Source organism: Enterococcus sp. AZ170, from assembly GCF_050545135.1.
Classification (GTDB): Bacteria; Bacillota; Bacilli; order Lactobacillales; family Enterococcaceae; genus Enterococcus_L; species Enterococcus_L ureilyticus.
Window position 1 is genome coordinate 3,167,999 of sequence record NZ_CP172947.1, and the last position, 230,686, is coordinate 3,398,684.

At 36.8% G+C, this 230,686-nt stretch carries 215 protein-coding genes and 5 pseudogenes (2 of these 220 cut by a window edge); 64 read left to right on the forward strand and 156 right to left on the reverse strand.

What is annotated here, in order from left to right; all coding sequences use genetic code 11:
* The 6 genes from IGJ55_RS15160 to pepA all read right to left on the reverse strand — a co-directional run.
* Nucleotides 1-235: the start of a dihydrolipoyl dehydrogenase family protein gene (locus IGJ55_RS15160; RefSeq protein WP_430606772.1), read on the reverse strand. It extends 1,106 nt beyond the left edge of the window; the window shows 235 of its 1,341 coding nt (coding positions 1-235); the start codon lies at nt 233-235; its stop codon lies off the left edge, out of view.
* 66 nt (nt 236-301) lie between these two features.
* The gene (locus IGJ55_RS15165; protein ID WP_430606773.1) at nt 302-1,402 is read right to left on the reverse strand and encodes a YncE family protein; all 1,101 of its coding nucleotides are present in this window, start codon (nt 1,400-1,402) and stop codon (nt 302-304) included.
* A 334-nt stretch (nt 1,403-1,736) separates the two neighbouring features.
* Nucleotides 1,737-2,363: a YtpR family tRNA-binding protein gene (gene ytpR, locus IGJ55_RS15170; RefSeq protein WP_069640265.1), complete on the reverse strand. Its 627-nt coding sequence runs from the start codon at nt 2,361-2,363 to the stop codon at nt 1,737-1,739.
* Between the two features lie 131 nt (nt 2,364-2,494).
* Nucleotides 2,495-2,956: a universal stress protein gene (locus IGJ55_RS15175; RefSeq protein ID WP_069640266.1), complete on the reverse strand. Its 462-nt coding sequence runs from the start codon at nt 2,954-2,956 to the stop codon at nt 2,495-2,497.
* A 64-nt stretch (nt 2,957-3,020) separates the two neighbouring features.
* Nucleotides 3,021-3,335, reverse strand: a complete 315-nt coding sequence (locus IGJ55_RS15180; protein ID WP_069640267.1) for a thioredoxin family protein — start codon at nt 3,333-3,335, stop codon at nt 3,021-3,023.
* A gap of 9 nt (nt 3,336-3,344) precedes the next feature.
* Nucleotides 3,345-4,421: a glutamyl aminopeptidase gene (pepA, locus tag IGJ55_RS15185; RefSeq protein ID WP_069640440.1), complete on the reverse strand. Its 1,077-nt coding sequence runs from the start codon at nt 4,419-4,421 to the stop codon at nt 3,345-3,347.
* A 238-nt stretch (nt 4,422-4,659) separates the two neighbouring features.
* Between pepA and IGJ55_RS15190 the strand changes: the two genes are divergently transcribed.
* Nucleotides 4,660-5,001 (forward strand): PepSY domain-containing protein, encoded by a 342-nt coding sequence (locus IGJ55_RS15190; RefSeq protein ID WP_069640268.1) that lies wholly within the window; start codon nt 4,660-4,662, stop codon nt 4,999-5,001.
* 154 nt (nt 5,002-5,155) lie between these two features.
* Here IGJ55_RS15190 and trmB read toward each other — a convergent pair whose 3' ends face one another.
* From trmB to IGJ55_RS15215, 5 genes are all read right to left on the reverse strand, one after another.
* A complete protein-coding gene (gene trmB / locus IGJ55_RS15195) occupies nt 5,156-5,800 on the reverse strand; it encodes a tRNA (guanosine(46)-N7)-methyltransferase TrmB (protein WP_069640269.1) in 645 nt (214 codons plus the stop codon).
* Nucleotides 5,801-5,916: 116 nt separating this feature from the next.
* Nucleotides 5,917-6,696: a phosphotransferase family protein gene (locus IGJ55_RS15200; RefSeq protein WP_069640270.1), complete on the reverse strand. Its 780-nt coding sequence runs from the start codon at nt 6,694-6,696 to the stop codon at nt 5,917-5,919.
* Between the two features lie 104 nt (nt 6,697-6,800).
* Nucleotides 6,801-7,670, reverse strand: coding sequence for a D-amino-acid transaminase (gene dat, locus IGJ55_RS15205; RefSeq protein ID WP_207121502.1), 870 nt, complete (start codon nt 7,668-7,670; stop codon nt 6,801-6,803).
* A 2-nt stretch (nt 7,671-7,672) separates the two neighbouring features.
* Entirely contained in the window at nt 7,673-8,890 is a 1,218-nt protein-coding gene (locus tag IGJ55_RS15210; protein WP_430606776.1) for an ABC transporter permease, read from the reverse strand.
* 1 nt (nt 8,891) lies between these two features.
* Nucleotides 8,892-9,629 carry an ABC transporter ATP-binding protein gene (locus tag IGJ55_RS15215; RefSeq protein WP_069640272.1) on the reverse strand — a complete coding sequence of 246 codons (738 nt, stop codon included), beginning with the start codon at nt 9,627-9,629 and terminating at the stop codon, nt 8,892-8,894.
* A gap of 136 nt (nt 9,630-9,765) precedes the next feature.
* On the opposite strand from IGJ55_RS15215, the gene IGJ55_RS15220 reads away from it, so the two are divergent.
* The 3 genes from IGJ55_RS15220 (at nt 9,766) to IGJ55_RS15230 (ending at nt 11,887) form a co-directional block, all read left to right on the forward strand.
* Entirely contained in the window at nt 9,766-10,194 is a 429-nt protein-coding gene (locus IGJ55_RS15220; protein WP_430606777.1) for an HIT family protein, read from the forward strand.
* Complete coding sequence (locus IGJ55_RS15225) at nt 10,194-10,535, forward strand: YtxH domain-containing protein (RefSeq protein WP_083244371.1); 342 nt, start codon at nt 10,194-10,196, stop codon at nt 10,533-10,535. The genes IGJ55_RS15220 and IGJ55_RS15225 overlap by 1 nt, the downstream gene beginning before the upstream one ends.
* A gap of 299 nt (nt 10,536-10,834) precedes the next feature.
* Nucleotides 10,835-11,887: a peptidylprolyl isomerase gene (locus tag IGJ55_RS15230; protein WP_430606778.1), complete on the forward strand. Its 1,053-nt coding sequence runs from the start codon at nt 10,835-10,837 to the stop codon at nt 11,885-11,887.
* 49 nt (nt 11,888-11,936) lie between these two features.
* On the opposite strand, the gene IGJ55_RS15235 is transcribed toward IGJ55_RS15230, so the two are convergent.
* From IGJ55_RS15235 to IGJ55_RS15275, 9 genes are all read right to left on the reverse strand, one after another.
* Nucleotides 11,937-12,395 (reverse strand): ASCH domain-containing protein, encoded by a 459-nt coding sequence (locus IGJ55_RS15235; protein ID WP_429948466.1) that lies wholly within the window; start codon nt 12,393-12,395, stop codon nt 11,937-11,939.
* 15 nt (nt 12,396-12,410) lie between these two features.
* Nucleotides 12,411-13,355, reverse strand: coding sequence for a 3'-5' exoribonuclease YhaM family protein (locus tag IGJ55_RS15240; RefSeq protein WP_069640277.1), 945 nt, complete (start codon nt 13,353-13,355; stop codon nt 12,411-12,413).
* A complete protein-coding gene (locus IGJ55_RS15245; protein ID WP_430606779.1) occupies nt 13,352-16,054 on the reverse strand; it encodes an AAA family ATPase in 2,703 nt (900 codons plus the stop codon). Before IGJ55_RS15245 ends, IGJ55_RS15240 begins: the two co-directional genes overlap by 4 nt.
* The gene (locus IGJ55_RS15250; protein ID WP_430606780.1) at nt 16,051-17,283 is read right to left on the reverse strand and encodes a metallophosphoesterase family protein; all 1,233 of its coding nucleotides are present in this window, start codon (nt 17,281-17,283) and stop codon (nt 16,051-16,053) included. The genes IGJ55_RS15245 and IGJ55_RS15250 overlap by 4 nt, the downstream gene beginning before the upstream one ends.
* Before the next feature lie 169 nt (nt 17,284-17,452).
* Nucleotides 17,453-18,583, reverse strand: coding sequence for a metallophosphoesterase (locus IGJ55_RS15255; RefSeq protein WP_430606781.1), 1,131 nt, complete (start codon nt 18,581-18,583; stop codon nt 17,453-17,455).
* Nucleotides 18,576-19,445 carry a phosphatidylserine decarboxylase gene (locus tag IGJ55_RS15260; protein WP_069640281.1) on the reverse strand — a complete coding sequence of 290 codons (870 nt, stop codon included), beginning with the start codon at nt 19,443-19,445 and terminating at the stop codon, nt 18,576-18,578. Before IGJ55_RS15260 ends, IGJ55_RS15255 begins: the two co-directional genes overlap by 8 nt.
* A gap of 21 nt (nt 19,446-19,466) precedes the next feature.
* Nucleotides 19,467-20,072 (reverse strand): CDP-alcohol phosphatidyltransferase family protein, encoded by a 606-nt coding sequence (locus tag IGJ55_RS15265; RefSeq protein WP_069640282.1) that lies wholly within the window; start codon nt 20,070-20,072, stop codon nt 19,467-19,469.
* A 229-nt stretch (nt 20,073-20,301) separates the two neighbouring features.
* Nucleotides 20,302-20,643 (reverse strand): YlbF family regulator, encoded by a 342-nt coding sequence (locus tag IGJ55_RS15270; RefSeq protein WP_069640283.1) that lies wholly within the window; start codon nt 20,641-20,643, stop codon nt 20,302-20,304.
* A gap of 68 nt (nt 20,644-20,711) precedes the next feature.
* A complete protein-coding gene (locus IGJ55_RS15275; RefSeq protein ID WP_207121497.1) occupies nt 20,712-22,871 on the reverse strand; it encodes a PBP1A family penicillin-binding protein in 2,160 nt (719 codons plus the stop codon).
* Between the two features lie 548 nt (nt 22,872-23,419).
* On the opposite strand from IGJ55_RS15275, the gene IGJ55_RS15280 reads away from it, so the two are divergent.
* Together IGJ55_RS15280 and IGJ55_RS15285 are read left to right on the forward strand one after the other, a co-directional pair.
* Nucleotides 23,420-24,376, forward strand: a complete 957-nt coding sequence (locus IGJ55_RS15280) for an endo-beta-N-acetylglucosaminidase family protein (RefSeq protein ID WP_430606785.1) — start codon at nt 23,420-23,422, stop codon at nt 24,374-24,376.
* 585 nt (nt 24,377-24,961) lie between these two features.
* A complete protein-coding gene (locus tag IGJ55_RS15285; protein ID WP_207121495.1) occupies nt 24,962-25,822 on the forward strand; it encodes an RluA family pseudouridine synthase in 861 nt (286 codons plus the stop codon).
* A gap of 44 nt (nt 25,823-25,866) precedes the next feature.
* Here the strand turns inward: IGJ55_RS15285 and IGJ55_RS15290 are convergent, their stop codons facing one another.
* Entirely contained in the window at nt 25,867-27,387 is a 1,521-nt protein-coding gene (locus IGJ55_RS15290) for a phosphomannomutase/phosphoglucomutase (protein ID WP_430606786.1), read from the reverse strand.
* A 38-nt stretch (nt 27,388-27,425) separates the two neighbouring features.
* Nucleotides 27,426-27,881 carry an arginine repressor gene (argR, locus tag IGJ55_RS15295; RefSeq protein ID WP_207121494.1) on the reverse strand — a complete coding sequence of 152 codons (456 nt, stop codon included), beginning with the start codon at nt 27,879-27,881 and terminating at the stop codon, nt 27,426-27,428.
* Nucleotides 27,882-28,190: 309 nt separating this feature from the next.
* Here argR and IGJ55_RS15300 point away from each other — a divergent pair, with 309 nt between their 5' ends.
* From IGJ55_RS15300 to IGJ55_RS15310, 3 genes are all read left to right on the forward strand, one after another.
* Complete coding sequence (locus tag IGJ55_RS15300) at nt 28,191-29,132, forward strand: polymorphic toxin type 44 domain-containing protein (protein ID WP_430606787.1); 942 nt, start codon at nt 28,191-28,193, stop codon at nt 29,130-29,132.
* Nucleotides 29,101-29,493 carry a hypothetical protein gene (locus tag IGJ55_RS15305; RefSeq protein ID WP_430606789.1) on the forward strand — a complete coding sequence of 131 codons (393 nt, stop codon included), beginning with the start codon at nt 29,101-29,103 and terminating at the stop codon, nt 29,491-29,493. The genes IGJ55_RS15300 and IGJ55_RS15305 overlap by 32 nt, the downstream gene beginning before the upstream one ends.
* Nucleotides 29,494-29,554: 61 nt before the next feature.
* A complete protein-coding gene (locus IGJ55_RS15310) occupies nt 29,555-29,803 on the forward strand; it encodes a hypothetical protein (RefSeq protein WP_430606790.1) in 249 nt (82 codons plus the stop codon).
* A gap of 1,079 nt (nt 29,804-30,882) precedes the next feature.
* Here the strand turns inward: IGJ55_RS15310 and IGJ55_RS15315 are convergent.
* The 3 genes from IGJ55_RS15315 to pepV all read right to left on the reverse strand — a co-directional run bounded on the left by IGJ55_RS15315 (nt 30,883) and on the right by pepV (nt 34,962).
* Nucleotides 30,883-32,400, reverse strand: coding sequence for an ABC transporter permease/substrate-binding protein (locus IGJ55_RS15315; protein WP_429948442.1), 1,518 nt, complete (start codon nt 32,398-32,400; stop codon nt 30,883-30,885).
* Between the two features lies 1 nt (nt 32,401).
* Nucleotides 32,402-33,355, reverse strand: a complete 954-nt coding sequence (locus IGJ55_RS15320) for an ABC transporter ATP-binding protein (RefSeq protein WP_430606791.1) — start codon at nt 33,353-33,355, stop codon at nt 32,402-32,404.
* Between the two features lie 191 nt (nt 33,356-33,546).
* Nucleotides 33,547-34,962 carry a dipeptidase PepV gene (gene pepV, locus IGJ55_RS15325; RefSeq protein ID WP_429948438.1) on the reverse strand — a complete coding sequence of 472 codons (1,416 nt, stop codon included), beginning with the start codon at nt 34,960-34,962 and terminating at the stop codon, nt 33,547-33,549.
* Between the two features lie 151 nt (nt 34,963-35,113).
* Between pepV and IGJ55_RS15330 the strand changes: the two genes are divergently transcribed.
* Nucleotides 35,114-35,965 (forward strand): NAD(P)H-hydrate dehydratase, encoded by an 852-nt coding sequence (locus tag IGJ55_RS15330; RefSeq protein WP_430606792.1) that lies wholly within the window; start codon nt 35,114-35,116, stop codon nt 35,963-35,965.
* 81 nt (nt 35,966-36,046) lie between these two features.
* Here the strand turns inward: IGJ55_RS15330 and IGJ55_RS15335 are convergent, their stop codons facing one another.
* From IGJ55_RS15335 to IGJ55_RS15355, 5 genes are all read right to left on the reverse strand, one after another.
* Complete coding sequence (locus tag IGJ55_RS15335) at nt 36,047-36,232, reverse strand: hypothetical protein (protein WP_430606793.1); 186 nt, start codon at nt 36,230-36,232, stop codon at nt 36,047-36,049.
* Nucleotides 36,233-36,275: 43 nt separating this feature from the next.
* On the reverse strand, nt 36,276-37,097 hold the full coding sequence (locus IGJ55_RS15340) for an ABC transporter permease subunit (protein WP_430606794.1): 822 nt from the start codon (nt 37,095-37,097) through the stop codon (nt 36,276-36,278).
* Complete coding sequence (locus tag IGJ55_RS15345; RefSeq protein WP_429948433.1) at nt 37,094-37,981, reverse strand: ABC transporter ATP-binding protein; 888 nt, start codon at nt 37,979-37,981, stop codon at nt 37,094-37,096. The genes IGJ55_RS15340 and IGJ55_RS15345 overlap by 4 nt, the downstream gene beginning before the upstream one ends.
* Nucleotides 37,982-38,099: 118 nt before the next feature.
* Nucleotides 38,100-38,822, reverse strand: a complete 723-nt coding sequence (locus IGJ55_RS15350; RefSeq protein WP_069640298.1) for a pseudouridine synthase — start codon at nt 38,820-38,822, stop codon at nt 38,100-38,102.
* Nucleotides 38,823-38,909: 87 nt separating this feature from the next.
* Nucleotides 38,910-40,559, reverse strand: coding sequence for a putative polysaccharide biosynthesis protein (locus IGJ55_RS15355; protein ID WP_069640299.1), 1,650 nt, complete (start codon nt 40,557-40,559; stop codon nt 38,910-38,912).
* A gap of 464 nt (nt 40,560-41,023) precedes the next feature.
* On the opposite strand from IGJ55_RS15355, the gene IGJ55_RS15360 reads away from it, so the two are divergent.
* The gene (locus IGJ55_RS15360) at nt 41,024-42,541 is read left to right on the forward strand and encodes a UDP-N-acetylmuramoyl-L-alanyl-D-glutamate--L-lysine ligase (RefSeq protein WP_429948431.1); all 1,518 of its coding nucleotides are present in this window, start codon (nt 41,024-41,026) and stop codon (nt 42,539-42,541) included.
* 84 nt (nt 42,542-42,625) lie between these two features.
* Here IGJ55_RS15360 and IGJ55_RS15365 read toward each other — a convergent pair whose 3' ends face one another.
* Nucleotides 42,626-43,534 (reverse strand): AEC family transporter, encoded by a 909-nt coding sequence (locus tag IGJ55_RS15365; RefSeq protein ID WP_083244373.1) that lies wholly within the window; start codon nt 43,532-43,534, stop codon nt 42,626-42,628.
* A gap of 399 nt (nt 43,535-43,933) precedes the next feature.
* Between IGJ55_RS15365 and IGJ55_RS15370 the strand changes: the two genes are divergently transcribed.
* A complete protein-coding gene (locus IGJ55_RS15370; RefSeq protein ID WP_069640301.1) occupies nt 43,934-44,251 on the forward strand; it encodes a winged helix-turn-helix transcriptional regulator in 318 nt (105 codons plus the stop codon).
* A gap of 273 nt (nt 44,252-44,524) precedes the next feature.
* Here IGJ55_RS15370 and IGJ55_RS15375 read toward each other — a convergent pair whose 3' ends face one another.
* The 4 genes from IGJ55_RS15375 to IGJ55_RS15390 form a co-directional block, all read right to left on the reverse strand.
* On the reverse strand, nt 44,525-46,990 hold the full coding sequence (locus tag IGJ55_RS15375) for a heavy metal translocating P-type ATPase (protein ID WP_429948426.1): 2,466 nt from the start codon (nt 46,988-46,990) through the stop codon (nt 44,525-44,527).
* A gap of 280 nt (nt 46,991-47,270) precedes the next feature.
* Complete coding sequence (locus tag IGJ55_RS15380) at nt 47,271-48,290, reverse strand: LacI family DNA-binding transcriptional regulator (RefSeq protein WP_069640303.1); 1,020 nt, start codon at nt 48,288-48,290, stop codon at nt 47,271-47,273.
* Between the two features lie 113 nt (nt 48,291-48,403).
* Nucleotides 48,404-49,078 (reverse strand): beta-phosphoglucomutase, encoded by a 675-nt coding sequence (pgmB, locus tag IGJ55_RS15385; protein ID WP_429948425.1) that lies wholly within the window; start codon nt 49,076-49,078, stop codon nt 48,404-48,406.
* On the reverse strand, nt 49,071-51,410 hold the full coding sequence (locus IGJ55_RS15390; RefSeq protein ID WP_430608170.1) for a glycoside hydrolase family 65 protein: 2,340 nt from the start codon (nt 51,408-51,410) through the stop codon (nt 49,071-49,073). The genes pgmB and IGJ55_RS15390 overlap by 8 nt, the downstream gene beginning before the upstream one ends.
* 182 nt (nt 51,411-51,592) lie before the next feature.
* On the opposite strand from IGJ55_RS15390, the gene IGJ55_RS15395 reads away from it, so the two are divergent.
* The 3 genes from IGJ55_RS15395 (at nt 51,593) to IGJ55_RS15405 (ending at nt 55,426) form a co-directional block, all read left to right on the forward strand.
* Nucleotides 51,593-53,770, forward strand: a complete 2,178-nt coding sequence (locus IGJ55_RS15395) for a PTS transporter subunit IIBC (RefSeq protein ID WP_430606798.1) — start codon at nt 51,593-51,595, stop codon at nt 53,768-53,770.
* Between the two features lie 79 nt (nt 53,771-53,849).
* Nucleotides 53,850-54,671, forward strand: a complete 822-nt coding sequence (locus tag IGJ55_RS15400; RefSeq protein ID WP_069640307.1) for an endonuclease/exonuclease/phosphatase family protein — start codon at nt 53,850-53,852, stop codon at nt 54,669-54,671.
* A gap of 119 nt (nt 54,672-54,790) precedes the next feature.
* The gene (locus tag IGJ55_RS15405) at nt 54,791-55,426 is read left to right on the forward strand and encodes an SDR family oxidoreductase (RefSeq protein WP_207121477.1); all 636 of its coding nucleotides are present in this window, start codon (nt 54,791-54,793) and stop codon (nt 55,424-55,426) included.
* A gap of 192 nt (nt 55,427-55,618) precedes the next feature.
* Here the strand turns inward: IGJ55_RS15405 and IGJ55_RS15410 are convergent, their stop codons facing one another.
* Both IGJ55_RS15410 and IGJ55_RS15415 read right to left on the reverse strand, forming a co-directional pair.
* Nucleotides 55,619-56,239 carry a GyrI-like domain-containing protein gene (locus IGJ55_RS15410; RefSeq protein ID WP_207121476.1) on the reverse strand — a complete coding sequence of 207 codons (621 nt, stop codon included), beginning with the start codon at nt 56,237-56,239 and terminating at the stop codon, nt 55,619-55,621.
* A gap of 74 nt (nt 56,240-56,313) precedes the next feature.
* Complete coding sequence (locus IGJ55_RS15415; protein WP_430606800.1) at nt 56,314-57,117, reverse strand: MerR family transcriptional regulator; 804 nt, start codon at nt 57,115-57,117, stop codon at nt 56,314-56,316.
* Between the two features lie 150 nt (nt 57,118-57,267).
* On the opposite strand from IGJ55_RS15415, the gene IGJ55_RS15420 reads away from it, so the two are divergent.
* From IGJ55_RS15420 to IGJ55_RS15435, 4 genes and pseudogenes are all read left to right on the forward strand, one after another.
* Complete coding sequence (locus IGJ55_RS15420; RefSeq protein WP_430606802.1) at nt 57,268-58,152, forward strand: AraC family transcriptional regulator; 885 nt, start codon at nt 57,268-57,270, stop codon at nt 58,150-58,152.
* Nucleotides 58,149-58,298, forward strand: a pseudogene (locus IGJ55_RS15425) (DUF3788 family protein); the annotation flags it as partial. The gene IGJ55_RS15420 and the pseudogene IGJ55_RS15425, both read left to right, overlap by 4 nt.
* 97 nt (nt 58,299-58,395) lie before the next feature.
* Entirely contained in the window at nt 58,396-58,818 is a 423-nt protein-coding gene (locus IGJ55_RS15430; RefSeq protein WP_069640311.1) for a MerR family transcriptional regulator, read from the forward strand.
* A 2-nt stretch (nt 58,819-58,820) separates the two neighbouring features.
* A complete protein-coding gene (locus IGJ55_RS15435; protein ID WP_069640312.1) occupies nt 58,821-59,171 on the forward strand; it encodes a DUF4260 family protein in 351 nt (116 codons plus the stop codon).
* A gap of 187 nt (nt 59,172-59,358) precedes the next feature.
* On the opposite strand, the gene IGJ55_RS15440 is transcribed toward IGJ55_RS15435, so the two are convergent.
* On the reverse strand, nt 59,359-60,837 hold the full coding sequence (locus tag IGJ55_RS15440) for a lytic polysaccharide monooxygenase (protein WP_429948414.1): 1,479 nt from the start codon (nt 60,835-60,837) through the stop codon (nt 59,359-59,361).
* 384 nt (nt 60,838-61,221) lie between these two features.
* On the opposite strand from IGJ55_RS15440, the gene IGJ55_RS15445 reads away from it, so the two are divergent.
* On the forward strand, nt 61,222-62,685 hold the full coding sequence (locus tag IGJ55_RS15445) for a helix-turn-helix domain-containing protein (protein WP_430606803.1): 1,464 nt from the start codon (nt 61,222-61,224) through the stop codon (nt 62,683-62,685).
* A 119-nt stretch (nt 62,686-62,804) separates the two neighbouring features.
* Here IGJ55_RS15445 and IGJ55_RS15450 read toward each other — a convergent pair whose 3' ends face one another.
* Both IGJ55_RS15450 and IGJ55_RS15455 read right to left on the reverse strand, forming a co-directional pair.
* The gene (locus IGJ55_RS15450; RefSeq protein ID WP_429948410.1) at nt 62,805-63,563 is read right to left on the reverse strand and encodes a MurR/RpiR family transcriptional regulator; all 759 of its coding nucleotides are present in this window, start codon (nt 63,561-63,563) and stop codon (nt 62,805-62,807) included.
* Between the two features lie 16 nt (nt 63,564-63,579).
* On the reverse strand, nt 63,580-64,368 hold the full coding sequence (locus IGJ55_RS15455) for a LysR family transcriptional regulator (RefSeq protein ID WP_244884611.1): 789 nt from the start codon (nt 64,366-64,368) through the stop codon (nt 63,580-63,582).
* Between the two features lie 103 nt (nt 64,369-64,471).
* Here IGJ55_RS15455 and IGJ55_RS15460 point away from each other — a divergent pair, with 103 nt between their 5' ends.
* Complete coding sequence (locus IGJ55_RS15460) at nt 64,472-65,008, forward strand: DUF4865 family protein (RefSeq protein ID WP_429948406.1); 537 nt, start codon at nt 64,472-64,474, stop codon at nt 65,006-65,008.
* Between the two features lie 306 nt (nt 65,009-65,314).
* On the opposite strand, the gene IGJ55_RS15465 is transcribed toward IGJ55_RS15460, so the two are convergent.
* The 3 genes from IGJ55_RS15465 to IGJ55_RS15475 all read right to left on the reverse strand — a co-directional run bounded on the left by IGJ55_RS15465 (nt 65,315) and on the right by IGJ55_RS15475 (nt 67,591).
* Nucleotides 65,315-65,872, reverse strand: coding sequence for a DNA-3-methyladenine glycosylase I (locus IGJ55_RS15465; RefSeq protein WP_069640318.1), 558 nt, complete (start codon nt 65,870-65,872; stop codon nt 65,315-65,317).
* A gap of 102 nt (nt 65,873-65,974) precedes the next feature.
* Nucleotides 65,975-66,673 (reverse strand): glucosamine-6-phosphate deaminase, encoded by a 699-nt coding sequence (locus IGJ55_RS15470; RefSeq protein ID WP_207121271.1) that lies wholly within the window; start codon nt 66,671-66,673, stop codon nt 65,975-65,977.
* A gap of 153 nt (nt 66,674-66,826) precedes the next feature.
* Nucleotides 66,827-67,591, reverse strand: a complete 765-nt coding sequence (locus IGJ55_RS15475; RefSeq protein WP_430606805.1) for a C39 family peptidase — start codon at nt 67,589-67,591, stop codon at nt 66,827-66,829.
* A 241-nt stretch (nt 67,592-67,832) separates the two neighbouring features.
* Between IGJ55_RS15475 and IGJ55_RS15480 the strand changes: the two genes are divergently transcribed.
* The 6 genes from IGJ55_RS15480 to IGJ55_RS15505 all read left to right on the forward strand — a co-directional run bounded on the left by IGJ55_RS15480 (nt 67,833) and on the right by IGJ55_RS15505 (nt 71,080).
* Nucleotides 67,833-68,198, forward strand: coding sequence for a hypothetical protein (locus IGJ55_RS15480; protein ID WP_069640321.1), 366 nt, complete (start codon nt 67,833-67,835; stop codon nt 68,196-68,198).
* Between the two features lie 173 nt (nt 68,199-68,371).
* Nucleotides 68,372-68,848, forward strand: coding sequence for a GNAT family N-acetyltransferase (locus IGJ55_RS15485; protein WP_429948402.1), 477 nt, complete (start codon nt 68,372-68,374; stop codon nt 68,846-68,848).
* A 102-nt stretch (nt 68,849-68,950) separates the two neighbouring features.
* Nucleotides 68,951-69,418 carry a GNAT family N-acetyltransferase gene (locus tag IGJ55_RS15490; protein ID WP_069640323.1) on the forward strand — a complete coding sequence of 156 codons (468 nt, stop codon included), beginning with the start codon at nt 68,951-68,953 and terminating at the stop codon, nt 69,416-69,418.
* A 17-nt stretch (nt 69,419-69,435) separates the two neighbouring features.
* Entirely contained in the window at nt 69,436-69,819 is a 384-nt protein-coding gene (locus IGJ55_RS15495) for an ACT domain-containing protein (RefSeq protein ID WP_429948400.1), read from the forward strand.
* Between the two features lie 138 nt (nt 69,820-69,957).
* A complete protein-coding gene (locus tag IGJ55_RS15500) occupies nt 69,958-70,656 on the forward strand; it encodes a class I SAM-dependent methyltransferase (protein WP_430606808.1) in 699 nt (232 codons plus the stop codon).
* A gap of 19 nt (nt 70,657-70,675) precedes the next feature.
* Nucleotides 70,676-71,080, forward strand: coding sequence for a DUF1622 domain-containing protein (locus IGJ55_RS15505; RefSeq protein WP_069640326.1), 405 nt, complete (start codon nt 70,676-70,678; stop codon nt 71,078-71,080).
* 84 nt (nt 71,081-71,164) lie between these two features.
* On the opposite strand, the gene IGJ55_RS15510 is transcribed toward IGJ55_RS15505, so the two are convergent.
* Nucleotides 71,165-71,947 (reverse strand): hypothetical protein, encoded by a 783-nt coding sequence (locus IGJ55_RS15510; RefSeq protein WP_207121267.1) that lies wholly within the window; start codon nt 71,945-71,947, stop codon nt 71,165-71,167.
* A 269-nt stretch (nt 71,948-72,216) separates the two neighbouring features.
* Here IGJ55_RS15510 and IGJ55_RS15515 point away from each other — a divergent pair, with 269 nt between their 5' ends.
* Complete coding sequence (locus IGJ55_RS15515; RefSeq protein ID WP_069640328.1) at nt 72,217-72,954, forward strand: class A sortase; 738 nt, start codon at nt 72,217-72,219, stop codon at nt 72,952-72,954.
* Nucleotides 72,955-73,014: 60 nt separating this feature from the next.
* Here IGJ55_RS15515 and IGJ55_RS15520 read toward each other — a convergent pair whose 3' ends face one another.
* From IGJ55_RS15520 to IGJ55_RS15680, 33 genes and pseudogenes are all read right to left on the reverse strand, one after another.
* Nucleotides 73,015-73,236 (reverse strand): hypothetical protein, encoded by a 222-nt coding sequence (locus IGJ55_RS15520; protein ID WP_069640329.1) that lies wholly within the window; start codon nt 73,234-73,236, stop codon nt 73,015-73,017.
* Between the two features lie 284 nt (nt 73,237-73,520).
* Entirely contained in the window at nt 73,521-75,215 is a 1,695-nt protein-coding gene (locus tag IGJ55_RS15525) for an oleate hydratase (protein ID WP_069640330.1), read from the reverse strand.
* A gap of 108 nt (nt 75,216-75,323) precedes the next feature.
* Nucleotides 75,324-75,899: a TetR/AcrR family transcriptional regulator gene (locus tag IGJ55_RS15530; protein ID WP_069640331.1), complete on the reverse strand. Its 576-nt coding sequence runs from the start codon at nt 75,897-75,899 to the stop codon at nt 75,324-75,326.
* 443 nt (nt 75,900-76,342) lie between these two features.
* On the reverse strand, nt 76,343-76,993 hold the full coding sequence (lepB, locus tag IGJ55_RS15535) for a signal peptidase I (RefSeq protein ID WP_430606810.1): 651 nt from the start codon (nt 76,991-76,993) through the stop codon (nt 76,343-76,345).
* 15 nt (nt 76,994-77,008) lie between these two features.
* A complete protein-coding gene (locus IGJ55_RS15540) occupies nt 77,009-77,677 on the reverse strand; it encodes a hypothetical protein (protein ID WP_069640333.1) in 669 nt (222 codons plus the stop codon).
* A gap of 22 nt (nt 77,678-77,699) precedes the next feature.
* Nucleotides 77,700-78,848: a DUF916 and DUF3324 domain-containing protein gene (locus IGJ55_RS15545; protein ID WP_069640334.1), complete on the reverse strand. Its 1,149-nt coding sequence runs from the start codon at nt 78,846-78,848 to the stop codon at nt 77,700-77,702.
* A gap of 88 nt (nt 78,849-78,936) precedes the next feature.
* On the reverse strand, nt 78,937-79,758 hold the full coding sequence (locus IGJ55_RS15550) for a WxL domain-containing protein (protein ID WP_429948394.1): 822 nt from the start codon (nt 79,756-79,758) through the stop codon (nt 78,937-78,939).
* Nucleotides 79,759-79,790: 32 nt separating this feature from the next.
* Entirely contained in the window at nt 79,791-80,600 is an 810-nt protein-coding gene (locus IGJ55_RS15555) for a WxL domain-containing protein (RefSeq protein ID WP_069640336.1), read from the reverse strand.
* The gene (locus IGJ55_RS15560) at nt 80,597-80,920 is read right to left on the reverse strand and encodes an LPXTG cell wall anchor domain-containing protein (RefSeq protein ID WP_069654930.1); all 324 of its coding nucleotides are present in this window, start codon (nt 80,918-80,920) and stop codon (nt 80,597-80,599) included. The genes IGJ55_RS15555 and IGJ55_RS15560 overlap by 4 nt, the downstream gene beginning before the upstream one ends.
* Nucleotides 80,921-80,934: 14 nt before the next feature.
* Nucleotides 80,935-84,603, reverse strand: a complete 3,669-nt coding sequence (locus IGJ55_RS15565; protein WP_429948392.1) for a pectate lyase-like adhesive domain-containing protein — start codon at nt 84,601-84,603, stop codon at nt 80,935-80,937.
* A 139-nt stretch (nt 84,604-84,742) separates the two neighbouring features.
* Complete coding sequence (locus IGJ55_RS15570; RefSeq protein WP_069640339.1) at nt 84,743-85,414, reverse strand: winged helix-turn-helix domain-containing protein; 672 nt, start codon at nt 85,412-85,414, stop codon at nt 84,743-84,745.
* A 351-nt stretch (nt 85,415-85,765) separates the two neighbouring features.
* Nucleotides 85,766-86,875 (reverse strand): tyrosine-type recombinase/integrase, encoded by a 1,110-nt coding sequence (locus IGJ55_RS15575; RefSeq protein ID WP_429948390.1) that lies wholly within the window; start codon nt 86,873-86,875, stop codon nt 85,766-85,768.
* A gap of 365 nt (nt 86,876-87,240) precedes the next feature.
* Nucleotides 87,241-87,498, reverse strand: a pseudogene (locus IGJ55_RS15580) (IS5/IS1182 family transposase); the annotation flags it as partial.
* 186 nt (nt 87,499-87,684) lie between these two features.
* On the reverse strand, nt 87,685-88,743 hold the full coding sequence (locus IGJ55_RS15585; protein WP_207121262.1) for a hypothetical protein: 1,059 nt from the start codon (nt 88,741-88,743) through the stop codon (nt 87,685-87,687).
* A 202-nt stretch (nt 88,744-88,945) separates the two neighbouring features.
* Nucleotides 88,946-89,623 (reverse strand): CPBP family intramembrane glutamic endopeptidase, encoded by a 678-nt coding sequence (locus tag IGJ55_RS15590; RefSeq protein WP_069640342.1) that lies wholly within the window; start codon nt 89,621-89,623, stop codon nt 88,946-88,948.
* A gap of 156 nt (nt 89,624-89,779) precedes the next feature.
* Nucleotides 89,780-90,790: a Holliday junction branch migration DNA helicase RuvB gene (gene ruvB / locus IGJ55_RS15595; RefSeq protein ID WP_069640343.1), complete on the reverse strand. Its 1,011-nt coding sequence runs from the start codon at nt 90,788-90,790 to the stop codon at nt 89,780-89,782.
* Between the two features lie 12 nt (nt 90,791-90,802).
* The gene (gene ruvA, locus IGJ55_RS15600) at nt 90,803-91,414 is read right to left on the reverse strand and encodes a Holliday junction branch migration protein RuvA (protein WP_429948384.1); all 612 of its coding nucleotides are present in this window, start codon (nt 91,412-91,414) and stop codon (nt 90,803-90,805) included.
* A gap of 191 nt (nt 91,415-91,605) precedes the next feature.
* Complete coding sequence (locus IGJ55_RS15605) at nt 91,606-93,279, reverse strand: peptide ABC transporter substrate-binding protein (protein ID WP_429948382.1); 1,674 nt, start codon at nt 93,277-93,279, stop codon at nt 91,606-91,608.
* Between the two features lie 186 nt (nt 93,280-93,465).
* Nucleotides 93,466-93,903: a peptide-methionine (R)-S-oxide reductase MsrB gene (gene msrB / locus IGJ55_RS15610; RefSeq protein WP_429948380.1), complete on the reverse strand. Its 438-nt coding sequence runs from the start codon at nt 93,901-93,903 to the stop codon at nt 93,466-93,468.
* Nucleotides 93,904-94,000: 97 nt separating this feature from the next.
* A complete protein-coding gene (locus tag IGJ55_RS15615) occupies nt 94,001-94,495 on the reverse strand; it encodes an acyl-CoA thioesterase (protein ID WP_069640347.1) in 495 nt (164 codons plus the stop codon).
* A 31-nt stretch (nt 94,496-94,526) separates the two neighbouring features.
* Nucleotides 94,527-95,081 (reverse strand): Maf family protein, encoded by a 555-nt coding sequence (locus IGJ55_RS15620; RefSeq protein ID WP_430606815.1) that lies wholly within the window; start codon nt 95,079-95,081, stop codon nt 94,527-94,529.
* 27 nt (nt 95,082-95,108) lie between these two features.
* Complete coding sequence (mutL, locus tag IGJ55_RS15625; protein WP_430606818.1) at nt 95,109-97,184, reverse strand: DNA mismatch repair endonuclease MutL; 2,076 nt, start codon at nt 97,182-97,184, stop codon at nt 95,109-95,111.
* 31 nt (nt 97,185-97,215) lie between these two features.
* Complete coding sequence (gene mutS / locus IGJ55_RS15630) at nt 97,216-99,783, reverse strand: DNA mismatch repair protein MutS (RefSeq protein WP_429948375.1); 2,568 nt, start codon at nt 99,781-99,783, stop codon at nt 97,216-97,218.
* 2 nt (nt 99,784-99,785) lie between these two features.
* A complete protein-coding gene (locus IGJ55_RS15635; RefSeq protein ID WP_069640351.1) occupies nt 99,786-100,154 on the reverse strand; it encodes a RicAFT regulatory complex protein RicA family protein in 369 nt (122 codons plus the stop codon).
* A 111-nt stretch (nt 100,155-100,265) separates the two neighbouring features.
* On the reverse strand, nt 100,266-100,598 hold the full coding sequence (locus IGJ55_RS15640; RefSeq protein ID WP_429948371.1) for a hypothetical protein: 333 nt from the start codon (nt 100,596-100,598) through the stop codon (nt 100,266-100,268).
* Between the two features lie 105 nt (nt 100,599-100,703).
* A complete protein-coding gene (locus IGJ55_RS15645; RefSeq protein WP_430606820.1) occupies nt 100,704-100,904 on the reverse strand; it encodes a hypothetical protein in 201 nt (66 codons plus the stop codon).
* Nucleotides 100,905-101,195: 291 nt separating this feature from the next.
* The gene (locus IGJ55_RS15650) at nt 101,196-101,723 is read right to left on the reverse strand and encodes a DUF2247 family protein (RefSeq protein ID WP_069640355.1); all 528 of its coding nucleotides are present in this window, start codon (nt 101,721-101,723) and stop codon (nt 101,196-101,198) included.
* A complete protein-coding gene (locus tag IGJ55_RS15655) occupies nt 101,723-102,493 on the reverse strand; it encodes a pre-toxin TG domain-containing protein (protein WP_430606821.1) in 771 nt (256 codons plus the stop codon). Before IGJ55_RS15655 ends, IGJ55_RS15650 begins: the two co-directional genes overlap by 1 nt.
* 289 nt (nt 102,494-102,782) lie before the next feature.
* Complete coding sequence (locus tag IGJ55_RS15660; protein WP_207120443.1) at nt 102,783-103,169, reverse strand: hypothetical protein; 387 nt, start codon at nt 103,167-103,169, stop codon at nt 102,783-102,785.
* 18 nt (nt 103,170-103,187) lie between these two features.
* Nucleotides 103,188-104,543 (reverse strand): pre-toxin TG domain-containing protein, encoded by a 1,356-nt coding sequence (locus tag IGJ55_RS15665; protein WP_430606822.1) that lies wholly within the window; start codon nt 104,541-104,543, stop codon nt 103,188-103,190.
* The gene (locus IGJ55_RS15670; protein WP_207120445.1) at nt 104,530-104,898 is read right to left on the reverse strand and encodes a hypothetical protein; all 369 of its coding nucleotides are present in this window, start codon (nt 104,896-104,898) and stop codon (nt 104,530-104,532) included. Before IGJ55_RS15670 ends, IGJ55_RS15665 begins: the two co-directional genes overlap by 14 nt.
* Complete coding sequence (locus IGJ55_RS15675; protein WP_207120446.1) at nt 104,891-105,163, reverse strand: DUF3130 family protein; 273 nt, start codon at nt 105,161-105,163, stop codon at nt 104,891-104,893. The genes IGJ55_RS15670 and IGJ55_RS15675 overlap by 8 nt, the downstream gene beginning before the upstream one ends.
* A 1,708-nt stretch (nt 105,164-106,871) precedes the next feature.
* Entirely contained in the window at nt 106,872-107,669 is a 798-nt protein-coding gene (locus IGJ55_RS15680; protein WP_069640365.1) for a TIGR00282 family metallophosphoesterase, read from the reverse strand.
* Between the two features lie 610 nt (nt 107,670-108,279).
* Here IGJ55_RS15680 and IGJ55_RS15685 point away from each other — a divergent pair.
* Nucleotides 108,280-108,489, forward strand: coding sequence for a helix-turn-helix transcriptional regulator (locus tag IGJ55_RS15685; RefSeq protein ID WP_069640366.1), 210 nt, complete (start codon nt 108,280-108,282; stop codon nt 108,487-108,489).
* A gap of 113 nt (nt 108,490-108,602) precedes the next feature.
* Here the strand turns inward: IGJ55_RS15685 and IGJ55_RS15690 are convergent.
* The 5 genes and pseudogenes from IGJ55_RS15690 to IGJ55_RS15710 form a co-directional block, all read right to left on the reverse strand.
* A pseudogene (locus tag IGJ55_RS15690) lies at nt 108,603-109,004 on the reverse strand (family 1 glycosylhydrolase).
* Between the two features lie 258 nt (nt 109,005-109,262).
* Nucleotides 109,263-109,862, reverse strand: coding sequence for a response regulator transcription factor (locus IGJ55_RS15695; protein WP_430606825.1), 600 nt, complete (start codon nt 109,860-109,862; stop codon nt 109,263-109,265).
* Complete coding sequence (locus tag IGJ55_RS15700; RefSeq protein WP_430606827.1) at nt 109,855-110,973, reverse strand: sensor histidine kinase; 1,119 nt, start codon at nt 110,971-110,973, stop codon at nt 109,855-109,857. The genes IGJ55_RS15695 and IGJ55_RS15700 overlap by 8 nt, the downstream gene beginning before the upstream one ends.
* Before the next feature lie 9 nt (nt 110,974-110,982).
* Nucleotides 110,983-111,735, reverse strand: a complete 753-nt coding sequence (locus IGJ55_RS15705; RefSeq protein WP_430606828.1) for an ABC transporter permease — start codon at nt 111,733-111,735, stop codon at nt 110,983-110,985.
* On the reverse strand, nt 111,732-112,616 hold the full coding sequence (locus IGJ55_RS15710; protein WP_430606830.1) for an ABC transporter ATP-binding protein: 885 nt from the start codon (nt 112,614-112,616) through the stop codon (nt 111,732-111,734). Before IGJ55_RS15710 ends, IGJ55_RS15705 begins: the two co-directional genes overlap by 4 nt.
* Nucleotides 112,617-112,865: 249 nt before the next feature.
* On the opposite strand from IGJ55_RS15710, the gene IGJ55_RS15715 reads away from it, so the two are divergent.
* Nucleotides 112,866-113,441: a transposase gene (locus IGJ55_RS15715; protein ID WP_430606831.1), complete on the forward strand. Its 576-nt coding sequence runs from the start codon at nt 112,866-112,868 to the stop codon at nt 113,439-113,441.
* Nucleotides 113,411-114,286, forward strand: coding sequence for an IS3 family transposase (locus IGJ55_RS15720; protein WP_430608171.1), 876 nt, complete (start codon nt 113,411-113,413; stop codon nt 114,284-114,286). The genes IGJ55_RS15715 and IGJ55_RS15720 overlap by 31 nt, the downstream gene beginning before the upstream one ends.
* 113 nt (nt 114,287-114,399) lie before the next feature.
* Here the strand turns inward: IGJ55_RS15720 and IGJ55_RS15725 are convergent, their stop codons facing one another.
* From IGJ55_RS15725 to IGJ55_RS15740, 4 genes are all read right to left on the reverse strand, one after another.
* Nucleotides 114,400-116,052, reverse strand: a complete 1,653-nt coding sequence (locus IGJ55_RS15725) for an ABC transporter substrate-binding protein (protein ID WP_429948345.1) — start codon at nt 116,050-116,052, stop codon at nt 114,400-114,402.
* Nucleotides 116,053-116,228: 176 nt separating this feature from the next.
* On the reverse strand, nt 116,229-117,785 hold the full coding sequence (gene rny / locus IGJ55_RS15730) for a ribonuclease Y (protein WP_069640376.1): 1,557 nt from the start codon (nt 117,783-117,785) through the stop codon (nt 116,229-116,231).
* A 258-nt stretch (nt 117,786-118,043) separates the two neighbouring features.
* Complete coding sequence (gene recA, locus IGJ55_RS15735) at nt 118,044-119,093, reverse strand: recombinase RecA (RefSeq protein WP_069640377.1); 1,050 nt, start codon at nt 119,091-119,093, stop codon at nt 118,044-118,046.
* Between the two features lie 107 nt (nt 119,094-119,200).
* On the reverse strand, nt 119,201-120,448 hold the full coding sequence (locus IGJ55_RS15740) for a competence/damage-inducible protein A (protein ID WP_069640378.1): 1,248 nt from the start codon (nt 120,446-120,448) through the stop codon (nt 119,201-119,203).
* A gap of 230 nt (nt 120,449-120,678) precedes the next feature.
* On the opposite strand from IGJ55_RS15740, the gene IGJ55_RS15745 reads away from it, so the two are divergent.
* Entirely contained in the window at nt 120,679-121,827 is a 1,149-nt protein-coding gene (locus tag IGJ55_RS15745; RefSeq protein ID WP_430606833.1) for a hypothetical protein, read from the forward strand.
* A 129-nt stretch (nt 121,828-121,956) separates the two neighbouring features.
* Here the strand turns inward: IGJ55_RS15745 and IGJ55_RS15750 are convergent, their stop codons facing one another.
* From IGJ55_RS15750 to IGJ55_RS15765, 4 genes are all read right to left on the reverse strand, one after another.
* Nucleotides 121,957-122,745, reverse strand: coding sequence for a TraX family protein (locus IGJ55_RS15750; protein ID WP_430606834.1), 789 nt, complete (start codon nt 122,743-122,745; stop codon nt 121,957-121,959).
* 159 nt (nt 122,746-122,904) lie between these two features.
* The gene (locus tag IGJ55_RS15755) at nt 122,905-123,528 is read right to left on the reverse strand and encodes an NAD(P)-dependent oxidoreductase (RefSeq protein ID WP_430606836.1); all 624 of its coding nucleotides are present in this window, start codon (nt 123,526-123,528) and stop codon (nt 122,905-122,907) included.
* Between the two features lie 69 nt (nt 123,529-123,597).
* Nucleotides 123,598-124,020 carry an Rrf2 family transcriptional regulator gene (locus IGJ55_RS15760; RefSeq protein ID WP_207120458.1) on the reverse strand — a complete coding sequence of 141 codons (423 nt, stop codon included), beginning with the start codon at nt 124,018-124,020 and terminating at the stop codon, nt 123,598-123,600.
* A gap of 90 nt (nt 124,021-124,110) precedes the next feature.
* Nucleotides 124,111-124,947: a helix-turn-helix domain-containing protein gene (locus IGJ55_RS15765; RefSeq protein WP_430606838.1), complete on the reverse strand. Its 837-nt coding sequence runs from the start codon at nt 124,945-124,947 to the stop codon at nt 124,111-124,113.
* Nucleotides 124,948-125,044: 97 nt separating this feature from the next.
* On the opposite strand from IGJ55_RS15765, the gene IGJ55_RS15770 reads away from it, so the two are divergent.
* Complete coding sequence (locus IGJ55_RS15770) at nt 125,045-126,235, forward strand: MFS transporter (RefSeq protein ID WP_430606840.1); 1,191 nt, start codon at nt 125,045-125,047, stop codon at nt 126,233-126,235.
* A 48-nt stretch (nt 126,236-126,283) separates the two neighbouring features.
* On the opposite strand, the gene IGJ55_RS15775 is transcribed toward IGJ55_RS15770, so the two are convergent.
* The 8 genes from IGJ55_RS15775 to IGJ55_RS15810 form a co-directional block, all read right to left on the reverse strand.
* Complete coding sequence (locus IGJ55_RS15775; protein WP_430606842.1) at nt 126,284-129,307, reverse strand: polysaccharide lyase 8 family protein; 3,024 nt, start codon at nt 129,305-129,307, stop codon at nt 126,284-126,286.
* 152 nt (nt 129,308-129,459) lie between these two features.
* Nucleotides 129,460-130,263: a gluconate 5-dehydrogenase gene (locus IGJ55_RS15780; protein WP_430606843.1), complete on the reverse strand. Its 804-nt coding sequence runs from the start codon at nt 130,261-130,263 to the stop codon at nt 129,460-129,462.
* Between the two features lie 15 nt (nt 130,264-130,278).
* On the reverse strand, nt 130,279-131,121 hold the full coding sequence (gene kduI / locus IGJ55_RS15785; protein WP_069640387.1) for a 5-dehydro-4-deoxy-D-glucuronate isomerase: 843 nt from the start codon (nt 131,119-131,121) through the stop codon (nt 130,279-130,281).
* Nucleotides 131,122-131,133: 12 nt separating this feature from the next.
* Nucleotides 131,134-132,141: a sugar kinase gene (locus IGJ55_RS15790; RefSeq protein ID WP_069640388.1), complete on the reverse strand. Its 1,008-nt coding sequence runs from the start codon at nt 132,139-132,141 to the stop codon at nt 131,134-131,136.
* A gap of 4 nt (nt 132,142-132,145) precedes the next feature.
* Nucleotides 132,146-132,790: a bifunctional 4-hydroxy-2-oxoglutarate aldolase/2-dehydro-3-deoxy-phosphogluconate aldolase gene (locus IGJ55_RS15795; RefSeq protein ID WP_069640389.1), complete on the reverse strand. Its 645-nt coding sequence runs from the start codon at nt 132,788-132,790 to the stop codon at nt 132,146-132,148.
* Nucleotides 132,791-132,814: 24 nt separating this feature from the next.
* Nucleotides 132,815-133,615: a PTS system mannose/fructose/sorbose family transporter subunit IID gene (locus IGJ55_RS15800; RefSeq protein WP_204638607.1), complete on the reverse strand. Its 801-nt coding sequence runs from the start codon at nt 133,613-133,615 to the stop codon at nt 132,815-132,817.
* A complete protein-coding gene (locus tag IGJ55_RS15805) occupies nt 133,608-134,399 on the reverse strand; it encodes a PTS mannose/fructose/sorbose/N-acetylgalactosamine transporter subunit IIC (protein ID WP_069640391.1) in 792 nt (263 codons plus the stop codon). Before IGJ55_RS15805 ends, IGJ55_RS15800 begins: the two co-directional genes overlap by 8 nt.
* A gap of 90 nt (nt 134,400-134,489) precedes the next feature.
* The gene (locus IGJ55_RS15810; RefSeq protein WP_429948332.1) at nt 134,490-135,455 is read right to left on the reverse strand and encodes a PTS mannose/fructose/sorbose transporter subunit IIAB; all 966 of its coding nucleotides are present in this window, start codon (nt 135,453-135,455) and stop codon (nt 134,490-134,492) included.
* A 195-nt stretch (nt 135,456-135,650) separates the two neighbouring features.
* Here IGJ55_RS15810 and IGJ55_RS15815 point away from each other — a divergent pair, with 195 nt between their 5' ends.
* Nucleotides 135,651-136,358 (forward strand): GntR family transcriptional regulator, encoded by a 708-nt coding sequence (locus IGJ55_RS15815; RefSeq protein WP_207120502.1) that lies wholly within the window; start codon nt 135,651-135,653, stop codon nt 136,356-136,358.
* 33 nt (nt 136,359-136,391) lie between these two features.
* Here IGJ55_RS15815 and IGJ55_RS15820 read toward each other — a convergent pair whose 3' ends face one another.
* The 4 genes from IGJ55_RS15820 to IGJ55_RS15835 form a co-directional block, all read right to left on the reverse strand.
* Complete coding sequence (locus IGJ55_RS15820) at nt 136,392-138,170, reverse strand: glycoside hydrolase family 35 protein (RefSeq protein ID WP_429948331.1); 1,779 nt, start codon at nt 138,168-138,170, stop codon at nt 136,392-136,394.
* Between the two features lie 12 nt (nt 138,171-138,182).
* The gene (locus IGJ55_RS15825; RefSeq protein ID WP_430606844.1) at nt 138,183-139,346 is read right to left on the reverse strand and encodes a glycoside hydrolase family 88 protein; all 1,164 of its coding nucleotides are present in this window, start codon (nt 139,344-139,346) and stop codon (nt 138,183-138,185) included.
* 138 nt (nt 139,347-139,484) lie between these two features.
* Nucleotides 139,485-140,312 carry a hypothetical protein gene (locus tag IGJ55_RS15830; protein WP_430606846.1) on the reverse strand — a complete coding sequence of 276 codons (828 nt, stop codon included), beginning with the start codon at nt 140,310-140,312 and terminating at the stop codon, nt 139,485-139,487.
* Between the two features lies 1 nt (nt 140,313).
* On the reverse strand, nt 140,314-142,053 hold the full coding sequence (locus tag IGJ55_RS15835) for a DUF2264 domain-containing protein (RefSeq protein ID WP_430606847.1): 1,740 nt from the start codon (nt 142,051-142,053) through the stop codon (nt 140,314-140,316).
* Nucleotides 142,054-142,444: 391 nt separating this feature from the next.
* On the opposite strand from IGJ55_RS15835, the gene IGJ55_RS15840 reads away from it, so the two are divergent.
* The 4 genes from IGJ55_RS15840 (at nt 142,445) to IGJ55_RS15855 (ending at nt 146,361) form a co-directional block, all read left to right on the forward strand.
* A complete protein-coding gene (locus IGJ55_RS15840) occupies nt 142,445-143,245 on the forward strand; it encodes a hypothetical protein (protein WP_429948324.1) in 801 nt (266 codons plus the stop codon).
* Between the two features lie 311 nt (nt 143,246-143,556).
* On the forward strand, nt 143,557-145,017 hold the full coding sequence (locus IGJ55_RS15845; protein ID WP_429948322.1) for a DUF4822 domain-containing protein: 1,461 nt from the start codon (nt 143,557-143,559) through the stop codon (nt 145,015-145,017).
* 86 nt (nt 145,018-145,103) lie between these two features.
* Complete coding sequence (locus tag IGJ55_RS15850; protein WP_069640399.1) at nt 145,104-146,102, forward strand: WxL protein host-binding domain-containing protein; 999 nt, start codon at nt 145,104-145,106, stop codon at nt 146,100-146,102.
* Complete coding sequence (locus IGJ55_RS15855; protein ID WP_069640400.1) at nt 146,077-146,361, forward strand: LPXTG cell wall anchor domain-containing protein; 285 nt, start codon at nt 146,077-146,079, stop codon at nt 146,359-146,361. Before IGJ55_RS15850 ends, IGJ55_RS15855 begins: the two co-directional genes overlap by 26 nt.
* Before the next feature lie 212 nt (nt 146,362-146,573).
* On the opposite strand, the gene IGJ55_RS15860 is transcribed toward IGJ55_RS15855, so the two are convergent.
* Genes IGJ55_RS15860 through IGJ55_RS15870 form a run of 3 tightly spaced genes read right to left on the reverse strand, consistent with a single transcriptional unit; the run spans nt 146,574 to nt 148,691 of the window.
* Nucleotides 146,574-147,140, reverse strand: coding sequence for an NADPH-dependent FMN reductase (locus IGJ55_RS15860; protein WP_207120467.1), 567 nt, complete (start codon nt 147,138-147,140; stop codon nt 146,574-146,576).
* Between the two features lie 11 nt (nt 147,141-147,151).
* Nucleotides 147,152-148,231 carry an LLM class flavin-dependent oxidoreductase gene (locus IGJ55_RS15865; RefSeq protein WP_429948316.1) on the reverse strand — a complete coding sequence of 360 codons (1,080 nt, stop codon included), beginning with the start codon at nt 148,229-148,231 and terminating at the stop codon, nt 147,152-147,154.
* 25 nt (nt 148,232-148,256) lie between these two features.
* Entirely contained in the window at nt 148,257-148,691 is a 435-nt protein-coding gene (locus IGJ55_RS15870) for a MarR family winged helix-turn-helix transcriptional regulator (protein ID WP_429948314.1), read from the reverse strand.
* A gap of 222 nt (nt 148,692-148,913) precedes the next feature.
* Between IGJ55_RS15870 and IGJ55_RS15875 the strand changes: the two genes are divergently transcribed.
* From IGJ55_RS15875 to IGJ55_RS15905, 7 genes and pseudogenes are all read left to right on the forward strand, one after another.
* The gene (locus IGJ55_RS15875; protein WP_430606849.1) at nt 148,914-149,897 is read left to right on the forward strand and encodes a tRNA dihydrouridine synthase; all 984 of its coding nucleotides are present in this window, start codon (nt 148,914-148,916) and stop codon (nt 149,895-149,897) included.
* 285 nt (nt 149,898-150,182) lie between these two features.
* Nucleotides 150,183-150,485 (forward strand): annotated as a pseudogene (locus IGJ55_RS15880) (WXG100 family type VII secretion target).
* Between the two features lie 74 nt (nt 150,486-150,559).
* Nucleotides 150,560-151,090 (forward strand): hypothetical protein, encoded by a 531-nt coding sequence (locus IGJ55_RS15885; protein WP_430606850.1) that lies wholly within the window; start codon nt 150,560-150,562, stop codon nt 151,088-151,090.
* A gap of 105 nt (nt 151,091-151,195) precedes the next feature.
* Nucleotides 151,196-151,726, forward strand: coding sequence for a hypothetical protein (locus IGJ55_RS15890; protein ID WP_207120471.1), 531 nt, complete (start codon nt 151,196-151,198; stop codon nt 151,724-151,726).
* 15 nt (nt 151,727-151,741) lie between these two features.
* Nucleotides 151,742-153,049 carry a hypothetical protein gene (locus IGJ55_RS15895; protein ID WP_429948309.1) on the forward strand — a complete coding sequence of 436 codons (1,308 nt, stop codon included), beginning with the start codon at nt 151,742-151,744 and terminating at the stop codon, nt 153,047-153,049.
* Nucleotides 153,050-153,065: 16 nt separating this feature from the next.
* Complete coding sequence (locus IGJ55_RS15900; RefSeq protein ID WP_207120472.1) at nt 153,066-153,404, forward strand: hypothetical protein; 339 nt, start codon at nt 153,066-153,068, stop codon at nt 153,402-153,404.
* Nucleotides 153,404-153,661 (forward strand): hypothetical protein, encoded by a 258-nt coding sequence (locus IGJ55_RS15905; protein ID WP_069640409.1) that lies wholly within the window; start codon nt 153,404-153,406, stop codon nt 153,659-153,661. Before IGJ55_RS15900 ends, IGJ55_RS15905 begins: the two co-directional genes overlap by 1 nt.
* Before the next feature lie 1,073 nt (nt 153,662-154,734).
* Here the strand turns inward: IGJ55_RS15905 and IGJ55_RS15910 are convergent.
* The 4 genes from IGJ55_RS15910 to IGJ55_RS15925 all read right to left on the reverse strand — a co-directional run bounded on the left by IGJ55_RS15910 (nt 154,735) and on the right by IGJ55_RS15925 (nt 158,983).
* A complete protein-coding gene (locus IGJ55_RS15910; protein WP_430608174.1) occupies nt 154,735-155,430 on the reverse strand; it encodes a DUF6287 domain-containing protein in 696 nt (231 codons plus the stop codon).
* 147 nt (nt 155,431-155,577) lie between these two features.
* Entirely contained in the window at nt 155,578-156,168 is a 591-nt protein-coding gene (yqeK, locus tag IGJ55_RS15915) for a bis(5'-nucleosyl)-tetraphosphatase (symmetrical) YqeK (RefSeq protein ID WP_429948302.1), read from the reverse strand.
* Nucleotides 156,169-156,929: 761 nt separating this feature from the next.
* Complete coding sequence (locus IGJ55_RS15920; protein ID WP_430606851.1) at nt 156,930-158,039, reverse strand: alpha/beta hydrolase; 1,110 nt, start codon at nt 158,037-158,039, stop codon at nt 156,930-156,932.
* Nucleotides 158,040-158,065: 26 nt separating this feature from the next.
* Nucleotides 158,066-158,983, reverse strand: a complete 918-nt coding sequence (locus tag IGJ55_RS15925) for an ROK family protein (RefSeq protein WP_430606852.1) — start codon at nt 158,981-158,983, stop codon at nt 158,066-158,068.
* Nucleotides 158,984-159,113: 130 nt separating this feature from the next.
* Here IGJ55_RS15925 and IGJ55_RS15930 point away from each other — a divergent pair, with 130 nt between their 5' ends.
* The 4 genes from IGJ55_RS15930 (at nt 159,114) to IGJ55_RS15945 (ending at nt 163,242) form a co-directional block, all read left to right on the forward strand.
* On the forward strand, nt 159,114-160,214 hold the full coding sequence (locus tag IGJ55_RS15930) for a helix-turn-helix domain-containing protein (RefSeq protein ID WP_430606853.1): 1,101 nt from the start codon (nt 159,114-159,116) through the stop codon (nt 160,212-160,214).
* An 11-nt stretch (nt 160,215-160,225) separates the two neighbouring features.
* Nucleotides 160,226-161,095, forward strand: a complete 870-nt coding sequence (locus IGJ55_RS15935) for an AraC family transcriptional regulator (protein ID WP_069640414.1) — start codon at nt 160,226-160,228, stop codon at nt 161,093-161,095.
* A 93-nt stretch (nt 161,096-161,188) separates the two neighbouring features.
* Nucleotides 161,189-162,409 (forward strand): MFS transporter, encoded by a 1,221-nt coding sequence (locus IGJ55_RS15940; protein ID WP_429948296.1) that lies wholly within the window; start codon nt 161,189-161,191, stop codon nt 162,407-162,409.
* Complete coding sequence (locus IGJ55_RS15945; protein WP_429948294.1) at nt 162,409-163,242, forward strand: alpha/beta hydrolase; 834 nt, start codon at nt 162,409-162,411, stop codon at nt 163,240-163,242. The genes IGJ55_RS15940 and IGJ55_RS15945 overlap by 1 nt, the downstream gene beginning before the upstream one ends.
* 290 nt (nt 163,243-163,532) lie before the next feature.
* Here IGJ55_RS15945 and IGJ55_RS15950 read toward each other — a convergent pair whose 3' ends face one another.
* The 9 genes from IGJ55_RS15950 to rplM all read right to left on the reverse strand — a co-directional run bounded on the left by IGJ55_RS15950 (nt 163,533) and on the right by rplM (nt 168,690).
* A complete protein-coding gene (locus IGJ55_RS15950; protein ID WP_429948292.1) occupies nt 163,533-164,237 on the reverse strand; it encodes a hypothetical protein in 705 nt (234 codons plus the stop codon).
* Nucleotides 164,230-164,661, reverse strand: a complete 432-nt coding sequence (locus IGJ55_RS15955; protein ID WP_429948290.1) for a hypothetical protein — start codon at nt 164,659-164,661, stop codon at nt 164,230-164,232. The genes IGJ55_RS15950 and IGJ55_RS15955 overlap by 8 nt, the downstream gene beginning before the upstream one ends.
* Before the next feature lie 318 nt (nt 164,662-164,979).
* Nucleotides 164,980-165,420, reverse strand: coding sequence for a DUF4279 domain-containing protein (locus IGJ55_RS15960; protein WP_429948289.1), 441 nt, complete (start codon nt 165,418-165,420; stop codon nt 164,980-164,982).
* A gap of 12 nt (nt 165,421-165,432) precedes the next feature.
* Nucleotides 165,433-166,032: a hypothetical protein gene (locus tag IGJ55_RS15965; protein ID WP_429948287.1), complete on the reverse strand. Its 600-nt coding sequence runs from the start codon at nt 166,030-166,032 to the stop codon at nt 165,433-165,435.
* Nucleotides 166,033-166,290: 258 nt separating this feature from the next.
* Nucleotides 166,291-166,692, reverse strand: coding sequence for a hypothetical protein (locus IGJ55_RS15970; protein ID WP_429948285.1), 402 nt, complete (start codon nt 166,690-166,692; stop codon nt 166,291-166,293).
* Nucleotides 166,676-167,035, reverse strand: a complete 360-nt coding sequence (locus tag IGJ55_RS15975) for a hypothetical protein (RefSeq protein ID WP_430606854.1) — start codon at nt 167,033-167,035, stop codon at nt 166,676-166,678. Before IGJ55_RS15975 ends, IGJ55_RS15970 begins: the two co-directional genes overlap by 17 nt.
* Before the next feature lie 10 nt (nt 167,036-167,045).
* A complete protein-coding gene (locus IGJ55_RS15980; RefSeq protein WP_429948283.1) occupies nt 167,046-167,330 on the reverse strand; it encodes a TIGR04197 family type VII secretion effector in 285 nt (94 codons plus the stop codon).
* A gap of 507 nt (nt 167,331-167,837) precedes the next feature.
* Nucleotides 167,838-168,230, reverse strand: a complete 393-nt coding sequence (gene rpsI, locus IGJ55_RS15985) for a 30S ribosomal protein S9 (RefSeq protein ID WP_010762225.1) — start codon at nt 168,228-168,230, stop codon at nt 167,838-167,840.
* Between the two features lie 13 nt (nt 168,231-168,243).
* Nucleotides 168,244-168,690 carry a 50S ribosomal protein L13 gene (gene rplM, locus IGJ55_RS15990; RefSeq protein WP_303393681.1) on the reverse strand — a complete coding sequence of 149 codons (447 nt, stop codon included), beginning with the start codon at nt 168,688-168,690 and terminating at the stop codon, nt 168,244-168,246.
* A gap of 364 nt (nt 168,691-169,054) precedes the next feature.
* Between rplM and IGJ55_RS15995 the strand changes: the two genes are divergently transcribed.
* Both IGJ55_RS15995 and argH read left to right on the forward strand, forming a co-directional pair.
* Nucleotides 169,055-170,257, forward strand: a complete 1,203-nt coding sequence (locus IGJ55_RS15995) for an argininosuccinate synthase (RefSeq protein WP_069640421.1) — start codon at nt 169,055-169,057, stop codon at nt 170,255-170,257.
* Nucleotides 170,258-170,547: 290 nt separating this feature from the next.
* On the forward strand, nt 170,548-171,933 hold the full coding sequence (gene argH / locus IGJ55_RS16000; RefSeq protein ID WP_429948280.1) for an argininosuccinate lyase: 1,386 nt from the start codon (nt 170,548-170,550) through the stop codon (nt 171,931-171,933).
* A 53-nt stretch (nt 171,934-171,986) separates the two neighbouring features.
* On the opposite strand, the gene IGJ55_RS16005 is transcribed toward argH, so the two are convergent.
* The 3 genes from IGJ55_RS16005 to IGJ55_RS16015 all read right to left on the reverse strand — a co-directional run bounded on the left by IGJ55_RS16005 (nt 171,987) and on the right by IGJ55_RS16015 (nt 174,927).
* The gene (locus IGJ55_RS16005; protein WP_069640423.1) at nt 171,987-172,475 is read right to left on the reverse strand and encodes a Dps family protein; all 489 of its coding nucleotides are present in this window, start codon (nt 172,473-172,475) and stop codon (nt 171,987-171,989) included.
* A gap of 123 nt (nt 172,476-172,598) precedes the next feature.
* Entirely contained in the window at nt 172,599-173,336 is a 738-nt protein-coding gene (locus tag IGJ55_RS16010) for a DUF5105 domain-containing protein (RefSeq protein WP_430606856.1), read from the reverse strand.
* A 61-nt stretch (nt 173,337-173,397) separates the two neighbouring features.
* Complete coding sequence (locus IGJ55_RS16015; RefSeq protein WP_069640425.1) at nt 173,398-174,927, reverse strand: gluconokinase; 1,530 nt, start codon at nt 174,925-174,927, stop codon at nt 173,398-173,400.
* A 101-nt stretch (nt 174,928-175,028) separates the two neighbouring features.
* Here IGJ55_RS16015 and IGJ55_RS16020 point away from each other — a divergent pair, with 101 nt between their 5' ends.
* Nucleotides 175,029-175,703, forward strand: coding sequence for a prepilin peptidase (locus IGJ55_RS16020; protein WP_429948275.1), 675 nt, complete (start codon nt 175,029-175,031; stop codon nt 175,701-175,703).
* A gap of 45 nt (nt 175,704-175,748) precedes the next feature.
* Here the strand turns inward: IGJ55_RS16020 and msrA are convergent, their stop codons facing one another.
* Complete coding sequence (gene msrA / locus IGJ55_RS16025; RefSeq protein ID WP_430606857.1) at nt 175,749-176,282, reverse strand: peptide-methionine (S)-S-oxide reductase MsrA; 534 nt, start codon at nt 176,280-176,282, stop codon at nt 175,749-175,751.
* Between the two features lie 147 nt (nt 176,283-176,429).
* Between msrA and IGJ55_RS16030 the strand changes: the two genes are divergently transcribed.
* Nucleotides 176,430-177,149 (forward strand): glucosamine-6-phosphate deaminase, encoded by a 720-nt coding sequence (locus tag IGJ55_RS16030; protein ID WP_430606858.1) that lies wholly within the window; start codon nt 176,430-176,432, stop codon nt 177,147-177,149.
* Nucleotides 177,150-177,205: 56 nt separating this feature from the next.
* Here IGJ55_RS16030 and rpoC read toward each other — a convergent pair whose 3' ends face one another.
* The 3 genes from rpoC to IGJ55_RS16045 form a co-directional block, all read right to left on the reverse strand.
* The gene (gene rpoC, locus IGJ55_RS16035) at nt 177,206-180,859 is read right to left on the reverse strand and encodes a DNA-directed RNA polymerase subunit beta' (RefSeq protein ID WP_069640428.1); all 3,654 of its coding nucleotides are present in this window, start codon (nt 180,857-180,859) and stop codon (nt 177,206-177,208) included.
* A 138-nt stretch (nt 180,860-180,997) separates the two neighbouring features.
* Nucleotides 180,998-184,615 (reverse strand): DNA-directed RNA polymerase subunit beta, encoded by a 3,618-nt coding sequence (gene rpoB / locus IGJ55_RS16040; RefSeq protein WP_069640429.1) that lies wholly within the window; start codon nt 184,613-184,615, stop codon nt 180,998-181,000.
* A 490-nt stretch (nt 184,616-185,105) separates the two neighbouring features.
* Nucleotides 185,106-185,678: a hypothetical protein gene (locus IGJ55_RS16045; protein WP_069640430.1), complete on the reverse strand. Its 573-nt coding sequence runs from the start codon at nt 185,676-185,678 to the stop codon at nt 185,106-185,108.
* Nucleotides 185,679-186,173: 495 nt separating this feature from the next.
* Between IGJ55_RS16045 and IGJ55_RS16050 the strand changes: the two genes are divergently transcribed.
* The 4 genes from IGJ55_RS16050 (at nt 186,174) to IGJ55_RS16065 (ending at nt 190,774) form a co-directional block, all read left to right on the forward strand.
* Nucleotides 186,174-187,151 (forward strand): ABC transporter substrate-binding protein, encoded by a 978-nt coding sequence (locus IGJ55_RS16050; RefSeq protein ID WP_069640431.1) that lies wholly within the window; start codon nt 186,174-186,176, stop codon nt 187,149-187,151.
* Between the two features lie 364 nt (nt 187,152-187,515).
* Nucleotides 187,516-188,466, forward strand: coding sequence for an ABC transporter permease (locus IGJ55_RS16055; protein ID WP_207120484.1), 951 nt, complete (start codon nt 187,516-187,518; stop codon nt 188,464-188,466).
* Nucleotides 188,466-189,269: an ABC transporter ATP-binding protein gene (locus tag IGJ55_RS16060; RefSeq protein ID WP_207120485.1), complete on the forward strand. Its 804-nt coding sequence runs from the start codon at nt 188,466-188,468 to the stop codon at nt 189,267-189,269. Before IGJ55_RS16055 ends, IGJ55_RS16060 begins: the two co-directional genes overlap by 1 nt.
* 84 nt (nt 189,270-189,353) lie before the next feature.
* Nucleotides 189,354-190,774, forward strand: a protein-coding gene (locus IGJ55_RS16065) for an IS3 family transposase (protein WP_430606860.1) whose coding sequence is annotated in 2 segments (ribosomal slippage) — nt 189,354-189,831 and nt 189,831-190,774 — 1,422 coding nt in all. Because the reading frame shifts where the segments join, the coding sequence is not laid out codon by codon here.
* Between the two features lie 102 nt (nt 190,775-190,876).
* Here IGJ55_RS16065 and IGJ55_RS16070 read toward each other — a convergent pair.
* Complete coding sequence (locus IGJ55_RS16070; RefSeq protein WP_069640433.1) at nt 190,877-191,089, reverse strand: zinc ribbon domain-containing protein; 213 nt, start codon at nt 191,087-191,089, stop codon at nt 190,877-190,879.
* Between the two features lie 185 nt (nt 191,090-191,274).
* Between IGJ55_RS16070 and IGJ55_RS16075 the strand changes: the two genes are divergently transcribed.
* Both IGJ55_RS16075 and IGJ55_RS16080 read left to right on the forward strand, forming a co-directional pair.
* Nucleotides 191,275-192,261: a biotin--[acetyl-CoA-carboxylase] ligase gene (locus IGJ55_RS16075; protein ID WP_430606861.1), complete on the forward strand. Its 987-nt coding sequence runs from the start codon at nt 191,275-191,277 to the stop codon at nt 192,259-192,261.
* Nucleotides 192,262-192,393: 132 nt separating this feature from the next.
* On the forward strand, nt 192,394-193,356 hold the full coding sequence (locus IGJ55_RS16080) for an LPXTG cell wall anchor domain-containing protein (protein ID WP_430606862.1): 963 nt from the start codon (nt 192,394-192,396) through the stop codon (nt 193,354-193,356).
* Nucleotides 193,357-193,441: 85 nt separating this feature from the next.
* On the opposite strand, the gene menA is transcribed toward IGJ55_RS16080, so the two are convergent.
* From menA to pplA, 3 genes are all read right to left on the reverse strand, one after another.
* On the reverse strand, nt 193,442-194,395 hold the full coding sequence (gene menA, locus IGJ55_RS16085; RefSeq protein ID WP_430606864.1) for a 1,4-dihydroxy-2-naphthoate polyprenyltransferase: 954 nt from the start codon (nt 194,393-194,395) through the stop codon (nt 193,442-193,444).
* Between the two features lie 15 nt (nt 194,396-194,410).
* Nucleotides 194,411-195,490, reverse strand: coding sequence for an FAD:protein FMN transferase (locus tag IGJ55_RS16090; RefSeq protein WP_430606866.1), 1,080 nt, complete (start codon nt 195,488-195,490; stop codon nt 194,411-194,413).
* A gap of 627 nt (nt 195,491-196,117) precedes the next feature.
* Nucleotides 196,118-197,047: an extracellular electron transfer flavoprotein PplA gene (pplA, locus tag IGJ55_RS16095; protein WP_430606868.1), complete on the reverse strand. Its 930-nt coding sequence runs from the start codon at nt 197,045-197,047 to the stop codon at nt 196,118-196,120.
* Nucleotides 197,048-197,313: 266 nt separating this feature from the next.
* Here pplA and IGJ55_RS16100 point away from each other — a divergent pair, with 266 nt between their 5' ends.
* From IGJ55_RS16100 to IGJ55_RS16115, 4 genes are all read left to right on the forward strand, one after another.
* A complete protein-coding gene (locus tag IGJ55_RS16100; protein ID WP_430606869.1) occupies nt 197,314-199,215 on the forward strand; it encodes an FAD-dependent oxidoreductase in 1,902 nt (633 codons plus the stop codon).
* Nucleotides 199,216-199,324: 109 nt separating this feature from the next.
* Nucleotides 199,325-199,747 (forward strand): NusG domain II-containing protein, encoded by a 423-nt coding sequence (locus IGJ55_RS16105; RefSeq protein ID WP_069639746.1) that lies wholly within the window; start codon nt 199,325-199,327, stop codon nt 199,745-199,747.
* Nucleotides 199,748-199,763: 16 nt separating this feature from the next.
* A complete protein-coding gene (locus tag IGJ55_RS16110; protein ID WP_034683622.1) occupies nt 199,764-200,324 on the forward strand; it encodes a Gx transporter family protein in 561 nt (186 codons plus the stop codon).
* A gap of 39 nt (nt 200,325-200,363) precedes the next feature.
* Nucleotides 200,364-201,350: a polyprenyl synthetase family protein gene (locus tag IGJ55_RS16115; RefSeq protein ID WP_429948262.1), complete on the forward strand. Its 987-nt coding sequence runs from the start codon at nt 200,364-200,366 to the stop codon at nt 201,348-201,350.
* Between the two features lie 87 nt (nt 201,351-201,437).
* On the opposite strand, the gene IGJ55_RS16120 is transcribed toward IGJ55_RS16115, so the two are convergent.
* The 12 genes from IGJ55_RS16120 to IGJ55_RS16175 all read right to left on the reverse strand — a co-directional run bounded on the left by IGJ55_RS16120 (nt 201,438) and on the right by IGJ55_RS16175 (nt 214,971).
* Nucleotides 201,438-201,629, reverse strand: coding sequence for a hypothetical protein (locus IGJ55_RS16120; protein WP_430606871.1), 192 nt, complete (start codon nt 201,627-201,629; stop codon nt 201,438-201,440).
* Between the two features lies 1 nt (nt 201,630).
* A complete protein-coding gene (locus IGJ55_RS16125) occupies nt 201,631-202,968 on the reverse strand; it encodes a ThiF family adenylyltransferase (protein WP_430606873.1) in 1,338 nt (445 codons plus the stop codon).
* A gap of 15 nt (nt 202,969-202,983) precedes the next feature.
* Complete coding sequence (locus IGJ55_RS16130) at nt 202,984-204,000, reverse strand: site-2 protease family protein (RefSeq protein ID WP_429948258.1); 1,017 nt, start codon at nt 203,998-204,000, stop codon at nt 202,984-202,986.
* 827 nt (nt 204,001-204,827) lie between these two features.
* Nucleotides 204,828-205,589 carry an ABC transporter permease gene (locus IGJ55_RS16135; RefSeq protein WP_429948257.1) on the reverse strand — a complete coding sequence of 254 codons (762 nt, stop codon included), beginning with the start codon at nt 205,587-205,589 and terminating at the stop codon, nt 204,828-204,830.
* The gene (locus IGJ55_RS16140) at nt 205,579-206,409 is read right to left on the reverse strand and encodes an ABC transporter ATP-binding protein (protein ID WP_430606875.1); all 831 of its coding nucleotides are present in this window, start codon (nt 206,407-206,409) and stop codon (nt 205,579-205,581) included. Before IGJ55_RS16140 ends, IGJ55_RS16135 begins: the two co-directional genes overlap by 11 nt.
* A 13-nt stretch (nt 206,410-206,422) precedes the next feature.
* The gene (locus IGJ55_RS16145) at nt 206,423-206,629 is read right to left on the reverse strand and encodes a hypothetical protein (protein ID WP_429948254.1); all 207 of its coding nucleotides are present in this window, start codon (nt 206,627-206,629) and stop codon (nt 206,423-206,425) included.
* A gap of 523 nt (nt 206,630-207,152) precedes the next feature.
* Nucleotides 207,153-208,061: a helix-turn-helix domain-containing protein gene (locus IGJ55_RS16150; protein ID WP_430606877.1), complete on the reverse strand. Its 909-nt coding sequence runs from the start codon at nt 208,059-208,061 to the stop codon at nt 207,153-207,155.
* Between the two features lie 108 nt (nt 208,062-208,169).
* Entirely contained in the window at nt 208,170-209,522 is a 1,353-nt protein-coding gene (gor, locus tag IGJ55_RS16155) for a glutathione-disulfide reductase (RefSeq protein ID WP_429948251.1), read from the reverse strand.
* A 64-nt stretch (nt 209,523-209,586) separates the two neighbouring features.
* Nucleotides 209,587-210,828, reverse strand: a complete 1,242-nt coding sequence (locus IGJ55_RS16160) for a peptidase U32 family protein (protein WP_069639742.1) — start codon at nt 210,826-210,828, stop codon at nt 209,587-209,589.
* A gap of 13 nt (nt 210,829-210,841) precedes the next feature.
* The gene (locus tag IGJ55_RS16165) at nt 210,842-211,762 is read right to left on the reverse strand and encodes a peptidase U32 family protein (protein WP_069639741.1); all 921 of its coding nucleotides are present in this window, start codon (nt 211,760-211,762) and stop codon (nt 210,842-210,844) included.
* A 247-nt stretch (nt 211,763-212,009) separates the two neighbouring features.
* Nucleotides 212,010-214,499 carry an ATP-dependent Clp protease ATP-binding subunit gene (locus IGJ55_RS16170; RefSeq protein ID WP_069639740.1) on the reverse strand — a complete coding sequence of 830 codons (2,490 nt, stop codon included), beginning with the start codon at nt 214,497-214,499 and terminating at the stop codon, nt 212,010-212,012.
* A gap of 4 nt (nt 214,500-214,503) precedes the next feature.
* Nucleotides 214,504-214,971, reverse strand: a complete 468-nt coding sequence (locus tag IGJ55_RS16175; protein ID WP_069639739.1) for a CtsR family transcriptional regulator — start codon at nt 214,969-214,971, stop codon at nt 214,504-214,506.
* 210 nt (nt 214,972-215,181) lie between these two features.
* On the opposite strand from IGJ55_RS16175, the gene IGJ55_RS16180 reads away from it, so the two are divergent.
* Entirely contained in the window at nt 215,182-215,427 is a 246-nt protein-coding gene (locus IGJ55_RS16180; RefSeq protein WP_379896171.1) for a helix-turn-helix domain-containing protein, read from the forward strand.
* Nucleotides 215,428-215,485: 58 nt separating this feature from the next.
* Here the strand turns inward: IGJ55_RS16180 and IGJ55_RS16185 are convergent.
* The 15 genes and pseudogenes from IGJ55_RS16185 to IGJ55_RS16255 form a co-directional block, all read right to left on the reverse strand.
* Nucleotides 215,486-216,112, reverse strand: a pseudogene (locus IGJ55_RS16185) (DUF2130 domain-containing protein); the annotation flags it as partial.
* Nucleotides 216,113-216,273: 161 nt separating this feature from the next.
* A complete protein-coding gene (locus IGJ55_RS16190; RefSeq protein WP_069639738.1) occupies nt 216,274-217,200 on the reverse strand; it encodes a hypothetical protein in 927 nt (308 codons plus the stop codon).
* A 26-nt stretch (nt 217,201-217,226) separates the two neighbouring features.
* Nucleotides 217,227-217,754, reverse strand: coding sequence for a hypothetical protein (locus IGJ55_RS16195; RefSeq protein WP_429948247.1), 528 nt, complete (start codon nt 217,752-217,754; stop codon nt 217,227-217,229).
* A gap of 399 nt (nt 217,755-218,153) precedes the next feature.
* Nucleotides 218,154-218,831, reverse strand: a complete 678-nt coding sequence (locus IGJ55_RS16200; protein ID WP_141707034.1) for an HD domain-containing protein — start codon at nt 218,829-218,831, stop codon at nt 218,154-218,156.
* Between the two features lies 1 nt (nt 218,832).
* On the reverse strand, nt 218,833-220,554 hold the full coding sequence (locus IGJ55_RS16205; RefSeq protein ID WP_069639735.1) for an ABC transporter ATP-binding protein: 1,722 nt from the start codon (nt 220,552-220,554) through the stop codon (nt 218,833-218,835).
* Entirely contained in the window at nt 220,547-222,289 is a 1,743-nt protein-coding gene (locus IGJ55_RS16210) for an ABC transporter ATP-binding protein (protein ID WP_207120493.1), read from the reverse strand. The genes IGJ55_RS16205 and IGJ55_RS16210 overlap by 8 nt, the downstream gene beginning before the upstream one ends.
* Nucleotides 222,282-222,671 (reverse strand): hypothetical protein, encoded by a 390-nt coding sequence (locus IGJ55_RS16215; protein ID WP_429948243.1) that lies wholly within the window; start codon nt 222,669-222,671, stop codon nt 222,282-222,284. The genes IGJ55_RS16210 and IGJ55_RS16215 overlap by 8 nt, the downstream gene beginning before the upstream one ends.
* 58 nt (nt 222,672-222,729) lie before the next feature.
* Complete coding sequence (locus IGJ55_RS16220) at nt 222,730-223,692, reverse strand: aminoglycoside phosphotransferase family protein (RefSeq protein ID WP_429948241.1); 963 nt, start codon at nt 223,690-223,692, stop codon at nt 222,730-222,732.
* Nucleotides 223,685-224,932 carry an aminotransferase class III-fold pyridoxal phosphate-dependent enzyme gene (locus IGJ55_RS16225; RefSeq protein ID WP_069639731.1) on the reverse strand — a complete coding sequence of 416 codons (1,248 nt, stop codon included), beginning with the start codon at nt 224,930-224,932 and terminating at the stop codon, nt 223,685-223,687. Before IGJ55_RS16225 ends, IGJ55_RS16220 begins: the two co-directional genes overlap by 8 nt.
* A gap of 31 nt (nt 224,933-224,963) precedes the next feature.
* Complete coding sequence (locus IGJ55_RS16230; RefSeq protein WP_069639730.1) at nt 224,964-226,448, reverse strand: hypothetical protein; 1,485 nt, start codon at nt 226,446-226,448, stop codon at nt 224,964-224,966.
* The gene (locus tag IGJ55_RS16235) at nt 226,439-227,449 is read right to left on the reverse strand and encodes a nucleotidyltransferase family protein (protein ID WP_207120495.1); all 1,011 of its coding nucleotides are present in this window, start codon (nt 227,447-227,449) and stop codon (nt 226,439-226,441) included. The genes IGJ55_RS16230 and IGJ55_RS16235 overlap by 10 nt, the downstream gene beginning before the upstream one ends.
* A 14-nt stretch (nt 227,450-227,463) precedes the next feature.
* Nucleotides 227,464-228,621: a hypothetical protein gene (locus tag IGJ55_RS16240; RefSeq protein WP_430606886.1), complete on the reverse strand. Its 1,158-nt coding sequence runs from the start codon at nt 228,619-228,621 to the stop codon at nt 227,464-227,466.
* A gap of 46 nt (nt 228,622-228,667) precedes the next feature.
* Nucleotides 228,668-229,258: an ATP-binding protein gene (locus tag IGJ55_RS16245; RefSeq protein WP_069639727.1), complete on the reverse strand. Its 591-nt coding sequence runs from the start codon at nt 229,256-229,258 to the stop codon at nt 228,668-228,670.
* A 4-nt stretch (nt 229,259-229,262) separates the two neighbouring features.
* The gene (locus IGJ55_RS16250; RefSeq protein ID WP_207120496.1) at nt 229,263-229,877 is read right to left on the reverse strand and encodes a hypothetical protein; all 615 of its coding nucleotides are present in this window, start codon (nt 229,875-229,877) and stop codon (nt 229,263-229,265) included.
* On the reverse strand, nt 229,874-230,686 hold the 3' portion of the coding sequence (locus IGJ55_RS16255) for a radical SAM/SPASM domain-containing protein (RefSeq protein ID WP_069639725.1). Its footprint extends 156 nt past the window's final position; 813 of the gene's 969 nt are visible here — the last part of the coding sequence; its start codon lies off the right edge, out of view — the gene reads right to left on this strand; the stop codon is at nt 229,874-229,876. Before IGJ55_RS16255 ends, IGJ55_RS16250 begins: the two co-directional genes overlap by 4 nt.

Consider the following 230,686-nt stretch of genomic DNA (forward strand, 5'->3'; position numbering starts at 1 on the left):
AGTTGGGCGTTAGTTCATTTACCGCACCTGTTTTGGCTAGTTGCTGTGCAGTAAGTTTTAGCTCTGCAAAAGCAACCAACTCTTTTTTTCGAGTACTACCGTAGTTTGCAACCGCACCACCAAACTTGTTAGCTTCGACAATAGCAACACTCAACCCTTTTTTATTTAGTCCGTAAGCAATCGTCAAACCACTTAACCCACTTCCAATAACAATCACATCATACGATTTTGTCATATGCTCACTTTCCCATCTAGTTAATTTTAGCTCTTTACTGATAAACATTCTCTTTTAGTGATTTTATTATTCTTGAAGCAATTTTTTGGTATCGATCCTTAAAACTCGATCAACCCACACTTTTTCGTTTTCTCGATAAGGTTTAGCAGCAGACTCAAAAATCGCATATATTTGTCCTTCACATGCTGATACTTGTTCTGCATGAGCTGGTAGATCAACCACCTTCTCTATATCATTATCTAAAAAACTTTTTTTGTTTGTATCATAATTAAATAGTAGTAATTTAGAATTTTTGAACGCACCATAAGATTGAGTAACAACTAGTTTATCTTCAACAAACGTAATCCCTTGTAACTCTTTAACGATTGTTTTATTTGTTTTGCTTTTATCTGTATCCATAGTTGTGTGGATTACTTGCTCCGAAGCCAATTGCCCTGTCATTTTCCCTCTTTCATCTACAGGGTACTGTTCTAACTTGCCATCTGATTGACTATCAAAATAGCCGACATATATATTTTTATTTGAATACGTAATGACTGACGCCCTTTTTACTTGTGGTAATTCTACTCGTTGTGTGTACTTGATTGGTTGAAGCGTATTTTTTAATACATAGTTTTCTATACTGTCCATCGGAATTGCAACAATTTCTGCTCGATCTTTATGGCGAGCACAAACCCAGACATTTTTTGCAATCGGATCATATGTGATCCCTCCGACATGGGGGTAACCTTCAAGAACCACTGTTTTTATATACTGATGAGTATTCTTATCCAACACATAAAAAACTGAATTATGTTTATGTTCATGACAATAAGAAGAAATAAGTATGTAATCGCCTGCCATGGTGACTCCTTGTGGTGTCATAAAATCGCATTCAACGATTGTTTTTGTCTGATCATTTTCAAGTGTTGTTGTACTAAGTAACCCTGGTATCACATACATACCATCCTCTTTTTTTCCCTTTTGGGATTCGACAGCTAAATTATACAATTCTGAATATTCGATGATCGCTTCAGCCTGTTGTTCGTAAGTTTTATAAATAGCAGGTGTTACATTGGTCATCACTTTTCCTTGTTTATCTATTTTTGTTGATCCTGTCGAGTCATGTTCTTTATTGATTTTAGAACAACCAGAAAAAATAGTTATGCATAAAAGAAACAATATCATTTCCTTAAATCGAGTCTGAATAAAATCTCCTCCATTTCCAAATGCTCTACAATTCTTTCATTTCTTTCATTCTATGTAAAAAAATGATAAGTTGCAAATCAAATGTCATCACTTTTTAGAAAGACTCATCTGTACCATAAAACATTTCTTTATTTATTGTTCAAGTATTTTTTTACTTAAATATATTGAGTAGGGACAATACATACACATTATTAGAAATTGAAACGATAGATCCAGCATAATTAAATCAAAACGTACAATCAGCATAAATAAACAGGGACTGGAAGAAAACAAAATGTGTTTTCTTCCAGTCCCTAAAAAATAATAACTATAATTAGGCACGTTTATTTCCTACTGGAAATGCTTCGCCAACTACTGCATCAAAAGGTAATTCTAAAATCCCTTTTTTCGTAGGTGCATCCGGTAAACGTAATTCTCCAGCTGAGCAGATCATGCCAAAACTTTCCACACCGCGTAATACGCCAGGCCAGATCATCAAGCCATCTGGCATCATTGCACCAGGTTTGGCTACTACGACTTTTTGCCCTGCTTTGATATTCGGCGCTCCACAAACGATTTGTAAGACTGTACCATTATCTACTTCTGTTTGAGTGATTGATAAATGATCAGAATCAGGATGCTTTTTGCATGATTTTACAAAACCGATCACGATTTTAGGCTCATTTTCAGTAGCTACTGTTTCAGAAAAACCTGTTTTAGCAAGTTCCTCGTTTAATTTAGTCACTTGTTCTTCGGTCAATTCTATTTGACCGCTGCCTTCAATTTCACCTAATATGGTGGATACTTCAAATATGTTCCAAGCAACGACTTGCCCGTCTTCAAGCAAGCTAACCCTTGCCACATTTCCTTTTCGTTCCACACGATTTTCTTGTCCTTTATCATCTGCTACGATGACCATCAAGACATCGCCGACATGTTCCTTGTTATAAGCAAAAATCATTTTTCAAATTCACTCCATTTTTATCATTTTTCAAGATACTCTCTTATAATATACTATATCTTCTGTTCTGTCTTAACAAAAAAATGAAACAAAACGGTTACGCTTTGCTTCACCAATTTTATCTTCGATAGTTATTTTTTATTTGCTTCAGGATGAACAATCAACACATCACATGGTGCATGGCGGATGATATAACTACTGACACTTCCCATCATTAAACGCTCTACGGCATTTAACCCTGACTGACCAACCATGATCAAATCAACAGCATATTTTTCAGGTAAGTCTTGGCACATCACTTCTTTTGCTGAACCATACGTTACAACAGGTTCAATCTGAGAAAAATCAATGCTTTTAGCATATGCTTTACAGTCATCCAGTAGTTCTTTAGCATTTTCTGTTTCTTGATCTAACAAACTATCATTCAAAGAAGAATAACCCATCATTGTATAGACTTTATTTTCTATAACATGAGCGACAATCACACGACCACTGTTTCGTTTAGCGACTTCAATTGCTTGTTGATAGGCTAACTTCCCTTGCTCACTGCCATCTACACCAACTAAAATAGTTTTATATGTTTGTGTTAACATCGTATCCATCTCCCGATTGTTTTATTTTATCTCTTGAATCGGCTCGTTATTGTTGAGTCTAAACTTAACTGACACTTTTTAAAAAGGTTACGATTTCTTCTTTCGTTTTACGGTCTTTATTGACTAAACGGCCTAACTCTTTCCCTTGGTCTGTCACAACAAAACTTGGGATCCCAAAAATAGTCCACTCAGAAGCAAGCTCCATAAACTTATCACGGTCTACCTCAATAAAACGAAACGCGGAAAATTCAGCTTCGATTTCTGGCATTACCGGCTTGATATAGCGGCAATCCCCGCACCAATCTGCCGTAAAGAAAAAGACGCTTTTTCCTTCTGATACATAGCCCGCAAGCTCTTCATAAGATGTTGGAATAATCATAAACCATCCCTACTTTCCGTAAATGATCGTATTAACGGTTGTTTTATCTAGACCTTTTAGCACTTGGATCAGCATTTCACGTGCTGCCTCAAAGTCTTTGATATTGAACATCGTTTGATGAGTATGGATATAACGTCCACAAACCCCAATCACGGTACTTGGTACACCATTGTTTGTTGTATGAGCCGCACCTGCATCCGTTCCACCTTTAGACACAAAATATTGGTAAGGGATGTTATGTGTTGCTGCTGTGTCTAATAAATATTCACGTACACGAGGTAATGTGATCATTCCTGGATCGTAAATACGTAATAATGTTCCTTCACCTAAATGACCGTATGTGCCTTTTTTCGTTTGGATATCATCTGCCGCAGAACAATCTACCGCGAAGAATAAATCTGGATTAAATTTATGAACAGAAGGTTTCGAACCACGTAAACCAACTTCTTCTTGAACGTTAGCACCAGCAATCAACGTATGGCCTAATTGTTCATTTTGCAACGCTTCTAATGCTTCTAATACTAAGGTACAACCATAGCGGTTATCCCAAGATTTACTGATAATATTTTTACCGTTAGCTGTTTTGATTGTTTCGGTTTGCGGCACGATTGAATCACCAGGGCGCACACCAAAGCTTTCCGCTTCTTCTTTTGATTCAAAACCAGCATCAAATAACACATCAGCTACCTCTAGCTGTTTTTGACCGCTTGTGCCACGTAATAAATGCGGCGGTACTGAAGAAGAAATACATGGATAATTGCCTTTACTTGTTTTTAAAGTAAAGCGCTGTGCGGATACCACATAAGGGTTCCAACCGCCTAAGGGAACAACCTGAAATAAGCCATTGTCTTTGATTTGTGTCAACATAAAGCCAACTTCGTCCATGTGAGCGGCAACCATGACGCGTGGTGCATCTTGTTCTTTCGCTCTTTTTAGACCAAAAATCCCACCTAAACCATCATATTGAAGCTCGTCTACTAATGGGGCCATATTTTTTTTCATATAGGCACGAATATCATCTTCAAATCCGCTTGTTCCTTGTAGTTCTGTTAACTCTTTGATGCGTTGAAAAGTTTTTTCTTCCATCGTTGTATTATCTGCCCATTCTCCTGCTTCGGAGCAACCATTCTTTTTTGCTGAAAATAACATGAGATTCAAACAAAAACGGCAGATACTCCTTTCATATGATTTCACATTCATTATAACGCAAAAATTTTCAATTGCCCACGTTTTTTGTTTTTCGATATTTTCATACAATGTGTTAGAATAGAGATAAAGCTAATGAAATTTGGCAACCATTTGAAATACTCGGAGGTTATTCCCCATGAATGAAGAAAATGAATTAAGCTATTTTAAAGGCGGCTTAGCGCTTGGTGTCAGTCTTGGCATCATAAGCGGAATCGCTTCAACTTTATGGTATCAGAAAAAGAAAACATTAGATGCGGATTTAGTTTTAGAAAACGTCAAGGAGGCTTTTTTGCAAGAAGGTCCAATTGAAGGTTCATGGATCGAATTCGAGAAAAAACCATTACGTAAATTTGCCGTTCATTCAAAAACCTATAATGGTGGCATTTCACGTTTAGAAGATGGCGTTATGGTTCAATATGAGTTTATTGCGGATGCCTTTACAGGAACTGTGATCGACGTCAAGCGAATCAAGGATTAAACGCAAAAGAATGATTGAAACCAGCACATTGCTCGACATGTGGTTTCAATCGTTCTTTTTTAGTCTTTATAGTTAATTGCTTATATTTGGGAAAAATAAAAAAAAGACCACATAGCACGACATATCTGTCAGACTATATACCCTTTTTTTAAAATTATTTAGATTGAAACCTTGCCTCAACTCGATAAATCGGCTGACCTTTAGCAGAAAATTTTTCTTCATACTCTGTCATAATATTGCCTTCATAGTCGCTTGCATGTAAATCCAGCCAAACTTGTTCCAAAATCATGCCATATTTTGAAAAACTACTCAATGAATATTCAAACAATCCGCGATTATCCGTTTTAAAATGAATTTCACCATTTGGTTTTAAAATTTCTTCATCTGTCGCCAAAAAAGTTTTAAATGTTAAACGACGCTTTTCATGGCGAGTTTTCGGCCATGGATCTGAGAAGTTCAAGTAAATTTGATCCACTTCATTTTCAGCAAAATATTGCGTCAATTCTTCTCCATTGACATGAAGTAATTGTAAGTTAGGCAATTCCTCTTCTAAGGCCTTTTCCAAAGCAATTGAAAGCACACTCAGTTGCATGTCAATCCCAATATAATTGATTTCTGGGTGTGCTTTTGCCATACCTACTACAAATTGTCCCTTGCCAGAACCAATTTCGATATGGATTGGGTGAGTATTCCCAAAACGTTCTGCCCAACGTCCCTGCCACTTTTCAGGCTCATCAACAACTAATTCAGGATGACTAGCCAACAGTTCTGCGGCTCCAGGCCTTTTTCTCATTCGCATATTTTATGTTTCCTTTCTTCATAACAAATTTTAAGAGGGTAGAACAAAACCAAGATCGTTCTGCGCTGCCCTCTATTATTCAAGTAACGAATAGACCGACACTCTATGCGCTCTCTTTAATACCCAAAAGCTCGTTTCAACTTCAAAATTTCTGCATTCATTTCCCGTCTTTCTCCTAATTGATGATGCCGGAGAATTTCTTGTAGAAAATTAAATAACGCATACCATTTGATTCGTGTCAAAGCTTCCTCGCTTGGGCGCATACCGTAAGACAACAGCCATTTGTTCCAGCTCCCCTGCGGAACGTAATGTCCTAGCAACATCCCCAAATCTAAAGCTGGATCAGCAATCATTACTGAATCCCAATCAACTAAATACAAATAATTATTAGAGACGATCCAATTGCGATGGTTTACATCACCATGAACGACCATATAATTATGAATAGAATAATTTGGTATATTTTCTTGTAGGTAGTGATACACCCTAGCAAGATATGAATTATTTTGAAGTTCTTTAGGCAATTTCTCATCATACCCTTGAAGCATCATCGCAGGTGTTTGAATCTGACCGCCGATTTTTTCCAGCATGCTTTTCAGCATATGCGAATGGTGTAAATGATAAAGGACATCCACAACGTCATTTCTTTGACCGATTTCTTGGGCTTTCAGTACTTGACCATCCAGCCATTCTTGTGCTGTTAAAATATCGCCTGTCACTGTTCGTTTTGTCCAAACTAGCTTAGGGGCAATTCCTTCTTTAGACAATGCAGCCAAAAGAGGAGAAGTATTTCGTTTAATAAATACTCTTTCAGTCGCACGTATACCCATGAAAGTTTGGCCAGTTGCGCCTTTTATTGGCTGCAAGCGCCATTCCTTATCCAACTGAAATGCCATGGAAATTATCTCCTATCCTAACAACTTCTAATAAATTATTACAGTAAGTATCATTTTAGCTTCCATAGCGTTTAACGTCAAGCATCTCTCTTGTTCTTTTAACATTATTCGTTACTTTTTGAAGTACCACACACTGCCTCAACACCTGCAATATAAGCATTTAATAGTTGTTTCGTGATTTTGCCAGGTTTTCCTGTTCCTACGATATGATCGTTCACTTTTACGACAGGCACGATTTCTGTTAATGAACCAGACACGAAACATTCATCCGCGTTAAATAACTCTTCTTCATAAACAGCTTCTTCTTTAACTGGAATTTCTAATTCTCTAGCCAGTTCTAGAATTTTCTTTTTCGTGATACCAGGCAAAATCAAATTTCCGTCTGGATGTGTATAGATAGTCCCGTCTTTCACTACCCAAAAATTCGCTGCTGAAGCTTCTGTTACTTTACCATCACGAACCAGTACTGCATCATCAAATCCTTTTTGGCGAGCCTCATCCAAGGACAATATATTGCCCATTAAACTTAATGACTTGATATCGCAATGTAGCCACCGTGTATCAGGAACAACCGCAACTGTGATGCCTGTTTCCATTTTTTCCAGCGGACGTTCATATGGTCTGATATTCGCTGTTAAGACCCCTCTGACTTTTTTGGGATCAGGTAGAGCATGATTTCTTGGTGAGTCGACGCCGCGTGTTACTTGGAAATAAAGTTTCCCTTCACGGATTCCTTCAATGTCGACCAGTTTCTTTAAATTAGTTGCTAATTTCTCTTTTGAAAAGGGCAATTGCATTCTGATTTTTTCTGCACCACTCCATAATCGATCTAAATGTTCTTCCATCATGTACAGGTGACCATTATAAACACGAACTACTTCATATAGCCCATCACCATATTGATAACCACGGTCTTCTATATCGATTTTTACTTCTCCACGCTCAACAATTTGATCATTCCATAAAATATGCATCATTAAACCTCCATTTTCTTCAAACGATAAGGAACATAGAATTTAGCAAATAAGAGAACTTCAATAATCAAAGCTCCGACCACTAATAAGCCTTCTTTCAAATCCGGTAGGGCAATCAAAACAAAAATACTAAACAACGCAGCAGCTACAAATAACAAGACTGTCATAAGTTTACTCACCGCTTGTTTCTTTTGTTCATTTGGGACAGGATATAAATGAGTCATCACCATATAATCAAACTGTGTATAGATTGGAATCAACTGAAAGCCAATCAAATAAACAAACAGGACTGATACTCCCAATGAGATCCAAAACTCTTTCAAGAAAAATAAAATCACCCCAGCAACCAACACTAAGCGAATAAATAGTCCGCTGTACTCTGATCCTCTTAAAAAACTACGGGCATACAGATATAAATACGTATTTTGGCTATTTTTCTTAATTTTATGCACGAGTGGATCAAGAAACTTCCGACGCTTCACACTGCTAGAAATTTCCGGTACATCTGTAAATAAATGGATAAACTGATAAATCCGATGCATTCGATTTTTTTCAGTTTGCACCATCGACTCCCAATCTAAAGAGAGTGATTGTTCTTTTTTCTTCAATACTAAATAAAAGAACGCGGCCTGCACCAAGGCGGCAACTGGTCCTGCTAGAGGCAATGTATACAAGCTAAGTGCAATTGTAATGAAGCTTGTGACCAACCATAGTACTGACCATTGTTGATATACTCTTGCGGAAACTTGATACAACCCATACTTTTGCAAACGCAAATGACTTGCTTTCAAAATCCCTAACATCACAATAAAGTAGAAAAATGTAGCGAATGCCCAACCAGTTGAGACAACCACGAGCGGCATCGACATCCCGCCCATCAAGATTAACGTCACTAATGGTAGCCAGAAAGAATAACGCATGGCACGATTCAAGTAGCTGTTCATCTCGGGCTCTTTCGGTAAAATAAATACTTTATCAGCCTCTTGAGCTAAGGTAGCGATTCGCCCAATTTGTAACAATGCCAACCATAGAACCACAATAATTGGTCTGCCCCAGACAAAATTTTCTGGTAAGGTTTTTAACACTTGAGAATAATAAAAACCCAAGCCACCTAGTAAAAAGACACACACCAAAATAAAATGGTCATTAAAAACATAACGCATATACTTCATCATTTTCTTCAAATGGCGTGCTAAACGAATGCCAAAAAATCCAGACATATCAACCCACCTTTTCTTCTTTTGTTAATGCAATATAGATATCATCCAAAGAAGAACCAGGTAAACTAAACTCTTCACGCAACTCTTCCATGGAACCAACCGCTCGCACCTGACCATCATGTAAAACAACGAAACGATCGCAATAGCGTTCAGCAGTAGCTAAAATATGCGTAGACATCAAAATAGCAGCACCTTGATTTCGCATTTCATCCATTAATTCCAACAATGCGTGAATCGCTAACGGATCTAATCCTAAAAATGGTTCATCAATAATATACAAGCTAGGTTCAATCAAAAAAGCACATAAGACCATTACTTTTTGCTTCATTCCTTTTGAAAAATTAGCAGGAAACCAATCTAATTTATTCTCCAAACGGAATGTTTTTAATAAGGTATCTGCCCGTTTGAATGCTTCTTCGATTGGAATATCATAAGCCATTGCAGTAATTTCGATATGCTCTCTCAAGGTTAATTCTTCATATAATGAAGGTGTTTCAGGAATATAACCGATTTTTTTGCGATAACTTTCTGGCTGTTGTCGTAATGTTTCGCCATCAATAGAAATTTTCCCTTTTTGCGGTGTCAATAATCCGATCACATTCTTGATCGTGGTACTCTTTCCAGCACCATTCAAGCCGATCAAGCCGACCATCTCACCAGATTTAACTTCAAAATTAATATCTTTTAAAACAGGGATATGGCCATAGCCGCCTGTTAAGTGTTCAATTACTAAACTCATCTCATTGCCTCCAACTCATTTTTATCGTGAATCTATTATACCACGAACTTTTTGAAGGTTTCATGAACTTTTTCTCCCAAATAAAATTCAAGGTATGGTAAAGTAAAAGAAACAGTTAAAAGAAAGAAGGGAAACCATGAAAGAGTGTATTTTTTGTCAGATCATCGATCAGGCCATTCCTAGTTATAAAGTTTACGAAGATGAGGAGGTTTATGCGTTTTTAGACATCACTCAAGTAACGAAAGGTCATACTTTACTTGTTCCTAAAAAACATGTTACAGATATCTTTGATTATGAGCCAGCACTTGCTGGTGAAGTCTTTGCACGAGTTCCTAAAGTTGCCCGAGCTCTTGAAAAAGCTTTTCCAGAGATGCAAGGACTAAATATTATTAACAATAATAAGGAATTAGCGTATCAATCTGTTTTCCACTCTCATATTCATCTGATCCCACGTTTCGGGAAATCTGATGATTTCTCTATCCATTTTGGAAACAATCAAGATAGCTACTCTCGTGAAGAAATGCAAGCAATAGCTGAAAAAATTATGAAGCAGGTGGAACAATAATGGGAAAATTTTCTAAAGGAATTTTATTTGGCGCACTTGTTGGCGGTGTTGGCGGTTTACTTTTTGCTCCTAGAAGTGGTAAAGATACTCGTCAAAAATTTGTCGACGAACTAGAGGAGTGGTCTGATTTAAAAGAAGATTTTACCGAAAAATTAGACCATTTCAAAGAATCAGCACAGGCTTTACAGGCCACAGCAGACATGTACATTGAACCTTTTATTGACGGCATCAACCGTGATGTTGAAAACTTTATGTTTCAAGCCGAGCCTAGACTAGATCAAATCCAAGAGCAAGTAGAAAAAATCCAATCGGAATTACCAGAAATGCCATTAGAAGATTAAAAAAGCTGAGGATAAAATGATTATCCCTAAAATTTTATCCTCGTTTTTTTGTTTTAATTCAAAAAACCATCTTTTTTAAATAAAATCGAGTGGCTTATTTCATCAACTAAAGAGGTATTTTAGACTAACTTTCTTAAAACCCACCGTTTTTATAGATGAAATTGTGTCCTAAATTCGAAAATTGTTTGAAACTATCGTTTACGTATTTCTTTTATGAAACATAGTGTGGTATAGTAATAACCGTGAGAATTAATTTCTACATAATAAAAAATAAAACAAACTTAGGAGTGCTAAAAAGAATGAAGAAAAAACTAATCTTAGCTGCAGCAGGTGTACTTAGTATTTTTACATTAGCTGCTTGTACAGGCGGTTCACAAGATATCGCAACAATGAAAGGCGGAACAATCACTGTTGATGATTTCTTTAACCAAACTAAATCAAGTCAACAAAGTCAACAAATCGTTCAACAAATGATCATCTATAAAGTATTTGATCAAAAATATGGTAAAGATGTTTCAGAAAAAGATATCCAAGCTCAATTTGATGAGACTAAGAAAAACATCGAAGCGCAAGGCGGAGTGTTTGCAGATCAACTAAAACAAGCTGGTCTTACAGAGAAAAGCTACAAAGAACAAATCAAACAAAGTCTTGCATACCAAGCTGGAATCAAAGCACATATCAAAATCACTGATGAAGATTTAAAAGCTGCTTGGGAAACATTCCACCCAGAAGTAGAAGCACAAATCATCCAAGTCGCAACTGAAGACGAAGCAAAAGAAATCAAAAAACAATTAGATAACGGCGACGACTTCGCAAAAATCGCTAAGGATAAATCAACAGATACAACAACAGCAAAAGATGGCGGTAAAGTGAAATTTGATTCTCAAACAGAAACTATTCCTGAAGCTGTTAAAACAGCTGCTTTTAAATTAAAAGACGGCGAAATTTCTGAACCGATCCAAGCAACTGATTCAACTGGTTACCAATCAACATTCACTATCGTAAAAATGGTGAAAAATAAAGATAAAGGCAATGACATGGCTCCATTCAAAAAAGAGCTAACAAAAATTGCTGAAACTGCTAAACAAAACGATCAAGAATTTGTTCAAAAAGTGACTTCTGAAGTGTTAACTGCAGCAAATGTTAAAATCAAAGATGACGCATTTAAAGATGTCTTAGCTGGTTTAGTTGAAACAAAAGATTCTGCTAAATCAAGTGATTCTTCTAAGAAAGAAGAAAAAGAATCATCTTCTAAAGAAAAAGAATCTAAATCAAGTGACTCTGAAAAATCTAAAGATTCTTCAAGCAAAACTGAAGAATCATCAAGTAAAACTGAAGAGTCTTCTAAATAGTAGAACAAAAAAAAGAGATGGATTTCATCTCTTTTTTTGTTCTACTATTTTAAAAAACTAACTCAAAAAGTTCATAAACAATTAATAGATCCTCTGAAAAAGTTAGATCATATTTCTCTAATGCTTGCTCAAAAAAAGGTTGGTGAACACTGCGCCAATAGCGCAATGTTCGATCCCCTTCTCCTTCAAGATAACCATGTACTTCTGATAGTTGAGAATATGGCAAGATATCCACTACTTTCGTACGAATAATCGCTTGTGCTTGGTTATTTCCATCTAACAGCACACTATAATCACCAACTTCGGGTAATTTTTCGTCTTCAAAGTCTCGTCCATATAAAAGGTGCAGGGAAGAGGTCCCTGTCTTTTCGCCTTTAAGAACATGGGCTAACAATTCATCTGCCATTTCAGGTGAGTTGCCAAAGGCCCAAGCTTCATAATGATCCGCTGTGATTTCAGATTGATTTTTAAATTGTGTCCATAAATCTACCACTGATTGATTCATCATTGTCTCCTAATCCATTTAAATATTCTTGGGTACATAAAAGCTACGATTGTCTAGCCCAAAGATTCGATCTGTATATTGTCCTGGCTCAGTTTGACGAACTGAGCCTAACATCATTTGAATCGAAGCATCGATATTATCGATTTGATGTAATACTTCGGCTTCCATGATTCGTGGTCTAACTGGTGATCCGTATTCTAATAAGCCATGATGAGCTAAAACCATATGACGTAGCACAATCACATCTTCATCATTTTCATCGATTTTTAAAGCAATGCACGCCTTTGTTATTTCTTCATCTACAAGTACCAAGTGACCAATCAAATTTCCTGATAACGTATATTCAGTCGTCATCGCACCAGAAAGTTCTTTTACTTTGCCTAAATCATGTAAAATGATGCCAGAATAAAGTAATGCAGCATTTAATTCATTGTACTCCTTGCAGATTGCTTTGCCTAAACGTAGCATCGATACAGTGTGATAGGCTAAACCATTAGCAAAAGCATGATGGTTCCTTTTCGCAGCTGGATAATCAAAAAATTCCTTTTGATATTGTGTGAGTAAATAGCGAACGATTCGCTGCCAATGAGCATTAGTGATTTCAAACACTGTTTGATTGATTTCTTCCACCATATCTTCACGTTTTAGTGGCGCCCGTTCCATGTACAAAGTTGGTTGACTAGGTTCATCCGGTCGTGCCACGCGCATATGGATGATCTTCACTTGAGGATTGCCCTGATAGACTTCTCTTTTCCCATTTAAAAGAATAACATTTCCCGCTGCGAAACGACTGATTTCTTCTTCAGAAGCATCCCAGTATTTCCCGTCGATCGTGCCTGACGTATCTTGGAAAGTAAAAGCGATAAATTTTTTGCCATTTTTTGCGATACGCACATCCGCATTTTTGATCAAAAGAAATAATTCAAATGTTTCATCGACAGTTAATTCACGAATTTTTTTCATACTTCTGCTCCTTCTAATTCCATAATTGGTTGTTTCAACTCTTTATAATAGCTTACCATTTCTTTGTCAGAAGAAAAACAGATGACTTGCTGATGTTCAGAAAATACTGCAAATAATTGAGCTAATTGTTCTTTTCTTTGACTATCATAATGTAGCCAGCCATCATCAATCATGATCGGACATAAGTTACGTTGCTCTTGAAGATAAAGAAAGGCAAAACGAACGGCCATCACAACTTGGTCTCTTGTACCTGTAGACAATTCATGCAACATAAAACGTTCATGATCCTTACGAATGACAATCAGCTGTTCTTCTTGTAGTTGAATTTCACGATACGAATTTCGGGTCAATATTTTAAAATAATCGGTTGCCTTTTTTAATAGATTAGGTAATTGTTTTTCTGATAACTCCGTTAGTAAATCCATCAGTAACTGACCTGCTAATTGATTCCCTGACCATTCCAACGCTAGTTCTTCGATTTCAGTTTTTAACATTGCTTGTTCTTGATACAATTCATCCAGCGTTCCATCTGACAGCATTTGTTGTTTTTGATAAAGAAGTTCTTGTTCTTTTTCTTGTAGATGCTGGATGGTCGTTTCTATTGCTTTTATTTCTTGTGAAAGTTCGAGCTGTCTTACGGTTAATTGTTGCGGCTCAATAGCTTCAGGATACACCCCTAGCAACATGGTTTCTAGTTCCTGTTTTCGTTTGTGGTTCGCTGAAGCTGTTTGGTAACGTTGAACTTTTTTGGGAATCTCATTGATTGAAGCAATCTGGAAACGTTGTAACAACGGTTTACTTTGATCCAGTACTTGCTGTTGTTTTTCCTTTACTTCTCGAATCGTCTGACGTGTATAAGCATCTGCTTGATACTCTTGTGCAAAACGGATTTTTTCCATTCTATCAGCAAAATTACCGATCACACGGATTCTTTCTGCTAAAGAAGTGCCCGCAATAGGTAAATGTGCTGTATAACGTTCTGTTTGCTCCGCTAATTTGGTTACCTGTCTCTGATCTTCTTTCAACTGAAGCTCAAGTTCTTGATTGGTATTGAGCAAAATCAAATAGCGAGTAATGTCTGAACGATGAGTCAACCAAAACTCAACTTGATCCATTCGGCCTAAATGGTTTTCTTTTACTTTTTCTGCAACAAATTGAGCCATTTCTTTCTCTTCTTTACGTATCTGTTTGATATCTGCTCTTATTTTTAGTAACTGATCATTTAAATAATCCAACTGAGATAATTTTTCTTGCCACTGTTTTTTTTCATTTTCGTAAGTATCCTTAGGCTGATAAAACAATGGCCAGACGCCTGCAATCATACAGCCCGCACTTAAGATAAACGTTCCGTAACGAAATGGAGTAGGTAAAAAGAAGCTCAACAATAAAATAAGTGCGCCAGCTCCACAAAAAAGTGGATTAATATTTTTATTGGTTTGTCGGTAATTTTTGCGAAACATTTCTTTATTGATCGTTTCAAATGTACTTAAATTTTCTTCACGTGTCACAATTTCTTCTTCTAATAATCGCAAGTCTGTTTGTGCGGTCTGTAGCTTAACTGTTCGTGTAATAATGTCTTCTCTCATCTCATTTATAACCTGTTCTTCAAAAGACAACTGCGGCGGATTCTCTCGACTCCACCCCCATTGTTTTTCTAAAGGAAGCATTTCTTGCTGATTTTGCTGTAAGGATTGGCTCATCCAACTGATTTCAGAAAGTAATTTATCGATATCATAACGTTGATTCAGTAGTTGTTGAATATGTTCTTCTTCGTTTAAATAAAACTGATAATCCTCTGTCTGATCTTGCGTCTCGCTTTGTGTAGCAATACTTTGATTTAAGCGCGTCAATTCTTCACTTAAAAAACGATATTGTTGAAAAAAAGAAAGCAATTGTTCTTCTTCTTCACGAGTTAGCACTGCCGTTGTTTTTGACTGTTCAATTGCTTGTAATTCTTCATACAACGGTAAATTCATGACTTGTTTTTCTAGTCGTGCCAACTGATCCTTCATTTCTTGTGACGCTTGGCGTTGCTCCGCTATTTTTTGCCCTGTAGTGTCTAATTCTACAAGCAGTTGTTGAAACGGACGCTCTTGTTGTTCTTTTTCATTGATCCGTTGCTGTAAACGTTGATACTCACTTAATTTTTGATTTAACGGCGGTTGACTTCCTTTACCTTTATAAATCATCTGAGCCTGTTTAAAATAGGCTTCTCTACTTAGCAACAATTGCTGACTTCCTGATAGTCCTAAAGAAAGCAACGAAGTTTGCAATTCTTCTTCGTTTAATTTTTCTAAATGGCTAAGTTGTTCTTGCTGAAAGGTAAAAACCGATTGAAACAGCTCCTTGGTCAAAGGATAGAGCATCTTTTCCAATAAGGTTTCATCACCGATTTGATCATTAAAATAGACTTTTGCTTGTCCTTTATTTTGCCCTTTGAAGCGTTCAATTTGGACTTTCCCATAAACTGGATGCTCAAACCATAAACGACCGCCATAAGCGCCGCCATTTTTTGGTTGATAGTCTTTTCTTTTTTTTCCTTTTGCAGGAAAACCAAAAAACATGGCTTGAACAAACTGATAAATCGTTGATTTCCCTGCTTCATTTGTTCCAAATAGTAATTGATTTTTCGGTTGAAATTCAATCTTATGTTGCTGCCATTTACCAAATCCAACAAGTTCTATTGCAATGAGTTTCATAGGCGATCCTCCTCAATAACGAAATCTGCTTTAATTTTCTGATCTGCTTGTACTACACTACGTTCACGCCACTCTTCATTTGGCTGTACTACAGATGAAAATAACGGATTTTGGACTAATTCCTGCAATGTATTTGAGAAGATTTCTGGTTGTAGATAATTTTTTTCTAGTTGCTTCAACAGCTCTGGATCCGCTGTGATCCTTACTTTTTCATCCAGCTCTTCAGTCAATAATCCAATTTGGAATAAAAATAAGAAATGATTGGATCGCTGAAGCAACGTAGTTTGTAAATAATGAAGTAACTCTCCATTCCCATAAGATATCCGGAATTCTTCACCGAGCTGCTCAGTATCTGTCAATTGGATTTCTTTTAAAACAACAGATTTTTGATCAAGACTTTCTGTCACAAGAAGCTCCTCCAATAAACTCAAGGCTTCTTGTAAGTTGCTAGTCTGGCTCAGTGAATACTTAGTCTTTTGCCAATTAACCTTGGCTACAGCTTCAAAATGAACAGTTGCATGGCCTGATTCGATAGACACAATCGCCACACCTTGAACAGTTCGTTCTTTTTTAGTATGACCTTGCGGTGTTCCTGGGTAGACAATCAGTGGGTCTGCACTCATCACCTGAGGTTGATGGATATGGCCTAACGCCCAATAGTCATAGCCCTTCCTCTTCATTTCACTGAATGAAAATGGCGCATAATTTTGCACTCCATTATTCACGGTATCACCATGATAAATCCCAATATGTAGATCTGCTGTGGCATCTTTACTTGGAAATTCAGAAAGTTTATTCTCATTGATCCACGGATGTTCATAGCTAAAGCTTGAAACGGCTATCTTTTCTTGATTTTTCGTCATAAAATAATGTGTTTCTACCTGCTCCTTTTGAAAAAGAAACATATTCTTGGGAAAATCAAACCAATAACGCTCTGCAACATAGTAATCATGATTTCCAAATGCCATGATCACAGGAATCTTCTCTTGTTCCAAACGCTTCATTTCAGCGATAAAATAGGCTTGTGTTCGGATCGATGTCCGACTTTGGTGAAAAGTATCCCCCGCAAAAATCACTACATCAACCTGTTTTTTAATCGCTATATCAACAATCGCTGTGACTACTTGATGGTTTGCCTGCTGTAATTTTTCAGCGATTTGTTTGGGTATATTTTTTAGGCCTTCAAAAGACCGATCCAGATGTAAATCTGCCGTATGCAATACTTTCATTAGATCCTCCTATTCGCCTTGATTCTTTTCTCTAATCATATCATTTTATTAAGTATCGGTCAGTAAAAACATACGAAAATTTGTTCGTTTTTCATTTTTTAAAGACTATAAAAAGAAAGAAACTGAAATCAAACTCTACGAGCTACGATTCCAGTCCTACTATTTCCAGCTATTCTATTATAATATCGATTTGAACGATTTCACTTTGTGTCCCAATCCGCATTGGCGGTCCCCATGTCCCAACACCAGAAGAGACTATCACCTGTGGGCTATTTTCATTTTTACGATAGTAACCATAGTCCACAATAAAATACGCTTTTGTTACTAAGCTGAATGGAAATATTTGCCCTTGATGGGTATGGCCTGAAAGAATCAACTCATTTGATTGCTCATATTCTTCTAGGTTAGAGGGTTGATGATCTAAGATAATTTTTGGTAGTTGGTTTCCGACTTTTTCAAATTGATCTTGCAGACTTTCTCTAGTGCCATCTTGTGAACCGATCGGTCGGCTATCTTTGCGACCGACAACCAATAGTTCTTCACCAACAACTGTCATTTCATCTTCTAACAAAGTAATTTTTGCTGATTGAACTAACTCTTTCATCTTTTCAAAGCTTGCTCCAGCATCATGATTGCCCCAACACATGTAGGTACCATAAACAGAAGACAGTCGACTAAGCTGTTTTTCCATGCCCTTTGCATCTTGTAATGCTTGATAATTACCATCAAACAAATCACCGGAAATAAAAATAATATCTGGCTGCAGTTGATTGATTTTTGTGACAATTTTTTCTAATTTCTTCACGTCATTAACATAGCCTAGGTGCACATCGCTAATCAAAACGGCCTTTATTTTTTGGGACTTACCGTCTGTTGGTTTATCGATTGTTACTTGATAATTCACTGTCTTGATTTGTTGCGCTTGCCATGAACCATACCAAAATAAAACAACTGTTACAGCTAGTGCAATTATCCAAATAAGCAACTCATTTTTTGATTGAATCATTGTGTTTTTTTTAGTTATTTTAAGGATCAAATCAGTTATCCCAAAACTAACTAACGATAAAAACCAGTACGACAACCAGTAACTGCCGATTTTCCCAACCACACCACCAACATTTCCATTAAACACTAATAATGTCACTAAGGCTGCAATAGCCAATAAACCAATGATTCCCCATAAGATCCCTGGATATTTAAACCATACAAAATGCTTTAAAATAGCCAGAAATTTTCTACCAATATAGTAGTTCCCTAAAAGGAATAATCCAGTAATGCCTAGAAAGGCTAATTTATTCATTATTCCCCTCTCTCTTTTCACCTATCACCTGACCAAAATCGACGATCGTTTCACGATTATTTTCGGTGTTAAGCCAAATTTCAGGATCGATTCGCACTTGATGTTCTTGAAATAATAGAATCACTGTTGATCCGCCAAATTCAAACCACCCTTTTTTCTCAAAACGATGACACTTTCCTGATTTTTTTAAGTTTTTGATCTTGCCGACCATTAAAGCACCTACTTCGATCTGTATGATTTTCCCAAAGTTTTTGGTTTCAATCACCGTAACTTCTCTGGCGTTTCTAGAAAAAACGGGCTCATTATGGATTGCTACTGGTTGAACTGTGTGGAATACACCCGAAATTTTCTGTTGTTCGAGAATCGTTCCTTCATCAATAAAATAATAATGATGATAGTCATCAGGTGTTAAACGAAAAATGACAGCACTACCGCCTTGCCATTCATCAGCAAGGCTTGTGTTATCAAGTAACTCTGAAAGAGCATATTCAGAATGTTTCACATTAAACGTTCGTTTTTTACTGATTGGATAAACGGTGACTTTAGCATCACACGGCGCACATAAAAATGCTTCCTCTTCAGTCAGTAGACGTGCTTCAGGTCTGATCTCCCGCATAAAGAAATGGTTGAACGAAGTGTACTCTTCAGCTATGTAGTCTTCTACTTGGAGTTTGTTTTTCTTGATGAAGCGGGGAATCATTCCTTTTGAGAGCGGGCTATTTAAATAAGCCCCAGCCACTTTGGTCAGCGGAGGCTGGATGCATCCCTTTAAAAGAAGGCGTCCTACTGGATTTTTATATAGAAAAGTCAATAAATGACTTCCGCTTTCTGAAATAGACACTGTTTTAAAGCGTTTTTCCATGTCTTTACTCCTTTGAAAAGTTTAGCGAATAATAAAGGCGACAATTGCACCTACGAATGCCCCAAAAGCTAGCTTTCTAGGATCGACTTTTTTGATTTTCACTTTTGAAATAAATAAAAAACCAATGACGAGTAAGGCTGCTGGATAAACTAAGGCGATCGCAATATGCAATCTACCCGCAATAAAGAATAACAAAGGTATCAGTGCAGCACTGCTTGTCACGGGTAAGCCTTCATAATATTCACGACGATCACACGTCTGTTCTTTTCGTTCCATTTCAGTCACATTATAATGTGCCAAACGAATCAACGCAGCTAAAATATAAAATACAAATAATGGCAAATAAATCCCTTGCGTCAAACCAGATGCATACCCTAAAACAGTCGGAAAAACCCCGAAACTGATCAAATCAGCTAATGAATCGATTTGAATACCGTAGCACATTTCACTTTTTGTCCGCTCTTTCATATTCGCAACAAAGCCATCAAACATATCACAAATACCTGACAAGACTAAACAAAAAATTGCTTCAACGATATGCTGGGTTAATGCTAAATACATACCAACTATAGAAAAAACTGCATTTCCATAGGTTAGAATAACTGTGTAATCATAAATACCAATCATACTTTTTGTTCCCCAATCCTTTTTTCATTTAGTATTACTATATCATTAAAAGAGCAGAAATTGGGAAATTTTTTCAGATTTCATGTGATTTTTAGTGTCTCATATGTTTTATTCTCTACTCCTTTTCGCAAATCAAATGTGCCATAAAAAAACAAAAAGCCTCTTTAATATAGCAGTGAAAATACATTCTATCTGCTATGTTTAAAGAGCCTTTTTACAATTTAATCAATTAATCGTTATACAAATCACGAATCGGTGTCATGATAATACGGTTCAAATCATTCACAATCAAGCTAAATGCTTGTTCTTTTTGCATCAATTGGTTGATGACCTCTGCTTTTTGAACCTCTGTTGCTAACGCTTGCGCTTTTTCAGCATCTTCTTCTGAAAATTCTTCGCCACGCATTTGTTTTTCTTGTAAACCTTGTTGGAACGTTTGGAATTCTTTGAATAAAGTGTATGCTTCTTCGTCTGCTTTCACTTCAGCGTAAGCTTGTTCTAAGGCTTTAAACTCTTCCATCTCACGGATTTCGCGTTCTACTTGATTAGCTGTATCATAAATATTGCTCATTCAATCTCCCTCGTTTCTATAAATTCTTCTCTTTGATTGTACCATTCTTTGATTCGTTTTCAAACCGATTATTCTCCTGTTAAACCACCAAAGAAGTCTTTCAAGCCATTTTTCGCATTGTCCCAACCTTCTTTGATTTTGCCGCCGATATCTTTGGCACCTTCTTTAACTTGACCACCGATATCTTTCACACTATCTTGCCAATCATTAGTATTTCCTGCTGGAACTGCTCCAGCTTCTTGTACGATCCCACCTGTCGCATAAGCATCTGCTACAGTGAATGGTGTTTGCGCTGTATACGGCATGATCCCTTGTGCTTGACTACTAAAGACAGTTGAAGCATGCGTGGCACTACTTCCTTGTAAATAGTGACTTTCACTTGTTTGTTCAAAACCAAGCCATGTTGCAATCACTACATCCGGTGTATAGCCGACAACCCACTGGTCATTCGTTTTATCTGTATCAAAATTGGTCTCTGTCGTTCCAGTCTTACCAGCCATGACATAACCAGCCGGATCAGCATTGATCCCTGTTCCCGAACTAAAGACACCTAGAAGCATACTCGTCATTTGATCCGCTGTATCTTTTGTGATGATTTGTTTTGTTTTAGCATTTGTATTATCTTCGATCACAGCACCTGTTGAGTCAACGATTTTAGTAATCAAGTGAGCCTCTGACTGAGCGCCACCAGTTGCAAATGGACTGTAAGCATTCGCCATCGTCAACGGTGAAACACCCGTTTTCAATCCACCTAAAGCTAATCCATAATATTTATCTTCGCTCGCTAATGGGATCCCAAATTTTTGTGTCTTTTCAAAGCCTTTATCCAACCCTATTTTATGCAACGTCCAAACAGCAGGTAGATTCAAACTTTCTCCTAATGCTTGATACATTGGGACTTCACCACTATTTGTGCGGCTATAGTTTTCTGCTGGGTAATAATCTTGCGGTTGATCTTCTAAAATACTATCTGGTTTCATTCCAGTTTCCAATGCCGGTGTGTACACCGAAATTGGTTTCAAGGATGAACCAGGAGAACGTTTTGTTTGAGTGGCAAAGTTAAACCCACGATACACATGCTCGCCTCGTCCGCCAACTACTCCTTGTACGCCACCCGTTTTAGGATCAAGGGCAACTGATCCACTTTGAACCACTGCACCATCTTCTGCATTCGGTGGGAATAGGGCATCATTGTCATATGTCTGCTGCATCGCTGTTTGATAATTTTGATCTAATGCTGTATAGATTTTATAGCCTTTATTTAATAAGTCTTCCTCTTTCATCCCATACTTATTCACTGCTTCATCAATCACTGCATCAAAGTAATAAGGATAGCGATAATCGGAGTTTTTATCTGAATAATTATCAGCTAGCATACTATTCATATCCACCCCTGCTTGAGCATCGGCTTCACCTTGAGATAATTTGCCATTATCAACCATTAATTGTAACACTGTATTACGACGATTTACCGCATTCTCCAAGTAATCAAGTGGATTGTAAATACCTGGTCCTTTCAACATACCAACTAAAGTTGCTGCTTGACCTACTGTTAATTCACTGGCGCTGACAGCAAAATAGCGATGTGAAGCATCTTCAATTCCCCAAACCCCATTACCAAAGTAGGAATTATTCAGATACATTTCTAAAATCTGCTGTTTATCATATTTTTTCTCGATTTCGATCGCTAAAAATAGTTCTCTTGCTTTACGTGTCATTGTTTGTTCTTGTGTGAGGTAGGCATTTTTGGCTAGCTGCTGAGTGATCGTACTTCCTCCGCCGCCTCCACCAATTTTACCAAAACTAAGTTTTCCGACTACCGCCCGAAAAAGTCCTTTGATATCATACCCATGGTGGGTCTCAAAATTTCGATCCTCAGTTGAAATTAACGCGTCTTTCACATAGGGAGAAATTTGATCGATCGTGACGAAGGTTCCTTTTTGCCCAAATAATTTCCCTGCTTCATCGCCATTTTTATCATAAATAACGGTAGATTCCTCTAACCCTTTTTTCAAAGCACCGACATTTGCAGATTTAGCCAACGTAAACAAATAAATGCTGGCAATGAGAACAACAAGCATCCCTAATAGCAAAATAATTTTATTAATTTGATATTTTTTCCAAATCCGCTTACGCCAGTAATGAAAACGAACAAGATACGGTTTGATCCACGTCCAAAAACGTTGGAAACCAGATTTTATTTTTTCCATAATTGTTTTAAAGTCCATAGTGCTCCCTCTTTATATAAAAGTTTCTAAGCTATTTTAACATAATTTAGCATTTAGATTCATCCGGCTTTAGCATGAATTATGCACAGAGATCATGTTTTGCCTATTTTAGCATGCTTTTCTTTTAATTTTATGTAGAAAAGCTTAAGAATCTGTCAAGAAAATAAAAATTCTTAAGAATATACTACGGATCGAGCTTATTAGTTAGAATATAAAAAAAAGTTTCTCCTCTTAATGATTTCTTTAGAAAAAAGTTACAATTTCAAATAAATTAGGGCAAAGAAAATTCATATTTAGTTTGTATTATATATATATACCAACAAACAACCCTAACAAAACACTTTTTCATTTTTTAACTCCTTTCCCACTCTTCCCCAAAGAGTGGGTCTTTTTTTATTTCGAGAAAATTTTCAAATAAGTGAGTAAAAAAGTGAAACTGATACCTAGATAGCTATCTCTAGCCACTCTCATTGTGACTTTTGATTTTTTTATGCTACACTTTTCCCGAAATGTAAACGTTTCAAAAGAAATCGAAGAGGAGTGTTTTTATGTCTAAGAAGTTAACATTTTTGCTGATCCCAATTTTTATTTTACTAAGTTTTAGTCTGTTGCCTAACCAATCAAATGCTATAGAGGCTAATCCAGAAGATCCGATTATGATGGCCTATTATCGTACCTGGCGCGATATTACCATGCCTCATGATGCAAACTCCACTTTACCTGATCAAAATGTAACTGCGATGACAGATATTCCAGAAGGAGTAGATATTGTCTCTGTCTTCCATTATGTCAACCCAGGGACGAATCAACAGAAATTCTGGGACACCCTGAAAACTACTTATGTTCCACTATTGCACGCCAGAGGAACACGTGTCATTCGGACAATTGATATTAGAGAAGTTTGGAATGTTCCACATACAGGTGTTACCCCGACAACAGCTGAGTATGAACGCCATGCACAACAATTAATTGATACTTATCTAACACCCTGGAACTTAGATGGACTGGACGTCGATATGGAATCTAGCTTGACCGCCCAGCAAGAAGAAATGGCTGTGGGTACGTTCAAAGCATTATCGAAACAATTAGGTCCAAAGGCCAATACAGGGAAACTATTGATTTATGATACAAATAAAGACAATCATTCTTTATTTAAAAAAACTGCTTCTTATTTTGATTATTTATTTGTCCAAGCTTATGGCCGCTCTGCTGCATCTTTGGATAATACTTGGAATACGTATAAAACTTCGATCATCCCACAACAATTTCTCCCTGGAATCTCTTTCCCCGAAGAACAAGACCATAATCGGTGGAATGATACTGTAGACCCTTATCAAACAAGTCGCGCTTATTCTTATGCAAAGTGGCATCCAAAAGATGGACAAAAAGGGGGCATGTTTGTTTACGCCATTGATCGAGATGGCAAACAATTTGGTGATGATACAATCACAAAAACTGATTTTAGCTGGACGAAACGTTTGATTAATACGATGAATGGTCAATAGTTAACCGTTTTGTGAAAAACTTAAACACTTCTTTAGAAAAAATTTACAGTTTTGAATCAATTAATACACAAAAAATTCATATTTGATTTGTATTATATATGTATACCAACAAACAACCCTAACAAAACACTTTTTCATTTTTTAACTCCTTTTCCCACTCTTCCCCAAAGAGTGGGTATTTTGTTGCGAATCACTGCGATTGGCAATGACAGAGCAGATGATGAGCAATACTTGGCGAACGCAGTGAGCGAAGTTTCATCACTTGTGAATCACCATAATTAACTATATTAAAGCAGATCAGACGCAATACCTGGCACGTTTCATTACTTGTGAATCACCAATCTTCTTAAACTAAATAACGATAGACAACTTTAAAAAGAACAGCAAACTTTAAAAATTGGTCAATTGCTGCGAATCGCAAAGAACAACCTGAGCAATGGCCCATAGAAAAGTTACTCCTTTCCAGTAATCCGTTTCAAAAATTAACTTCTGCTTCCTCTACCGATTTAATTCCATCTAACCACTTGAACTTATCCCTTCATTTGTTAAACTATGAGAGAACGCTATTGAAAAGGTGGAAAACAAATGGAATTATCCATCCAGTTACCTAAGAATTTTAAAGAACAAACAGTCCGAGAACTGCTTGAACAAGAATGGTTAGTCCCTCGTAAAGTCCGACATTTTTTGCGCACTCGAAAAAATGTCTCGATTAACGGATCGTCTGCACTGTTTCATTTCCCTGTAAAAAGTGGGGATATTGTTACTTTAAAGTTTGAATCAGAAGACTATCCAACACCTACGATTCTTCTAGGAAATACCGCGAATATTGATGTTTTATTTGAAGATGAACAGTTGATTATTTTGAATAAACCGATAGGAATGAAAACTCATCCTAACCAACCTGATGAAAATGATACACTACTCAATCATTTAGCTGCTTATTTGGCACCGAAAAAACAAATTCCATATGTGGTGCATCGTTTAGACAAAGAAACAAGTGGTGCGATTTTATTTGCTAAAAATCCTTTTGTATTGCCCATTTTAGGACGTCTATTAGAAAGTAAACAAATCTATCGACGTTACCAAGCGGTGATTTCGGGAAATTTAGCCAACTCTTTGACTATTCGTAAAAAAATTGGCCGTGATCGACATGATCGGCGCAAACGTGTGATTGATGAGCAACGTGGCGATCTGGCAATTACGCATGTTGAAGTTGATTCTTATGTAAAAAAGGTGAATCAGACAACACTCTATTGCATTTTAGAAACTGGCCGAACCCATCAAATCCGTGTACATTTGGCAAGTATAGGGCACCCAATCATTGGTGATCCTTTGTACCATCCAAAACCTACTGGGCGTTTGATGCTTCATGCTTATGAATTACACCTAACCCATCCATTTACTGGAGAAGTGATTGCAGCAATTGCTGAACCTAGTTTATGGTAAATGAAAAGCTAGGAAGAACACAAATGTTCTTTCCTAGCTTTTTATTACTTCTTCAATGATTCCTTTAATTTAGCTAAATCCAATTGTTTATACTCTTCAAAGAAACTTGCTAATTCTTCTAAAACCTTTTGATTCATTCCATCTTGATCATTTTCGACTTGTAAAACTAGTAAGGGTTCATGCAAACTCATACGCAATAACAACCACCCGCTGCCATATTCATTAGAAACATTGATTCGTATCCCTTCATAGTTTTCAGGATCAATTTTTAGCCCTCGTTGACTCTCTACAAAATCATTTAAATCTCGAATCACTTGTTCACCGTACTCGCGAACATTTTCTGCTAGAATCTCAAAGCGTAATTCCTGAGTTTCTGCTGGTTGTTTTAATGAGCTGATCAAATCGCCAAGTGTTGAGCCCTCTTTTTTTAATTTAGGTAACAGCATCAGGATTTTAGCGATAACATAGGCACCATCATCTAAATAGTAATTTTCTTTAAAAGCTGCATGTCCACTGGTTTCGATTGCTAATTGAGTATCGATTCCTTCATCGTTCAGTTCAATCATTTTATTGATCACATTGCGATAACCAGAAACATAACGCACTTGTTTACCACCTTTTGACTCGATGAATACTTTCAAATGACTTGAAGTTGGTGAATTTGTTACAATGCTACTGCCTGGATATTCAGCTAAAACGATTGTCGCTAGAACAGCAATCAAATTATTTCGGTTGATTACTTCACCTGACGCATCCACTACCGCCGAGCGATCTACATCCGTATCAAAAATCACACCTAAATCTGCTTTGTTTCTCAAAACTGCTTGCTGAATACTTGCCATTGCTTCTTTATTGTCAGGATTAGGAATATGATTTGGGAACATACCGTCAGGTTCTAAAAATTGCGAACCTGTAATGTCTGCGCCAAGTTTGGCTAAGACTTGTTCTGCAAAGAAACCACCTGCTCCATTACCAGCATCTACTATGATATGAAAACCTTCTAATGGTTTTTCTTCTGTCGTTTTCATGCCTTTGCGAATTTTATCGGTTAAATCAGCAGAATAATCCTCTAAAATCGAGGTTTTGGTAACTGTTCCTTTCGCTACAAGTGCTGGTTTGTCAGTGTGTTCTAAGAGATACGCAATATCCTTTTTCTCTGCGCCTCCAGATTTAGTGAACAACTTCAAGCCATTAAAATAATAAGGCAAATGGCTCGCAGTGATCATAATTGCCGCATCACAATCATATTGTGGAAATTGCGTGGTCATAAACATAGCTGGCGTTGTCGCTAAACCAAAATCTAACACTTCGATATTTTGCTCTACAAAGCTGTCAATCAAAGCTTGTTTTAAGCTATCTGCCGAAATACGGCTATCATGACCGATACCGATTTTTAATTTTCCTGATTGATGTTTTTCAGCTAAGTGTTTCTCAACACGAAGCCAATGAACCATTCCGACTGCAATTTTCCCGACTTGCGCTGGTGTTAAGTTCGCTGTTTTTTCCTCATGCTCTATTGCTATTCCTCTTATATCTGACCCGTTTTGTAACGCTTTCAAATCCATGTAACCAAATCTCCCTTCATTTTTTGATTGGTTTTATTTTAATCTATCATTGCTTCAAAACGTTCAACAACAGCTACCGCGTCATCTTCTGAGCGAGCAATAATAATGATTGTATCAACTCCTGCGACCGTTCCTGCAATTTCTTCATAACTGACTTCATCTAAAAAATTAGTGACGACATCTGCTGCGCCCATATCTGTATGGACGATGACCATAAATTGGACACGTTCCATGCGAGTCACTGAATCTTTCACAGATTCTTTTAGTTTTTCCTCACTGCTAGATACTTGTTGTTGAGAAAATAAGGCATACTTTACTCTGCCATCTGAACCGTGCGTTTTAACGATGCTCATTTCACGTACATCTCTTGAAACAGTAGCTTGGGTTGCTTTGACACCAGATTGTTCAAGAAGTGCAATCAGGTCGTCTTGGGTTTCTATTTCATTTTCTGTGATCAGTTGCTTGATCAACCGTTGTCGGTCTGCTTTTTTCATGTTTAGCTACACTTCCTGTTTTGGTTATTTTCTTTATTATAGCGAAAGTTTGAGAAATTTGCATTTCTTTTTGGTAAAAATTACTTTATTATGAGAAAAATGGCGTATGAGATGAAAAAAGTTTCGCGTCCGTTTGGTATCACGGACGCGAAGCTTTGGTTTTTATTAGATTCATTTTCTTATATTTCAATTCCTAATCCATAATAAAAAGTTAATATTGTTGCAAAATGTAAATAATGATAAACTTAATATAGAATAAATAAACAGTTGAAACTAAAACAAGAGAGTCGCTAAAAGGAGTTTCTATTATTGGGATTAAAAATTAGAGTAAGTGAAATAACTAGTAGTCCGTCATTTGGAACTAGAAATGTTAATGCCGATGATGGTTCTGATTTATATACTACTGCTGATTCATTGCTAGATAATGTCAGCCAAGGTCTATCCGCACTTTCTAGCACGAACTGCTTTGATGGTTCAAATGATACGTATAGCACCGCTAAGCTAAAGCTTGACTGGGCAAAGAGCATTAATAAGGAATGGAAAGATAACTTTGTTTTGCCATTAGACTATGCAAAACTCGTTCAGGAGATTAAAGATGATAAAAGTTTGTCTCCTACCGAAAAAGCCGAGAAAATCGCTCGTGTATATGAAAATTACCTTTATTCTTTGGCAAAACTTGCTTTTGATGAGTATGATAAAATACGAGCAAAATTTGGCGCTAACTCCCCCGAAGCGATCGAAGCCGAGAAAAAACTTGCAGGAATATTACAAGGGCTTGATATTGATATTAAAGCAGTAACCAGAAATTTTGGCGATAACGCTATTGATGTCTCTGATAAAAACACGTTAAACTACAAACAATTTATTGATATGGTCAACACAGCAAAACCACTTGATTTGAAGAGTAGAACTTTTGGAGATTCAGACTATTCAATTTGGGCAAGAGGATGGTCAAAAGGTATCGAAGATCGTAGGGACTATTTAGGCAATTATTTATTTGGCTATTACGGACAAGGTGCTTTGTTCTTCAACGGTGAAACTCTAAAAATGGGAGCTGGCGTTGCTCAAATTCTAAGTGATGTAGCTAAGGGAGACCCGAGCAAGTTAAGTCTATTTGCTTATTATTTTTCCAAAGACTTTACTAGTGGTGTAAGTACTTGGAAAGCGAATGGTTACGGCGATAACGAAGGTGACGGCTCTGCTGTTCAGGAGGGTATCGATGACTTTAAAAAGTATATTAAAAGCAAGTAGTATAATTATTGTTATTTTACTTTTCTCGCTTGTCTTCTTCTTAGTCCCAAAATATAACGGACAGAAGTACTCGCCTAACCAAGAACGAGAATTTAAAATAAAAATATCTAAAGATAATAATGAAGCACAAGTATTTATTTACGTTGATAAAAAACACAAAAATGATTTCTCCGTAAATTTATATGACGATCAAACCCAAAAAGTTTTAAAACCATATAATATTGGTGAGGATAGATTCACTCCAAAAAATAAGTTTTATTATGTTTATACTGTAGAAAAAGGCAATACCTACACAGCTAAAATAAAAAATAAAACTGACTCGATAATAACATCCAGCATTATAATTGAAGATAACGATTAAATAAAAATAGAGCTAAGTTAATAATTTGGGTTTTCTAATAAATACGAATGGAGGAAGTTTATTGGATTTCTATATTAAATATCAGTGGTATATCTTAGGTGGATTTTTTCTGTTTCTAATAGGCTTACTATTTTTATTCATAAAAATCCGCTCACGAGCTATGAGTTATTTAGAAAATAAGGATACTGAAAAAGAATATTTCCCAGAAAAAATTTGGCAGGAAATGAAACAAAGAGAGGATGATAACGGAAATTTTTATTATTATAGCCACGATAGTAACGAGGAAACAGCCGACACCTCAAGATGTTAAGTGGTCACTTGACATTTTGAAGCCAAAAATAATCAGCACGAACTGATAAATCAAGTTGCCTGAGTCAATAATACGTACATTAAAATAGAATGCTATCTACCAGAATCCGTAGCATTCGATCAGATGAACATTCTCCACGGCTGACTGTTTGCTCGTTATTATTTTGTAAAATATTTAATACACTATCGATACAATTTTTGATATACTATAACTAGTTGAATAACGGCTGAAGCTCTGAAAAAGGAGTTGATGCCATAAAGATATGTCTTTATCGCTTTTGTCCTGCTTTAGTGCTTAGGAAAAGCGGTCCTTGAAAGATTTGTTAAAAGATATCGCTTCGAAAATAGTTGTCACACTTGTGGCTTACTATATTGTCGAAGGGATTAAACTTTTTATCACTTTGATTTTTGAGTAAAAAAAGACCACTATCTGCTCGACTAAAGTAAGATAGTGGCAACATTAAACAATCGGGCTTTAGTCAGAACTCAACTAAAGAGTCAGTGTATCAGCACTGGCTTTTTTGTAATCGTAATGATTATCGATTACCTTCTCAACAATTATACCTTATAAAGTCTCTGGAAAGCAACTTATCATACCGATTTTTGTAAAGTATTTAATACACTATCAATACAATTTTTGATATACTATAACTAGTTGAATAACGGCTGAAGCTCTGAAAAAGGAGTTGATGCCATAAAGATATGTCTTTATCGCTTTTGTCCTGCTTTAATACATTGGAAAAGCGGTCCTTGAAAGATTTGTTAAAAGATATCGCTTCGAAAATAGTCGTCACACTTGTGGCTTACTATATTGTCGAAGGGATTAAACTTTTTATCACTTCGATTTTTGAGTAAAAAAAGACCACTATCTGAACCGCTAAAGTAAGATAGTGGCAATGTAGTACACTTTCGAGCTTTAGTCAAAACTCAACTAAAGAGTCAGTGTTTCCGCACTGGCTTTTTTTTACAATCACACTTAAGTGCGATTGCTTTCTCATTTATTATACCTTATAAAGTATAATAAACACAACATAAGAGATAGATAGCTCTCTTATGTTGTGCCTTTTCGTCTATCAACCATTATTTTTCCAACATCCCATGCTCCACCAAATAATCATGTGCAACGGTCGCCGGATCTTTTTGCTCCACATTGACTTGATAATTCATCTCACTCATTTCTTCTTCCGTGATTTTACCAACTAAAGGCTGCAATAATTCTTTTAATTCCGGATATTTCTCAAGCGTTTCAGCTTTCAGCAATGGCGCACCTTGATACGGTGGAAATAGTTGTTTATTATCTTTTAAAATCACCAAATCATATTGCTTTAGTTCACTATCGGTCGAATAGGCATCTACCACATTCACATCCCCATTATTGATTGCTTGGTAACGTAACGATGGCTCCATCGACTTCACATCTAAATTCAAGTTATATAATTTTTGCAAGCCTTTATACCCATCTTCACGATCAATAAACTCTAGTGTAAAACCAGCTTTTAACTGACTTTCGACTTTTTTAAGATCTTCGATGGTTTTCAGATCATTTTCTTCTGCAAATGATCGTTTGACTGCAACTGCATAGGTATTTTGATACTGCATTGGTTCCAGATAATCCATGTTTTCTTGTTCTTTAATTTGATCTCGCGCATACTCGTACACTTCTCTTGGATCATTGGATGTATTCTTATTGTCTTTCAAAAACGTTTCAAGAACTGTTCCGGTAAATTCAGGATAGACATCGACTTCACCTGATTTTAGTGCGTTAAATAAGAAACTGGTTTTACCAAAGTTTGATTTTAAATTTACGTGGATATCACTATTTGCTTCGATCAATTCTTTATACATGTTGATCAAGATATCTGGTTCTGCACCTAACTTTCCAGCCACCGTAATTTCTTTTTGTTCTGCTTCTTGATGGGTGTAGACAAATGAACCTACTAATAGTGCAAGTAATACCATGAATGCAGCTATGATCCGTTTCACCGTGGCTTTTTCCAACAAATGGATCCCAAAGTTAAACAAGACCGCTAAAATAGCAGAGGAAATTGCGCCAATCAAGATTAAGTACACATTGTTTCGGTCGATCCCAAGTAAAATAAATGTACCCAAACCACCTGCGCCGATCAAGGCCGCAAGTGTCGCCGTTCCGATGATCATAACGGTTGCTGTACGAATCCCTGAAATGATATAGGGTAACGCCAACTGCAACTCAAACTTGATTAGTTTTTCCCGTTTGTTCATCCCAAAGGCTTCGGCTGCTTCTTCTAAAGAAGGATCGATTTCAGTCAAACCTGTATAGGTATTTTGCAAAATCGGAAATAGGGCATAAATCACTAACGCTACAATGGCTGGCGGACTGCCAATCCCAATAACTGGAATCAATAAACCTAATAAAGCGAGTGACGGAATCGTTTGGAAAATCCCCGTAATTTGCAGAACAAATTCAGCGACTTTTTTGTAATTCGTCAATAGAATCGCTAACGGGATCGCTATGAGAATCGCAATCAATAATGACAGTAACGATAGTTGGATATGTTCAACAACCGCTTGGATAAAGTCTTCTTTGCGGGCCACGAATGTTTCTATCAGTTTTCCCATATTATTGATCACCTTTTTCTATCTTTGTCTCTAAGAAGCGTAAAATCGTTCGATCTGTGATTTCACCGATAGATCCTTTCTCATTAACTAGTACAACTGTTTTCCCATCAACAAGTAAGCCAATCACAGTTGGTAAATCGGTGCCTAAATTCACTATCGTTTCGCCGGTTATTTGCCCAGCTTCAATAAATCCTGCTTCTAATAAATCTTCTGCACAATAATTTTCTAAATTAGCCTGTTCATGTTGGAAGAACTGCGCAACAAATTCATTGGCTGGATGATTTTTGATAGCTTCCGGTGTATCGGTTTGAACGATTTGCCCATCCTTCATCACACAAATCCGATCACCTAAAAGCAACGCTTCATTCATATCGTGGGTCACAAAAACAACAGTAGTCGCTAATTCTTTGTGTAGTTCTTTGATCAATAATTGTAATTGCCCTCTTGAAATTGGATCTAACGCACTGAACGGCTCATCCATCAAAATAATATCTGGTTTGGCTGCAATCGCACGTAAAATCCCAATACGTTGCTGTTCACCACCAGATAATTCAGCAGGTTTCCGATGGAGGTATTCCTCTGGTGGTAAGCTGACCTTTCTGAGTAATTCTTCCGTTCGTTCTCGTCTTTTTGCTTTACTCCAGTGCTTCATTTCGGGAATCAATTCGATGTTTTCAGCAACTGTCAAATTTGGGAAAAGAGCGATTTGTTGGAGAACGTAGCCGATCGTTAAGCGTAATTCTTTTAAATTGTAATCAATCAATCGTCTGTTATTAAAATAGATATCGCCATCTGTTGGCTCGATTAAACGATTAAGCATTTTTAAAGTGGTTGTTTTTCCACTTCCACTTGGACCAACTAAGACAAAAAATTCACCGTCTTCAATTGAAACATCGAAGTTTTCTAATACAAATTGATCGTTGTATTTTTTTGATACGTTTTGAAATTTAATCATTTATTCACCTCATTTTTTTCTTGTATGCATATGCTCTTTATTTTTAGGTAATCTTTCATTATTTTTAAATATGTTTATAAGTATACTTGAAAATGTCCGATGTTTCTAACGACTTGTTTCTATTGTACAGAAAAAAACCTGACAACTGTCTGTCAGGTTTTCTGATTTTTTTATTTTTATAGTAGCGCTATTTATTTCGCTAAACGATAAATCGCATCCGCATAAATAGCTGTCGCACGGAATAAATCATCCAACGCCATAAATTCATTGGCTTGATGCATGGTGTCTGTATAGCCTGGGAACATTGCGCCATACGCCACGCCACGTTTTAGTAAACGTCCGTAAGTTCCGCCACCGATGATTTGTTCATGGCCTTTTTGACCAGTATGATCTTCGTAAACTTGTAATAAGGTTTCAACCAATGGATCATCCGCTGGCACGTAATGTGGTTCTTGGTTACGTCCACCTTGAACGATTTCAGCACCGATTGCACCTGCTGTAGCTTTCACACCCGCTTCTAATTCAGCAGCTGTTGTGCCTTTAGGGTAACGGAAATTCAAGCTCATAAAGTTGCCTTCTTCAGCATCTTTCTTGAAGACGAATAAACCAGCGTTCATTGTTAATTTACCCATCTTAGTATCTTCAAAGGCTACGCCTAATTTTTCACCATAGAAATCTTCATGAACAAGCGTTGCAGCAACCTGGATAAATTCTTTTGCTGCGCCAGCAAATGCATAGCTGTTTAAAAATACTGCTAAGTATGTTGCCGCATTGATCCCAGATTGAGGGCTAGCGCCGTGTGCGCCTTTTCCTACAACTTTGATTGTAACAGTTGCACCATTCGCTTCAAATTCGCCAGAAATTGGCTCCTCATCTACAAATACGCTAAATGCGCCTTGCATTTTTTCAGCTGCTTCGGCAGTTGGAACTGTGATTACAGCCGTTGCCGTACCTGGAACCATATTTTCACGTAAGCCAGCATTAAAGCTTTCTAATTCATATTCGCCTTGGCTTGATCCGCCAAAACGAGCGTATAACGATACGTTTCCTTTTTCACCGTTGATGATTGGGAATTCTGCATCAGGAGAGAAACCAAAATCAGGTTTTTCTTCGTGTTTGAAGTAATAGTCCATATCACCCCAGCCACTTTCTTCATCACTTCCAACAACAAAGCGAACTTTTTTAGATAATGGTACGCCTAAATCTTTGATGATTCTTAACGCATAATATGCCGCCATACTTGGGCCTTTATCATCACTTGAACCACGCGCGAAGATTTTACCATCTTTGATGACAGGTTCATAAGGATCTGTATCCCAACCGTCCCCAGCAGGTACAACGTCCATGTGACCGAAGATGCCTAAGGTTTCGTTGCCTTCACCATACTCGATATGTCCAGCGTAGTTATCAACATTTTTCACAACGAAACCATCACGCTCGCCATAAGCTAACATATGCTTCAAGCCAGCAACAGGTCCTGGTCCAAATGGTGCATCTGGTGTTACTTTTGAGTCATCACGCTCACTATTGATGCGTAATAGATTTTGTAAATCTTCTAATAGCGCATCTTTACGTGCGTCTACTTCTTTTTGCCAATCAATTGTCATTTTTTAGTCACTCCAATTCATTATTCTACCTTCCCATCATACCACTAACTTGTTTAAAAGAAAAAGGCGGAAATGGTTTTTTCATAATCTTTTGCTCTTGTTCCAAAACAGATTTATACTAAAAGAAAAGCAATTAAAGGAGACTATCGGGATGAAAGACTTAACCAGAGACGATTTAACCGCAGTGATCCAGCCACGTCCACAAGAATCTCACAAAGGAACATTTGGACGTGCAGTATTGGTTGGCGGCAATGCAACATATGGCGGCGCGATCATCATGAGTACCGAAGCTACTGTTAGAACAGGGACTGGATTGGTTTCCGTTATTACAGCCAAACATAATCACAGCGCACTGCATGCTCGTTTACCAGAAGCAATGGTGCTTGACTGGACACTTACGCGAGCAGTCAGTGAGTTATTAGGTACAGCAACTGTTCTCTTGATTGGTCCTGGGCTAGGTTTAGATTCACACAGTCAACAGCTGTTGCAACTGGTTCTTCAACAGCAAACGTCTACTCAATGGCTTGTGATTGACGGATCTGCTATCACCTTATTTGCTCAGAGCGACAGTCACTTAAATTATCCAGAACACATAGTTTTCACTCCGCACCAAATGGAATGGCAGCGTCTGAGCGGTCTTAAGCTGACGCATCAGACGATAGATAATAATCAAGCAGCTCAAAAAAAATTAGGTGCAACGATCGTGTTAAAAAGCCATCGAACTGAAATCTATACGACGAATGAACAATATCGAAATCCCTTAGGCACTCCAGCTATGGCTACTGGGGGAATGGGGGATACTTTAGCTGGCATGATCACTGGTTTTTTAGCTCAATTTCCTGATAAAGAAGCCGCAATTTGTGCAGCAGTGTATCTTCATAGCCAGATTGGTGAAGAATTGGGTAAAAAACGTTATGTTGTCTTACCAACTGAAATTAGTCAGCAGATTCCTCGCTTCATGAAACTGGCTGAAAACATAAATAAAAAGACAAAAGGAAAATGAGGCTCACTTTCCTTCTGTCTTTTTTCTAAAAAAATCAGTTTGTAAAATCCCCATATATACTTCCATCCACTCTGCTAGAAATTACATTCGTAAAACTTCACTAGCTTCAGGATGTTTCTTTCCAAACGGAAGGCTTTCCTCAATAATTTGATTAACTACGCCTACTATCAACTGAACGATATCCTGCTTAGAACTCTCCTTTTTAACAGGCAATTGTAAGACAGTCTTTAATAATAGTTGAATCGTCAGTTTCCAATTACGATTCATGTAGTCTGTCGATTTTATCAGAAAGGTGTCTAATAAAATTACCTTATATTTTCAAATCCTTCCGTTGATAAACCAAATATGTTCCACCAAAAAATAACACAATCAAAACACTTAAGACACCAACACTTACTACCGACAATCCCTTATCCAGCAAATTACTTGGAATTCCTAGATGGGTCGGAGAAATGTTTTTGGCCCAATTAAATGATTCTTTCAAATCGGAAAAAATCCCGATCAAATAAAAGCCAAATACGATCCCTAAAGAAATACTCGTACTTTGTTTACTTGATTTTAAAAGTGTTGAAAGAAAGAAACCTAAAGACAAGAAAAACAATAAAATCAAACTTTCCTGCGTAAAAATCTTCCCAATTTCTCGGATGATCGTCGTTACTGAATCTGTTGATTGCCGATATATTAACGTTGCTCCTAAGGAAACGGCAAATGATACTAGCCAAAAAATTGCTAAGATAAAGACGTTTCCTGCTATCTTACTTGTAACAATGCCGCTACGCGTTACTGGTTGTGCATATAAAAATTCAATCGTTCCGTCCGTTTCTTCTTTGATCAATGACTGACTTCCCAACATCATTGCATAAACAGAAGCTGCTAAGAACATATACTGAAAATAGTACGCAAAAAAACCTGTTGCTATTAAAAAACTTGCTTGTCCACTCACGCTGATATTGAAGGTTTTCAATAGTGAAGGAGACAACCCATTTAACTTTGCATCCAACAACTCTTTCATTTCTGAGCTGTGCATTTGTAGGTACACGGCACTAAATCCAACTATAATCACTGCAAATAGAATCGTCCAAATAATCAATCCTTTGACTAATGACTTACTTTCGATTTTGGCTGTGATCATTTTGCAGCTCCTCCTTCATACAATGCCATAAACTGATCCTCTAGTTCTGGATTGGTGACTGTAAAGTCTTCAATCGACTCATCTCCTAACAATGGTACAACCTTATGAAGATCGCCTTCGTAAAATAATCGTGTTTCGTTTCCTTGATGTTTTAAAATTGCTGCCCCCATCTTTTCGAAAAGCGATAACGGAATATGATCACCGATCAATGTAATAACTTTTCCAAGTGATTTTTCTTTTGTAATATCTTGAACGGTGATGATTTTCCCCTGACGGATGAATGCTGCCCGGTGTGCATGCTGTTGCACTTCATTTAAATCATGACTGGATAAGAAAATCGTCATGCCTTTTTGGTTATATTTTTCCAGCTCTTCAAATAGTCGATGCTGCATCAGTGGATCTAACCCATTGGTCGGCTCATCTAAAATCAATAATTCTGGATTTGGTAAAATACCAGCCGTGATAGCGACTTTCTTTTTATTTCCTAAAGATAGTTCGGACATCTTTTTTTGTCTATCAATATCGAACAGCTCGATAAAGTAATCGATTTGTTGCTTGCTATTTTTTATTTGATGAAAATCAGCTACATACTGCAGTATTTCACCTGTGGTCATATGGGGATAAAATCGTACATCACTCGAAACATATCCTGTGCGTTTACGAACCTCTTTGGCATCTTTGATACTATCCAACCCAAGTAAAGTGGCAGTTCCTTGATCTGGATAAGTAAAATTCAACATCGCTTTGATTGTTGTTGATTTTCCTGCACCATTTGGGCCGATAAAACCATAGATTTCACCGTTTTCTACAGAAAGATTCACTTGATCGATCGCTGCTTGTTTTTTATACACTTTAGTCAAGCCTATAAGTTCAATGGCCTTCATTTTACGATTCCTCCTCATTGACCTCTTAGTCAATTGCAGTATATATCTAGGTTAACTTATTAGTCAAAAAAATCTGATTGAATGGAATGTTTGAATCTGCAACATTCGTTCGATCAGACTATACTTTTCCTTTTAATCCTTCAAGCTCTGCTGCAGTTAGTTCTCTATACTCACCTAATGCTAGATTTTCATCCAACCACAAACTGCCCATCCGCAGACGTTTTAAGTAAACGACTTTTTTATCAACTGCTTCAAACATTCGTTTTACTTGATGAAACTTGCCTTCTTGGATAATCAAGCGAATCTTTGACAGCTGATTTTGTTCATCTACAGCTTCGATCGTTAGGTGGCTTGGTTTTACCAGCTCTTTATTCGTTAAAGCGAATCCTGCAGCAAATAGATCAATGTCTTCTTCTGTCACAATTCCTGCAACTTCTGCAAAATATTCTTTATCTACATGTTTTTTAGGTGACAATAATTGATGAGCCAGCTGACCATCGTTTGTCAGTAGCAACAACCCCTCTGTGTCTTTATCCAAACGTCCAACAGGGAATAAATCTTCTCGGAAATCTTCATCGTGCAATAAATCGATCACGGTTTGATCCCATTTATCTTCTGTCGCTGAGATCACCTCTTGAGGTTTATGCAGCATATAGTAGTAATACTTTTGATAAGTCAATTTTTCCCCAGCAAATTTAACAACATCTTGTTTTTCATCAATTTGTGTTTTACCCTCTTTGATTACTTGGTCGTTTACAGTAACCATACTTTTTTTCAGCAACTGCTTGGCTTCTTTACGGCTGCCAACACCTGTTTCTGCAAGAAATTTATCTAAACGCATATGTTTCCCCTTACTATCAGAACTTATTTTTTCTAATAAAGAGGATGGAACATAACTCCATGAGTCACATCCCAACCTCTTATTGTTCTATTTTATTTTTAGCTTACGACGAATTTTACCTACGCCCGCTCCCAGCAACTTATCTGCTAAACGTAATTTTAACGTGATATAGCCATATACCGCACCACCAAATGCGGCAACGATCATAATGATCAAGAAAGACTGGAATTTACGTGACGGATCTAAGAATAAATACAAGAATTGGCGCATCACAATTGCGGCAATCATCATTACTAATGTGATCAAGAAAATCAATAATCCACGTCGCAATGTCAAGCCAAAATTAAAGTGACTGACTTTCTTGATTTTTCTCATGATCAAGAAACAAGACAAGGAAAAACCGATCATTGTCGCAATCAAAGGACCGTACACTTCAAACAAACGAATACTTGGGTATTGTACGATCAATTTCAACACTAAGCCTAAAGCAAAATATTTAATCGCTGCCTCATTTTCGTACATCCCCATCAACATCGTCGATGATAACATATAAAGACCCATAAATAGTCCTGCAAAACAAGCTTGGATCAATACGGAAACGCCTAGCGCATCTGGCGCATAAAACATCGTATAAAGAGGTTTAGCTAAAACGATCATACCAAAGGTTGCTGGCAGCATAACAAACATGAATAACTGTAAGTTATTACTGATCAACTTTGATAAGTCTCGATATTTTTTCAACGTAATCGCTTCAGTAATCAAGGGCAATCCTGTCGCTGAAATCGAGGTTGCTAAAGCAATCACGACCATCGTTAATTTGTCCGGATTTGCATTAAAAATCGCAAACAGCGTTCTTAACTGGCTTCCTGAATAAGTCGTAAATGTATTCATAAAATTAGAAAAAGTAAATTGATCGACTAATTTAAAGACTGTTACACCTGAACCTACAATGATGAATGGCAATGCTTCTTTTAGTGTTTCCGTCAATAAATCACGAGTTGAAGCTTTGTGTTCATTGGCACTATGTGCTGCCAAATAGTCAAACATCGGTTTTTGTTTGTGAAAATAGTAGATTAGAACAATGAGACTTGCTAACATCCCGATAAATGCTGCCAGTGTTGATTGGGTCACAGCATCAACATAATTCCCTTCAAAAACTCTCATGATGATAAATGCTGTCAATAACATATAAAAGACACGAGCAATCTGCTCAACGATTTGAGACAAAGCATAGGGCATCATATCTTGGTTTCCTTGGAAATAACCGCGAACAACACTCATACATGGAAAAATCAAAACAGCTAAACTGAGCGAACGCATCGTCGGAATCAATTCTTCTCCCCCACCAGACCATTTCGCTAACAAAGGAGAAGCTAAATACATGACGATGGCAAAAATACCTCCTAAAATAGCCATTAATTGAAGCGCTTTGTAAAAAAGCTGTCGGCTGATCTTATATTCATTCAACGAATTATAATAAGAGGTTTGTTTGGCGATTGCTGCAGGTATTCCTGCTGTAGATATTAATAAAAAGAGAGCGTATACGGTATACCCCATTGAAGATAAACTATTTGCTTCATTAGCGTGACTTCCCATCCATGCATACCATGGGATAATATATACCGCACCCAACAAACGAGAAATTATATTACTAGCTGTCATCCAAGCCGATCCTTTAACCATTTTTTCTTGGTTAGTCAAGATCGGTTGATCAGCAGGATTTGGTTGATTTATCATTTAACTCCTCCAACTTTCTTTGAACATGCTTTCTTTATTTTAATTGTTAAATCAAGTATATGCAACGACTTTCTTGAATAAATTAACTTATTTATCGTTTCCTCACAGATTTTGTAAAAAAACAGTCGTTTTCATTTTTGAAATATCTAAAAACCAAATAAACACTTCATTTATAACTATTTCTTTTTTTGTTTATATTCAAAGATAAAAGTACTAGATATCGCTTTTAATTCATAATTTTCTTTATATTTCACATAAATATGTCTAATATGTATTTGTTATTTTAATAGAAAAATTATATTGGAAATTCTTCACTTTAGGCGATGAACTCCTCCGTGTTTTTTTCGTCCTCTTCCAGCAAGCATCTTGAAGTTTTAACATTTAAATTGTATGATGAATTTCTAACAGATTTTTATTCCAAAAACCTTACATTCAGATTTTAAAAACCGCTTGGAGGCGTAATGATGACTATTTCTTTAGAAAAAATCCGCGAATGTTTACTTAAAGAACATCTCTTAAAAGAATTTGTTTCTACGCAAACTTGGTCTTTGACTCTGCCTAACTCGTTGGCTGACAAAACATTTGATGCTCTTTCTTATGATTCCCGGACTGTAAGTTCTAAGACACTTTTCTTTTGTAAAGGACTCAATTTCAAACCTGAATACTTAGAAAATGCAGTCGCAGCTGGTCTTGATAGTTATGTAGCAGAACAACCTTATGACGTGCCCGCAGCATTGGGAATCATTGTCACAGATATCAAAAAAGCAATGGCTGTTTTGAGCATGACTTTCTATGATTATCCACAACATAAATTGAAACTGATCGGCTTTACAGGGACCAAAGGAAAAACAACAGCTGCTTACTTCACTAAATTCATTTTAGATCAGACAACAAACAAAAAAACAGCGATGTTGTCTACTATGAATTCGACTTTAGATGGCCAAACATTTTTTAAATCCCATTTAACAACACCAGAATCCCTTGATCTTTATAAAATGATGAATGAAGCAGTGAGCAACGGCATGAGTCACTTCATTATGGAAGTCTCATCACAAGCCTACAAGACCAATCGCGTCTATGGTTTATTTTTTGATGTGGGTATTTTCTTAAACATTACACCTGATCACATCAGCCCGATCGAACATCCAACATATGATGATTACTTTTATTGCAAACGGCAACTAATCAAACAGTCGAAAACGATGATTTTGAACCATGAATCGGATCATTTTCACTTGTTGAAAGAAACTGCGCAGCTTTACAGTATTCCTTATCTTGTTTATGGCAATCAAGCAGCATTGGATACCGACTATTGCTACCAAACAGATCCAGTAGATTCCCTAGCTTTTTCTATTGAAGCAAAAGAGGATCAACTAATGGTCACCGGTGACTACCAACTTCGTTTGGGTGGCGATTTCAATAAAGGAAATGCCTTAAGCGCTATTCTTGCGAGTGCCTTAGTAGGCGCAGATCGAAATGACTGTCAGCAAGGAGTCAAAGAAACGACCGTCCCTGGAAGAATGGAATTATTGACGAATACAAATGGTGCGAAAGTTTATGTCGATTATGCGCATAATTATGACAGTCTAAAGAATCTTTTAACGTTTGTCAAAGAAGAACATCCAACTGGTCGTTTACTTGTTGTGATCGGTAGCACAGGAAACAAAGCGATTTCAAGACGCAAAGATTTTGGGGCTGTTTTATCTGAATTAGCGGATATTGCGATTTTAACCACCGATGATCCAGCCGATGAAGATCCAGTCACTATTTGTGAAGAAATCAAAGCCCACATCACAACAGACATCCCGACCAAAATAATCGCGGACCGCAGTGAAGCAATCAAAGAAGCTCTGGCAATCAGCCTAGCGGAAGATGCTGTCATTTTAGCTGGTAAAGGGGCAGACTTGTACCAAAAGGTCCATGGGAAAGATATGCCTTATGAAGGTGATTTCCAAATTGCGGAACGCTTGATCACTAAGTAAGATACAGACGTCAAACCGATAAACAGTTAAAGAGAGCAAGACGAATACCTTTGTGTGTTTTTCTTGCTCTCTTTTTTACTTGTATCATCCCATCAACATCATCACAATCGTCATCAAAACCAAACTAATCAAAATACTCGCAGAAGAAGTAAAGCCAACCGTTTCCTCAGGCATGCCTGCCTTAACACTATTGATCACCGAAAATGTCGGCATTGGCGCTAAGCACAAGACAACTAGAACAATTCGTAATAATGGCGACAATGGTACAACAAACGCAAACAACAACGCTAATACTGCGCCACATAGATACCGCCAAAACAAAACTTCCTTAACTAAGTGGAGCGCTTTTTTAGGCAGTCTTAATTCAAAATACAACCCGATCATAAACATTGATAAAAAACCATTGGCTTTTGCCATCATATCCAATATCCCTAATAGCTCCACAGGTAATCTAACTTGGCCGATCCTAAGCAATAACATGATCAGATAGGCTGTAAAAGGAGCAGATTTAAGCAACGATAAACTAATTTTTTTCAACGTAGTTTCCTCTTTAGAGCCAACCATTTTATCGATTAGTAGCGTACTCCCACCCGTCAGCATCACACTATTTCCGATATCAAACATCAACAGAAAAGGTACTGCCAAAGGATAAAAACCTTGAATAAATGGCAAACTAAAATTACCGATATTATAGCCAGACATGGTATACATTTGAAATTTCTGTTCTAAAACAGAACGCTTTTTACTGACTTGACTGCCAATCAAAATCACGAGAACATTCAATATGATCCCCATAATCAGCAAGAAAAATAGTGTTTCTGAAACGACTACATTCGCTAAACTCACGATCACTGTGGCAGGTAACGTGATATTTACAATGATCACAGACAACATGCTCCCGTCTGCTTTATTCAACAGTCCGATCCGCTTCATTAAATAGCCTAAAAATATCATAAAACAAAAACCTATCGCTTGTAGTAAAATTTCTTTCAACCAACTCGCCCCTCACTTGTTTATTCCTATCTCCAATTATAACAAAAAAAGAAACGCTCTATGTAAAAAAACATCTGCACAGCATTTTACGCAGATGCATTGTTGATTCATTATAGTAAATGTTCTTTGGGACGCTTGTATATCCTTTGAAAAAAGAAATGCTCGCGTTAAAAGCAGCATCACACTTCCAATCACCAAAAAATTCACTGGTATCATGTATAAGGTTCCCTTATCAAGTAGACTCATTCCAAAGGTGAACAAGCTTAATAACCCAGACTAAAGAGCGCACCAGCTGTGCCGATCACATCTTGAAAGTCAGTCAATGCTAAACTGAGGCAATTAGGCAACGCAGTTCCTGTTCCAGTCAGTGGAAGAAAATGAATAGAAGGACATGAGAAAATGAAAAAAAGAAAAATCCATAATTGTTTAGATGGTTGTTCTGTAGAATCAACCTTACAACTAATTTCAGGTAAATGGAAATGCGTGCTACTGTACCATTTAATTTTTGAAGTTGCTTATCGTTACAGTGAATTGCACCGCTTTCTCCCTTGTATCACTAAACGGATGTTGAGCTTACAATTAAAAGACTTAGAAGCAGATAAGCTCATTCAACGAACCGTCATACAGGAAAAGCCCATAGTTGTGAGTTATTCCGTAACAGAGTATGGGCGAACGTTGGCTCCAGTTGGTATAAAAAAATTCCCCGATTTACAATGATCCTTACTTCCATTACACTAAAGTCACTTATTGCTTAACGCGATAAACTTTTAAATAAATGGAGGAAATCAACTTGACTATAAATACACCAGAAAAAACGCCAAACAAAAGATGAAATTTTGACGATCGTCGTATAAAATTCCTTATTTTCGCTTTTACACTTCTATATAAAAAAAATCGACTAATTATCTTAGAATCAGTAATCTTTTTACTGTTTGCTAAGAAAATAGTCGGTTTTTCGTTTCTTTTCACTTAAATAGATATTAGTAGCTCTTATTTCTTCAACGCTGAAGGCTTAAAGCCTTTCAATCTCAATGCATTCAACAATACAGACACTGAACTAAAACTCATGGCAGCTCCTGCAATCATTGGGTTTAACAATGGACCGCCGAATAAGTAGAGCACGCCCATCGCAACTGGAATACCTAGCGTGTTATAAGCAAATGCCCAGAATAAGTTTTCTTTGATATTCTTGATCGTCGCCTTACTCAACTCTACTGCTGTCGGTACATCCATCAAATCACTGCGCATCAATACGATATCTGCTGATTCCATCGCAACATCGGTCCCAGAACCAATCGCAATCCCGATATCTGCTTGTGCCAACGCAGGGGCATCATTGATGCCATCACCAACCATGGCAACTTTTTTTCCTTCATTTTGAAGTTTCATTACTTCATTGGCTTTATCTTCTGGTAAGACTTCACTTAAGACACGGTCGATTCCAACTTGTTTCGCAATCGCTTGGGCTGTCCGTTTGTTGTCTCCTGTGATCATCGCAACTTCGATGCCCATTTGATGTAGTTTTTTGATTGCGGGAATGCTGTTTGGTTTGATCGTATCTGCAACAGCGATAATACCTGCGATCATACCGTCTTTTGCAATATACATCGGTGTTTTTCCTTGTTCCGCTAATTGATCTGAAGTCGTTCCTAAATCACCTAAAGAAATAGCACGATCATCCATCAATTTTTTGTTTCCTAATAATAAATGGCTGCCTTCGATCGTTACTTCGATTCCATGCCCTGGAATGGCATTAAATCCTTCTGTTGCAGCAAAAGCTAAGTTTTTTTTCTCAGCTCCATTAACAATTGCTTCACCTAATGGATGTTCTGAGCCCTTTTCAGCAGATGCCGCTAAACGTAGTAGCTCATCTTGTTCCAAGCCGTTTGCGGTTAAAATATCCGTTACTTTGGGTTTCCCTTCTGTGATTGTTCCTGTTTTATCGAAAACGATCGTTTGGATTTTGTGCGTCGTTTCAAGTGCATCCCCACTTTTGATCAATACGCCATTTTCAGCACCTTTTCCTGTTCCTACCATGATTGCAGTTGGTGTGGCTAATCCTAAAGCACAAGGACAGGCGATAACTAAAACGGAAATCGTAATTGTTAGGGCGAAAACCCAAGATTCTTGTCCTAAGAAATACCATGCTAAACCAGCTAAAACAGCTAGCACCATCACGATCGGTACAAAGACACCGGAAATTTTATCCGCCATTTTAGCGATTGGTGCTTTCGAGCCTTGGGCATCTTCTACCAACTTGATAATTTGAGACAAAGCAGTATCTTTACCCACTTTAGTTGCTTTAAAACGGAAACTACCATTCTTATTGATGCTTGCGCCAATAACATTGTCGCCAACTTTTTTCTCAACAGGCATGCTTTCACCTGTCAGCATGGATTCATCGATGGCAGATGAGCCTTCGATCACAACACCATCCACTGGGATTTTTTCACCTGGACGGACGACAATAATATCTTCTAATTGAACGCTGTCGACTGGGATTTCCATTTCTTGACCATTACGGAAAACACGAGCATTTTTCGGTGCTAAGCCCATTAATTTTTTGATGGCTTCAGAAGTTTTTCCTTTTGAAACAGCTTCAAAATATTTTCCCAATGTGATCAACGTTAAAATAACACCTGCTGATTCATAGTATAAGGCCATCGTAAATTGCGGATCTCCGGCAAAAATCATCACCGTACCATACAAACTATAGGCTACAGCAGCGCTGGTTCCTAGAGCGACCAAAGAATCCATATTCGGATGTCCTTTGAATAGCGCCTTGAAACCGACAATAAAGAAGCTTCTGCCCAAATATAAAACAGGCATCGTTAAAATCAACTGGACCAGAGCAAACGTTTCAGGATGCATCATTGGATCAATGAAAGCTGGCAATGGTAATCCAACCATATGTCCCATTGCAACATACAATAAAGGTACCGTGAACACTGCTGACAGCCAAAAACGTTGCCACATATCTTTGATGTGTTTTTGTTTTTTCTCGCGGTCTTTGTCTACCGTATCAACCGAATCTATTTGTTCGACTGCACCGTACCCTGCATCGGCTACGGCTTTTGTTATATCTGAGACATTTAAAATTGATGGGTCATAATCGACGACCATTTTTTCTGTGGCTAAATTGACAGATGCTTTTGTAACGCCGTTCAATTTTCCTGTTGTTTTTTCAATCGTTTGCGCACATGAAGCACACGTCATTCCTTCTATATCAAATGTTCGTTGTTGGAGATTGCTCAATGCTTCATACCCTGCATCGGCTACTGCTTTTTGAATGTCAGTTTCTGAAAGTTGGCTTTCATCATATTCAACATTTAGCTTTTCTGTCGCTAAGTTGACCGTTGCCTTTGACACACCCGTTAGTTTGGCTGTTGCCTTTTCGACTGTTTGTGCACATGAGGCACACGTCATCCCTTCTATATCGAATGTTTTTGCTTCCATTTTCCCAGCCCCCTTACTTACTTCATTTTTATAATCAAAATCACAATGACTATATTTGTAGTCGAATCATTTCTTCTTTATATTAAGGCAGAATAGTCCATTTGTCAACCAAATAATCCATTATTTTCTATTATCATTTAATTTCCAAATAGTAAAAAAGACTGAGATATGACTCGTAGAGTCATATCTCAGTCTCAAGGAATCCGATTTAACGGTAAGAACAAAAGCAATTTTTTTGTCCTATCCTTCCTTATTTCATCATTAAAATTAGCTAGTAAAATCATTCTATCGCTTTCAAAGAAAGGACTGTCTCTCTTTTGATCAGTTTATGAGGAATCACCATCCGAACGCCTGTCGCCGCTTTTTCCTGTAATGATTCGATCAACTTTTGCATCCCCATTTTGCCAAGTTCTGCAATATCGATATCGATACTGGTCAAATAAGGATGAACGAGTGTTGCATAAATCGAATTATTGAAACTGATCACCGAAAAATCATCTGGCACGCGATAGCCATACATTTGCGCTAATTGAATCATTCGCATCGCAAAAATATCATCGATCACGACAGCCGCTGTTGCTTTTGTTTCTTTTAAAAGCTGTTCAAACGCTACATAATCTTCCGGTTTTTCCATATCTACTGAAGGAAATACCGTCAAATTTGCTAACATCATCGCCTTTTGGTAGCCAAAATAACGCTCATAATAAACATTTTCATGGGTCGTATTCGTAATAAACAAAATATCCTTATGCCCATTTTCAATTAAGTAATCTGTCGCATGTTTTCCGAGTAATTGATTATCATTATCCACATAAATGACCTTATCTTCATTTGTATACGGCTGACCGATCAATGAGAAGGGAACTTGATTTTCGAATAGATAATCGATGACTGGATCATCTTTATCTGAGTATAGTAAGATGAATCCATCGACTTGCTTTTGACGATGCATCAGTTGAACATTCTCTAACAACGTCTCAAAAGATTGCGCCGTAGCAATCGCTGTTGTCATACTGTGTTTGCGCGCTTCAGCATTGATCGACTCAATGATTTCCAAGTAAAAAGGATTTCCCATACGTTCACGAGAATCTAAAGGTGGTAAAATCACCCCAACTGCACCTGATGAGCGTTTCCCGAGATTTCTCGCAGCAATGTTGGGCACATAACCCATTTCTTCCATTACCTTATAGACTTTTTTCTTCGTCGCATCTGAAATACTTGAGTGGTCGTTGATCACTCTGGAAACAGTGGAAGTAGCCACACCAGCTTTTTTAGCAACATCTTTAACAGTAATTGTCATCTATTCTCCTCCTTTCATGATGAATCTTATAAAATCATTCTATCGTAGAAAATAATACCATAGATTGGTACTCTGTTGTTATCGTCTTTTCATTCAGGAATGATTCCTTGGCATCAATCCTCTGCTTTCGCTGTGTTCCAGATAGATAGTAAGAACTCGAACGTTAATTCTTTCGTGGACGAAACAAGTGCGATATCCGTCCCAAGATCTTCTGAACGCCCCACACCGATCGGTAACGCCTGGCTTGCAATAATGGCTTGAATACCCGCTTTAGCGTCTTCGATTCCGATGCATTCTGCTGCTGTCAACCCAACGTTTTTGGCTGCTAATTGAAAAATTTCTGGATCAGGTTTTCCCTTTGCAACTTCGGCCGGATCAGCAATACCATCAAAATAGGACTTCAACTCCATTTTTTTTAATAGAAAAGGACCATTTTTACTAGCAGAAGCCAAAGAGAGTTTGATTCCTTGTCTTTTTAAGCTTTTTAACAACTCTAAAATCCCTGGATAAACATCCTTTGGACTGACTTGTTGGATCATTTCCACGTAATACTCATTTTTTCGCGCTGCTAACTCAGTAAATTGTTCTGAAGTGAAGGCATTTGTTTTTCCACCATGAGCTAGTAGTAACGTTAATGAATCTTCACGACTAACCCCTTTCAGTTCTTCATTAAAGGCACGATCAATCGTAATCCCAATCTCTTTTCCTAACCGTTGCCATGCTTGATAATGATACTCCGCTGTATCCGTTAGCACACCGTCTAAATCAAATAAAACACCTTTAAACATCCTCATTCACCTTTTCCATCTCACGCACTAATTCATCAGCCAAAACGACATTGTGTCCGTATAGTGTTAATGGCAATTCTGAGCCTGAAACAAGTTGTAAACGAACGTGATCTTTATCAACCGTTACATATAACAATCGCCCACGATAATTCACATGGAAGGCATAGCTTGTCCAAGTACTTGGTAAAAACGGTGCAAAGCTTAATTTTTCATCAGCCGTCTTCATTTGCGCAAAGCCTTGCACGATTGCAAGCCAACTCCCTGTCATTGAGGTGATATGCAGACCATCTTCTGTATCGTTGTTGTAATTATCTAAATCTAAACGAGCTGTCCGTTGGTACATTTCTACCGCTTTTTCTTCCATCCCGAGTTCTGCCGCTAAAATCGCATGAACACTTGGCGATAAAGAAGATTCATGAACCGTCATCGGCTCATAAAACAAGAAGTTCCGTTCTTTTTCTGCTCGTGAAAAACGTTCGCCAAAGAAATAAATACCTTGTAAAACATCTGCTTGCTTGATAAAGCAAGAACGTAGAATACGATCCCAAGACCAATGTTGGTTTAATGGTAAGTCCTCTGGTGATAATGCTGTTCTCGGCAGTAAATCTTTATCTAAAAATGTATCATGTTGGACAAAAACGCCTAACTCTTCATCAAATGGATAATACATATTTTCGATGATTTCCTGCCAATGTGCTTGCTCTTCTTCAGAAATGTCTACAGGTGTTTCTACTTGATATTTCATGTAATTCTCTAAGGTATACTGCAATACCCATGTTGCAATCGTATTTGTGTACCAATTGTTGTTGATATTATTTTCATACTCATTTGGCCCTGTCACACCATGAATCATGTATTTTCCAGTGCGTTTAGAAAAATGAACGCGATCTGCCCAGAAACGTGCAATTTCAGTTAGAACTTGCAGGCCTTCATTTTTTAAATACTCCTTATCTCCCGTGTAATTCACATAATTATAGATAGCATAGGCAATCGCACCATTTCGATGGATTTCTTCAAAGGTGATTTCCCATTCATTGTGGCATTCAATTCCTGTGAAGGTCACCATTGGATACAAAGCACCAGCTAATCCTTGTTGGCGAGCATTATGTTTTGCTTGTTCTAATTGGTTATAGCGGTATTTCAATAGATTTTTTGTTACTTCTGGTTTTGCTAAAGCTAAATATAAAGGAACCGCGTAAGCTTCTGTATCCCAATAAGTAGCACCACCATATTTTTCACCTGTAAAGCCTTTTGGTCCGATGTTCAAACGTTCATCTTCTCCATAGTAGGTCGTAAACAATTGGAATAAATTAAACCGAATCCCTTGTTGCGCTGCATCGTCTCCTTCGATTACAACATCAGCCAGTTCCCAACGTTTTTTCCAAGCCTCATTTTGCTCACTCAATAATTCATCGAAGGTTTTCGTCGTTTGTTTCAATAGTTGAATGGCCTTTTCTTGTTGTTGCGCTTCTGGAATATCACGACTAGTTAAGACGATGACTTGTTTCTCTAGCGTGATCGCTTCGTTTGTTTGTAGCTTCGCTTGAAATGATTGTTGTACTACTAAAGGCTCTGTTTCGGCAACACCTACTTTGGCCTCTGTTATATGTTTCATCGCGGCCGTTACACTAAACTGTTCAATACCAAACGGATTTGGAATTGTTTTAGTTGTTAAAAAGCCGATTGCTTCTTCAAAGCCAGATTGTTGTGCTTCCCAAAACATTTCATCATAGTTACTATCTTCATTACGAACATCGCCATCGATTTTTGAGATAATTTGAATCTCTGCACTTCCTTCAAGAACTTCTGCCGTTACTCGAACCACAGCCAGTTCTTGTTGCACAATACTCAAAAAACGCTCAAATCTGAATTTGACCCTTGTATTCCCGTTTTCAAGAATGAATGTGCGTGTCAACAGCCCGTTACGCATATCTAATTCTAAGTAAAAATCTTTTGGTTCTTGTACACCTAAGTCTACCGCTTCTCCATTCACAAAAATGTCCATCGCGATAAAATTGACTGCATTGATAACTTTTCCGAAGTATTCAGGATACCCATTTTTCCACCAACCGACTCTCGTCTTGTCAGGATACCAAACACCAGCTAAATAGGTTCCTTGATGATGATCCCCTGAATATTGTTCTTCAAAATTTCCTCTCATTCCCATATAACCGTTTCCCATTGATGTTAGTGACTCTTGAAGACGGCGTTCATTACGTTCTAATTGATGTGTAGTAATTTTCCATGGGTCTATTTCAACTAAATGCTTCATTTTCTCTCCTCCTGTAAATGAGTTGCTTCTTAGCATCATAATAAACGCAACCGATTGCATTGTCAAACATTTCTTTATGCTCTACTGCTTATTAGATAGAAATCCTTTTATTATAATGGAAATATCATTTTATCAATAATACAACAGAGAGAATTTTGGTTAAGGGTTTACAAATATAAGAATCTGATTTATACTACAGTCAACGAAATCGGTTGCACTATCATTGCAAAGGAGAGAAAAAGATGAAAAAGTTACTAAGTTTTGAGTTTTGGCAAAAGTTTGGGAAAGCATTAATGGTCGTAATTGCGGTTATGCCCGCCGCAGGGTTAATGATCAGTATCGGGAAAACGATTCCTCTAATCAACCCAGACTGGGCAGCACTAGCAACTACAGGTGGGGTTATTGAAAATATTGGCTGGGCTGTCATCAGCAACTTGCATATTCTGTTCGCACTTGCGATCGGCGGCAGCTGGGCAAAAGAACGTGCTGGCGGAGCATTTGCGGCTGGACTTTCTTTTATTTTGATCAACCGCATCACTGGTTCGATTTTTGGTGTCACTAGTGATATGTTAGCCGATGACAAAGCCTTTACGCACACCTTATTTGGCACAAAAATCATGGTCAAAGGCTTCTTTACTAGCGTTTTAGAAGCACCCGCCTTGAATATGGGGGTTTTCGTCGGGATCATTGCAGGTTTCGTCGGCGCGATGGCGTTCAACAAATACTACAATTACCGCAAACTACCAGATGCTCTTTCGTTTTTCAATGGGAAGCGCTTTGTTCCATTCGTTGTGATTCTTTGGTCAACGATCGTTGCGATTCTTTTAGCTATTGTTTGGCCTTACATCCAAGCTGGTATCAACAATTTTGGCCTTTGGATCGCTCAATCTCAAGATACTGCACCTGTTCTCGCACCATTTTTATACGGAACATTAGAGCGCTTGCTATTGCCATTTGGCTTGCATCATATGTTGACGATTCCGATCAACTATACCCAATTAGGCGGAACTTATGAAATCTTATCTGGTGCACAAGCTGGCACGCAAGTATTCGGGCAAGATCCATTATGGTTAGCTTGGGCAACTGATTTGGTCAATCTAAAAGGCGCTGGTGATACATCACAATACAACTACGTCTTGGCAAACTGGACGCCTGCTCGTTTCAAAGTAGGACAAATGATCGGCGCTTCTGGTATTTTGATGGGTATGACGCTAGCTATGTATCGTAATGTCGACCCTGATAAGCGTTCCAACTATAAATCAATGTACCTTTCAGCTGCTTTAGCCGTATTCCTAACAGGAGTCACAGAGCCTTTAGAATTTATGTTTATGTTTGCGGCAGTGCCGCTATATGTTGTTTATGCCATCATCCAAGGTGCAGCATTCGCGATGGCAGACATCGTTGCATTACGGGTTCATTCATTTGGAAATATTGAACTTTTGACCCGAACACCCTTAGCCATAAAAGCCGGTCTAGGTGGCGATTTGCTGAATTTCGTTCTTTGTACTATCGCATTTGGTGTTTTGACTTATTTCATCGCCAATTTCATGATCAAAAAATTCAACTTTGCTACACCTGGTAGAAATGGCAACTATGATAATAATGACAGTCAAACTGACTCAACTACAAACAGCGCTCAGAGTACAGCTGGAATCGCCCCTCAAATCATCGATATCGTTCATCTGCTAGGCGGAAAAGAAAATATCGTGGATGTTGATGCGTGTATGACTCGATTACGGGTCAGTGTTACTGACAAGAGTAAAGTCGGAGCAGAAGATGCCTGGAAAAGAGCTGGCGCGATGGGACTGATTGTAAAAGATAATGGTGTCCAAGCTGTTTACGGACCCAAAGCAGATGTGTTAAAATCAGATATTCAAGACCTATTAGATTCAGGCGTTGCAATTCCCACACCGCAGCAAACTGAAACAAACGCTACGACCGAAAACAACTCAACGTATCTTGGTCTAACAAAAACAATCGTACCTGTTGCTAATGGTGAAGTGATCACTATGGATCAAGTAGATGATCCTGTCTTCTCACAAAAAATGATGGGCGACGGTTTTGCTGTCATTCCAGAAGACACAATGATTTACGCCCCAATTGATGGTGTAATCAGCAGTATTTTCCCATCTAAACACGCTTTAGGCATCCAAACAGCAGAAGGCCTCGAAGTCCTAATCCACATGGGACTAGATACGATTGAAATGAAAGAATCGGCCTTTACGATCCTAGTCAAAGAAGGACAAGAAGTAACCGCAGGTGAAGCAATCGCCACGGCTGATTTAGAAAAAATCAAAGCAGCCGGTAAACAAACAACCATGATCGTTGTCTTTACCAACGGTGAAAAGATCAAGACATTCCATTTGGATAAAGTCGGTAAACAAAATCCCGGAACAGCTATCGGACGCTTAGACATTTAATATACGGAAATTTCTAAACAGGTTCGGCGTAAAGCTCACAGAGTTTTATTCTGAGCCTGTTTTTATGGAGGAAATAAATATGAACATACTGACATTAAACACCCATAGTTGGTTAGAAAAACATCCCTTAGAAAAATTACAACAATTAGCTGCTCAAATCATTAGAGAAGACTATGCAATAATCGCCCTACAGGAAGTCAATCAGCGAATCGACAGCTCACTAGCAATTTCTCCACAAAATTTCCACCCAACCAAAGAGCAATTACCAATCCATGAGGATAATTTCGCGCACCTTTTAGTTCAACGACTAAAAGAACAAGGGCACGACTACCATTGGAGCTGGACCTATAATCATATCGGATATGACCTTTACCACGAAGGTGTTGCCTTACTGTCAAAACAACCAATCCAGCCAACTGCACTCGTTGTGTCTGCAGAAAAAGATCCTAATGATTACCGGACTAGAGTTGCATTAATCGGACAAACCAAAGTTGGTAAAAAATCAATCACTGCTGTAAGTTGCCACTATTCTTGGTGGACAGAAGTTGGTGGATTCGCTGATGAATGGTCAAAAACTGAAGCCGCATTGCAAAACCTCAGTTCTCCATTAATCATCATGGGAGATTTTAACAACCCTGCTTCAGCTAAATATACTGGCTACGAGCTTGTCCTTAACAGTCCTCTTTTGTTGCAAGATAGTTTTTTAGCTGCTAAAGAAAAAAGGGGCGAACACACTGTGGAAAAAGCAATCGATGGCTGGGGTGAAAATCAAGAGAAATTGAGGATCGACTTCATCTTCACTTCACAAGAAATGGCGATTTCCAGCTATCAGGTTGTATTTGACGGAAAATACACGCCCATTGTCAGTGACCATTTTGGCGTAGCAGTAACGATTCAATAAAATACGAAACAGTACGTTTATGGAGAATTTCAATTTTCGACGGACTGTTTCTTTTTTCTCATTTCAAAATCAATGATAAACTAACTGATAATAACCGTTTTCAAAAGGAGGAGACTCAGATGAATATCACGATTTTCGGTGGTAGCGGATTCGTTGGACAAAAACTAACAGAAGAATTAACGAGCCGCGGACATAATGTGACGAGCATTTCCAGAAGTGGCCGGCCGGCAGGCTTAACCGCTCCATGGTCAAAAAAAGCAACCTGGGTTCACTCCGATATTTTACAGGATACGCATTGGCATTCAGCTGTCAAACACGCCGATTGGGTCATCGATACGATTGGTATTCTCTGGGAGCATCCTAACAAAAAAATCACTTATGATCGCTTTATTCTACAACCTGTCCAACTAATTCTAGATTATCTACAAAAGCATAATCCAACTGCTGAATTCTTATTTATCTCAGCTAATAGCGCGCCGCTTCCTTTAAGAAAATATATGGATGCGAAACTACAAGCAGAGCAATTGATTAAAGATAGCAGTCAGCCCTATACTATTGTCTATCCTAGTTTTGTTGTCGGTAAAGCTCGCTTTCTTTCAATCACCGGAGGACGAGTTATTACTTTTATGCAAAAAATACCAGGTGTTAGAAAGCTTGTCCAAAATTATACTCCGATCTCCAGAGAAAAACTCGCAGTAGAACTGTCGAATGTGGTGGAGGGGAAAACGTCGCTTTACACGCAACGACAGACATAAAAAAACAGGACATGTTTTTTTTCAATTGATAGAATAAGTAGCTCGCTAGCTTATACAGTAATACAAAGCCAACGCCTTTTTCACTTCAAATCAATACAAATAATCGCTAAAAGGGAACTAGCATGACGACTAACTCCTTTTTTAGCGATATTCTGGGCATAAAATGCTGCTCTTATGCCTCTCTTATACGAATTATTTAACAGGATAGCGTAGTGTTGTTTTCATTTTTTCAGGCGCTACTTTCCTCCCATCAGAAAGGTAGATTTCTCTATGGGAAAATGTCTTTCTACTCAATCGATGTTCGCTACAATAACGCTCCATCACTTCAAATGTTTTGCCTTCCTCACTATATGGACCTACATGCAGCATTTGTACACATATCCCCTCTTCGATCGTTTCAAATTTTACCTTTTGGTTATTCGGATTTGGTTTCTTTTTAGTTACCTGCTCTAAATTAGCGAACGCAATCTCTTCCGTAATAAAATCAGGTTGTCGAATCATAATTTTATAGACCAAATCTGCCTTATCAAAGGCCCGCCCCTCTGCCACCGCTTCATCTGATAACGTCCAAAGTCCTTCTAAAGGATAAACGGTATATTCAAAGGGTTCCTTACCAATCAGCCCCTTTTTAGCCAACATTCTGATACCATAGGATAGCGCATACAAAGCACTGACCTCTTCTGAGAATTGTTGTCCATTAGGATCCCCCTGCCCCGATAGTGTGTAAAATTTTTGTTCTGGAACGTTAATCTTGATTGGTTTTTCTTTTGGTAAATATAGTTCCTTCTCTTGTTTTCTCCACTCAAATTTCATTGTTATTTCCTCCTTATTTTAAAGGCTAAACAGGTGCTTACAATTACGATAGGATGGATTATTGACCCGCAAAGCTAGATAAACGATTTGATAGGTAAAAAAATTTCCGTAACGTATTTCGCTTGGTTCCCCTTGAACTTCTTGCCACTTCCTTTAATAAATGTATTGATAAACGAAAAATCTGTCTCCAATCGATGTTGCTCTACATGATCGATCAATACTTTATACGCCTGACCAATCTCCTGATAATCCCCGTAATGAAGTGTTCGAATCCCTGTCATTTCAGGAAAAATCTCATTTTTCACCTGTTTACTTTCAATAAACTGCCGAACAGGCAAAGCTATTTCATATTGTATTTTCTCATCTAACAGCTCACGTTGACTCGTGAACAGCTCACCCACAACAGCCTCCTTAGCTGCTTGATATAAGTGATCCACTTCCGGTCCCATTTCATCAAATGGACAAGTACATCTCCTAGTAATGACTCTTTGCGCTGATTTGGTATGTGGTTCAATTCTATATTTTTGCTCACAAGCATCTATTTCACCTACCGTTATCATTTGATCGATTTTTTTCATCAATCGTTCTTTCTCTTGTATTTCTTCTAAAATAAAGGCCTTTTTTTCAAGCAAATAATAGGCTAAATCGCCCTCTTCTTCAATTCCATTCAACACTTCTTTGATTTCTGAAATCGAAAAATCACTATTTCTTAATAACGTCAGTTGATTCGCTAATGTGAAATCTGCTTCGTCATAATAGCGATAGCCATTCTCTTGATCTCTTAAAGAAGGAATCAGCAACCCTTCTCGATCATAATAACGTAACGTTGATTTTGGAATAGCTGTCATTTTTGAAAACTCATTGATTTTGTACTTCATCTGCTCACCACCTTTTTTATAGTATAAACCTTACACTGCACTTGAAAGTCAAGTATCCCGTAAATTTTCCCTGCCACTCTTTTTTGGGCAGAGAAAGTGAGGTACACTTAGTTTAACTATTATACAATGAAATCAGGAGTTGATCATATCATGGAATGGGTTACTAGACTGGAAAATTCATTAGACTATATCGAAAAACACTTAACAGAAGAAATCGATTTTGCGCATTTAGCTACCCTCGCCTGCTGCTCTACTTATCATTACCAACGTATTTTCTCTTACATGGTTGGCGTCCCCTTAGCCGTTTACATTCGACGTAGAAAATTGTCTTTAGCAGGTGTTGAATTACAACAAGGCGCTAAAGTAATTGATGTCGCCATTAAATACGGCTATGAATCACCGAATTCATTTGCCCGCGCTTTTAAAAACCAGCACGGAATCACGCCTTCTCAAGCACAACAAGAAGGGAGTCTACTAACCTCATATCCTAGAATCAAGTTCCATATCACGATCAAAGGAGATGTAGAAATGGAATATCGCATTGAAACAAAAGAAGCGTTTCGGATTATCGGCGCAAAAAAAGCATTATCTGCAGACATTGAGGAAAACTTTAAGGAAACCCCATTATTTTGGCAGCAAGTCGGAATGGACGGCACATTGAACAATTTGATTCCGCTAATGACTCAGGAACCAAGAGGCGTAATGGGGATTAGTGTCGGTTTTGAAGCTGCCCCTACAGACAAAAATGATTTTTCAAGCAGTGAAGGAACATCATATTATATCGCCGTTGCAAGTGATCAACCAGCTCCGGATACATTAGAAGAATACACTATACCAGCATTCACATGGGCTATTTTTTCTGGACATGGTGCAATGCCTCACGCTATCCAAGAGTTAGAAAAACAAATCGTCACAGATTGGCTGCCAAGTTCTGGATACGAATACGCGAATGGCCCTGATATCGAACTTTACCTTGATGCTAATCCAAGCAATGCCAGCTTTGAAGTTTGGCTGCCTGTTATAAAATCACAATGATCCCGAGTTACTCTCAAACCAAGAGGTTGGGACAGGAGTGTTTAATCCCGAGAAATAAGAAGGAATTCACGAAAATTGCTCTTCAAATTTTTGTGAATTCCAGCTTATTTCCGAAGGGATTGCTTCTGCTCCCACCGTTTATACAGACTCTTGGTTTGTTTGTCGTAACTGCAGATTTCATGAATCCACTCTTGACCTTTGACTTATATCCAATGTTACACTAATTGTATAGGAGGGATATCCATGAAAATAACCGCATTTGCCCAGTGCTTCAACTTATCAACTGATGCTATTCGCTTTTATGAACGCTCTGGTCTGCTAAAGCCTGAACGTCAGCCAAACGGCTATCGTGAATTTACAGAAGCGGATCAGCAAGACCTTAAAATCATCTTAGCTTTAAAAGCATTGGATTTTTCGATAAAGGAAATCAGCTATGTACTTGAATTAAAAAGACGCCCGATTTCCATTCAATGCAACGACGATTCAACTAAATTTCTAATCAACAAAATCGACTTTATTAAGAAAAAAATTGATTTTTACGAAATGGCCTATCAACTGCTACTAAAAATAAATACTACGATTGAAAATAATAGCTATGTAGAACAGCACGCCGAATTATTCAGTTTGATCGATCAATTGGCTAGCTATGGATTGGAGGTGCATTAAACATGACCAACAAAACCATTTTACGTTTAGAAAATGGAACACTCTTTCTTTTAGCTCTCTCATTATTTATCTATCTAGGGTTCCCAATCTTTTATTTCTTCCTTTTTCTTTTACTACCTGATATCACCATGATCGGTTATTTAGGTGGTTCCTCACTCGGCGCTAAAATTTACAATTTAGGCCACACTTTAGTTTTCCCTGTATTACTACTTTTACTTTATCTTGTCATACCTATCATCCTCTTATTGCCGATTGCGATCATTTGGAGCGCTCATATTTTTATGGATCGAACCTTAGGTTATGGCCTGAAATATCCAGATGAATTTAAACATACGCATATTCAAAATTTATGACAAATAAAGAGTCTAAGATATCACTCTACGAGTGATATCTTAGACTCAAGGAATCCTTATAAACGGCGGGAGCAGAAGCACTCCCTTCTTATTTCTCGGGATTAAACACTCCTGTCTCAACCTCTTTATTGCTCATACTATGTCGTAATGATTATTTGTTTATTACTGTGTCTACAAGTTGTATTGATTAATTTAGTACCCAAACATTTGAAGTTGCTGGTTCGTTGCCTTGTGTCCACCATTTTGCTTTGTAAGTCTTTCCTTGGAAGATCACTTTGTCTCCGCCACTATAGGCTTTACTCGTTTCCCAATTCAGTACTTTATCTGAAAGAAGTTTCCACGCATCGGATTTATCTGGACGATCACCTTTCGTCCACCATTTTGCTTCATATTCTAAATCATCAAAGATTACTTTATCCCCACCATTATACACTTTGTCAGCATCCCACGTTATCTGACCACTTGGTGCTTCTTTTGTTTTCACAGAAAATACTGCACTCGTTTCTGATACATTTCCACCAACACTAATTGCTTTTACTGTATAGTTGTACGTTGTGTTTGCCTTTAAACCAGTGTCTTTAAAACTTGTTTTTTCAGTTGTTCCTACTTTTTTACCATCACGATAGATTTCGTAGTGTTTAACACCTAAGAAGTGAGTTGCTTTGGTCCACATTAAATCGACGGTATTTTCAGTCGTACCCATCGAGTGTACATTTGTTGGCGCTGTTGGTTTTTGATCATCTTCTACAGCAGATGATTGGGTCGTCACTTTCACTGCTGTACTTTTTTCAGAAACTTCCCCGGATGTTCCAACTGCTTCTACTTGATAAGTATATGTTGTATTTTCTGATAAGTTTGCATCATTAAATTGGGCACCGCCAACTGTTCCTACTTTTTTACCATCACGGTAGACATTGTATTCTTTTGTATTTGTAACAGGGCTCCACGTTAATTTAAGTGAAGACGTCGTTACCTCAGTTGCTTTTACATTTGTTGGCGTTTCTGGCACTACCTCAATTGGAGGTGTGACCTCACCATTGCCTTTTACATTCACATCAATGACATTATAAAACGCATTTGTTGTATCTGCGACATCCCAGACTGCTAAAATCACATGATATCCTGAACGATTTTCTGGGACAACAATTTGATGCGACTTATTGTTTGAAGCTGCTGAGCCATCGTGTTTGACTTCGCCAAGAAAATCAAAATCAGCTCTTGCTAATGGTTTTTCTGGGTTCCAGCCAACTTTAGTCATATAATAATGCCATTTAGTCGTACTATGAGGTGCTGTATAATGCCACGTAAATGTATTTAAACCAGTATTGATGTCTGATTTTGTCCAACGATTCATACCAGTACTATCCATTACTGAGTCAGTAATTTGTCCTTTGCCACCTTCTGCTGAAGCAATTTTGCCATCAGCGGGTCCTGCTTGCGGGAATCCTTTGTCAAACTCTAACGATTGCGGATTGGTAATTACCATTCCATATTTCTCCATCGCCGCGCTCCACCCCATTGTATTTTTATCTAATGAACCTTGATAACCTCGAGCTGCTGGTTTTTCTACATAGCCATGAGCATTGGCTTCCTCTGCGTTCATCAAACCTACTCCACCTAAAATAATTGATGAGACCAATACAAACCCTACTAATTTTTTCTTCATAATTCTCCTCCGTTTACTATTTTGCCTTTAACTGGCTTAACAATAGTTTAAACGTTATATAAGAAAAAAAAGGGTCATTTATGGTCAAAAAAAAGTAATAGTTGATTTTTTTTATCTATTATATGAAAACAAAAACAAATTCCAAACAATACAAGGTGAATATCACAAATGTTATCTAAAAATCCCCCCTTAAAAGGTCATATTTTTCTATTTAAAAGAAAAAATTGAATGATATATTTCAAATCATTTTAAAAAGTATAAAGTAATAGTGATTGCTATATAGACAAAGCGGATTGTTTCACGTTAAAATAAGAAACACCTTGAGATTTATTTCATTAGAAGTTAAAGATAAATAAAAAAACAAAAAAAGAAAGTGTTGATACCATGAAAGACATTCTTTCCTCACGCTCCAAAAGGCAATTGGAGCTAGTAGAATTATTAGCCGACAATGATTGGGTTACTTTAGCCACCGCATCAGAGACTTTAAATGCCCCAGTAAAAACGTTAAAATCAGATATGATTGAACTAGAAGCATTGTTAGCACCTACTACGATTGAAGCTTCCAAAAAGTATGGGATTCGTCTCGCAGCAAATTATGACTTCTGCAAAACGAGTATCTATCAAAAATTCATAAAAAATAGCGTTGAGTTCCAACTTATCGAAAATATTTTTTTACATAGTTTTTCTACAATCATCGACTTAGCTGACAATCTGTACACCAGCGTCTCCACAATCAAACGAATCGTCCTACGAGTGAATCAACTGCTTCAACTAGAAGGCTTCACCATTAACTTGAAGAAAATGCAGCTCGTTGGTGACCCACACAGTATTTGCAATTTTATGCAGCACTATTTTTATGAGAAGTATGGCGTCGCAGAAAGTCTTCTGACTCCGCCTCAACTGATTATTTTAGACCAAGTTGGCCTTCAGATCGTGAAACAGGCGCTTCCAAATAAATCCTCACATGATTTAGATTTTTCTTTATTGAATCGCCTACGTTTTTATACGTACACCGTTATTAATCTCTTAAAACATAATAGTGAAAATCAACTGTCTGATATCGCAGAAAAACAATTTGCGATTCTCAATGATACATATGCTTGCGATGAGTTTTATAGTCAATTCCAATTGCCTTTATCCCAAGCAAACTTAAATACTTTTTTTTACTTGTTTTTCAGCGATGAATACATCGACTCTCTAGCACAAGCACAAAAAATGATTAAAAATGATCGAAACGCCTATTTAAAATATCAAAAAATTGAAACTCTTCTATTGGAAATAGAAAAAAAGATGGACAGTAAATGCCACAATTTCGAAAATATTTTTATACGTCTATATAATTTAGACTATCAGATTCACGGACGGACTTATATTTTACATGATAAAAATAAAGAGTTTCTTTTAAGCATTAAGAATCTGTATGGCCATTTTCCGATGGAATTGATTCAGTCTTTACAAGCAATTTTTTACTCTAGCCCACATAAAGAGTACATGATCAACGAATCCATTTCTATTCTATTCACAAATTGGCCTGACTTGCTTGATCGTTTAGAGTATTCAACACCTACTATGAAAGCCTGCCTTTTATTTAACTCTAGTATAGAGTATATGGATATGCTTTCTGAGCGGATCACTTATTATTTGCGTGGCCGTTTTTCTTGCACACCTTTACATATTACATCTCTAGAAGAATTAGAAAAACAAGCAGTAGAATATGATTGTATTATCACCAATATCCCAGAAATCTATATCAATACGATTCCAACTATCGTTATTCCTTTGATTCCAGATGCGAAGAGTTTTGATAAATTAATGTTGGTTTATGAAGATTATTTTGATCAAAATTAACTGGTACTTGTATACAATAAAAGGAGCGTGGACAAAACTAAAGTTTAGTTTTGTCCACGCTCCTTCTTGATGATAACCATTCATAGTTTTTATAAAAAATACCTATTTATGTACAGTTTTTAATCAAAACTAGGTACTTTTGTTATTAACTTTTCAAAAATCAGTGTACTCATTACATGTAACATCAATCTTGAACGAATTTTTTTCTGATCTCCAGAACTGCTAGTCAATAAAGAATACGTACTGATCGCTCTTAGTTTATTCGCAGCTACATTCGTGATTGAAATAATTTTTGTTCTATTACATTTTGCTTTGATCATGGTTTCATTGATCTCATCCACTTGGCCACTTAAAGAAAAAACAATGACTACATCCTGATCTGTACTCATTTGAGGAATACATTCGATTAAAAATTTATCAGAATAGTCATTTGTCCACAGTCCACTCAATTTTAGTTTACGATTAAATTCAGTGGCTACTTGAGAACTTGAACCCGTCCCTACACAAAAGATCCTTCTTGCATTAATCAAGCAATTACAAATTTGATCGACATTATTTTCATCGATCAATTCTAAAGTTGTCAAAGTGTCTTTTTTTATATCCTCTAAGACACGGACAAAGTTAGAAGCCACTGGGTAACTACGTTGTCTCTCTTCCCTTGATTGAACAAATGCAGCTTTCAATTCACTGAATGTCGCATAATTCAACTTTTTACATGCTCTGATGATTGTAGCATTTGATACATATAGCACTTCTTTAATATTTTTTAATTTTAGTTCTTCAATTTTTTCGAATTTTAAAATAAAATCGATGACTCCCCGCTCAGCTTCTGACAATCGCTCATAGTTTGAATTGATATCTTTATAAATATCGCTCACATAAATCAAATCCTCTCTATATCAGATCGTTGCTCTGCTCCAAAAATAAACGAACATGTTGCCTGTCCTTTTGATTTCCAACGATATATATAGGAACTTGCTGCTCAATTGGAGCAAAAAGCAACGATTGATTTTGCTTCTCCAGAAAGAAACGCTTGGGTAATATCGACCAACCTACTCCTTTTTTTATTAGGTCGATCATCAAGTAAATAGAGTCCACTTCGACAATTTTACATGTCTGCGGATTGATTAAAGATAGCATCATCTTTCTATACGGACATTCCTTGTCCCGACTGATCAGACACACATCTTGTATATCTGAGGCAGACAGCCGGCCAACCTCTTCATAAAATAAAACATTGCTATCAAGAGAAGTCCTTTTATTTGTGATCAATACATCAATTTCTTTGCTTGCATACATTTTTTCTAAGCGATCTGTCCCCTCAATGATTAGCTCTATCGCAGGCTGATAAGGGATGACCTTGGTTAATTCAAAGTAATTAAGTGCAATCGTTTGTGTACAACCGATCTTTAGCGGGATTTTTTTGTAATGACGTTGAATTTCATCGATTTGGATCAAAATTATTGTTGCGTACTCCAATAACTTTTCTCCTTCTGGAAGTAGTATAACCCCTCGATTTGTCCGCTCAAAAAGCCTCACTGTCAGTTCTTCTTCTAATAGTCGAATGCGTTCAGTTATATTGGATTGTGCATACCCCATTATTCTGGCGGCTTCTGACATCGAACCAGCGGTTGCTACGCATTGAAAGATCGTTAAATCGTTCAATTCCATCTTACCACCCATTTCTTGCTATCACAATTACTGATACCTTATATCATTTTTGCATATTATGCAACACTTTTTGAAAAGAATATAATGAATTTATCAAGAATAGGAGGCAACAGAAATGAATGCGATGCAATACAAAATAACTTTACCAGACGATTATGACATGTCAGTGATTAGAAATCGAGTAACGACCAATGGAACAAAAACAGATCATTTTGAGGGATTACTTTTTAAAGCTTATCTTATTTCAGAAAAAGTCCAAGGAGCAATTTCTAATTCATATGCGCCTTTATATGTATGGCGCGAGTCTGAAGGGATGAATCAATTTATTTTTGGAGGATTTTACGACCATATCATTCGTGACTTTGGCTGGCAGTCGGTCCAAATCGGTATACCTTTAACCTTAGTTTTACCAGAAAATTTTACGGATGCTATTTATTTAACGGAACAAATAATTCCAATCAATGAACAATTATCTTTGATTGATATAGGCAAAAAAATCGTACACAATCAAACACTCTCGAAAAATAGTCTAGGTTATCTAGCCATCTATAATCCTGATAAATGGCTAGCAGCCGTTTTTGAATTTTACGCTGAAAAACCTCTGCACAGTACCGTAGCTCTATATGAGATACTTCATATTTCTACCAGTTAAAAGAAAATGGAGGTTGGGACAGGGGTGTTTAATCCCGAGAAATAAGAAGGAATTCACGAAAATTGCTCTTCAAATTTTCGTGAATTTCAGCTTATTTTCGAAGCCTTCAAATCTTAGTGTTTTAGCACTTAGAATTTGATGTGATCGAAGTAAAGCGTAGTGATTGCTTCTGCTCCCACCGTTTATACGGATTCCTTGAGTCTGAGATATAATGATGTGACCCCCAAAAATTGTATTTTCCACGTACAACTTTTAGGGCGCACATCATAACTCGTAGAGTTATGTCCCAGACTCTATTTTTTATCATTACTGGCATTTAAAACAATGAAGTAAATGATCATCTACCATGCCTGTTGCTTGCATAAACGCATAAACGGTCGTTGTCCCCAAGAATTTAAAGCCCTTTTTCTTCAGATCTTTACTGATTCTATCAGACAATTCTGTAGAAGCTGGGACTTCTTTGATATCTTGCCATCGATTTTTGATAGGCTTTCCATCTACGTAAGCCCAGATAAATCGATCAAAGCGACCATATTCCTCTCGAATTGCCATAAAGGCCTGTGCATTATTGATCGTGGCCTTGATTTTTAGTTTATTTCTAATAATGCCTGGATCTTCTAATAACAAATCGACTTTCTCTTGGTCATACTTTGCAATTTTTAAATAATCAAACTGATCATAGGCACTAGTCAAGGTCGCTCTTTTTTTCAGAATCGTTGACCAGCTCAAACCAGCTTGCATACTTTCTAAAATCAACATTTCAAAGAGTTTTTGATCATCGTGTTGCGCAGTGCCCCACTCTTCATCATGATACTTCTCTTCTAGTTCATTGCCATTTGCCCAATCACACCGAATTTTTTCCATATCCTACTCCATTCTTTTTTACTAAGCATAACACGAGAACATACGTTTGTAAAATGTGTAAAAAAATTAAGACATTTTATCGCCTTAATTTTTTTCATTCTTTTATTTGTCAAGCTCACTGGCTGCAGCTTCGTCTAAAATAACTGTAAGATTTGGATGTAACTGTAAGACGGATGCTGGAAGCTCTTCTGTTACTGGACCTTGCAGTACCTTTTTGACCATCTCAGCTTTTTTCTCACCATTTACGATCAAAATCAAATGCTTCACACGCATCACACTGACAGGACCCATCGTCACGAATTCTAGTCCTGCTTCCATCATATCTGGTACAAACCAAGGCTCCTCTCCAGTGACTTTGATTTTATAAGTCAAATTTTCAAAACTTGTCGTTGTCGGCATATTCCCGCAGAAATGGCCATCTCCGCCTAATCCAATCAGCATTGCATCCAAACCGCCAGCCATCGCTAATCGTTTATCTTGTTCTGCATAGTTTTCTACTGTTAGAGGATGGATGTTTGCTTCATTGATATTTGCAGGTGTTAAATATAATTTACGTAAATCAGTAATCGTGATGCCTTCTGCTTGATCTGCTACAGGAATTTCATCGAAATTATAATAATGAACATTCGCATAATCTGGGGAGTCTTTGACAATGTCTACCATTCTTTTATAGACTCCAACAGGTGTATTGCCAGCTGTTATAGATAAATTAACGCGTTTATCTTGACTCATATGACCTAATAAAATATTTTTAGTTGTTTCACTCATCGCTTCAAAATCTTTTTCGATAATAATTTTCATTCCGTTCACTCCATTTCCTTCTTATACTCCAATTGTATAATGTGGGAACCATCCCATGTCAATGGCTTAATCAAAATAAATAGAACGTTTTCTTTTTTGATTGAAGGTGAACCCGCCCTCCTCACACAAAGGTTGGTCTGGTTCACCTTTTTTTTATTTATAGATCGCCCAAAAATTCAAAGCTTCATTCATTAATTCATCTGCTGTAAATTCCTTTTTCGAATGTCCTTTAATTTCAGAATCATTTGGGTCATTCAGCCAGAATTTCCCATTATTTGTCCCAGTAAGTACCATGATATGGCCAGTTTCTGTAAATAAACCTGGTTTCACGGAAATAATGACTGGATGATTTTGTTTTAGCTGTTCTTCAACAGCAGTAATATCTGTTTCAAGATCTTCAAATTGATAGCCCTTAGCCATTGCAAAATCAGAGAAAGCTGACCACGCTGTTCCTTCCCCTTCTAAATAGTAATCATTTTTGGACCAATTTAGAATATCTTGTGGTGTATATTGTTTGTTATCTAAAAAAGAAGAGACCATCGCTAATGAAAGAATCGCACAGCCATTGATTTCTAGAGTATTTCCATCAAGATTCCCCATACCATAAGGTGTGGCCTTCCATTTATCATCAGTTTGTAACAATAACTCGATCGGCATTCGATTGACAAATTTTCCTTGTCTTAAATCTTCATTGACTTGTTCTGTATAGGTGAGTTTTTTGACCTTCTCTGGTTCTTTTGAACTCTCACTTGTCTCCGTTACTTTTGGTTCATCTGCTTTTCCATCAGCAAATAATGCTGAAAAACCATGCCCTTCTTCCATCGGTGCTACTTTGGCTAAAATAGCCCCTGCAAATGCTGCTACTACTAGTAATGCAATAATAGGTAATGTTGATTTTTTTTCTATTTTTTGCTTCATTGATATCTCCCTCTTTTAAGTTGAAAGTTCCAGCTATTTCTCTCACTTTCAAACAAATTACTTAAACGTAATCAGTACTTCTAATATTACTGAATCTGCTGAAAAAAGCAAGTAAGAATAATCATTTATAAAGTCATTGCGAACATATTTTCTTGAATTATTTCTCTTTATTAGGTAGAATAGTAGTACCTGATTATTCAGAGTCTGATAGTAGCAGTAAATTCGCGAAGGAGGTAGAAGAATGGACAACAACCATAAATCAACAATGAAAAGCATTTCAAAATTGATCAGCCAATCTTCCCAAAGTTTCTTTTCGGCATTTTTAGACGACTCTAAAGATAAGCAGAGTAAAAATAAAGAGCGTGAAGAAATTCTTAAGAAATTACAAGTTGCTTCTGCGCAAAAAAGTTTAGTTGTTTTACAATTAAAAGAAGTGCCGACTTCTCAAAAATTCGAAACAGTTTCTGGATGGATCGTCTCCAAGAATATAAGTGATTCGATCATGTTACGCTTACAAGAAGATAGCCAACAAATCCGGATGATCACTGTTGACCATATAAAAAAAGTTAGTACCTTGTCTAAAAATGACAAACGTCTGATTAAATAAAAAACAGTTGGAGAGGAGCATAAGCGCTTTTCTCTAATTTTTTTATTTAAAGATCAATTCTCTCTACCATTTCGCTCATCCATTGGCTAGGAGAACAGGCATTTTCTCCAATCATGTGATTTGAATCGATCTTTTTGTGATAAAATGAACAAAAAGAAGCATTGGAGGATACTATGAACAACAGAATCAAACCGCTCTTATCCACAAATGGAGCTCAGCTTAAAGAAGCACTCACACTTGTTCACTCAGTTTTCCAAGAATTTGAAGCACCTGATTACGCTAATGAAGGGATCGAACGTTTCAAACAATTTATCACTTTTGATGAAATCACTCAACAACTAGTTGCCAAAGAATTGATGATTTGGTCCCATTTCTCCGATGAATCAAAAATGACAGGAATGATTGCATTGCGTCTACCAAACCATATCTCCTTGCTTTTTGTAGACAAAGCCTATCACAAACAAGGGATTGCACGCCGACTTGTGGAAACCGTTGCGACATACTGCCAAACATTTCACAATATTTCAGAACTGACACTCAACTCTTCCCCTTACGCAATTAAAGCTTACAAACATCTAAGCTTTAGCCCTACAGACATTCAGCAGGAAATTGATGGAATTATTTTTACCCCAATGAAAAAAATACTATAAATCAACTGCACAAGTGCCGTCAAAAAAGTTATACTAGCTATAGAGGAATCGTTATTTTCCTATCGGCTAAAAGAAACATTACGTAAGGCAGGAGGAACGATCATGTATCTAACCATGTATGAAGATACCCACGAAACACTTATTCATAATTATTGCTTATCAGAAAAAAAAATGCGCTACGTTCGTGAACCTAAAATAGCTACAGCTTTAATAAAAAAAGATCCACTGCGGCACGCTATTCTTGCTTTTGAAGGCGACTATTTAGTAGCTTTTTTAACCCTTTATGAAGCCAACGGTGGCAGCTTTTACTCTACAAATAAAAACTGTTTATTAGTACAAGATCTCTCAACTGATTATCGTCATTTAAGGAATGGCTATGTCCAACAAGCGGTTCAATTATTACCAGCCTTCGTCCGACAACAGTTTCCGACTATTGATGAACTGATGATCATCGTCAATGAAGATCAGGCTTTCACCAAGGTATTATGCAAAGAAGCTGGGTTTCAAAATATTTATAGTGAGTTGCCTGATATTTATGGTTCTCAAGTTTTTCTACAGATTCTACTTTAAATAAATGGAGGTATCCTATGCAACTCAAGCTATTAGATTCTATCGATTATACAATTTTAAAATTACCTGCTCATGCTGAAATCCCCACTTTCTTTTATAAAATAGACACGTTCAAAAGTATTACCTACACCAAAGAAGAGTGTTCTCTTGTTGTACCGACAGCAACCATCGAAACAAAAGAGGCTTTATCTATTGATAGTAACTGGTTCATTATCCAGGTCGTCGGCGAGTTGGATTTTTCTCTCGTTGGTATTTTGACTCAGTTAGCCAATCCATTAGCTGAAAATCTAATTTCAATTTTTGCTTTATCTACTTATAATACTGATTACCTTCTGATTAAAAATAGGGATAAAGAAAAAGCTATCCATGTACTTAGCCAGTGCGGTCATACCTTTCAATAATATTTCATTGAATTCTCTTTTATGGGTATTATTTGAACAATCTGCTACAATAAAAGGGATAACATGAACGCTGGTTTAAAGGAGACATAATATGAAAAATGAATACGATAACCCTCATTTTTTGATGCTTACAGTCAAATGACTCGTTCAAAAAAAGGGCTTGAAGGTGCTGGAGAATGGCATGAGTTAAAAAAACTATTGCCTGACTTCACTGGAAAAAAAGTCCTTGATCTTGGCTGTGGCTATGGTTGGCATTGTCGTTATGCAGTGGAACAGGGTGCGGAAAAAGTCATTGGCATTGATTTATCTGAGCGAATGATTGAAAGAGCCCAAGCCATGACTGATTCTTCAAAAATCAGCTACCTTTTAATGAGTATGGAAGAAATTGATACTTTAAATGAAACGTTTGATATCGTGATTAGTTCCTTAGCACTTCATTATGTTTCTTCTTTTGATACAATTGCAAAAAAAGTCAATGACTGTTTAAAACCTAACGGCGATTTTATTTTTTTCTCAGAGCATCCGATTTTCTCAGCACAAGGAACGCAAGAATGGATTTATGATCAAAACGGTCAGCCACTTTACTGGCCAGTTGATCGCTACTTCGACGAAAGCATTCGTGAAACCAGTTTCTTAGGCGAGCAGGTCTTGAAATACCATAAAACATTGACTACTTACATAAACGGACTGTTAATCAATGGTTTTCAACTCACTCATTTGATTGAACCGATGCCAGCTCCTGAAATGTTAGCGGCCAATACTGAGATGCGTGATGAGTTGCGTAGACCAATGATGCTGATCGTTTCTGCAAAAAAAACAACGAACCAAACTAATTAGCCCAAAGGAGGTTTCTTCTATGCACGACCTAGCTCAAAACATTATGGACAACTTGATTCCTTTCTTTGACTTATTTATTTTAGCGTTGAATATTTTTTCGATTGTCGTCTTGATTTGGGGTGTTATTATGGCGGGTATCGATTTCCTGAAAAGTGAACGTACCGATCGAAACCGTGTTGTAATGGCTCGACAAAACAACTTTATTAAAAGTTTTCTAGGTAGTTATATCTTACTTAGTTTAGAAATTTTAATTGCCGCAGATATTATTGAGTCGATCATCAAACCGACTTTTCAAGATATTTTAAAACTAGCGATTTTAGTTGTGATCAGAACGGTTATTTCCTATTTCTTGCATAAAGAAATTGAAGATGCATTGAAAGATAAAGAAAGTAAAGATGACCAAAAAAAACGAGTTGATCTGTGATGACACGGCCTAGAAGGATAAATTCAATAAAAGAGGCTCTTTGCCAACTAATGTTGGTAAAGAGCCTCTTCTTTGTTATTTTAGTTAAGCCTGTCTCGGTAATTCGATAAAGCCAAATTCATCTTCTTGCATTAAACGCCAAGTCCGTTTAGCTGTATTATAAATCAATATAGCAATTACGGGTTCCTTTCGGTAAGCGAAATTCTTGGTTTTCCATAAAGAATCTTCTACCACATGAATTGGAATATGGTATTCTTTGCCTTTGATATCCATCTGATCAAAACAAAAAACAACGCCTTCTTGCAAAATCGGTTTCATTTCCTTCAATAATTCGCCATCGAGCTTCTCAACTGGAATCCCACGTTTGAAAAATGTCTTGCGATCATTGACCTTCTCTAAGATCACCCGAGTGATTTTATCAGCTAAAATACGATAAAATTCGTCAATATAGCGATAGTAAACTCTAGTCATATGGTCCACAAATTCAAAAAAAACGAAATCATTTTGTAATTTATAAAAAAAAGGCGAATGTAAGCTTGTTTTCATATGACCAAAGTAAAGCAACTCTGAAATTTCCATTGGCGTTAATTCCTTGAGCATTGTCACATCTGAAAAATCGATCCATTTGATTTCTTCGTTTATCTTGCGACGATCAGCAATAGAGAAATACTGTTCGACATTCTCTTGCCCACGAATGATCTTCAAGCCACTATGCATATCATACTCGCCTTCTTCAGCAGAAGGGTTCAGTAAAAGCAGGTTCTTAGGGTGATGAACAATAGAGCGCGTAAAATCTGTATGTGTGATTCCTTTTGATAATACTGCATTACTTGTCATATCAATATGTACATAAATCAATTCCAACATTTGTTCTATCACCCCTATCAATTGTCTTCTCTTTCATTTTACAATATTTTAGCAAAAAAAGCTTGTGTCTTTTATTTTAAGATTCAGTTACAAACAGTTAAAAAGGAGCAACAATCTATAGTAGATAGCGGATAAACGTCTAAAAATAGCATTCGCGTACCCTATTTTTAAGGATCCTTTTAAATAATAATATTTAGAAAAAAATAAAGATTTTAAACTAGGGTTTCAATTTGATTTATGATACACTTAAAAGAAAAAGGAGGAAGCATATGGCCTCAAGAAAAGAACGCCCTAAAAAGAAAAAATCTAAAAAGAGAAATTGGCTAATCAATATCTTTTTATTTTTATTATTGGTTGTTGGTTTAGCTTTAGTTTTTAATACACAAATCAGAAATTGGTTGATTCAACAAAACGGCAAAGAGTACGCAGTGGAGAAGTTAACACCTGAGATCGTTGCAAAAAATAATCAAACAGATACTTCTTTTGATTTTGAAGCAGTTGAATCGCTTAGTACCGAAGCTGTTCTTAAAGCGCAGCTAGCCAATAAAAATCTACCTGTTGTTGGTGCAGTTGCATTGCCTGATGTAAAAATCAACTTACCGATTTTTCGTGGTTTAGACAATGTTGTTTTACTAACTGGTGCAGGAACGATGAAACCTGATCAAGAAATGGGCAAAGGAAACTACGCTCTTGCCAGTCATCGGGTACAGGATATGATTTCATTATTTTCACCCCTAGAATACTCAAAACCTGGTGAATTGATTTATACAACTGACTTAAATAATGTTTATACATATAAGATTACTTATGTTGAAAAAATCGATCCTTCTAGAGTTGAGTTGATCGATGATGTTCCAGGCAAAAAAATGATCACCTTGATTACATGTGGCGATATGTACGCTACGACTCGAATCGCTGTACAAGGTGAATTAGAAACTGTTACACCGATGAAAGAAGCAACACAGGCGATGACAGATGCGTTTAACATGGAACAGTTGACGTTATAATATTTCAAAATAAGCTAGGACGGAAGTGTTAACTTCTCTCCTAGCTTATTTTAATTCTATCTATAAGCGACTTGTCCTTCTCATTCGACCATAACTATAACGAATTGCAGATAATACAAGTACAATGGGGTACATGAACAGCGTTACTGCAAACCATTCTACGTTGAAAACAGATATAAAAGCTACATGATAGGTAACGGCGTAAATCAAAGGCAAAACAAGTGCCATCAACCCATAATACAAACTCATCTCAAATACAACTGTTTTAAATAAACGCTTCATGATTCATTTCCCCAATCTTTTTTAACTTTATCTCGTATTTTTCTCTTGGTTCGTTCTCTACTATTTTATTGTACTTGTTTCTCTTGAGAGATACATCCATCTAAAGACTGAGATTTTTCTAGTCCAATGACCCTATATAGTTTTGACTCTACTTTTCACGAAAAAAAAGGACGAGACAAAAGCTTATTTCCGAAGGATCTGCTTTTTTCTCGCCGTTTACTCGAATTAAGAGCGCGAAACAAAACTGAGTTTTCGTTTTGTCCCACGCTCTTAAGCAATTTAGTTTATCTAAGCATCGTTTGTGCAGCTTTTGCCAGCACTTTTGGATCACGATTATACGGTGTAACAGGAATGATTTCCTTATCAATATCAAACAGTGTATAAACCGCAATTCTTGCAGCTCGAACAGAGTACTCTTCTGTAAAGACCATATCTTTTGGAATTTCCACAAATTGACTGACCATTGCAAAGTTTGTGCTATTTTCAGGAACAACTTGCGGACGATCTGTCATTTTACGTGGTTGGAACTGTGCATCAATATATGGCATGTAGGCAGGAATCACATTCACCACATCTTTAATGATTTCATCCCAATCTGCTTGCCAGCCCATTTGACAGATCCATTCATATAAAATTTCTTCCCCAGTACAATCACGCATTGGTTTTTTCACATAATCACCAACTTTATCTGTGTAAATACCGTAGCCCCAGAAAATAGTCGTGTCAGGATCTTGATTTTTAAAATGAGGTTGAGCCGCAACAACGGTACTCATCAACCAACTAGAATCTTTCAACGTCATCAAAGCACCTGATCCAGGAATATTGCCGGAAAACTCTTCGATTCGTTTTAATAACTTATCCCCTCGACAAGTAACAGTAAAACTTTCCCAGTTCGTTTCAGCTTCATTACCAAAGAATGGTTCAGGATTACCTAATCCTGCTTTTTTCTTGGCAATATTGCGCCATAGACGTGCAGAACGTGATTCTTCCGTCACTTTTGGTGCTGGTGTGCTCCAATCACCTTCTGTTGAACTATCTGTCATCGTTCCGTTGGTCATGATCACAACATCTTCTTCATTTAGTTCGATGGTTTCACCATTTCCCAGTTTTAATGCAGTTACAGTGATTTCAGAACCTGGTTTAAATTCTAAATCTACCACGTCTTCATTTAAGGTAAAGTCTACCCCATGTTTTTCTAAAAATGCTTTTAATGGTAAAATCACGCTATCATATTGATTTAAAGGTGTACGAGTAACTCCTTCTAAGGTATCAATTCGAGAAAATTCTAAAATCATCCGATTCATATAACGGCGTAATTCAAAGGCACTGCTCCATTTTTGGAAAGCAAAAGTTGTTTGCCACATGTACCAGAAGTTGGTTTCAAAGAAATGAGGACCAAACCACTCTTCGATCGTTACACCATCTAAACTTTCTTCAGAAGCTGCTAATAATTTTGTCATCGCTAAACGATCTTCATTGTCAAAGCCCATTGTGTGAGCGTCAAGGATTTCTTGGTCTTTTGTCACTAAACGTGCTTGTGCGTGAGTAGGATGTAAATGATCAAAATTCAAAATTTCTTCTGTTACACTATGGTTTGGCCATTCAAGGGAAGGAATGCTAGCAAATAGTTCCCAGAAATTTTCATAAGTTTCTTCATTCAACATACGACCACCACGCGCGACAAACCCTTTTTCGTTTGTCCCTATTCCATCATTACTACCACCAAGTATTTTCATGCCTTCGATCACATGGATATTTTTTCCATTAAAGTTTGCATCACGAATCAAGTAAGCTGCTGCTGCCATTGTCGCAATCCCGCCGCCAATTAGATAAACTTGTTTGTCTCCATAATAACGGCTGTTGATCTCTTCTTCCACTTCAGCAACTTTTTCGTCTTTCTTTTCAGCGGCTACTTTTTTAGCAAGATAAGCCGCACCTAATGCACCAGCTGCTGCTAATCCAATATGTCTTTTTTTCATGAAAATCCCTCCGATTCAATTTATGAATCTAGCGTACAATGATTTCATGTAAATGTCTTGTGATAGCATTTCCATTTCGTCTTCTTTTTAGACACTATGGACAATTTGTCACAATAGTTCGTTTTCTTGGGCGTATAAACGATACGAGAAAAACTCTGTGTCTTTAGCTAGTCGGAATAATTGTGTAGCGATTTCTAGCGGTGACTCTTTATAACTACCTAATATCCAATCGATTAAGACACCACTGCATCCGTATGAAAAAAAACGAGCATAGAAGATTTTATCTTCTGGAAGCAATTGATTTTCTTTATCCATTTGATCGAATAAATTGATAAATAGTCTATTCGTGATCGCTGAAAAACACTTTCTTAAAATATCTGAATCAGAACTAACTGTATTATAGTAGAAATCACTTTTAGCTTGGATTGCTTTTAACATTTTTAAGGCTTGCTCTTCCCAATTGTCGATACTGATATCTGGTGAATCCAGATAAATCAATGCATCGTGAGTATATATCCAGCGCAAGAGATCCTGTTTGTCAGTAAAATGGTAATAAAAAGTTTGGCGATTCAAACCGACTTCTTTCGTGATATCTTGAACGCTGATTTTACTAAACAACTTTTTATCGCATAGTTCGATCAGTGCCGATGAGATAGCTTTTTTGGTTATTTGTGATTCACTCATAGTTTTTTCCTCACTTTTTTTAGATAGGTTTATCATACCAAAAAAGCGAAAGAAAATATAAGGTTTTGAGGGATTTTTAGGGATTGTTAATGGTTGGTCCTCTTGGAAAGGGGCTTTTAATAAATCGTCTCTCGTTTTTTCTAAGACTGCTGTTCAAAACTGATAACATAAATCTTGTTTACTTCCTTCCATTATACTTACCAAAATACGCTATCTATTCATTGATGAATGCTTAATATTTCATGAGGTAGTAGAGACAACCGTTACTATTTATTATCTAAACAAGATTTCATAAATACTTTAAAATTAAACTTTCTTTTAGTTATTTCAACAGCCTAAAGGATAATTCTCTCATTAATTCAAAAATAGCAGGTTGAAAATTGAGAAAAATTTTCAACTTGCTATTTTTATTAATGGAGCCTATATTCTGACCTCACTATAGTTTAAAATGCTTTGATTTCATTGAACGGAAACAACTGTGTGGTCACTTTACCAAGGAAACGCTTTTCCGCAACCAATCCGTAATGCCGGCTATCCGTCGCATAGGGTCGATTATCCCCTAGTACAAAATAATACCCCTCTGGAATCACAATCGGTTGTTGCTCAAAATCTTCTGTATAATCACGCCCATTTTTTTGACTTTCATTGATTTCGTCTACCAAAAATTTTTCATCCACTGGTTGCTCATTCACAAACAACGTATCCTGAGTATATCGGATTGTCTCTCCTGGTAATCCGATGATTCGTCGAATCTGCGGGTCTCCGTCTCCGACAGTGTATGCGACTATGTCAAATCGGCGAAACGTTGTTTTTTTTTGAATTAATACCTTGTCTCCTTCACGTAATGTCGGAACCATACTATAACCGCGAACTGTTAAGATGCTGATGAAGAAGACACTTACTCCAATAGCTACTATACTAACTAAAGTCACGGCTAGAAAGAATTCTTTTATCTGCCACCTGCGCCTGCGCCACTTTTGCTTAGAGACTCGCTTGTCTCTTGAAGGACTGCGTCTTTTCCCACTAGATGGTATACGGGTGTTACGACTAACTTTAGTCGTGTTCTTTTTTTTAGGTATCGGACGTTGTTTCATCGTTTCTCACTCCATTTATTTCTCTTGTGAGAAGGCAGACTCATCCACATTATAATAAGCGAATGCTGCTTTTTCATACGTCTGTACCTTTTTGATGTCTTCTAAAAAATCGTCCACAACAGCGTCATTACCATAAAAATTTTTGGTTTGAGTACTGGCATTCATCCCTAATTGTTTGACGGCATTATAATAGCGATTCAATGTCAACTGCCCTTCTTGCGAATTAGACGTACTTGCCGTTTTCGATCCGTAACTTGCCATTGCGGTAGCAAGATACCGAATATTTTTTTGCATTTTTTCTTCGTCATCGCCCTTTTCTTTAGCAATCGTGATCTGTTGTTCAAAATCACGCAATAGATAATACCCTTTAACCACAGAATCCGAATCATCTGTTGTCAAATTCATTGATTGATAGTAGGAAAGATAGCCAGATGCTCCACCAAATAGAACCGTCACTACCAATAGAATAAGGCAATATCTAAGGCTTCGTTTCCTCTTATTTATCAACTTTTGACGTTTGCGCGCTATAAAACGTCGTTTTTTCTTATTTTTTATTCGTCTGACTGGTAGCCGGCGAATCTGCTGCGATGTTCGTAAGATCTGTACCAAAAAATAGGCGGATCCTAGGAGTGCAACGATCGTTAGTGCGATACCTGTAACGAAAATCCAATCTACGATAGACACTCTCTTCAGCTCCTATACTCCATTAATTCTTTGGCTTCTTTCGTTTGTTGCTTGTCAGTTCAGTTACTTGTTTTTTCTTTTTTTTACGTGCTCTTTTGGCTATGTCCTCTTTGGTTTGTTTCTTTTTTCGAAGAAAACGTAGAAGAATAAAGAGCAGAATGATCAATATTAGAAAGGCTGCAACGATTAGTAGAATCAATTTCCAGTCTAATCCTTTTTCTTGAACCAGACCTACATCGCGTTCATTAAATTTGTTGGCATCCTCATCTGTAATCTTAAACTCCTTTTTCCATGTCCATTTTTTTTTCCCTGAAGTAACTAGGATATCCGCTTCATAATCGCCTGGAACCATTCGCTCTCCATTCATACTGACTGGAAAATCAATAAATGAGTTTGGTGCCATCCGCATCGCTGTTTGTTTGCGTTCGTATAATACCGTTTCCTTTCCTTTTTCTGTAATTTGTACTTCAACAGTCATATTATTTAAATACGCAGCCATCACATTAGAAAAATTGACGAAAATTGCATTACGATAATTGCTTTGCCCAGCTTTGACGTTGTTTAGAGTCAAATCAGGATCTATCTTGGTCTCAGTTTCTTGTAAAACCATCCCAATAACATAGGCATATTGATTGATGATTTTCGATCCTCCACCGTCTGTTGCGGCATTTGTTTGGCCAGCACGCATCAATTGAACACCCCCAGCTATAACGCCATCATAGCTGGTTTCCGGCATATCAATTGTCAACTCTAAGTTTTTGGTTTCTCCTGGCGCTAGATCGACAGATTCTGGTGCTTTTACCAACTCTGTAAAGTCAAATTTTAGAGACGGATCGTTTTTGATTGTAGACTCCCCATATTCAATGACCCCATTTTGATTGGTTTTTGCTCCATTGACTTTCACATCAATGGTCACTTTTTCATCACTGGGATTGCTTAAGGCAATTGCTAATTTTTGATGCTGGCCTGGTGTCATTTTTAATTGATAATAGCCTAATTCTTTATCTACTTGATTGTCGGGAAAAGTGATACTGTAGGTAAAACCTGTAGCACCTGCTGGATTCTCAGCAGCGGAATAACTAGGAACTGCTTGTAAAAAAAAGAGACCAATAACCATGACACTCAAGAAAATACTCACCCAATGTTTTGTAGATACTGTATGTGATTTCATAACTAACCTCGTCTATTCTAAAGTATATTTTCTATGTACACAGAGGAACAAGTTAAACTTGTTCCTCTGCAAAAATCGAAGATCATGCTTATCCTTCTGGCGTTACTTCTGGTGTTTCTTCTGCAGCTGGTGCAGCAGTAATTTTCCATGTGACTGTTGCAGTATAATTTGTTGCTGCCATGTTTGAAGCTGTAGCGGCTGGAACAGTTAATTTCACTGAATTCGCATCAGTACCTGCGACACCCACAGTTGAATCTTTACTTTGACCAAATTCCATTGCATAACGACCTTTACCTTCTTTTTTATCTTTGCTTGCCGTTACGATTGTTTTGGCATCATTCGCTGCTTCCGTTAGTTGAAAAGCAGTTTGTGCACTTGATGGTACTGTATTTGTATTGTCGCCTTGTGCAGCAATTATTCCATTACTGAAATCAATTGTTGACCCTGTCAATACGTTTGTTCCTGTACTATCTTTGAATTGGCTTGATAATTGAGCGGTCACTGTATAACCGTATGTTCCTCCCGCACGAACATCTGCCCATTGTACGTATGCGCCACGCGTTTTCGCACCACTTTCAAAACTCATTGGTTTCGCAAAACTTGTTACAGTATTCGCTGATGTTTTAATTGTTCCAAAGTCTAAATTTGTTGTTTTTTCAATCACTAGGGAACCAGTATCTGGGTTTGTATTTTCTCCTGGAGAGTCTGGATCTGGTGTTGGTAATGTTTGGTCAGGATTTTCTGGATCGACCGTTCCTTGGTCACCACCACCGGCTGTTCCTTCTTCTACAGTTACATTTCCTGTTGAACTTAATTCTGTTGGTGCCGCCAAAGCAGGGGATGCTGTTCCTACCACCGCTACTCCTAAGATTGCTGCTAATGTTGTTGTACAAAGACTTCTTGCTTTCATATTGTTTTTCCTCCTAAAATGTGTGTAATCTATTAAGGCAACTTGGCTAATATCCAAGTTAACTCCGTTTGATATTCGACCGGATAAATAACCGTCGACTCTGGTACAGTTAAAGTGATTGCTGAATTATGATAGACCGGTTTGTTGTAGGTGCGGTCTATTACTGGTTTGCCTGAAGCATCCACTACAGGGCTCAAGGTATGTGGTTGATTATTCGTATTGGTATCTGACGCTCCAAATGCGATGGTCCAAACCCCTTTTCCGCTGCCAGCTCGTGCTGTCGCTACTTCATAGGCTGAACCGATAGAATTCAACGCAATCGTTTCACGCGTCACCGTTGGTGCTTCGCTCGTGCCGCTAGAATTCGCCCATCCTTTATCTAAGGAAAGAACGGCTCCTTTGAGTTCTTGTTCCTTTTTATTTTGAATAATCTGATTGGTAAACTGTGTTTCTTGTTTAACTTGTAGTGTCCAACCAGAGGAATCCGCTTGTTGATCCGTAATTTGGATATAGCTACCTCTAGGTCCAGTTTCTCCAAAAAACTGTTGTGCTAATGCATTGTACTTACGCGTACCTTTACTGATTTTGCTTTCGCCAAAATCCAGAGATGATGCATAGTCGATACGTAGTGGTCCTTCTGTGGACGGACCTGGTCCTGGATCAATAGGTACTCCTGGATTTTCAGGGTCGATTGGATTCGTCACTACGCTCCCTTCAACTGAAACAGTTCCAGATTGATTTAACGATGCAGGTGTTGCGTTAGCAGTCAAATTGAAAGTACTGCTGAAAAGCACGATAATTAGTACCATACTGAGTAAAAAAGTTTGTTTTGTTACGCTCATTCCCGCTCCTCCTTCCTACGCTTCCGTAAAAAGAGTAAGAGAAGGAATAAAAGGATCATACCGCCTAAAATCAAACTGTACGTTCGAATTTGTTCCCCAGTACTAGGAAAGTTCCCAATGGGTTTAGTCGGCTTCGCTGTGCTTGATTCCACTGGAGCAGAGCTGCTGGGTTCAGTCACTTCTTCATAAAAAGAAATCTTACCTGTCGTACTGACTTGACCGCCAGTCCCCTCTTTAGCTTGGACAATGGGTCCAGAAACTATTGTACCCACCCATAGAAGCAGAGAACAGCCGAACAAGATAATGCGTGAATAGTTCATTTCCCTCTCTCCTTTTATGGTTGTCCTGCCATCACTTTCCATGTAATGACGCCGACATAATCTCCCGTATATACCGTATCAGAGGAATTGATTTGGAGTTTTATCCCGTCTGTATCAGATGTTTTACCCCAACCATCGCTGATGGCATAACTACCAGCTGTACCTTTAGTATTAGTGTAAATCACCTGTGCATCCTGAGATAATATTGTTTCTTTGCCTTGATTCATATAGCGCAAGGCATTAACCAATTCTTGTCCTTCACTGTTGCGCATTGGTGTAGATAAAGATGCGGTCATACGCCAACCATTTTTAGCATCTGCTCGTGTATCCGTTACGACTAATTGCTCGTCGAAAGATGGATCTTCCACGCGTTTAGTCATTGCATCGTATGTCAAGGTTCCAAAATCAAGGGCATTGGGCACGGATGTCAGACTTAAGACTCCTTGCAGCTTGTACTGTACAGTAACTGCCGTATTATCGATTGTGATTGCGTTCTCGTTAGCTGGACGTTCCGCGATGTCATACCCTGCAGCGGTGACATTTTCTACTTGGGTTTGAACGGCATCATTTGTCGTTAAGTCTACGGTATTGCCTACTATTGTATTGATAGTTACTGTGTAACCTGAAAGCACTTGATTCGCTTCATTCACAAATTCAACACGTAATACAGCATCCATGTCAACAACCGTCACATTGATTGTTATTGAGATATCTGTTGCTAATCCTGAATCTGCTGCTTTTATCGTCAATGTTACTGGATATGCTTTAGGCCGAAGATTTTCAGTCTCATTCAATCCGCCAAAATCAGTTACTTTTATCAAAGAACTGATATCCGTTTTCTGCCCATCAACAATTTTATACGCCGTTGATTGACTCTGCTCAAGGATATAGCTTTTTAATTGATCATCGGATAAGTCACGAATGTCCTTATACGGTGCATTAAAATCAGAACCGTCTATCACTTTATTCACTGTAAGTTTTGATACGATGGTCGTCCTATTGCCTGCTTCATCGAATAAATCCACTTTCACTGTATGTTCGCCAATTTGACTCATAAAGCCCTCGACCGTTGATTGTGGCGTTTCAGCATTAAATGCATACGTGAAGTTTTGTGGCGTTGGATTGGAATCAGTCGGATTTTTTACGAATTTATCTGCAGTTGGTGTTGGGCCGTTCAACGCAACCTGATAGTTGACAGATTCTCCTTCGGGCGGTGTTTTATCTGCGACCGTTTGAAGTGCATAACTGTCTTTACCATCTAACCAAGCGTATGCTTTGATTTTTTGGCCTGCTTTTAACGTTACACTACTTGGTAAATCAAATGTAAATTTCCCATTATTATCGGCGATCGTATTAAATTTACGTGTATCTCCTTCTATAGGAGAGGTAACAGTAGGTGCTGTCAATAGGACATCTGTACTTGGATCACTTTCATCCGTTACAAGATAAAAGAGCATCAATGCATTATTATTGACCGTTCCCGTTAGTTTTTGTCCACTTTCCAGTGTCTTATTGTCGCTTGGTTGGTCAAATCCTACAAGAACGTCCGGAATATAGTCGTATACAATTCTAGAAAAATTCTCTGTCCGATAATTATCTACAAAGCTTTTCTGAATAGCGTTAGTAATACTATTTCCTACTACACTTGTTGTAGTAGTACCATTGTACTTGATTGACATACCATACATTGGTGTCCAATGGAAAGTTGGCGTTGCTTGGCTAGCATCTGCTTTACTCCAAGCAGAAACCTCTTGGATATCCGCAGTAAACGTACCTGGATTCGTCATATTAATCAGATTTACGTTAGTATTGCCACGTGAGTCCAAATCGATTTTTTGTGCATTTGAAAACTGGAATGTCGTGTTACTACCAAAATCCAACATATTCCTTACGCCTGTACCCTCTTTTATCACAGACTCAAATGTTCCTTTATCACCAATGATAAAGGATGACCCACTTCCACCATAAATCATTGAACTAGTAGAGGCCCCTTCATTAGTAGAAGTGAATTTCGTCACACCTTGGTCTTTTACTTGGAATTTCGATCCCGTTGAAAGATCCAAAAGACGACCAGTTCCTCCGTTTTTGTTCAAGACGAGACTTCCTTTTTGGGCGACATCAAATTTGGCATTTTGTCCCATCGAAATAACTGGTGCTCCAGTGGTCATTTGATTGGCATTGATGACCATCTCTGCATTATCTCCCACATTGATTGCTGAATTTTGTTGAAGCATGAATCCCGCACGAGAATTGGTGTTACTGATTGGTCCATTGATCGTTACATTGAAATTACTACTGTCTTCAAGATTGATACTCGTTGTCCATTGCGATGTTGCTGCCTGATAACCCAAACGAACTGGTACACGTGTCGTACCATCAGCCGTTTCAACATTTAGATTAGCATTTTTCCCAACGTCGATTTTTCCATTTCTTTGTACACTGATGACGGACGGAATACTTCCTCCATTTGTTTGCCAAGAGTTGGTTTCCCCTGTATTGCCTAATGTACGAATCGTGGCGGTGGCATTCTCTTCAAGTGTTAATGACGGTTGAATAGTAGCGACCGTATCCCAGTCAGAATACCAGCTACCTAAGATCACACCGTCTCCGTTTTCTGCTTCAATAGTCGTATCTGTATTGGATGCAAATACTAGTGTGTGTGACTCCAAACCAGATTGGTTTGTATCAGCCATATTTCGGACTGTCCCATTATAGGATGTATACTGAGTAGCTTTCGATTTAATCACATTTTTCCCTTCAAAGCGCAGAACAGCTTGGAAAGAAGCGGTCAATTGTGATCCAGTATAATTTACATTGCGGTACGTAATACTTGAACCATAGGCATTTCGATCCCACATTGTCACAGGTCCATAGTAGTGTCCGCCATATAGGTCAACGTTATCGACTACTGCTTTGTGCACGATGGATGTATTCGTGCCCCATCTATAGGAATAGCCTATGAAATCGAGCGAATAGCCATTCCCTAGTAATACATAATTGGGCCGATTGTCTGAAAGATTACGGTCTGCTCTACCAGTCGCCGTATTTGTCATAGAACTTTGTACATCAACGATTGTTACCGTATTGCTCATTAGAGCAGCATCTAATTGACTCCAATTACTTACCTTTGCGACATTTCCAATGTATACGATGACGTCACTACTCAACGCACTACCTGTTCCTGACTGAGTCGCCGGTACTGTTAGCGTTAAATGAAATTCTTGCAAATTATTCGATGAAACGGTCTCTAGTCCCTTTAAGTCAGATACTTGGATACTGTCTGTGACATCCACTACAGATCCCCCGGATAACCCATATGCTTTGGCACCTGTCTCTTTGAGAATCATTTGTTTGATTGCGGCAATATCGCCATTGTAACCTTGGATATCTGTCATCGTTTTTGCTATATTTTTAGCAACAATTCCCGTACCATTCGCAGTAAGTTCATAGGCTTCAATATTTTCCATTCTTGGTTGAATTGGTTCTTTCATACTCTGTTCGGAATCTATCGTTGTACCGTTTTCCTTAGACATACTCGTTTCAGATGATTTTATAGCTGCAGCCATTTCTGTAGTTGACTGAGTCATTTCATCTGCTTTAATCAGTGGCGCACCTAAATATAGATACACACATAATGATGCAATCAAACCCACTAGAAAAAAAATAGTTTTTTTTCTTTTCATTTTATTCCTCCTCTCTTATGTACGACATGGTTTCTTCTAAAAAATAGTATCACCCCCCTTACATAAAAAAACATGTCTCCTGAAATACTCTCTTTTTAATCAAATTCCCAGAACACATAGACGTTCAATATCTGTTTTATCAAGAGTTATTCAGGCGAAACATATACCCTTTTGATCGGATTGTCGCAATAGAACAGGTATCGTTCTTTCCTATTTTATTCCGTATATGGCATACAATATTGGCTATACGTGAAATGTTAAATTCCTTTCCCGGCCACAACGATTTTGCTAGGGTGCTGTATAATACAGTAGTATTTGGTTTTTCATAGAGTAATGACAACACCTTGTACTCGTTTCGAGTCAACTCTTTCTCTACTTCATTTACAACTACAGACTGATTTAGTTCATTCAGTTGAATTACTCGTGATGTCTCTTTCTCTTTTTTTGACTTCTCCTTATATTTATTTCCTAATCGAACGAACGTATTCTCTATACTCATTGATAGATACGTAAAGGTTTCTGGCATAGCTATCACATTTGTCGCACCTATACTCATCATAATTTTTTTCTCTGTTTCAAGTGGTACTTCGGAGAACACCCAAATGAAAACCGCTGGATTGATTCGACAAGCAATTATCCAGTCAATAACTTGACTTAATTGCTCTGTCGTTCCCATTGGAATCACTACGCCATCTAAGTAAGCGAGCTGTTCTTTGTCTTTCACTTCAATAAGATCATAGAGGTTATTCTTACACTCATGTGTCCATTTATCAGTTAAATTTGTTTGGCCTACAATGCCTAAATGAAGCATGTCTTCCTCTTCCTTTCTATATGTCATCTTTTTAATTATTTGTTGGTAAACAAACAAGTCCTTTTAATTCCAATTTCAACTAAATTATAGTTATATAGAAGAGACGTTTGAAAAAGATTTCCTCGTTTTTTTTATACTACGTAAATAACCATTAAGCCCTCCAGATATACTACTTTGTGCCTACTTGTGACGATGATTGACGGCGTATAAATAAAAGTGACGACAACTAACTAGACTCTATTCGAGTAGAGTCTAGTATCTTTCATTATCTATTTAAAAATTTTGCGTTTAAAGAGAACGTTTACATTTATTTGTTTTACTTATTTACAAATGATTAGTATTTTTTACTTTTTATTGCAATGCTTTACTCATATTTGTGATAACTTTTATTCGACTTTCGACCATAGAATCGGCGTAAATATCCAATGTCGTTTTTGTAGACGTATGACCCAATAAACGACTCAGCGACACAATATCTGAGTTTGTTTCTATACAACGGGTCGCAAACGTATGTCTTAACTGATGAAAATGAAGATGCTCAAATCCGCATTGTTTTCGTATTTTATGGAAATAGTAGGTCAGTAAGCGAGGTTCACTCGGCAGTTCACTATTGGAGCATACATAACTCCCTGGCGCCTTCTTTTTCCACTTTTTTAGGTATTTATATAACGTTGTGCTAATAGGGATCACTCGATTAGAACTTTCTGTTTTTGAACTATCCATGAGCAGTTGCGTTTTTTTTATTCCACCTTCTAACGATACGCGTTGAAAGGTTTGAGTTATATGAATCATTCGCTGCTTCAAATCTATATCAGTCCAACGTAATGCTGCAATTTCCCCTATTCTTAGTCCTGTATTCAGAGCCAATAAAACAGATAATCCTCTGTATAAGGGAAGCCCCTTCGCACAACTTTCTAGCACATGTTGTTCCTTTTTAGTCATAGCACGTACGCGTACTTGTCTTTTTTTTGGTAATCGAATTCTTGTACAGGGCGTTTGCTTTAAATAGCTTTGTTCTGTCGCATCTTTTAATGTTTTTTTTACTAGTTGGTACAAAACATGGATGGTTGAAGCTTTGAGACCGTACTGAAGCCAACTATTCACAAGATTTTGAACAGTTTCGTGCGTTAATTGATTCAATGGACAGTTTCCGATTGACGGGAGTATGTATTTCTTTAACTTATAGAGATAGGTTGTATAGGTAGATACTTTAACGGTAGATTGTTGTTGGGAAAGCCAGATAATAGTCCATTCTTCATAAGAAAAGCCACTTTCTCCTTGTTGCTGAATGAGCGCATGATAATGCAATTTGTAGGTATAGAGACGGTATTTAACATCTGCGTACGTTTGTCCATAAATATAGCCATACTTCAATTGACCATTCTTTTTTCGTCCTTTTTTATAACGCCCTTCCCAGCGTCCATCTTTTCGCTTATAAATATTTTCACCTTTACGTGCCATAAGATTCATCCTTTCTAAATTGACGGCTTATTTGACGTTCAATAAAAAGTGTAATTATCTAGTTAAAAACTCTTCTTTTTTGAAAAAAGTAAGAAGAAAATTAAAAAAAGGGTTGTTTTTAATCATTTAACAGATATAATAATAATAGAAAATAAATAGTTTCCTCTTACAAAAAGCATCCATTATCCTTTTTTTTTGATTTAAAACAAATAAAAACTCTTTTGTGGATTCCAATGCCTAGTATTTACACTTGTTTACGTAGTATAAAAAAAACGAGGAAAACTATTAATTGTACATAAACAACAAAAAAGAAATTGATTATCAGACTGGCTTCTCAGACTGTAGACAAAGTGGTCTTCTGTAAAAATACAATTTTCGAAAGAATAGCCTGAAAACCAACCACAAGTACTATTTGTGCTAACTTCTTTAATTGTCTGTTTCATAGAACGGATAACAAACAATTGTTTATTGGTTAATCAAGATTACTGGCTCAATACTGGGACAACTAGAGGTCTAATACATAGGTTCTACAATGGGGGAAATGAAATCAAACTGAGCTGAATTGCAGTGTCAATCTTTCGAACTAAGTGATTTTTTTGTAGAAGATCATCGATCGCTACCATAGCAAATTAATTGCTACCTTCAATAGATTGTTTTTTTTATCATTGGAATCAATCCTAAAATAGTTTATATAATTAGTATAAAACAAAAAAACTGTAAACAACTCTCCAAATTTAGGAGTTTGTTTACAGTCTGAAGGTATAGCGATGCTATGCCTTTTTTTTACAGAGTACTGTTGTCGAATACTTTTATAATTTACTTTCAGTCACTGGGTCTTTCACTAAATTAGAACCCCATAAACCTGCTAGAGAAGTGATGATCATACCAAGAACCATCGCTACAAAGCCCCAGATTGATGCTTTAGATACTGTGTTTGAAGCATCCTCTGCTGTTTGTCTCGCTTCTTTGATATTTTTATCCAACTCTTCTTTAGCATCTTCAAGACTTGTTTTAGCATTTTCAATTTGTGTTTGTGTTTCTTTCGATGCTTTTTGTAATTCATTGTAAATATTATCAGTTGCTTGCTCTGCTTCTTCTTGTGATAAATCTGTATTTTTAGCTACTGCATTTGCAATTGCCGGACGATCGATTGAATCACCGATTTTTTTCGCTTTGGCTTCTAAAGAATCTGCAGTATCTTTAAAGATTTTATCAGAGTTATCGGGATTTTTGACAATTTCTTTCCCAGCATCTGTGATTTCGTCAGTTGCTTCTTTCATTTTATCTTGTAAGTAATCAGGTTGTAATTCTTTTACATCCGTATCAGACAAGACTTTTTTCACTTGACCTTGAAGTTCTGTCGTATCCACTGATTGAACGCTGTCTGTGACTTTATCAAAGCCTTTACTGATTGCATCGGATGTACCCGAAGCGACAGTTTCCACCGTGCTGCCTGTTGCTGAAGCGATATTCCCAAATAGAGAACCGATTGCTGAAAATGCGCCGATTGCGGTATAAGAAAGAATCGCAATCAATACTAAAACACTCGTTGCCCATGTTAAAAAACCATGAACTAAACCGACTCTACGTGCTGCTACACCAGCTATAAATCCACTACAAAATAATGAAAGGACAAATGTCACCACTGTCCAAATAATAAGTCCCATACCCACACCATCTAAAGGATTATCTGATGTTGGTTTAACGATCCCAAAACCAATTGCTGAACCAATCAAACTTAAGGTAAAGAAAATCGCAAAGAAGGAAACTAATCCCGCTATAATTGCCCCCCAAGAGATATTTACCCCTGCTTCATCTTGCGTTGTCAAGTACGACACAAAACCTTTTTTTCTCGTGTTCTTTTCCATAATTCCCATCCTTTCGCTTATTTTTTTCTAATTGGTACACTATTAACTATAAGAGCATAAAATATTTTGTGCAAATGATACGATTATTTTTCTAATCAAACACTCACTTCTTCTATGATGAGATATATTATTTGCATGTAATCCAAAAAAATGTTATGGCTATACCACCTATTGGTATAGCCATAACAATTGTAAAAGAATGTTAATGTGCTAAGGTCCCCAACATGACTCCTATAAAAATCAGCCAGTCAAAAGCGATATGAATGATCGTGCCCGCCCAGATTGAATTCGTTTTTAATGTCGCCCATGTAAATGGAATTCGGGTCAAACCAATCACAACTAAACACTGGAACCAATTCCAATCATAAGTCGATAAATGTAGTGATCCGAACATAAGGCTTGTTAAAATAACAGAACCAATGATAGCGGTCTTTCGTTCAACTTTATAACGTAATGCTACATGGACCAATAAAATCAGCGGAATCGTTGTAATGATTTCCTCTCCTGCAAGCATGAATAACGTTTTCCCTAAGAGTGTAAGCGCGGGGCCTATTCCATGACTAAATTCATCTACGATTGGATTGGCAGCAGTTGGTTGTCCGATTGCCCCAGCTAAAACTTTTGCTAAGAGAGCAGTTATCCAACTTAGCACATAGGCAATCAATATAATTTTAACCGAACCTTTTCTTAGTGGAGAATATAATTGTTTAATGCCTTCCACACCATACATCAAATACATTCCTATTAATCCTGCAATGAGAATAATACAAAAATTCAAAATAAATGCCGTATTCAATAATGAGTAAAATGCACCTCCTAATAATACTAACGAAACAATTGCTGGAACTAGTTTTACTTTTCGATCAAATAATTCTTGCATTTTCTCCACGCCCTTGCGTTTATTTTCTTTTAGTATAGTTTCTATCTTTGTAGCAAACAACTAATTCGTCTTAATGAACAGTTATTTTTTATTGCCAATAAAAAACACTCAATTTGTTTATTCATGTTTGAATAAACAAATTGAGTGTTGAATAGATTATTCTTGATAATAAGACTCATACCCAAAATGTTCGTAGGCAAGTGCCGTTGCAATTCGTCCTCTTGGTGTCCGCTTGATAAATCCTTTTTGAATCAGATAAGGCTCGTACATATCTTCAACGGTCTCAGTCTCTTCACTGATATTCACAGCTAAGGTACTCAATCCAACAGGTCCGCCACCATATAATTCGATCATTGTTTTCAATAATTTTTGATCGACATAATCTAATCCTTGATGGTCAACTTGCAGCAAGGTCAATGCTTGATCCGCAATACTGCGGTCGATCGTACCATCTGACTGAACTTGAGCAAAATCACGAACACGTTTTAATAAACGATTGGCAATCCGCGGTGTCCCACGTGACCGGCGGGCAATTTCAAAGGCACCTTCTTCAACGATTTCTGTTTGAAAAATATCAGCAGAACGTAACACGATTTCTTTTAGGTCCTGAGTTTCATAGTACTCCATATGAGAAATGATACCAAAGCGATCTCGAAGTGGTGCAGACAGCATACCTGCACGGGTTGTTGCTCCAATCAAGGTAAACGGCGGCAATGGGAAATGGACTGGATGAGCCGTTGTTCCTTGCCCCACCATGATATCTACATAAAAATCCTCCATCGCTGAATAGAGCATCTCTTCAACGATTCGTGGCAAACGGTGGATTTCATCGATAAATAAAACATCCCCTGGCTCTAGTTCATTTAAAATAGCAACTAAATCACCGGCACGCTCAATCGCAGGTCCACTCGTTGTACGGATATTGACATGCATTTCATTGGCAATCACCATGGCCATCGTAGTTTTACCAAGTCCTGGTGGTCCATACAAAAGAGTATGATCGAGCGCTTCTTCACGATTACGGGCCGCTTCAATATAAATCGTAAGCTCTTGTTTTACTTTGTCTTGACCGATATATTGCTCGAGAAACTGCGGGCGTAGCGACTTTTCAAGAGACTCCTCCCCTTCGCTGGTTTCAGCGGAAAGTAGTCTTTCATCTTCTGTCATAGCCATTCCTCCTTAGCGTTTCATCATAAATTTCAGTGCATTGCGTAAGTATTCATCTGTTGGCTGTTTGCCTAGTTCTTCTAGTTTTGGTGTAATTCGCTTGATTTCTTTTTCACTATAGCCTAATGCGCTCAATGCCTCTAAGGCTTCAGTCAATGATTGATTAGCTGATTGTGTATCTGGTCTTTTGGTCATGGCTTCCACAGCTGCATCTGATGTTTCTAGTTCCCCAAGTTTTCCTTTTAGGTCTAAAATCATTTGCTGTGCCGTTTTCTTACCTACACCCGGGAATCTAGTTAGATACGCAGCATCTTCACTTTCGATCGCATTGATCAAGCCGCCATGATCATCTGAAGCCATGATTGCTAGACCGCTTTTAGGTCCGATCCCTGACACACTGATCAGCTTTAAGAAGAGTTGTTTTTCATCTAGGTCACCAAAGCCATACAATAGATGGGCATCTTCACGAATAACTTGATGAACGTAGATTTTAATTTTCTCGTTCGTCTTGCCAGAATAACGATAGGGGTTTCCTACAGAAATCTGATAGCCGATTCCATTTGTTTCGATTACAATATAATAAGGACTGATAAAGGTCACTTTACCAATGATATACTCGTACATAATTCACCTTTCTCGATGTGGTTAAAGCAAAAACTGTTGTTGTTCACCACATCTTGCGTTTTACACGCACATACGTTTCTATTTTACCACAAATCAGAGGAAATCAGTAGCTTGAAAAATGTGTAGTTATTAAGATAAAAAAAGGATAGACTGTCACTCTGTGAGTGACAGTCTATCCTCAGTTTCTTCATCTATTCAGTAATATACGTCCATTTATAATCATATCTTGCGCCAGCTCCATGAGCGACAACACCTTGTACTTTTTTACTACGCATATGCGCTTCTGCTTTTTGATAAACTGGTGCAACACCCATCTCATCTATCAATAGTTTTTCAGCGTCAAGCATGTCTGTCCAACGTTTTTCTGGATCTGAGGCATTTGTCGTTCTAGAATCTTCTACTAGTTGATCATATTTTTCATTTGAGTAGCGTCCTCTGTTATAAGAACCGCCTGTTACAAATAAATCTGTGAAACTACTCGGATCTGCGTAATCAGCACCCCAACCACCCATGATCACTTCAAAATCGCCATTTTTACCACGATCTAAGCGAACTGTAAACGGTACGTTAGTTACTGTTACATCCACGCCATCTAAGGTTTCTTTCACTGCGCCTTGGATATACTCCAATACTTTCTTAGTAGAATCTGTATCGTCTCCAACGATATCAAACTTGAATGAATCAATTCCCAATTCTTTTTTCGCTTTTTCCCAGTATTCTTTGGCTTTTTCAGTATCGTGAGTCAAAATATTTTTATTTTCATCAGCAAAGTCTTTGTTGCCTTCTGGTGAAAATGACATTCCCGCTGGAACTAACCCTTTAGAAGCAACTGATCCATCTCCTAAAATACGATCAACCAATGCATCTCGATCGATTGAATAAGAGATTGCTTTTCTTAGATTAGCATTGTGATAAGGTGATTTCTCGTCTCTTTGATTAAATTCAAGATAAGAAGTCCGAGCATCTTTTTCAATGACAAGTTCTGGATCATCTGCCATTTGTTGGGCTAATTCTCCGCTTAAGATCACATCATCCGCTTGTCCATCTTGGAAAAGATTCAATGAAGTTGGTGCTTCTTTTACTACTTTTACTTCAATTTTATCTAATTGAACAGCCTCTTTATCCCAATATTGATCATTTTTTGTGTAAGACCAATCAGTATCTGTTCCTGGTCCATCAAAATCTGTTAATGTAAATGGTCCATTATAGACAGCTGCCTCACTTGTTGTTGCGTAGTCCTTGCCATTTTTTTCAACGATTTTTTGATTTTGAGGGAAAAATGAGGGGAATGCCAACAAGTAATCGAAATAGGGTGTTTGCTGTTCCAATGTTACTTCCAACTCATAATCCCCAGTTGCTTTTATTCCTAATTCATCAAGGCCTTTTTTACCAGCCGATACATCCGCTCCATTTTTCACTAGTTCAAACATATAAGCATATTCTGCTGCTGTTTTAGGATCAGCTGTCCGTTGCCAACCATAGACATAATCAGCTGCTACAACTGGATCACCATTTGACCATTTTGCATCTTCTCTCAATTTGAAGGTATATGTCAAACCATCGTCGCTTTTCTGTGCCATTTCTGTTGCTCCAGCTGGTTGTGGTCTGCTCTTGTCATCTAAACGGTATAACCCTTCGTACACATTATTCAATGCTGAAAAGCTGATCGTATTTGTTGCTACTGAAAGATCTGCACTTGGCATTTCTTGTTGAACGACCAATCTAAAAAGCTGTTCCCCACTCGCTTTTTTACTATCGTTGCTACTGTCTGTTGAATCGGTCTTACCACCGCTGCCACAAGCTGCTAATACTAAAGTAGATAGCATCATAACACTAATTAATTTCTTTATATTCGTTTTTTTCATCTTTTTCTCCCCAATAAACAATTGTTTTCTTTCCTAATTTTAATTTTCGGAATATTTTTATAATACTCGATATAGCTGAAAATAGCAATCATTATTATATAATAAAGAAATAACATTTGTTTTTACTGCGAAATAGTAAAAAAAGCCTATCTAAGCAGTTTTCACCTGCCTAGATAAGCTTTCACTTTATTCAAATAAGGATCTATATTCGCCATATCCTTCTTTCTCTAATTCTTGAACAGGAATAAAGCGTAAGGCTGCCGCATTGATGCAATACCTCAACCCACCTTGCTCTTGAGGTCCGTCTGTGAAAACATGTCCTAAATGAGAATCTGCTTCTTTACTACGAACTTCAACACGCCGCATGCCTAACGAGACATCTTCGTTTTCTTTGATTCCTTGCTTTTCAATTGGTTTAGTAAACGCTGGCCAGCCACACCCTGCGTCGTATTTGTCTGTTGAACTAAAAAGGGGTTCACCACTAACTACATCAACATAAATACCTTCTTGGTAAAAGTCGTCATACTTCCCTGTGAATGGTCGTTCAGTCGCATTTTCTTGCGTCACAGCGTATTCAATAGCAGATAGCTTTTTTTTCAATTCTTCTTTTGATGGTTTTTCCATGACAAATCACACCCTTACTTTTTTATTAGTCTTATCATAGCATCATTGAGAAAAAAACACTCATTTCCTGTTTAGAAAATCAGTGTTTCATTCTTTCTTAGTTCCAAGGAATATCTAAATCGACATTACTGGCAAGAGCAAGACTCTCTTGTCGTTTTGCTTGCCTAACTTGCTTCCTTGCTTCGTAGCCCTGACAGATAAAGTGTTCTTCCTTCGTTTCAGGCTCGATTTTCTCCGGTAAACTAGCTCCTTTAGGTACAACAAATGTCATAAAACAAGTACCTGCCAAATAACGGTCACCCGTCAATAAATCTTCTCCAATTATTTTAGCAAAAATCTCAATTGACCGTGTACCGACCCCTGATACATACGCTTCGATACATGCAGAGTGACTAGCTTTCAATGGCGCCAAAAAATCTAAATGATCTACTGATGCGGTCACGATTGCCGCTCTTGAAACTCTAACGGCTGAAATACCCGCTGTCTCATCTAACCAGGCCATTAATTGTCCCCCAAATAGGGTCTTATGGAAGTTTAAATAGGGATACGTGATGATATGTGTTTGGATCGCTCTTGTTTGTGAACATTTCATTGCTTGGTTGCCTTCTTTCATTTGTTTGTAACTAATCAAATGCTGCCAACATACGATTTAAAGTCGCAATTGGCAAACCCACGATCGAATAAAAATCGCCTTGGATACTTTTCACCAATAACGCACCTTGCTCTTGAATTTCGTAAGCACCCGCTTTGTCTTGGTATTCTTTTGTATCTAAATAGTGATTGATTTCTTCATCCGTCAGCTCATAAAATTCTACTGTAGCTGGAACCGTTGCTGAGGATTCTTGATCATCTTTCATCAAGACAACGCTAGTGTAGACCTTGTGCGTTCTACCACTCAACTGTCTAAGCATCCGAAAAGCATCTTCTCTAGAAGTCGGTTTTCCTAATATATCATTATCGATCGTTACGATTGTATCAGACCCAATCACTAAATCATTAGGGTATTGCTTTGCCACATGCATCGCTTTTTGGGCTGCCATCGTCAATACATAGTCCATTGGTGTGAAGTAGTCTTTGACCTCTTCATTGATGTCAGCTGGCACCACTTTAAAATCAGAAATAACTCGACTCAGCAGCTCACGTCTGCGAGGAGATTGAGAGGCAAGGATCACTGTCATTAGGATAAAACCTTCTTCCTTTTATTTTTAATGTGGATCTTGGATTCGTTTAAACATTTTTTCCATATCTGAATTCGTAAAATGAATCAAGACCGGACGACCATGAGGACAATTAAAGGGATTGTCACATGTTTGCAGATCCTTCAACAACACTCTCGCCTGTTGTTCATTTAAGTAGTGATTCGCTTTGATCGAGCGTTTACAGCTCATCATGATTGCAGTTGCTTCACGGAATTTTTTCACACTGACTGATCCTGTGGTCAAAAACATATCGATCATTTCTCGAATGATCGTTTCTTCTTCGCCTGCAGGATACCAAGTCGGATGGGAACGAACAATAAAGCTGTTTTGCCCAAAATCTTCTAAATGAATTCCTACTTCTTCTAGTATTTCTTTTTGTTCTTTGATCTTTAGGGCGTCGCTATTTGGATAATCGATCACGATTGGCACCAGTAGTTCTTGCAGATCATTGGTTACTTCACCGATTTTTTCTCTAAAATATTCATATTTGATCCGCTCTTGCGCCGCATGTTGGTCGATGATATATAACCCATCTTTGCTTTGTGCAAATAGATAAGTACCATGCATTTGACCAAAATAGTCTAATTCTGGAAAACGCTCTTTAGGACGTTCATCAGACAACTTATTCAAGGCTTTGTTTAGTTCATTTTGCGCACCGGTTGCTGAAAAATCAAATTCAGGATGCAGAGTTAATTCTTCTTCATAAACTTGTGCATCAATAGCTGTCGCTTCTGCTTGTTTTTGGGCTTCTACTGTCACTTCTGGTTCTTGTTCTGTTGATTGGGTATCATCAGCGTCTTGCTTTTCAGCATAAGGTGAGCTGAAGGCATACGCCATCAACGCTTCTTTGTCTACTGGCTGTTCTGTCTGTGGTTCTGCTTTTTCAGCTTGTGTATCTTGGGTTGAAAATGCTGCTGGTGTTTCTTTGACGAAAAAATTCCCGCTCATCGCATCATAGCCTAAGCTCCCTGGTTTTCTGATAGGTTGGGCTGAGGCTTCTTGTTCCGTTAAAGGAATTTCCATCTGCTCGACTTTTGCTTGCAGTTCCACTTTCTTTTTAAAGCCAAGATTATCTGCCGCATTGGGAATCAATTGTTCATGGCTCAAAACCTCGCGAATCGCTTCACTGATCAAAGCCATTAATTCCTTTTCTTTGCTCAAACGAACTTCTTGTTTGGTGGGATGAACGTTTACATCCACTAACAAAGGGTCCATTTCAATTTCTAATACCGCTAGTGGAAAACGGCCAACCATTAGCTTCGAGCCGTAGCCTTCCACGATCGCTTTGTTCAATGCAAAATTTTTGATATAACGACCATTGATGATCGTCGATAAATAATTTCGACTAGCGCGCGTGACTTCTGGCAACGAAACATACCCTGTCAGTTTAAAATCTAAATCTTCTGCTGTGATTTTCAGCATCTTCTTGGCTGTTCCGATTCCATAGATCCCCGCAATCGTTTGTTTCAACTCTCCATTACCGGCTGTGTTCATCATTTTATTGCCGTCGTGAACTAAGCGAAATGCAATAGTCGGATGACTTAATGCCAAGCGATTGACAATATCTCCAACATTGGCTAATTCTGTCTGGATCGTTTTGACGTATTTTAAGCGGGCAGGCGTGTTAAAAAATAAATTAGCGACTGTGATTTTAGTCCCTTTTCTTAAGGCAGAAGGACGATGTTCTTCGACTTTTCCGCCCTTCATTTGGACAAAACTACCTTCTTCTTCATCCGAAACGGCTGTTTCAAGCGTCACTTCTGATACAGAAGCAATACTGGGTAAGGCTTCTCCGCGGAACCCTAAACTACGAATGCGAAACAAATCATCTCTTGTGTGGATCTTACTGGTTGCATGTCGTTTAAATGCATTTAAGATATCTTCTTTCGCAATCCCTTCCCCATTATCGATGACTTGTATTGTCTTTAGCCCTGCTTCTTCAATAAAGATATCGATTTGGGTACTGCCGGCGTCGATCGCATTTTCTACAAGTTCTTTGACCACTGATGCAGGACGTTCTACTACTTCACCAGCAGCGATCTGATTGGCAAGCTGTTCAGATAGTTCTTGAATTTTCCCCATATTCGATCGTCTCCTTGCTCAGTTTTTAAATTTAAATTCTTTTTTGTAATTCATGCAGCTTATTTAAAGCATCCATTGGTGTCATTTCTAATAGGTTGATTTTTTTCAAGGTATCGATCACGCCTAATTCATCGGTGGATACTTCCTTGAATAATGAAAGTTGTTCGGTATCTTCATTGATTTCGTTTGAGTACTCAACCGTTTTGAGTGGCTGTTCTTCTGCTTCTAACGCTGATAAGATTGTTGCTGCGCGTTCTAATAATGCACTTGGTAAGCCAGCAATCTTGGCAACATGGATACCATAACTTTTATCCGCTGGTCCGTCCATCATTTTATGCAAGAAGACAACTTCCCCATTTTTTTCTACGGCACCGACATGAATATTTTTCAAGCCGGGCAAATTTTCATCTAACACCGTTAATTCATGATAATGCGTGGAGAACAGCGTTTTTGCTTTGACCTCTCGGTGGATATACTCAATAATTGCTTGCGCTAATGCCATACCATCATAAGTTGCGGTGCCTCGGCCTAATTCATCGAATAGAATCAGACTGTTTGGTGTGGCATGCCTTAACGCTTGGTTGGCTTCCATCATTTCAACCATAAAAGTACTTTGACCTGCAATTAAATCATCAGATGCACCGATTCGTGTAAATATTTGATCAAAAATTGGTAACTCAGCTGACTCAGCGGGAACAAAGCAGCCAATTTGAGCCATGACCACTGTTAACGCCAATTGACGCATATACGTACTTTTACCCGACATATTCGGTCCTGTGATCAATAGAATGATGTTCTCTTTGCTCATTCGGACACTATTTGGTATATATTCTTGATGTCCTAAAACTTTTTCCACTACAGGGTGACGTCCTTCAATGATTTGCAATTCCTTGCTATTGCTCTTCAGAATTGGTCGAACATATTGATATCTTTCGCTGACTGTCGCAAAAGCTTGTAAAACATCCACGGCACTGATTGTTTTCGCTAGTTTTTGCAAACGTTCGATATTCGCTTTGACTTGTTCACGCACTTCTAAAAATAATTGATACTCAAGATCAACTGATTTTTCTTCCGCTTCTAAAATCAAGGTTTCCATTTCTTTTAACTCTGGGGTTATGAAGCGTTCAGCGTTTGCCAAGGTTTGTTTTCGTTCATATTTGCCTTCTGCTAAATTGGCTAGATTCGATTTCGTCACTTCGATGTAATAACCAAATACTCGATTAAAACCAACTTTTAAGGTTTTGATTCCTGTTTCTTGGCGTTCTTTGGCTTCTAGTTCAGCTAACCATTGTTTGCCATGACGCATAGCATCACGATATTCGTCTAATTTTTCATTGTAGTTGTCTTTAATGATGTTTCCTTCTGTAATTGCAAGCGGTGCTTCTTCATTGATTGCTCGATTGACCAGCTCTACAATATCTTCCGCTGGATTCAAGTCAATTAATAGATCATTCCATTCGCCTTGATTGATCCCAACGATCAGCTCACGAACTAGTGGAACTTGTTCTAAGGATGTTTTCAATTGAATCAAATCTCGACCATTCACATTTCCAAAAGCAACGCGACCGGCTAAACGTTCTAAATCGTAGACTTTCGTTAAGGTCGACTGCAGATCAACTCGCTCAAAATAGGCATTTAGTAAGGATTGAACCATTTCTTGGCGCGTTTGGATCTGTTTTTCTTGGATCAAAGGACGATCTAGCCATTGCTTCAATAGACGGCCGCCCATTGCTGTTTTTGTTTCATCTAACAACCATAGCAAGGTGCCTTTTTTTAAGCCTGTTCGGATCGATTGTGTCAGCTCCAAGTTAAATTTTGAGTAGTGATCCATTTTTAAGAAATGATCTGGCTGATATTCGACTGCTTTTTGGATATGAGATAACCCTCGTTTTTGGGTCACCGTTAAATAGGTTAGGAGCTTTCCAGTTACTTCGACTTCTAATGGCTGAGTCAATTCACTTGTTAAGAAACTGAACTCTGCATTTTCTTCGGCATGATCTTGTTCAGAAAAAATAATATTCAAACGATCTTTTAGTGTTTGCTGCAATGTTTCAGATATAGCACTGCCTAAGACGATTTCTTTCGTTTGCAGTGCGGAAGCTTCGTTGATTACGCCATCTTCATCCGTTAGCACAGCTGTTTTTAACTCACCTGTGCTTAAATCCACGTAAGCTAATCCAAATGTTCCATTTTCTTCTACAATAGCAGTCAGATAGTTATTATCTTTGGCATCTAACCCTTTGCTGGTCATCACTGTTCCAGGCGTGATCAACTGGACGACTTCTCGTTTGACCATTCCCTTCGTCGTTTTAGGATCTTCCACTTGTTCACAAATTGCTACTTTGTAGCCTTTTTCGATCAATGTATCAATATAGCCTTGTGCCGCATGGTGAGGAATCCCACACATTGGGATTGGGTCATCTGCGTTACGATTACGACTAGTCAATGTTAGCTCCAACAATTGCGAGGCATTGACAGCATCTTCATAAAACATTTCATAGAAGTCCCCTAATCGATAAAATAGAAAGGCATCCTGATATTGGTCCTTGATCGCTAAGTATTGTTCCATCATGGGTGTATTTTTCGTTTTTTGAGGCATCGTTACCCTTCCTTCTCTAATTCTTCGTTGATTCTATATTGGATCATGTCTGTGACGTGTTGTAAGAGGTCATTGGCTTCCATTAGTTGCTCGCGATAGGCAACAACTAATGGATGCTCATCAAATTCTCTGGTCAATTCATCTGCGCGTTTGATTGCGGCCTTTTCTGCTTCGGGTTTATCATAGTGGGCAAATTGGACAGCATCTTTTTGAGCAGCTTTGATTTGCTCTACTAAGTCCGCGAGCTTCTCGTTATGTTGAACTTTTTCTTCTAATTCTTTGTAACGCTGAATCAATTCATCTTCACCGATCAAGGCTAATAATGTCGTTAATTCTTCGTTGATTTTTTTATCTGTAATGGATGGCTCCATGATTTCACACCTTTATTCTGGGTAAGATTTTGTTGTAAAACAGGTCTACTTATTTTAACATAATTCAAGCAGAATCAACAGTTTGCGTAAAAAGTAAAGCAGCTAGCTTTGTTATAGAGAACTAAGATACCATCCCACAAGACAGAAGATCAACGAGATCACTACCAGAATAAAATGAAGCAGCTCACGCTTCGTTCCTCCATCTATTTTTGAAGTGGGTGGTCGGTAAGTAGGATTGATGCTTTTCGCTTTGTAGTCTACACTACTATGAAAGAAATTGTCAGCCGGTACGAGAAATAACAACACGATTGCATAAATTGTAGCTGTGGGTATGTAAATTGATAGCTTGAGCCATAGACTAAGTATTGTTCCTAAAATCAGTGGTACGATAACATACAATAAGCTGATGATTATTTCTTTGAACTTTTTTTGATTTTGCGCCATCATTCTTTTCTCCTTTTTCCATTTCCTTTTAGAGTTCATTGTATAACATACGCAAAAAATTAGGAATAGCAAGAGAAAAACTAAAAAAAAGTGTGGAACAAAACACTAAATCTGTTTTGCTCCACACTTTTTTCCAATGACGGGATCTGTTCCAGTGAATAAGCGATAGAGACTATACATTCCAGTCATTTCTCCAGCCATGTTGGTTAATGCAATCCCTAATTTCTTCATGCCTTCTTTCGATTGGGCATACATCAGGTTCGCTGAGGCTTGTTCACTATACTTCCCGTTTAGATAGACCTTCAAGCCATAGCCATATTTGTCGGTTTTTACTATTTCTATTCGTTGCGATGGGCTCGAGTTATTGTATTTTATTAAATTAGATTTTAACAGATTATCAGACCCACTGGATTTCTCGGGATTGTGACTTACGCCCTAAAACTAGAAAAAGAAGCGACAAAGTTCATTCGCTTCTTTAAATATAGCTAGCTTTTGTTAGCTATTGGCAACTTGATTAGTGAGTTTACCCTTACTAGTCAAGGCTTTACTATCCGACGCCAATCAGATAGTAAAGTGCCTTTTTTATTTTGATAACTATTAATTTAACTTCTCTTTTTCATCTTCCAACCATTTTTTATGGTCAGAAATAACTTTAGATAAGTGTTCCTCAGTATAAAATTCTTGTGGGGTTAATTCATTTTCCACACCTTGATATTGATAAGGCATATCGAAAGGGGATTTCAGATCAAGCCAGAATTCACTAATTTCTAACAAAGCATTTACATAGTCTTTATCTAAGATTTTCTTCAATAGATTATTGACTAAAATCCACCGCCATCTATAATAGGACACCAAATCTTTTTCATTAGAATCTTCAATTAAATCAAGAAGCTTATATATTTCGTTCTCGTCATATGGTGAAAATAGACTTCCAAGCTCCCACACATACGAATTTTCCTCATTTTCATTTTTAGATAGATAATCTAAGGTGTATTTCATTACAAATTCATCATCAAGTATACCCTGTAAATAAAATTCGTTTTCTGAATAACCAAATCTACCTATTTTAAGCTCATTCCAAGAAAAAGGAATATTATTTTTTTTAAATTCATCGATATAATTCATTATTTTATAGGCACTCCATTCAATTCTGGATTTCTGACAAACATTCTGTGCGTAACTTTTCCGTCTTGAATTATCCACTCAAAACGTCCCATAACACCATTTTGGCTTCCTTGAATTTGATATAATTTAGCATTACCTAAATCCGTGACTTCTGCTAAACCAGCATAATTATCAATAATATCAGAGAAACCATGTGCTTTTGGAACATTAGGAAATTCATCTATAATAATTTGAGTTTGTTTTGTAGGTGGTTTTCCTGTTAACGGGTCAATATCATAAACAGAACCTTTCCCTTTAACTGGTTTAATATCATCAACCTTCAGTCCGCTTCCAGATCTAGGAGCTTCTAAAACAGGATTGGTTATTTCCTCTACTACTTTTTGATTAGCCCCACTAACTTTCTCAATCTTATTAATCTTAGCAACATCATCAAAGTAGCCGGCTTTACTTAGTATCATTAGATCCGCTTCCGTTAAGGCGGCTCCTGCCAAGGCCCGATCTCCTGCTCGTAATGTTTTGACTGCTTCTACCATTTTTGCTTGTGGAAGTAATAATAATGCGACCCACAGTCCTGCTTCTGGTCGGCTTACTTTGCTTCCTGTGACGGGATCTGTTCCAGTGAATAAGCGATAGAGACTATACATTCCAGTCATTTCTCCAGCCATGTTGGTTAATGCAATCCCTAATTTCTTCATGCCTTCTTTCGATTGGGCATATATCAGGTTCGCTGAGGCTTGTTCACTATACTTTCCGTTTAGATAGACCTTCAAGCCATAGCCATATTTGTCGGTTTTTACTATTTCTATTCGTTGCGATGGGCTCGAGTTATTGTATTTTATTAAATTAGATTTTAACAGATTATCAGACCCACTGGATTTCTCGGGATTGTGACTTACGCCCTAAAACTAGAAAAAGAAGCGACAAAGTTCATTCGCTTCTTTAAATATAGCTAGCTTTTGTTAGCTATTGGCAACTTGATTGGTGAGTTTAAAGCTTACTATTCAATGCTTTACTATCCAACGTCAATCAGATAGTAAAGTGCCTTTTTTATTTTTAACTTTACTTATCTTGCCAAAAGAATAGATTCTCTTTCATGCTTAATTCTTCTACAAAAATGTCTTTACAAACAATATTCATTGTCATAATTGATACATCAATTGAACATTCAATAAATTCCTCGTTTTCCATGTATTTATTTAATGTAATGTCTTGTGCATAATAACCAGATTTTGGCCCTGTGTCCTTAACTTTAAAATTACCTCTCCAATTCGCATCAGTCTCATAGTTAACTTTATAGCAAGAAGTAAATGATATTTTCCAACAATATTCCTCATTTTTTTCTATATAAATATACACTTCATCACCAAAATATTGACTTTGAATATCTAATACTAGCAAATCCCAATAATTTATTTCATCAATTTTTTTTTGAATTTCATTAATCATAAAAATAACTCCTATCTTTTATTTATCGTTCCATGGTAAATGACCATCAATACTGGTTCTATCTACTATATTTCCTAGCTTATCTAACGGATTTCCTAGATCATCATAGATATGCATGTGTTGATATTTTGTTATATTATCAGGTGGATCAATGCGTACTCTCATCTGACCATTTGCATCTTTTATATGGACTCTTCCATTATTTTCAAAAATTTTCCAATCATCAGGAATACTTTTGCGTAAATCATCTAGAGACATATTATTAATATCTTTAGGACTTAATTTATTCACCTTAGCCCCACTAGCCTTCTCAATCTTATTAATCTTAGCAATATCATCAAAGTAGCCGGCTTTACTTAGTATCATTAGATCCGCTTCCGTTAAGGCGGCTCCTGCCAAGGCCCGATCTCCTGCTCGTAATGTTTTGACTGCTTCTACCATTTTTGCTTGTGGAAGTAATAATAATGCGACCCACAGTCCTGCTTCTAGTCGGCTTACTTTGCTTCCTGTGACGGGATCTGTTCCAGTGAATAAGCGATAGAGACTATACATTCCGGTCATTTCTCCAGCCATGTTGGTTAATGCAATCCCTAATTTCTTCATGCCTTCTTTCGATTGGGCATATATCAGGTTCGCTGAGGCTTGTTCACTATACTTACCGTTTAGATAGACCTTCAAGCCATAGCCATATTTGTCGGTTTTTACTATTTCTATTCGTTGCGATGGACTATCCTCATTGTACTTCGTTAACCTGGCATACCAATTCTTAGTTGTAAGATCGGAATACGTATATGTTCCTGTTTTTGCGTTAAACGATTTACTTTTTCCTAAATCATTCAATGCGGCTGCCACGTCTCCTCCGGTTGAGACGATCGCTGTAAAATCTCCTGCATGAGCATTTTCAAAGGTTTCATATTTTTCAAGCAGTTCAATTTCTTTTTTTGTACTGTTTAGTTGGAAATCTTTTGCCATCACGCCATAGCCACCGAGAATTTCAAGTGCTATATTTCCTGCAATCTTTTCTAACAAATCCTGCTTCTCTTGCTGAATATGATTCAGCTTGTCTTGTAGCTGTCTTAGCTCTTCCGTGTTTAAAGTTTTTCCCGTTTCGCCTACTTCTCCTTCAAAATCCGCTAAGAAGGCCGTATAGGTTTCGCCAAAGTCACAATGATAATTATACAATGCCTTGGTTACAATTGCATATGGGGCGAGTGCTTGTTTGGCTGAATCCCAACCCGGTCCCGTTAAGGCACCTGTTGCACTAAATTCTGATACTGTTGCTTCCACCATCGAAAAATTAGCTAAACACGCGACGCGATCCGATTGAGAACTTGTAAAGACACCTTGGACTTCGGAATAGTTAAATTTCGTCATCGGTAGCCTCTTCCTGCTTCTTCGCATCGTAATAAGCTTCCGTCAGCTGATCTTCTCGAGCATAAAATTCTTTTTCCTTCTGCTCAAAGTGCTCATCGATAGAATCAAACGTTCGTGCAAAGGAGCGTTGTTCTTCTTCAAAATAAGTCAGTTGTTGTGTCGCATGATTCATCGCAACCGTTCCTTGACTTAAATACGCTACTTCTTCCAGTATTGCTTGTTCTTCTCGTTGTAGGTACGCCCAATGTTCTTGGTATTCTTCCCACAATTTTTTCTTTTTTTGACTAGTATATCTCTCGTCTTCTAGCGCCGATACTTGTTTTGAGACATCCGCCATCGTTCTTTTTTTATCCATGCGTCACCACATCTACTAAAGCCTGATTGGCTTGTTCATATGTTGCACTGATCGATAGAATATTATCGGCATCCGTTTTTAAGCTCTGTTCAAATGTGCTCATGATTGATTTTGTCTGTGTAAGAATGGTCGTAATATCTTTTGATGCAGGCCCATCTGAGATAGACAAAGACTCGCTACTTCCTGCATAGGGTGTAGCAAATGGCATGACGAAACCACTGGCAATCTTACTAGCTTGTTGCGGATCATTTTTAGTTTCTGACAAGCGATCAACTCCTCTCATAATACAGTATAAATACGTTCATTTTATAGTGTACCACAAGAAGACATCTATTTTTAGCCAAGAATAAAAAGAAGTAGATACAAAGAAAGAACAACAGTTGTCATTGCTCGTATATTCTGAATGGTAGGAATATTCAATCTGTAGATAGAGTGGATAAGCTAACCTTTTTGCTGGAGAGGATGGAGGTATAATTGTGAAAGAATTAGTCCATAAAATTAGAAGAGATTCGATGAAATAGTCAAATGGATAAAAACAAGCAGCTACTTATCATGTGATAGCAAAAAAATGGTTGGTTGTGACAATACGATAAGCAACTGCTTGAAATGCGCAAGTTCTGGTCGCTTGCGCATTTTTTACTCAATACTTGATTTTCCGCTAAATCAAGTATTAAGGGTACGGCTATCTTAAGAGTAGAACGGAGCATTTTTTCATTCAATCGGGTTGGAAATTATTTACTGATTCTGTTTGTTCTGTCCTATTGTGTACGCATTGACTCAGCTGCCTTTTTTGATTGAATGAAAAATGTCTGGTAGCGATCACTCCCAAGATACCCGATCGTAAGCACCAGTTGGTAGAATGCAAATACGAAAGGAGTCGTATTTGAAAGGAGAGAAAGGTGCTTACGATATATAAAAAGAGCGAAAAAAGACGGCATTAGCTACCAACTAATACCGCGCAAAAGTGCAACAAATAACCATCAACTGCCTCAACCTACACAAGAATTGTAAAAAACACTAGTATTTCTTACAAAAATTGAGTAAAATAAAAGAGTTGATATGAAAATATTGACTTCGGCAACTTATATTATTAGTTTACGCTGATAATATGAGGCTCTGTATTCGGGTTACCGCCCTTGTACAGAGTGCCTTTTTATTTTGTTTTTCGCTCTAATTACCTGATGTTAAACACAAAAAAATGATATTAGTCAGCTACTAATACCATGAAGCGTTCGTTAAATAACCATTCACTAACAGTATTGAGCAAGAAAAAAGAATGGAAATCTCTTCTTACTTTTAGTACAATAAGGGTAGTCAATAAGAAATTATTGGCGAGGCAACTTGTATTATTAGTTTACGCTGATAATACAGGGCTCTGTTTTGAAGATTACCGTCTTCTGACAGGGCGCCTTTTTTATTTTATGTTGTAAATTTATTCTAACCTAAAGATATCGGAAGAGTCAATAGTATCGTGGGAAAGAATTTGAATTGTCGAATGAGTCCTGAAAAACGGACAAATTTGATAAAAGTATGGGATTTTTTGAATTTTACTTGCGTTGGTGAGCAACGCTAAAATAAAGGTTCCTCTCTTTTCATCCCATTACTATCCACGTGATTTCAAACCGTTTGCTTTTACTTATTTTTCTAAATTGTCTTGTTTGGCTTTTATACGGTAATTCAATAATTTCACCCGAACTTTCCTACGTTTATTGATTGGTATCTTCTCCTTCCAACTACAAACGAGTAAAAAAAAAGGCGCTTCATCCACTGGTATCACCCAGTAAATGAAGCCCCGAATAGGCAGAACAACCAATTTATCCAAATTGCCTGATTACTAGTACCGCAGCACTAGCTTCTTTGTTGTTCCTGATTTTATATGAAATTTCTGTCATTTTTTTAGAAGCTTACGGTGGTTTGTTCATCCTTCCAACGATAGAGCCGCTACACCTTATCGTTCGTTAAATATCTCCCGTTTATTCTTCAAACGGACGATCATCACTGATTTGGATTGGTTCGATCTTTTTGGCTTGACCTGTTTGATCATCAATATCAATCACACAAGCAGACAACAAGCTCCGACCTTCCTCAACGACTTCAAAACGTTTCGGCAACGCTGTTCTGAATTTCTCAATGATCGGTCCACGCTTCATGCCTAAAATACCGTCATATGGTCCAGTCATCCCAACATCACTTAAAAAAGCTGTCCCTGCTGGTAAAATCCGCGCATCATTCGTCTGCACATGCGTGTGGGTCCCCACAACAGCACTGACTTTCCCATCTAAAAACCATCCCATCGCTTGCTTTTCACTAGTGGTTTCTCCATGAAAATCAACAAAAATCAATGGTGTTCTTTTGCGAGCTTCTGTAATCAATTCTTCTGCTTTGCGAAATGGATCATCAATATCTGCCATGAAAACACGCGCTTGCATATTTATGACTGCTAACTCTAATTGATTGACTTTGACAAATACCATCCCTTGGCCAGGTGTCCCTTCTGGAAAATTCGCTGGACGGATCATTTTTTTGGCATCCTCGATAAAGTCAAAGATATCTTTATTATCCCAGGTGTGATTTCCCAAAGTGACGACGTCTACACCGTCTTGTAGAAATTTCTTATAGATCTTACCTGTGATCCCTCGACCTGCGGCTGCATTCTCACCATTCAAAATCGTTACCTGCGGACGATATTTTTTCTTTAATTTTGGTAAATACGTGCTGATCGTGTCACGTCCTAGTGAACCGACGACATCTCCTATAAATAATATACGCAAAAAACTTCCTCTTCTCTTTTAATTTCTATCGTTATTATAGAGGTTTTTGGCAAGGAAAGGAAGAGGCGGGCATTGATCCTAACGTGGAAAAGTTAAAAACAGTAAGAGCAAGTACTAATATTTTTTGCAAATATAACTAAAACAGTCTTTTTATTTAGCCGATTTTAACAGCTCCTGCGCTAGCTTTACACTTCATTTCATTTTTTTACTAAAATAGTACAAGAAATATCCTTCATTTTTAACAAATAGTCGAATAATATGTTTGTAAACATTGAAATATCTGATATTATATATTAAGTAGCATTTATTGTCCCCAACAAGTCTTTTCTATTAGACAATCTGTTAGAAGAAAACAGTTTTTGCAACCTTAGTATGAGCATATGTGACTTGAATGAAACGACTCCTAGCAATCATGAAATTTGGGGAAGTTATTCATGCTAGAAGTCGATTAGGAAAGAAAGCAATTTCTTTCGGTGCAGCTCAATGCTACGTACTAAATATAACACAAAAAGAGCGTTTTAGTATATATTTTATAATTAAATTTTACTGTTTTTATTTTACGCTCACTATTTATTACCAAAAATAACGATAAAAAAGAGAGGAGCATTCTATGAAAAAAACAATCAAAAACAAAAATAATTTACAAGAAACTAGAACCAGTCAAGAGCTAACTCAAGAGGAGCTTGCGAATAAAGTAAATGTTTCGATCCAAACGATTCAAAGTATAGAAAAGGGAAAATACAAACCTTCTGATTCTCTAGCGCTTAATATTGCTACTTCGTTGGGGAAGAAAGTGACAGATATTTTTAATGAGAATTAACCGGGAGATTCTCAGCTATAGAGTGACCTTGTCTATTAAAGAATACCCGCTAACTCAAAAAAACAGATCAGATTCTCCCCCAAATAGAATCTGATCTGTTTTTTTATTTATAGTTACAACACTTTTCCATTACTCCTAATAACTCCTTGATACCAATAAAAACTGTCTTTTCGATGTCTAGTCAATTCTCTAAGCGCAGTATCCGTCCGATCCACATAAACAAATCCCTACCGTTTTCTAAAACCACTTGTGGTACTAACCAAGTCAATAAATGACCACGGACAGAAACCAAAAATCTCTATCCCATCTTGAACAATTGCGAAACAAACTTGTTCTACATGCTTTTTCAAATATTCACTGCGATAAGTATCATGGATTTTTTTCTCTTCAGTCAGTGTATCAATTGCGCCCACCCCATTTTCTGTAATCAGCAGTGGTCGTTGATAAATACGATTCAATGAAGAACCTATGCTTTGGGACGAAGAATAGGTCCAAATCATTGTAATAATCGCCATGAATACGTCCGAGCGTAAGGAGTTTCGAAAGATTTTCAATTTGATTATTGAATCGTTGGATAATCCTGAAACGATTGATTCGCTATTAAAAGCCGATTCTTATGAGGAATTTGTGAGTTGTTTGGTGGATTCATTTCAATTTTGAGAAGGAGAAGTAAGTTTAGACTTCGGTCATCCAGTGAAAATCTGATGATCGAAGTGTTACAAACAATCATTAGAAATACTCTTCCATCTATGTGCTTTCTTTATCACTACAAGTTAAATCCAGCCTTTTTCCTTTGCAATACTTACCGCTTCGATTCGATTTTTTGCATCTAATTTACTCAAAATCTCAGACATATAATTCCTTACCGTTCCGGCAGTCAAAAATAATTTCTCTGCAATTTCTTTAGAAGACAATCCTTCTCCAATTGCCAGTAAAACTTCTTGTTCTCGTTCTGTCAAAGGATTTTCTTGTTGGGAAAACAAGCCTGTTACAAGTTCAGGCGAATAAAATTTTTTCCCTTGCATCACGGCTCGAATATTTCCAATCAGTTCATCTGTCGGGGTGTCCTTTAACAGATATCCTGATACCTCTGCTTTAACCGCACGCTCAAAATAGCCTTCTCTAGCAAACGTGGTCAAAATGATCACTTTTTGCTTCTGATACTGTAATTCTTCTGCTATATCCAATCCTGTTTTCAACGGCATTTCAATATCTGTCAAACAAATGTCTGGCTGATGCTTTTCAATCAATTCTAGTGCCTCCACACCATTTTTAGCAATTCCTACAACGTCCAAATCATCTTCCAAACCTAAAATCGTCGCCAAAGCAGACGAGAGTAAGCCTTGGTCTTCTGCGATAATTAATTTAATCATTGATTGTCTCCTCTTTTTTATCCACAGGAACTGTAAATTGAACCTTCGTCCCATTTTTTTGCGTAAATTCGAGTTTTCCACAGATACTTTCGATTCGTTCACGCAACCCTGTTAATCCATTGCCCTGTATAGAATGTTTCATTCCATTGCCATCATCTTCGATTATAAAAGTATATTCAGTTGCGTTTTTTTCTATAACAATCCTACAATGGCTTGCTTTACTATGCCGAATCACATTCGTAACACTTTCACGTAAACAATAACTTAGGGTATTTTGAATATCTGTAGAAATCTCGCTTGTTAATTCTTCACCCTCTGTGGATAAGATGATTTTGGCAGCCCGTAAGCTTTTTTCAATCGTGATCATTTCTTCAGCAATCAACACATGACGCATACTTGAAACGATTTCCCGCACAGTTTGTAGGGTTCCTCTTGAAGTTTCGGTGACTTCTGCGATTTCCTTTTTTGCCAACTCTAAATCTTTATCTAACAACTTCCCTGCTAACTCTGTTTTGATTGTCATGATCGATAAGGATTGTCCCAGTGTATCATGTAAATCTCTAGCGATTCGATAACGTTCTTCTTGTTTGATCACATATTCCATCCGTTGGGTAGACTGATACATTTGTTTACGTAATTCAGCTTGTTTACGGATTGAGCGACCCGCAAAAGGTGCTGCACAGATGAAAAAGCCATAAACAAACATCGTGATCTTTAAATCTTGAGCCATATATTCCGGTAAATTACTTAAATTAAACAGCACAGGTGTCAACGTACCTAATAACGCCATATAATAATACTTAAAGACATTTTTCTTCATCGGAATAAACCCGATCATCCACGCTGGATAAATAAACAAGTAGATATACCCAAAGTATAGTGTATAAAACAATGATATCCCATACATCAAAGCCATCCAAATTGGAAACCATTTCCCGTTAAATAAACAATTTCGATAGGTTACAACAAAAATCCCTAAAGTAAAAAGTGCTAACTGCTTATCAAAATTATCGTATGGAAACATTGCGATAATCGGAATCAAAATAAAAATCAACCATATAAATGAAACAAAGCCATCTTCTTTCGGATACAACCTAAACTTACCAATCATAACTTTCCCCTAACGTTTTACTTCTTCTTTACGACCATTCAGATATGTTGATAATACCATAATTCCTACAAAATAAATGAAGATGATCACTATTCCTTTGCCATCAGGTAACTGCCCTTCTGCTAATTGCTTTGCTCCTTGTGCTGCATAAAAAGTCGGTAACCCTGCCGCAATTTTTTGGATCACTTCTGGGAACATTTTGATTGGCCACCATAATCCGCTCACGATTGCAAGCGGCATCAAGATCATATTGTTCAGTACACTAGCCGTATTGGGGTCTTTCACAAGACTTACGATCGTAGCTAATGCGACGATTGGCAAACAACCATATAAAATCCATACAGCACTAGTGAGCCACGCAATGACAGGCATTTGAACACCATTCACAAAATGCCCGACTAGAAAAATAACGCTCAATAATAAGCTGTTGATCAAAAACTGAGTTACGACCTTACTCGCATAATAAATACTCTCCGGCATAGGTGAAAGACGTAAAAACTGCTTCACACCTTGTTTCCGATCTTCGATCAAGGTCATTGAAAAGGAAAATAATGAACTGATCATTACGCTATAGGTTGCCATTTGAATCATACTTTCTTTATAAAAAACAGCCATATATTCTGTTGGAACGCCCATATTAAATACTTTAGTAAATAGCAGATAAAAGCCCACTGGCATTCCTAATGAAAAGAAGATAAATGGTTTACTCCTAAATAAAGAGCGGTTTAAATCTGTTTTGGTTAGTACAATCAATGTGTTCAATTGTTTTCCCCCTCGACTAAGGTGTTGAAGACCCTCTCCAAATTCCCTGGAATAATCAATAAATTCTTAAACTTAATTTCTGTAGCGAACAACTCTATAAGGGTTTCATCACTGTTTGACGAGTATAGCGTTATGTTGTTTTCTACTTTTTCGACTGTTGATACATAAGGTAAATCTGCTAGTTTTACTTCGGCATGTTTGTCTAACAACTGAAAACTCAATTTATTTTGCAGCATTTCAGACTGAATACTTTCTAAAGTACCATCATGAACGATTTCACCTTGTTTCATCAATAAAATTCGAGTGGCTACTTTTTCAATTTCTTCTAGGTAATGCGTGGTTAGGATGATCGTTTTTCCTTGTTCTTTTAGTTGATTGATTTTTTCCCAGAACAGTTGACGGCTAGTCACATCCATTCCTGTTGTCGGTTCATCTAGAAAAAGCAGTTCTGGCTTTCCGATAATTGATAAACCAAACGTTAACCGACGTTTTTGCCCACCCGATAGTTTCGTTGTATACGTATTTTGATGTTCATTTAATCCCGTTATCTCTAACAACGCTTCTAGAGAAAGTGGATCTGGATAAAAACTGCGGAAAAGAGTCAGTAATTCTTTGACTTTGACATTTTCTAAAGTTGTGCTTTCTTGCTGCATCACGCCTAATTTCATTTTATTTTTTTTATTCAATGGATTTGTACCAAAGAGACTTATTTCCCCAGCCGTTGGACGGATCAATCCTGTTAAGCAATTGATCAAAGTAGTTTTCCCTGCACCATTTGGACCAACTAAGGCAATGATTTCCCCTTTATTTACGGTTAGCGAAACTTTGTTTAAAATTGTTTTTTTGTTCATTATTTTTGTGAGTTTAGTGACTGTGATCATTTTTTCTCTCCCCTTTGCTTATGTCCTTATCTTATCTGATTATGAGGGCGCGCGTTAGAGGATCTTGTCATGGATGTATATGACATTTGTCATGTGACTATTTATCGGCGAAAATACAACTCTTACAATTATAAAGACTTATCCAATAATCTAAAGTACAAAAAAGAGATGAGTAGACAACTGTATAAGTTGTGAACCGACCCCAAAAAGTTAGACCAAAAATCTAATTTTTTGGAGGTCGGTATTTTTATGTCTAAATATAGCTTTGAACTTAAACTAAAAATTGTTCAAGAATATCTGGTAGGGAAAGGAGGAATACAAGCTTTAGCAAATAAGCATGGGGTTAAAGCGGCGGAACAAGTCCATAGGTGGATCAATGCTTATCAAGAATTCGGTGAAGAAGGTCTTTTACGAAAACGTCAAAATCAGAATTATTCTGTTCAATTCAAGCTAAATGCGATAGAGTTATATCAAACAAGTGAGCTCTCCTATCGTGAAGTTGCCAATATTCTTGAAATGAATAATCCAACTCTTATTGCCAATTGGATGCGAAAATTCCGAAAAGAAGGAATCGATGGGCTCTCAAAAGAGAAAGGGCGTCTATCTACCGTGCCAAAAAAAGAAGAACAGACAAAGAAGCATTTAATGAAAGAAACGCTAGAAGAACAGAATCGCATCAAAGAATTAGAAAAGCAGGTTCGTACTCTTCAAATTGAAAATGCCTTTTTAAAAGAACTGAGGAAGCTGCGAAAACAGGAAGCTCAACAACGACGAGTGAATCAATCGCGCGAATCATCGCAAGCCTCCGAGGACAGTTCAAATTAGTTGAGCTTCTTGAAGCATTGAATTTTTCTAAATCAACCTTTATGTATTGGCAAAAACGGTTTGACCGAAAAAATCCAAATCAGGAAATTGAAACAGAGATGCTTCATATTCGTCAAAAGCATAAAGATTACGGCTGTTTACGAATGACGAACGAACTAAGGAGCCGAGGATTCCACGTGAATAAAAAGAAAGTTCAACGCTTAATTCGAAAGCTAAGGATTGAAGTCCGCTCTTATACACGGAAATCCCGTCGCTATAGCTCGTATCGTGGAAAAGTTGGAACGATTGCCAAGAACCGAATCCAACGTCGCTTTTACACGAGTGTTTGTCATCAAAAAATAACGACAGATACAACAGAATTAAAGTATTTTGATTGTGATCCCAAAGGGATCATTCGTCAAAAAAAGTTATACTTAGATCCTTTTATGGATATGTATAATAGTGAAATTCTTTCTTATCGTATCTCAGAAAAACCAAATGCACTGGCAATAATGGAAGGATTAGAAGAAGCAATCAAACTGACGAATGATTGTCCTTATCGTCGCACCTTTCACTCAGATCAAGGTTGGGCGTATCAAATGAAAGCTTACAGCTATAAACTGAAGAAACAGAACATTTTTCAAAGTATGTCTCGAAAAGGCAATTGTCTAGATAACTCAATCATGGAGAACTTCTTTAGTCTTTTAAAACAAGAAATTTATCACGGGAAAACCTATTCTAGTTTTGAAGAACTAAAAACGGCAATTGATAACTATATCTATTATTACAACAACGAACGAATGAAAAAGAAACTGAACTGGAAAAGTCCTGTACAGTTTCGAATAGCCGAAAGTAAAGCAGCTTAATAACGAATAAAAAACGGAGTAGATTTCTCTACTCCGAAAAAAGTCTAACTCTTTGGGGTCACTACATTGCTCTCATCTCTTTTAAGTAGAATACCATTCTAATTTTTAATTAATTAATCTTCGATATAGGTCCATTTAAAGTCATATTTTGCACCAGTTGAGTGGTAAACAACATCTTTGACTTTTTCAGAACGAAGATGTGCTTCCGCTTTTTGATACAACGGAATAACGCCCATATCATCCATAATAATTTTTTCTGCCTCAAGCATGTCTTTCCAACGTGCTTCTGGATCATTTGCATTGGTTGTTGCAGCAGCTTCTACTAATTTATTGTATTCAGGATTTGAATAATGTCCTCTATTGTATGAGTTCCCTGTTACAAATAGATCTAGGAAACTACTTGGATCAGCATAATCTGCACCCCAAGCGCTAACAGCGATTTCGAAGTCACCTTTATTTGAACGATCTAAACGGACTGAAAACGGTACTGGACTAACCGATACTTTTAACCCATCCAATGTTTCAGACAGTGAACCTTGAAGATATTCAGCCATTTTCTTGGCATTATCGGTATCATCAATCAATAAATCTACAGATAATGTTGAAATACCTAGCTCGTCTTTTGCTTTTTTCCATGATTCTTTTGCTTTATCCACATCATAAACGACTTCGTTTCCTGATTCTTTGGCAAAGTCTTCATCTGTTTCTGGATTAACTGCTAAGCCTTCTGGAACTAGGCCTATTGGAACAGTTGAGCCATTTGCTAAGATTTGGTCAACTAAAGCCTTACGATCGATTGCATAAGATAACGCTTTACGCAAGTTCACATTGCGGTAAGGTGAATTTTCTTCGATTTGATTTGGTTCAAGATAGAATGTTGACGCACCTTTTAAAATAATATAGTTTGGGTCATTTTTCATTTGTTGCGCTAATTCACCAGATAGCGGCACTTCATCTGCTTGACCATCTTGGAATAAGTTCAATGATGTTGGCGCTTCTTTTACAACATCGATTGCCACTTTGTCTAATTTAACCGTATCTTTATCCCAATATTTGTCATTTTTTGAATAAGACCAGCTTGTATCTGTTCCTGGTCCATCAAAGTCAGTTAATGTAAAAGGACCGTTGTAGACAGATTTATCGCTGGCAGTTGTATAATCTTTGCCATATTTTTCAGCAATATCTTGTCTTTGTGGTAAGAATGAAGGGAAAGCTAATAGGTAATCAAAGTAAGGTGTTGCTTTTTCTAGAGTAATTTCTAATTCATAATCACTCACGGCTTTTATCCCTAGTTCTTCTTTTTTCATTTCACCTTTAGAGATTTTTTCAGCATTTTTTACAGAATTAAACATATAAGCATACTCTGATCCAGTAGCAGGATCAACTGTTCTTTGCCAGCCATACACGAAATCTGCTGCTGTTACAGGTTTATCATCTGTCCATTTTGCATCTTCTCTTAATTTAATTTTGTATGTTAAGCCATCTTCACTAACTTCGGCCATTTCAGCTGCTCCAGCTGGTTGAGGTTTACTCTCTTTATCTAGACGGTAAATTCCTTCATAAACATTATTCAGTGCAACAAAACTCACTTCATCTGTTGCTAATGAAGGATCCGCACTTGGCATTTCTTGTCTTTCAATAAATCTAAATACTTTTTCTTCGCTGCCTGATCCACTATCTGCACTTTTAGCGTTTCCGCCACATGCAGCTAGGGCAATGCTTGAAACAGCAATTAGTCCTAGTAAGGCACTTTTCTTCAATTTCATCTAAAAAACCCCCAATTTTAATAAAAGCTATAAAGAATATAACAAAATTTTAAGGTTATCGCAATTAAAATACTATAGTCAGTTTAGTAAAAATATTCTGAATTTTTTCTAATTTAACTGTTACAGAAAAAAGAAGCGAACACTTAAAGGGCTCGCTTCTTTTTTATTCATTTTAATTATTTTGCATAATCTACTGCACGTGTTTCTCGAATAACCGTCACTTTGATGTGACCTGGATAATCTAAGTCATCTTCGATTTTCTTACGAATATCTCGAACTAAACGAACAGCTTCTAAATCTGTAATTTCGTCTGGTTTAACCATTACACGGACTTCGCGTCCGGCTTGTACTGCAAAACTAGATTCCACACCTTCAAATCCATTAGAAATATTTTCTAAGTTTTCTAAGCGTCGGATGTAGTTTTCCATTGACTCGCTACGAGCACCTGGTCTAGCAGCTGATAATGCATCTGCTGCAGCAACTAAGACAGAAATAACAGAGGTTGCTTCTACATCGCCATGATGGGATGCAATCGCATTGATGACTGTTGAATTTTCTTTGTATTTAGCAGCTAATTCTGCACCAATCTCTACGTGAGAGCCTTCAATTTCATGATCTAGCGCTTTACCAATATCATGTAATAGTCCGGCACGTTTAGCTAATTGAATGTCTTCACCGATTTCTGCAGCCAAGACACCTGTTAATTTTGCTACTTCGATTGAGTGATTCAATACATTTTGCCCATAACTTGTGCGGAAACGTAAACGTCCCAATATTTTGATCAAGTCTGGATGTAATGTGTGCGCACCAACCTCAAAGGCTGCTTGTTCACCGTATTCACGGATACGCTCATCCATTTCTTTACGAGATTTTTCAACCATTTCTTCAATGCGGGCTGGATGGATTCGACCATCTTGAATCAATTTCTCAAGTGTCATCCGAGCGATTTCTCTACGAATCGGATCAAATCCAGAAAGTACCACAGCTTCCGGCGTATCATCAATGATTAAATCAATTCCTGTTAAGGTCTCTAATGTACGAATATTACGTCCTTCACGACCAATGATTCTTCCTTTCATCTCATCGTTAGGTAAACTAACCACAGAGACTGTTGTTTCGGAAACTGAATCTGCTGCACAACGTTGAATTGCTAGAGAAAGTAAATTTTTGGCTTTCCGATCTGATTCTTCTTTAGCGCGTTGTTCAGATTCTTTGACCATGACCGTTAATTCATGACTTAATTCTTCTTCAGTTGATTTCATGATGATATCTTTTGCTTCGTCTTTTGATAGTGAAGCAATGCGTTCTATTTCTTGGTGTTGCTTTTCAACTAGTTCTTCTACATCTTTTTCTCGCTCATCAATTAATTGCCGTTTGGCACCAAGTTTCTCTTCTTTTTCTTCCAGTGAGTGTTCACGTTTTTCAAGAGAGTCATCTTTACGATCTAATGTTTGTTCTCTTTGTAATAAACGATTTTCTTGAGATTTAAGTTCTACTTTGCTTTCTTTCAACTCACTTTCAATTTCTAACCGATACTTTTGGCTTTCTTCCATAGCTTCTAATAAAGCTTCTTTTTTCAGAGTTTCTGCTTCTTTAGCGGCACTTTCAAGAATACCTTCCGCAGAAGACTTTGCACCATCTATAGCCTTTTCGTGACGTGATTTTGCAACGACTAACCCTAAACCAAGACCGACAACTAAACCGATGATAGCGAGGAGAATTTCTAAACCCATTGTTTCCACCTCCGTACTATCTTCAATTTTTCAATATTCATGTAGTTTTCTGATAAACTATAATCAATTATCAATATGCCTACTTGCATACGTGTTTTGCACACAACTTTATTCTAATGTTTGTCACCCAGTGTGTCAACTTAAAAAAGCCCTTTCCTATTGAAAGAGCTTCGATGTGGAACAGAATTTCCGCTACACGAAAAAACAAACCCACAAAATGCTTATACTAGCTTTGGTGGGTTTATTTTATTATCTAGATTATTCTTCGTCAAGAGGAAGCTCTTCTTGTGCTTGTTCTTCCTCAACAATACCCGTTCCGTCACCGATGCCAAATGCATCACGGACACGTTTTGAAACTTCTTCGACCATTTCTGGATGCTCAGTCATGTAGACTTTAACATTTTCACGACCTTGACCGATTCTTTCTTCTTTGTAGCTATACCAAGCTCCGCTCTTATCAACAATGTCTTTTTCGACAGCCATATCAAGTAATTCTCCTTCTTGAGAAATTCCTTGACCGTACATGATATCAACTTCAGCCACTTTAAATGGTGGTGCTACTTTATTTTTAACGACTTTGATTTTTGTGCGGTTACCGATAATGTCAGTACCTTGCTTCAATTGCTCTGCACGTCTGACTTCTAGACGAACTGTTGCGTAGAACTTCAAGGCGCGACCACCCGGTGTTGTTTCTGGGTTACCAAACATAACGCCGACTTTTTCACGAATTTGGTTAATAAAGATCGCAATTGTCTTAGTCTTATTGATAGAACCTGAAAGCTTACGTAAAGCCTGTGACATCAAACGTGCTTGTAACCCCACATGACTAGCACCCATCTCGCCATCGATCTCAGCACGAGGAACTAAAGCCGCTACAGAGTCAATTACGACGATATCGATTGCCCCACTGGAAACTAATGCATCTGCGATTTCTAAGCCTTGTTCACCAGTATCAGGTTGTGAAAGAAGTAGCTCATCGATATTTACACCTAATGCTTGAGCATATTGAGGATCCAACGCATGCTCCGCATCGATAAATGCGGCTGTTCCGCCTTGTTGTTGGACAGACGCGATTGCGTGTAACGCTACAGTTGTTTTACCAGAACTTTCTGGTCCATAAACTTCAACGATACGTCCGCGGGGATAGCCGCCAACACCTAAGGCTACATCTAAAGCTAGAGAGCCACTAGGAATAGTTGAGATCTGTTGATCGATCTTCTCCCCTAATTTCATTACTGAACCTTTACCAAAGTTCTTTTCGATTTTTTTTAGTGCGGCATCTAAGGCCACTTTACGATCATCTGCCAATCGATAATCCTCCTTATATATAAACGATTTAAATTCCTTTTCAATAAATATATCATAACTGGTTTATTTAAAAAAAGCAAGAGAAAAACGAACAAACATTCGCCTTTTTATTTTTTCTTATTTACTGCTTGTAAAATTAGAGAAAGACCCTTCATTACAGCACTTTGACGAATCGAGCGACGATCACGATTAAAATGTTGTAAAAAAGCAATCGTTGGTTTGCCTTTTTCAGCTAAACCGATCCAAACAGTCCCAGCTGGCTGATTTTCTAATTCATCCGGACCTGCTACCCCTGTAAACGAAACACCAAAATCTGCGTCTGCTGCTATCCTTGACTGTTCAGCCATGGCAATGGCGCAAGCTTCACTGACTGTTCCTTCTTTTTCAAGCAGCGAGCGGTCAATACCTAGAAAAGCTGCTTTTGTTTCAGCAGAATACGTAACAAATCCCCCTTTAAAAACGTCTGAGACACCGGGAACATCACCTAGCGTACTTTGGAAGAGACCTGCTGTTAAACTTTCAGCAGCTGTTATCGTTTTTTTGTGTTTCTTCAATTCTTTTACTGTGACCTTGGCTAAACTATTTTCGTCTCCATAGCCGTAGAAATACTCGCCTACTAGAGCCATAACACTAGCTTCCAGACTATCTAATAGCTGTTGACCGACTTTTTCATCCCCACTCTTAGCCGTTAAGCGTAAGGTTACTTCATTGGGTTTAGCATATGGTGCGATCGTTGGATTGGTTTGTGTATCGATCAACTCTTTTAGCTCGGTAACGAGCTGAGATTCACCAATGCCATAAAAGCGTAGCACTCTGGATATCAGTTGTTCTTCTTGTGGGAAAAGCTCTTCTAATAATGGACGAGCATATTGTTGAAACATGGGCTTTAACTCATTCGGAGGTCCTGGCAATAGCAAATATGTCGTCCCCTGTTCGGTGATCAAGGTTCCAACTGCTAGGCCTGTAGGATTTTGCACTGCGAGCCCTCCCTCAATCATCAGCGTTTGTCTTAAATTATTTTCTGTCATTTTATTTTTTGAAAACGCAAAAAACTCATGAAGTCGAGCAAGTGCTTGTTCATCTTGGATCAAGGTATGGTGTATGTGTGCTGCAACAGTATCTTTGGTTAAATCATCGTCTGTGGGTCCTAATCCACCGCATAAAACGATTAAATCACTTCGCTCTTGTGCTTCCTCTAAAATACTTTCTAAACGCTGAGGATTGTCTCCTACAACCGTATGATAATACACCTCGATTCCTAGATCTGCTAATTCTTCTGATAAAAATGTTGCATTCGTATTGACGACTTGTCCTAATAGTAACTCTGTACCAACAGCTATGATTTCTGCTTTCATTTTTCTCCTCTTCTCTAATAAGATACGTAAACGATTCCTATTTTCATTTTATCACAGGATTTTTTTTTACAACGCTTAAATGACTTACTTTTTTCATTGAAGCAGGTAAATAATTAGCATTTACATAATAATATGATACAATTTGTCTATTCGTATGTCTGATTTTATGAACTAATTTATCGGCAAAAATGAGTCTATTGGGCTCTCAAATTAAGGAGGAACATGGAAAGATGTTAGCAATGATTGGTGTCTTAAGTTTTGTAGGGTTAATCGTCGGGGGCGTTTTATCCGTAAAAGCACTTATTAGGAAACAACCGAATAAAAAAGTTTTCATTTTAACAGGTGTTTGTTTTCTTTTGACTGCGGGAGCATTTGGATTAGATTCTTCTGTACCCGAAATAGAACTCGCTGAAAAATCGATTGAAACAAATGATCAAGGACTCGCAACAATCGTAGGATCAACCAATGACCAAAGTGAAATCACTGTTGATGGCGAAAAAATCAACACTAAAAATGCTGAATTTACTTATAAAGTAACGTTGAAGGATGATCAGCCAAAAAAGTTAACTTTCGTCGCGTCGATCGGTGATAGTGATCAAGCTGAAACCATCGAGGTCAAACCTTCAAAAGCTTTTATTGCCTTTTTAAATGAAGAGAAACAAGAGCAAGAAACGCTAAAAAAAGCTGAAACTGCTTTAGTTTTAGCTGAAAGTAAACCGACCCAAAAAAATTATGACGAAGCTTCAACTCGTATTACTTCTTTAACGCAGGAACAGACCGATTTCACTAAGCGTTTAGCCATCGTAAAAGAAAATGTGCCAATCTATGAAGCGGTTGAATTGGCCGAAACAAAACAAACAAAAGAACAGCTAGACTCTGCTACTGCTCTAGTTGCTAACGCTACTTTAAATAAAGATTCTTTGGTACAGCGTCTAACAACGGTTCAACAAAAAATCACGGCAAAAGAAAAAGCGGAGAAACAAATCGCTGCTGCCCGAGAAGCTGTAGAAAAAGCCGAACAGGAACCGACAGATGATCATTACAATCAAGCAATTGCAAGAATCAAAGAATTACCTAATGGCAATCCTGATTTAACGAACCGAGCAAATAACGTCAAACAAACTTTGACTGCTCAAAAAGAAGAAGACAAAAAAGTTGCTGAAGCTCAAAAAGCTACTGAACAACAAGCCCAAGTGGCCGCTGCACAAACTCCCGAATCACAGGTACCAAATACACAAGCTGTCGGAAACACCATTTTAGTAACACCTACTGGATCAAAATATCATAATCGTAAATGCGGTAATGGCACTTACACTGAAGCAACCTTAGAACAAGCACAGGCAAGAGGCTTAACCCCGTGTTCAAAATGTTTTGGTTAAGCAATAAAAAAGAAGACAGGTGTAACTCTAAGAGTCACATCCCATCCTCAAAGGAACTTGAATAAACGGTTGGTGCAGAAGTAATTCTTTCGGAAAAACTTCTGCACCAACCTTTTTTATTTACAACGATCAATGCATAAATACATATGCAGAAATTAAGTACAATAGCCAAATATGCAGTGGATAGAATACATAAAAAAAGTTTTTCATGCCTCGTCCTTTTTCTCCATTGAACAACATAATAGGCAGTACGGCAAAAATCATCATCCATTGTGTCGAGCCTTGAAAAAAGAAAAATACTGCAGTCAAGGCAATTAACATACATTGTAACCAACGGTGATTTTTAGCTAAATACAACAACGGAATCAACAAGACCATGAAACTATTTTCAGTAAATAGTAGTGCTGGAATAACATTCGCACCCCAGACTGCTACCATGATCGCACTTGGATTTGACATAAGTAACATTAAAATGCCTGATGAAATGATTGGAAACAATATGATCACAATCCCCAACACTATCTTGCTAAACGTTTTGCTTGAACGCCCCTCCGAAATTTTATCGATGCCATACATCATCAATGTTCCGACTAAAAGATCACGAAAAATATTATTCATTAACTGAACTTCTTCATAACCGACAATTTGCTGTAAAGTAAAACTTCCCAACGTCATGATGAGCATTCCTATATACAAACGCAACATATATTTCTCTTTACTTCTTGTATGACTAAATCCGACCACACTAACAAAAAAGAAAAGTGTTGCAACAGGTCTTCCGAACCAATCCAACCAATCAGGTGCTCCCATTGGAACAAACATCTGATGAATATGATCGATAAACATGAGAACAATTCCTATTATTTTTAAATCAAATGTTGTGAATCCTTTGAACTTACTTGTGGTTAAACTTTCCATTATGACATGCTCCTTCCTAGTTTACCCAAAGTATTATAAAATAAAGGAATCTTTTTTGCCTTGGATTCCTCTTACAAGAGCCTATCAATAGTGTTAGATAGAATAAGAGAAGTTAAGACAAAACACCAAACGTTTTGTCTTAACTTCTCTTCCTCATTTTTATTGATGAACACTAAAACGTTGATTTGGATGAGCATTTTTTTCAATCTCGTCGACCATTGCAATGGCATAGTCAGCATAAGAAATATAACTCTTACCATCTTTATCCGTTGCTAATTCTTCACCAGCTACAACATACTGACCGGTTGCTGGGCCCTCTGCATCAAATTCTGCTGCTGGGCTAAGATATGTCCAGTTCACATTTTTAGCTGCTTCTAATAGATTAAGCCCTTTCCCCATCGCCGTAGCTAACGGCTTAAACCCATCTGGAAAATCTGGTGTTTCACTCAAACGTACAGTATGCTCAGGATCAACATATAGACTTCCCGCGCCTCCTACTACTAATAATCGCGTTTTTTGATTGGTTAAGATATCGATCAAACGTTGTGTTGAGCCAGTAAATTCACTAACATCTACCCAAAATCCTAGGGCGCTGACCAAAACGTCAAAGTCTGAGATATCCTCTGTCGTTAAACTATACACATCTTTTTCAAGAACAGGTGTACCATCAGTGATTTTTGCTGCATCACGAACGATAGCTGTTACGTCTAAGCCACGTTTTTTGGCCTCTTTCAAAATTGCTGAACCTGCTTTACCATTTGCTCCTAAAATTGCTACTTTCATGTTTATTCTTCCTTTCTTCTAATGAAACTTTTTTTGTTACATTTAAATTTAAAAAGAGAAGAGACACGTTTAGGTCTCTTGTAGCTTGATTTGATGAATCACCTCAGATAAAGCAATCTCTTTTAATTCGGCTTCCATGCTATGCTGTATTCTTGTATATTGCTCTTCTAAAGCCAGTTGAATATTTGCGCCTACTAGACAGTTTGGATTAGGGTTTTGATGGATATTGAATAGCTCATGTTCTAACTCAACTGCTTCATAGATATCATATAGGGATATGTCTTCTGGCTTTTTCAGTAAATAGGTCTGGGTTGCCCCTCTACTTGTATGAATGAGTCCAGCTTTTTTCAGCTTGCTCATCAATCGTCTAACAACGACTGGATTCGTATTGACACTAGATGCGATCAATTCAGAATTAACACGATCGGGTGGTCCGATTTCGATTAAACTGAGGATATGGATCGCAACACTTAATTTCGTCGACATGGCCATGTCTATCACTCCAACTCTTAGTAACATTCTAAGTTACATTTAAATCTTACTGCTATTAAGGAAAAATGTCAACAAAAAAATAGCCATACTTTAACTTGTATAGGAAGTCAGCGATTGAACCCACGACTTATAGCCTAATTCAGTCATTAAATCGAGCAGTTCCGTATACGTTCGATTTCGATAAATGCTATCTTTCTCAAGCAAAATCTTTTCAATAAATAGATCACTCAATATTTCTTGATAGAGTTTATTTTTTTGATTCGCATATTGTTTGGCTTTTTCAAAGTAACTGACAGCTTTTTCAGGCTGTCTAGCCTCCATCATCCGTTGCCCCATGTTTAAAGATAAGTGGATTTTCACATTATTTTCTTTCGTAAAACCGTCATACTTCGAAAATTCTTTGATTGCTCGATCATAAAGAAACACAGCTTCTTCTATTTCGAATATGTTCAAAAAATTATTCAAGCAACGAAAATCAAAGAACAACCAATTCTCTAAATCAAATAATCTTGGACGTATATATAACGCAACATCCTCTACTGTTAGTCCTGCTGTCAAACCATTTTCAAGCAAAGCCAGTTGAGAGAGTAAAAATAATTCGTAAAATTCAGTGCTTTCCTGTTTATTCTCACTAATTTGTTTTGTTACTTCTAATAACATTGATTTATTTTTGTAATTTTCTGCTTGAATCAGTTTAAGGTAATAGTGCTCATAGCGGCTTGGCAAGAAATCTCTATTGATATACATAAATTCATCTAAGGTAACGGTCAATCTTTCCAATAACTTTAAAACCTTGTCAAAACTTGGAATAAAGCACTGGTTTTCAAATCTGGATAAATTAGAACGACTCATGATTCCCTGACATAATTCTTCTTGGCTAAGACTTCTTGACAGGCGAATTTGTTTGATTGTTTGTCCAAAATGCATCATGGTCCTCCTCGAAATTGTTGCGTATACGCAACAAAAAACTGGTTTATTTTTCATCATGGTACCATACTTGAGAACGATTTAGGAGGGGATCATAATGAAAAAAATAAGTACAGAAGTAAAAGTATTGCTACTAGGAACATTGTTTACTCGGACAGCCCTATTTATGAGTACTCCTTTTTTGGCAATCTATCTTTCCAATAAATGCCATTTTTCAGCACTTCAAATTGGCTATATTCTAGGTGTTGGGCCTTTGATCAATGTTTTAGGTAGTCCTTTGGGTGGTTTTTTATCTGACAAATTCAATAGCCGTACGATCCTCACTTATATTCCAATTTTGTGGGGCGTCACTTTTTCCTGTTTTTACTTTGCTGAATCTTTTTATTTGTTCCTATTGTTAAATGCTCTTAATGGATTGTGCTATGTTATTTTTGAACCAACTTCAAAAAAAGCATTGTCATTTCATTCCAAACCCGAGCAACGAATCATCGTTTATAATTTTAGATATGCCGCAATCAACATTGGTGGTTTTTTAGGTCCGTTACTAAGCTTGTTGTTTCATGTCAAACATTCCCTTCGTTCTTACTTACTATTAGGGATTTTGTATATTCTTTATGGCATTGCCAATAGGTTTGTGATGCCCCTATCTCCAGCAAATACGAAAAAGGTTTCCTCTGAATCAATCGAGGAATCGAAACTGACTAAAACAACGTTTGTTCCTTATCTTTTACTGCTCGCAGGAATCACTTTTTCCTATTTTGCGTACGCTCAGTTCAATTCAACCGTTCCACAGTTTCTTGCGAGCAGTGCACTCTTTGATGATGGCGTTAGATTGTATAGTTTGATTTTGACTATGAATGCAGCGATGATCTTACTTTTACAATTCCCTGTTTTAAGAGTTACGAAATCTTTTTCTTCCTATTCGATTATCACGGCAAGCAATAGTTTTTTTTGTCTCAGTTTGTGGTTATTGCCTCAGGCCTCTCATTCTATTGCCGTATTTTTTATTGCGCTGACCAATAGTCTAGGAGAATTATTGTTAGGTGCACGCTTTGACTTTTTGATTGATTCCCTTGCCCCTAGCCACAACAAGGGATTTTATTTTGGATTAGCGGAATTGACAAAACTAGGTAATTCACTAGGACCTGTCGTTGGCGCTCTCTTTATTCACTATTTTTCTATTGATGGTTATCAACAATTATTTTTTATGCTCGGGCTAATCACGCTAGGAGGGATTCCATTTATTCGTTTGAGTGCCTATTACGCAAAAAAAAGACATCCATCTTAGGCTTCTCTAGAACACAAGAAGTCTAAGATGAACGCAATTGATATTCTATTACTCTACAATAATTTGCTTACTACTTCCACCTGAATTTTCAAAATGAATTGTGAAAGTTGCTGTTGCTTCATCATATGTGATTCCTTCACTCAACGTCAAAATTTTAGTGAAATCCTTTGGTAATTTGACCGTCATCACAGTATTTGACTGAGTAGGGTCTGATAATACGTAAGTTTTCTTGCCATCATTATTTTTGCGCATTAACGACACAGCTTTGTTAGAAGTGATGCCAGAAATGCTGCCACCGGTGTCTTTCCAGATGTTTATACCTAAATAATGAGCTTTTTTTAATTCTACCGCTTGGATATCTGCTGAATTGGCTAAAATCGTTACTGGCTTTTCTGCTGCATATGTTTTCATTCCTGCTTCATCAATTCCCGGTAGTGTTACATATGCGTATTGCTCGTTCGTAGGATTTTTCCCGTGATTAAGAAGAAACTTCCGATAGTTTCCTATATAAACATCATTACTTGGAAAAGCTTCATTGATATCAGCATAGGTGCCTTTACGAACTTCACTGATCACATCCACTGTAGTATTCCCTGGGAAATAGTACCCGATATTCGCCTTTTGGTGGTCAGATTTTAAAAGTAACCATTCTTTAGCACTACTTTCTTTGGTCTCTTGTATCGGGCCGTTGTTTGATAAGACTTGATACGTATAGTCATCATTCAACAAACGATTATCTACGATCGTTTCGATTGAAGCTGTGGTATTCCCTGTAATACCCGCTCCAAGCGCCACAATTTGTCCATCTATTACAAACCATGATTTTTTCCCTTGAACATTCATCGGCAATACCGTACCATTATTTTTTGTACCGGTTTTGTTTAGTGCCATCCCTACAACAGCTTGATCATCCAGCGCTACCCCACCAACCCAATTTTCTTTTGACGTAACAGTAGTAAAAGATGAGATTTCGTCTTTTAAAGGAATAGTGTCAACTGTGGTGCCTGGTAAGCGATACGGATCGACAGTTGGCCAGTATGCTGAATTAAACTGAACCTGATCATCATTATATAAATAGATCATACCATCTACTGTATGCCAACCACGTTTATTTTCTTTATTCCCTGCTTCAAAGGATGAAATCCGACTAGAATACAGACTCAATCCCAACTGGTAATTTGGTGTTCTTTGGACAAAGCGATCCATAGAAGCATACATTTTCGTACCAATAAACGGCAATGCATCCCCAGTAATCAGTGAATCATCTAATAATGACATCGTCATCTGCAAATCATTATAATCTCTCGCATTGGTTAAGTAATACGTAGGATTTTCTTTCATCCAATATTTAGCTGCTTCTTTGAATTTTTGTTGATAGTCCGCTGGAGCAAATTTGGATACGATTAATAAATTATAAAGTGTAGTGGAACCATAACCGGCTTTCGTTTTAGCAGGTGCTCTAGAAATTGAGCGACCATTGACGCCTGGCATCATTTCTCCTTGATAGATCAGAGGAATAAAGGCCCTGTCAATATTTTCAACGAATGACTGCACGATATCTGGTGCCATTTCAAATTTAGAATCTTTAGTGATCGCTAAAATCTGTCCAACACCTTTCATCAATACATTTCCGTATGAACCTGTATAGGGAATATTATTATGCTGAATAAATGAGCCGTCTTGATAAAAGCCATCGCCTTTATTCACAAGTTTGAACACCTCTACGATACTACTGGATGCTTGGCTGATTTTCCCTTCGTTTTCTTGTAAAATCCCCAATGCTAAAACGGTTTGAGCAAGATCTGTCCGGTTAGCTCCCGAGGTCACAAAATTTGGGATAAATGCTAAATCGACAAAATTCCCTTGGGTTTTTGTATACAATTGCTTAAATGGATCTGGCACATAGCCACTCATTGCTGCTGTATATTGCTGTTGCTTCGCTTGTGAGATGTTCTCTCCAAGGATCATTAAAATCCCAACAAATTTTTGCGGCACACCGATTTGCCAATCCCACCAATTGCCATGATATTTTTTTCCATCATAACCTTTTTTAGTGACCATAAAATCGAGACCACTTTCGATTGTTGCGGCAATTTGCTGATTTTTGTAATAAACACTCCCCTTGGTACCATAGGCTAACGCTAATTTCTGTAATTTAGTAAATTGGGTCGTCAAATCTGCGGAAGGGGTGTTTCCTTGTTCAACAGGCCACAGAAATGTTCGATTTGGCTCTTTATTTAACGCTTGATATAATTGCTCCGCTTCTTCAGAAAGTTTTTGAACATATTGAACAACGGTCGTGTTTGTTGCATCATATTGCTCAGAGACCAATTGACTTTTCCATTTTTCTTTTAAACTAGTATATTCATTTGTTCCCTCTTCAACAGGAATACTTCCTACCTCCCCACTACGCATTGACAATACATTCAATTTTGATAAGTTTCCAAACAAACGAATTCCTGAGTAGCCATTCCAATCGCCATCAATAGAAGCGGAGGTATTGGGATAAATCACTTCATTATTTTCATACAAGACTTGATCGTTCAAAAAGGCTTTAATACTTTTCCCTTCATAACGAATCATCAATTTATAGCGTTGTCCTGAAATCAATGTTGCTCCAGTGATATTAGTGAGCCATTTACCTCCTGGTTGCCCTAATTGCCACTGGCCATCGCGAGTATAAGCGAAAGACTGCCATTTTTTTGAGTCTTGTACATCACCACGGAAAACCAAACCAAAATTCGTTTGTCCTTCGTATAAAAAAGTATATTCTAAATCACCCGCACTTCTAGCTCCTGCATTTTTGTTTAGGGAAACCGATTCTAGACTTGTTCCCTGTTTAGTATTTCCAATAGTCAAACCATTGCTGCCAATCACTTTATCAGACTTTCCAACAACATCCTGCCAATCACCTATTTGCTTAGTAAAATCCGACTCATAAAAACTATTCGACGTTTGATTGTTTTCTATTCCCTCTTCTGCAAAGCTCTTACTATTCATTCCATACGAGAAACTCCCCACCAACAAGGAACAGCCTAACATGAACAATATATTTTTGTGTAAACGTATCATTTGATACCCTCCTTCTTTGACCTAACAACTATGCAATTTACGATAAAATATTCAGCAACAAAAAACAAGCGTTTACATTATAACTATAATCATGAACCCATAATACAATTCCACTGATTATGGGTCTCTTGTTACTATTATAAGTTCTTTACTTATGGTTGTTTGCCAATATACGATAAAATGCCGCCATCCACATATAAAATATGCCCATTGACAAAGTCAGAAGCACTTGAAGCTAAAAAAACGGCAGGACCTGCTAAATCTACTGGCTCACCCCAACGCGCAGCAGGTGTCCGACCCACGATGAATTGGTCAAAAGGATGGCGCTCACCGTCTGCCTGCACTTCTCTCAATGGTGCTGTTTGTGGCGTCGCAATATAACCTGGACCAATCCCGTTACATTGGATATTGTACTGCCCATATTCAGAAGCAATATTTTTTGTCAGCATTTTTAAGCCACCTTTAGCCGCAGCATAGGCACTGACTGTTTCTCGACCTAATTCACTCATCATTGAACAAATATTGATGATTTTGCCGCCACCTTTTTCGATCATATCTGGAATCACCGCTTTAGCCATAATAAATGGCGCGTTTAGATCCACATCGACTACTTCTCTAAATTCTGCAGCAGACATTTCGATCATCGGGATTCGTTTGATGATTCCCGCGTTATTGACTAAAATGTCGATTGAGCCCACGTCTGTTTTGATTTGTTTGATCGTGGTAGTAACTGCTTTTTCATCGGTTACATCGCATGCGTAACCTTTTGCTTCAATGCCAGCTGCTTGATAAAGGGCTAGTCCTTTGTCCACAGATTCTTGCGACAAATTATTAAATACGATTGTCGCACCAGCCGCTGCTAAAGATTTAGCAATTTCAAACCCAATTCCATGTACCGCTCCTGTCACTAAGGCTACTTTGCCATTTAAGTGAAACATGTCCATATTGAACTCCATTTTACTGCCTCTTTTCTATTTTAATTGATCCATAGGAACCATATCCATATCGGTATAGGTGATATTTTCTCCGCACATTGACCAAATAAAGGTGTAATCTCCTGTTCCCACACCAGAATGAATCGACCAACTTGGCGAAATGATTGCTTGTTCATTGGCTACAACTAAGTGCTTTGTTTCATCTGGTTTGCCCATCATATGGAACACACGAGTCTCTTCATTAGCATAATCAAAATACAGATACGCTTCCATGCGACGTTCATGCGTATGACAAGGCATCGTATTCCAAGAGCTTCCTGGTTCCAATACGGTATAACCCATTTGTAACTGACAGCTTTCACAGACATTTGGGTGAATATATTGGTAGATTCTACGTTTATTTAAAGACAATGCTTCTCCTGTTTCCATCGGTTTGATTTGATCAATGCTAATTTTCACATTTGGGTATTTGTGATGTGCTGGCACACTGTTTACGTAAAATTTAGCTGGGTTTTTGGGATCATCTGACCGAAAAACAACTTGTTTCGTTTCTTTTCCAATATAATACCCATCTTGTTTTTTCATCGGCTCTGTTTCACCATCAATCGTGATCGAACCTGCCCCACCAATATTGATCACACCTAATTCTCTACGTTCTAAGAAATAATCAACCCCTAGTTCTTTTGTCAAAATAATTTCTAAGGGTTCTTCTGTCGGTGTTACGCCTCCGAAAATCATCCGATCATTATGCGTATAAGTCAGACTAATTTCACCTGGTGCAAATACTTTTTCTACTAAAAATTCTCTACGTAATTCTTCCGTCGAATAATGACGGATATCTTCTGGACTATGTGTATATCTATTTTCCATATTTTGCATGATTATGCTCCTTTAACGACTTATTTTTCCTGAACCAACTTCTTTGAACCGTTCGACTTCTTCTTTACTAAATTGATTGCAATCCCCATGTATCGTATGTTTCAATGCCGAAGCAGCCGTAGCAAAGTCTACCATTGCTTGTGGCAGCATTTCCACTAGTAAACCATGTAAGATTCCGCCAGCAAACGCATCTCCTGCACCTACTCGGTCTACGATTGGATCGATGTCATGCATTTTTGATTCGTAATACTTATTTTCTAGCCAAATCGTCCCGATCAATTGATTGGCACTGGCTGAATGGACGGTTCGTTTTGTGCCGTAAAATAGTTGAATATTTGGAAACATTTGCTGCATTTTCCGATAATAAAAAGCTTTATCTACTTTTTGCTTGCTCGTTGCTTCGTCGATCCCCAATAAGTGAATAGCATCTAACTTTCCAGCTGAACAATAATCAACGTAAGGTAAAAGTTGTTGTAATGTTTGCCCCGCTTCCTGCTGACTCCATAATTTGCTGCGATAATTGATATCAAAACTGATATTACAACCCGCTTTCTTGGCTTGTTTCATCAGTTCCAAAGTCATTTTCTGCCATCGTTTTGACAACGCTGGCGTGATCCCAGAGACATGAAAAATGTCAACCTCTCGGAACAATTCAGCTAAATCCCATTCAAGTGTATCCATTTCGGCAAAGCTCGACCCCGCTCGATCGTATAAAACAGACGCTGCTCGTTCACCAATGCCCGTTTCTAAATAATAGGTTCCTAGCCGCTGACCGCCTGTCAGTAGAAAACGTGTATCTATTCTATAACGCCGTAAATGTTTAAAGACTGCATCACCTAGCGCTGTATCTGGAATTTTGCTTGCAAAAATAATATCATGGCCATAATTAGCCAAGGAAATCCCAACATTGGCTTCGCCACCACCATAATGAGCTTGTAAAAGATCACTTTGGACTAAGCGATTTCCTGCTTGAGTAGATAAACGCAACATAATTTCTCCTAAAGTCACGACTTTTCCCATTTACTCATCCCTTAATTTCTTTTAATTTTGCCGCATACTGACTAGCTTTTTCGGAAACTTTTTGAAAATCCCCCACAGCCGCTGGTGCTAGTAAATCTCCGCCAATTCCAACCGCTACAGCTCCTGCCTTAAACCAATCTGCCATATTTTCTAAATTGACACCGCCTGTCGGCATAATACTCGCTTGAGGCATCGGCGCCATAAATGCCGAAATAATAGTTGGTCCATAAGCGCTTCCTGGAAATAATTTCACGATATCCGCACCGCTTTTCAACGCTTCCTGAACTTCGGTGATTGTCATACAGCCTGGCAAGTACGGCACTTGATACAAATTACAGATTTCCGCTGTTTTTGCATTAAAACTTGGACTGACAATATATTCAGCACCCGCCATGATAGCGAAACGTGCAGTGACCTCATCTAAAACAGTACCGGCCCCGATCACAATATCTGATTGATTTTTATATTCCTTCGCTAATTCTCTGATTACTTCTTCTGCTTGTGGTACAGTGAAGGTCAATTCGATCCCAGTCATTCCGCCTTTGATAATTGCCTGACTGGCTTTTACAGCTTCCTCTTTTGTCGCACCACGGACAACCGCAATCACACCCGCTTTCTCTAAACGTGATAAAATATCGACCCGCTTCATCTAATCACCTATTCTCTCGTTTTATTATCCTAAAATCCCAAAAGCGCTTAATGCGATTGAAAGAATCAAAATGATCCAAATCACACGTGTTGAATTTAATTTCTTTTGTCCTAGCATCCAGTAAGTCAACAGAACTAAAAGAATCGGTACCAATGAAGGTAAAATTGCATCTAATGTATCTTGGATAACTAGTTCAACGCCATCTTTTTTGTACACAAACGGTACTGTCGCTTTGATCACAGACGGAATCAAGGCGCCAATTACTGTAACCCCCAAGACTGTTGCTGCATTGGTAAAAGCAGACAATTTATCTTTCAATGTTGTGACTAATTTCACCCCTTGTTTGTAACCTAACGGCAATAATGCTGCTCGACCAAATAACAAGGCAATATTGGCAATGATCCAAATCACACATCCGACAACTGAGCCATTTTGAGCAAGTGTTCCGGCAACTGATCCGAAAATCGTTCCCCAAATAACATGAAATAGTGAATCCCCAACACCAGCAAGTGAACCCATCAATGCTGTTTTTAAGGCCACGATCGTGTCTTTTGCTTTGTAGCCATCTTGTTCCTCAATCGCAACATCGATTCCCATGATCAAATTCCCAAAGATAGCATTAGTATTGAAAAATTGGTTATGCGTCCGCATCATATCTTGAAATTGTTTTTCATCATGGCCGTAGAACTTTTTCAATACAGGTAAAACACCATATAGATAACCAGAGCTCATCATTCGTTCATAGTTCCAATTCAATTGACTTCCTAAAATATAGCGCCAACTGATCGCATTCAACTCTTGCTTTGTTAGTTTTTGATTACTCATCGCCATCAAACCCTCCTTCAAAATTACTTACACTAGCATTTGCCTGAGCTGTTGGTTTGTCACTATCACGTTTAAAGACAAGCATCGCAGCTACCATTCCAATAATCGACACACCTAACATAGGGACTTGTAAATATGCTGCTAAAAAGAAACCTAATAATAAATAAGGAATATATTGTTTCGTCGGTAAATAACGTAGTAAAATACCCACACCCACTACTGGCAATACCCCACCAGCTGTTTTCAATCCTGTCATCAACCATTCCGGCATGTTTTCAGTAATGGTTGTCACAGCGGCATCTCCAACTAATAACATTAATAAAATGGGAATAGCTCGCGATAATCCCCACAAAAATGAACCTGATAAAACCAATCGTGGAATCCGTTTGACCTGCATATTATCGATTGCTTTATCTACACGGTGTAAAAGGAACACATTGCAAAATCGTGCGACAACATCCAATTGGAGCATCAGCAATGATACAGGAACAGCCAACCCAATACCATACTCAGCACCTTTACCTGAAATAACAGCAAACGCTGTTCCTAACACAGCTCCAGTAAAATAATCCGGTACAGAAGCCCCTCCGAAAGCGGCTATCCCTAAGCGCATAAGCTGTAACGTTCCGCCAACCATCAACCCGGTTTTTAAATCCCCCATGATCATTCCAGAGATCATTCCAGCAATCGCTGGTTGTGTCAACGTATTGGAAATAAGTGAATCATTGATTGCAATAAAAGCATAAACTGTAATAAGAATAATTTGATACGCTGCTAAATGCATGAACATTCCTCCTAATTTTAAAAACGTGGTGAGCTCGTCTAGTTCTAACTGAAAAAGCCAATGCTAGCTTTTCTTACAGAACGAACTCACTTAACTTCTCAACTTTTTCATAAAATCGATTGTGGGATCATTGGGAACTAATTGAGCGGTTACATTTACTCCTTTTGAAAAAATCGTTTCAAAAATAGCTTCTTCTTCTTCTAATACTTGAATACTTTTCGTCACTTCACGAGCCCCTTCTTTATAGCTCATATTCCCTACATTTACTGTTTTGATCATGCCCCCTGCTTCAATAAATCGTAAAACATCTGTTGGATTTTTGAATAATAGAAACAGTCTTTGTTTTCCATATTTTCCTGAACGAATATTTTCAGCTGCTTCAGCGACAGGCAAAACAGATAACCGCATAGAGCTTGGTGCAGCCATTCTTAGGGAAGACTTTTGTAATGGATCAGACGAAGCCTCATCATTGGCAACAATGATCCTTTGGGTATCCAAACTAGTCGACCAAATACCTGCAACTTGTCCGTGGATCAATCGCTCATCGATACGTGCATTGACAATATTTGCTTTTCCAGCATACTCACTAAAATTGCTTAGCTCTGTTTCTAGATTGGCAGCTGTAATCTCTTTTTCAGCCTTATCCATTCCAACTTTCACATCTACAATATTTTCTTTAGCCAAACACACAAGCTCTGCTATAGAAACTTGTTGATTCACAACTGCTTCAATCACGATTGAAAGGGTCATACCTGCAATGATCTCAACATCTTCTGTCTCTAAATAATTTTTCACAGCTACATTGCAAGGCGTTCCTCCTAATAAATCTGCAATGATCAGCGTCGATCCATTAAGGGCTTTCATTTTTCGCTTCAACTCATTTTCAAACTGAATATTATCGCCATCAGGTCGTAAAGATACCGTATGAACATGTTCTTGCTGTCCAACGATCATTTCCAGACTGACTTTTACACCTTCCGCCATCCCGCCATGGCTTATCAATACAATGTTTTCCACTTGATTCCCTCCTATAATGCAGGTCCCCCTACTTAACATGTTATGTCTCTTACGAATATACTATAACACATGCTAACTAATCCGTAAACCTAATATCTTAATATATTATCTTTTTTACTTACTCTTTACTTATTGTTTGTATTTACTAACAAGTTACTCTACAAAGGAATTGCTAAAGTAAAATTAACATGTTATGCTTAACTCATTATCCTATGAGAACGGAGGTAATCTATCCTGATTCCAAAGTATGAACAGATCAAACAAGATCTCTTAAGTGAAATAAAAAACCATACCTTCACGCCTGGAGACAAATTCTATTCTGAAGCTGATATCAAGCGCAGATACTCAGTCAGCTCTATTACTGCCGTCAAAGCATTAAATGAATTGACAAGTGCAGGCTATCTTTATCGGATTCAAGGAAAAGGCACGTTCGTCTCTAAATCAAAAGTCTCTCAAAATGTTAAGTTTTCTGATATTGAGCTTCACTCGCTCGACACTGAGAAAGTTCAAGTGATTTCAATAGAAGAAGCAAATGACCCACAAATTTTAAAAGAACTGGGTTTATCTGCCAATGCGACTTATTACAAAATCATACGAGTTCGCTCTTTTGACAAGATTCCTTTTTTGGTCCATATTACCCATTTACCTAAAAAATTAGTCAAAGAACCGATTGCAAAAGATCTCTCTACCTATGCGAGTGTGTATGAGAGAGTTCGCAAAGACTTCGATATCGACCTTTTCTCCTTAGCATCAGTGGAAACCAACGAAATCGTTTTCCCCGATGACCCTGAACTACTGCATTTGCTACAATTGAGTTTTCGCGAACCGGCAGTTAAGCAAATAAAACATTCGTATCTTCCAGATGGAAGCATAGCTGAATACATTGTCAGCTATAAGCACTGGAAATATTTTAAAACGAAAATAGAAGTAGAAGCTGAGTAATATTGACGCTTCTACTTCTATTTTTATTTGTTGTTATTGATAAATTGGTCGATTTGAAAAGACAATTTCTGTGATTTCTTTACCCTCTGTTTCAAAAATAATAATCTCATTCGTCCCATTTTTTAAAAATTCCTTTGGACAATACAATGAATGGACTGGTCCCACATTCCAATAACGACCAAGATTCATACCGTTGACTACAATAACACCCTTGCCATAATTAGAACAATCGATAAACGTATCCCCTACGTATTCTAAGACCATCTCTATCTGGTAAAATGAGGGCTGTAACGGATTGCTTTGAGCTGTAAAGTCGATTGCCTGCAATTGCGTTTCAGATAGCGTCAGCGGATAGTGTTCATAGCCTTGATGAAAATGTATATCCTGCATGATGCCGCCGCGAATCCCTTTTGACTGGGTGGGACTGTTTAGCTTGAAGCCATAATTAACACGCCCTACATTTTCAACCAAAACGTCCAATTGAATTTGAGTTTGCTCCTTAGAGCCATTGACTACCAACTCTTCCCCAAGTGTTGCTTGATACTGGGTTGCTTGATGTTTTCCATCGATATAAATTTGAACTCGATCATTGGCTTCTACGATTTTTAATTTATTTTCATGGAAGTAATTGTTTAGCTTTGCTGAATAGAGCATATAGCCATAACCTTCGCCTGCTTCTTCCATACTTAATGGATACATGGTCTTTTGGGCTTTCATCATTGTATCTTTGATTGCCAATAAGGACACGCTGGCTGTCACAGGATGAATCCCTAAATTTGCGAGTTCTTTTTTACGCGGTTCGGCTTGCCAAACATCTGGGCAAACTTCCTTGATTGCCTTTTGAACGTGATAATATTTATCCGTCGGTTCGCCCCACTCCGTCAACAGTGCATCATAGTCATAGCTCGTAATCTGCGGCAGATCTAACGCACCGCGTGCTGAACAACCATTATAAAAGCCAAAATTGGTGCCGCCATGGAACATATATAAATTGAGCGAACCAACTTCTAACATTTCTTTGACTTCTGTCGCTAAATCCGCTCCGTCCCGTTTAATGATCGGCTCATTCCAGCGATTAAACCAGCCATCCCAGTATTCCATGCACATAATCGGCCATTTCTTTCCATGACGTGTCATAAATTTCTTCATCACTTCCGCATTTTCCTTAGAATGACTACCAAAGTTTCCAGCAACAAAAATACCTTCTTCAATCAACGTTCCTGCATCTAATACTTCTTCCCAAGCTCCATCCGCTGTAAATAAGGGAACCTCCACACCTAACTCTTCCATCAGCTGTTTGGTTTGACGTAGGTACTCTTTTTCCATCCCATAAGAACCATATTCATTTTCGACTTGCATCATGATTACTGGACCACCATGTGTCAATTGCAGTGGGACTAATCTAGGAATCAACACCTTGAAATACTGACGGACTTTCTCCATAAAACGCGGGTCTGTCGAACGAAGACGTATGCCTTTTTCTTTTAATAACCAAGCTGGCAGCCCACCAAATTCCCATTCTGCACATATATAGACTGACGGACGCAAAATCACTAGCAAACCGATTTTTTGTGCTAATTTTACAAAAGCTTCGACATCTTTCAAGCCAGAAAAATCATATTCTCCTTCAATTGACTCGTGTAGATTCCAGGGAATGTATGTCTCAACAGTATTTGCACCTAAAGCTTTCAAATTATATAAACTATCTTCCCATTGATTCGGTGTCATACGAAAGTAATGGATCGCACCACTAATCAATTTGATCGGTTGACCATCTAGTAAAAACTCTTCTTTTATCTCAAACGTTTGCATTGTCATTCCCCTTTACCAATATCTTTGCCACGATGGTTTTGCCAATCGGATCAATGCTTCTAAGTAAAAATAATCGCCCCATAAATTTGGTTCATCGATGCCTTTTCCTTGTGAATGCGCGTAAACACCATGTAGCAACAACCCTTCATTGTCTGATGTATTTTTCGTTGAATACTGTTCACCCAATTGATAGAGCATTCCCTTAGCCATTGCTTTAGCCTGTGGATATGCCTGTAACTTTTCCGCTTCCAACAAACCACAAGCTGCAATCGCTAATGATGAGCTATCCTTGTCAGATGGATGTTGATCATCAAAATCAAAATCCCAATACGGAACCAGATCTTCAGGTAAGTGTTCAATAAAAACATCGACAACAGCCTGATACTTCTCCGGAAAAGGGGTTGAATGAAGATAACTTTCGTTTAATGGAATCCCTAATACAGCCCAGCTTTGTCCTCTTGCCCAAATCGATTCATCGCTATTTCCTTGATGTGTCGCCCCATGACTAGGCATACCTGTTACTGGATCAAAATAGTAAGTATGAAACGTGGTAGCATTTTCCCTGATTACCGTATTCAGTAGCATCTGGTAATGTTTTGTCGCAACGATCGAATAGCGAGGATCACCTGAAAGTTCTGTTGCTTTGAATAAAAGTGGTAAATTGATCAAAGAATCAATGATCAAGCGGTATTCTTTCGGATCACCGTATTTTCCCCATGCTTGGATAAAGTTTCCATGTGCTTGAAAACGGGCCATCAAGACATCAGCGGCTTGTAAAAGTTCCTTTTTACACTGAACACTACCTGTGACCGTAAAACCAGCGCCAGCAGATAAACTATATAGAAAACCGATATCATGATGATCTAACACAAAATGATCATCTAGACGTTTTTGAAAACTTACGATATTTTCCATGGCGCGTTCCGAAAATTTTTCGTTTCCTGTCCATTCATAAGCTAGCCATAACATTCCTGTCCAAAAACCGTTTGTCCAATCATCATTGGGTTTAATGCGATATTTTCCATTTGTTCCACAAGCTGAAGGAAATTGAGTCCCAAATCGTTCCATATTCCGTTCAATTTTAGTAACGCATTCATCGATTCGATCGGCCAACCACAAAGACGTCACATTTTTTCCCAGCTTAACTAACTTTTTTTTATTTTCTTGTAGGTTCATTGTACACCGCTCCTTAACTTGTTAACATATTAACTAAAAACATTATAACTTAAAAAAAAATAAAAAGCGAATCTTCCTAAATATTTCTCCATCAAAAAACCATGATCCTTTATTTGGAGCGAGACCATGGTTAAACGATTATTTATTTTTTCCGAAAACTTCGACTTGTGTCAATGCTGGGAAGGGTGACCGATCATCAGCTTTTTTCATATTTTTGATCGTTAAACAGCTTGTTTCTTTAAAGGGAAATCTAATTTCCTGAAACGTGGTCGCATTTGTTGTTTTCATAACGATTTCTTCACCATCTGAAAACGCTACTGTCACTTCTGTCCAATAACTATCATGAGGATAATCCGCTCGAAGCAATAATCTGATCCAGTCTACTTCTACCTGACGGCCAAATTCAATTGTTAATGCTGCATCTTTTTGTTGATTGATTCCCCACGACGCAAAAGGATACGAACCATGAGAGAGATTCCCATATTTTCCATCAATCGCATTTTTAGCAAAAAAGATTGCATCATCTCTTGTTTCTACATTGGCACTTGCATGAGGAAAGCCGCCAGACTGTTCTTTTTGGTCATGGGCATTACACGAAAGATTCTGATAATTTTCGATCTCAAAGGCATATGCTTTTCGTACCATCAAATAATGCCGCTTAGAATGAAATGCTGTTTCTACAGAGGCTTTTCTAGCTGCTTCAGTTAATGGAATCAGGTATTCCCATGTTCTTTCCGGCAAATAAATCAATGTGGGCGGCAATGTTTCATCAAGCTGGACGATAAAATACTGCTCTTTTCCCTCCGTTGTCACGACAATCCTATCTCCTGCTTTGTAAGGATACTCTTTGATCGCAAGTACAGCCATCTCTTCACCTGTCGCAGTATATGATTGTTGTTCTTTCTCATGATCGATTCGACCAACAATCAGTTGATTTTCTTTATTTTTCAATTCAATTTTTATCATCCTATTTTACTCCTTCTTCACTTTTGACGATTCCTCCGACTAAACAGAGCAAACGATGTTTTCCAGGTGGCAAGCTACTTTTCAAACATGGGAAACTTGATCTTGGGAAAAATAGCGAAGTGTTGGCCTCAGGTCGAATTATCAGCACTTCTTCATAACCTGCAACTGCAACAATTTGGGAAGTTAGATCGCCTGCAGTCACTACTCCAAAATTTTCTCCCGATTTCGCTTGCGGTTTGTTACCTGATACAGGTACACTAAACCCTCCTTCCCGAATATATAAAGGAATTTTTGTATCAATTTCATGTACACGTAGGTGCCACTGACCAAAAGGATAAATCTCTGTCCCAATGGTCACTTGTTCAAAAGGAGACCATTGATAAGAAACATACGTCTCCGTTAACTGATAGCTGATCACTTCTTTTTTTGTGCGAAAATACTGGCCATCACAAGAAACAGCCAGCGTATTATCAAACGCTCCTGCTTCATAATAAACACCAGTTTTGGGTACACTAAAACCAAATTTCGTTGAGTAAACAAATTTACTATACTTCGCTTCTGCATGCGCTTGGCCTTCAACTAGCATTCCTGCTGGATAGCCTAACAAATGATGTCCTGAACACTCATTTAGTAAAAGCATATTTCCTTTTTCCATTAGTTTTTTAGATTCTTTTTTTACTGGTGACGGTTTAGCACTCCAAAAAGGATGATCTGATTTTACTGCTAGCAATAAAAATGTTTTCAATGCCCAATAAGGCGACCCAGGTGCATTATATCCTTCTGCCATTACAAGATTCTCATAATGATAACCAATTGAAAGACGACCATCGAAGGTAAAAATATCATGATTCAGCCAAGTAGCCAAATGTGTAGAGAGCATGGATTTCATCGCTCCCCACGGAATCGCTTCGACATCTGCAAAAACCAACGCCGAAAAAAAAGCGCCTTGCGCAAAACGATAGGTCAAGCTGCGACCATATGGCAATGCTTCGCCATCATCATCAAAATAGTAAATAAAATCATGTGCGAATAATGTAGCTCGTTCAATAAACCGTTGCGACCATTCAGGATCTTCTTCTTTCATAAAGGTGGCGTAAATCAACCCATAATAATGAAATGCAAAAGGAATATAATAATCTCTTTGCGTTTGTTTCCCATCTACATACCAACCTGCGCCAATATACATCGAATCAATCAATTTTAGCTCTTCTTCGAGCGCTTTACGGTCCAATGCCTCACCACAATGAAGCAATGCAGTTCGAATCAGCACCTTAAAAAAAGTCCAATTATTTTTAGGAATTTTTCTTTCCAACGCTTGCTCCATCCAATGGATCACATTTTTCTGCGCTCTTTTCGATAGGTCATCCCAAAAATATTCTTTATGCAATAATAACGTCAGAGACAAAGCGGCAGTTTCAACAATATACTGATCATACTCTTCGATTATTCCCCAATATTGTGGGTCAGTTGGGTCAGTTCCTCTGATTAATTTCTTGATATAAGACTCTTTTAACACATCATCTTTTCGACTGGCCCAAGAAGGCGCAATCCCCCACAACGGTCGAACAAGCGCTTCCATATTTGCACGCTGTTGGTCGTACACTGCACCGCTACTGCCTAAATACAGCCCAGGTGTGTCAGAAGTAAGTAGCGGTTCTCTTAGCGGGGCAACGATTGTTTCCAGTGCAACTTGATAATCATTTTGGCTCAAAAAGTTGTTATCTATGAATTTTTTCACCATTGGAGCCTCCTTCGTCAATTTACAGAACAGAATAACAAGTTACCGAAACTTTTTCAAACCTATTTTTTTAATTTCTAACCCTAAAAATGAACGCATTCTCATAAACACATCATAACTTAATCTATTTTAATCCTAACCAATTCAAGGTTTACCTAACAAAATATGCACGTCATATTATTAACTTACCTTACACAAAATGAAAATACGGTAAGTTCACACGGAATTCCAGTGAGAATAACTCTCATAACAAAAATTTAGTTTTGTCAAACTTAACTCTTCCATCTTAAATTCAAGTGGCCTTTGGTTATAAGACTTATTTCTTTTTTCATGATAAAATCAGAATTGATCATTGCCATACGAAAACGACATCATTTTTCTAAAGGAGCATAACATGGAAATTAAATTAGACGTTCTTATCACTGAAAATAAAACAACCATCCACTTTTCCAATAACCAAGGCAGCCTTGAAATACTTGAGCTACCCGATATCCAATTAGAAACAGCTCATCCAGCGGTCTATTTTTTAATTAAGGACAAAACCGTTGTAGCCATCGGACGATTGGATTGTGCTATTGCTGATAGTAAATTAGATTATAATAAACAGATCATCATTACTCCACCTTGGGATATCGAACTTGACTATTTAGAGCAACTTTTCATCACTGAAGCAACTGAAAATGGTATCCAACTTACTGAAAATATACAACACCCAACAAAAATCCCAACAAATTCTAAAAAAACAGTGGCTAGTTACAAAGAAAATGTCTTATTAGTTTTAACAAAATTTGGCTATCCCTTCAATCAACAGGAAAAAACCAAAAAAGCCAAACCTGCTAAAGCTCGGCATAAATGGACGAAAGAAGTCAGCCAAATAGAATTTTTTATCAATACGAGAGACAGTAAGGCTACTGTACTTTGGCATAAAAGAAACGAAATGTTGCTAAAAGCTGGCGCAACCATGATGCCAACTCCCCCTCTTAACAAAGATGGTTCTTTGGGCTTCTCTGCCAAAATGGGCCAACGAATCAGAGAAGACCACAAAGATAAAGTAAAAAACTTCACTACAACTGAAGATATCCTCTTAAAAAGTGTCAACGAGGTTGGCTTATTTTTATACTTTGGCGGCACAAACAGCTGGTTAGAACTGATCGATGCCGATGGCAAGACACTTAATGAATGGACCGTTGTTTGATCACTATTTTATCCACTAAACGGAACAAGATACAGTGTTCATGACTGAATATTGAATGCGGTATTCCTGAAGTTTTGCTTCAGCTTACGATTTATAGATATTTGCAAATTCTGTTTAGTATTAAAAACTAACTGAACCTAAATAAAAATAGGCTACTTATTTCTAGTATTTTAGAATAGGAGTAGCCTATTTTTAGATTTATAAGAAAATTTATAGTTTGTTTATAGTTTGTTTACTCTACGTTTACTTACTTGAAGTAAGATTAATTAGTATAAATATAGTTATACAATAAAAAATTGGAGGTTTTACAAATGGTTAACAAAGCAACGTTTAAGGGGAGTTATGTTTATGTAGTATTTACAGTATTGTTTACGTTACTCGCTGTAATGAACGGCTCAAAGGCCTTTGCGTCTGAGTTTGAACCAAATAAAGTATTAGGTTCAACGAATTGGGAAGGAACATTCGTTTACGATGCACAAGGAAATGACGTAACCAGTCAAAATAGTAATTTTATCGGACGAGCAAAATATGACGCAAGTACGAATCGCTATGAGTTTTTTGACAAGCAAACCAATGTTTCTAGAGGGGATAAAGGGGTATTCTTCGTTACACCAGACGGTAAAAAAAGAATCTTACTCTCAGAACTTGGTTATCGAGCAGTTGTTGATATGGTCAGATTAGACAAAGATATGTTTACTTATCGTAGAGAAGGTGTGCAAAAGGATGGCTCAAATGGCTTCGTTTTTGTAGAACATGTTCCTTATAGTGGGGAATTAACCTTTACATCCCAACCACCTGTCCGCTCTAAAGAAACCGGTACAATCATCAAAGATCAACCAGGGATAGATATTCTTAGTTCCACTTTTTGGCAAGGAACAAAAGCACTTGATGAGAATGGCAATGATGTTTCTGAATACAATAGAGGGTATCTAGGCTTAGCCCGTTACGATAACAAATCAGGAAGATACGAATTCTTTGATACAGAAGGTAAATCAAGAGGTGATTTCGGTTATTACGATGTTATTCTTGATAATAAAGAAAGAACACATATTTCTGTAGGCAGTAACTATGCCGCAACATTAGAATTAACAGAATTAAACAGCGGGCGATTCACCTATGCTAGAAATGGAAAAGATGCAACAGGTCAAGATATTACGATTACGGTCGAGCATGAACCATACACAGGAGCACTACCTTTAGACTTTACTTTTAACCCAGCTAACGAGTTGATCGTGATGCCTCCAGTTAAAACAGAGGAAGATGCAGAAGGTTCTGCGAAAAGTAATGCGATTGTCGAAGTAGAAAACCTTACCACAGCAGGTACCGTTAAATTTAGTGAAAATGCGGCGACCGAAGCAAGTATTATTTTTGAAAAGCTAAACACAAAAGATAATCCATCTACTTTGAACGAACAAGAAGCTGGAAAAGCCTCAATCAGTGTCCTTGATACACGAAAAGGAACTGGCGAAAAAGATGATTGGACAGTTAAAACAAAGCTAACAGACGGTCCTTTTGGAAATAAAGGCTTTTTACTAAATAAACTAGGTGTTGTTTTAGAACCATCCACACAAGATAACACATTAACACCAAACGCTAAGGTAACAATGACTGATAGTGATGAGCACCAAGCGTTTACAATCGGGTATCAAGAAGGCAACACTGAAAGAAAAACACTAACACTAAATCCTCAATTAGTAATTGGACAAAGTAATCTATTACAATCAGGCGTATACGGTGCCAATATTACTTGGACATTGACACCTAAAGTGTAAGCTTAACAATGAGAGACTGAGGGATAACTCTTTGGGTTAGAACCTTAGTCTCTTATCAAATTTTTTTATAAAGGAGTCTAGAAAAAATGAAAGTAAAAAGTCTATCCTACTATCCACTATTTTTACTAGCCAGTTTATTGCTTCTACTTATGCTCCCAAATACAGCTTTTGCGCAGGAAACAGCTTACTACCTCAAGCCTTTGATTCCAGAAAACCAGATAGAAAACACGGAAGATTACTTTAATATCGCCACATCCTCCTCAATCGACCAAACACTTGAGTTATTGGTTGTGAACGAATCTACTGAGGAAAAAGTAATCACTGTCACTATTTTGGATGGGATGACAACAAAAGATGGCGCAATTAGCTATGCCATAGATCATAAATACGATGAGGACCAACAATATAAGCTCTCACAGATTGCTAAGGTAAAACAACAGGAAATCACAGTTGAAGCGAATAGCACACAACAAATGAGCATCGCTTTGAACGCTGAACTAAAGAACTTTGATGGGACAATCTTAGGTGCAGTGAATGTGAGCGAAAAAGCAACAGAACAGCCAAACGAGGGTTTAAATAATACCTTTGCTTACAATGTTCCCATTAAAATTCGAGTCAATAAAGAAAATGATAAAAGCCAAATGAACTATAAAGGCTTAACATTAGTCAATAAAAAACCTGAACGATTTCTAAATTTGTCCTTCCAAAACCCTATGCCGAATATCATACGAGACCTAACCCTCTCATTTGAAATCTATAAAAAAGGCCAACCCACGAAGGTTCTTTTTAAGAATAGTATGGCAAACATCGAAGTAGCACCAAATAGTCTATTTTCCCCTGAATTGTCTCTGACAAATTCCAAACTAAAAGCTGGAGATTATGTATTAAAAACTAGTGGGAAATCTGAGAAGATCAATGAAGTTTGGGAAAGTGATTTTACGATCTCACGCTCCGATTCACGTAGTCTTGATGAAGGTTTAGAAGTGTTGGCTGAAGACAATAAAATCTGGATCATTATTGCTGGCATTGCCGCTCTACTTATTTTGGGAGGATCAGGGTATGTTTTTTATAAAAGAAAAAAATAGAACCCTAGTAATCTTCTTTCTAGCCTTGACAAGTAGTTTGTTTTATTATCCTAGCATTGCAAATAGTGAAACGATTGTGAGTGAAGTGACTGTCGAAGTATACAGAGAACCTTCAATCTTCAAACAAGCTATACAAAACGTTTTTCCGAAAACAAATGAAGAGCTGAGTGTTTTTCTAACTTGGATCGGCCTATTTCTCATTATAGGATTTATTTTGTTAGTCTATCATTTCAAAAACCAAAAGAATTTAGGTAACTAATGTGGCGGCTGAAATATCATGCAAATATCACACAATTTGAGCCTTATAAGGTTCATCCAAACACTTTTCCCCTAATTCATAAGTACAATCCTCTGCAGAAATGCAATGATGATGTGACCCCCAAAAGTTGTACGTGGAAAATACAATTTTTGGGGGTCACATCACGACTCACGGAGCGATGTCCCAATCCTCACAAACTTAATCCGTACCTTTTAAAAATCATAAGCCGCTTCTTTTTGTTGGATCATGGTTTGATAGGTATCCAATAACAAGAAGAAATCATCTACAAACCGATCCAAACGAAATTCAATATCAGGATTTTTGATCTCTTGGCGGATAATATCCTTGTCCGTGATAAACACATAGTTCGGCACTAAATTAGCCTTCATGTAACTAAGAACTGGGCGAATTTGTTGTTCAGGAATCAAAAAGTGTTTCTCTGATCCAGCCGTAACGATCATTCCCGCCACTTTATTGCGAAATGCATTCACTGGCAACATATCAAATAAATTCTTTAAGGTGCCCGGCATCGATGCTTGAAAAATAGGTGTGCCAATAATCAACCCGTCTGCTTCCATCATCTTTTTCAATGCTTGACCAACCTCACCTTCATATTGAAGATACTCTCGCCCATCAGCAAATGGAAACTGTAAATCAGAAAAATCAATGATTTCTACTTCAGCATCTGCTCGAACTTCTTTTATTTTATTGATCGTATAATTGACAGCCACTCTTGATTTACTACCAAAAGCTGAACCGATTATCGCTACGATTTTCATCTTATTTCCCCCTAGCCTTTCGTATGCTTTTTCACTTCTGGCATCACTTTTGTCGCAATCAATTCAATATTTTTCTTAACAAGATCAAGTGGCACGCCGCCAAAATCGATTTGCGCCATAAAGCGTTGATGGCCGTAAAGTTCATATTGATACAACATCTTCTCGATAATTTCATTGACGCCTCCTACCATTAGCGTATCTCTGGTATCTTGTGATTGAGCAAAATGTTGTTTTGGATAGGTTCCGCCACGAATCGCACCCCAACCAGCATTTAAGAATGGATACATTTCTTTCCGTGCTTGGCTACCAGTTTCAGCAACATAAAACAAACTCGTTGTAGCCAAAGGAAATTCTTTTTCATTATAGCCGGCTTCAGTTAACGACATCCGATAAGCATCCACCGCACGTTTGAAGATCGGTGCTGGTCCTGCGAGTGTTGTCAACATCATTGGAATGCCATCTAATCCAGCTTTGATCGCACTATCTGCCGGTCCTCCTACTGCTCGCCAAACAGGCAACTGTCCACGCAGTGGTTGCGGTAAAATTTCAGCATTTTGTAAAGGAGCGCGGAATGCCCCTTCCCAATTGATTCGTTCATCAGGTGCTGCTTCATTCAATCGTTTTAACAAATGCATTTTTTCTTCAAACAATTCCTCATAATCTTTTAAATCAAACCCTAAAAGTTCATAAACCCCAACACGAGAGCCACGACCTGCCACAATTTCAGCACGACCATTAGAAATCAAATCTAAGGTAGCATACTCTTCATACACTCGGACTGGATCATTGGTACTTAAAACTGTCACTGAACTAGAAATTTTAATATCTTTTGTTTGTGCTGCGATTGCCGATAGAATCACTTGGTTCGCTTGCCCAATAAAATGACTTTGATGGCTTTCACCAACACCAAATACATCGATTCCTGCTTCATCGGCAAATTTTGCCGCTTCAATAATGTCATTGATTCGTTGCTGCTCGCTGATCAGCTGGCCTGTCATTGGATTTTTAACGTGATCTCCTAGTGAATATAACCCGATTTCCATGCCTTTTGACGAATCAATACCAAATGTTTCATTCATTTTTTTGTTCATTTCCCTACACTCCTATTCCATCGTTTTATTCTGTTGACTGTTTCATTAATTTTTGACTGATTTTGGCTAACTGCAAGACTTCTTGTTTCGTTAAATTGTCAAAAGCCGCTGCCTGTTGCTTACTTTGGGCAATAAAGCAACTATCTAGCTGTTTTTGTCCTCTAGCTGTCAAGGATATATATTTTTCTTTCCATTCTTGTTGGCGTGTAATCCAGCCGTCTGCTTCAAACTGCTTGATCATTTGCGAAACACCACCCTTGGAGATAAGTAATTTCTCTCCTAGCTCCTTTTGTGTGATTGGTTGATTTTCTTGAATTTGATGAAGCATATCAAATTTTGAAGCATTTAGATCATATTGTTTTAAAAACTCATTGGACTGCACATTGCTCTTTTGAACGAACTGCAAGATGGACATCCAACAGCTTAATTTTACTTTTTCTGTAAGTGATAGCTTTTCCATTGTCTGAACCTCCTTTTAGTTTAGAACTAAACTGATAACAATAGTATAATATACTTACTAAAAATAAGCAAACTATTTTTACTTTCTAGCTTTAACTTGTATTACGACTAACACTAACCTTAGCTGAAGTACAATTCTTCCCTTTGATTCTTTCTAGTATTATTAGTATAATGAGTATGTTTTTTAGAATATAACCGAAAGCAATAGAGTGGAGATTATAGAATGATGAATAATTTTTGGGCAGAACTACCAAAGCCTTTTTTTATTTTAGCACCAATGGAAGATGTGACTGATGTCGTCTTTCGCCATGTGGTCAAAGAAGCAGGTGCACCAGATGTCTTTTTTACTGAGTTTACAAATTCGGATAGCTATTGCCATCCAGATGGGAAAGAAAGCGTACGTGGACGTTTAGTGTTTACTGAGGATGAACAGCCAATGGTTGCTCATATTTGGGGTGATAAGCCTGAGTTTTTTAGAGAAATGAGTCTTGGACTAGCCGAAATGGGCTTTAAAGGAATCGACATCAATATGGGCTGTCCTGTCCCTAACGTAGCGGGACGTGGAAAAGGGAGCGGTCTGATTCTACGCCCTGAAGTTGCAGCTGAACTGATTGAAGCGGCCAAAGCAGGTGGGATACCCGTTAGTGTCAAAACACGAATTGGGTACGCAGACATCGCTGAAATGGACGCTTGGCTCACACATTTATTGAAACAAGACATTGCCAATCTTTCTGTTCATTTACGGACACGGAATGAAATGAGTAAAGTCGACGCCCATTGGGACTTGATTCCTCAAATCATGAAAATCCGTGATCATATTGCACCGCAAACCTTGATTACGATCAATGGCGATATCCCTGATCGTCAAACAGGTTTAAAGCTAGCCGAGCAATATGGTGTAGATGGGATCATGATCGGTCGCGGGATTTTTAAAAATCCTTATGCGTTTGAACAAGAACCCAAAGGTCATTCGCCGAAAGAGTTGCTTGGATTATTAGAAATGCAGCTTGATTTACAAGATCATTATGCAACAATCGTGCCACGCTCAATTGTTGGTCTGCATCGTTTCTTTAAGATTTATGTAAAAGGCTTCCCTGGTGCCAGTGATTTACGTGTGAAATTGATGGGGACGAAATCGACGGATGAAGTGCGCGAGATTTTAGAGGCGTTTTATAAAGGTTCAGCAAATAGTTTATCTATTGATTAAGCAGATAAACTAGGTAGTGCAACATACTAAGCTTAGAGGATAAACTTATCCATGGATGAGTTTATCCTCTATTTCCCTATTTTTAGACTGCTCCTCCAAGCAATCTAAATCCACACTCTTCCTTCAACTTTTGCTTCGTTCCATTACAAGAATAATAATTGAATCCATCAAAAGGCTTATTTTTCATCATAAATATAGGTCTTTTTAAAATATATTGATAAAAATAAACAACTTATTGTGCTAGACTGAAATTAGAACTTATTTAATAAATAAAGGAGATCACACATGGCTGGAGATCGCATTAAATTATCACCACAGGAACTACGCACATCTGCTACAAAATACACAGATGGTTCACAACAAGTTCAGGACATTCTACAAAAACTACAGTCTGAACAAGACACCATTCAAGGGAATTGGTAAGGTTCAGGATTTGACAGCTTTAACGATCAATTCACTGCCTTAAAACCAAAAGTAAGTGAGTTTGCGGAGTTACTAGATCAAATCAACAAGCAATTAAATGAAGTCGCAACCATTGTGGAAGAAACGGATCAAACTATTTCTTCTGCGATTGGTCGTGGGCTCTAAGAATTTCAGAGAGATCTGGAGCGATTGTCTCCAGATTTTTTGTTTAGTAAGCTAAAAAATTCGGTGGTGAAGAATTGAAAAAGAAATTTGGAATTATATTAGGAATTATTCTACTTATTAGTTTGTTTATAGGAGGGAAAAAATACATGGATAAAAAAGCAGTAGAAAAAAGCTATCAAGATGGGATTGAACTTATCCAAAACTATGTAACAGATTATTTGGTTAAAAATTATGAAGGTATTGAAAAAATCGAGTGGCAAGGCGTAGGGGTAGAATGGCGGAATTCAGATATTTTTGGGTCGTCTATACTTGGAAATTATGTAAATAGTAAAGCTAGAATATTTGTTTCTGAAAAGGACTTTTTTATTATAAGATTTACCCTAACTGAGGAGGCTGAGTATGATGATAATTCAAAAAAATATGTTTTAAAAGATTATATGAACCCTACTAACTTAGATTCAATCATAGAAATGGAGATAGGAAATACCACTAGACAGCTTAAAGAAAAAGATAAGCTAGTTTTTAAGAATATAATGAAAAATAGTTCAGGAAGTCCAAAAGCTCAAGTTATTTACAATACAAAAATTCATGAGTTGACTTACTAGTGGGGGTAGATATTTTATGAGTAACGAAATTACAACAGAAGTTTTAGCTAAAGCGATTGATACAACAAAAAAAACTGTTAAGCTAAAAAATTCGGTGGTGAAGAATTGAAAAAGAAACTTGGAATTTTATTAGGAATTATTCTACTTATTAGTTTGTTTATAGGAGGAAAAAAATATATGGATAAAAAAGCAGTAGAAAAAAGCTATCAAGATGGGATTGAACTTATCCAAAACTATGTAACAGATTATTTGGTCAAAAATTATGAAGGAATTGAAAAAATTGAATGGCAAGGCGTAGGGGTAGAATGGCGGAATTCTCCTACTTTTGGTTCTTCTATTTTAGGAAATTATGTGAATAGTTATGTAAAAGTGTTTGTCTCTAATAAAACATTTGTCACGATTGAATACCGATTAAATGATGAAACTGAATACAATGATGACTTAAAAAAATATGTATTAACTGAGTATCTGAATCCGACTAATATAGATTCAGCATTAGAAATGGAACTACGTAGTACCATTGGAAAAGCGAACACAAAAGATAAGTTAGATTTTGAAAATATAAAAAAATCTTCTAAGGGTAGCTCAAAAGCTGACGTTGTTTACAACATTACAGTTCACGAACTAACTTATTAAGAGAGGTAAAAATTTATGAGTAATGAAATCACAACAGAAGTTTTAGCAAAAGCAATTGATACCACTAAAGAAACGGTTCAGTCTAAAAATATCGATGACCCAATTCGATTGAATGTTGGAAATGAACAACGAGAGTATCAAATCATAAATAAAGTAGCAAGTGATGAAGATAGCCAACTAAATGCAATGGCTATCGCCCCTATCGTCAATGGGAAACCTGACTATAACAATGTAGCTGTTGTGTACGCTGGAACCAATACGCATAAGGAAACAGGAGCCAACGGTTATGTTACTGCAAGTGGCGCTTTGGCAGGAGGGCTTTCAGGGGAATATGAGGGTGCACAAGCTTTTTTAAACGAAACACAAGTTAAAATAGCCAAACATAACGGCTCGATTACTGACGTTGCCGGTTTTAGTCAATCCGGTGGCTACATGATGAAAATGGCCGCGGAACATGGTAAAAAAATGGGTTTTCAAACAACAAGTTTTGATGACTGGGGACGTGATCAATTTGGAACGCTCACAGATGATCAATTGAAATGGCTGAAAAGTAATCCCGAAATGTTGCGACGATATCAAAACGATTCTTGGGCGAATCTTTCAGGACGTGATCATACTTATGGAACTGTGTCACGTATTGAAGGAATAGGATTCAATGGACATAATACCCTGGCTAAATACTTTGATGGAGACACACTAAATTTAGATCGTTTAGCAAAAGATGGTATTTTTGCCCCAGGTATGACAAAAGCGCAAGTAGAACTAGCTGCCAAAAATTGGGCGAAAAAAAATGGGGATAAAAAATTCTGGACGGGAGACGATGCGGAAGCAAAAGCTCGCGTAAAAGAGTATTTAAAACTATATGGAGCTTATAAGATACTTGATCTTTCAGAACTAAAAAAATTGAGAAAAAAACTAAAATCCAGTGGTGGTGGCTTATCAAAGAATGAAGAAATCTATTTAGATAACAGTGAAGCTTTATTGGCTGTAACGACCGCCTCGCAAACAATGAAAGACGGATTAATTGACGTGATCACAATCTATCAAGATGCGATTACAGAGGCAAAAGAAGTTTGGACAGAAGGACTCCAACATGCTCGTTCAATCGGAACAGAACTGAATGACTCTGAAATTATTGATGCGTTGGCTTCAGTTGGAGCAACAGAAGCCAGTATTGTTACAGAACCTACAACCTTTTATGAAGAACAAATAGCGAAAGCAAAACAGCTCGGTGAAAGCTTTGATAGCCTTGCTTCTGAAATTAAAGCGGGGATTGATAAACTTGTTCAAAGCGATAAGGAGTTGTCCAGTCAACTTTTTTAAAGGAAGGAGTATTCAGTTGGATCAACAAGAAGCAATAAAAATAGATTACCTAAAGAAAAAACGTCAATTTGAAGAAAAAGAAGATGATATTCTTTTTCAAAGAGACCAAGGAATACGCGATTTAGAAGAAATTGCAGATAGGACACACTACTATTTAAAAGACTACGTTCCAGATCAAGAATTTATTATACAAGCTGTACATAAGTTAGAGCGGCTGAAAGATGAGGTCTATGAAGCAGCACAACATGACCGAAAACAAATCGAGCAAGAAATAGAAGAATTAGATGAGACCTATTATCGTGAGATTCGGATATTATCTGATCAGGAATTAGCTAAGAAAGAGAGTGATTTTTGATGCTAGACGATGCAACAAAGGAACTTAAAAAAAAGGCACAGAAAGAAGCCATTGCTTCAGCAATTGGTCATTCCATGAATCAAAAAAAACACACTAATCAACAAACAGCGAAACAAAGTGGCGAAACGAAGCTCTCTTCAGTGAAAGAAAATATGGCAAGTGTTTCCGAAAGTATGGGAAATTCTATCAAAGGACAATTCGGAAAAAAAGTAAAAGAGACATTCAAAAAGCAAAGTGAAAATTTAGATAATTTTTAATAACAAACTTCCTCAATAAAGGGACAAGGTAACTACTAAAACAAGAAAGCTGTTGGATTAACAGGTGAGGAAGCAATTGTGGTAGGTGCAGTAGCAGCATGGGCTGTAAACAAATGGGTGATAGATCCTTTATATGACATTAGTAAAAAAGTAGTAGGAAATGCTGTGAAATCTGTTAAGAATTGGGGGGGAAATCTTTTTGCTTAAAAAAAATATATTCTAATAAAAAGCCAATATGAAGCTAATTACTCTATATACTATGATCTAAAAAATAAACGCTTCTTGAAAAGAAAAGAAAGTACCCCGAAAAGTATTTATTTTTTCTCGGTACTATTTATAGTGTTTGTTAGAGGGTTTAAAGAGACAAAAATAGATTACCCGTTTTGGTTAGTACTATTTACGGTTATTTTTTCCGGCATAATTTTAGGTCTTTTATTTTATAAATTTGATCAATTTACTAAGTCTAAGTCGTTAGAAAAGGTAGATAACTCTTATGAAAAAAGAGAAGATTATATTCTATTAGGAAAAGCATTGTTATCAAATCAAAAAAAAGTATTTATTGCTGTATTAATACTTTTTTTATAATAGCGATAACACTTTATTTTAGTACAACAACTAAAAATTTTTTTGGCGTACTAATGTTGTCTTTTATTTTAACTTATTTTATTAATTTTTGTGCTCCAATAGAAAAAATATATATATTTTCTAATTATGTTAAAAAGAATGGTACAAGTGAAAATTTATAAGGAATAAAGACCTAGATAATGAAATTATTACCAATAGGAACAGTTGTACTTTTAGACAATGGAGAACAAGAAATATAATTGAGACAGAATATTCTAAATCAGATCAAAACTACTTCATACAAGAAAATTGGCATCAAAGAGACACTCTAATTCGCTATTTAACTCACTTCGTTCATTCTCTAAAATCAAAAAAACAACAAAGAAACCGAGACAAAAGCTTATTTCCGAAGAATATGCTTTTGTCTCGGTTTCTTTAAAGCTAGCAAAGTACTTACTTATCTAGACCTATAATTATTGACTATATCGTTGATGTTCCATGAAGCTGTCTTAGTCAATTTTATAATAGACATATTCTGCACGAACTGATGTAGCAGTATTTTGAGTACCAACAGCCACAATTTTATCTCTGTCGGCATCTCCCTCTAATATATCACCCATTACACCTTTTGGTAAAAATGAGACGTAAATCACTGCACCAGGAAGGGTACTTCTTAAAGAAATAAAGCCTTGATTTTCTTCAATACTTAGTTGCTGTTCATAAGAAGAAACTTTGTTGCTATTGCCCATATAAGTTATTAATTCGGGTGTCCCATCAGGTGAATTTAGTTTAGGAATATCTAAGTTCAACTCAGTTATTACTGCTGGTTCTGCCTGATTAGAAATGTCTGTAAAATTCATTTTATTATTTTCTACAAAAATTGTATTCCCTAATCCATTTCCCCAAGTTCCATTAAGGCTTGAATAATCTCCCTGTTGAATTTGTGAAAGAGTCATCACTTCGATTACCTCTTCTTGTTCATTTGATTGATCTACTTCTTTTGTATCCTGAGTTGTACTTGATTGCTCAGCGGTCGTTACTTCTGTTGATTCTTCCGTTTCTTTGACGCTAGTGATTAGTTCCGTCGTTTCTTTCGTACTAGATGATGCGCTATCACTATCAGCACTTGATTTCGTCGGTTTATTACATCCTACTAGTCCCCAAAAAAACACTAAACACAACCCACACAAAACAGTTCTTTTCATTTTTTTCACAATAAACCCTCCAAATTCTTCATATATCACTCCTATAGTAATATATATTGGAAATAACGTCTACAGGCGATCATTTAATAAAAATTCTTATTATATTCTCAACTGCTGTATTTTTCAGAGTAAACAAAGCATTCAAATTTAATTATAACCTAAATTAGATTTCAAATTTAAATACGCTTCCCACAACCATGGATGAATCACCTTAATATTATGATTCAACAAATAATCTACATAATAATACGCAGCATTTTCTAAAGATTTATCTAAGGCCTCCATTAACCCTACAAGATAAGGCGGCTCGCCTACCTGATCCCATTTTATCTTATCCGCTATAAATAAAACTAAATCCAAATCCGTATATTGCCCCTTTAGCGTAGTGTGACACTCAATAGCTGACAGAATTGCTTCATCCGTAATATTAAACTCGTTCAACGCAATTTCTTTCGAGATTTTTTGATGGATGATCAGTGGAAATTCTAGTTCTTCTTCATACAATGTTATACCCATTTTATTTGCTACAGCGATTCTCTGATCATTTGGATAAATCGCGGAAATATCATGGAGATATCCTGCAATCCTAGCCTGCTCAGGTTTTTCTAAATAGCGCTTTCCCAATTCAAAAGCATAGTCACCCACGGAAATACAATGATGATAGGTTTCTATACAATTTTGCTCAAACAGGAAATTTTTTATTAACTGTTGAAGTTCATCCTGTTGAAATTTTGTCATCGGTACGCCTCCTTTCGAAAATCGATTTTCATTTTTTCCAAAATGCATATTGGCGTCGCTTCAATCAAACCACTTAATATGCTATACAAAGCATACATCGTGATTATTTCCTGAATTGCTGTAATTCATTATGCTAGTAAAATGTTCATTTGAAAAAGTGAAAAAACATTTAATTAAGTTTTGCCCTTGTAAATACTCAAAAATGGATAGGTATTGCTCATTTCTCGCAAAAACATATCTATTTTTAATGAGTCCTATTTTCAATAGAAGGATACCATTTTTCTTCAAATATATATTTAAAAGCAACACGATCATTGCCTCCATTAACACATCACTGCAAAGTGAGTGCCCATAATAACATGAATTAGCATCACACAGATGATCCATACACCAGAAATAAGGGATCCGAATGTCCCGAAGGAAAAAACACAAAGTCATCTTTCGTAGTAAATCCGTTTCAGAAACTCAGCTGCTGAGTTGATCAATCAGCGGGAACGTTGACATCCACACAACATAAAGGTATCAAACAAAAAATAGAGTTCCTAATAGAATGACCATTTCCCTTTGCTCGTTCTGATCATTCCAACTGTACTAAAACAACCAATCAACGCGATAATCACTTCTCCAAACGATTCAAAGAACCAGCCAAACGTACTCTTTGGATTGTAAAGCGTTTCAGAAATCTGTAAATCAGTAAAAGTAAAGATAAGTAGTAAACAAGCAATTAAACCAAAAACGATTTTTGTTTGTTTTTTTATTTTCTATCTCCTATTTTTCTTAATAAATTCACTTATATCTTGCATGCAATCTTCTGCCTGTGGATAATTTCCTACGTGATCAATGTATGCATGCCCCATACCTTTGTATAAAGTAAAGGTCGTACCCACTCCTAAATCAACCAATTTTTTAGCATAAGCTAAGCTTTCAAAGGTTAAGAAATCATGCTCTCCTGAGGTGATCATCGTTGTTGGCATTTTTTCACTGACTGACATGTAGGGTGTTAAGTATTTATTTAAAATGTCTTTTGTTCCTAAAATATCAGATAAACTAGTCGTCATTTCACTAAAAATTTCAATTCCAGGACGAATAACGCTGGCTTGTTTCGAATAAATCGCTACATCCTGATCGATATCAAATTCAGTATATTGATCCTTGATTCCACCCATATTAAGCGTCGGATAAAGTAAAATTTGACCACAGACATCGTCACGATTTTCTTCAATATTTCGATTACTACAATACGCTGTTATGTTCCCACCCGCGCTATCTCCCGCGACGAAAATACTCCGCTTATCAGCTCCCCATTCTTCCACATGGTCAGCTAACCATCTTAAGCCAGTGTAACAATCCTTATGCCCGATCGGGAAAGGATTTTCAGGTGCTAAACGATAGTCAATACTGACCGCAATCATATTGGTTTGACTAACAAATAACCTCAAGGCTTCTCTCACAACATCCGTACTACCAGCAAAGAAACCACCGCCATGAATAAAATAGAGCACAGGTGAATGAGCCATCGGTTTTTCCGATTGAAAACGAGTCATGGGAATATCAAAACCATCTTCCGCTTTAATCGTAAAAGTCATTTCTTTAATGTCCTCTTCAACCATGGGTGTTGAATCTACGCTATTAAACATTTTTCGCAAACGTTTGATTGATTTTGGGCTAGCATCCATTTTCAGCATACTTTTGGGGATAAATTTCATCAGTAGGCTCATTTTTTTAGCCCCTTTATACACCCGTGGATCCATGGCGCCGTCAATAGCACAATCTGGAATTGGTTTTACCATGACCGTCACATCACGACGTGTTTCTGTATATTGTTTATTTCTGATTGCTTCTACTAATTTTAGATCGTATTCCCGTGCCATTATGATTCCTCCCAAAAGTGAAATGATTAATTTTCTTCTAATTCCTCAAGTAAATGATACAAGGCTCCCAACAATCCAGCTTCGTTTCTAAAATGACAGGGGACAATTTCTACTGGTGTTAGCATATTCTCTAACAATGGAACTGAAGCAAGTAATCGTTGATATTGCTGTTTTATTTCGTCTACAAGAATTGGTTGTGCGCTGATACCGCCGCCAATAGCGATTCGCTGTAAATCAACGACGGATTGAACATTCATGATCACAATCACCACATTACGACAGAATTCTTCAAATAATGGATAAATCAACTCATTTTTCTTTTCTAATTCCTCAAAAACTTTTTTACCATCTAACGGATTATCTAAATTCAACAGGCTTGATGCTTGTCGAATGAAATTTACTGCAGAACCTTTCGCTCCCGCCACAGTCTCCAAGCTGATTGGAACATTCGTTGAAAGGAGCATGAAACTTAACTCTCCTGCTTGGAAATGGCTACCCGAGTGAAGTGATTTATTTAAAACAAGACCGCCACCAATTCCTGTACCAAGTGTCATCACACCGCCATTTTCGATGTCTTTTAATTGTCCTAACCACAGTTCCGCAAGTGCAGCTGATTTACCGTCGTTCATTAGGGCACATCGCAGGTTCATATAAGATTCAATAAATTCTTTCAAATGAAACTGATGTAAGTAAACCAACGCTCCACCATGATAGACAACTCCTTCTTTTGAATCGATTTTACCCGGACAACTAACAGCTACCGCTTTAACTTGTCCTTTGTATTGATCAAGAATACCAGTTAAACAGCTTTTGAACTCTTCAATATTCTTTGGTGTCTCTTCTTTTTTCACAAAAATAATTTGGCCACTACGATTAATTAAGGCGTGCTTCATGTAGGTGCCTCCAATATCAATACTTAAAAAGTGAGTAGTTAATTCAGTCATACAGCTTTCCTCCTATTATCTCTTGACAAGATTTTAACAGCGCTTTCAATTGTATTCTACTCATTTTAGAAAGAAATAATAGTATAATTTTATGATTAATGGTATTTTTATATCAAAGGAGCTGAAAATAATGATAGCGCTTATAAAATTTTTGAACCATCTATCCGATATCGCTATTTTTTCTTATATTGTTGTGGATAAAGCAAATGGACAGATCAGTCACCAAAAGAATCTTACAAATCATCAGTTGACAGCTAAACAAATTCAACGAATAATCACGCAAACAAGTATCATTCATAATTATTATTTCAAAGAGCAAAAATTGCTACTATTCGCTTACGATACCGACGAGTTAAATCAATTGGTTTGTCTATTCATTGATGATGAAGTCGGCAATTTCATTTCTCACAACGACCGGTTATTGAAGATTTCTGAAACCATTCATCTATTTATGAAGGAAAAAGAATTCACAGCTAAAGAAGTTCAGTCTCTCAATCAAAATATTCTCTACCTAAGAGAAACGATTATTGAAAAAGTACTAAGTGAGCAAATTGAACAACAACTTTATCATCACGACTTCGAAAGTGAAGAGGCTATGTTTATCGAAGTCATGAACGGTAACGAAGAAGGATTAAAAAGAGACTATTACGCTTTTCAAAAAAATAGCCAAACAGGCCTACTTTCAACTGAATCAGAATTGAGAAATCAAAAAAATATCTTAATTGTAGCCGTAGCGATTTCCACAAGATATGCGATTAAAGGCGGCGTTCCGCATGAACGAGCGTATACTTTAAGCGACAACTTAATTCAAGATATTGAACGAAAAAATCACTTTCAGAGCGCCCAACCACCCGTCTTAGAAATACTCCTATTATTTTGTAAAGAGGTACGTAAATACAACTATATCAAGTACTCTACCACGGTCAAAAAAACGTGTGAATTCATTCATAAAAATATCTACTCGAATTTATCTATCCCGATGATTGCGGCTTACACCAATTACTCTGTCCCTCATTTATCTATGTTGTTTAAAAAAGAAGTAGGACTTTCCCTCAATCAATATGTGATGAAGCAAAGAATTGAAGAAAGTAAGCGATTATTAGAATTTAAACAGTATGATTTAAACACGATCAGCTCATTACTTCACTTCAACGATACGAGTTATTTCATTAAAGTATTCAAAAAATATGAAAATATGACCCCAAAAAGTTACTGGCACGAAAAAAATTAAGGAGGCTCAACATGACTTTTGAACATGAATTTATTGAATATACACACGAATTGATTCCTATCAATTGGATTGTTCATGGTGCAGACCATTCCACAGGTCCTGTGCTGCCTCATTGGCACACGTCATTTGAAATTTCTTACACCTATTCTGGAAAAATTGAAAACTATACAATCAACAACGTTACCTATCAAACAGAGCCTGGCACAATTTTGTTCATTAATTCAGCTGAGGTACATGGCGCTGTTTCCAGTTATTGCGCCGATCTTGAAGCATTGACAATCCAGATACCTTATGACTTTTTAAGTAAACTGATTCCTCACTTTGAGTTTATGCGTTTTGATAATCTCCCTTCTGGAAAACTTGCACAAGTCAATCAATTACGGGAAGCGCTAAGTCAGTTTTATCATCTAGTCAGACGGGAACCGGAAGAGTTTTTAGAGCTACAATTAATCCGTTTAACTTACGAAATAATCTACCTAATGGCAAAAGATTGGATGCATCGTGAAAAAATGCCGATCAATTCAAATGTCTACCATCGAAATTTAGGTCAGATGCAGCCGATCATTTCCTTTATCCAAGAAAATTATCAGCAAGAATTATCTGTTGGAATTTTAGCGAACAACTTTCATATGTCAACGAATTATTTAAGCAAACTTTTTAAAAAAAGTCTTGGATTAAGTGTCATGAAATATGTCCAGCTAGTTCGAATCAATCGAGGGCAAGAACTATTACTTCATAGTGAAAAACCAATTCATGTGATTTCTGATATCGTTGGTTTCCCCAACGAAAAATCATTCAGAAGAACCTTCGAAGACGTTTTCCAGCAAACACCCAAAAAATATCAATTAGACTATCGAAAAAAACAGAATGGCAGAAAATGACCTTTTTTCCGATAGCTTCTGCCCCTTTTAATGAGTGAATTCATGATATCCTTTGCTTGTAATCGATTACAATAACATATTGGAGGACCTATCATGAATAAAAACAGCTTTTTATTTAAAGCATCACTACTGTCTATCTCATTAGTTTTAGTAGCAGGGCCGGCCGTATCATCGCTAATCCCTTTGATGCAGCAGTCTTTTCCAGATCAAAGTACTTCGTCCATTGAACTCATTGCGACTGTTCCAAACTTTGGGATTTTAATTTTTGTTTTGTTAAGCAATATTTTTGTTAAATTTCTAGGCAAGAAAAAGACGGTTTTATTAGGGCTCAGCCTTGCGTTGATCTCTGGCCTTATTCCTGTTTTTATAGAAAATTATACAGTTATCTTAGCCTCACGCTTTATGTTTGGAGCAGGAGTCGGTTTATTTAATGCCCTTGCCGTAAGTTTAATTACTGAACTTTATTCTGGGGATGAGCAGGCCAGTTTAATGGGGCTTCAAGGAGCAATGGGGTCGATTGGCAGCACTGTGATAACCTTATTAGTTGGCTACTTTACTAAATTTGGTTGGCAGAATTCTTTTTTAGTTTACGCAATTACCGTTTTACCATTAGCATTATTCGCTCTTTTTGTGACCTTACCTGCAGCGGAAAAACTAGATGATCCAACCGCTAACACTAAAAAAGAAAAAGAAAGTGTCAACGGAGCGACCATCAGCTTAATGCTTTTCGCTTTAATTGTATACGCTTTATTTTTTGTCATCATGTTAAAAACAGCTACTTTACTGGTGGAAACTGGCATTGGCAAACCAGAAACTGCCGCAAGTATTTTAGGCTCCGTTACAATTGTTGGGATTGTTGTCGGCGTTTTCTATGGCCAGATTTTCAAGTGGTTAAAACAGCTAGTATTACCAATTGGACTATTAGGTATCGGTCTTGGCTTTATCATTATTTTATCCGCCAACTCAGTTGCGATTGTAACCCTTGGTGCTATCGTTTCAGGTTTAGCCTTTAGTTTAGCAGCGCCTTTCATGTTTATGTTAGTTGGGCAAATTGCACCGAAGAATTCCGCTAACTTAGCGACAGGTGTATTATTAGTCGGGATCAACTTAGGCGTCTTTTTATCTCCCACAATCAATAGCTTTTTAAGTAAAACCTTTGGGATGACAACCGCTTCCGATAGCTTTTTAATGAGTGGAATAGGTCTTATTCTATTAAGTGCATGCTCTTTTATTCTGTTAAGTGTTCAAAAGAAAAAGAATGCACAAACTGCTATACAAGAAGATACGATAAAAATTAGAAAAGAGGATGCATAATGGCTTTAGTACAAGTAAACTTTATCTCGAAAATGTTATCACGCACGGTAACCTTTAACGCAATTATTCCTTTAGATCATATCTCATTTGGAAAAGAAGAAGAGGTCCAACAAAAACCACTAAAAACATTGTATTTATTACACGGCGCCTTTGGCAATTATACGGATTATTTATCTGGCACCCGAATCCAACGCTGGGCTGAAGAGCATAATCTGGCTGTTATCATGCCATCCGGTGAAAATCAATTTTATGTCGATAAACCAAATCGTGGTGAAAACTACGGTGCCTACGTGGCAGATGAACTCGTTGAATTTACGCGAAACATGTTTCCTTTGTCTCATAAAAAAGAAGATACCTTCATCGCTGGTCTTTCAATGGGTGGCTACGGTGCTATGATCAACGGATTGAAATACCATGAAACCTTTAGCCATATCGGTGCTTTTTCACCAGGTTTGATGATCGATCAAATTATTGCACGTTCTGAATTATTATCCGTCACAGGTTGGAGTTTAGATTTTTATGACAATGCCTTTGGCGGGATCGATACGATCAAGGATAGTGATAAAGATTATTACTATTTAATCAATCAATTGATCGAAAACAAACAAGACATTCCTAAGATATATCTTCCAATCGGCACAGAAGATTTCTTACTTGAAAGTGTTCGAGGCTTTAAATCATTTGCGGATGAGAAAGAAATTCCACTTACTTATATTGAAGATGAGGGTGGACATGAGTGGGATTTTTGGGATAAATATGTGAAAAATTTCTTGGATTGGTTGCCTTTGGATGAAAAAGGAAATTATTTGAGTAGTGGGAATGTGGCGGAATAACGCGTGATATGAAAGAAAAGTTGTAAACATTTTTTAAGAATTGTGAAGCTTTACGGGCTTTTTAAAACCTAATTTGCTATTCTGTAGTTTGATAGAGGTGTAAAATCTCACATTATCAGCATCTTGAGTAAAATATTTTAATGAAAGAGCATCACTATATATTATACTAGATTTTAAAAGTAACATCGTTAAAAAAAAAGGCTATAGTCACTATGATTTACTAACATAGTAGCTATACCCTTTTTTGATGGTTATTTTTTGTTCAGATTTTATTCATTAATTCACTGACCCTAAGTTAAACTCATAAATCTCATCACTTCAAGACCTATTACATTACTTGAATAATCTTCCCTACCTTTTTTTGTAAATTCAATACTGTAGTTTTCTCCATTCTCCCAACCAACAACGTTTTCTATAATAATTTCTTCCATATCTTTAACCAGTTTTTTTCTGACTACAAAAACATAATCTAATTTGATTAAATGATCTACAATTTCTCTAAGTTTTTTCTCCCCAATGATCTTCCCACTATCAACCAAATTAATATCTCCAAAAGAAATATCAGTTAATAACGACTGAACCACATCTAAAACTTTCCTAGTATTAAAAACTTCTTTAGATACTATTGTTAAACAATAATCTGATTGATAAGAGTAAATTGCAATCAATGATTCTGATAATTCGCCAATTTCTATAGTTGTTTCGTTTTCTTGAGGATGCCACACTAATTTTTCATTAATTTCAATATCTGGCATAGACCATTCTGTATCTACATGCGCATCTAGTAAAGCTTCTTTACTTCTTGTATCTATTTCTGTTTCTGATGAGATTTGGCATTCTATAAATTGTTCACTCTTTAAATTCACAACAACACTATTAATTAAAGAGATTATTTCTCTATAAGTAAATGTATCTGTATTCAACACATCATCTGCAGATATCCGCTTACTACTTTTCTTTTCTACTTTTTCTAAAAAATTAGCAACATTATACATACGACACCTCATTTTCTACTAAATTAAGGCATCTAATGAATCCATCTGCAACAGGATAAGAAACAATATAATTTTCAATACCTTCTATTTGATTTGAATGATTAATCTTATGACAATTCGACCAAGAATCCTTTGGAAATTTTTCCCCTATAAAAAATTCTGGTGGAGTTAAGGTAGCATCTACCAAATTCCAAAAATTTTCTCCCCAGATTTGCATTTTTTTTGATTGCCCACATTGTATTTTTATCATTATTTTTATTTTATCGAACCCTTGAGCGTTTAGTTTTTTTCTCATTTCCTTCATAACCATTAAACAGTCTTTATAATCAAATGTCGTTTTATTTATAAAAAAATCTATGTGGTCTGAATAAACTTCATTAGAACTATCTTGCCACTCTGCAATCAATTCATCTATATTTTCCATATTATTATTCCTTCATATTAAAGTAGTTTCCAACCTATATCTTGTAACCATTTTAATATCTTTTTAGTCAGTTTAGGTGGCTGACCACTAGAATTATGCCCCCATGAACCATCTCTTTTTACCCCTTTTGGTGATTTTACTAGTCATTACCATTACAAAAAAATTTTCTAGAGCATCTAAATGTCATACTTTAAACTATAAAAATAGACACAGATAAACTTCTCTTTTATCTAATGTCTATTTATACCATATTTTATAAACTAAATGAGCTTTTCTTTCCATTTTGCTATCAAAATATTCCTTAATCATGCAGTAATGCTAACTTTCAGAATCTTCTTCATAGGTAATAATATCAAAACTTATTTCAGCATTAATATCATTTAGAAAATGAATCATCGGTGTGTCTACTACCATTGCTGGAAAATCGCCATCATAACAATCTATTGATAACACTACAGCATATTTAATTTGTTCATCATTAGCCATTTTTTTCAGAATACTAGTTTTAGGTTTAAATTTACTTAGTATCTCCTGATATGCTAAAGTAAAATCATACATTTCTTCGAACGTTTTACTATAGCACCAATTATGTCTTGGTTTATATTCATCGGGTAGATTAGGATTATTTTTTATTGCATCCGGCCAATCATCTTTAGTTCTAACTTTTGTTGGTTGTATCTCTAGTTTTTGTGTCATATTTTCTAAGTTAAAATCTTTACCATCAGCAACTAAGCTAATTTTTATTTTTGGTAATTTCATAAGTTCCTCCATCTATTTTATAAAGAAATGTCCAGTTTCTATAATTACATTCCCTCGCTGTGATTTTAAAAGAATTTGTCCTGTAACCGTATCATATAAAATATCAAATTTTGAGACTGCATTTTCACCCACAAACGATTCCTTAAAATCATGAGCATCATCATATCCTTGTTTTTTTGCTTGTTTATTAGCAGCTTTATTTCCATCTATTTTCTTTAAACTACGTTGCTCTCCTGCCCCTCCTTTAGAAGCAAAATTACTCGTAGTTAACCCATTAATACCATCGACAGTTAGAGTAACACCAGCGGTCGTAACAACTACACCTTCTGTCACTATCACACCATCCACAAGGATTCCCACACCACCTGTAGCTAATGTTACAACGGCACAACCGCCAATCGTTCCAATTATACCAGTGATTGTTGTTACCACACCCAAAGTTGTTTTAACAACATTCCCTACAATATCCAAAAATTGAGCAACCGCATCTATGCTTCGATCAAGCCAACTTCCTTTCATCGCCTCTGTTAGTTGAGCTGTTAGCTTCTCATCTTTTACACCATTTGTATAAACAACATAGACAACATTTCCAGCATCATCTAATTCTGTCACCGTTTCAACACGACTTTTTGGTTGGCTATCATTATATCCTTTTAAATTTTTAAACTATTGTTGATTACCATAATCAACAATTCTATATCCGTCTCTTGGATTAAGAAAATTTGCTGGATTGCCTAATTGTGCTAATCCTGTGTTTACGTCACTAATCAAACTAGATAATTCCGAATAATGAGAGGCATGACTAGATTCAAAAGCTTGATATTTCTGTAAAATCTCAATATCTTCTTTAATAGGATCAATGCTCTGTTGTTAAAAAAATTCACCCAATACTGGAACATTCTTCATTGATTTAGCCAAATCACTCATTAAATTAGTATATTCATTTTGAGCAGTTTGTAAATCTCTAAGCAATCCTTCCAAATCATCTGTGTTTAATACTTCATCTGTCTTGCCAACTTCACCAACAAAATCTGTTAAATAGTTATTTAAACTGTTGTCCATCTCATAATAAACGTTGAATAGTGCTTTGTCTATCTCTTGATACGCTTGGAGATGGGTCACAGTTGAAACCCAACCACCACCTAATAAATTTCTATTTCCTGCTAATCCATCTATTGAACTTGTCACAGAATTAAAACTACCTACAGCATTTAAACGTTCCGAACTAATACTACTTTTTACATCACTTAGTTCCTCATACATTATTTTCATCGGAGTCCTCCTTTCTAGTTTCTTCATATAGTAATTCAGCTTTTTCATAAACTGCTTTTCTATCCGTCAGTTCATCTTCAATTTCTTCATCTGCAATAGAAAAAACTTTTGTAAGTTCCCTTTGCTTTTCTTCCAGTTCATCTAATTTTTGATAGACTTGTCTTTCTGAATCTGTCACTTTAGAATAATGTAGGACACGTTCCCATATCTCTTTTTGTCGATTGATCGCTTTTTGACACTCTTCATAAGCAAATGGAATCTCTCCAGTTTTCTTTTTCAAACTGTTGAAATCTTCTTCTGCTTCCTCTGCCTTCATACGCAAGCTAAATAAATTTTTATCCATCTATTCCACCTCATGCTTGCATCGTTGTTGATATGCTATCTTTTATTTTTTTATCTGCTTCTTCAATTGCATTATGTACGGCTTGTACATTTCTTACCTCTGTGGTTAAACAGGTTTTATAAGTATCAATTGTTTGTTGAAAACTAGTTATTAAAGTTTTCAACTCATTTGTTGCCGGACTTGTAGACGTATTAATGCTATTTGTTGGCTTAAAATCAATACTTCCCTTTGCAACTAAAATATCCGCAGCAAATTTAGCAACTGCATTTCCATCTGTACTGATCGTTTCTCCCATTTTTTCACACTCCTATTAATTATTACCGTTAACAATTAAACAGCCATAATAATTATGGCATCATTGGATAGTTAGTAAACCCGACAAATAAAAAAATATATCTGACTAAAAAATAAAAAAGATCGAGAATAAATACAGCGAAAAAATGTTACTCTATAAAAATCGTTCAAGAACCTTTGAAATTAATAAAAAATATAGAGTTCCTCACATCCGTTCCCAAAGCTTACAACAAACATTTGTTTCAGATTTACTAAATCAAGGAATTAATTGCCTAATTATTAAATTTCTTTTCGGTCATGCAGAAACTTCTAACAGGATTAGAAAGTTTACGGACATACAAATGAGCAAACAAAAATTGACACAATTAAACGCTTGGAAGAATATAGACAGACAAACCAAACTCTTAACCAAATCAAAAAAGACACTCTCCAAAAGTTTGGAAAGTGTCTTGAAACATTGTAATTGAATGGTACTCGTAAGCGAATAAATTCGCAACGATTCCAATAATTAACGTTTTGAGAATTGTGAAGCTTTACGGGCTTTTTTAAGTCCCGGCTTCTTACGTTCTACCATACGGGCATCACGAGTAAGAAGTCCCGCGCGTTTTAAAGCAGCACGGAAATCAGGATCTACTTCTAATAATGCACGAGCGATTCCGTGACGGATCGCACCTGATTGACCAGAGTAGCCTCCACCGTTAACGTTTACCATTACATCATAAGCGCCTTTAGTTTCAGTTACGCCAAATGGTTGGTTGATAACTTCACGCAAGTCAGCGTGTGGAATATATTCTTCAACATCTTTTTTGTTTACAGTAATTTTACCAGTACCAGGTACTAAACGTACGCGGGCAACTGCATTTTTACGACGGCCAGTGCCGATATATTGTACTTGAGCCAATGAATTTCCCTCCTTAAATTAGGTTAGTAATATCTAATACTTCTGGTTGTTGTGCAGCATGTGGATGCTCAGCTCCACCGTATACGTTTAACTTAGTAAATTGTTTACGGCCTAAAGTGTTTTTAGGAAGCATACCTTTTACAGAAGTTTCGATTAAACGACGAGAGTTTTTATCGCGTAATTCACCAGCAGTAACAGATTTCAACCCACCTGGGTATTGGCTGTGACGGTAGTAAATTTTATCACTTGCTTTGTTACCAGTTAATTTGATTTTATCAGCATTAATTACAATTACGAAATCTCCAGTATCCACATGTGGTGTGAATGTTGGTTTATTTTTTCCACGTAAGATAGAAGCAACTACAGTTGAAAGACGTCCCATTGGGATATCTGTTGCATCGACTACATACCATTTACGTTCTACTTCGCCAGATTTGGCCATATATGTTGTACGCACGATTCTTTCCTCCAATTTTCTATTCGATGTTTGACATTCACTTGAGTTTCCGGGGCTCATTGTGGGGCAAACAATACCATTTAATATGATACCTTCTATCACTAGTAAAGTCAATGAATTTCTAAGGTTTTCCACTATTTTTCTTCTAATTTTTTACGATTAAAAAATTTTACTTCTAATTTCAAAATAGAAAACACCTAAATATTCGTAATGTATATTACGCGCCTTCCAAAAGTAAAAATGTATATTATTCCTAAAATATTTATTTTTATGTATATTTATTTATAAAAAGTGTTGATTTTTGCATTTTCAAGTGATATGATGAGAACAATAAAAAAAGACAATTAGAAAATAAGGAGTGTTACTCATGAAAGAAAAAGTTGTTTTAGCCTATTCTGGAGGACTAGATACCTCTGTTGCTGTTAAATGGTTAGTGGATGAAGGATACGATGTGATCGCTTGTTGTTTAGACGTCGGTGAAAAGAAAGATTTAGATTTTATCAAAAATAAGGCATTAGAAGTTGGCGCTTCTGCTTCTTATACGATTGATGCTAAGGAAGAATTTGCACAGGAATTTGCTTTGATTGCATTACAAGGTCATACCTTTTATGAACAATCTTATCCATTAGTATCCGCTTTATCCCGCCCGCTGATTGCTAAGAAATTAGTAGAATTAGCTCACGAAACTGGTGCCACCACAATCGCTCATGGCTGTACAGGAAAAGGGAATGATCAAGTCCGTTTTGAAGTCGCGATCAACGCCCTTGCACCTGAGTTAAATGTGATTGCACCAGTTCGTGAATGGAAATGGTCACGTGAAGAAGAAATCAATTATGCCAAAGAAAAAGGTGTACCCGTCCCTGCGGACTTGGACAATCCTTATTCTGTCGACCAAAATCTTTGGGGCCGTGCCAATGAATGTGGCATTTTAGAAGATCCCTGGGCAACACCTCCAGAAGGTGCTTATGAATTAACTGCTAGTTTAGAGAATGCACCAGATGAAGCGGATATTATCGAATTAACTTTTGTTGAAGGTGTTCCAACAGCAATCAACGGAAACGAAATGCTGTTATCCGATTTAATTTTGGACTTGAATGATTTAGCTGGTAAGCACGGCATTGGTCGGATCGATCATGTGGAAAATCGTTTGGTTGGGATCAAATCACGTGAAGTCTATGAGTGTCCAGCAGCGATCACACTAATGACTGCGCACAAAGAGTTGGAAGACTTGACCTTTGTTCGTGAAGTAGCTCATTTCAAACCAATCATTGAAAATCAATTATCACAAATCATTTATGACGGATTATGGTTCAATCCATTAACTGATGCCTTGATTGCTTTCTTAAAATCTACCCAAAAATACGTAAATGGCACTGTACGGGTCAAACTATTCAAAGGACATGCAATCGTTGAAGGTCGTAAGTCTGAAAACAGTTTATATAACGAAAACTTAGCGACTTATACTTCTGCCGATACCTTTGACCAAGACGCTGCTGTCGGATTTATCAAACTATGGGGGCTTCCAACCAAAGTCAACGCAGAAGTCCAAGCATCGCTACACAAAAAATAATCACTGATATGCTTATTTTTTCTAAGTTGAATCGATACGTGAGTTAACTTTTACATTGTTGTAAATAAGGTTATCCGATTCACCTATTTTAACTGACTTATCCAAGGAGAATTTCTTTTTGGTCTGCGGATCGAAATAAGGAGATCGATAAGTCTTCATTTTAGTCTCAAGAAATCAGAACAAACGGTTGGCACAGAAACCACTCCTTCTTATTTTCTCGGAGTAAAACGCTTCTGTCCAACCTTCTTTCTTATCATAATGAATAATAATACATAAATGAGGTGTACAGCATGAAAAAATTATGGGGCGGACGTTTTGAAGGAAAAAGCGAAGCATGGATCGATGCGTTCGGTGCATCGATTCCTTTTGATCAAAAATTAGCCAAACAAGATATTATCGGAAGTTTAGCCCATGTAAAAATGTTAGCTAAGACAGGGATTTTAACGGCAGATGAAGCCGAACAAATCAGTTCAGGACTTACGACGATTCAAGAAAAACTACTTGCCGATGAACTGACATTCAGTATAGAAAACGAAGATATCCATTTAAATATTGAAAAACTGCTCCATGATGAAATCGGTCCAGTTGCTGGAAAATTGCATACCGGCCGTAGTAGAAATGATCAAGTCGCTACAGACATGCATCTTTATTTAAAAGAAATCGTTCAAGAAGTCATTAGCAAGATCCACTTATTCCGTCAAGTTTTAGTCCACAAAGCCGAAGAGAACATTGAGACCATCATGCCTGGCTACACCCATTTACAACATGCGCAACCGATCTCGTTTGCTCACCATATGATGGCTTATTACGGTATGTTAACACGTGATCAAGAACGCTTTTCCGAAAGCTTAAAGCGAATCGATATTTCCCCCTTAGGCTGTGCAGCACTTGCCGGCACGACTTTTCCAATCGATCGTGCTTATTCAGCTGAATTGCTCGATTTTTCTTCAATTTACGAAAATAGTCTAGACGGCGTGAGTGATCGGGACTTTATCTTAGAATTTCTTAGCAATAGTTCCATTCTAATGATGCATCTTTCCAGATTTTGTGAAGAAATCATTTTATGGTGCAGTCACGAGTTTCAATTTGTTGAATTAACAGATACTTTTTCTACAGGCAGCTCGATTATGCCGCAAAAAAAGAATCCAGATATGGCAGAATTGATTCGGGGAAAGTCCGGTCGCGTATATGGCAATTTATTCAGCCTTTTAACGGTTTTAAAAGGATTGCCGTTAGCTTATAACAAAGACCTGCAAGAAGACAAAGAGGGCATGTTTGATACGTCTCACACGATTTTGACTAGTTTAGAGATTATGGCTGGCATGGTAGCGACGATGAAACTGAACCAAGAGATCATGGAAAAGTCCACTGAAAAAGATTTTTCAAATGCAACAGAACTAGCAGACTATCTAGCAAGCAAAGGAATGCCCTTTAGACAAGCACATGAAGTGGTTGGAAAATTAGTTTTAGATTGTACAAAACAAGGCATTTATTTACAAGATGTTCCATTAGAACAATATCAAGCGATTACACCTTTGATCCAATCAGATATCTACCAAACACTGTCGTCAAAAACCGCCATTGAGCGTCGGCATTCGTATGGCGGATCTGGGTTCGATCAAGTCAAAGCCGCAATTGAACGTAGTAAGCTGAAACTAGAAAGCGAAGAAAACTAAAAAAGCTTCTGAAAGATAGCGTACCATCTTTCAGAAGTTTTTAACTTTTTTGATTAACGAGTTTTCGCACGTGAATCTGCATCAATACCAGGCGCTTTGCCTAATTTTGCTTGTAGCATCCAAATGTTTTTCTCAATATCTGTTTTGTTTGCAATAAAGATATCTTGTGTAGAATCATCGCCTTCTTCACCAGACACTTCAATTCCTTTTTGATATAAATCAGCTAAATAACGGTAACCTTCAACTAATTTTTCCATACGTTCAGGAATTGTCCGTTCGTATGTGCCGATCTCATCTGAAATACCAGTATGATCAGCAAATTCTTGTAACGTTGAGTAAGGAGCGCCATCTAATGTAATCAAACGTTCAGATACAACATCCAATTGGTCATTGATTTGGTCCATATATTCGTCCATTTTAGGGTGCAATGTCAAGAATTCTGGGCCACGCATATACCAGTGAGTTTGGTGGATTACCACTGAAAACTGGCTTAGATCTGCAACTAGTTGGTTCAACACTTCTTTAGTTTGTTCAAATTTCATTATACATCATCCTCCTATATTTTTATCTACATTTATAATTGTAGTACGAAATGGTAAAAAAGTACACTAAAATCTTTCATTTTTATATCATTTATCATTTAATAATAATTATAAACTAAAATTTTAGCTATTATTAGGAATCGGTAAGGTATCTAATGAATCAATAATTTCTTTGGCAACTTCATTTAATGCTTCTTCCAATTCTTTGTTCATGCTATCTAAGTCTTTAGAACCTGAAATAAATGCCAAAAATAGGTTGGATACAGCTTCCTTTTGATCTTCTGGAATGAACCACTTACCTTTTTCTTTTTCCAAATGTAATGCAAGCTCAACTGGATCAGTTTTTATCTTGATTGCTTTGACCCTTTCTTCTAAAATAGAAAAAGTCGCTTCTAGCGTTTTTTGATCATCCTTTGCTATCTCTGGATTTGCTAATGTTTCCTTTACTAATTGCCTAGTCATTTCTTGCATTGCACTCACTAGGTCCAATCCTGTCACATAATAAGAAATTGTTGCACCTGTTTTTATTTCGTCTATCTTAATAATTTTATAAGTCGTTTTATCTTTTGCTTGTTTTAATAACTCTTTTGTCAGCTTACTCGCTTCCTCTTGTGGCACTTGCGCTCCTGTAGATGACAAGCCTTTCGCAAAATTTTCCTCAAAAGCTTCACTATTTTCATCTAATTCTTTCCCTAATTGCTCACCATCACGAAATTCTTTAGCAAATCTGCTTTCTTCTTTTTGATAAACAAGACGGTCAACAAACAATTCTCCTGCATCTTCTGCTGAGATTCCCTTAGCACCACAACTTGTCAGGAAAATTCCTACCAAAAGTAAAGAGGCAATCCATAACTTTTTCATTTCCTCTCCTCCGTTCTCTTATTACTAGTAAAACAAGTCCAGCTCTATTTGTCAAAAAAATTTATTCTAAATCTGCTCTTAGTTTTGCTAATTGATGGTAACTTGCGGATAGTTGCTGCTGGGTTGTTCTGAATAATGGATAAATTTGTTGATATACTTGGTGATTTTCTCCATTAGGTTGCACGATTTCGTAGATGTCCACTTGCTCACAAGCCGTTTCCAAGTCTAAAATTTCTCCTAAACTTTTCCATCCTAATAAGACAGCGCCCAAGGCTGACGCTTCCACACTTGCAGCTAATGAGAGCTTGGAACCAAAAACATCCGCCATGATACTTTTGAACATTGCCGAATCAGCAAAGCCACCAGTTGCCCGAATTTCCTTCACTGGTCCGCCAAGTTCTTCTAATTCTGTCAAAATATGTTTTAAGTTCAAACAGATTCCTTCAATAACAGCACGCATCATCAATTTGTCATCGTGGTTTCTTTTTAAGCCAACAAAGCTGCCTGTCGCTTCGGCATTCCATAGCGGTGCACGTTCTCCTAATAAATAAGGATAAAACAGCAATCCTTTAGCTCCTACTGGTGTTTCCTTCACTAGCTCCATCACGGCATCATAGGGATTCTTTCCTAACATTTGCGCTTCATTTTGAGTTTCTTTCAATAAGTTTTCACAAGCCCAGTCAAAAATACCAGCGCCGTTACTTGTCGCTCCTCCAATCACCCAATGTTGTTCATCTAATACACAACAAAAAGTCTCTGCATGAGGATGCGTCTGGGGCTGTTCAACAATATAACGTAGGGCACCACTCGTCCCGACTGTCAAAGTGGCAGTTCCTTTTGCCATAGCACCCAATCCTAGATTGGACAGCGGACCATCTGCTCCACCTAACACAAAAATCGTTTGCTCTGTTAGCCCTAGCCGCTCCAACCATTCCTCTTTTAAATCTGCTAATTGATGCGTTGGGTTCACTAAAATCGGTAACTGTTCCACTTTGATCTCCATCTCAGCTAAAGCCTGTTGATCCCACGTAAGATCATAAATATTTAAGAAACCTGTTCCAGAAGCTGTACTAATATCAGTCAGGTATCGATCAAATAAGCGATAAAATACATACTCTTTCATTCCAATAAATTTCGCTGCTTGCGCATAAATTTCTGGCTGTTCTTCTTTTAACCATCTAATTTTGTGAAAAGGTGTCATCGGGTGCATCGGCAAGCCTGTGTTTTGATAAATCGTTTGTCCCAACGCTGTATCCTTTAACTCTTCCGCATACTTTTCAGCTCGATTATCCGCCCACGTGATAACACGCGTCAACGGTTGATTATGTTGATCCATTACAATCAAGCCGTGCATCGCCGTAGAAAATGATAGGACAGAAATTTCAAGCGGCTGTACTTTGCGTACGACTTGGTTGATACATGTGACCACAGCCTGAAAAATTTGTTCTACATCTTGCTCTGCCATACCTTCTGTTTCTTGAATAAGTGGATATCGTATATAACTTGATGCTTGAACCGTTCCATCCTTACTAAAAGCGACTGCCTTCGTTTGAGTTGTCCCAATATCCACACCAATTGCTATTTTTTCCATCTTTTCGCCTCATTTCTCACTTTCATTATTCCTAATAAAAAAATATTTGTCTAGTTAAAAAAATATTTTTTTGCGTATTTCATTATGAAAGGAGCTTTTTTATGTTGATTATGCATTTTATCTTCGGCTGTGTCCTTGGATCATTTCTTTGTTTGACAGCCGCTCGTGTCCCCGTCGGAAAATCCATTTTAGCGCCAGCTTCTCATTGTTCTTATTGTCAAACTAGATTGAAGCCTTTAGAATTGATTCCACTTATCTCAATAGTATTTTTACGTTTTCGTTGTCGTTATTGCAAGCATAAACTATCTGTCGTCTATTTTCTTAGTGAGTTGCTCTGCGGGCTAATAATACTTCTATTCCCACATTCTTTTTACGTTATTTTATTTTTATTGATGGCCATCATCTTATCCTTAACAGATATCTTTTATTTGGTCGTAGAACCTAAAATTTTTTATCCATTGTCACTCATATTATGTCTTTGGCATTTCTATTTAGCATTGCCTTTTTATCCTTTAGTAAGCTGTGGTATTTTTTGGGGATTACACAGTTTAAATTATTTCTTTCCTGATTCTGTTGGTGGTGGTGATATTATTCTACTTACAGTCTGGGGAGCTCTTATAGGAGGTGAAGCGCTTATTTTATTGTTGTTTATCGCTAGTAGTAGTGGATTATTCTTTCTATTATTCTACAAATTCCACTTAAAAAAAGAGCTAGACTCTCTTCCTTTTGTACCTTTTTTAAGCTTAGGGCTACTTTTTATATTTTTATGTAACTAAATAACGAGACAAAAGCAAAAACAGCTTCTGTCTCGATTTCCTTCATTATTTGTCTTGCCAATTCTTGCGGATAAAACCAGCACGTCCAGAACCCTCTTTATATAAGTTGTAGTGAATACTATGTTTTTTATAATACTCTTGATGGTAATCCTCAGCCGGATAAAAGGGTTGTGCTGGCTCAATTTTTGTGACGATCGGTTGGGTAAAACGGCCACTGGCCTGCAATGCTGCTTTCGATTTTTCAGCACTCTCTTTTTGTCTTTCATTTGAATAAAAAATAACTGGACGATAAGAATCCCCACGATCAGCAAATTGACCTAAAGAATCTGTTGGGTCTGTTTGTTGCCAATAAGTTTCCACCAATTTTTCATATGGTATGATTTTAGGATCAAACGTTATCTCAACTGCTTCCGTGTGTCCAGTTGTTCCTTTTGTAACTTGTTCATAGGTTGGATTTTCAACATGTCCACCTGTATATCCTGCTACAACCGAAATAATCCCAGGTTGGCTATCGAATGGTTTGACCATGCACCAAAAACAGCCACCAGCGAAGATTGCTTTTTCATATTGATTTTCCATCGTTATTTCACCTCGTCTTTTTCTCTATCATAAACCTGATGAAACAATAATGGTACTTTTTTGTTTTACTTTCTTATAAACTAACTTGACCTGGGATGCTTCCCATATGTTAAAGTGAATTATATTATTGGAAATGGAGTGAATCAAATGAAAATCATTGTTGAAGAAAATTATGCACAAATGAGTCGAGTAGCTGCTAATCTCTTACTTGGTAAAATGTATCAAAACAAACGTGTGAATCTAGCTATTACCGCAGGGGCTACACCCGTAAAAATGTATGAATATCTGGTTGAAGATGTAAAAAACAAAACCTATCTTGATAATGTTCATTACTATAACTTTGATGAGATTCCCTATAAAAAGAAATCAGGCTACGGCGTTACGATGAATAATCTTAACAAGCTCTTCTTTGAACCTGCTGCTATCAATCCCGATCAAATTCATCCGCTTGATGAGACAAACTATAAAACACAAGATCTTAGAATTGAGCAAGATGGGGGATTAGATTTAATTTTATTAGGTATTGGGGCGGATGGTCACTATTGCGGTAATCTTCCAGGAACAACAACCTTTGAAGATTTGACGTCTTATGTTGGTGAAGATGCTACAGAAGATATGCAGGAAATTTTACTTAGCGAAGTCGGTGGAGATGAGAATGAACGTCCTAATTTTTATGTCACGATGGGGCCAAAAAGCGTAATGCAAGCAAAAGAGATTGTCTTGTTTGCTACTGGCAAGAAAAAGGCTAAGATTATTAAGCAAGCCTTTTTTGGACCAGTGACAAACAATGTCCCTGCTTCTTTACTGCAAGTTCATCCCAATTTAACAATTATCTTGGACAAAGAAGCAGCTTCTGAGATCCTTTAATCAACAAAGCAAAAAAATGCTTGGAATCGACTATCGATTCCAAGCATTTTTTCTTATTATTTATTCAACTCATTCAAAGCATCTTCAGCAGCCATTTGTGCTTCAATATCAGAGATACTGTAGACATTTTCGCTTGCTACGCCAACTTCTTTTGGCTCCATGTTACGGTAACGAGCCATACCAGTACCAGCTGGAATGATCTTACCAATGATAACATTTTCTTTCAAACCAAGTAATGGGTCTTTTTTACCGCGAATTGCAGCATCGGTTAACACACGAGTTGTTTCTTGGAATGACGCAGCAGATAAGAAACTGTTTGTTTCTAATGATGCTTTTGTGATTCCTAGTAAGACTGGACGGCTTGTTGCAGGAACGCCACCAGCTACTAATGTGTCGTAGTTACGATCTTTAAATTCAGCGATATCAAGTAATGTACCTGGTAAGATTTCAGTGTCACCTGGATCCATGACACGAACTTTACGCAGCATTTGACGAACCATTACCTCGATATGTTTATCACCAATTTCCACCCCTTGCATACGGTAAACGCGTTGTACTTCACGCAATAAGTAGTTTTCAACTGATAAAACATCGCGAACTTGTAATAATTGCTTAGGATCGATTGATCCTTCTGTCAATGCTTCACCACGATGGATCGTATCGCCTTCAGCCACTTTCATACGAGCTGTATAAGGAACTGTATACGTACGAGTATCTGTTTTCCCTTTAATTGTTACTTCTTTTTGACGTGTTGCAGGATCTTCAGAGATATCGATCACTTCACCGGTAACTTCTGTGATAACTGCTTGTCCTTTCGGATTACGTGCTTCAAAGATTTCTTGGACACGAGGTAGACCTTGAGTAATATCGTCTCCGGCAACCCCACCTGTATGGAACGTACGCATTGTTAATTGAGTACCAGGTTCCCCGATTGATTGAGCGGCAATTGTACCAACTGCTTCCCCAACTTCAACACCAGAACCAGTTGCTAAGTTACGGCCGTAACAGTGTTTACATACACCATGTTTGGTGTTACATGTAAATACAGAACGGATCGTTACAGTTTCAACACCAGCATCCACGATTTCTCTAGCAAGATCTTCTGAAATCAGTTGATCTTCCCCAATAATTACTTTCCCAGTTTCAGGATGCATTACTGATTTGCGAGTGTAACGTCCAAGTAAACGTTCTTCTAAAGGCTCAATGATTTCATTGCCTTCACGAATTGATTGAATCACTAGACCACGGTCAGTTCCACAATCGTCTTCACGGATAATAACATCTTGGGCAACGTCAACTAAACGACGAGTCAAGTAACCTGAATCGGCAGTCTTCAAGGCTGTATCGGTCATCCCTTTACGAGCACCATGGGTAGAGATAAACATTTCTAAGACAGAAAGTCCTTCTCGGAAGTTTGAGATGATTGGTAGTTCCATGATACGTCCGTTTGGAGCGGCCATCAGTCCACGCATACCAGCAAGCTGAGTAAAGTTGGAGATGTTACCACGGGCTCCTGAATCTGACATCATGAAGATCGGATTTTTAGCGTCCATACTTTCGATCAGTTTTTGTTGAATTTCATCTTTAGCTTTGTTCCAAACAGCAATAACACGTTCATAACGTTCGTCATCTGTAATCAGACCACGACGGAATTGTTTCGTGATATTTTCTACTTGTTTGTGAGCATCATCAATGATTTCTTGTTTCTCATGCAATACCATGATATCAGCGATACCAACGGTCATCCCAGCATGAGTCGAATGTTTATAGCCTAAGTCTTTCATTCTATCAAGCATCTTAGAAGTTTCAGTGATATGGAATCTCTTGAACACTTCAGCGATGATATTCCCTAAGTTTTTCTTCTTGAATGGTAAAACTAATTCTTGCTCTTTAATGTGAGCAGGAATGTCTGTACCAGCTTCTACAAAATATTTATCAGGCGTTTGTACCGTTAAGTTGTAATCTGTTGGTTCATTCAAGTAAGGAAACTCTACAGGCATAATTTCATTAAAGATAATCTTACCTACTGTTGTGATCAAAATACGTTCTTTTTGCCAATCCGTAAACGGTTTGTCGCCAAGTAGCGTTGTTTGAACACCGATACGTGAGTGTAAATGCACGTATCCATTACGCCATGCTAAAACAGCTTCATTCATGTCGCGGAAGATCATGCCTTCCCCTTCACGTCCTTCTTCTTCCATTGTTAGGTAATAGTTCCCTAAGACCATATCTTGAGAAGGTGTTACAACTGGTTTACCATCTTTTGGATTCAAAATGTTTTGAGCAGCTAGCATTAGCATACGTGCTTCTGCTTGTGCTTCTTCGTTCAATGGAACGTGAACAGCCATTTGGTCTCCATCGAAATCGGCATTGTAGGCTTCACAAACTAATGGGTGAAGACGGATTGCACGACCTTCAACTAACACAGGTTCAAAGGCTTGGATACCAAGTCTGTGGAGTGTAGGTGCTCGGTTAAGCAATACTGGATGCTCTTGAATAACTTCTTCCAAGATATCCCAAACTTCATCTTCTCCGCGTTCGATTTTACGTTTTGCGTTTTTGATGTTTGTTGCAATTTCACGTTGCACTAGTTCACGCATCACAAATGGTTTGAATAATTCAATCGCCATTTCTTTTGGTAAACCACATTGGTACATTTTCAAGTTAGGTCCTACGACGATAACTGAACGGCCAGAGTAATCCACACGTTTACCTAGTAAGTTTTGACGGAAACGACCTTGTTTCCCTTTTAACATATGAGAAAGAGATTTCAATGGACGGTTACCTGGTCCTGTAACAGGACGACCACGACGACCATTATCAATCAATGCATCAACTGCTTCTTGTAGCATACGTTTTTCATTTTGAACAATGATGTTTGGTGCGTTTAAATCTAATAAACGTTTCAAACGATTGTTACGGTTGATTACACGACGGTATAAGTCGTTCAAATCAGAAGTTGCAAAACGACCCCCTTCTAATTGAACCATCGGACGCAAATCTGGTGGAATTACAGGAATAACATCCATAACCATCCAGCTTGGCAAGTTTCCAGAAGCTCGGAACGCTTCTAAAATGTCCAAACGACGAATCGCACGAGTTCTTTTTTGGCCTGATGCTGTTTTCAAGTCTTCTTTTAAGCCAGCAACTTCGCCATCTAAATCAACATTATCCAGCAATTGCTTAACAGCTTCCGCACCCATTGCCGCTGAAAAACCTTGACCATACTGATCACGTTTATCGCGATATTCACGTTCTGTTAATAATTGTTTTTTCTCTAAAGAAGTATCTCCAGCATCAATTACCACATAAGATGCAAAGTAAATGATTTCTTCTAAGGCACGAGGACTCATGTCTAAAACAAGCCCCATACGAGATGGAATACCTTTGAAATACCAGATATGTGAAACAGGTGCTGCTAACTCGATATGTCCCATACGTTCACGACGAACTTTAGAACGAGTTACTTCTACACCACAACGGTCACAAACGATACCTTTATAACGAATACGTTTATATTTTCCACACGCACATTCCCAATCTTTAGTTGGACCGAAAATGCGTTCACAGAACAAACCTTCACGTTCAGGTTTTAACGTACGGTAGTTAATCGTTTCGGGTTTCTTTACTTCACCGTAAGACCAGCTTCTGATCTTTTCTGGAGAAGCTAAACCTATTTGCATACTTTCGAATTTATTTACATCGATCAAAAGGGATTCCCTCCATTCAATTAGTTAGAAAAGCTGAATGAGCTATTCACCGTAGTTTGGAACTAGAAACAATCATGTTGATCTTTCTAGCCCATAACTAACGGATTTTATTGGCACTTTATACAAAATGTAAAACAATTAGTCTTTTGTATCTTCAGCAGTTTCTATTTCTTGTTCAAGCACTGCATCAGCTGCTTCTTTTGCTTCCGCTGCTTCTTTTTCTAATTGTTTCGCTGATTGTTGTTCTGCGAATTTTGTTAGGGCATCAACGGTGATCAAGTCATCATCATCATCGTCCATATCACGCAATTCGATTTCTTGTTCTTCAATGTCCAATACGCGCATATCTAATCCAAGTGATTGTAATTCTTTCACCAATACGCGGAATGATTCTGGTACGCCTGGTTTTGGAATTGGTTCACCCTTAACGATCGCTTCGTATGTTTTCACACGACCAACTACGTCATCAGATTTGTATGTTAAGATTTCTTGTAATGTGTAAGCTGCACCGTATGCTTCCAGTGCCCATACTTCCATTTCCCCAAAACGTTGTCCACCAAATTGAGCTTTACCTCCAAGTGGTTGTTGGGTAACAAGTGAGTATGGTCCAATAGAACGAGCATGTAATTTATCATCGACCATGTGGGCCAATTTGATCATGTACATCACACCAACAGAGATACGGTTATCAAATGGTTCACCCGTACGTCCGTCATAAAGAACAGTTTTCGCATCACGAGCCATACCCGCTTCACGAACTGTTTCCCAAACGTCATCATCATTGGCGCCATCGAATACTGGTGTTGCAATGTGGATACCTAACTGACGAGCAGCCATACCCAAGTGCAATTCTAGTACTTGTCCGATATTCATACGTGATGGTACCCCTAATGGATTCAACATGACATCGATTGGTGTTCCGTCTGGTAAGAATGGCATATCTTCTTCCGGCATAATGCGGGATACAACCCCTTTATTACCGTGACGACCGGCCATTTTATCCCCTTCGTTGATTTTACGTTTTTGAACGATATATACACGAACTAACATGTTTACGCCTGGAGATAATTCGTCTCCTGCTTCACGAGTAAAGATCTTCACATCATGAACGATCCCGCCGCCACCGTGAGGCACACGTAGAGATGTATCACGAACTTCACGCGCTTTTTCACCAAAGATTGCATGTAGTAAACGTTCTTCAGCAGATAACTCTGTTACCCCTTTAGGCGTTACTTTCCCTACTAATAAGTCGCCATCTTTGACTTCAGCACCAATACGGATAATGCCCATTTCATCAAGATCTTTCAAAGCATCTTCCCCGACGTTTGGAATTTCACGTGTGATTTCTTCAGGGCCTAATTTTGTATCGCGAGCTTCTGATTCATATTCTTCAATATGGATAGAAGTGTAGACATCATCTTTCACCAAACGACGGCTCATGATGATCGCATCCTCGTAGTTATATCCTTCCCAAGTCATGAATCCAACAAGTACGTTTTGTCCTAAAGCCATTTCGCCTTCTTCCATAGAAGGTCCATCAGCTAATGTATCGCCTTTTTCAACTTTCTCGCCTAAAAGAACGATTGGACGTTGGTTGTAACTTGTTCCTGAATTTGAACGACGGAATTTTGTGACCATATATTTATCTAATGCGCCATTGTCACGGCGAACACGTACTTCAGATGCATCCACATATTCAACGACACCATCATGTTTACATAGTAAAGCGGCACCCGAGTCATGGGCTGATTTGTATTCCATACCAGTTCCTACAAGTGGAGAACGCGGTTGAATCAACGGTACGGCTTGACGTTGCATGTTGGCACCCATCAAGGCACGGTTGGAGTCATCGTTTTCCAAGAAAGGAATACATGCAGTCGCAACAGCAACTACCTGTTTAGGTGAAACATCCATATAATCGACTCTATCGATGGTTACTTCAAGGTTTTCACTTTGCAAGCGAGCCATTACTAATTCTTCAGCAAAAGAACCATCTTCATTTAAGCGTGAGTTTGCTTGCGCTACGATATAGTGATCCTCTGTGTCAGCAGTTAAGTAATCAACTTGATCGGTTACTTTTCCTGTGGCACGATCAACACGACGGTAAGGCGTTTCGATAAAACCAAATTTATTGACTTTGGCATAACTTGACAAGCTATTGATCAACCCGATATTTGGTCCCTCAGGCGTTTCGATCGGACACATACGGCCATAATGGGAATAGTGAACGTCTCGAACTTCATAGCCGGCACGGTCACGAGTCAAACCACCAGGTCCTAAGGCAGATAGACGACGTTTGTGCGTCAACTCACCTAGAGGATTTGTTTGATCCATGAATTGTGAGAGCTGAGAAGAACCAAAGAATTCTTTGATACTTGCAACAACTGGACGAATATTGATCAATTGTTGTGGTGTCAATGTTTCAGTGTCTTGGATAGACATTCTTTCACGAACCACACGCTCCATACGCGCTAAACCAATACGGAATTGGTTTTGTAGTAATTCACCAACTGAACGAATACGACGATTACCTAAGTGATCGATATCATCTACATTACCGATGTCTTCTTGTAAGTTAAAGAAATAACTCATTGAAGCTACGATATCTGCTGGACGAACAGTCTTCACACTTGTATCAGGATAGCCATTACCGATGACATTAACGATGCGTTCAGGATCTTTTGGAGAAAGAACTTTGATTACTTGAACCGTCATTGGTTCAGTAACGACACCATCTTCACTTGGATAATAAGTCACGCTATTTAAGCCGTTATCGATATGCTCACCTAATGTTTCCATTACTTGGTGCGTCATTACAGTGCCTTTTTCAACAATGATTTCGCCAGTTTCAGCATCGATCAATGTTTCTCCTAAAGTTAGGTTCAATAGACGAGTTTTCAAATCTAATTTTTTGTTGACTTTGTAACGACCAACGTTCGCTAAGTCATAACGTTTTGGATCGAAGAAACGAGCGTTCAGTAAGTTACGAGAACTGTCAGCCGTTTTCGGCTCGCCAGGTCGAAGACGCTCATAGATGTCTTTTAACCCTTCTTCAGTACGAGAATCGCTTGCATTTTTGTGTAAATCTTTTTCGATTGTATTGCGTAAGCTTAGTGTTTCACCAAAAATTTCAAAAATTGTATCATCAGAGCCAAAACCTAAAGCACGAACTAATACAGTCAAAGGAATTTTACGTGTACGGTCGATACGTACGTAAGAAATGTCTTTTGCGTCAGTTTCCATTTCCAACCATGCGCCACGGTTAGGGATCACTGTTGAGCCAAAGCCTTCTTTACCATTTTTATCTACTTTTCCATGGAAATAAACACCTGGTGAACGAACTAATTGAGAAACGATAACACGTTCTGCACCATTGATGATAAATGTTCCCATTTCAGTCATTAGAGGGAAATCACCGAAGAATACCTCTTGTGATTTGATTTCTCCAGATTCACGGTTTGTCAATCGTAGTGTAACATGTAGTGGTGCAGAGTAGTTTGCGTCATGCGCGCGCGCTTCTTCCACCGTATACTTAGGTTCTTTTAATTCATAATCCACAAATTCCAAAGATAAATTCCCTTGAAAATCATCAATCGGTAAAATGTCCTCAAACATTTCTCTTAGTCCTTCATCTAAAAACCATTGGTAAGAGTCTGTTTGAATCTCGATCAAGTTGGGTAATTCCAACACTTCACTGATCCGGGCGAAACTTCTACGTTCGCGGTGTTTTCCGTATTTTACTACGTGTCCAGCCAAGCTCTTCACTCCTCTAATTAAAAGTCTATCAAAACACTAACCGAAAATATTTCTTTAATATTACAAATATTAAATATCTGTAATATTGAGCATTTTTTGCAGTTTTTAGGCAAAAAAAAACCAAAAATAGAATGTGCTCTTGAAAATTTCTCGTGCGTTTCTACTTTTGTTTCCCTATTAAAAACCGGAACGGACAATATTTCGTTCCTGCTTTGTCATTTTTCAGATAGTTTTTGCATCTATACATTGTACTTCCTTCTATAGTAAAAGTCAAGGATTTCTTAAGCTTTTATCATTCTTCCAAAAACACTCTTAAAAATTAGAAACACTTGAACTTTTTTCAACATTTTCATCTACCTGTCTCTCCATTTTTTGCATCGAACTTTGTTGATACATAAAAATACCGACCTCCAAAAAATTAGATTTTGGTCTAACTTTTTGGGGTCGGTTCATTGTTGAGCCTCTTTTTTATTGACCTAGAGAGTCTGTCTTATTGAACAGTGATCTCTCCAGTTACTTCGGCATCTTCTTCATCTAATGTTGCTGAAGTTTTGTATTCTTCTTTTTCAAACGTTACATTCCCTTCAACTTTTGTACCGTTTAAAACAAAACCGTTCGCTTTAACTAAGATATCGCCTTTAACCGTTCCATTCACGATGTTGAAGTTCTCTGTTTCTACAACTAATTGAGGAACAGTCAATGTATATTCATCTGTTATTTTTTTATCTCCATCTTGCGCATACAAAGCTAATTTTCTATAGATATCGCCTGAAGTTTCTCCCTTATCGTGGAATTCACCAGCAACTGTTACATCTTTATCAAATGTAATATCTGCTGTTGCTGCAATGATCCAATTTCCGTCTTTGCCTAAAGCTTTCTCGATGACTTCTGGTTTATCACTGATTGAAGCACCACTTACTGTATCAACACTTGAACTCATTGATGTTTCTGTTTTGCTATCAGACGAACTATCTTTAGAATCTTTCTTGTCACCGTTACACGCACCTAATACTAATACTGTTGCTGCCAATGTTCCTAATGTAATTAATTTTTTTGAAATCATTTTTATTCTCCTTATCACTTCATTATTTTTCCACCTAAATAGTAGCATGAAAGCGCTGAAATTCCTAAGTATATACCTTCATAATTATAAAAATTCTTTTTTCTCGGCTCAATCTATCGTTTTACATACAGCTATTCTATCAATTATCAGAAAATTTAAAATAATCTGTTGACATCCTACTCTATTTTCATTTATACTAAACACAATTCAATTTGCGGAGGGATTTTTTATGATACACTCAATCAAACCACAACTGAATAAAGCTTACTTTAGCTACTTTAGATAGTTTTGTATTCATGCAATCGTGGGTACAAACAGCAAAAACCTGTTTTTGTATCTATGATGGCTAGAGCGCTTTGTACTGAACAAACAGCCACGTAGACAATCCTAAGTGGCGAAAGAAGAAGTGTTTAACCTACGACTTTTATCAATCCATTTAGGCATATTGTCTGAATGGATTTTTTGTTTTATCAACTATAAATTGGAGGAATCAAGATGAAAAAGAAATTAGTAGGACTAAGTATCGTATCAGCTGTAGCACTATTAACACTTGGCGCATGCGGCAATAACAAAAAAACAGAGGATGGATCAAACAGCGACAACAAGAAAATTGGTGTTTTACAACCTGTTCAACACGGTTCGTTAGATGCTGCTTTTGAAGGATTTAAAGAAGGCTTAGCAGAAAATGGCTTCAAAGATGGTGAAAACCTAACAATCGAATACAGCAATGCTCAAAACGACCAAGCTCAACTAAAAAGCATGAGTGAAAAATTAGTCAAAGAAAAACCAGACTTGCTATTAGGTATCGCGACACCTGCTGCTCAGTCACTATTGAATGAAACTACCGATATTCCAATTTTAGTCACAGCCGTTACTGACTTAGCGAGTGCTAAACTAGTGAAATCAGATGAAAAACCGGGCGGTAACGTTACTGGGACAACCGACATCGTACCAATCGATAAACAGATTGCCTTATTGTTGTCAATCGTACCCAATGCAAAAACAGTCGGAATCATGTATAACGCAGGTGAAGCCAATTCTAAAATCCAAGCGGATATGGCTGAAAAAGCGTTGAAAGATGCCGGAGTCAAAACCAAAGTCCTAACTGCTAATTCAACAAATGATGTGCAACAAGTTACTACAAGTCTGGCGAAAGATGTAGATGCAATTTATATCCCAACAGATAATACTTTTGCTTCTGCGGCCGCTGTTATCGGTGAAGTAGCCAAAGAACACAAAACACCTGTTATCGCAGGTTCAATCGAACAAGTAGAAGAAGGTGGTTTAGCAACCGTTGGTATCGATTATAAATCACTAGGAAAACAAACTGGCGCAATGGCAGCAAAAATTCTAAAAGGTGAAGCAAAACCCGCTGATATGCCTGTTGAAAAAGCGAAAGATTTGGAACTCTTCGTAAACAAAGAAATGGCACAAGCACTAGATATCGATCCGGATACCATCAAAGCACCTTAGCGTTTAACAAGTCTGGGACATAACTCTACGAGTTATATCTCAGACTCAAGGAATCCGTATAAACGGCGGGAGCAGAAGCAATCACTACGCTTCGATCACATCAAATTCTAAGTGCTAAAGCACTAAGATTTGAGGGCTTCGGAAATAAGCTGGAATTCACAAAAATTTGAAGATCACCAATTAGGAATCATTCAACATCGAAATTGAAAATTCCGTGTTTCTTGTCATTTCCGTGAATTCCTTCTTATTGCTGTAAAACACAACGAAGTATGAGTTGATGTTGCTCAGTACCTACGTGGTTCTCGGGAGTAAACACTCCTGTCACAACCTTATACATAAAATTTATTGAAAGAAGCTGATTTAATTGATAGACATATTACTCTCTTCAACCTCACAAGGTCTTCTTTGGTCCTTATTAGCCATTGGAGTCTTTCTAACGTACCGAATTTTGGATATTGCAGATTTGACCACAGAAGGTAGTTTCCCTCTAGGGGGCGCTGTAGCTGCGGTCATTCTAGCCAAAGACCCAGCAACCTGGCCAGCACCATTCCAGTCATTATTCGACCTTCATTATATGATTGCACCAGTTATAGCATTGATTCTTGCTTTTATCGCTGGTATGCTAGCAGGACTTGTCTCAGGTCTTTTGCACACTAAACTAAAAATACCTGCATTATTAGCTGGCATCATCACAATGACAGGACTTTATAGTATCAATTCTCGCATCATGGGCGCACCAAATATCTCTTTGATCGGCACCGATTCGATTTTCTCTCATGCGCAATCATTAGGACTGACTAAAATTAACAGCGCGATTCTTGTTGGTTTGATCATCGTTCTTTTAGTCATTATCCTACTGGTCTTATTCTTTAAAACAGAAATTGGATTGGCTACACGGGCAACTGGTGATAACCTTGATATGAGTGAAGCTAACGGGATCAAAACTGACAATATGAAAATTATCGGCTATATGCTTTCTAATGGTTGTATTGCTTTAGCTGGCGCTTTACTTGTTCAAAATAACAACTTTGCTGATCTAAATTCTGGTATTGGAACAATCGTTATCGGCCTTGCTTCAATCATCATTGCAGAAGTTCTTTTCAAAAACAAATCACTTGGTTTACGCCTTATTACAATTGTCATCGGTGCTATTTTATACCGCTTTATTCTTGCCTGTGTCTTGGAACTCCGGGTCGATCCAGCTGATTTAAAACTATTTTCAGCAATCATTTTAGTTATCTGTCTGTCTTCACCACTAATTCAAAAAAAATTAGGCTTCTCTAAACTAGGAAAACGTAAAGGAGGTACAAATTGATGCAGCCTGTCTTAACGATCAAAAACTTACATCAATATTTCGAACGCGGTACAGTCAACGAAAATCATGTACTAAAAGGCATTGATTTGACAATCAACCAAGGGGAATTTATTACGATCATCGGTGGCAATGGCGCTGGAAAATCAACCTTACTTAATAGTATCGCCGGAACTTTGCCTATTGAAGAAGGTCACTTAACTTTAAATAACAAAGATATCACCAAGCAACGAGTGGTCGCTCGTTCCAAACAAATCAGTCGCGTGTTTCAAGACCCTAAAATGGGTACAGCTGTCCGCCTAACCGTTGAAGAAAATATGGCCCTTGCGATGAAACGCGGAAAAAAACGTGGCTTAGGAAATGGGGTTCGTAAAAATGACCGTGATTTCTTTAAGGAACAGTTAGCTAGCTTGAATTTAGGCTTAGAAAATCGACTAACTACTGAAATTGGATTGTTATCTGGAGGTCAACGTCAAGCAATTACTTTATTAATGGCTACCTTAATTCGTCCAGAACTGATTTTACTAGATGAACATACCGCAGCACTGGATCCTAAAACATCGATCACTGTAATGGAGCTAACGGAAAAACTGATTAGAGAACAAGAGTTGACCGCCTTCATGGTTACACACGACATGGAAGATGCTATTCGCTACGGCAATCGATTAATCATGCTCCATCAAGGTCAAGTCGTTGTCGATGTTCCTGCTGAACAGAAAAAAGAATTAACTGTTAACGAATTGATGGATATGTTCCACAAAAATAGTGGCAGTGAATTAAAAGACGATCAGTTATTGTTGATTTAAACAAAAAGAGGTTGAGTATGATACCCCTGAACCGACCCCAAAAAGTTAGACCAAAAATCTAATTTTTTGGAGGTCGGTATTTTTATGTCTAAATATAGCTTTGAACTTAAACTAAAAATTGTTCAAGAATATCTGGTAGGGAAAGGAGGAATACAAGCTTTAGCAAATAAGCATGGGGTTAAAGCGGCGGAACAAGTCCATAGGTGGATCAATGCTTATCAAGAATTTGGTGAAGAAGGTCTTTTACGAAAACGTCAAAATCAGAATTATTCTGTTCAATTCAAGCTAAATGCGATAGAGTTATATCAAACAAGTGAGCTCTCCTATCGTGAAGTTGCCAATATTCTTGAAATGAATAATCCAACTCTTATTGCCAACTGGATGCGAAAATTCCGAAAAGAAGGAATCGATGGGCTCTCAAAAGAGAAAGGGCGTCTATCTACCGTGCCAAAAAAAGAAGAACAGACAAAGAAGCATTTAATGAAAGAAACGCTAGAAGAACAGAATCGCATCAAAGAATTAGAAAAGCAGGTTCGTACTCTTCAAATTGAAAATGCCTTTTTAAAAGAACTGAGGAAGCTGCGAAAACAGGAAGCTCAACAACGACGAGTGAATCAATCGCGCGAATCATCGCAAGCCTCCGAGGACAGTTCAAATTAGTTGAGCTTCTTGAAGCATTGAATTTTTCTAAATCAACCTTTATGTATTGGCAAAAACGATTTGACCGAAAAAATCCAAATCAGGAAATTGAAACAGAGATGCTTCATATTCGTCAAAAGCATAAAGATTACGGCTGTTTACGAATGACGAACGAACTAAGGAGCCGAGGATTCCACGTGAATAAAAAGAAAGTTCAACGCTTAATTCGAAAGCTAAGGATTGAAGTCCGCTCTTATACACGGAAATCCCGTCGCTATAGCTCGTATCGTGGAAAAGTTGGAACGATTGCCAAGAACCGAATCCAACGTCGCTTTTACACGAGTGTTTGTCATCAAAAAATAACGACAGATACAACAGAATTAAAGTATTTTGATTGTGATCCCAAAGGAATCATTCGTCAAAAAAAGTTATACTTAGATCCTTTTATGGATATGTATAATAGTGAAATTCTTTCTTATCGTATCTCAGAAAAACCAAATGCACTGGCAATAATGGAAGGATTAGAAGAAGCAATCAGACTGACGAATGATTGTCCTTATCGTCGCACCTTTCACTCAGATCAAGGTTGGGCGTATCAAATGAAAGCTTACAGCTATAAACTGAAGAAACAGAACATTTTTCAAAGTATGTCTCGAAAAGGCAATTGTCTAGATAACTCAATCATGGAGAACTTCTTTAGTCTTTTAAAACAAGAAATTTATCACGGGAAAACCTATTCTGGTTTTGAAGAACTAAAAATGGCAATTGATAACTATATCTATTATTACAACAACGAACGAATGAAAAAGAAACTGAACTGGAAAAGTCCTGTACAGTTTCGAATAGCCGAAAGTAAAGCAGCTTAATAACGAATAAAAAACGGAGTAGATTTCTCTACTCCGAAAAAAGTCTAACTTTTTGGGGTCACTACACCCTCAACCTCTTTTTTTCATGTGTTTTAATGGTTATCAACCACCCATTAAAAAGTCTAAAATATTCCAACCATCAGATGTTTGTCCGCGATATAATTCTGTAAAACCACATCTCGAACAGCTGACTGTGATAAATTTTTTATTTTGTACATCAAAAATTTTTGAAAAGTTACCGCCTGTTGCTTGAAACTGATCAGACACATAATGCGCATTACCACACTTATCACAAACATATTGTTGCTTTTCCATAGTTCCCCACTCCATCTCTATCATTTTAACTCTCGTTTTTCGTTCCTACCACATAAGTATAGCAAGTTCTTCAAGAGAAATCATACATCTTAAGAAGGATTTTCTCGTCCTCTTTCAGCCCTATTGTAGTTGACCCTTACTCTATCCATCAGCTACAATAAAATTACTATAAAGGAGCGAATTCTATGTCTACAAAAAGCCAGGTATTAACTTTATTAATGAAACAAGCCCCAGCGTTTATTTCAGGTGAAGAAATGGCCCAACAACTTTCTTTATCACGAACAGCAATTTGGAAATCAATCAATGAATTAAAAAAAGAAGGGCACGTTATTTCCAGCAGTCGTAACAAAGGATACCGCTATGATAAATCAGATGTTTTATCCGCAGAGGGGATCCGCTTAGCTTTAGATCCTGCAATTCCAGAACTATCAATTACGGTTCTAAACTCCTCAGAGTCTACAATGAAAGATGCTAAGTTAGCAGCAATTAATGGCGAACCAAATAACACATTGATCGTAGCGGATATCCAAGAAGCACCTAAAGGACGATTTGGCCGTCCGTTCTTTTCAAAAGCTGGCAGCGGTATCTACATGAGCATGCTATTAAGACCAAATCAAAATTTCGAGGAAATGGCACAGTATACTGTGATCATGGCTGTCGCAATTGCTCGTGCAATGGATAATTTGATCAACACCCACACAGAGATTAAATGGGTCAACGATATCTATATCAACGGAAAAAAAGTTTGTGGTATTTTATCAGAAGCCATGAGCGATGTTGAATCTGGGCAAATCTCAAACGTTATTATTGGCATGGGGATTAATTTTTCTTTGAAGCAAAATGAATTTCCAACAGCATTAAGAGAAAAAGCAAGCTCCCTATTTCCTAAAACTGAACCGACAGTTACAAGAAACGAATTGATTGCAGAGATTTGGAATCAATTTTATACCATACTAAATCAATTACCTGAACAAGATTTCTTAGAAGAGTACCGTCAAAAATCATTTGTTCTTGGCAAAACTGTATCATTTACGCAAGCGGGAACTAATTATGAAGGGGTCGCCACAGCAATCAGCGATCAGGGGGAATTGGTCGTCCAACTTCATGATAAAACAGAAAAGGTGCTTTCTTCTGGAGAAATCAGTTTAAACAGTATAAACCCATCATCTTAGTAAAAACATCTGGCTAATATATTAAGAATTCCTTAAGAAGCTAAAATGCTTTCTTACAACTATTTTCCTTACATTTCATTTATGTTACATTTATATTGCTAACAATACGAATGTTACAAAAGGAGAATACTTATGAAAAAAGCAGTTTTTTGGTTGGTTGCACTATCTTTTGCTCTACCTCTTACCAGTTTTGCAGACGATGAGCTTTCAACTTCTGGGGAAGTTGAAAGCTCATCGTCTGCCACAGTCACACAAAATTCTAAAAAAGAGCGCCTAAAAATTTCTACCTCTGACTCGAGCTCCACAGAAACTTCCAGCAGCCCAGTTTTGAACGCTTATAGTGATCTTATTCAAACGACTTTAGTTGTATTTCAAGGAGAAACAATTACTCCAGAAATGCTTGTCCAAGACGGCGCCTATCATGGTGCCACATTCAGAGATCTTACGCTTTTGGAAGAAGCTTCAACAGAGAAAATAGGAACCTATTTAGTCAAGGTTAGCTTTATGCTCTATCCTTTAGAGGAAAGCCAAGAGGAAAAGCAAGAAGTTACTCTAAACATGGAGTATACAGTGATAAAACCTACATCAACTTATGATATCCAATTTATTTTCTATGACTCAGATAACAAGCAAGTAAAAGGTAGGGTCTTGTCTACAGATGGAAGTTCCATCAGCAACGTGACCATTTATGGTGAAAACACTGCTAACAATGAAGTAACACCTAAAAGTGTAAAAGAGTTTTATCCTTTTGCTAAATCAAACAATTTTGCTTTAACAGATAATGATGGGTACTTCACCCTTCCTTACCAAGATCATTTCAATTTTATGGCGTTTTCTCCACAAGCAGGTAACTACTCGCCCGTTTACACATTGACTGACCAAGCTTTTGCCAGTGCATCAGGAACAACTGATAGCTCTATACTAGCTAAAAACACTGAATCCTCTTCTGCTACTGCTAAAAAAGAAGAAAAGAAGAAAGCCTCATTCCCAAACACAGGAGAAAAGAGAACGGTTTATCTTTCAATTGGTGGCATTGCCATTATTTTATTTGCTATACTCTTCCTATTTATCAAAAGCAAAAAAAATAATCAGTAGTTTGTAAACAAGGGGTATTAAAAATAAAACGTAAAAAAGAAGAAAGCAGCGTCGTTGTTGATTTCATACTGCTTCCTTCTTTTATTTATATTTTTTTCAAAATAATCGTCAACAACAAACCTAATAAATAACTACCATTGAAAACCATTAGATTTTTTATCGAATAACCAAAACTTTTGGGATGAGGTAGTTCTTCTTTGAACAATTGAAGATTTTTCCACACCACCGGCAATGATAGAAATACAGCCAAAATTGGCCAATGATACACGCCAAATGGTAAGCCAATCAAAATCACTGCATAACATGCCAGCATCAATAACTGGAATAAAATCACACCCTGTTTCCGTCCGATATAATAAACCAACGTATAACGATGATTCTCAATATCTGTATCTAAATCCCTCAAATTATTTGCTAGCATAATGTTGGCAATCGTAAAAACCATCGGTAACGAAGCCCAAATAATAGTTAAAACTGCCCAGATACTCCCATTCAAAGCAAATGTACCCTGACGCCAATCAAGCACTAAATAAAATGGTCGCGACTCCTGAACATTCAAATAAATCGTCATCGCAAAGATCCCCAGGCCCATAGTAAAACCACTAAATACTTCTCCTAAAGGCATGCGGGAAAGTGGTATTGGTCCAAATGTATAAAAAATACCAATAAAACAGCAGATACCACCCATTACTAAAAATAACCAACCGGTTTGAATCGTTAGAAAAATACCGATTACTGCAGAAAAAGCAAGCATGCCAAAGATCATGTTTCGAATAAGCTTCGGAGCAATTCCAGAACTGCCAATAATATTCTCTTCATATTTATACACTTCAGACTTAGCCTTTTTAAAATCCATATAATTATTGATAGCTGTCGTTGCCATATCAAAGACGACCATCCCAATAAAAAATAGTATCGTATATCCTAACTGAAATTGATTAAAATAAGCAATAGAAAATAATATACCAACAGCAAAAGGAAAGAGACTCGCCAATTTTGTCTGGATCTCCACTACTTGTAAAAATACCTTTAACGACATATCTATCCATTCTCCTTATTTCAGATCTTTACGATCTCCCATTGTATAACCTGAATCTTTGCCTAATTCAAACACAGATTCAATATCTTTACTCACATATACTTGGTCCTCTTTTGTAACGAAAATCACATCTACATCTTTCAATCCTTCAGCATATTCCAACCCTTTTTTAACACCCATTGAAAATACTGCTGTTGATAATCCATCACCATCAATTGATTTATTTGTAATGACTGTTACACCGGCAATATCATTATCAAAAGGATAACCTGTTTTAGGATCAAATAAATGATGATACTTCTTACCATCTACTTCTAAAAAGCGTTCATAAATTCCAGAAGTGACTAGCGTTTTATTACTTTCTTGAACGGTTCCGATCACTGTATTGCGCGCTTTATTAGGATCTTGAATTCCAACATTCCAATCCATATCCTTACCGCGTGGGCTATGTCCAAGTACATAAACATTGCCGCCTAAATCAACGATGGCTGTTGTTACGCCATTATCTTTTAAAACTTTCACCACTTCATCTGTAATAAATCCTTTAGCGATTGCACCTAAATCCAGTTGCATACCTTTTTCTTCAAGATAAACTGTTTTATCTTCATCGTTTAATTTTACTTTATGATAATCAACTAATTTTAATGCTTGGTCAATCTCTTCCTGCGAAGGTTTGCGGGCATCGTCAAAGCCGATACGCCATAATTGCGTGATTGGACCAATAGCCATATCAAAACCACCTGAAGAATCTTCACTATATTCATATGCTCGTTTCAACAATGGATAAATATCATCAGAAACTTTAACTGGTTTGATTCCAGCTTGTTCATTGATTTCATCTATTTCTGATCCTTTTTCGTTAACAGTGATTTTATCCCCTAATTCTTTGACACGGGCAAAAGCTTTTTCTAATACCTCTTCTTTGCCATCATCATAGATTCTAACTTGCACATAGGTTCCAAGCAATGACTGCTGATCTGAATAGGGTTCTTTATTGATTTTCGCGTCTTCAGTTTTTCCTTTTGAATTGCAGCCTGCTAAGATGGCTAAAAATAATACTGCCATTAAAATGATCAGTGATTTTTTGTTTTTCATCATATCCCTCTTTCTACATAGAAAAATTGTCTTATTTATAGTAGCGCTTTTTGGTGATAATGGGAAGGATTTTCTATCTTTTGGTTGGGTAAATGGAGGCAACGCTCCTTGCAGTCGCCTTGTACCAATCATCATCTGCTCTGGCATAGCCAGTCATGGTGATTCATTGCGTCACTGATTACCTCTTGATGTTTAGGATCATAGCATTTGGTGATTCCTAGTAAGGTTACTTCGCTCCCTTTGGTCGCCAAGTACTGTTCATCATCTGCTCTGGCATAGCCAGTCATGGTGATTCATTGCGTCACTGATTACCTCTTGATGTTTAGGATCATAACATTTGGTGATTCCTAGTAAGGTTACTTCGCTCCCTTTGGTCGCCAAGTACTGTTCATCATCTGCTCTGGCATAGCCAGTCGCAGTGATTCATTGCGTCACTGATTACCTCTTGATGTTTAGGATCATAGCATTTGGTGATTCCTAGTAAGGTTACTTCGCTCCCTTTGGTCGCCAAGTACTGTTCATCATCTGCTCTGGCATAGCCAGTCGCAGTGATTCACAGCAAAAAGCAGAATCCAATCTAGTACTGGATTCTGCCCATAATTATCTTTTAATTTGTACTATGACAAATTATTTTTTCATTACGATATTATCTACAATGATTTCGTTAGTGTCGCCTTTTTCAGCAGCGTTTACTAATTGTTCTGCGTAGATTACGAATGAGTGGGAGCTGTGAGTTGCACCTGTTACGACTTCAACATTTGCAGCTGATCCGTCTTCTTCGTTCATTGCTTTAACTAATTCTTCATTCAACGTTTTGATGTATTCCGCTGGGCCTACGCCTGATTTTTCTTTCATGTTCTTGTTGTAGTCAGCATCATCTTTTTTAGATTTGCCTTCATCATTCACGTTATCGTAGTTAGACTCTGTTACTTTACCATCTTTAACAACGATTGAAAATTCTGTGTGGTAGCCGTTTGAGTTATTTTTTTCTTTCAATGCATACGTACCATCTTTAAGGTCAGCACCATTATCGATTTCGATTGTTTTAGTGTCGCCAGCTTGAGCTGCTTGGATCAATTGTTGTGCATAGTTTTGGAATGATTCACTAGAATGAGTCGCACCAGTTACAACTTCTACACCGTCAGCGCTTTGAGCTTTCACGAAAGAATCGTTTAATTCTTTGATATATTCAGCAGGGCCTACGCCTGATTTATCTTTCATATTTTTTTCGTAGTCTTTATCATCCGCTTTTGATTTACCATCAGCGTTGATATTATCGTATTTAGATTCAGTGATTTTACCATCTTTAACAGTCATTTCAAATGTAGCACGGTAACCGTTAGATTCATTTTTTTCTTCTAATTTATACGTACCATCTTGTAAATCTGCGCCAGCTTCTTTTTCTCCTGCTGTAGAAGATTCAACTGTTTTTGAAGTTGCAGTATCTGTTTCAGAAGATTTTGCTGTATCTTTTTTGTCGTCTGATCCACATGCTGCTAATAAAAGAGATGAAAGTGCGATAGCTGTGAAGCCCTTTACAATTTTGTTCATTTTCATTTTTGTTCACCTTTTCCTTTTCTTAAACATTCACAATTTTTGTTTGTGATATAATTTACATTCTATAGAAAATTACAATTATGTCAATTAAAGTTATAAAAGAAAAACAAAATTTTACTCGTTTTTCACGTCTTTTTAATAAAAAAAGTTTATTTCCTATATTTAAGAATTGTTATTAGACAAAACCCCAAAATCGCTATATAATGAATTCAATTGTGTAATTATTATCATTTTTTATTTTATTTATCTTAAGGAGCGGATTATCAATGACAAAGCAAAAAATTGTCGTTGTGGGAGCTGGGTATGCTGGAGTTTCAGCAACTAAATTTTTAGCCAAAAAATTAAAAAAAGATTCTGACGTTGAGATTACCTTAATTGATCGTCATTCTTACCACACCATGATGACTGAGTTACACGAAGTAGCCGGAGGGCGTGTTGAACCTTCTGCAATTCAATATGATTTACAACGCCTATTTTCACGTAAAAAGAATGTTACCCTTGTCACAGACACTGTAACTGGTATCGATAAAGACAAAAAAGTGGTTCAAACGAAGTTAGGTTCTTATGAATTTGACCAATTGATCATCGGTATGGGGGGCGAACCAAATGATTTTGGAACTCCTGGAGTGAAAGAACATGGATTTACTTTATGGTCTTTTGAAAACTCTCTGAAAATTCGTGAACATATTTTGGAAACAGTTGAAAAAGCAGCAATCGAACCAGATCCAGAAGTTCGTAAAGCAATGCTGACATTTGTTGTCTGCGGTTCAGGATTTACTGGGATTGAAATGGTCGGCGAACTGATCGACTGGAAAGATCGTCTTGCAAAGGACTTCAAACTTGATCCAAATGAATTTACATTAATGGTCGTTGAAGCAATGCCGACAATCTTAAACATGTTATCTCGTAATGACGCAGCCAAAGCTGAACGTTATTTAGAGAAGAAAAATGTTAAATTATTGCTTAATGCACCAATCGTTGAAGTCGCTGCAGATCACATCAAATTAAAAGATGGCTCTTCTGTTGCAACACACACACTGATTTGGACTGCTGGTGTTAAAGCAACTTCTGATGCTGCTGACTTCGGTTTAGAATCAGCTCGTGGCAATCGTTTGATCGCAAATGAATTCATGCAAGCCAAAGGTTATGAAGACAAAAATATTTATGTTGTTGGTGACTTGGTTTATTACGAAGAGTTCCCTGAAACACCAACACCACAAATTGTTCAAGCTGCCGAACAGACAGGTCATACTGCCGCTGCGAATATTGTGGCTGACATCAAAGGTAGTGAAAAACACAAATTCAAAGGGAATTATCAAGGATTCATGGTTTCTGTCGGCTCTAAATGGGGTGTGGCAAACTTATTTGATAAAATTCACCTTAGCGGTTTCTTAGCAATCATTATGAAACACATCGTTAACTTGAAATATTTCTTTGATATCCGTTCTGGCTATTACATGTTCCAATATATCATGCACGAGTTCTTCCATATTAAAGACGACCGCAATGTAACACGTGGACATTCATCTCGTTATGGTAATGTTTTATGGAGCGTTCCTTTGCGTGTGTTCTACGGTATGGTTTGGTTAGTCGAATCTATGAAGAAAATTGTCGGAACTGGTGATTACTTAAAACCGAGTACTTGGTTTGGTGATGGTTCATGGTTTACCGATAAAGTAGCCTTCCCATTCCCATGGTTACAAGAACAAGTAACAACAGGTGCATCTGCTGCAGGAGCTGAAACAACTGAGACTACAGCAAAAGCTGCTCAATTTGGTTTAAGCTATGCCTATGGTGAAGAACCAATGCAAGTCTTCGAACATATGCCTAAATGGTTTGAAAGTGTGATGAAATTCATGATGCCTAACCAAGAAGTTGCGTTATTCATGCAAAAATTCATGACGATCGTTGAAGTCTTGATTGCTTTAGCCTTGATTGCTGGATTGTTCACTTGGATAAGTAGTGCAGCTACAATCGGTTTAACAATTGCCTTCTGTCTATCAGGTATGTTCTATTGGGTAAACATCTGGTTTATCTTTGTAGCCTTCGCTTTAATGAATGGCTCTGGACGCGCACTTGGTTTAGACCGCTGGGTTATCCCTTGGGTACAACGTACACTAGGTAAATGGTGGTATGGAACACCTAAATCCAGATATACCAGTAAATAATTACTTTTTATAGTAAAAGTCTAAGAGAGTTCTAGGTTTACTCCTAGAACTTTCTTTTCTCATTATGATAGAATACAGAACAATAAAAACTATAAGGGAGAGGAAAGAGTTGGATTTAAAAGAATTTATTCAGAAAAGTTATTTACGTCCTTGGGATATTGCCATTATTTTACTTTTAACAATTAGCTCTTTCTTGCCTCTTGTTGTTTTTGGTATACAAAATACTGGAACAGATGATGCAACAAAACAAGCAGTCTTAAAAGTAGATGGAGAAGTCATCAAAGTCTTTGAATTGAAAGAAGATGGTCCCACCTATACATATAAATATGAAGCAGCTGATGGTGATTATAATGTAATAGAAGTGAGCGGTGACAGAATCCGTATGGTTGAAACAAATTGCGGAGATCAAATTTGCGTACAGCGAGGGTGGATATCTAAAGCTGGCGAAACACCGATCGCGTGTTTACCCCACAACTTATTCATTACAGTTGAGGCTTCTGACGGGAGTGAGGATGGCAGTTTGATTTATTAAACATCGCCAGTATACTATGAGCAAATTACAAAAAAATATCTATATTTCCATGTTAGTCGCTCAAGGTGTGATAATTGGATTGATAGAAAATATGATTCCCTATCCTTTTGCTTTCGCTCCAGGTGCAAAATTAGGGCTAGCAAACTTGATTACGATCATTGCTATTTTCACGATGCGCAAAAGAGATAGTTTCTTTTTAGTTTGTATGCGCCTGATTTTAACAACCTTACTTGGTGGTACAATTTCTACCTTCTTTTACAGTGCTAGTGGTGCATTACTTAGTTATTTAGGTATGCTCATCATCATGCAGTTAGGCCCAAAACGTGTCAGTATTATCGGAATCAGTGCAGCCGGCGGTTTTTTACATAATGTTGGACAACTATTGACCACTTGTTTCTTTGCTCAATCGTGGGCTCCGATGCTTTATCTACCGTTTCTTTCATTTATCGGCTTACTATCCGGAATCGCGATAGGAATAGCAGCAAATTACCTATTACGCCATGTTCAAACCTTACGGCAATTTCAATTAAATTACGAATCGACAACGAAACATAAATGGAGCCAATATTTCCAATAACATTTTGGCTTGACTGAGTACAATCGAAGGAGTCATCTTATGAACATTCATCCTATGTGGAAAACATATCCTGAACTAGCTAAAGAATTAAATACTACACTGAAGCTGATGGAAAATAGCGTTAATTTAAAAAATAAAGAGGTCGAAAATGCTGTTATGTCCATGATCCACTCTGGCGGCAAACTATTACGACCAGCATACCAACTTTTATTTTCACAATTTGGCGAGAATAGAGAGAGCAAAAAAGCTATTGCTTTAGCTGCCGCAATCGAGTTACTGCACACTGCAACGCTGATTCACGATGATATTGTAGATGATTCAGATATCAGACGCAGCTTGCCAACTATACGTTCTCAATTCGGTAATAGTACAGCCGTTTATGCTGGTGATTATTTATTTGTCAGCTGTTTTAAACTACTTGCTGACTATTCATCTTCTTTAAAGAGTATTCAACTGAATTCTAGAAGTATGGAAAAAATATTGAGCGGTGAATTAGGTCAAATGGACAATCGTTACAATATTGATATGACGATCAAGCAATATCTAGAGAATATTTCTGGTAAAACAGCTGAACTTTTTTCACTAAGCTGTTTTGTCGGTGCATATGAAAGTGGGACCTCAGAACGTTTTGCTAAAAATTGCGGGACCATCGGGGAAAATATCGGGATTGCCTTTCAAATTATCGATGATGTTTTGGATTATACCCAAAGCCCTGAACAAATTGGCAAGCCAGTACTGGAAGATGTCCGCCAAGGAATCTATTCATTGCCACTTTTATATGCTTTACAAAAAGATTCAAAAGCTTTATTGCCACTACTTGAGAAAAAGGAGCAGCTGACTGAAGACGAAACAAAGCAAATTTACTCATTAGTTCACAGCCGAGATGGTGTTGCTAAGGCACAAGAATTAGCAACAAAATATACTGAAAAAGCGTTAAGCAGTATTGAAAAGCTACCAGATACAGAGTCTGACGCTAAAAATACGTTGCTAACGATAACTAAGTTTATTTTGAACCGAACGAATTAAGAATGAGATAACTCAAAAAGTTGAGACTATATTAGAGGTTCGTATCTCTAATATAGTCCCAACTTTTTATACATTCACACTAACATTTTATCTTCTGCATTTCCCTTTAATACCATCTTTTCTTAAATAGTAAACTGATACTGAGGATACACTGATACCTGCTACTGAAACGTAAAACAGCTTTCCTGATTCCTCTTTAGTAGACAATGTTATTCCTAACCCTAAAAACGAGAGTAGCATAATGCCGACTAAACTGTAAATCGCAATCTTTTTTTTCATCTTAAATCCTTCCTTTCCAATTATTCATTTTGTTATTCCCGTATAAAAAAATTCCACTTACAAAACAAAACAAGACAACGTTCAAGCAAATAGCTGATACTATCGAAAATAATGTAAATCCTAAATTACTAGCAATAGATAATGGCTTTTCAAGATTAGTTCCTATCAGTGAAACCAACAAATTAAGACCTATTGCACCACCAGACACTGCTCCACAAGCAAACGCATATTTGAAAACATTTACTGGTTTCTTTCTATAAAGAATCATGACTAAAAATGAGATAAAGAATAGCACCAAATAATTGGTTCCTGGTATGGCAAAAGACACTACTGTTAAAATTAATGAAAGTAGTAATACCATACTGTTTCTTCCACGCTTTCTTATTTTTGCTTCTCTTATCTGGTTGGTCAAAGCTTGTTCCAAAACAATTTTATTATTATATATTAGTAACTCATTTAAACCTAGTAATATTTTCAATGATTCTTGCAATATCTTGGCTGAAACTGTCCCGATTGCAAAGTTTGCTGAGACACCTTTCCCAGTAATCAAGGTAGTTTTCATCTCTGAATAAAAGGGTTTCCCTTCAAGATAAATATTTTTGTACGATCCAGAATACCCTGGAATAAAGCTTGGACCGTACATTAAATTAATGCCAATTGTAGCTCCAGATGTGTAGGCCAAGCGATGCTCTTCTGCTGAGTCAAAAACCCATTCTGAAATTTCAGCCGGTGTATCCACACCTTTTACAAGTAAATCGAACTGTTTTGCTTCAATTAGTCTATCTACATCACATTTAGAATCAATCTTTTGATTGATGATCTCTACCTCACAAGAAGGATCAATATCTAATAAATGCTGTTTTAATGCGTCTATTTTCAATTTGCCTATATCTGATTGCTTATATAGCAATTGTCGGTTCAGATTACTAGCTTCAACTTCATCATAATCGACGATCGTTAGTTGCTTAACTCCTGCTGTAACTAATCCCCATGCCAGATACGAGCCTATTGCACCAGCACCTAAAATCAACACGTGTTTCATCTTGATCTCCTCGTACTGTTCTTCTAAATTAAGAGAAGTAAAAAATGCTTTTGTTCTTGAATCTTGTTTGGCGACATCAACTTCATCTGAAATGATACATTTATTTTTGATTAGTTCTGCCCATTCCTCCTCAGAAAATAATTCACTTGCCCACTCCATTCTATAAACATCATTATTGCTCAAATAGTGTTCTTGTTCCTTTGTTAAAAAGAAGTTATAGCCAATTGGAGTATTAATATATGTTTGCCCCTCCCTTTCCAATATAAAGACAAACGGATTCAAATAGTAATTGCTCATTTTATCCTCCTAATGTTATAAAATAATTGAAATGACTCTAGTTATCAATGTCAAAATAAACGTTGGTATATAAATCAATGATACTCCTGCAAAAGTGACCAAAATAATGCTATCTACCAAGCCAAATTTTTTTCTCACTTTTGTCTTAGAAAACAAAGTTTGAATATATTGAAAGGCTTTTTCCCTTATTTGAGGTTCTTCAATCAACACAGTTAAAATATAATATCCATCTAATTTTAAATAGAACATTAAATTAGCAATAATTAAAGAGACGTTAACTAAAATCAACACTAATCCTACTTGATTGTTGAGATTTAAACAGTATAGTAGCAGCCCCACTGCCAGCAGTGTAGTATTCATAAAAATACCACTTAATAAAATATTCAATCGCGGCCATTTTGCTTTCAACGTGTTTAAAGCACTAATATCCACATAACCACACGGAGCAAAACAATAAAACATAATACCTAATTCAGGAACAGGTAAATTATAATATAAGGCCGTGAGCATATGTCCTAATTCATGGATAAAGAGTGATAAAAAGAAAATAAAAATACTTCCCCCTACAAAAGAAATAGAAAAGTCAATTTGGTTTAAATCCTCCAGCAAAGGTTTTCCTGTTAAAAATAATGCTGCCAATCCTAGACCCATCAATAGAACCTGAAGAGCTGTAAATAATTGATAGATTCTTTGAACTCCCTTTGAAGCAGGTTCAATAAATTTGCTAGGATTTATCAATGGAATTTTGTATTTAAAAAAATTATTTGTATTCTTACACTCGCTACTTTTTAAAAAGCCATTGTCTTTCAGAACTTGTAAAAAACGCTTAATTTGTTCTCCTTGCATAAGAGCTTGATTTTCTGCTACCACACTAGCAAAAGAATTAGGCTTCTCTAACGCTTCTAACAATTTCCCTTCTTTTTCACCAAAGGTATAACTTGTTTTATTCGTGCTATTGAAAACAAAATAGTTAGCGGACTGATGCATCTTTTTCACAAAAATTGCTTTGTTTAATTGGATCGTCCCTTCCATTTCTCCTACCTCCGTTATAGATTTTTTTATTTACTAGTAAAAAATACCCTGCTAATAAATTATGTATATAACTCATAAATTTTTTTAAACAAAGGATGAGTAACCATTTTTGCCCATCCTTTGTTCAGCTATTTAATGCTGCTTCAAAAATCTAGTTAGTCGATTAGCAAATAGCTAATCCTAAGCCAACACCTGCAATAAAAACAAGTGCATAATCCAATGAATCTCTTGCAGCAACTGTTGTGTCAACCATTTCTTCAATATTAAATTCTGTCATCATATTTTCTCCTCCTTTAAAAATTAGCATGCTGCTACTCCAACCAAAATTCCTGCGCCTAAAATCCCCCAACCTAACCAATCTACTGGTGTAGTCACATCTTCCATTTTTTCAATACTAAATTCTGTCATAATAATTTCCTCCTAATTTTTTATTGTTAAATGTGTATAAATAACTGTTAGCTCTTATCTATCATAATTTCAGAGATTCCTTTAATTAACGGCTTCCCAAAATGTAGCCTGCTACAAATGCTCCTGCGATCACTAATCCCATTCTTCTCCCTCCTCTCTTTTTCCTTCATTTTCTCTCACACTTTTTTAAAAAAAGAATGGTAATGGCATAATAAGTACTGCTGGTAAAATTGAAATAATTAAATTTGTCATGCTGGATCTCCTTTCCTATCAATTAGTTTATTTTTATTAAACGATGCAAAACACCGTTTTAAAATGACGAACCAAATGCTACTTCAAATCGATTACCTTCTTCTTTCACATCACCTCCTCAAATAGTACAAAAACTAGATTCTAAATTCAGATGCATAAAATTAATTTTATGATTTATTGGTCTTTAAAACCCAGCGGTTCTCAGAATTTTTGGAAATTTTTGAGAAAGATAGCCCACTTTTATTGGTTTTAAACACAATCATGTTTGCAACAAATAAGACTAGAATCCAGACTACTAAAATGACGAAGCTCTTTTCTCCAAAAGGGGAACTTTTTAGGTTAGCAAAGAAACCTGTATAGCTTCCCATGAAACTATATTCATTAATTGTTGCTAATGTTTCATTAGCCGTTGTAAACATAGGTAACAACGTCGTTATGAACATAATTGGTAATGAATTAATCTGTGCTTTGGACTGCGTTTCTGAAAAAATTCCCACTAGTAAATTAATTAAGACAACTGCAATTGCAGTTAGTATACTGATTACAATATAGCTAAAATATTGCTGATCTAAATCTGCTCCTGCTAGTATTGGCAAAATAACAATTGATGTAATACCAAAAACGATTGGATAAAAAAGTGTCGCAAAAATGTATTCTGTACCAGTTACCCCAGATAAAATTAATGTTTTTAGGTTATTCTTTTCTTTTTCCTCTGAAATAGTATTAGAAATCATATTTCCTATTGAGAATGAAAAACTCATAGCCAAGCACATAAATACAATAGAAATACTTCCTTGATCGTCCATATTCATAAATTTTTTATAGCATAGACACAATACATATGGCATCAAAATTTGAATCAACAAATTCTTATTCGTCTGTAACATATTTGTCCTTAACCACACTAAACTTCTGATTTTATTGAACATTTAACTTCACTCCTGTCAATTTAATAAATACATCTTCTAACGTTGGCTCACATGAATGAACTGAAAAAATTTCTTTTCCTTTATTAAGGATCTTCTCCATTGAAAAAGGAACATATTCATTTTCTCCATTCACATAAGTTACTTTCAATTTCTTATCAGTGTTATATTTTTTGATGATTTCTGTAGGTGTCCCTTGTTCAATTAATTTTCCATTATTCAAAAGAACTAGATTATCACATAATAATGTCGCCTCATTCATATCATGCGTTGTCAAAAATATTGTAGTCCCAGCCTGTTTCAATTTCAGTAAAAGCTCATGTATTGTTTTAGAAGTAGAGGGATCTAATCCACTTGTTGGTTCATCTAAAAATAAAATTTTCGGCTGATTAATTAAGGCCCTCGCTAACAACATTCGTTGTCTCATTCCCGTTGACAGCTTTTCTACAGGCTTATCTTTACTTTCAAAGAGTCCAACTTGCTTTATCAATGTCTCAATTCTATTTTTATCTTGTTTGAATATTTTTCCATAAAGTAACAGATTTTTATATAATGATAATTTTTCATAATATCCGCTTTTATCACTTACAATACCGATATTTTCTAAACTATCTCCTTTAAGAGCGTTTACCTTGTTTCCTAAAATACTGGCTTGACCAGAGTCTGCCTGTAGCTGTCCAGTCAAAATATTAATTGTTGTTGTTTTCCCAGCTCCAGAAGGTCCTAAGAATCCAAAGATTTCACCTTTTTTTATATTGAAGCTGACATTTTCCAATGCAATAGTTTGGTTAAAGCGTTTTGATAGATTTCTGACATTAATCATTTTTTCTCCTCCTCTAATGAATTTCTAAAACTTTGATACTTTTTGGTGCATCGTTCTGTAACACATATTCTTTTATTTCTCTTGCATATAAGTGTATTATTTTAAATAATTCATCTTCAAACAATAATTGAAATAGCTTCTCTTTTTCAGAGTTATTGACGATGACAAGCTTTCTTTGAGTAATTTTTTCTTGTTTTATATAATATTCAATTTTCCCCATATTCAACTCACTTCTCTTTCATAATGTTTATCGATGAGTTTAGTATATTTTAGTTATGTATTTTCCAACATGACATTTATGTCCGTTTTTAATTTCTAGTCCGAAAACCATAACACTCTTAAAAAAATAGAGAAGTCCATCTTTTTTCCTCCTTCATTTCTTATCTTTAACTGATGTATTCAGTATAATGTGATCCTGATTTTTTCAACATGACATTCATGTCCATTTTATTTATTTACTATTTAATCCGAAAACCACAATACTTTTAAAAAAATAGAGAAGTCCATCTTTTTTCCTCCTTCATTTCTTATCTCTAACTGATGTATTCAGTATAATGTGATTCTCATTTTTCTAACATGACATCTATGTCCTGAACTGTAGGTTTAGATAAAACCGAAAAAAAATAAGCTGCTGTAATATGCTTCACACACATTACAGCAACTTAAAAATTATAATTAATTATATTTTGAGAATGAATCAGCCTCCATAATCCAATTTGAGAACGATAGATGTAACTGTTACTTTAACTATTGGTAGCCAAATCATTTTCCCACTCTTCTTTTATCTTAGCAGAAAGTAACTGATCACCAAAAAACTCAGCTCCTTGTGCCCCTAAAAGATACTTTTCTTTTGCTTTCTCTACATTTTTCTCAGAGAAAAGCAGATACTTTCCTTCAATCATGTCAATGATTGGTTTTTTATGAAAATCTTTACTTTTTTGCATAATCAAATTAGATATCTTCACAATCTTGTCCAATTCGCTGTAGCTTTGATATTTGATAATAACACTTACAGCGGTTAGCAAGATAGTATTGACTAGAAATAATTCCATATCTACTGAATAGTCAACTTGTGATATCACATCGTTTAAAAGCTTGTCAAAAAGATTTTCATCGTACTCTTTGTAGTAAATACAGTTGAAATATAAGTTAACAATCAACAAATCATTTAAAGAATATTCCTCTTTATGTTGTAGTTGAAAAAAATACTCACTAAGAATCCCTGTTCCAAAGTCAGTGTTTTCTGTTAAATTAACATCCATTGCTGCTTGTTGTACATCAATTGATAACTGTTCATCTTCAGGTAGAGCATCATAGAATTCCTCATAAATTTTGTCGAAGTAAGATTCTTTCAATGTAATTCTATCTTCTTCTTTAAAGGTGCTTGTCTTCAACAATGATGATTTTAATTGTAAATACTTTTTAGGTAGCTCCATATGTTTCTCGTCAATTAAATGGTGTATAGGTACTGCTAAGTTCTGCGAGATAAACGTCAACTTAGGTAATGTCGGTAAAGATTCCCCTGTTTCTATCCTCGACAACTGCCGAACCGTCAACTGAATTTCATCGCCACAAAATGCTTCCCTACTCAAGCCTTTCTGCTCACGTATTAGCCGAATTTTTTTTCCAAGTTCATTTTTTATATCCAACATAAAATTCACCAACCTTAAAAAAATAGCTCCTTAAATTATTTATACCATCATTATACCATTAATATGGCAACACCATTTAATTAAAATTTAACTTTTTGACTTTAATTTTTACCTCATTGTCACGAATTCTTCTGAACCTGTCGGATGAATCGCTACTGTATTGTCAAAGTCTTTCTTCGTAGCACCCATTTTGATTGCAACAGCAAAACCTTGAAGCATTTCATCGACACCTAAGCCAATACCATGTAGTCCAACGATTTTTTCTTCTTCACCTGCACAAACTAATTTCATATTACATTTTTGGCGATACTCCCCTAGTGCAAAATACATTGGTGTAAATGTTGAGCTGTATATTTTGATATTTTCAGTACCATATTTTTCTTTTGCTTGTGCTTCTGTTAGTCCAACAGTCGCAATTGTTGGATGAGTAAAGACAACTGTAGGGATTGTTTCATAATCCAAATATTCATTTTCTTTTCCATTAAATAAACGTTCGGATAATCTTCTTCCTGCAGCAATAGCAACTGGTGTCAAATCTATTTTTCCAATCACATCTCCTACTGCATAAACGCCAGCCTGTGTTGAATTTTGGAACTTATCAACCTTCACATAGCCTTTATCCGACAATTTAATGTGGGTATTTTCTAATCCTAAATTATCTGTATTTGGTTGGCGACCAGTTCCGAAAACAATACTGTCTGCCGTAATTTTAGTCCCATTTTCAAAGGTAATCACTAATTCTCCAGAATTAAGTTTTTCAATTGAATGAGGTATTGAATTCGGATAAATGTGCATTCCATCTTCAAGGTAATGTTCAACTACTTTTTCAGATAGCATATCATCAAAATCTCGCAATGGCCGTTCTTTTCTAAATGCCCAGTGAGTTTCCGCACCTAATCCATGAATGGTTCCAGCAAGTTCAGCTGCGATATAGCCCGCACCAATAAATACAACTCGTTTTGGTAGTTCTTCTAAAGCAAAGAAACCGTTAGAATCTATCGCGTATTCCTCACCAGGAATGCCTAATTTTTTAGGTCGTCCGCCTGTAGCGATCAAAATATGAGGTGCTGTATACTTTTCACCACCGGCTTCAATTGTATGATCATCAATAAATGTAGCGTACTCAGCTAAAACCTCTACTTTGTTGCTATCTAATCCACGGTAATAAGCCGCATGTAAGTTATCAATATACGCTTCACGATTTTCAACAAGCTTCTTAAAGCTGAAGCCTTTTACTTCTACATCCATTCCGTACCCTTGTGTATCGCGTTTTACCATTTCCATCATTGAGCTTGCTTGCCACATGACTTTTTTAGGTACACAGCCCACATTGACACATGTTCCACCGATATCACTAGCTTCAATTAGTAATACTTTAGCGCCATACATACCGGCACGATTAGCAGAAGCAATTCCTCCACTCCCACCACCGATGACGATATAATCATATTCTTTTGACATAGTTACTTATCCTCCTTGCAATGAAAGGGATAAGCTGTAATAGCGAATCCCTCAATCATAGTATTTATTTCTTCTTACGAATCATATCACCAACAGCCACTGGTTTTTCAACCGGCATCGTTAAAATCATCATTGGATTTGGTGCTCGATCGATCGACTCGTCCTCTTCATTATACATAACTTCTACTGTTTGATGGAAGTGATTGAACCCAGGACCATAAAATTCAATTTCATCGCCTACACTGAAATGGTTCCTTTGACGAATCGTTGCAACTTTTGTTTCTGGATCATATGCCATGACTTCTCCAATAAATTTATATTGAGGAATCTTACGACGCGCTCCAAATAGTTGTTCTTCATCTGTCGGTACATGATAATAAAAACCAGTTGAAAGTTCTCTTTGTGCAACTTTCCACAGCTCATCGATCCATTCTTGTTTACATTCATAATTTTCAGGATCTTCCATATAGGTATCGACCGCTTTTTTGTAAACATTGGCTACTGTTGAAACATAATGAATGGACTTCATTCGGCCTTCAATTTTGAAGCTATCTACACCATTTTGAATCAGTTCGGGAATGTGTTGGATCATAGCCATATCGACCGCACTCATAGAAAATTCTTCCTCTACTTCACCTTTATCCGTTAAGCTTGTACGTTCTCCACCAAAAGGCATGTCGTAAAGCTCATATTTCCAACGGCAAGATTGAGAACAACCACCACGGTTCGCATCACGCATTGACATATGATTAGACAACGTACATCTACCTGAATAAGAAATGCACATTGCCCCATGGATAAACGCTTCGATCTCAACATCCGTATTTTTACGGATTTCTGCCACTTCGTCCATCGATACTTCACGTGCCAAAACAACACGCTCTAATCCTTCATTTTTCCAAAATTCCAGTGTTTCATAGTTGGTAGCTGAAGCTTGTGTAGACAAATGGATCGGTAAGCCCGGTGCTTCCGCTGCACAAATTTCAATCAAAGCCGGATCAGATACGATTACTGCAGAAATACCAACATCACGGATTTCTCGGAAAAAGTCCCCTGCTCCTTCTTGATTTCCCTCATGAGTGACCATATTTGCCGCCACGTAAACTTTTGCTCCATGCTCATTAGCAAACGCTACGCCTTCAATCATATCTTCTTTTGTAAAATTGCCGGCACGACTGCGCAAGCCGTATGCGTTACCGCCGATATAAACTGCATCTGCGCCATAATGAATAGCTGTTTTTAGTTTTTCTAGCGTCCCTGCTGGTGCTAAGACCTCAGGACGCTTCAGTGTTCGTTCGTTTGTCATGTGTTTTTTCTCCTTATTTTATCTCGTCTGGATCTAAATCAAAGAAACCAATATCTAACCCACGGTTTTCTGGATGTAGGGCTTTGATTTGTTCAATTGCTTTTTGTGCCTGATTGCTTGACCAAAGACCTACTTTGATTTGTTCTTTTGCATCTGCGAATAATTTCGCTACTTCTACAAAGTTTTCTCCTGGTGCATAGATTCCGTCAAGTTTCCACTTTGTGTAATTATGTTCATGAAGCTTTTCGAGTTCTCCAATTAAATTCACATCGTTATCCGCAAAAATATGTGTACCATGGCTGTCCTCATAAATTGAATAGTGTGTTTCTTCTTTTTTGGGTTCGGATATAAACAAGCCACGCTCTTTACTGGTTGACTCATCATTCTTTGTGAAATTATAGTAGTTTTGCAACAGCGGACGTTTTGATTGATGGATGCATGTAGCACCATATACAAGCACTTCAGCTGGAACTAGCAAATTGTCTTTCATTGCTTTCATTTCTTCAAAAGGAACTTCTCGTGCTAAGACTGCACCTATCGAGCCACGCTTCGCCCAAAAATTAATTTGTCTGGAACTGGTCACTAGAGTTTCACCATCATAAATATATGGAATCTCGATTCCATCACGCTGGATCACAAATACAACACCAGGATCTCCTACAGTTAATTGATCCGCTTTGACTTCTTGCAAAAAATTCAAATACTCAGGTACCAATTTCATTTTCTCCGGATGCATGATTCCATTCAGTGCAACCGTCACTTTTTTGCCTGCTCTATGAGCCATCTCAATAATGTTTTGCTGCTCTTCACGCGAAAATGATGTCGGCAAGCGTAACCCGAATGTTTCTTCTCCAATATATAAAGTGTCTACCCCAACTGCCAATAACGCCTCTGCTTGTTCTACTGATTCAGCAGTTGCAATAAGTTCAATCATTTTGTATCCTCCCTTAAAAGCTGAATGGACCCGATTAGTATCAATTGAAAAATAAAGCTAGTTTCTATATGATTTCATCTCTATTTACCAGCCTTCTAACAACTGTTTCATAGTAGCATAGGTTCACAAACTTTCCAATAGCCTCTAGTAATTTTAACGCTCATTTTTCACAAAAACAATACTCTACAGCCACTTCAATTGAAAAAAGCTGTACAAAACAGATTCGTTTTGCACAGCGAATTATTGATTATATTGTTTGTAAAATTTGTTCAGGTTTAGGTGATTTGACATTCAACGTTATTTTACCTTTACTTGCGCCAATGGTCACCTTATCACCTAGATGGATTTGTCCAGATAGTAAAGCTTCACTCAAACGATCTTCGACCTCTTTTTGCAATGCACGTCGAATCGGTCGCGCTCCATATTCAGGATCAAAACCAACTTTACCGATTACCTCAATTGCAGCTGCCGTAATCTTTACATTCACATCTTGCTCTCGCAAACGTTGAACAATCGATTTACTCATGATCTTCACAATTTCATGAATTTCTGCTTGATCCAATGAACGGAAGACGACTGTTTCATCAACACGATTCAAAAACTCTGGACGGAAAGCTTTTTTCAACTCTTCCATGATCCGTTTTTGCATTGCGCCATAGTCCTTAGTTAAATCCTGGACATTAAAGCCAACATTTTTTTCATCGCGAATTGCTGTTGCGCCAATATTTGAGGTCATGATCAAAATAGTATTCCTAAAATCGACCTTACGCCCTTTAGAATCTGTTAAATGCCCATCATCTAATACTTGTAATAAAATATTGAAAACATCGGGATGTGCCTTTTCAACTTCATCTAGTAAAATGACAGAATATGGTTTTTGACGAATTTTTTCAGTCAACTGACCACCTTCTTCATATCCTACATAACCTGGAGGTGAACCAATTAAACGGCTAGTGCTGTATTTCTCCATAAATTCAGACATATCGACACGAACAAGGGCATCTTCACTGCCAAACATTGTTTCAGCCAACGCTTTTGCAAGCTCAGTTTTACCAACCCCTGTTGGACCTAAGAACATGAATGAGCCAATAGGTCTATCTGGATCTTTTAACCCACTACGAGCTCTGCGAATTGCACGTGACACAGCTTGAACTGCTTCATCTTGACCAACTACTCGGTGATGTAAGATACTTTCTAATTCAAGTAAGCGTTCACTTTCTTTTTTCTCTAATTGTTGTAACGGTACACCCGTCCATTGTGAAACAACGTTCGCTACATCTTCTTCAGTCACACGATTAGCGTAGCCAGAAGCTTCTTTTTGTTCTAATAAGAGAATATTTTCTAGCTTCCGTGTCATTTTTTTCTCTTTTTGGCGTAATCTTGCTGCACTTTCAAATGACTGCGCTTGAATTGCAGCTTCTTTTTCTTGAACTAAATGAGCAATATCAATGCGTAAACTATTCACCTCAGAAGGTTCATCAGCCAAATCCAAACGAACTTTGGCGGAGGATTCGTCCATCAAATCAATTGCTTTATCAGGTAATTGACGTGAATTGATATAACGAACAGATAACTGAACAGCCGCATGCAATGCATCATCTGTGATTTCCACCCCATGATGTTCCTCATAGCGCGAACGTAGACCTTTTAAAATTTCTTCAGCTTCTTCTGGTGTCGGCTCGTCCACTTGTACACGAGCAAAACGACGTTCTAAAGCAGAATCTTTTTCGATATATTTTTGATATTCATCTAATGTTGTGGCACCAATTGTCTGTAGCTCTCCTCTTGCAAGAGCTGGCTTTAAGATATTGGATGCATCAATCGCACCTTCCGCACCACCCGCACCAATCAGCGTGTGCAATTCATCAATAAATAAAATCACTTCGCCATCTTGATAAATTTCGTCAATCACCTTTTTCAGTCGATCTTCAAATTCTCCACGATACTTAGTACCTGCTACTAAAGCCCCCATATCTAACATCATTAAACGCTTTTCCTGCATATCCTCTGGAACTTCACCATTGACGATTTTTTGAGCTAATCCTTCCGCAATCGCTGTCTTACCAACACCAGGTTCACCGACTAAAACAGGATTATTCTTTGTCCGGCGACTCAAAATTTGAATCAGACGTCTGACTTCTTGTGAACGCCCAACGACAGGATCCAAGTCTTTTTCACGGGCTAATTTTGTCAAATCACGAGCTAATGAGTCTAGTGTTGGTGTTCCTTTAGGTGCTGCTTTTTGAGCTTGATTGTTACGGCGGCGTCCAACATTACCACTCATTTGCGGGTCAGTTATCCCAATTTTCTTCATTAGTAATTGACGCATTTTAGATAAACTCAAACCTAGATTCAATAATATACGTGACGCTAATATATCTTCATCCCTAAGTAGACCTAGTAAAATATGTTCCGTTCCAATATTCGGTGCACCCAATCGTTTCGCTTCATCACCTGCATAAGCAAAAATTTGTTTTGCACGAGGAGAATATGGTAAATAAGCTCCTTTAGGATATGCTTTGACTGTTCCATATCCTGTTAAATGTTCGATTTCTTCACGAATATCATTCTTATCTGCATTTAATTGGCGCAGTGATTTCCCTGCAATACCGTTGGGTTCTAGAACTAGTGCCAATAATAAATGTTCTGAGCCTACAGATTGATGCCTAAAATATTTTGCCTCTTCTTGTGCAATCGCTAAAACCGCTCGTGCACTTTCTGTAAATAATTCATCCATATTATCATTCCTCCTCGTAACTCAAACGTTCTAAAAACGACTGCATCAATTGAGCACGTAAATATTCTTCACTTTTTCCTGCTTTGCCTAAAACTTGTTTACCCAGGACAGAGAGCATCAGATTTCCTTCTCTTTTGGTGATTACTTCTTCTTCATATAACTTTTGTATAAAAATCAGTGCATCCTTTTCTGAAAGCTCATTTCCTGTAAACTTGGCAATTTGTTTTAGTAATTGATCACTATCAGAAATTTGGACCTTAGCAATCCGAATATATCCTCCACCACCGCGTTTACTTTCTACTGAATAGCCTCTTTGAATCGTAAAGCGTGTATTAATGACATAATTAATCTGGGACGGAACACAATTGAATAAATGAGCCATTTCAGCTCTGCGAATCTCAATCTTGCTGCTTTCTTCAAGTATCTTCTTTAAATATGCTTCTATTAAATCCGAAGTATTTTGATTACTCATCACACTCATCCTTTTCCCTTGACTAATACTGACCTTAATTATACATAATTTCAACTGTTTAATAAAGGAGAATGCCTAATTTGATAAGAAAAGATAAACATTCAAGTAATTCACTGCTAAATCAACTTAAATAGAAAAAAAGAACAGAGTGAAAACTCTGTTCTTTCAATCGCCCTATCGGTCCTTGATATAAACCTTACTGATAGAATAATGGAATATAAGGCTGGTAATTCTTGTAAGAACAATTTGAAGAAATATGACGAGATAATTTGTGATATTAAATCTAGTAAACCTCGTCAGAAGCTATTATCTGATAAGGAGATTTCTGAAATAGTAGCTAAATACAAAGATAGTTGCACCATATATGAACTAGCTGATATATATGGTTGTCATAGACAGACAGTCAGCAGACATCTCAAGAAGAATGGGGTTGAGATGAGGAGTAAGATATTTTAACCTCTCGCGGTTCGATTGTAATAAATGCTTTTTATTATTCAATTTATGTAGTTTCATCTCAAATCACTCCTCTATGAATATTATCAAACTTTTTCTTCACCGTTAAATCCTCAGCATTATTATTTGCCACTCTCAAATTATTCTCAGAAGAGAGGAGTACATCTTGCTCTTATTCAAAATTAGTAATATCTATATTTTGCTCCCGCATAAAAACTACTTCTTGCTTATACTCCAAGAAATTAAGTACAGCATTTCTAAGAAGCGAGATAATCGGAATAAAGAATTGAGGACGAATCATATACATTTTTTCATATTCCTAGGAAACATCTACTATCAAAGCTCATTATCTGCTTCAAGCATAGAAACGAGAATAGCCTATTCACCTTTTTCTCATTTTTATCTTTGTCTAATTCTTTGAAAAAGCGTTCATTTTTCTTTTTAGTTTCAGTCTCATCACCTTCATTTTTCATCTCAAACATAATAAAAATAATCTCAGTTCCATTTTTGTCGTGTTCTCAATAAATTTAGCCATCCTCACTACCAAACTTAACATCATTGACCTTGCCAATCTTAACATTTTGGAATGCCGTCAAAGGCTATTTAACTCTATCTCACACTTTTTTTCTAAGCTTTCACAAACCATCTTAGTAGATTGTTTAGCCTTAAAAGCTTTGTAGAAGCCAATACGAATGTAAATCTAGACCAGCCTCTTGTATAACTTAAACCTAGTATCGCATTTCTTAGGAGAAGACCCTTCCCTCCATCTAGTTTAAGAAATTGATAATAGCACTCAAATAAAATTCCGCTATAACAAAAGTAGCAACAGGTAACTTTCATATATCTGAATTAATCCCTTACCTTACTATCTAATATATCAAATTCTTTTTGTAACATATCAATAATCGCACTCTCCAAGTGAACGATCTCCTTAAATTGCTTCTCAATATCTTTCAAATTTGCTTTTTCTGCTATCACTGCCTTCATAAGTGTTAAAAATATATTCGACCATTTACTATAAGAATTTAAATATTCATTTTCCAAATTTTGTCTTTTTCTTAATCTAAAAAAGTCTGCCGCCTGTTTTCTACTTCTACAGATCTTGTCTATCTCTTCTAACAGGAAATCAATCGCAATAAAGTTTCTTTCTCTTATTGCACTTACGATATCCGTAGTCATCTCTTTCAACCCAGATAAGCCACAATAAGATAGATAGTTCTCATAGTTCTCATATTGTGCTGCCTCTGTCATTATTTTTAAATTATCCGCTATAGCATCAACAGTACTGATTGTTTTTGAGGTATGTTTTGCTTTTTTCAGATCAATCAGTTTGCAGTTCAAGTGTTTTTGAGATTGATTCCACCATGAAATAAGTAGTTCAGGCTCAACTTCATCTTGATAGTTAAAATAATTATCTTGAACGAAGATCATATTTTTTTTCACTTTAATAATTAACGCATGAACATGATGGTTTTTCTGAAACATATGACAATAATTCAAATAGAAATAGTCTAATTTTATTAAGTATTCTCCTTGATCTCTTATTATCTCTTCTATAGGTGGATTAATGGTTTCAATAAATTGAATGCCAAAATACTTATTAAGATAATAGTCGTAATAATATGGTTGAACGTTGACTATGTTCTTTTCATTATTCTGGCTTTTGTAGTAGTTTAATCCTGCTCTCCAGAAAAAATTTTTGTAATCAATATTTAATTCTATAAGTTTTTCTGCAATGAGTACTTCAAAACAGTTCAGTTGAGGCTCCTGTAACATTCATCTAATTCCTCTCTCTCATTATTTTAGAATAATGTTATTGCAAAAATATGTACCCCTAAGTGCCTTGGAAACTTTATGAAACTAATTTTAGTTTGCTGATACAAGTTGATTTCAATTTCAAAAAGTGATATTCCTTGTTTGACAACACCAGAAAGAGAGCTTTGCGATACAACATATTCAGAAGTATAAAATAATTTTGCTTCCTTTTCAGATAAAGAAGTCCGGTGCATAAATGGGAAGGTTACTTTATACTCTGTCGTTTTATTATCTTCCCCTATAACAACCGATTCGTGATAATCTCCATAAAGACCTAATGCTATTAATCTCACTACTGAAACAGAGTCACTGCAGTGAATATCAACAATATTTCCTTTACATTCAAAATTATCTAAATCATCAGCGTAATGAATATCATAATTGCTTTTTTCAAAAGTATTTGCTGATGGTAGAGGAAACCCAGAACCTAATGGGGTTAGAGTTACTTCTTTGCCATCTTCACTGCATTGAAAAGCTTTATTATTAAACTGATTTTTAATATTTACTTTGATCATTCTGTCATTCCCCCTTATTAGAGAATTTATTGAAATACATTCCCATTTTCTTGTAGCATATTTAAAAGATTTAGATGCTTTTTCGTGGATGTCAGCAGTCAGTTTATTTTTCCTTCAGTCTTCTCCTTGTTTTGATTATTTTATGCTAACCTTTAGTATAGTTAATCACATGAATATTCCTTTGTCTCTATAAAGAATACCTTTCAAAATACGGTCTCTATTTTGGTAATAAAGTTCATTTTAATAATAAAATTTTGATATTTCATTACTACACTACTAATTAAAAGATATAATAAACTAAAAAAACTGAATGATTGATCAAAGTCTCCTCTGATAAATTATTCAGCCTTCATTACTATTTTTATATTTTATCTGGACAATTAAATATGCTCATGCTATTTATTCTCTTAAAGTCAGGATTTCAGTTTCCTCTTTCATTATTTTTACACAATATGCTCTAAACCCAATATAGGTTTTTAAGATTTCCCTCAAGTTTAAAAGACGCTCCTGATCTCCTTGAATATCGAGTTGCATTTCATAGTATCCACCTTCAGAATATTTATTTACTAGATAGAAATAGGCGCGCATAATCTGACTTTCTTCATCATAATGACTGAATACATCTTTCCCATAGCTTAAGGTTCGCCTTATTATCTTCGATGCATCTGTAATATTATCTGCTTGTGATAATATAGTGCCATATAAATTCCGTGGTTTCCCACGATTGGAAGCACGATGGTCTTCAATGGCTTCCATCATTATTGTGATTTCTTTTTCAGAATATTTACGAGAAATAACTGGATCTTGTGCCAATAACTGAGCAGAATAGTAGTGATGATTTCTCCGTCCTTTATTCAACCCAATATCATGAAAATATGCTACTATTTTCACTACCTGTAAATCTACAAATTTAAATAGCTTTGCTATACTCAAAGATCGTTCTAAAACTTCCATGATGTGTTCTGGATCATGTCCCTGATCAAATTCTGAGTAAATCGGTAAAATATGATTCTCCAGATATTCATCCAGGTTGGAACTTTTTAAGTTATTATTTTTTGCGATCATTTCTTGTTCCATACTATTCAACACCTAACAGCGCCTCCTCCCTGTCAAGCTCTATAACTTTGCCATCTACTACTTTTAAGAATCGATTACACTTCTCTATAGTAGACCTACGGTGAGAAATAATGATAAGGGTGCTTATGTGCGTCCAAATAGTATCCAATTCAGACAGAATGCCTCTTTCATTATTTAAATCCAAAGAATTAGTCGCCTCATCAAGAACAAGAACTTCTATTTCTCTAACCACTTGTCGGGCAATCATCAATCTCTGTTTCTGACCACCTGAAAGTTTCATCCCCTTATCACCAATGTTACGCTCATAACCTGCTGAAGATTCCTGCACAAAAGTCAGTAAATTACTTTTTTCTATGTCCATTTGATGCTGCAGCCTACTCTTTTTATCCAAACCAAAAAAGAGATTTTCCTCGATCGTACTTGAAAAAAGATTGGCATCTTGAAAAACAAAGCCAATTCTCTTCAATATGGTACTTTCTCCAATTTCTTTGATAGCATTTCCTGATAAAAGAATTCTGCCTTGATCAGGGAAAACAATTCCTGCAAGTAACTTCATCAATGTTGACTTTCCAGAACCGCTATTTCCAATGATCGCTACTTTATCCCCTCTATTAATAACAAATGAACAGTTATTCAACACAGGTTTATGATTGTATGAAAAAGAAATGTTCTCAAATTCTATAGAATCTATATTCTCAAGTATCCGTTCATTTTGAGGAACTTTTAGTATGGTTTGAATAGTATTCAACTCTGCAGAGATATTAGCGTAGTATGGCTTGTCATTATTCAGGCTGTTGTTTATAGCAGTCAATTGATTAATAGATTGGAGAAAAAAATTGAAGTAGGATATAAAAACCAATAGGGATCCTACCGTCATTTCATTTTGTATAATTAACAATCCGCCAAAAAAATATAAACTAAATTTTGCAATAAATTCATTTTTTACTCTTGGAAGAATTCTATTGCTAATCACCCAAAGATTTGTCCATTTCCGATGATACGATGCGTAATTTTGTACTAATTTACTAAATTTTTCCATCTGAAAGTTCTGCATTCCAAAGGCCTTAATATCTTTCCAACCATAAACAGAATTTTTAATCCAATTTGAAATCGTCCGATCATTTTCCCTGTTCTCCAAATTCATCTTACCTTGCGCTTTTGAAATCATTCCGTCCACTACAATTGAAATCACTGAGACTATTAATGCTAAAAAACCTAGTTTTAGATTAATCAAAAATAATAACAGGATTGCTGCGACCGCTGTAAAAAGCTGAACAATGTATCCTTCAATTTGTTCGGATAAAAAAGTGTATAACGGTCTTGTATCCGCTTCGATATTTATGAATTTATCCTCGATATCCAGCCCATTCAATGCAGATAGACTTTTGGAAATCTCTTTTTTCCATAATAGCTCTTTCACTCCTCTAACTAGAGCAAATGCATTTTTGTAACTCACCTTAAAATAGATCATATTTATCGCACTTTTAACAACATAAGCAACTACATACAGTAACAGTAACTGTGGCAATACTGCAATTTTCTTTTCCAAAATTACTTCATTAATGAAACTTTTATACAGAAGTGGAAATAAGAACTGGGAACCAGACAGCAACAAACACAGAAGTCCACTGAATAATAACAGCTTTCTTTTTATCAGTCCCTTATAATTAAATGTCTTAAATAAACTGACCTTAGTTTTAATTAACCCATTCTCCTTAATCATATCCCCCTCCTGTATTAAATAGTTTCTTTAGCTCAGCTGACCGTATTAATACTTCATTCGGCGCACCTGTTTCAATGATTTCCCCAGCCTTTAGCACAATCACCCTGTCACAATAATTGGTATTACTCAATTTGTGGGTTATCATAATAGCTGTTTTGTTCTGAGTCAAATTCTCCCACGAAGCTAAAACTTTTGCCTCAGATATTTTATCTAATCCCCTCGTTGCCTCATCAAAAATGAGAATGGCTGGATCCTCAAGACAAATTCTGGCAATTCCTAACATTTGTAGTTGTCCCCCAGAAAAAATATTCTCTGTATCACTTATCCAAGTATCCAATTTTTCTGGCTGCATTCGAAGGAAATCATTTAAGCCTGCTCGATTACAGGCATCAAGAATTTTTTCATCGCTAACATCCATTTTGCCCATAGTGATGTTCTCTCTTAATGTTCCTGGAAATACTAATATCTGTTGCTGAACAATCCCAATATTTCTTCTCAAACTTTTTACAGAAAATTTTGTTATATCCTGATTATCGATAAATATGCCACCCGACTGTATCTCCATAAATCTTAATAGTAATAATGCTAGCGTAGATTTTCCACTACCACTTTCACCAACGATTGCGATCCTTTCTCCTGGAGACATTGAGAGTGACAGATCCTTTAAAATATCCGCTTTCTTTTTATAACTGAAATTGACTTTACAAAAATCAATTTGCCCAGCAGTTATTTGGATATCATCATAACCATCATACTCTTTTTCACTTTCTGAATGAAGAAACATCTTCAGTTCATGTATATTGTTTATTCTCTCTTGTGCAACCAAGTTAGAATGAACAATAGCAGATAAACATTTTCCTATATCAAAAAAATAGATGAGAATGACTGAAATCATTCCTATTGTTAATTGGTTTCTATAAGAAAACATCGCTAAAAGGCTGTATATGATCAACTGTATAATAAGGTTGATCCCTTCATAAAGAATTTTCAAATTATTTATCGAAGTATCTACCTTTAACTTGTTATCTAGAAGTTTGTTATTTTCAAAGCTAAATATTTTTATAGCATTTTTTTCTCCACTCAAAAATTTTATTTCAGTAAAATTAGCCAGCAAGTCAAAAATTCTACCATCATATTTTTCTTTAAGTACTCTATTGTTATTAAACAAGCTATTTATTTTCTTGTTTAACAATGTAGAAAAAAATACCGATATTGGTATAAGCAGTGAGATAAGGAATCCGAGTTGAACATTCATTATATAAATATAGGCTAGGCAAAAAATGACATTAAAAAGATTATTTAGATTAAAAATAATGTCTTTTATCAAAAATGCCAAACAATCATTACTATACTGATTAACAATAGTAACAATTTCACCTGCTTTTTTATTAATAAAATATATTGATTTACTTTCTAACAGATGCTCGTAAGCCTTCTTTTTGACATTCATAATGAAACCAGTAGTTAGAATATCGTGTTGTTTATACATATGTACATAGAGAAAAATATAAAAAAATAAAAACACGATAATGAGACTGCTTATTGACAAAAATAAACTGATATTTTTGTAGTAGACAATTTGATCCAGCATTAAACCAAAAATAATCGGAGTAATAATATATAAAAAATAATCAAAGAAGCAGCTAATAAAAAAAAGCAACAGGTTTCCCTTATATCCCTTCAAAAAAATATCAATAAATTTATAGGTACTGATAAAATTTTCTTTTCTATTCAAAAGTCTTCCCTCCTCTGCAAAATAATAATTCTAAAAGTGAAAGTTGTTTCGTTGTATATTCAAGAATATATTTTTCTTTTAGACGTAAGTGTAACTCTGCGTGTTCCTCAGTGGGAAAATCAATATAAATATACGTTCCCTCTTGATCAACCACATTCCCTACCTGAACATCTTGATTTCGTTCTTTATAAACATATACCTGATTCGTAATTATGTTCCCATTTCCTATAAAACGATAACTTTTTGATTCGCTCTTTTTTACTAATGTAATAGTTTCTGTCGCTCTAATATCAACAGGTATTTTTATTGCAATAACTGTTGATATTGTGCAGAAAAAAGTAACAATCAAAAAATATTGGATAATATTATATGTTTTTTTCATCTATCCTATCCTCATTTGTATTTTTATAACGGTTGCTGAAACAGCATTCGAAAAAACATCATTTGTGAAATTTACCATACCCTCCATCATCCAACAAATCATCAGATGAGGGATAGATATTAAAATCAGTTTGAATAAGAAATGTTAAAATACTGTATCCTGATTCGTAGGTTTTCTTATTTTCTATAGTTTCTTTTTGACTATTTAAATAACTAATCATTTCGAGTATATGAAAAACAAGATAGAAAATTTGATTTTTTTCAAATGTCTCATCAATCCTATCTATTCCATATCCGTGTAAAAAATGTTTTATTGTTGAAGTATCAAAGTGAAAGGTTCGCCAAAACAACTTAGCAAAATCATACTCATAGTGTCCAACAATCGCTCGTTCAAAATCAATTAGGTAAACTTGATCTTTTACATGATTGTAGATAATATTATCTGAAAGAAGATCGTTATGGAGAAGCTGAGAGGTCATTTCTTCTTTGGTCTGATTAAAAATACTTTTTTCTTTCAAATAATTTATTGCAAGACCCAGTTGTCGGTCTTGCAAATTTAACTCAAACTGCTTAATCCTATCATTAACATATACCTTCCAGTTTACAGGTAAAAATGTACCTGTCTGTTGATTGACTAGCTGTCTAGAATATCTGTGGAAACAACATAATGCTTCACCAATTTTTCGGGCCAGTTTGACTTGTGTATCCGAGGACTGTTCTTCATTAAATTGGACTGTTTCTCCAGGTACATATTCCATTATCACCGAATAAATGTTAGTTGTTGATGTTTCATTATCTATACGCCTATTTAAAATAAACGAATCACCATAAATCAACTTTAAACAATTTGTATCTGTTACAAATGAGTGCCTAGATTTATAAAATTTTAAGACTCTGCACTGTTTGCCATTTTTTAGAAGATATAGGTTATTCGTTTCAAATTTTGATTGAATTCGTTCAATTTTTTTTGGCATACTATCATAGGCTGCAGATAGATATTCTTTAATCAATTCGTTATTCATACTCAGATACAAACCTATTTTTAATCAAATAATTTTTATAAGCAGATTCCGTTAAAAGTCCTTTATCAAATGTCAAAACGTCAATAACATTGACCAGCTTATTCAAAACGTCATCAATTTGATGTTTTTTGTGTGAATAATTAAGGTTAACATTATTAAAACAATAAAACAAGATTCCTCTATTTATCGATTCTCCATAAAATTCATTCCCTAAATCTTCAGTCTCAAATATGATATGAAAAGCCGAAGCATCTTTGTAAAAACATTTTGCTGGGAATTTCTTTTTTAAAAATAATTTGTCCAATTCTTCAGCAAAGTATCGTCCTAAATTTTCTATATATGAAGCGACATTATATTTTTCAAGCAATTCAATTGTACTTATCGATGCCCTTATAGAAGATGCTTCTGTATCAAATGTCCCAGATAAATGAGTTTCTTCTTCGGCAAACATCAGCTTATCAAAACCTGCTACTGCAGAAATCGCATATCCATTACCCATAGCTTTACTAAAAGTAGCTGCATCTGGAATTATTCCTATTTTACTCTGAAATCCTTCTAAACTCGTTCTGAAACCTGTTTTTATTTCATCAAATAGGAATAGGGTGTTATATTTTCTCGATAGGTGAAAACATTCTTCATAAAATTCTTTACCAAAGAAACAGAGTTCCGGTGTAATAAATATAGCCGCTACTGAGCCAGAATATTTGACTAAAAGTTTTTCTAAAAGATTGACGTTATATTGGAAATCCAATGTATAGTTGCTATTTTCTGTTAAAACTCCATTTCGTACCCCAGTAAAAGTATCATGCCACCCATGGTAACCTGATGTTAGAATAATCTCTTTTTTAGTATATGCTCTGGCTAATCTTATCAACGCAGAGGCCGCACAAGATCCGGTTCTAAAAAGTCTGACCCTTTCTGCGCATGGAATTTTTTCATTGATTATTCTTGCCAGTTCATTTTGTATAGGATTACTCAATGGCATAAAATTAGACATATTTATCTGATTAACAACCTGACTGTTCACTTCATCATTTGCATAACCTAATATTATCGCACCCTTTCCAGAAATAAAATCTACATATTCATTTCCATCAATATCCCAAACAATAGAACCTTTTGCTCGTGAAAAATAAATGGGAAATTTTTCTATTGGTCCTAATTTATTCATTTTCTTTACGCCACCGACAATCAATGATTGCGCAGCATAATACTCTTTTATTGATTTAGTAAATTCCATTTAGTGCTCTCACTTCCTTCATAAAAAATTATTACCTATCTGTTTTGTATTTCTTGTAATTTTTTATTTTTATTTTCTTCAAAATAAATGTTAGTGCAGGCAAATTTCTTGTAAAAGAATAAAATACAACTCCTATTGCCGTGAACAGCCAATTATATTTTTTTTTATTAATTAGGTTTCTTTCCATTAGCTGATATTGGAGCAATAGGCAAAAACAAGCATTTGCTGTTATCAATGTACTCAATAGCAAAAAATAAGGCAGTTTAGTAAATGAAAGCAACAAACAGATAATCAAGATCGATGGCCCAAACAGCCATGAGAAGGTATCTCTGATAAGAAAACAGATAGTAAAGTAGTATGAACGTAAACGATAATAATTTTCTTTGTGATTTTTTTTGTAATAATTCTTATAATTGAATACATCAAACATACCTGAAAACCATGTCATTTTTTGATTAAATAATGAATAGATGGTACTCGGATTCAATGTATTTTCAATAGCTAAAATAGGTATTATCGGAATTTTCAGGCAACTTAATAAATAACCTGTATATAAATCCTCCAAATTAGTTTTTTCATTTAATTTTCCCATTTGCCCATAAAAGTCCATTCGGAAAGTCATTCCATGCCCAATCATGTATCTACTTCTTAACTTAAACATAAAAGATTGTTTTTTCCAATTATCAGAAGTTCTTTTTAACATAGGATATTCATAACCTAGACTCCACCTAGACTGATAAAGTGCACTTCCTTTTAAATAATGGCCAATTATCCCAGAATATTGTGAATAATTTAAAGTATAAACCCTTATAAGCTGTAACACATCAGGATATTCATTGGCTTTTATCTCTTTGACAAGTGAGGCTTCTAAATCAGTCGATGGTTTACAATCAGCATTATAGACCATAAAATAGTCATTTGGAGATTTCTCGCTACTTTCATTATTGATAGTCTTCCAACAATAATTAACTTGAGAGGCCATACAGCTGGTATCGTTTTTTTCTTCTAGTAAAATAACATTTTTCCAATTGTTTATTTTTATCGATTCTACTACTGTTTCGTACGTTGTTTTTTTATCTGAATAGATTGCTTGAATAGATGCCAAAACATCTTTGAATTCTTCTGACTGATACTTTTCACAAATCCATATGAGTTCTTCCCTATCAAATAAATGATTATATTTTTCACAGATTGAAAAGCTCTTTTCCCTCTTGCATATACTCCAAGCCAATTCTTCTAAATAATGATAATTCTCTGTTTTTTCACTATTTTCTTTTGAAGTAGTTACAACATAGATTCTAACATTCACAATCTTAAAACAAGATAATAATTCTGATATGGTTTTTTCAATAATACTTTGTTCTCTTAAACATGGAATACAAATATTCAACGTGAAGAGACCAGTATCGAGTTCCTCGACCAATGCGGGGGTTTTCAACTTGTTCAATGTCCATAAAATATTATAGTTAATTCTTACATACCTAAAAAATATAACTAAAAATAACACTAAAAACATTTTTTTATAGGGCCTCCTCTTGAACTATAATAATAACTTGCAGTATCCCACATAATTTGTTCTCCTAATTTTCGTATTAAGATTGCAGGTGGCTTTAATCGCAGCACATCTTCACATCTAATAAAGCACTTTGTAACTATTTTCGTAAGTAGTGATGGTTTACTGGTAATCTCTGTCATCCCCCAGTAAGAAAATAATTGCTGAAGAATTATTTTTATTGGGTAAATTCTATTTTTAAGTTTAAAGTGCTCAATCTTATTCGCCAAGCTGGTACAATCATACTTCCCGATTTTTAATAAGAAAATCAAATCCAAATATTTGGATAAACAAGTTCTGGTATACCAGTCTTTACTAATATTAACAAGTGCCAAAATAATTTGATTTTCATCACTTACTATTTCTATCTCTTCATTTAGCAGATAATTCGTTTGGGCTTCTTTAAAAAAGATATCGGGATAATCCAAGTTCCCATAATCAATATTCCAATGTATCTCAATCGGAATATCCTGTTTAAACGCAGTATAGTGGTAGTGATTGTTTAAACTTTTTTCCATTTCTTCTCTGTTAATAAAAAATCCATTTTTTTCTAGACTGTCTGCCACAGTGTAGATATCTTTTTTCCTGATCAACAGATCAATATCTCCAACTATTCTCATATGATAATGATTATATAGACGTTTTGATAGTAAAATTCCCTTTAGAGGAAGCCAGCTGATTTCAGATCGTTTAAATATACTAGCCAACTCAACTAACAACTTTAAATGTTTCTCACTCTTTCCAAGTAATTTTTTTTCATATTGCTTCAAACATACCCTAGTTTTTTTTCCCTCACCAAAATCCATTTCAGCCAATACATTAGGATAACTCAAAAAGAACGGGGTCAATTTATGCTGGTATAAAAAAGTATATATATCCTTAGTCCCACTATCTAAAGCAAACTGTGTTCCTTCATTAGCCAACCCAGTAAGGATCTCAGTAAATTTCTGACTATTATTTTGCATCTACTTTCCTTCCGTTATTCAAAATCGTTTAATAGCTGTTGACTATCATTAAAAATATTTTTCCCAAACTCAATTTGATAAACCTTTGTTTGTTCAATCATATGGTCAACCAATTTTTCCGAGTACTCTAAAATGAATTGATCGGTCTCTCTTCTTTTTTTTAGCCATGGTTCAATCCAATTTTCATCCAAAGGGCTCATACATTGTTCCTGCAATAATGTCGCCGCCTTCTTACTGTCCATTTCTGAAACATGTATGTCAGATATACTCAGATTTATTTTAGGAAAAATAATTGTTTTTAGATTAGCCTGTTCTTTCAGATTTACGGCGAATAGCTCTTTTAATTCTTTCGAAGTAATTTCGAGTTTCACAGCCGAGCCAAAATCTTCACGTTCATCTAGATTCACTTGATTTCTAATTTCTTCAACTTGCGGCCTGCTCCATTTTTGACCATTATCATTCACTTTTTTTGCTAGTTGTGGAATAGCAGCTATCGTTCCACGGCCGATTCTCATAGAAATTGGAAAATATTTCATTAAAAAACCTTGTTTTGTTTCCTTTACCAACAGTCTATCATTAGAAATATAATCCGCTCCATTTAAAATCAGTGAAAGTAGCATCGTTGTTTTTCCTGAAGCCTTATCTCCACAAACCATAATTCCACTTTCTTTAAAAACAACTGCTCCAGCGTGAAACATTATGAAGCCATCATCTTCAGAAGTTCTAAAAATAACCTCTCTCACCACCCTAAATGCCAAATTAAGGTCAACCTCATTTTTTAGAATAATAAAGTAACATAGATCTACTTTTAATATTAGGTAGCATGGATTCCCGGTTTCTTCTATATAGATTGTACTTTCATTTCCAACTAGGTATTCTTTATGAAAAATGCCGTCTTTAAATGTTTTTATTAGATTATGTTCCATGTTCTTTAATTTAATGAACATGTTTTCAAACAGAACTGGAGAAGTAATCATAACTATTTCAAACTGTCTTGTATGATTCATTTTGTCGACTCCAGTATGTGAATAGTCTTCAATTAGTTTATCAATTTTATCCAAATCTCTACTGTTCGGTGAATAGAAATGAAATTGAGAATCATAAAATGTGTATCCTTTACTCTTATTCAATTCTTTTTTTCTATTAAAAAGCTCATATATTATATCATTCATTCTTCCTCTACTCCTTCTAGATTTACAGTCATTATCTATAGTAAAATCAAGACTGCCAAAAATCTATCATTTTATCTACATAGTCTTGCCATTCCATAGCGGTAGTGTTCAGTATGAAACCTTCTAAGTCATTTTTTGCATGTGCCTGTTTTAGTTTTATCTGCTTTTCTTTAAACATCTGAGTCAATTCCTGGGTATTAAGGTGAAACGAATCTAGATAAGCACTCCACGCTGGAGTGCGGTACTTCTTTGTTAACAATACGGATCTCTTCTCTATAGAATCTTCCTCAAGCTGCAAGAATACTTGTTTTGTATCATAATTGTTTAACCTATCCAGTACTCGCTCTTCTAGTTCTTTCGTTGTCTCATTTTCTATAAAACTGTTACTCATAGAATTTTCCAAAAGCAGACCTATCTCTTTTTTTCCTTCCATCCGTTCAAGTGTCGCAAGAAATTCCTCTATGGTTTCATAGAACTCCTTCAAACTTTTTTCTAAGTCTTTACATGCGTTTTGAGAGTGGTAAGCTGACAAAAAAAATACGGATGAAAAATTTAGTTTTTCACAGTTCATCATCATTTTTTTAAATAAAGTAGACTTTCCTGAACCAGTTATACCTGATAGCATCATTATTTTCATCTAGTCATTTCCTCATTTCACACATTGAAAGAATTATCTTTGTATAGTATTCCCAATCTTTTTCACTGGTGTCGATCCTCAAAACTTCACCCGCAACTCCTTGGAGTTTTTCAATCATCAGCAACTGTCTTTCTGTAAAAATTTTTAGCGCCTTTTCATTTCCACCTAAAGCTTCAATATAGTTTTTCCACCCGCTCTTCCTATACATTAAGGTTTCCTCAATACAACGCTTCTTTAGTAATGTTTCTGGTAGTTCAAAAAATACTGTTTTAAATCCAAGTTTCTTTAATCGTTGATCAATTCTTATAAATTCATCTTCCGAAATTAACTCTCGTGAATAAGCATTTAGATGAAACCCTTCAAAACAGACGCTGATTTTCTGTTGCTGTCCATTTGATGTTTTATCTAGTTGTGCTTCAAAAAAAAGCTGATCTTGGAGCTCTATGAAACTTAGAAGTTGATCAAATACATACTCAGATTTATTAGCCATTTTTTCAAATGTTCTAAGTGTATAATACTCTGATAACACCAGCGTGTTTAGTTTCATTTGTTTCAATCTTAATTCTTTAAAAACACTTGATTTTCCTGATCCTGTTACTCCTTCTAAAATAATTCTCATCTTACATTCACCTGTTCCAATAAAGCTAATTCACATTTTTGACAAAAAAAGGCTTTCGCAGGATCTGTTTCTCCATATATTTGCTCTCTTATGCTATTAACTTTTTTTGAATCCCATATTTCTTTTATAGTTTGAGTTTTCAAATCGCCAATAATTACTTGCTTTCTCCAATCCTGACAACATAACGATACTGTACCGTCGTAATTAATCGCCAATCGATTTTTCAAATAATCCGATTTACAGCCAACAACTTTGTATTTATCTTCTAAAAACGTCTTTTCATTTTTACTACCATTATTTTCAGCGCGATCTAAATACGGATAAACTTTAAATTTTACTCCCAACTCTTTAAAGTATTTTCTTGCAACAGTAATTTCTTCTTGGCTTATTAAACCGACTTTATCTATCATGGTGAATTGGATGGTCATTAATGATTTTTTCTGCTTTACTTTTTTCAGAAGATAAAAGAAATTATTCCATGTATTGATGTAGTCCAACCCCATAATCGACTGATATGTCTCATAAAAAAAACCAAAAATACTACATCTTAGTTCACTGATAAGCTCTTCTTCCACAATAGCATCGATTGTTTCGTAGTTAAGAACCGAAAGATTACTTGAAACTTCTACATTACAACCTATTTTTTTAATTTTTCTTAGTGTCTTTAAAAAATCTCTATCCAAAAAAGGTTCATTATTCAAATAAGGCTCAATGTTGATAATTTTATGTCGATAATGTTGACATTCTTCTAAAATCCGATCAATCAGTTGAACTTCCATTTTCCCGAGAGGTATTTCTTTTCTAACCTG

Excerpts from the sequence above, each read along its gene's own strand:
- IGJ55_RS15165 (WP_430606773.1), bottom strand. The coding sequence starts at position 1,402 with ATGATATTGTTTCTTTTATGCATAACTATTTTTTCTGGTTGTTCTAAA.
- ytpR (WP_069640265.1), bottom strand. The coding sequence starts at position 2,363 with ATGATTTTTGCTTATAACAAGGAACATGTCGGCGATGTCTTGATGGTC.
- IGJ55_RS15175 (WP_069640266.1), bottom strand. The coding sequence starts at position 2,956 with ATGTTAACACAAACATATAAAACTATTTTAGTTGGTGTAGATGGCAGT.
- IGJ55_RS15180 (WP_069640267.1), bottom strand. The coding sequence starts at position 3,335 with ATGATTATTCCAACATCTTATGAAGAGCTTGCGGGCTATGTATCAGAA.
- pepA (WP_069640440.1), bottom strand. The coding sequence starts at position 4,421 with ATGGAAGAAAAAACTTTTCAACGCATCAAAGAGTTAACAGAACTACAA.
- IGJ55_RS15190 (WP_069640268.1), top strand. The coding sequence starts at position 4,660 with ATGAATGAAGAAAATGAATTAAGCTATTTTAAAGGCGGCTTAGCGCTT.
- trmB (WP_069640269.1), bottom strand. The coding sequence starts at position 5,800 with ATGCGAATGAGAAAAAGGCCTGGAGCCGCAGAACTGTTGGCTAGTCAT.
- IGJ55_RS15200 (WP_069640270.1), bottom strand. The coding sequence starts at position 6,696 with ATGGCATTTCAGTTGGATAAGGAATGGCGCTTGCAGCCAATAAAAGGC.
- dat (WP_207121502.1), bottom strand. The coding sequence starts at position 7,670 with ATGCATATTTTATGGAATGATCAAATTGTTGAGCGTGGAGAAGTAAAA.
- IGJ55_RS15210 (WP_430606776.1), bottom strand. The coding sequence starts at position 8,890 with ATGTCTGGATTTTTTGGCATTCGTTTAGCACGCCATTTGAAGAAAATG.
- IGJ55_RS15215 (WP_069640272.1), bottom strand. The coding sequence starts at position 9,629 with ATGAGTTTAGTAATTGAACACTTAACAGGCGGCTATGGCCATATCCCT.
- IGJ55_RS15220 (WP_430606777.1), top strand. The coding sequence starts at position 9,766 with ATGAAAGAGTGTATTTTTTGTCAGATCATCGATCAGGCCATTCCTAGT.
- IGJ55_RS15225 (WP_083244371.1), top strand. The coding sequence starts at position 10,194 with ATGGGAAAATTTTCTAAAGGAATTTTATTTGGCGCACTTGTTGGCGGT.
- IGJ55_RS15230 (WP_430606778.1), top strand. The coding sequence starts at position 10,835 with ATGAAGAAAAAACTAATCTTAGCTGCAGCAGGTGTACTTAGTATTTTT.
- IGJ55_RS15235 (WP_429948466.1), bottom strand. The coding sequence starts at position 12,395 with ATGATGAATCAATCAGTGGTAGATTTATGGACACAATTTAAAAATCAA.
- IGJ55_RS15240 (WP_069640277.1), bottom strand. The coding sequence starts at position 13,355 with ATGAAAAAAATTCGTGAATTAACTGTCGATGAAACATTTGAATTATTT.
- IGJ55_RS15245 (WP_430606779.1), bottom strand. The coding sequence starts at position 16,054 with ATGAAACTCATTGCAATAGAACTTGTTGGATTTGGTAAATGGCAGCAA.
- IGJ55_RS15250 (WP_430606780.1), bottom strand. The coding sequence starts at position 17,283 with ATGAAAGTATTGCATACGGCAGATTTACATCTGGATCGGTCTTTTGAA.
- IGJ55_RS15255 (WP_430606781.1), bottom strand. The coding sequence starts at position 18,583 with ATGAATAAATTAGCCTTTCTAGGCATTACTGGATTATTCCTTTTAGGG.
- IGJ55_RS15260 (WP_069640281.1), bottom strand. The coding sequence starts at position 19,445 with ATGGAAAAACGCTTTAAAACAGTGTCTATTTCAGAAAGCGGAAGTCAT.
- IGJ55_RS15265 (WP_069640282.1), bottom strand. The coding sequence starts at position 20,072 with ATGATTGGTATTTATGATTACACAGTTATTCTAACCTATGGAAATGCA.
- IGJ55_RS15270 (WP_069640283.1), bottom strand. The coding sequence starts at position 20,643 with ATGAGCAATATTTATGATACAGCTAATCAAGTAGAACGCGAAATCCGT.
- IGJ55_RS15275 (WP_207121497.1), bottom strand. The coding sequence starts at position 22,871 with ATGGACTTTAAAACAATTATGGAAAAAATAAAATCTGGTTTCCAACGT.
- IGJ55_RS15280 (WP_430606785.1), top strand. The coding sequence starts at position 23,420 with ATGTCTAAGAAGTTAACATTTTTGCTGATCCCAATTTTTATTTTACTA.
- IGJ55_RS15285 (WP_207121495.1), top strand. The coding sequence starts at position 24,962 with ATGGAATTATCCATCCAGTTACCTAAGAATTTTAAAGAACAAACAGTC.
- IGJ55_RS15290 (WP_430606786.1), bottom strand. The coding sequence starts at position 27,387 with ATGGATTTGAAAGCGTTACAAAACGGGTCAGATATAAGAGGAATAGCA.
- argR (WP_207121494.1), bottom strand. The coding sequence starts at position 27,881 with ATGAAAAAAGCAGACCGACAACGGTTGATCAAGCAACTGATCACAGAA.
- IGJ55_RS15305 (WP_430606789.1), top strand. The coding sequence starts at position 29,101 with ATGACTTTAAAAAGTATATTAAAAGCAAGTAGTATAATTATTGTTATT.
- IGJ55_RS15315 (WP_429948442.1), bottom strand. The coding sequence starts at position 32,400 with ATGGGAAAACTGATAGAAACATTCGTGGCCCGCAAAGAAGACTTTATC.
- IGJ55_RS15320 (WP_430606791.1), bottom strand. The coding sequence starts at position 33,355 with ATGATTAAATTTCAAAACGTATCAAAAAAATACAACGATCAATTTGTA.
- pepV (WP_429948438.1), bottom strand. The coding sequence starts at position 34,962 with ATGACAATTGATTGGCAAAAAGAAGTAGACGCACGTAAAGATGCGCTA.
- IGJ55_RS15330 (WP_430606792.1), top strand. The coding sequence starts at position 35,114 with ATGAAAGACTTAACCAGAGACGATTTAACCGCAGTGATCCAGCCACGT.
- IGJ55_RS15335 (WP_430606793.1), bottom strand. The coding sequence starts at position 36,232 with ATGAATCGTAATTGGAAACTGACGATTCAACTATTATTAAAGACTGTC.
- IGJ55_RS15340 (WP_430606794.1), bottom strand. The coding sequence starts at position 37,097 with ATGATCACAGCCAAAATCGAAAGTAAGTCATTAGTCAAAGGATTGATT.
- IGJ55_RS15345 (WP_429948433.1), bottom strand. The coding sequence starts at position 37,981 with ATGAAGGCCATTGAACTTATAGGCTTGACTAAAGTGTATAAAAAACAA.
- IGJ55_RS15350 (WP_069640298.1), bottom strand. The coding sequence starts at position 38,822 with ATGCGTTTAGATAAATTTCTTGCAGAAACAGGTGTTGGCAGCCGTAAA.
- IGJ55_RS15355 (WP_069640299.1), bottom strand. The coding sequence starts at position 40,559 with ATGATAAATCAACCAAATCCTGCTGATCAACCGATCTTGACTAACCAA.
- IGJ55_RS15360 (WP_429948431.1), top strand. The coding sequence starts at position 41,024 with ATGACTATTTCTTTAGAAAAAATCCGCGAATGTTTACTTAAAGAACAT.
- IGJ55_RS15370 (WP_069640301.1), top strand. The coding sequence starts at position 43,934 with ATGAAAAAAAGAAAAATCCATAATTGTTTAGATGGTTGTTCTGTAGAA.
- IGJ55_RS15375 (WP_429948426.1), bottom strand. The coding sequence starts at position 46,990 with ATGGAAGCAAAAACATTCGATATAGAAGGGATGACGTGTGCCTCATGT.
- IGJ55_RS15380 (WP_069640303.1), bottom strand. The coding sequence starts at position 48,290 with ATGACAATTACTGTTAAAGATGTTGCTAAAAAAGCTGGTGTGGCTACT.
- pgmB (WP_429948425.1), bottom strand. The coding sequence starts at position 49,078 with ATGTTTAAAGGTGTTTTATTTGATTTAGACGGTGTGCTAACGGATACA.
- IGJ55_RS15390 (WP_430608170.1), bottom strand. The coding sequence starts at position 51,410 with ATGCAATCGGTTGCGTTTATTATGATGCTAAGAAGCAACTCATTTACA.
- IGJ55_RS15395 (WP_430606798.1), top strand. The coding sequence starts at position 51,593 with ATGAAAAAGTTACTAAGTTTTGAGTTTTGGCAAAAGTTTGGGAAAGCA.
- IGJ55_RS15400 (WP_069640307.1), top strand. The coding sequence starts at position 53,850 with ATGAACATACTGACATTAAACACCCATAGTTGGTTAGAAAAACATCCC.
- IGJ55_RS15405 (WP_207121477.1), top strand. The coding sequence starts at position 54,791 with ATGAATATCACGATTTTCGGTGGTAGCGGATTCGTTGGACAAAAACTA.
- IGJ55_RS15410 (WP_207121476.1), bottom strand. The coding sequence starts at position 56,239 with ATGAAATTTGAGTGGAGAAAACAAGAGAAGGAACTATATTTACCAAAA.
- IGJ55_RS15415 (WP_430606800.1), bottom strand. The coding sequence starts at position 57,117 with ATGAAGTACAAAATCAATGAGTTTTCAAAAATGACAGCTATTCCAAAA.
- IGJ55_RS15420 (WP_430606802.1), top strand. The coding sequence starts at position 57,268 with ATGGAATGGGTTACTAGACTGGAAAATTCATTAGACTATATCGAAAAA.
- IGJ55_RS15430 (WP_069640311.1), top strand. The coding sequence starts at position 58,396 with ATGAAAATAACCGCATTTGCCCAGTGCTTCAACTTATCAACTGATGCT.
- IGJ55_RS15435 (WP_069640312.1), top strand. The coding sequence starts at position 58,821 with ATGACCAACAAAACCATTTTACGTTTAGAAAATGGAACACTCTTTCTT.
- IGJ55_RS15440 (WP_429948414.1), bottom strand. The coding sequence starts at position 60,837 with ATGAAGAAAAAATTAGTAGGGTTTGTATTGGTCTCATCAATTATTTTA.
- IGJ55_RS15445 (WP_430606803.1), top strand. The coding sequence starts at position 61,222 with ATGAAAGACATTCTTTCCTCACGCTCCAAAAGGCAATTGGAGCTAGTA.
- IGJ55_RS15455 (WP_244884611.1), bottom strand. The coding sequence starts at position 64,368 with ATGGGTGGTAAGATGGAATTGAACGATTTAACGATCTTTCAATGCGTA.
- IGJ55_RS15460 (WP_429948406.1), top strand. The coding sequence starts at position 64,472 with ATGAATGCGATGCAATACAAAATAACTTTACCAGACGATTATGACATG.
- IGJ55_RS15465 (WP_069640318.1), bottom strand. The coding sequence starts at position 65,872 with ATGGAAAAAATTCGGTGTGATTGGGCAAATGGCAATGAACTAGAAGAG.
- IGJ55_RS15470 (WP_207121271.1), bottom strand. The coding sequence starts at position 66,673 with ATGAAAATTATTATCGAAAAAGATTTTGAAGCGATGAGTGAAACAACT.
- IGJ55_RS15475 (WP_430606805.1), bottom strand. The coding sequence starts at position 67,591 with ATGAAGCAAAAAATAGAAAAAAAATCAACATTACCTATTATTGCATTA.
- IGJ55_RS15480 (WP_069640321.1), top strand. The coding sequence starts at position 67,833 with ATGGACAACAACCATAAATCAACAATGAAAAGCATTTCAAAATTGATC.
- IGJ55_RS15485 (WP_429948402.1), top strand. The coding sequence starts at position 68,372 with ATGAACAACAGAATCAAACCGCTCTTATCCACAAATGGAGCTCAGCTT.
- IGJ55_RS15490 (WP_069640323.1), top strand. The coding sequence starts at position 68,951 with ATGTATCTAACCATGTATGAAGATACCCACGAAACACTTATTCATAAT.
- IGJ55_RS15495 (WP_429948400.1), top strand. The coding sequence starts at position 69,436 with ATGCAACTCAAGCTATTAGATTCTATCGATTATACAATTTTAAAATTA.
- IGJ55_RS15500 (WP_430606808.1), top strand. The coding sequence starts at position 69,958 with ATGACTCGTTCAAAAAAAGGGCTTGAAGGTGCTGGAGAATGGCATGAG.
- IGJ55_RS15505 (WP_069640326.1), top strand. The coding sequence starts at position 70,676 with ATGCACGACCTAGCTCAAAACATTATGGACAACTTGATTCCTTTCTTT.
- IGJ55_RS15510 (WP_207121267.1), bottom strand. The coding sequence starts at position 71,947 with ATGTTGGAATTGATTTATGTACATATTGATATGACAAGTAATGCAGTA.
- IGJ55_RS15515 (WP_069640328.1), top strand. The coding sequence starts at position 72,217 with ATGGCCTCAAGAAAAGAACGCCCTAAAAAGAAAAAATCTAAAAAGAGA.
- IGJ55_RS15520 (WP_069640329.1), bottom strand. The coding sequence starts at position 73,236 with ATGAAGCGTTTATTTAAAACAGTTGTATTTGAGATGAGTTTGTATTAT.
- IGJ55_RS15525 (WP_069640330.1), bottom strand. The coding sequence starts at position 75,215 with ATGAAAAAAAGACATATTGGATTAGCAGCAGCTGGTGCATTAGGTGCG.
- IGJ55_RS15530 (WP_069640331.1), bottom strand. The coding sequence starts at position 75,899 with ATGAGTGAATCACAAATAACCAAAAAAGCTATCTCATCGGCACTGATC.
- lepB (WP_430606810.1), bottom strand. The coding sequence starts at position 76,993 with ATGAAACAACGTCCGATACCTAAAAAAAAGAACACGACTAAAGTTAGT.
- IGJ55_RS15545 (WP_069640334.1), bottom strand. The coding sequence starts at position 78,848 with ATGAAATCACATACAGTATCTACAAAACATTGGGTGAGTATTTTCTTG.
- IGJ55_RS15550 (WP_429948394.1), bottom strand. The coding sequence starts at position 79,758 with ATGAAAGCAAGAAGTCTTTGTACAACAACATTAGCAGCAATCTTAGGA.
- IGJ55_RS15555 (WP_069640336.1), bottom strand. The coding sequence starts at position 80,600 with ATGAGCGTAACAAAACAAACTTTTTTACTCAGTATGGTACTAATTATC.
- IGJ55_RS15560 (WP_069654930.1), bottom strand. The coding sequence starts at position 80,920 with ATGAACTATTCACGCATTATCTTGTTCGGCTGTTCTCTGCTTCTATGG.
- IGJ55_RS15565 (WP_429948392.1), bottom strand. The coding sequence starts at position 84,603 with ATGAAAAGAAAAAAAACTATTTTTTTTCTAGTGGGTTTGATTGCATCA.
- IGJ55_RS15570 (WP_069640339.1), bottom strand. The coding sequence starts at position 85,414 with ATGCTTCATTTAGGCATTGTAGGCCAAACAAATTTAACTGATAAATGG.
- IGJ55_RS15575 (WP_429948390.1), bottom strand. The coding sequence starts at position 86,875 with ATGGCACGTAAAGGTGAAAATATTTATAAGCGAAAAGATGGACGCTGG.
- IGJ55_RS15585 (WP_207121262.1), bottom strand. The coding sequence starts at position 88,743 with ATGGAAAAGAACACGAGAAAAAAAGGTTTTGTGTCGTACTTGACAACG.
- IGJ55_RS15590 (WP_069640342.1), bottom strand. The coding sequence starts at position 89,623 with ATGCAAGAATTATTTGATCGAAAAGTAAAACTAGTTCCAGCAATTGTT.
- ruvB (WP_069640343.1), bottom strand. The coding sequence starts at position 90,790 with ATGACAGAAGATGAAAGACTACTTTCCGCTGAAACCAGCGAAGGGGAG.
- ruvA (WP_429948384.1), bottom strand. The coding sequence starts at position 91,414 with ATGTACGAGTATATCATTGGTAAAGTGACCTTTATCAGTCCTTATTAT.
- IGJ55_RS15605 (WP_429948382.1), bottom strand. The coding sequence starts at position 93,279 with ATGAAAAAAACGAATATAAAGAAATTAATTAGTGTTATGATGCTATCT.
- msrB (WP_429948380.1), bottom strand. The coding sequence starts at position 93,903 with ATGGAAAAACCATCAAAAGAAGAATTGAAAAAAAAGCTATCTGCTATT.
- IGJ55_RS15615 (WP_069640347.1), bottom strand. The coding sequence starts at position 94,495 with ATGAAATGTTCACAAACAAGAGCGATCCAAACACATATCATCACGTAT.
- IGJ55_RS15620 (WP_430606815.1), bottom strand. The coding sequence starts at position 95,081 with ATGACAGTGATCCTTGCCTCTCAATCTCCTCGCAGACGTGAGCTGCTG.
- mutL (WP_430606818.1), bottom strand. The coding sequence starts at position 97,184 with ATGGGGAAAATTCAAGAACTATCTGAACAGCTTGCCAATCAGATCGCT.
- mutS (WP_429948375.1), bottom strand. The coding sequence starts at position 99,783 with ATGCCTCAAAAAACGAAAAATACACCCATGATGGAACAATACTTAGCG.
- IGJ55_RS15635 (WP_069640351.1), bottom strand. The coding sequence starts at position 100,154 with ATGGAGCCATCCATTACAGATAAAAAAATCAACGAAGAATTAACGACA.
- IGJ55_RS15640 (WP_429948371.1), bottom strand. The coding sequence starts at position 100,598 with ATGGCGCAAAATCAAAAAAAGTTCAAAGAAATAATCATCAGCTTATTG.
- IGJ55_RS15650 (WP_069640355.1), bottom strand. The coding sequence starts at position 101,723 with ATGAATTATATCGATGAATTTAAAAAAAATAATATTCCTTTTTCTTGG.
- IGJ55_RS15660 (WP_207120443.1), bottom strand. The coding sequence starts at position 103,169 with ATGATTAATGAAATTCAAAAAAAAATTGATGAAATAAATTATTGGGAT.
- IGJ55_RS15665 (WP_430606822.1), bottom strand. The coding sequence starts at position 104,543 with ATGACGAAATTTAACTATTCCGAAGTCCAAGGTGTCTTTACAAGTTCT.
- IGJ55_RS15670 (WP_207120445.1), bottom strand. The coding sequence starts at position 104,898 with ATGGATAAAAAAAGAACGATGGCGGATGTCTCAAAACAAGTATCGGCG.
- IGJ55_RS15685 (WP_069640366.1), top strand. The coding sequence starts at position 108,280 with ATGAAAAAAACAATCAAAAACAAAAATAATTTACAAGAAACTAGAACC.
- IGJ55_RS15695 (WP_430606825.1), bottom strand. The coding sequence starts at position 109,862 with ATGATTAAATTAATTATCGCAGAAGACCAAGGCTTACTCTCGTCTGCT.
- IGJ55_RS15700 (WP_430606827.1), bottom strand. The coding sequence starts at position 110,973 with ATGATTGGTAAGTTTAGGTTGTATCCGAAAGAAGATGGCTTTGTTTCA.
- IGJ55_RS15710 (WP_430606830.1), bottom strand. The coding sequence starts at position 112,616 with ATGATCACAGTCACTAAACTCACAAAAATAATGAACAAAAAAACAATT.
- IGJ55_RS15715 (WP_430606831.1), top strand. The coding sequence starts at position 112,866 with ATGTCTAAATATAGCTTTGAACTTAAACTAAAAATTGTTCAAGAATAT.
- IGJ55_RS15725 (WP_429948345.1), bottom strand. The coding sequence starts at position 116,052 with ATGAAATTGAAGAAAAGTGCCTTACTAGGACTAATTGCTGTTTCAAGC.
- rny (WP_069640376.1), bottom strand. The coding sequence starts at position 117,785 with ATGGGTTTAGAAATTCTCCTCGCTATCATCGGTTTAGTTGTCGGTCTT.
- IGJ55_RS15740 (WP_069640378.1), bottom strand. The coding sequence starts at position 120,448 with ATGAAAGCAGAAATCATAGCTGTTGGTACAGAGTTACTATTAGGACAA.
- IGJ55_RS15745 (WP_430606833.1), top strand. The coding sequence starts at position 120,679 with ATGTTAGCAATGATTGGTGTCTTAAGTTTTGTAGGGTTAATCGTCGGG.
- IGJ55_RS15750 (WP_430606834.1), bottom strand. The coding sequence starts at position 122,745 with ATGGAAAGTTTAACCACAAGTAAGTTCAAAGGATTCACAACATTTGAT.
- IGJ55_RS15755 (WP_430606836.1), bottom strand. The coding sequence starts at position 123,528 with ATGAAAGTAGCAATTTTAGGAGCAAATGGTAAAGCAGGTTCAGCAATT.
- IGJ55_RS15760 (WP_207120458.1), bottom strand. The coding sequence starts at position 124,020 with ATGGCCATGTCGACGAAATTAAGTGTTGCGATCCATATCCTCAGTTTA.
- IGJ55_RS15765 (WP_430606838.1), bottom strand. The coding sequence starts at position 124,947 with ATGCATTTTGGACAAACAATCAAACAAATTCGCCTGTCAAGAAGTCTT.
- IGJ55_RS15770 (WP_430606840.1), top strand. The coding sequence starts at position 125,045 with ATGAAAAAAATAAGTACAGAAGTAAAAGTATTGCTACTAGGAACATTG.
- IGJ55_RS15775 (WP_430606842.1), bottom strand. The coding sequence starts at position 129,307 with ATGATACGTTTACACAAAAATATATTGTTCATGTTAGGCTGTTCCTTG.
- IGJ55_RS15780 (WP_430606843.1), bottom strand. The coding sequence starts at position 130,263 with ATGGAGTTCAATATGGACATGTTTCACTTAAATGGCAAAGTAGCCTTA.
- kduI (WP_069640387.1), bottom strand. The coding sequence starts at position 131,121 with ATGCAAAATATGGAAAATAGATATACACATAGTCCAGAAGATATCCGT.
- IGJ55_RS15790 (WP_069640388.1), bottom strand. The coding sequence starts at position 132,141 with ATGGGAAAAGTCGTGACTTTAGGAGAAATTATGTTGCGTTTATCTACT.
- IGJ55_RS15795 (WP_069640389.1), bottom strand. The coding sequence starts at position 132,790 with ATGAAGCGGGTCGATATTTTATCACGTTTAGAGAAAGCGGGTGTGATT.
- IGJ55_RS15800 (WP_204638607.1), bottom strand. The coding sequence starts at position 133,615 with ATGAGTAATCAAAAACTAACAAAGCAAGAGTTGAATGCGATCAGTTGG.
- IGJ55_RS15805 (WP_069640391.1), bottom strand. The coding sequence starts at position 134,399 with ATGCATTTAGCAGCGTATCAAATTATTCTTATTACAGTTTATGCTTTT.
- IGJ55_RS15810 (WP_429948332.1), bottom strand. The coding sequence starts at position 135,455 with ATGTTAAGTAGGGGGACCTGCATTATAGGAGGGAATCAAGTGGAAAAC.
- IGJ55_RS15820 (WP_429948331.1), bottom strand. The coding sequence starts at position 138,170 with ATGCAAACGTTTGAGATAAAAGAAGAGTTTTTACTAGATGGTCAACCG.
- IGJ55_RS15825 (WP_430606844.1), bottom strand. The coding sequence starts at position 139,346 with ATGAACCTACAAGAAAATAAAAAAAAGTTAGTTAAGCTGGGAAAAAAT.
- IGJ55_RS15830 (WP_430606846.1), bottom strand. The coding sequence starts at position 140,312 with ATGATAAAAATTGAATTGAAAAATAAAGAAAATCAACTGATTGTTGGT.
- IGJ55_RS15835 (WP_430606847.1), bottom strand. The coding sequence starts at position 142,053 with ATGGTGAAAAAATTCATAGATAACAACTTTTTGAGCCAAAATGATTAT.
- IGJ55_RS15840 (WP_429948324.1), top strand. The coding sequence starts at position 142,445 with ATGGAAATTAAATTAGACGTTCTTATCACTGAAAATAAAACAACCATC.
- IGJ55_RS15845 (WP_429948322.1), top strand. The coding sequence starts at position 143,557 with ATGGTTAACAAAGCAACGTTTAAGGGGAGTTATGTTTATGTAGTATTT.
- IGJ55_RS15850 (WP_069640399.1), top strand. The coding sequence starts at position 145,104 with ATGAAAGTAAAAAGTCTATCCTACTATCCACTATTTTTACTAGCCAGT.
- IGJ55_RS15855 (WP_069640400.1), top strand. The coding sequence starts at position 146,077 with ATGTTTTTTATAAAAGAAAAAAATAGAACCCTAGTAATCTTCTTTCTA.
- IGJ55_RS15860 (WP_207120467.1), bottom strand. The coding sequence starts at position 147,140 with ATGAAAATCGTAGCGATAATCGGTTCAGCTTTTGGTAGTAAATCAAGA.
- IGJ55_RS15865 (WP_429948316.1), bottom strand. The coding sequence starts at position 148,231 with ATGAACAAAAAAATGAATGAAACATTTGGTATTGATTCGTCAAAAGGC.
- IGJ55_RS15870 (WP_429948314.1), bottom strand. The coding sequence starts at position 148,691 with ATGGAAAAGCTATCACTTACAGAAAAAGTAAAATTAAGCTGTTGGATG.
- IGJ55_RS15875 (WP_430606849.1), top strand. The coding sequence starts at position 148,914 with ATGATGAATAATTTTTGGGCAGAACTACCAAAGCCTTTTTTTATTTTA.
- IGJ55_RS15895 (WP_429948309.1), top strand. The coding sequence starts at position 151,742 with ATGAGTAATGAAATCACAACAGAAGTTTTAGCAAAAGCAATTGATACC.
- IGJ55_RS15905 (WP_069640409.1), top strand. The coding sequence starts at position 153,404 with ATGCTAGACGATGCAACAAAGGAACTTAAAAAAAAGGCACAGAAAGAA.
- IGJ55_RS15910 (WP_430608174.1), bottom strand. The coding sequence starts at position 155,430 with ATGAAAAGAACTGTTTTGTGTGGGTTGTGTTTAGTGTTTTTTTGGGGA.
- yqeK (WP_429948302.1), bottom strand. The coding sequence starts at position 156,168 with ATGACAAAATTTCAACAGGATGAACTTCAACAGTTAATAAAAAATTTC.
- IGJ55_RS15920 (WP_430606851.1), bottom strand. The coding sequence starts at position 158,039 with ATGGCACGGGAATACGATCTAAAATTAGTAGAAGCAATCAGAAATAAA.
- IGJ55_RS15925 (WP_430606852.1), bottom strand. The coding sequence starts at position 158,983 with ATGACTGAATTAACTACTCACTTTTTAAGTATTGATATTGGAGGCACC.
- IGJ55_RS15930 (WP_430606853.1), top strand. The coding sequence starts at position 159,114 with ATGATAGCGCTTATAAAATTTTTGAACCATCTATCCGATATCGCTATT.
- IGJ55_RS15935 (WP_069640414.1), top strand. The coding sequence starts at position 160,226 with ATGACTTTTGAACATGAATTTATTGAATATACACACGAATTGATTCCT.
- IGJ55_RS15940 (WP_429948296.1), top strand. The coding sequence starts at position 161,189 with ATGAATAAAAACAGCTTTTTATTTAAAGCATCACTACTGTCTATCTCA.
- IGJ55_RS15945 (WP_429948294.1), top strand. The coding sequence starts at position 162,409 with ATGGCTTTAGTACAAGTAAACTTTATCTCGAAAATGTTATCACGCACG.
- IGJ55_RS15950 (WP_429948292.1), bottom strand. The coding sequence starts at position 164,237 with ATGTATAATGTTGCTAATTTTTTAGAAAAAGTAGAAAAGAAAAGTAGT.
- IGJ55_RS15955 (WP_429948290.1), bottom strand. The coding sequence starts at position 164,661 with ATGGAAAATATAGATGAATTGATTGCAGAGTGGCAAGATAGTTCTAAT.
- IGJ55_RS15960 (WP_429948289.1), bottom strand. The coding sequence starts at position 165,420 with ATGAAATTACCAAAAATAAAAATTAGCTTAGTTGCTGATGGTAAAGAT.
- IGJ55_RS15970 (WP_429948285.1), bottom strand. The coding sequence starts at position 166,692 with ATGAAAATAATGTATGAGGAACTAAGTGATGTAAAAAGTAGTATTAGT.
- IGJ55_RS15975 (WP_430606854.1), bottom strand. The coding sequence starts at position 167,035 with ATGGATAAAAATTTATTTAGCTTGCGTATGAAGGCAGAGGAAGCAGAA.
- IGJ55_RS15980 (WP_429948283.1), bottom strand. The coding sequence starts at position 167,330 with ATGGGAGAAACGATCAGTACAGATGGAAATGCAGTTGCTAAATTTGCT.
- IGJ55_RS15995 (WP_069640421.1), top strand. The coding sequence starts at position 169,055 with ATGAAAGAAAAAGTTGTTTTAGCCTATTCTGGAGGACTAGATACCTCT.
- argH (WP_429948280.1), top strand. The coding sequence starts at position 170,548 with ATGAAAAAATTATGGGGCGGACGTTTTGAAGGAAAAAGCGAAGCATGG.
- IGJ55_RS16005 (WP_069640423.1), bottom strand. The coding sequence starts at position 172,475 with ATGAAATTTGAACAAACTAAAGAAGTGTTGAACCAACTAGTTGCAGAT.
- IGJ55_RS16010 (WP_430606856.1), bottom strand. The coding sequence starts at position 173,336 with ATGAAAAAGTTATGGATTGCCTCTTTACTTTTGGTAGGAATTTTCCTG.
- IGJ55_RS16015 (WP_069640425.1), bottom strand. The coding sequence starts at position 174,927 with ATGGAAAAAATAGCAATTGGTGTGGATATTGGGACAACTCAAACGAAG.
- IGJ55_RS16020 (WP_429948275.1), top strand. The coding sequence starts at position 175,029 with ATGTTGATTATGCATTTTATCTTCGGCTGTGTCCTTGGATCATTTCTT.
- msrA (WP_430606857.1), bottom strand. The coding sequence starts at position 176,282 with ATGGAAAATCAATATGAAAAAGCAATCTTCGCTGGTGGCTGTTTTTGG.
- IGJ55_RS16030 (WP_430606858.1), top strand. The coding sequence starts at position 176,430 with ATGAAAATCATTGTTGAAGAAAATTATGCACAAATGAGTCGAGTAGCT.
- IGJ55_RS16045 (WP_069640430.1), bottom strand. The coding sequence starts at position 185,678 with ATGATTTCAAAAAAATTAATTACATTAGGAACATTGGCAGCAACAGTA.
- IGJ55_RS16050 (WP_069640431.1), top strand. The coding sequence starts at position 186,174 with ATGAAAAAGAAATTAGTAGGACTAAGTATCGTATCAGCTGTAGCACTA.
- IGJ55_RS16060 (WP_207120485.1), top strand. The coding sequence starts at position 188,466 with ATGCAGCCTGTCTTAACGATCAAAAACTTACATCAATATTTCGAACGC.
- IGJ55_RS16070 (WP_069640433.1), bottom strand. The coding sequence starts at position 191,089 with ATGGAAAAGCAACAATATGTTTGTGATAAGTGTGGTAATGCGCATTAT.
- IGJ55_RS16075 (WP_430606861.1), top strand. The coding sequence starts at position 191,275 with ATGTCTACAAAAAGCCAGGTATTAACTTTATTAATGAAACAAGCCCCA.
- IGJ55_RS16080 (WP_430606862.1), top strand. The coding sequence starts at position 192,394 with ATGAAAAAAGCAGTTTTTTGGTTGGTTGCACTATCTTTTGCTCTACCT.
- menA (WP_430606864.1), bottom strand. The coding sequence starts at position 194,395 with ATGTCGTTAAAGGTATTTTTACAAGTAGTGGAGATCCAGACAAAATTG.
- IGJ55_RS16090 (WP_430606866.1), bottom strand. The coding sequence starts at position 195,490 with ATGAAAAACAAAAAATCACTGATCATTTTAATGGCAGTATTATTTTTA.
- pplA (WP_430606868.1), bottom strand. The coding sequence starts at position 197,047 with ATGAAAATGAACAAAATTGTAAAGGGCTTCACAGCTATCGCACTTTCA.
- IGJ55_RS16100 (WP_430606869.1), top strand. The coding sequence starts at position 197,314 with ATGACAAAGCAAAAAATTGTCGTTGTGGGAGCTGGGTATGCTGGAGTT.
- IGJ55_RS16110 (WP_034683622.1), top strand. The coding sequence starts at position 199,764 with ATGAGCAAATTACAAAAAAATATCTATATTTCCATGTTAGTCGCTCAA.
- IGJ55_RS16115 (WP_429948262.1), top strand. The coding sequence starts at position 200,364 with ATGAACATTCATCCTATGTGGAAAACATATCCTGAACTAGCTAAAGAA.
- IGJ55_RS16120 (WP_430606871.1), bottom strand. The coding sequence starts at position 201,629 with ATGAAAAAAAAGATTGCGATTTACAGTTTAGTCGGCATTATGCTACTC.
- IGJ55_RS16125 (WP_430606873.1), bottom strand. The coding sequence starts at position 202,968 with ATGAGCAATTACTATTTGAATCCGTTTGTCTTTATATTGGAAAGGGAG.
- IGJ55_RS16130 (WP_429948258.1), bottom strand. The coding sequence starts at position 204,000 with ATGGAAGGGACGATCCAATTAAACAAAGCAATTTTTGTGAAAAAGATG.
- IGJ55_RS16135 (WP_429948257.1), bottom strand. The coding sequence starts at position 205,589 with ATGTTCAATAAAATCAGAAGTTTAGTGTGGTTAAGGACAAATATGTTA.
- IGJ55_RS16140 (WP_430606875.1), bottom strand. The coding sequence starts at position 206,409 with ATGATTAATGTCAGAAATCTATCAAAACGCTTTAACCAAACTATTGCA.
- IGJ55_RS16145 (WP_429948254.1), bottom strand. The coding sequence starts at position 206,629 with ATGGGGAAAATTGAATATTATATAAAACAAGAAAAAATTACTCAAAGA.
- IGJ55_RS16150 (WP_430606877.1), bottom strand. The coding sequence starts at position 208,061 with ATGTTGGATATAAAAAATGAACTTGGAAAAAAAATTCGGCTAATACGT.
- gor (WP_429948251.1), bottom strand. The coding sequence starts at position 209,522 with ATGTCAAAAGAATATGATTATATCGTCATCGGTGGTGGGAGTGGAGGA.
- IGJ55_RS16160 (WP_069639742.1), bottom strand. The coding sequence starts at position 210,828 with ATGACAAACGAACGAACACTGAAGCGTCCTGAGGTCTTAGCACCAGCA.
- IGJ55_RS16165 (WP_069639741.1), bottom strand. The coding sequence starts at position 211,762 with ATGATTGAACTTATTGCAACTGCTGAATCAGTAGAACAAGCAGAGGCG.
- IGJ55_RS16170 (WP_069639740.1), bottom strand. The coding sequence starts at position 214,499 with ATGGATGAATTATTTACAGAAAGTGCACGAGCGGTTTTAGCGATTGCA.
- IGJ55_RS16175 (WP_069639739.1), bottom strand. The coding sequence starts at position 214,971 with ATGAGTAATCAAAATACTTCGGATTTAATAGAAGCATATTTAAAGAAG.
- IGJ55_RS16180 (WP_379896171.1), top strand. The coding sequence starts at position 215,182 with ATGGAATATAAGGCTGGTAATTCTTGTAAGAACAATTTGAAGAAATAT.
- IGJ55_RS16190 (WP_069639738.1), bottom strand. The coding sequence starts at position 217,200 with ATGTTACAGGAGCCTCAACTGAACTGTTTTGAAGTACTCATTGCAGAA.
- IGJ55_RS16195 (WP_429948247.1), bottom strand. The coding sequence starts at position 217,754 with ATGATCAAAGTAAATATTAAAAATCAGTTTAATAATAAAGCTTTTCAA.
- IGJ55_RS16200 (WP_141707034.1), bottom strand. The coding sequence starts at position 218,831 with ATGGAACAAGAAATGATCGCAAAAAATAATAACTTAAAAAGTTCCAAC.
- IGJ55_RS16205 (WP_069639735.1), bottom strand. The coding sequence starts at position 220,554 with ATGATTAAGGAGAATGGGTTAATTAAAACTAAGGTCAGTTTATTTAAG.
- IGJ55_RS16215 (WP_429948243.1), bottom strand. The coding sequence starts at position 222,671 with ATGAAAAAAACATATAATATTATCCAATATTTTTTGATTGTTACTTTT.
- IGJ55_RS16220 (WP_429948241.1), bottom strand. The coding sequence starts at position 223,692 with ATGAATAACGAATTGATTAAAGAATATCTATCTGCAGCCTATGATAGT.
- IGJ55_RS16225 (WP_069639731.1), bottom strand. The coding sequence starts at position 224,932 with ATGGAATTTACTAAATCAATAAAAGAGTATTATGCTGCGCAATCATTG.
- IGJ55_RS16230 (WP_069639730.1), bottom strand. The coding sequence starts at position 226,448 with ATGTTTTTAGTGTTATTTTTAGTTATATTTTTTAGGTATGTAAGAATT.
- IGJ55_RS16235 (WP_207120495.1), bottom strand. The coding sequence starts at position 227,449 with ATGCAAAATAATAGTCAGAAATTTACTGAGATCCTTACTGGGTTGGCT.
- IGJ55_RS16240 (WP_430606886.1), bottom strand. The coding sequence starts at position 228,621 with ATGAATGATATAATATATGAGCTTTTTAATAGAAAAAAAGAATTGAAT.
- IGJ55_RS16245 (WP_069639727.1), bottom strand. The coding sequence starts at position 229,258 with ATGAAAATAATGATGCTATCAGGTATAACTGGTTCAGGAAAGTCTACT.
- IGJ55_RS16250 (WP_207120496.1), bottom strand. The coding sequence starts at position 229,877 with ATGAGAATTATTTTAGAAGGAGTAACAGGATCAGGAAAATCAAGTGTT.